Origin of the sequence: Dietzia aurantiaca, assembly GCF_021033825.1 — a bacterium.
GTDB classification, from domain to species: Bacteria; Actinomycetota; Actinomycetes; order Mycobacteriales; family Mycobacteriaceae; genus Dietzia; species Dietzia aurantiaca.
The window spans coordinates 1-225,950 of record NZ_JAIFXZ010000001.1; the positions used below are offsets into that span (position 1 = coordinate 1).

Consider the following 225,950-nt stretch of genomic DNA (forward strand, 5'->3'; position numbering starts at 1 on the left):
GGCGGAGACCCGCCCCGGGAACGCTGCGGCGACCCGGGCGGCGACCGGGTCCATCGGCGCCAGCGTCGGGCGGAGTCGCTCGGCGGCGCGCGCCAGCCCCACCGCATAGCGTCGCGGCCAGTCCGGCCCCCACGACACGAGGTCGGACGGGCGCGCCGCGACGCAATACCCGCCGTTCACGGCGCCGGACCCGCCGAGGGTGCGGCCGCGCGGGAGCTCGAGAACCGTGTCCCCGAGCCGGGCGCGATGCCGGGTGACCACGGGTGAGTCCGGCCCCACGTCGAGCAGCCCCGCGCGCGGCGAGGCGACGTGGTCGCCGGCCTCGAGCAGGACCACGTCCGCACCGGCCTCGGCCAGCCGGCGGGCCATCACGCACCCGGCCGGGCCGGCCCCCACCACCACGACGTCGGCTCTCACCGCGTGAACTCCGGACGGAGGGCACCGAGCGAGCGGGCGTCCCAGGCCGAGCGCCACACGCCGACCCCGTAGGCGATGTCGTCGAGGCGGCGCAGCACCACGTGGCCGAGGGGCTCGTCGACCGGCAGCGAACCCGGCTCGCGCGCCGACCACCAATGCCACAGTCCGTCCACCACCGCGGCCGCCAGAAGCCGGCGACGCAGGCCCTGCGCCACGCGGGAGCCGGACGGGGCTGCGACGAGGAGTACCGCGGCCGTGACCGGCCAGTACGGGCGCAGAAGAGCCTCGGGCAACTGCCGGACCGAGGCGGCTGACCCGCGCGCGATGAGCCGGGCGGCGGCGCGGCCGTCATCGGTGAGACCGCGTGTGCGCCACCAGGCCCGGCCCGCCGCGCCGGCCGCGAGCACCACTCCCGCCGGCGTCGCGCTCCACACCCCGAGAGCCAGGGTGAGCGACCACGACGAGGCCACCGCGGGTGCCACCGCCGGGCCGTGTCGGTCCTCGAGCAGCGCTGCGCCGCGGCCGTAATACGCGCGTCGGGCCAGCAGCGGGGCGAGCGTCGTGCGGTGGCGGTGGGCGACGTGGGCCGCCGGCTCGTACCGCACGCGCCCACCCGCGGCGTCGGTGCGCCAACACAGATCCACGTCCTCGGCCACGTGCAGCCGCTCGTCGAACGGCCCCTGACCGCCCCCTCCCGGCGGCGGCGGGAGCCTGTCGGGGCGCACCGCGAGCGCCGCACTGGGCACGTACGGCACCCGCGTGCGCGGCCGGACCCGCGCCGGGTCGGTGCCCATGTCCAGCGCCGATCGCGCGGTCTCGTAACCACGCATCCAGAACCGGCCGGGTTCGGCCGCGATGATGCGCGGAGCGACCGCGGCGACCAGCGGGTCGTCGAGGTGCGCGAGCAGGACGTCGAGCCAACCGGGCCGGGGCAGGACGTCGGCGTCGAGATAGACCACGACCCGCGCGCCGGCCTCCACCGCGGCGGCCGTCCCGGCGTTGCGGGCGGCGGCGGGCCCCCGCGAGCGGTCGTGGCGCAGGACCACCGCCGCGGGCCCGGGCGGGCACGCCGGTGCGGTCAGTGGGAGGGCGGAGCCGTCGTCGACGACGACGAGACGCATCCCCCGGGCCAGCTCCGGACCGAGGGCTTTCGCCAGGGCGGCGACCCCGGCGGCGTCGTCGCGGACCGGCACCACCACCGCCACGTCGTCCAGGGCGCGGGCCGTGCCGGTGCGGCCGATGTGAGCAGCGCCGCGCTGAGCAGCGTCGCGCTGTGCAGAGCCGTTCACGGCCGAGCCGTCGACCAGAGGGTGGGCCATCCCCCGATCCGTGAGGGCCCTGGCCAGCGCGGCTCCGGCCGGGGTGACGGTATCGATCACCCCGCGGCGATCCAGGAGCGCGGCGGCCGTCGGCGAGAGCGTGACCAGGGTGACCGGGTCCCCACCCAGGATCCGCACGGTCTGCCCACGGCGCAGGACGCTGGTCCGACGGTCGAGCCGGACCGGGGCGGGGCCGGCGTACGCGGGGCTCGCAGACCCGGCGGGCCGGGTCATCGGAGCATCCCGTCCGCCTGTCCGGGCTGCCAGGCGTCGAGTCTGCGGCGGGCGTCAGCCACGAGTAGGCCCCACAGGCGACGCCCCTCTACGTCCGTTGCGCCGGTGGGATCGCCAAGGACCCCGTTGCTGCTCACCGCGGCCACCCCGCCGTCGCGCATCGCCGGGAGGATCTGCGGCAGCGGATCGGTGCAGCCGGGCTCGACGAGCTCGCCACGGACCAGGCCCGGGTGAAGGTGCAGCATGAGTGAGGTCTCCGCGTGGCCGGCGTGGGTGTCCGCGGGATCCTCGGAGGTGCGGCAGGACAGCCAGGCCGCGTCGCGCCCCTCGTATCGAAGGCGGGCGACCGCCCGGCGCAGCGCCTCGACGTTTCCGCCGTGACCGTTGACCACGAGCAGCCGATCCGCCCAGGTGGACACCGACCGTCCGAGTTCCAGCACCGCCTCGGCGAGCGCGTCGGTCCCGAGTGACACGGTCGCCGGAAAGGACTGGTGCTCCCCGCTCGCCCCGTAGGCGAGGGCGGGGAGCACCATGACCTCGACGCCGGTACCGACACCGAACCCGGCACCGGCATCCGCGCCACCGCCCGCGGATTCTCCGAGCACCCGGGCGGCCGCGGTCGCCAGAAGGGTGTCGGTCTCGGGCGGCAGGTGCGGTCCGTGCTGCTCGGTGGCGCCGACAGGGAGTACGGCGAGCACCTGTCGGCCGGCCGATGTGGCGGCACCGGACGCACCCGTCATGTCGGCTCAGACCTTGATCGCGCCCATGTCGACGGTGAAGGTCGAGGCGGTGATGGTGCGCGAGGCGTCCGAGGCGAGGAACATGACCGAGTCCGAGATGTCGTCGGTCGTCGCCATCCCCATGCCGAGGATCGGCGTGAAATGCGGCAGGAACTGGGGCTGATCGTTGAACACCGCGTGCGCGTCCGGGTCGTCGGCCCCCATCGGGGTGAGCACGCCGTACGGGTGGATCGTGTTGACCCTGATGTTGTGCTCGCCGAGCTCCTTGGCGGCGGTCTGGGCCAGTCCCACCACGCCGTGCTTGGACGCCGAGTAGGGCGACTGCACCGGCATCGCCTTGAGGCCGGCGACCGAGCTGACCAGGACGATCGACCCGCCGTTACCGGCCTCGAGCATGTGCGGGATCGACGCCTTGAGGGTCTTCCAGTACCCCGTCAGGTTGATGTCGATCGTGTCGTTCCACTGCTGCTCGTCGATTTCCCAGACCTTGCCCCAGTTGCAGATTCCGGCGTTGGCGATCACGACGTCCAGGCGGCCGCCGAAGCGCTCGACGCCCCGGGTGACGAGATCCTGCTGGAACGCCAGGTCACGGACGTCGCCGATCTCCGTGAAGATCTCGCCACCCTCCGCCTCGACCCGCTCGATGGTCGTGGCGAGGTCGTCCTTGTTCGCGGTGGGGTACTTGACGTACTCCGACGGTACGTCGCACAGGTCCATGCCGATGATCTTGGCGCCCTCGCGGGCGAAGCGGATGGCGTGCTTGCGGCCCTGGCCGCGGGCGACACCGGTGATGTAGACGACCTTGCCGTCGAAGTCTCCCATTGAGGGGTTGTCCTTTTCTCTACAGTTGTTGCGAACAGGGCTGGCGGAATGCCGCCATCAGGCGCCGAGGCGCCGCACGAAGTCGTCCGGAATGTGGTAGTCGTCGCGACTGAGCTCCGAGATGGACGACTTGCTCAGCCCGATGAGGCTGGAGTCCAGGCCCGACCGCATGATGTCGAGCACGTTCTCGACACCCGCCTGACCGTTGGCGCCCAGGCCCCAGAGGTAGGCGCGGCCGATCATCACGGCACGAGCACCGAGGGCGAGGGCCTTTGCGACGTCGGATCCTCGGCGGATGCCGCCGTCGAGCAGGACCTCGACATGGTCGCCGACCTCGTCGACGATCGGCGCGAGGCAGCGGATCGACGCCGGCGTGGCGTCGAGATTGTTGCCGCCGTGGTTCGAGACCGAGATCGCCTTCACACCGGCGTCGACAGCGCGCTTGGCGTCGTCGACGCGGGTGATGCCTTTGAGCATGACCGGGCCGTCGTAGTTGTCCACGACCCAGGCGATGTCGTCCCACGTCGCGGGCGGGGTGCCCATCCACTCGCCGTAGGCGCCGAAGAAGGTCGGCCCCATCTCGCCCTGGTTGACCAGGTTCGGGGTGGTCAGGTCCGGGAACCGCTTGTTGGTGATCACGTCGCGCGCCCACTCCATGGCCCACCGCGGACTCACCGCGATCTCGGGCGCCATGGTGAGCATGGCCTTGGCGTCGAGCTTCTCGGGGATCGCCGGGCTGCCCCAGTCACGGCCCATCGAGAACGACCAGTCGGTGGTGAGGATGACGCCCGCGGCGCCTGCCGCCTTCGCACGCTCGAGGCGCTCGAGGACCCTCTCCTTGCCGCCGAGCCAGTACACCTGGAAGAAGGTCTGCGGGTTCGCCGCGATGACCTCCTCGATGGGCTTGGACGCGAACGAACTCAGGCCCATCGCGGTGCCGCGGGCGGCCGCGGCACGGGCGACGTCGACCTCCCCGTCGGGGGTCACGGCCTGGACACCGGTCGGCGAGATCATCACCGGCAGGCTGATCGGCTGCCCCATGACGGTGGTCGCCATGTCGCGGTCCTGCTTCGCGCCGATCACGTGCGGCTTGGGCTCGAGCTCGCTGAACGCGTCCATGTTGTCGCGCAGCGTCACCCCGGCCTCACTGCCGCCGACGAGCGCCATGTACACGCTCTTGGGGAGCTTCTTCTTGGCGCGCTGCTGGGCCACGGCCACGGATTCGAACCAGGGGTTCTGCCGCCAGGGGTTGGCCTCGGCGATCTTGGACAGGCGGGACACGGGCGTGCCTCCTTCTCTGGGATTGTCGGAAGTTCAGGGGGCCGGCGCGCCCCGGAACACCCCACCGCCGCCGGGTGAGGCCCGGGGCGGCGGGGCGCGTCAGTGCTGGTGCGGCCTAGATCGGGGACTCGTCACACAGGCTGGTCGGCCTGCGCGGCGGCGTGGTGACCAGGGTCAGCGGGACCGGGCCCGTGGGCTGCTTCCGGGCCGCGAGCCCCATCGGCCGGGTGTGGTCCTGGGACGGCGCGGGTATGTTGCGCTCGGCGGCGAGCAGCCCCTCGCCGTAGCCCTGGACACACTCCGGGTCGGGCCCGTCCATGGGCAGCCCGGTGAAGAACTTGGCGGCCATGCAGCCGCCACGGCAGCTGTCGTAGAAGTCGCAGGCCGAGCAGGCCCCGGCGGACTGTGGCTCGCGCAGCTCCCGGAACAGCTCGGAGGTCTGCCACACGGTCTCGAAGCCGCCGTCCGACACCACGTTGCCGGCGAGGAACTGCTCGTGGATGGCGAACGGGCACGCGTACACGTCACCGATCGGGTCGATGAGGCAGACCACGCGGCCGGCGCCACACAGGTTGAGGCCGGGCAGCGAGCCCTGGCCGTCGCCGAACGCCGACAGGTGGAAGAAGCTGTCGCCGGTGAGGACGTTCTCGCCGTGGGCGACGAGCCAGTCGTACAGCTCGCGCTGCTGTTCCGGAAGCGGATGCAGGTCATCCCACACGTCGGCGCCGCGACCGGACGGACGCAGCCGGGTGATCCGCAGGGTCGCGTCGTACTTGTCGGCCAGTGCCTTGAACTCGTCGAGCTGGGAGACGTTCTCGCGGGTCACCACGACCGAGATCTTGGAGTCGCGGAAGCCCGCGTCCTTGAGGTTCTGCAGCGCGCGGCAGGCCATGTCGAACGAGCCCGGCCCACGGACGGCGTCGTTGACCTCGGCGGTCGCACCGTCGATCGAGATCTGCACGTCGACGTAGTCGCTCGCGGCCAGGCGGCGGGCCACCTCCTCGTCGATGCGCACACCGTTGGTGGAGAACTTGACGCCCACCTGGTGGCTGGTCGCGTAGTCGACGAGTTCCCAGAAGTCGGGGCGGACGGTCGGCTCACCGCCGCCGATATTGACGTAGAAGACCTGCATCTTCTGCAGCTCGTCGATGATCGCCTTGCACTGCTCGGTGCTCAGTTCGCGCGGGTCGCGGCGACCGGACGAACTGAGGCAGTGCACGCAGGCGAGGTTGCAGGCGTAGGTGAGTTCCCAGGTGAGGCAGATGGGGGCGTCGAGTCCGCGCTCGAACTGGTCGACCAGGCGGCCGACGGGAGCTGGGCTTGCGGGACGGTCGAGCATGCTGGTCATGAGGTCTCCTCGATCATGCGCGAGGCGGCGAGCTGGCCGAGCGCGTGCAGATACAGCCGCGCGGTACCCGGATCATCGATCTGCACCCCGGCGGCAGCGCAGGCCGCGCGCGCGGAGGGGTGATCGGCAAGGGTGCGGACCACCTCGACGATGGTCGGCGACTTGAGAAAGCTGAGCTTGCGGGTGTGGAAGTGGTAGAGCAGGGCCCCGAACGGCTCGGGCCGAAGCGCCACCCCGGGGTGCAGGCGCCAGCCGGCGTCGAGATCGAACGCCGCCGGGGCGGCTCCCTGTTCGGCGCCGGCCGGCGCTGCTGCGGAGGTCATCTCAGTAGACCCCGCACATGCCGTCGATGGAGACCTCCTCGATGAGGGCCTCCTCCAGCACTACCTCGGTGTTCTGCGTGTTCTCCATTGCGTGTCCTCTCGTCTGCGCATGGGGATGTCTCACCACAACCTGGTGAGATCTGCATCATATTGGCACTTGGTGCCACTTGCAACGGTTTCTGTTTTAAACTCCTCCCATGGAGCCGCAGGAGAGGGTCGAGGGGCGCACCCCGGGCCGCCGCCCGTCGACCACGCGCGCCTCGATCGTCGAGGTCGCGCTCGAGCTCTTCGCCCGCTGCGGGTACGAGTCCACGAGCGTCGACCAGATCGCGGAGGCCGCGCACATCTCGCGCCGGACACTGTTCCGCTACTTCCCGGGCAAGGCGGCGATCGCCTGGGGCGAGTTCGGTGAGCAGATCCACCTGATGCTCGACTACCTCGACGCGGTGCCCGAGTCCACCCCCCTTCGCGACGCGCTCGCCGACGCCCTCGTCGCGTTCAACACGTTCCCCGACTCGCAGACCGAGGTGCACCGCGTCCGCATGCGTCTCCTGCTCACCGTCGACGAGCTCCGGGCGCATTCGGCGCTCGTCTACGCGGACTGGCGGCGGGCGGTCGCAGGCTTCGTGGCCGACCGCCGCGGCGAGTCGGTCGACGACCTGATCCCGGCCGCCACCGCCCACGCCGCGCTGGGGATCGCCCTGTCGGCGTATCGACTGTGGATCGACGAACCGGGCGCGGACCAGGACCACCTGCACGATCTGCTGCGCGCGGGCACCCAGATCCTGGGCTGACGCGGCCCGGTCCGGTCCGAATTCTCGCCCGCGTCGGCACCTCGCCGGAGATGTGGACCACTGGCCGGGTCGACGCGCGAGTCAGGACGGGGATTCGGCCTAGGCACAGAACTTACTGACGGGTAACCTCGTCGTCGTGACCAACAGCTCCCCCGCCTCCGCCGTCAGCGCCGCCGCGAACACCGCCACCTACAGGCTGTGGCAGCAGGCCAATCGTCTCCCCTTCGGCTCCCGCCTGTTCACGGCCGCGGTGAGCCTCAAGGCGCCCTACTTCCGCACCGCCCTGCCGCACGTCACCGAGATGCGCCCCGGGCGCTGTGTCGTACGCGGGCCGGGCTGGTGGGGCAACCGCAACCACATCGGCACATTCCACGTGATCGCGGCGTGCAACCTCGCCGAGTTCGCCATGGGCATGCTCGCCGAGGCCACCGTGCCCACCACGCACCGCTGGATCCCCGTGGGCATGAACGTGCGCTACCCCGCCAAGTCGACAGGCGGCATGACGGTGACCGCCGAGTGGGAGCAGATCCCCGACTTCGGGTCGATCACCTCCGGCGAGGACATCGAGGTGCCACTGACGTTCGTCGACGACGCCGGCGTGGAGCCGGTGGTCGGCAGCATCACGATCCGCGTATCCCCCAAGAAGAAGCGCTGATCGGCGCAGCCTCACGACCACCGGCCGGTGTCCGCATAGCGGGCGCCGGCCGTTGTCGTCGTCGGCACAGTCGTCTGCACAGTCGTCTGCGCAGCAACCGTCGCGGATACAGGCACCGCCTCGACAATCACTTTCCGTTGCGGAAACGGAAATGAAGCCCTAGTCTTTCCATTATGGAAAGCGACACCGGCCCCCGCCCCGACTACGACCCCCGCGACGCCCTGGCCGACGTGGCAGCGACCCGCAGCTCCGTCGCCGACCGGCTGATCGCCCCGTGGTGGTACCACCCGGCGCTCGGCATGATCCTCGCCGCGCTCGTACTGGTGGGGGCACTCGACCTGCACAATGCCGTCCGGATCCCCGTCGCCGTGGCGTGCGCCGCGGCGATCGGCCTGCTGGTCTCCGCCTATCAGCGTGTGACGGGGCTGTGGGTGGACATCCGGAACCTCGGCCCCGTCTCCTTGCGCTGGTGGTTCGCATACCTGGTGATGGTCGTCGTGGTGGTCGGCATCTCGCTGGTGCCGTCCTTCACCGACCGCGGCCTGCCCGGGTGGACGACCGCGCTTCTCGTCGTGGTGATCCTCGTCGGGACCATCGTGCTGGGCCGCAGGATGGACGCGGCGATGCGCGCTGAGATCCGCTCCGGCGCGGCCACCGCGCCCGAGGCGCGCCGATGAGGGACCGCCGGCCGACCCCGCGATTCGACGAGACCATTCACGCCCCGCACCGACTGCGGATCTGCGCGTTGCTCGCACCCGTGGAATCGATGGAGTTCGGGACGGTCCGTGACGAGCTCGGCGTGGCCGACTCGGTGCTGTCCAAGCAGTTCAAGGCCCTGACCGACGCCGGGTTCGCCACCACCTCGAAGGCCCGGGGCGACACCGGTCGTCAGCGGACATGGCTGTCGTTGACCCGGGACGGCCGGCGCGCGTTCGCCGATCATCTCGAGGCGCTGCGTGAACTGGCCGCGGCCGCGGAGGGCATGCCGGGCGGCGAGTAATCGCCCGCCGCAGCGGGGGCCCGCCCGGCGGAAGTCGGCCGTGGCAGAAAAAAGCCGTGGCGGCGAGATCAGTCGCGGGTGCGGGCGTCGAACGCCTTGATGGCGATCGGGGCGATGATCACCGTCAGGCCGACGATCCAGATCAGGGACGCCGCGAGCGGGTGCTGCAGCGGGAGCGCCGCGTCCGGCCCGACGGCAGGGGCGTTACCCCACAGCTGGCGCATCGCCTGCACCACCGAGGACAGCGGGTTCCACTCCGCGAACGCGCGGAGCCACGTCGGCATCGACTCCGGCGGCGCGAACGTGTTGGCCAGGAACGTGATGGGGAACGTCGTGGTGAACATGACGCCGTTGACCGCCTCGATCGTCTTGAGCCGCGAGCCCACCACGATGCCGATCCAGATCATCACGAAGCCGAAACCCACCAACACGAGGTAGCCCAGCAACGCGTCGATGATCCCCGTGTGGATCCGCCACCCCACGAGCAGGCCGGTCAACGACATGACCACAACGCCGATCGACGAGTGGATGAGACTGGAGGCACTGCGCGCAATGAGGATCGAGGAGCGCTGGATCGGCAACGTGCGGAAGCGGTCGATGATCCCCTTGTTCAGGTCGTTGCACAGGCCCGAGGCCACGATGAACGATGAGAACGCCATGGTCTGCGCCATGATCCCGGGTAGCAACCACTCGCGGTAGTCGCCGCTCGAGACCGCGATCGCGCCGCCGAAGACGAACGCGAACAGCAGCACGAACATCACCGGCTGGATGGTGACGTCCGCCAGGTTCTCCGGCTGCCGACGGATATGGAAGAGGTTGCGGCGCACCAGCGCCGATACCTGGCGCCCGAACGAGGGCCCGTCCGGGCGGGCCGGGACGCTGAACGCCCTGGGTGCGGACGCGTCCGCGGTGGGGTCTACTACGGTGCTCATGCCCGCTGCTCCTGTTCGGTGGTCTCGTCCCGGCCGTCGCCGACGTTCGACGCGTCAGCCTCGGGCTCCTCGGCCCTGCGGCCGGTCAGGGAGAGGAAGACGTCGTCGAGGCTCGGGCGTTGCAGTCCGATGTCGTCGAGTTCGATGCCGGCCTCGGAGAACGCGGAGGCGATGCCCGCCAGTGCCGACACCCCCTCTGACGGCGCGGTGATCCGGCGCGAGTCATGGTCGACGTGGTACTCCTCGATTCGTCCGGCGAGCACCCGTGCCGCGCCGTCCACGTCCTCGGGCCGGGACACGGTGATCACCAGGCTCGCGGCACCCGATCGGTCCTTGAGCTGCAGTGGCGTCCCTTCCGCGATGACCTTGCCGTGGTCGATCACGATCACGTTGTCCGCCAACTGGTCCGCCTCGTCGAGGTACTGCGTGGTGAGCAGCAGCGTCGTGCCGTCCCGCACCAGATCCCGCAGGACGTCCCACAGCTCGTTGCGCGACCGCGGGTCCAGACCGGTGGTCGGCTCGTCGAGGAACAGCACCGGCGGCGCCGCCACGAGGCTGGCGGCGAGATCGAGCCGGCGGCGCATCCCACCGGAGTAGCTCTTGGCCACCTTGGTGGCGGCGTCGGTGAGTGAGAACTTGTCGAGCAGCTCGTCCGCGCGGGCCTTGACCGACTTCTTCGGCAGTCCGTACAGGTCCCCGATGAGACGGAGATTCTCTCGCCCGGTCAGCAGCTCGTCGACGGTTGCGGACTGCGCCGTGAGCCCCATGGCCCTGCGGACCTCGGCGGGCCGGCGGAGGACGTCGTACCCGGCCACACGGGCGGTCCCCGACGTGGGCGGGCTCAGCGTGGTCATCATGCGGATGGTCGTGGTCTTACCGGACCCGTTCGGGCCGAGCAGACCCAGCACCGATCCGGTGGGGACGGAGAAGGAGATGCCGTCGACCGCGGTGAAATCGCCGAACCTCTTCACGAGGTTCTCGGCTTCGATAGCGGGCGCTGACGGGGTCGCGCGGGCGGCGGGCGCTGGGGTGGTCACCAGAAAAGAGTGGACCCCGCCCGTCGCGCAGTCAATAACTCCCCAGGTTGATGAGGACACGATCTGTCACCAGTCTGACTCCGCGCGGCACGCCGCCACCACAGGGCCGGAGCGCCTCGCGGAGAACGACCCGGGGTCTGCCAGGGCGGCTCTAGGCTCGGGTACATGCCCCGCATCACCATGACCTCCGTCCACGTCGATGACCAGGAACGCGCACTTCGCTTCTACACGGACGTGCTCGGGTTCACCGTCAAGTACGACATCCCGGCCGGCGAGTACCGCTGGCTGACCGTCGTGGACCCCGGCGCCCCGGACGGCACGCAGCTACTACTCGAGCCCGACCAGCATCCCGCGGCGAGCGCCTACACCTCCGCGCTCCACACCGACGGCATCCCCGCCGCGCAATTCGAGGTCGACGACATCGAGCGGGTGCACACCGAGCTGAAGGAGCGCGGCGCCCGGATCGTGCAGCCCCCCACCGAGATGGGGCCGGTGTGGACGATGATCGTGGACGACACCTGCGGCAATCTCATCCAGTTGGCTACCGCTCCCGACATGTAGGAACCTGTTCCCGTTTGTGGTGGTGGAGCACGCTCCGCGTATCGTGAAGTGTCCACCGAGCGACACCACTCGAGCAAAGGATGACACCGGTACCGATGAGCCCCATGTCGACCATCCCGCCGACGATCGCCCGTTCGTGGCTGCTCCTGCCGGCCGACAAGTCCGAACGCTTCGACGCCGCCGTACAGTCCGAGATGGACGTCGTGGTCCTGGACGTGGAGGACGGCTGCCGCCAGTCGGAGAAGGAGCGCGCCCGTCGCGAGGTCCGGCAGTGGCTCGAGGCCGGCAACCACGCCTGGATCCGGATCAACGACGTCCGCTCCCCCGAGTGGGAGAAGGACCTCATGGCGCTGGGCCACTGCCCCGGGCTGGACGGCGTGATGCTGGCCAAGACCGAGAACCCCGAGCACGTCGCTCTCACGGCCGCCCGGCTGGCGCCGGACACCCCGATCGTGGCCCTGGTCGAATCGGCGGACGGTCTTGCCCAGGCCGCGGAGATCGCGGCGTCCGAGCAGGTCGTCCGGCTGGCGTTCGGGGTGGGCGACTTCCGCCGCGACACCGGCATCGGCTCGTCGCAGATCGCGCTGGCCTACACCCGTTCGCAGTTCGTGGTGGCCAGCCGGATCGCGCGCGTGGCCCCGCCGATCGACGGTCCGACCATCTCCAATGACACGCGGGTTCTCATGGACGCTGCCGAGCACGCCGTCGAGATGGGCATGACCGGCAAGTTGTGCCTGCGGGTGGACCAGGCCCCCTACATCAACGAGGTGCTGGCGCCGTCGGCGGCCGACGTCTCGTGGGCCGAGTCCGTGATCGACGAGCTGGGCCCCGGCGGCGAGCGCTGCCGCGACGGCTCGGACCTGCCGCGGCTGGCCCGGGCGCAGAAGATCTCGCGCCTGGCCCAGGCGTTCGCCGGCAGCCGCTGAGCCCCAAATCCGCCGACCCGATCACCCGCCGCGCAGGGCGGTCGCGCCCCCGCATCGACGGATCGGTCGCGATTCGTGGGATCGTCGTCGTGACCGGAAGGATCCCGTCGCGATCCGGCAGGTGGCCTCTCGGCCGATGCCTGCCGGATCGCGACCGATCCCGATCCGGCCGACGCTCCGGCTTCGCCGTCAGCGCGGGCTCTCGCCGGTGACCAGCGGCAGTTCCGGGTTCCCGGCCCATGCGGTCATCGAGCCGTCGTAGATCGCGACATCATCGCGGCCCGCGAGCGCGAGCGCGTGGGCCACGCCCGTCGCCGCGATGCCGCCACCGCAGTAGGTGACGACGCGCTTGTCCGTGTCGAGCAGTCCGGCATTCTCGAACTCTGCGCGCAACTCCTCGACCGGCCGGAGGGCGCCGGTGGTCGGATCACGCAGGGTGAACACGGGAAGATTGATGCTGCCGGGGATGTGCCCCCGGCGCGCGTAGGTGTCGACCTCGCCGCGGTAGGTGGCCTCGTCGAGGACGTTGACCAGGACGGTCCCCTCGTCGTCGAGGTTCGCGGCGACCTCGTCGGTCGACCGGATCAGCCCGGGTCGCCGCGTCCCGGTGAAGGTGCGCGGCGTCGGTTCGGGGACCACGTCGGTGACCTCGAAGCCCGCGGCCTTCCACGCCGGGAGCCCGCCGTCCAGGACGGTCACCTGATCGAAGCCCTCGTAGCGCAGGTGCCACCAGAAACGGGTGGCCCAGAAGCCGTCGTGTTGGTCGTAGACGACGACCGTGGCACCGTCGCCGATCCCGAGGGCACCGGCCGCCGCGGCGAACCGCTCGTGGTCGGGTGCTGTCCAGGGCTCGGCGGCAGCGGGATCCGCGAAGTCGCCCAACAGGTCGGCGAAGAGCGCGCCGGGGATGTGCTCGGCGCGGTAGGTGTGTGCGCCGGACTCGGGTACGTAGGGGCCGTCGGTGGGGACGGGGAGATGGTTGGTGGCATCGACGACGACGAGGTTCTCGTCGTGCAGATGGTCATGCAGCCACCGGGGGCTCACGCTGAGCGGAGTCATCGGATGTCCTTTCTCGAGAGGGATGACCCCACCATAGACAGATCTGTCTGTTCTCGGCATCGGCGCAGGCCCTCTCGGGGGCGGCGGGCTCGGCGCGGGGGCCCGTGGCGTCCGCTTGATAGCGGCAACACAACGGGGGACGGGCCCCTCACGCCGACCCGCTGGGCACCGGCGTGAGGGGCCCGTGGCGGGGCGTGCGCCGGTTCAGCCCCAGCCCCGCGCGACGAGACGGTCGGCGTCGGCCATCCCCTGGTTGCCCTGATTCGCCGCCTGCGAGATCTCGGCGAGCATCGCCTGCAGCGCGGCCGCCGCCTGGTCCCAGTCCTTCTGGTGCATCTGATAGGCCACGGCGGCGTCACCTTCCCACTCGGCCACGAGCGGAGCGAGGTACTGCTTGAGGTCGTCCAGGGTGCCACGCAGCTGGACGGAGGCCTGCGATACCTGCCCCACCAGCGCGTCGATCGAGCCGTGGTTGTAGGTGATCTGTCCTGAGGTCATGTCGGTTCTCCCCGTTCGAAGGTGTGGGTGGATCAGAATTTCAGCGGGCCGTCGGCGCCGGCCCGGGAGATCAGCTGAGCGGAATCCTGGTCCGCGGCGTCGAATGACGAGCTGTTGACCCGCATCGTCTCCGAGATGCCCTCGAGGGCCCGGTTGAGCTTGGCGCTCTGCTGCTGCCACTCGGACATGATCTGGGTGAACCGGGCCTGGGCGGCGCCTCGCCAGACACCGCCGCCCAGCTGGGACACGGAATCCCGGACGTTGCCGAGCAACCGGTTGATCTCCATGCTGACCTCATCGACCCTCTTGGCCGCGGTGTCCATGGTCCCGATATGCGTATTGAAACCGGTCATGTGTGCCTCCCCTGTAGTCGTGCGGATGCCTCTTGGGCCCGTCACAGTGTTCGACGCACCCGGGTGCCCGGCCGGTTCCACCTGATCGAAGAAACCTGGCCCGGTCTGGTCAACAGGCCGCGTAGAGTCGCGAGGCCGCTTCCGCCGGGGCGATCGGGGGCACCACGAACGACAGCAACCTGGCCCGGTCACAGGCGTCGACGACCCGCTCGGCGAGCCGCCCGCGGGCCAACACCTCGGTGGATCCGGTCCCGGCCTCGCGACGCCTCCGCCGCACGTCGGCGATCGCGTCGAGGATCCGCCGCACCTCGTCGTCGACGAGTCCGTCCAGGGCCAGGTCCCGGCGATGAACCACCGCCCGGTCGACGAGGGTGAGCCCCGCGCGGGTGCGCTCGACCAGTCCCACCGTCGTGCGGGTCCGGCAGGTCTCCACACAGACGGCCCAGCGGGAGGACGACGACGACAAGGCCTCCGCCATGGCCAGCGCCGACCTGACCACGCGCGCCTCGACTCCCAGATCGCGGACAGCTGCCGTGAGCCGGCTCGTCCGGCTGATCCCCCAGTCGCTGGGTGCCAGGATCACGACGTCCTCCCCCGCGTCGCCCGACCACCGCAACGCCCGGGCGACGGGGGCGGCCAGCAGCTCCGCCACGGGGACGGACAGGCCGGCCACGTCGACCCGACTTCGGTGCACGGTCCGGGCCGGGTCGGCGAGACAGCGATCCGGGAACCGTGCGGCCGCCGCCTCCGACCTCTCCGAGCACTCGATTCGGTCGCCGCCCGGTGGCAACGAGGACCCGTCCATCGCGGCCAGGACGGATACCGGTGCGACGACCGGGTCCAACACCACTGACGCCGCAGCCGAGGCGACCGCCAGTCCGGAGCAGGACAGGTCCACCGCGAGCACCGAACCTGCGCCCCGGCCCGCTCCGGCCACCGAGCCGGTCGCGGTGGCCGCCGCGGTTCCCGGCGCCGAGCCGGTCATGCGGTCGGCCCCGGCTTCGCCAGCGCGGTCTGCACGAGGCGCGCACCGCCGTCGCGGGTGACGAACCTTCCGCGTCCGGCGGGTAGCGGGCCCGGGCGGACGCCGCCCAGCAGCGGTCCCTCCTCACGGCTACCCGACATGATGAGTCCGGCGCCGCCGAGGTCTCGGATCCGGCTGACGAACGGGTCGTACATCGTGCGCGAGGCTCCCGCGGACCGACGCGCGAGTATCACGGACAGTCCGATGTCCCGTGCGTGCGGAAGGAATCGGGCCAGCGGCTGCAACGGGTTTCCGGCACCGGTGATCACCAGATCGAGATCGTCGACGAGCAGGGTGATCCGCGGGCCGCTCCACCAGGACCTCGACCGCAGCTCCTCCGGCGTCACGTCCGGACCCGGCATGCGCTCGTCGAGGATGCGCTCGAGATGCTCGACCATCGGCACGAACGCGCTCTCGGTCGCGGCGTAGCCCGCCAGGTGTGTGTCGTCGAACTCCCCCAGCATGGAACGCCGGTAGTCCGCCACGATGAGCTTGGCGTGGGCGGGATCGTTCCCGGCGACGAGCCCCCGGGCCAGCGACCGGAGCACAGATGTCTTGCCGCATTCTGAATCACCGAACACCAGCATCAGCGGATCGGCTTCGAGGTCGGCGTAGGCCACCGTGAGGTCGGACTCGTCGAGACCGAGCGGCAGTCGGGTGCGGCCACCGTCCGGCCCGGGGCGGGCCAGGCTCGCCACCTGCTCGTAGGGCAGGACCTCGGGAAGCATACGCACCGGCGCCGCGCCAACGTCCCCGACCCGCCCGCGCCATCGCGCCGCCAGGTGCCGCGCGGCGTCAGCGGTGGCGTCGGCGATGCCGCCGGGGTCGATATGTCCGTCAAGCCTGGGCTGGTAGACCAGCATGTGCTCGCGATCGCGGGTCAGCCCGCGGCCCGGTGCCACCGGCACGCCCATCGCCGCCCGCCGGTCGATCATCGAATCGGTGGGGTCACCCAGCCGCAACTCGACCCGAGTACCGAGGGCGTCACGCAGTGCCGGCCGCAGATCGGCCCAGCGTGCGGCGGACAGGACGACGTGGATCCCGTACGACAGTCCGTCCGCGGCCAGGCCGAGCACCACCTGCTCGAGGTCCTCGTGCTCGGTGCGCAACGCCTGCCACCCGTCGACGACGAGTAGCACGTCCGGGAACTCCGCGACCGGCCTTCCGTCCCGATCGACCGTGCGACGACGAGCCTGCTCGACCGAGGTGACGCCCGACTCGCGGAACGCGGTCTCCCGGCGGCGCCGCTCGGCGTCGACCTCGGCGACCGTGCGACGGATCCGCTCCTCGTCACCTCGCTGGGCCACGCCGCCGACGTGCGGCAGCGGCGCGACCGACCGGAGTAGCCCGCCGCCCAGGTCCACGATGTAGACCGAAAGCCGGTCGGGCTCGGACGTGGCCGCGGCGGACAACACGAGGGTGCACAGGGTCGTCGACTTCCCGGCGCGCGTCCCGCCCACCACGGCCACGTTGCCGTCGGCACCCGACAGGTCCACCGACCAGGTGGCGCGACGTTGCTCGAACGGCAGATCCACCACGGCGAGCGGGAACCGCAGCGCCGTCGGCCCGCCCCCCGGGCCCGCCTGTCCGGCGCCCGTGGGCTCGGCGCCCACCGCCACGTCGAGTGGCGCCCCCTCGCCCAGCGGGGGCAACCACACCTCGTGGGCCGGCCGACCATGCCCGGTGAGCCTTCCGACCAGCACGTCGAGCAGGCTCGCCGAGTCGTCCTCTGCCGGCGTGGGCGGGGCGAGAGCGACGTCGTCGACCGGCGGCAGTACCGGCGCCGGCACGGGCATGTACCACGAGGTGAAGGGCCGCACGGTCGCCCGGGCGGCCGGTGTCGCGACGGACGAGCCGTCCAGTCGCCGGTCCTGCCGGTACGGTCCGGAGACGTAGGCCGCGTCGAACCGCACGGGGTCGCCGGCGTCCACCTTGAGGTAGCCGGCACCCGGGGTCGCGGGCAGGTGATAGGCGTCGGTCACCCCCAGCACGGTGCGTGACTCCGTGGCCGAGAACGTCTTGAGGGCGATGCGATACGAGAGGTGACTGTCGAGCCCGCGCAACCGCCCCTCCTCGAGTCGCTGCGAGGCCAGCAGCAGGTGGATGTGCAGGCTTCGACCCAGTCGGCCGATCGTCAGGAAGAGTTCGGCGAACTCCGGCTTCGAGGAGAGCAACTCGGTGAACTCGTCCACGACGATCACCAGGGCGGGCAGCGGGTCGAGCGCGGCACCCCTGGCGCGGGCGGCCTCGTACTCGCCGACGTTCGCGTAGTTCCCCGCCGCGCGCAGCATCTCCTGCCGACGGGTGAGCTCGCCCTCGAGCGCGTCACGCATCCGGTCGACCATCGTGATCTCGGCCTGCAGATTGGTGATCACCGCGGCCACGTGGGCCAGCGGCTCCAGCCCCAGGAAGGTGGCGCCGCCCTTGAAATCCACCAGGACGAGGTTGAGCGCATCCGGGTCGTGCGTGGCCACCAGCCCCAGGACGAGCGTGCGCAGGAACTCGGATTTCCCGGATCCGGTGGCACCGATACACAGCCCGTGCGGCCCCATGCCACCGTGCGCGGCCTCCTTGAGGTCGAGTTCGACCGGCGCCCCGTCGGGGCTGACCCCCACCGGGACGCGCAGGCGGTCGCGCTCACCGCGACGTCGCCAGGCGACCGCCGGGTCGACCAGTGTGGCCACCCCGATCCCGAGCAGGTCCGGCAGTCCGGGTGCGCGCCGGGTGGTGGAGCCGTCGGCATGGGTGACCGTGTCCGCGGGGCGGTACCGGGACAGCGCCATGGCGAGCCGTTCCGCTTCCGGAAGGCTCATCGCGTCGACCCGGGCGATGTCCTCGTCGCCGCTGTCGGTGCCGATGCGGGCGACGCCGTCGTCGTCGACCCGCAGACACAGGCCGCGGCGCAGGGCGAGGTCGCGCAACTGTCCCGCGCGGCTGCCCGAGACCTCGATGACGGTGACGCCGTCGAGTCCGTCCTCGGCGAGGATCCGCTCGGCGCCGGTCACCCCGACGCCGTCGACGACGAGCACGAGGTGTGCCCGCCCCGGCACCTGTACCGCACTCGGCGAGAACGTCGGACGTTCGGCGATCTCGGAGCCGAGCATGGACTCCACCCCGGCCAGCGAGAACTCGGTGAGACGGACCCGCCCGCCGCCGTCGGTGTAGACCGGATGCTCGTGGTGGGGAAGCCATTTGAGCCATTCCCACGCCCGCCGGGCCTCCCCCTCGCTCGCGGCCACCGCGACCCGCACCCTGCCCGGGCCGTGGGACAGGACGAGCCCCGCGAGCATCGCGCGGACCGCCGAACGCACGGTGGCGACCTCTCCGTCCAGCGAGAGTGCCGCGAACGCCCGCAACTCGAGCGCCACCGGCAGGTCATCGACCACTGAATGGACCCGGACGAAGCGCCGCATGCTCACTACGGAGACCGGCTCCAGGTCGTCGACCGGCCCGGTGTCGGGCACCCTGAGCGGCGTGGCGAGCGACTGCCGCCCGGGGCCGACGCGGAGCGTGAGGTCGTCGGGGTCGTCGTCGTCCCTCTCCCACATGCGGGCGGTTCCCACCATCGCCGGCAGCTCGACCGGATCCGGGTGGCGCCACAGGGCGGCCGCCCGCTGCGCCGCGGCGGTCCCGCGCACCGTGTCACGGGTCTGGCCCAGGTAGCGCAGATAGTCCTTGCGCAGCTCGTCGGTCTCGGCGGTCTTGCCGCCGCCACCGAGGGTGCCGGCGAGCATGCCCACCGCCGAGACCGCCATCATCACGGGGAACAGCAGGAACATGGGATTGCGCATCATTCCGGTGCGCATCATCACCACGACCATGCCCACCACGGCCACCACCAGGACGATGGGCAGCACTATCTGGATGAGCGGGCGCGGGGTGGGGCGCGGCAGGTCCGGCGGCGCCTGCAGGGACACCTCCCCCTGCGGCACCGGCGGCGCGGAGACTTTCCCGGCGCGCGTGAACACCACGTCCCCCATGACCCGACCCCCTCGCAAGCTGCAGACCGGCGGGCGCCACGAGTTGACGCCCCCACGAACGACCCCGGACGCCGACAATGATCCGCGTATCGAACGGCGATGTTAGGGCAGTACACGTCCTGACGGGTCACCTACCAGCGAGGTCGGGCACGGCCGACCAGGGTGGGTGCACGGAGTGGGAGGTCCGACAGTGACAGGACAGGGCGAGGTCCGTGAGGTCGCCGCGGGCGTCGAACCGCTGGATCAGCGGCGTGTGTCGATCGTGTGCCGGTCCACGCGCGTCGACGTGAGTCTGCCGGCCCACCTCGAGCTGGTCTCGGTGATCCCGGAGGTCGTGGACCTGGTGCGCGACCACGTCCGTGTCGCCGCGGGGCCCGGCTCCGGCGTGGACGCCGACGCGCGGATGGGTGGCGGCACCGGTGGGTCCTGGCAACTCTCCCGCCTGGCCGGAGGTCCACTGGCCGTATCCGAGACGCTTGCGCAACAGCGCGTGCACGACGGCGAGATCCTCGTGCTGGACCACCGCCCGGTGCCCACGCCGGCGCCGTTGTTCGACGACGTGCTGCAGGGATTGACCGAGCCCGACGTCGCCAGGTCCCCGGTCTGGGACCGCCGGGATGCGGTGTTGACCGCCACCGCCACGGCAGGGGTCGCCGCCGTGGCCGCCGCCCTTGCCCTCGGGGTCCAGTGGTCGGCGCGCGGTGGGCTGCTCACGTCACTGATCTCGCTGGTGCTGGCGTTGCTCGGCCTGGCCGCGGTGATCGCCCTGCGCCGTACCCCCGCGCCGGGCCCCGCGCACGCGGTCGCGGGGTCGGTCGTCGTGGGTTTCACGGTCCTCGCCGCCGGGACCACGGGGCCCCCGCCCGCCGGGCCCGGCACACTCCTGGGCGCGTGTACCGCCGGCGCGGTCGTGGCCACTGTTCTGCGCTGCACCGTGTTCCGCCCGACAACCGGGACCTACGGGATGGCGGCCGGTTACCTCGCCGCGGCGATCGCGCTGGACGTCGGCGCGGTCGGGGCGCTGGTCGTCGCGGTGACCGGGGTCCCGGCCGGCTTCGTCGGGGCCGGGGCGGTGCTCGTCGGACTCCTGCTGCTCACCGCCGCTCCGCGACTCGCCGTGTCCGCCGCACGCATCCCGATCCCGCCCGTGCCGGCACCCGGCGAGGAGGTCGCGGACGGCGATCTGGAGGAGATCGACCACGACCTCCACGCCCGGACAGCCGATGCCCGTCGGCCACAGGGGCAGCTCCCGACGCCCGAGGCGCTGCGGCACCGGTTCCTCACCTCCCGCTCCTGGCTGACCGGACTGCTGCTCGCGGCCGCGACCGTGTGCACGTCCGGCGCGCTGACCGCCCTGTCCGGGGCCGCGGCGAGCCGCTGGGCGGCACCGCTCGCCCTGGTGCTCATCGTGATCCTCGTCCTGCGCGGACTCGGTTATTCCGATCGCGTCCACACCACGGTGCTGCTCGCGGCGGCGTTGGTGCTCGCCACGGGGGTCCTGGTGGGCGCCTCGCTGTCCTTGGCGTCACCGGTCGGGGTGGTGGTGCCCGCCGCGGTCGCCGTGGCGGTCGCCGTCGTGGTGGCGGCCTCGGTCCTGCCCCACGTCGACCCCTCCCCTGCCACCCTGCGTGCGGTGGGGGTCGTCGAGGCGATCGCGATCTGCCTGGTGGTGCCGCTGGCGGTGGGCGCGATGGACGTCTACTCACTCGTGCGCCAGCGATGAGACCTGCCCTGGCACCCGCCGCCGGGCTCTCCGCCGGCGCCGGGGTCGCGCTGGCGATCCTCGTCGCGCAGCTCAGCACACCCGCGTTCGCGTCGGCGGTGGAGCCACCGACCGTCGACGGCCCGGTGCCCCGGGCGACCGGCCTCGCGTCAGGGCCGGTTCGCCAGGACGGGCCGTGTCGCACCACCGCGGCGGTGCTCTCTCCGTCGTCGCCGCCGGCCGCGGCCACGGCCGCCGAGCTACGCGACGCGTGGATCCACGGGCGCGGTGAGGGGCAGGTCGTCGCCGTGATCGACACCGGCGTCAACCCGGGCCCGCGCCTGCCCAGGGTGCGCGGGGCCGGGGACGTGGTGCCCGGCCGGAACGGGACCGAGGACTGCGACGCCCACGGGACCCTCGTCGCGGGCGTCCTCGCGGCCGCCGAGGACGAGACGGGGCACTCGGGAATCGCGCCGGGCGTCGAGATCGTCTCGATCCGCCAGTCCAGCAGTATCCTGCGCGCCGACTCGCGGGCGGCCGAACGGGAGGGCGACCCCGGCAGTGGCGACGGGGGCGGCGCGGACGGGGCGCCCGTCGGAACCGGCGGCGGGGTGGGGACACTGACGACGCTCGCGACGTCGATCCGGTTGGCGGTGGACGCGGGGGCCGACGTCATCAACATCTCCGAGGTCGCCTGTGTGCCCGCCGGCACGGTGCTCGCGGACGACCACCTCGGCGGCGCCATCCGCTACGCGGCGGTGGACCACGACGTGGTGGTGGTCGCGGCCGCCGGCAACGTCGGCGACACCTGTGGCGACCAGAACCCGGCCGGACCCGACGCGTCCGTCCCGGGTGACGAGGGCTGGGCCGACGTCCGGACCATCGCCTCGCCCGCCTGGTACGACGACCACGTGCTGACGGTCGGCGGCGTGGATCCGGCCGGGCGTCCCACCGACTTCTCGCTGCGCGGGCCCTGGGTCGACGTCGCCGCCCCGGCCGTGGGCCTACGGTCAGTGGGCGCCGACGGCGCCGGTGTCTCCGACCTGGTCGTGGGCGGCGACGGTGCACGGACGCCCATCAGCGGGACCAGCTTCGCCGCTCCCTTCGTCGCGGGCACCGCCGCCCTGGTCCGGCAGGCCCACCCCTGGCTGACGGCCCGGCAGGTGATCGAGCGGATCGAGAACACCACCATCGCCGCGGCCGGCGGGCACGACCACGCCATCGGCCACGGTGTGGTGGATCCGGTGGCGGCCGTGACCGGAGTCCGCAGGCCCGGAACCCGACGCCCCGCGCCGGCGAGCACCACCCTGGCGGCGCCGTCCCCCGAGCCGGGCCCACCAGGGGCCGGGAACGGGGCCCTCGTGGCCGCGGGGGCGTTGGCGCTGGGGGCGGCGGCGCTCGTCGTCGTGGTCCTGCTCCGACCCCGGGACGACTCGCGCTGACCCGCCGACCGCGGCGTCAGCGGGTCGGCTGCTCGTCTCCGGCCAGGGTCAGGTCCGAGCCGTCGCGGCTGACGAGCGCGGCGGCGCGGTCCAGCCGCGGTCCGGCCGGCAGCCGGTCGAGGATGCCGCCGTCCGTCGGCACGGCGACGCCGCCGAGTCCGAGAACCGCGGCGGTCTCGTCGTCCGGCACGTCGAACCGCACCCCCGTGTCGGCGACGATCGTCGTGACCGCGCCCCGCGTCGTGGTGCCACGCCCGGCAGCGGTCACCATCAGACCGCCGCCGGGGACGCCCACGGTGTCCACCGCGGGCCCCGCCCCGTCCGCACCCGCCACCGGACGCGCCTCGGTCGGACCCGGGGCGGGGGCGCCCGCGATGATCGCCATCCGCCGCACCGATGCGTCCCCGTCGGCGGCCTCGCGCACACACAGCACCGGAGAGTCGGCCGTCTCCAGCACCGAGGACCGGGTACGCGGGAACGCCTCGACGTCCAGCGCCACCGACCGCGGCACCCCCATCCGATCCGGGGCGACGTCCACCACCGCGCCGACCGTGGAGGTCGACCGGATCACGTCGGCGAGCACCGGCCCCACCTCCTGGACCCCGTCGGCCAGGGCGACGTGGGCCCGCGACCCGCTCGCGGTGTCCACGGTGAAGACCTGCCCGATGCGCAACCCGGCCAGCCCGTAGTCGACCGGCTCGCCGAGCATGTCGATCTGCGGCCGCGCCACCCGGTCGAGCTCCGGCAGCGGGTCGAGCAGAGCCGCGGTCACAGGGCGGGGGTCCACTCCGCCCAGCCCGAGGATCGACAGCAGGTCGGAGTCCTCGAGATCGATGCGCGCCCGCGCCCCGTCGCGCAGCAGCCATCCCTGGCTACCGGTCTCGACCAGCACGATCTCGTCGGCATCCGTCTCCCGTCCCGGACCGGTTCCCTCCCGCGCGACGACGCTCGTGCCCACCACGCGCGGGCGGCCCCGGTCGGCGTCGGCGACCTCGTCACACACCGACCACGACACGGCCGCGGCCGCGTCCGCATCACGGTGACCGGGCAGCGCCGAGGGCGCCCCCGGAATTCCCAGCAGTCCGCCGCGGGCGGTGCCCTCGATGTCCGAGTCGCGCACGGTCTCGGGTTCGGCCGGCTCGCCCACGACGAGCCGCGCCGAGGCCAGGTTGTGGACCGGGTGGACACGGTCACCGGCACGGACATACATCTGACCGGAGTCGCGCCCCACCATGATCGCGGTGCGGTCGACGTCCGGCGCCGGGTCGAGCAGCGCCAGTACAGCCGCCCCGGCCACGCCCACGACCGCCGCGACCACCCCGACCGTCAGGCCTGTCGCCTGCCGCTTGAGGGGGTCGTGCAGCATCCGGACGTCACGCGAGACCACCGCGTGGCGGGCTCGCCGGGCGAGGAAGCGATGCCCGTCCACCTGCGCCTTGGTCGTGGGTCTGAGCGGCACGCCCCGCCTTTCGTTCGCCCGATGTTGACGCCCCTTGACCGGGGTCACCGGGGGTAGGCTACGCGACGATCCGGTCCTGATGGCCGGTCATCCCGGGCCGTCCGGCGCGACGACCGGCGGATGTCGGTGCGCGAGGAGGACGTGCTCATGTCGGCGGTCCCCACACTGCTCGGACTGGCCGCGACGGTTGCGGCCACGGTCTTGCTCACGGTCCTCAGCCCGGCGTCGCTGCAGCCGTGGGTGCAACTGCTGGTCGCGTGTGCGATCGCCGCGGTCGTCGCCGCGCGACGTCGCGGACGTCCGCTGCTCGCGCGCGATCCGGCGCCGCGGAAGGTGCCGGTCGACGTGGTGGATCTGCGCGCGCCGGACCGCTCCGTCGTGGGCTGCGTCGAAGGCGACAGCGTGGTCACGACCGCCGTCGAGATCTCCGCCGGCGCCTACGTCCCGACCGTGTTGGGACGAGATGCCCCGGGCGATCACCGGGGAAGCCGCCTTCCCCTCGCCGCGATCGCGCGGCAGCTCGACCAGGGTGGGATCGTGATGGAGGGGATCGACGTCGTGGTGCGCGGCCGGCGTGCCGCACGAGGCGACGACGGCGAGGTGTACGCGCAGCTCGTCGGACCGTTGGCCCTGATCTCGCACCGGAGCGTCCACCTGCTGCTCCGCTTCGACCTGGCGCCGCTCGCGCTGCGCGGCTCCGCGGGGGCGGAGGCGCAGTTGGATCATGTCGTCTCGGTGGCGACCGAGCGGGTGCGCCGCGCCCTGGTCCACCACGGGATGCCGTGCCGGGTACTCGACGCCACCGAACTGGCCGAGCTCTACGTGGAGGCCGAGGCGAGCCCGGGCGACGGTCAGGGGCTGGTCCTGCGCCCGGCCGCGGATCCGCGGGTGGTGATCAACCGACTCGCCGCGGTCCGTGCCGCCGAGATCACCGAGGTCGTACGCCTTCGCCGGGTCCCGGGTCGCACCGATGTGGTGGACACGGTGACCACCGTCGGACTCACCGGGATCTCCGACGGCGCCGTGGACGAGGTCGCCTCCGGATGCCACCGCCTGCCGAACCCCGCCGTGCTCCCGGTGCCGGGCGAGCCGATGCCCGGGACCGTCTCGGGCTGTCTCGACCGGCGCCGCATCGACAGGCTCGACGAGGCGGCCCTGCCCGCACACGGCGCCGGACAGATCCTCGGCGCCACGCGGGACGGCGGCGCGGCCGCTGTCCAGCTGGCCGGGCCGCACCTGCGGTCGGTGCTCCTCACGGCCAGGCCCCCGGTCTGTCGCCAGGTAGCGTTTCGCGCGGTGGCGGCCGGCTACCGGATCGCGGTGGTGACCGATGTCCCCGACCGGTGGCGGCCGCTGTTGCGGATCGGCGACGAGGCCCGGTACCGGATCGTCCACCCGGACGCCTCGGACGCCGGAGCTCCCGTCGACGCGGTGATGTGGGACGTCGACGGCCCGCTCAGCGAGGCCAGGATCGACGCACTGGCCGGCCCGGGAGGGCCCGACGTCACCCCACCGACGGTCATCCGCGTGGACGCCGACTGGGAGCTTCGCGGCGGGCGCGGCCTCAGGTCCGCCGCGCCCTCGGATCTGGTGCTGGACGGTCGGATCGACGGCTGGATCTCGGTCGAACCCCGCGCGGACGAGTCCGGCATGGGCGAGTCGCTGCGCGTCTGCGTGGTCGTGGGCCCCGGCGAGGAGGCGTTCGTGGGGCCGGCCGGCCTCACACCCGCAGGTGCTGCACCTGCCGCCAGCCCGGATCATCCGTGATGGTGACGGTCACCTCGCCCTGATCCCAGCCGCACGCCGCGGCGCGTAGCTGCTCGTGTGCCGGGGTGGTGGAGTCCACATAGAAGTGCAGCAGCCGCGCGCCGTCGCAACTCTCGGCGCCCACGCACTCCCCGGTGCCCTCGAGCCGCTCCACCAGGTGATCCTCGAGATCCCGCAGGCCGGGCAGCGAGAGCGAGCCGGGCAGCCCCCCGTCCTCAACGTCCGTATAGGGCACATTCACGGCCACGTGCCGGTCGAACTGCGGGGCGGAGAGGGACACGAGCGGTACCCGCACCACCGCCACGAGCGGACCGCTGCACGTGTCGCCGTGGAGGATCTGCCAGGCCGGGTCGCCCAGCTCGTCGGTGTTGTCCACCGACAGCTCGCTGAGGATCCGGGGCAGCTCACCCAACGCCACCGCGTCGTCGCCCGGCGCGATCGCATTGGCGCGGATCACGCCCACCCAGGTCTCCACCTGCGCCTCGCCGCAGACCGCGTCCAACAGCAGGTACGCGGCGATACTCGCGTCCGCCCCCACCAGACCCGCGAAGCCCGGGTGGTGCACGGTGATATCCGCCCGCGCCAGCCCCAAGTCCACCACGACCTCCGCCTCATCGAATCCCAGGCGGCGATCGCGGAAGTACATCGCGCAGCCGCGGACCGGTTCACGGAGGTCGGCGTAGCTCCACGTCGCGTCCGCGGCCGGGGCCGAGGCGAGCCACCTGCGGGCCGCGCCCCGCAGCTCCGGGTCCCCCGCGGCGGTGACGGTCAGCCGGTGCGGCTCCCCGTCGGCGGCAGGGATGAACTCCCACGACAACCCGGGGTCGATGGCCTCGACCAGCGAGGTGATCTCGGGGACCACACGGCGCCCGTCTCCCGAGTCCAGGGCCGCGGTCGCGCGCCCGCGACCGCCCTCGGCCCACCACCGCCAGAACGCGGTGACGGCCCGGTCGGACCGCAGGCGGGCGGTCTCGATGCGTACTCCGGAGAAGTCCAGCGACCGCGAGAGCTGCCGGGGTCGCGCCGCACCGATCGCCATCTGTTCTCCTTCCGCAGGTGCCAGGGGCCCGTGGGCCCGTCCTGTCCCCAGTATCCGGATAACCGGCCACCTGTGCCCGCAACGCCACACCCGGGCGGGTCGGCGGCAGGTCGGAGGCGGTGCCGACACCGCGGGGCGTCGGCGAAGGGACGCTCACACGGACCGGGAAGTGCGGACCGGGCGGGCGCCGCGGACGGGTGAACCGCACGGACCGTGGCTCCTACCCGCAACAGGAACCGGCGGCCGGTCCCGGCGTCCCCGGAGCCTGCCGCACCTCGCGGGTGACGAGATTGCGGGCGGCGAGCTCGTCGTCGTCGGGATAGTCGACACGTACCAGCGCCAGCCCGCGCGCGGGCGCCACCGGCACCGCCGACGACCGCTCCGTCTCCGACAACAGACCGGTGATCCAGTCGAGGCTGCGCCGCCCCTCCCCCACGGCCATCACGCCGCCCACCAGACTGCGCACCATCGACCAGCAGAACGCGTCAGCACTCACGCTCGCCGTCCACACTTCGGCGGCCCCGGGGGCATCCGGTCCCCGCGGGTCCGGCTCCACGCGCCAGTCGAACCGCTGCAGCTCGCGCACCGTCGTGGCGCCCTCACGGCGCCGACAGAACGCCGCGAAATCGTGCAGGCCCAGTAGTCGCTCGGAGGCCTTTCGCACCAGGTCGAGATCCGCCTGCCGCTGCCAGGCCGCGGTGTCGCGGGCGCGGGTCGGCTCGGCGCCCCACGGCGCGGTGGTGAGCCGGTACTCGTAATGGCGGCGCAGGGCGGAGAAGCGGGCGTCGAACTCGGCGGGGGCCCAGCGGGCGCCCATCACCACGACGTCGTCCGGCAGCAGCCGCGCCAACCGCCGTACCAGCAGCTCGGGGCGTCCCTCGAGGGAGCGCTGGTCGAGCCAGGCGGGGTCCACGTCGAGGTGGCAGACCTGGGCGCGCGCGTGGACGCCGGCGTCGGTCCGGCCGGCGACGGTCACCGTCACCGGCTCCCGCAGGACCTTTGCGAGTTCGGCTTCGAGGGTCCCACACACGGTGCGCAGGCCGGGTTGGCGGGCCCACCCGGAGAAATCTGTGCCGTCGTAGGCGACGTCGAGGCGGATCCGGCGGGTGCTCACGGACTACAGACGCTAGACCACGCCCGCGCACTGACGCCACGCGCCCGGCCCGGTCGGCGCCGCCTGCGGCAGGATGGGCAGATGTCGTCGTCGTCCTCGTCCTCCCCTGATCACGCGTCGCGCCGCCCGGCGCCGCGCTCGGCCCCACGAACGACGCCCCGCGCCGCGCTTCTCGCCGCGGGAGCGGCGGCCGCCCTGGCCTTGGGGGCCTGCACCGCCGACGACGACAACGCCGCCGCCGACCCCACGACCTACGGCAGCACCACGGCTGTCGAGGACGGCACCGGCGCAGGGGCGCGGTCCGGCTCCGGATCCGCGACCGGCTCTGGTCCCGGCGCCGCGCCCGCGTACTCCCGGTACGTCGCGCTGGGCGACTCCTTCGCCGCGTTCGGCCCCGTCGACGCGCCCACCACCGGGCCGTCGCGGTGCTACCGGTCGACCCGCAACTACCCTGCGCTGGTCGCCGACCGCCTCGGCGGCGCCCCATCAGGCGATGTCGCCAGCGCACGCCCCGGCGGGCCCGCCGCCGTCGAGTTCGTCGACGCGACGTGCGGCGGAGCCCGGTCCCGCGACATGATCGGCGCGCAGCGACCGGACATTCCGGCCCAGTTCGCAGCGCTGACGGCCGACACAGACCTGGTCACACTCTCGATCGGCGGCAACGACATCGGCTTCGGTGACATCGCCGGGTGCGTGACGAACACTCGCGCCGACACAGGCGCCCCCTGCCGCGACCGGCTGGAGGCGCTCGTCGAGGACGCGCTCGGCGCCTTGCCCGACGCGCTCGACGCGGTGTACGCACGCATCGATGAGCTCACTCCCGAAGCGCGGGTCGTCACCACCGGCTACATGCCACTCGTACCGGCGCACGGCGGCTGTGGGTTCGTGTCCGCCATGGCCCCCGGCGACGTGACGTGGACCCGGCAGGTGACCGAGCGGATCAACCTCCTCGTCGCGGACGCCGCCGAGCGGGCCCGCGCGGAACCGGTCATGCCCGTCGACGCCGCGGATCATCACGCGTGCGCCCCGGCCGGCGAGCGGTACACGGACTTCACCGGCGCAGGGACGGGCTCCCACCCGATGCATCCGACCGCCGAGGGACAGGCCGCCATGGCGGACGCGGTGACCGCGGTGCTGTGACCGCCAGATCCTGAGCAGACCCGGGGACGTGACCAGCCCGGAAAGACGACGAGGGCCCCGTCTCCGCGGGATGCGGAGACGGGGCCTGCGTCTGTGATCGTGGGTCGATCAGGCCTTGTCGGCGTCGTCGGCGTGGGTCGTGTCCTCGGACACGGCCTCCGCGGTCTCGACGGCGGTCTCGACCTCGGCCTCGTCAGCGGCCTCCACCTGGTCGGCGACCGGGCTGTTGGCCTCTGCCTCGGCGGCCACGTCGTCGGTGGACTCCTCGGCCGGCTTCCCGGCTGCCTTCTTCGAGGCTTCGGCGCGGGTGGCGCGCGAGGCCTCGGAGGAGGCGAGCTCCTCGGTCACGAGCGCGATCATCGCCATGGGCGCGTTGTCGCCCTTGCGGTTCTCGAGCTTGATGATCCGGGTGTAGCCACCGTCGCGGTTCTCGACCCGGGGGCCGATCTCGGCGAACAGCTTGTGCAGCACGTCCTTGTCGCGGATGACCTTGGCCGCCTCGCGGCGGTCGGCCAGCGTGCCACGGCGAGCCTTGGTGATCAGCTTCTCCGCGTAGGGACGCAGCAGCTTCGCCTTGGTCTCGGTGGTGCGGATGGCATCATGCTCGAACAGCTGGGTGGCCAGGTTCGAGAGGATGAGCCGCTGGTGGGCGGCGGATCCGCCGAGGCGGGCGCCCTTCTTGGGCTTGGGCATCAGATTCTCCTAGGAATTTGTGTGCCGAGCGCTCGTCAGAGCTGCTCGGTCTCGGCGTAATCCTCGCCGCCCTCGTCGGTCCAGGTCCCGGTCTCGGCGTCGTAGCCGGCAACCGAGGCGGGATCGAATCCGGGAGGCGCGTCCTTGAGCGAGAGGCCGAGCTCGACGAGCTTGACCTTGACCTCGTCGATCGACTTCTGACCGAAGTTGCGGATGTCGAGCAGATCCGACTCGCTGCGCGCGACGAGCTCGCCCACGGTGTGGACGCCCTCACGCTTGAGGCAGTTGTAGGACCGAACCGACAGGTCCAGGTCATCGATGGGCATGCCGTACGCGGCGATGTGATCGGCCTCTGCCGGGCTGGGCCCGATCTCGATGCCTTCCGCCTCCTCGTTGAGCTCACGGGCCAGCCCGAACAGCTCCACGAGGGTCTTACCGGCGGACGCCAGGGCGTCACGGGCGGTCATCGAGTTCTTGGTCTCGACGTCCAGGACCAGACGGTCGAAGTCCGTGCGCTGGTGCACACGGGTGGCCTCGACCTTGTAGGTCACCTTCAGGACCGGCGAGTAGATCGAGTCGACCGGGATACGGCCGATCTCGTGACCCGCGTCCTTGTTCAGCCCGGCGGGGACGTAACCACGACCCCGCTCGACGACGAGCTCGATCTCCAGACGCCCCTTCTCGTTGAGAGTGGCGATGTGCAGGTCCGGGTTGTGCACCTCGACGCCGGCGGGGGGAACGATGTCACCAGCGGTGACGACGCCCGGGCCCTGCTTCTTGAGGTACATCGTGACCGGCTCGTCCTCGACGGACGAGACGACCAGGCCCTTGAGGTTCAGGATGATGTCGGTGACATCCTCCTTCACGCCCGGCACGGTGGTGAACTCGTGCAGGACACCCTCGATGCGGATGCTGGTGACGGCCGCGCCCGGGATGGACGACAGCAGCGTGCGACGCAGCGAGTTGCCGATGGTGTAGCCGAAGCCCGGCTCGAGAGGCTCGAGCACAAAGCGCGACCGGTTCTCGGAGATGACCTCTTCGGTCAGGGTGGGCCGCTGGGAGATGAGCATGTGCTACCTCTTTCGATTCTCGGCGCCCGCTATTTGACGCCGTGGGAACCCACCGTCGCCGGGCGGGCTGCGTTATGCGGCCCGCCCGGCGACGGTGGAGGACAGATCACTTCGAGTAGAGCTCGACGATCAACTGCTCCTGGAGCGGCACCTCGATCTGGGCGCGCTCGGGGAGCTGGTGGACGAGGATGCGGAGGTTCGTCGGAACCACCTGCAGCCACGCCGGGACGGGACGCTCGCCGAGGGTCTCCTGGGCGATCTCGAACCAGTCCATCTTGGTGGACTTGGGACGAACGTCGATGATGTCGTACTGCGAGACGCGGTAGCTCGGGATGGTCACCTTCTGGTCGTTGACCAGCAGGTGCCCGTGGCTCACGAGCTGACGTGCCTGACGACGCGTCTGCGCGAGACCCGCGCGGTACACGACGTTGTCCAGTCGCGACTCGAGAATCTGGAGGAGGTTCTCACCGGTCTTGCCGGCGCGACGGTTCGCCTCCTCGTAGTAACGACGGAACTGCTTCTCCATGACGCCGTAGGTGAAGCGGGCCTTCTGCTTCTCCTGCAGCTGGAGGCGGTACTCGGACTCCTTGATCCGCGCACGGCCGTGGTGGCCGGGCGGGAAGGGCCGACGCTCGAATGCGGTGTCCCCACCCACGAGGTCGACGCCGAGACGACGCGACTTGCGGGTGGCTGGGCCGGTGTAACGTGCCATTGTTTTCTACGTTCCTTCCGGCTCAGACTCGACGCCGCTTGGGCGGACGGCAGCCGTTGTGGGGCTGGGGGGTGACATCAGAGATCGTGCCCACCTCGAGGCCGGCGGCCTGCAGCGAGCGGATCGCGGTCTCACGGCCCGAGCCGGGGCCCTTGACGAACACGTCGACCTTCTTGACGCCGTGCTCCTGCGCCTTGCGGGCCGCGTTCTCGGCGGCGAGCTGGGCGGCGAAGGGCGTCGACTTGCGCGAGCCCTTGAAGCCGACATGACCGGAGGACGCCCATGCAAGGACGCCACCGGACGGGTCGGTGATCGAGACGATCGTGTTGTTGAACGTGCTCTTGATGTGGGCCTGGCCCAGGGGCACATTCTTCTTATCCTTGCGACGGCCCGTCTTCTTGGGGCCCACAGCGCGTGACTTGGGGGGCATTACTTCTTCTTTCCGGCGACGGTCTTCTTCGGACCCTTACGGGTACGGGCGTTGGTCTTGGTGCGCTGACCACGGACGGGCAGGCCACGACGGTGGCGCAGGCCCTGGTAGCTACCGATCTCGATCTTCCGGCGGATGTCGCCCTGGATCTCGCGGCGGAGGTCACCCTCCACCTTGTAGTTACCCTCGATGTCGTCACGAAGGACGGTCAACTGCTCATCGGTGAGATCCTTGGTGCGCTGGTTCGGGTCGATGCCCGTACGCTCCAGGATCTCGAGCGACCGGGTCCGACCGATGCCGAAAATGTAGGTGAGCGCGATCTCCATGCGCTTGTCGCGAGGGAGATCGACGCCGGCAAGGCGTGCCATGTGGCGTATCTCTTTCGTCGTGCGGTAGGTCTGCTCCCCGACCGCCCCCTGCCCGGATGGTCATCTCACGATGAGCGATCCGTTCGGGGCCCCGGCCTCCGCAACCGAGGGTGTGAACCCGCCGTACCCACCAAGGGCACGGCGGCTGGTTCAGGGAGTTGAGCGTCTTACTTGTAGCGGTAGACGATCCGGCCACGCGTCAGGTCGTAGGGCGAGAGCTCCACGACGACGCGATCCTCCGGAAGGATGCGGATGTAGTGCTGCCGCATCTTCCCGCTGATGTGGGCGAGGACCTTATGCCCGTTCTCGAGCTCGATGCGGAACATAGCGTTCGGCAACGGCTCGATGACACGGCCCTCGACCTCGATGGCTCCGTCTTTCTTTGCCATGCTGGTTACGGTCCTCCACGATTCCCCGGGTGACGTCTACCGGATTGTGGTGCACTGGTGGGCACACCGACGTATAAGCCTACGTCAGTGGACCCCGCTGCGCCAATCGCGCGGGAACCGCTCAGTGGTAGCAGGCGGATCCCGCAGGCACACCGTCGAACCGCTGCTGCAACCACCCCAGTGCCGCCGGCAGCTTCTCGACCGCCCCGAGAAGGTGCTCGGGAGCGAACCCGGGCTCCCACGTGACCGGCGCTCCCGCACGGCAGTACCGCTTCGCGGTCTCCTCCGCGTCCCAGAACGGCACCAGCGGATCGGTGCCCGAGTGCCACATGAAGACCGGCACCCGGGGGACATCAGGACTCAGGCGAATGCTGTTGTCCGCGAGCGCGCGCATCAGGCCCTCCTCCGCCATGAGGTTCCCCCCGTTCAGCACCATCGGCACAGACTTGAAGGCCCCACGGGTCAGCAGCGTGGCGGTGCACCTGTCGCGGACCTGGTTGTAGAGCCCCCAGCCCTCCGGCGTGAGCTTCTCCTCGAGGCGGATCTCCTCCGGGTACTCGCGCGCCATACCCACGGCGGCGGCGAAGGCCAGACCGAATGCGGGATGCGGGTCGTTGCCGATCATGCGGGCCATCGTGGTCATGTCCGTCGGGACGCCGCCCTGGGCCACACCAACCAGATTGACGTCGGGCGCGTACTCGTCGTGCAGGAGCGACACCCAGGCGCTCGCGACGCCCCCGCCCGAGTAACCGAGCGCTCCGAACCGACTCTCCCGGGAGTCGAATCGCGGATCATCCCGCACCGCCCTCATCCCGTCGAGGACGATCCTCGCCGACAGACGGCCACCGGGATACGCGACCTTCGGACCGAGGTGGTCGGGGATGATGACCGTCCAGCCGCGATCCAGTTGGAAACGCAGGAAGGCCATCGCGTTGTCCTGGACGGTCTCGACCGTCGGATTGACCAGCGTCTCGGTCGGCGCGCATCCCTGCCCGAGCGCGTTGAGGTAGTGCTGGTAGCTCAGCACGGGACCGTTGGGACGCGCGTGATGCGGACGCACCACCGTCGCGGTGGCCAGGATCGGGCGATCCGCGGTGTCGGTCGACCGGTAGGCGATCTCGGTGATGCCGTAGCCCGCAAAGGCCGGCATCGCGGCGCCACGTGAGTTGATGACCTGGCCTGGTCTGGCGTCAGACAGGACCTGCGGATCCGCCTCGTAGAAGGGGCCCGGCCCCGGCTGCGCCATGAGCGAACCGCCGGCGTCGTCCGCTACGGATTGCGCCGCCGCCGACGGCGCGACCGCGTGAGTGAGCTGCCCGGCGATCAGCGCCACAACGATGAGGACACCGACCCTCGCCCCCGTCAGTGAGGGGGCCCGACGACCAGCCTGAGGGCGAGAGAGCATGCCGACACCTTTCGAGGATGGCCTGATGTTCGCGTCGAACACACGATATGCGGAGCAGACTAGGTATAAGAAATCGTTCTCGGGTGTCGCACCGAGTCGCCGGTCACTCCCGGGGCCGCGGCGTGAGAATCCGGGGTCCGTCGGCGGTCACGGCGATGGTGTGCTCCCAGTGCGCGGCCGGCGCCCCGTCCACGGTCACCACGGTCCAGTCATCGGACAGGGTCCTGGTGTCCGTTTCTCCGCCGAGGACGAGCATCGGCTCGATCGCCAGGACCGAGCCCACCTGGAGCCTCGGCCCCCGACCGGGCTTGCCCTCGTTCGCGAGGAACGGCCATTCATGCATCTCGCGGCCGATTCCGTGTCCCCCGTAGCCGTCCACGATGCCGAGCGATACGCCGTGTCGCTCCTCGGCGCGGCGGGTCGCGACCTCCAGGGCATGCGAGACATCCGTGAGCCGGTTATCCGGCAGCATGGCGAGCATGCCCTCGGCAAGGACCTCGCGGGTCGCGTGATTCAGCGCCTGCACCCCGGGCTCGAGCGCTCCGACGCCGAAGGACCAGGCGGAATCGCCGTGCCAGCCGTCGAGGATCGCTCCACAGTCGATGGACACCAGGTCGCCCTCGGCCAGCACCGTGGACGGACCGGGGATGCCGTGGACCACGACCTCGTTCACCGAGGAACAGACCGATCCCGGGAACCCCTCGTATCCCTTGAAGGACGGGACCGCACCGGCATCCCGGATCAGCTGCTCGACGATCGCGTCGAGATCAGCGGTGGTCGTCCCGGGGACAGCGGCCTCCCGGGCCGCCACCAGGGCGCGGCCTACGATCCGGCCGGCCGCCTCCATGGCATCGAGTTCACCCGGGGTGCGGGCGGTGACCGCCCCCTTGCGGGATCTACCGAACACGGCGGTCGTCAGCGTCCGAGAGCGGCGAGTGCGCGGGAGTTGATCTCCTCGACCTCACCGACGGCGTCGATGGTCGACACCTGCCCCGCGTAGTACTCCAGCAGAGGTGCGGTCTCCGACTGGTAGACCGACATCCGGTTTCGGATGACGTCCTCCGTGTCGTCCTCGCGGCCGCGGGCCAGCATCCGTGCGACGACCGTGTCCTCGTCCACGCGGAACTCGAGCACACCGTCGAGCGAGTTGCCCGAGTCGGCGAGCATGACCTTGAGCGCATCCGCCTGCTCCACGCTGCGCGGGTAGCCGTCGAGGAGAAAGCCCTCGGTGGCATCGGGCTCGGCGATCCGCGCCTCGACCATGCGGTTGGTGACCTCGGCGGGGACGAGGTTGCCCGCGTCGATGTACGACTTCGCCTCCTTGCCCAGATCGGTGCCCTGCGAGATGTTCGCGCGGAACAGGTCGCCGGTCGAGATGTGGGGCACGCCGAGCTTCTCGGAGAGCAGGGCCGCCTGGGTTCCCTTGCCGGCTCCGGGAGGGCCGAGGAGGACGAGACGCATGGTGGTGACCAGCCTTTCTACGGTGTTGTGTTGCTCGTGATCCTGAGCGGCTACTTGAGGAAACCCTCGTAGTTGCGCTGCATCAGCTGCGCCTCGATCTGCTTCACGGTGTCGAGGCCCACGGAGACCATGATGAGCACCGCGGTACCGCCGAACGGCATGTTCTGGAGATCTCCACCCCCGCTGCCCATGTCCAGGAAGATGTTCGGGAGCACCGCGATGAGACCGAGGTACAGGGAGCCGAACAGAAGAATGCGGTTGAGGACGTAGCCCAGGTACTCGGCGGTCGGTCGACCGGGACGGATGCCCGGGATGAAGCCGCCGTACTTCTTCATGTTCTCGGCCTGCTCCATCGGATCGAACTGGATGGCGACGTAGAAGTACGAGAAGAAGATGATCAGGACGAAGTACAGGAGGATGTAGCCCACGCTCGAGGGGTTCTGCAGGTACTGCATGACGTAGCGCTGCCAGAACCCGTCACCCGTGCCGTCGGGACCGGAGATCAGCTGCGTGATGAGGATCGGCACGTACATCAGCGAGGACGCGAAGATGACCGGGATGACACCGGCCTGGTTGACCTTGAGCGGCAGGTAGGTGGACGTGCCGCCGTACTGGCGACGTCCGACCATACGCTTGGCGTACTGGACCGGGATCCGACGCTGACCCTGCTCGACGAAGACGACGGCGACGACGATCAGCACCACGGCGAACATCACCGCGGCGAACTTCAGCGTCGACGAGTTCTGGTAGATGTTCACACCCTCCGCCGGGATGCGGGAGGCGATTCCGGCGAAGATGAGCAGGGACATGCCGTTACCGACGCCACGGTCGGTGATGAGCTCGCCGAACCACATGACGAGGGCGGCGCCGCCGGTCATGACGAGCACGATGGTGATCAGCGTGAGGATGTCGTTGTCCATCAGGACCGACTGGCCGTTGCCGAGGAGCTGACCACGGTCGGCGAGCGCGACGATGCCGGCGGACTGGAGGACGGCCAGGGCGATGGTGAGATAACGCGTGTACTGCGTCATCTTGGCCTGGCCCGACTGGCCCTCCTTCTTCAGCTGCTCGAAGTGCGGGATGACCACGGTGAGCAGCTGCACGATGATGCTGGCCGTGATGTACGGCATGATCCCGATCGCGAAGACCGACAGCTGCAGGAGTGCGCCACCCGAGAAGAGATTGACCAGGGAGTACAACTGCGCGTTGTCTCCGGTCATCGCCGTGTCGAGCAACCCGCGGAGCTTGGGATAGTCGACGCCGGGCGACGGGATCTGTGCGCCGATCCGGTACAGGATGATGATCCCGAGCGTGAAGAAGATCTTCTTCCTCAGGTCACTGTCCTTGATCGCGGACGCGAGTGCGGAGAGCACATGTCCTCCTGGTCATTGACGGCTCGCGGCCGCCTGTCGTCGAGATCAGATGCGCCGGGAACGGACGGTGAGACCGATCGGTCGGCCCCGGAACGCACAACGGGAAAACTCTATCAAGACGAACGCAGGGGCCGGATCCGAGAGTCTCGGACACGGCCCCTGCACCCGTCGTCGGCCCCCGTGAGGGCCGGTCGGGGAATCAGGCCCCGGCCTCCGACACGCTTCCGCCGGCAGCCTCGATCTTGCTCTTGGCCGACGCGGAAACCTTGTCGACGGCCACGGTGACAGCGACGGAGATCTCCCCGTCACCGAGCACCTTGACCGGCTCGTTCTTGCGAACGGCACCCGCGGCGACGAGCTCGGCGACGCCGACCTGTCCGCCGTTCGGGAACAGCCGCTGGATGTCCGAGACATTGACGACCTGGAAGACGACCTTGTTGCGGTTCTTGAAGCCCTTGAGCTTCGGGAGACGCATCTGGATCGGCATCTGGCCGCCCTCGAACCCGGCGGGGACGTTCTTACGGGCCTTGGTGCCCTTGGTGCCGCGACCGGCGGTCTTGCCCTTCGAACCCTCACCACGACCGACGCGGGTCTTCTCGGTGTGGGCACCGGGCGCCGGGCGCAGGTGGTGCAACTTGATGCTCATGCTCACTCCGTCTCTTCGACCACGACGAGGTGGTTCACGACGTTGATGAGACCCCGGGTCTGCGCGTTGTCCTCACGCACGACCGACTTCCGGATGCCCTTGAGGCCGAGCGTACGCAGGGAGTCCCGCTGGTTCTTCTTGGACCCGATGGTCCCGCGGACCTGGGTGATCTTGAGGTTAGCCACGATCAGGCCCCCTGTCCGGCACGGGCGCGGAGCATGCCCGCGGGAGCGACGTCCTCGATCGGCAGCCCACGACGAGCCGCGACCTCCTCCGGACGATGCAGGCCCTTGAGCGCGGCCACGGTGGCGTGCACGACGTTGATCGCGTTGTCCGACCCCAGCGACTTGCACAGGATGTCGTTGACGCCGGCGCACTCCAGCACGGCGCGGGCGGCGCCGCCGGCGATGACACCGGTACCGGGCGAAGCCGGACGGAGCATGACGACACCGGCGGCCTCCTCACCCTGGATCGGGTGGGGGATGGTGGAGCCGATGAGCGGAACGCGGAAGAAGTTCTTCCGGGCCTCCTCGGCACCCTTCTGGATGGCCGCCGGCACCTCCTTGGCCTTGCCGTAGCCGACGCCGACCATGCCGTTACCGTCACCGAGGATCACGAGGGCGGTGAAGCTGAAGCGACGGCCACCCTTCACGACCTTGGAGACGCGGTTGATGGTGACGACGCGCTCGATGTACTGCGACTTCTCCTCGTCGCGACCCCGACGGTCGTCGCGGCCCCGACCACGGCCACGGTCGTTGCCGCGGCCCTGGGCGTTGTCGTTGGTGTTCTTGTTGTCTGCGGCGGGCCCGTTGCTTCCGCCGTCACGACGCTGACGTCCCGGCATCAGACGGTCCTTCCATTAGCGGTCAGTGCAGTGGTGTTGATCATCAGAACTCCAGCCCACCCTCGCGGGCGGCGTCGGCGAGCGACGCGATCCGGCCGTGGTACCGGTTGCCACCACGGTCGAACACGACTGCGTCGATGCCGGCGGCCTTCGCACGCTCGGCCAGGAGCTGGCCGACCTTCGCGCTGCGGGCCTTCTTGTCGCCCTCGAGTGCCCGCACATCGGCCTCGATGGTCGACGCGGCGGCCAGCGTACGGCCGGCCAGGTCGTCGACGATCTGGGCGTGCATGTGGCGCGAGGACCGGTTCACGACCAACCGCGGACGCTCCGGCGTACCGGAGACCTTCTTGCGGAGGCGGTAATGGCGCCGGGCGCGGCTCTCCCGACGTGCGGTCGAGGCATCGGTACCCAGCGGGGAACGCTTCTTGGTGCTGCTCATGATCACTTACCCGTCTTTCCGACCTTGCGACGGACCTGCTCGCCCGCGTAGCGGATGCCCTTACCCTTGTACGGGTCGTGCTTCCGCAGTCGCTTGATGTTGGCGGCGATCTGGCCCACCTGCTGCTTGTCGATACCGGAGATCGAGAACTTGGTCGCACCGTCCACGGCGAACGCGATGCCGTCGGGAGCGGTGACCGGCACCGGGTGCGAGTAGCCGAGCGCGAACTCGAGGTCCTTGCCCTTGGCCACGACGCGGTAACCGACGCCGAAGATCTCCATGTCCTGCTTGTAGCCCTCGGTGACGCCGACGACCATGTTGTTGATCAGCGAGCGCGAGAGACCGTGCAGAGAGCGGTTGTCGCGGTGGTCATCGGGACGGTTCACCGTGAGGGTGCCCTCCTCGATCGTCACCGAGATGGGGTCGGGCAGCACCTGGGTGAGCTCACCCTTGGGGCCCTTGACCGTGACGGTCTGGCCGTCGACCTTGATGTCGACACCGGACGGGACGTTGATCGGAGCCTTGCCGATACGTGACATTTCTCGCCCCCTTACCAGACGTAGGCGAGGACTTCCCCGCCCACCTTCTTGTTGTTCGCCTGACGGTCGGTGAGGAGCCCCTGGGAGGTCGAGATGATCGCGACACCCAGGCCACCGAGGACCTTGGGCAGCTCGGTCGACTTGGCATACACACGCAGACCCGGCTTGGAGATGCGCTTGATGCCCTGGATGCTCCGCTGGCGCGACGGGCCGTACTTGAGGTCGATGGTGAGCTTCTTGCCCACCTCGGCGTCGGCAACGGCGTAGTCGGCGATGTAGCCCTCCTGCTTGAGGATCGCCGCGATGTTGCCCTTGAGCTTGGAATGCGGCATCGACACGGTTTCGTGGAACGCCGAATTGGCGTTACGCACACGCGTCAGCATGTCCGCGATGGGATCGGTCATCGACATGGATGGACCATGTTCCTTTCTCGTAACGGTTCCCATGCAACACGTCGTGTGCGGCGGCCTGTGGGCCGGGCAGCTGACGTCGTGGGCCTATCACGAAGAGTGCGAATGTTCTCTTGTGTGGGATCCGGGGTCCCCGTGGGGCGTGCCGGGTGTCCCGCCGCCCCCGGTGCTCTTCTCACCGTGGACGACCTGACGACTGGGCCGTCTGCCCGCCGCCGGGGCCAGCGCATGGCGCGGAGCCCCGGCGGGGACGGCCGGTCCGGCCGCGAGGAGGTCAGTCCTCCTTGAAGGGGAAGCCGAGCTGCTTGAGCAGCGCCCGGCCCTCTTCGTTGTTGGTCGCCGTGGTGACGACCGTGATGTCCATGCCGCGGGGGCGGTCGATCTTGTCCACGTCGATCTCGTAGAACATGCTCTGCTCGTTGAGGCCGAACGTGTAGTTGCCGTGGCCGTCGAACTGCTTGCCCGACAGACCACGGAAGTCTCGGATGCGGGGGAGCGCAACGGTCGTCAGGCGATCCAGGAACTCCCACATGCGATCACCACGGAGGGTGACGCGGGCACCGATCGGCATGCCCTCACGCAGCTTGAACTGCGCGATCGACTTGCGGGCCCGACGGACCTCCGGCTTCTGACCGGTGATCAGGGTGAGGTCGTTGATCGCACCGTTGATGAGCTTGGCGTCGCGAGCTGCGTCACCGACACCCATGTTCACGACGACCTTGACGACGCCGGGGATCTGCATGACGTTCTCGTACTCGAACGTCTCGTTCAGCGCCGGCTTGATCTCGCTGCGGTACTTGGCCTTGAGGCGCGGGGTGTAACCAGTGGGAAGAGCGGTATCAGTCATGGTCACAGGTCCTTCCCGGTCTTGCGCGAGACACGGACACGCTTGCCGTTCTCGTCGGTGCGGATTCCGACCCGGGTCGGGGTGCCGTCAGCGTCCACGACCATCACGTTCGACACGTGGATCGGGGCCTCCTGGGTGACGATGCCACCGGAGGAGGCGCCACGCTCGGCTGCCGAGTTGGAGGTGTGCTTCTTGATGCGGTTGACGCCCTCGACGAGGACCTTCTCCTGCGCCGGGAAGGCCTGGATGACCTTGCCCTTGGCGCCCTTGTCCTTGCCCGAGATGACGAGCACCGTGTCGCCCTTGTGGACCTTCATGTCAGAGCACCTCCGGAGCCAGCGAGACGATGCGCATGAACTTCTTGTCGCGCAGCTCGCGGCCGACGGGCCCGAAGATGCGCGTTCCGCGCGGATCGTTGTCGTTCTTGATGATGACGGCGGCGTTCTCATCGAACTTGATGTACGAACCGTCCGGACGACGGCGCTCCTTGGCGGTGCGCACGATGACCGCCTTGACGATCTCGCCCTTCTTGACGTTGCCACCGGGGATGGCGTCCTTGACGCTGGCGACGATGATGTCACCGACGCCCGCGTAGCGACGCTTGGATCCACCGAGAACGCGGATGCACAGAATCTCCTTGGCACCCGTGTTGTCGGCGACCTTCAGTCGCGACTCCTGCTGGATCATGGTTCTCCTGACCAGGTCTGTTCTCTGTGTGCCGGATACCGACCCGACACACGCGGTCATGTCCCCCGGGCCGCACGCGCGGACGCACGCAGGTCGGGCAACTGCTCCAGTGTAGGGTGAGCGGGCTACTCAGCCCAAATCCGGATCATCGCCCGCTCGAACCGAGCGACCCGGAGCCACCACCGGAGCCGGCCGACCCGCTGGAGCTCGCCGACCCGAGGGAGCCCGACGCCCGCTCCCCCACCGCCCCGGTGGTCGTGCGCCCGTTGGGCGTCGCCGGCGCCAGTCCGCTCAGGATGTGATCGGTGCCCGGGCGCATCTCGGTGACGAACACCGGCCAGTTGTGGATGCCGGTCGGCATGTAGTTCATCTGCAGATGCACATCGGGGACGGAGGCGAGGGCCGACTCCAGCGCACGAGTGCTCTCGAACGATCCCTTCTCCAACACGTGCCCGTCGAGGAGGACCATCTCGTTGCTACCGAAGCGTCCGAGTTCACTCGACCCGACGCGGCCGGTCGCGGCGCTGAGGTAGACGGACTTGCCCGCCAGCCCGGCGGGGTCCGCGATCGTGTCGTGCTCACGCCACGGCTCCGCGCCCCGGGGGCCCCACATGTTGGTCGCGTCTCCGCCCCGCGCGGCCACGGTCAACCGCGCGTACTGGTACCCGAGAGCGTCCGTCGTGGAGTAGGCGCCGCTGACGCCGGCCACTCCCCCGAACATGTCGTTGGTGTTCGCGAGATGCACGGCCGATGCCGCGCCCATCGACACACCCAGGACTCCCCAGTCACGGTTGTGCGCCAAGGGCTCCGCCGTGCCCTCCAGGCCCGCGGAGAGTAGCCCGGGCAGCTCCTCCACCAGGAACGTCTCCCACTTGTTCGGGCCGAGGACCGGGTCGTCTTCCTCCCAGTCACTCCACATCGAGGACGGCGCCCCCGTCGGCGCGATCACGTTCACCGCACGCTGGCGCAGCTGGGGATCGCCCCATCCCATCCCCCCGCTCCAGCCCGAAGGCGACTCACTACCCACGCCGTCGAGGAAGTACATGTTAGGGGCGTCGACCCCGGCCGGAGCCCGGTAGACCTCGACGCGCACCTCGCGCTGCATCGATTCCGACGTGACGGTCCATACCTCTGCGCGGCTGTCCGCCTCGTCTGTCGACCCCGGGAACAGTGGCTCGATCGACCTGACCGTTGTGGCCGTGATGTCCCGGTCCCGCCTGGCTATGGGTTCCGCCGGCGCACCGTTCGAACTACCCGGCCTCGCGAAGTCCGACGACCCCACCATCCCGAGGGAGCCGAGGACAGCCGTGAGCGGGATCGGCGCTCCGAGCTGGGTAGCCGCGGCCAGGCTGAGCGACGGTACGCCGAACAGACTGCCGGGGGCGACACTGGGAGCAACCGACTCCGGATCCAGTGATCCCGTCCCGGAACCCTGGGCGCCCACCGCCGGCGCACCGGTGACGACGAGTGTGGCCACGGCCGCCGCGACAGCGACCGAACAGGCCCGGCGCCGACCACCGCGATTACGCGGAGGCCTGGGGCCCGAGAAGATCCGGGTGTTCATGTGTCGCTCCTGTCTGACACGAGGTGCCCTTCGAACGGGTGACACATTACTCATATTGTGTTTCGCCGGGGTAATCCTCGGCGGCGAGGTCTCACGGCGAGAAACACCGAGAACAGACGTCGGCCCGGCCACGAGAGTTCTCGTGGCCGGGCCGGACTATCTTAGTGGAGTGGACTACTTGGCCCGCTCCAGCACCTCGACGAGGCGGTACCGCTTGCTGGCGGAGATCGGGCGGGTCTCCATGATCCGCACGCGATCGCCGATGCCGGCGGTGTTGGTCTCGTCGTGCGCCTTCACACGCTCCGTGCGGCGCATGATCTTGCCGTACAGGGGATGCTTCACGCGGTCCTCGAGCTCGACGACGATGGTCTTCTCCATCTTGTCGGACACGACGTACCCGATGCGCACCTTGCGGCTGTTGCGCTCCGTGCTCTCGCCTGACTCAGTCACAACTGTTTCCTTGTCACTCACTTGGCATCACCCGGCGCCGCCGACAGCCCGAGCTCACGCTCACGGATGACGGTGTAGATGCGCGCGATGTCGTGTCGTACGACCCGCAGGCGACGGTTGTTGGTCAGCTGACCGGTGGCCATCTGGAAGCGCAGGTTGAACAGCTCTTCCTTGGCCTCGCGCAGGCGCGCGGTCAGCGCATCGGCGTCGAGCTCGCGCAGCTCGGGGGCGGTGATTCCACTTGCCATCAGAACTGCTCCTCCCGGGTGACGATGCGGGTCTTGCACGGGAGCTTGTGCTGCGCGCGGCGCAGAGCTTCCCGAGCGGTCTCCTCGTTCGGGTACGACATCTCGAACAGGATGCGACCCGGCTTGACGTTGGCGACCCACCACTCGACGGATCCCTTACCGGAACCCATCCGGACCTCGGCGGGCTTCTTCGTCAGCGGACGATCCGGGTAGATGTTGATCCAGACCTTGCCGCCACGCTTGATGTGGCGGTTGATCGCGATACGAGCGGACTCGATCTGCCGGTTGGTGATGTAGGCCGGCTCGAGAGCCTGGATCCCGTAGTCACCGAACGTCACCTTGGTGCCGCCCTTCGCCCCGCCCTTACGACCGGGGTGGTGCTGCTTGCGGTGCTTGACGCGCTTGGGGATCAGCACTGTCAGGCCTCCTTGTTTTCTGCGGGCGCCTCGGCCGGGGCAGCCGAGCCGGCGCGGCCGGTCTCGGTGCTCGTGGCCGTGGTGCCCTGGGCGCCGGAACGACGCGGCCGACCGGCGCCACGCTCGCGGCGCGGGCCACGGTCGCCACCGCCGCGGTTGCTGGACTGGGCGAACTGGTCGGACTCGCGACGACCGCCGACGACGTCACCCTTGTAGATCCACACCTTGACGCCGATGCGACCGAAGGTCGTCTTGGCCTCGTAGGTGCCGTAGTCGATCTCGGCACGCAGGGTGTGCAGAGGGACGCGTCCCTCGTGGTACCGCTCCGAGCGGGACATCTCGGCGCCGCCGAGACGACCCGAGCAGACCACCTTGATGCCCTTGACCTGGGGCTGACGCATGGCCGACTGGATGCCCTTACGCATCGCGCGGCGGAACGCCACGCGGTTCGTGAGCTGCTCGGCGATGCCCTGGGCCACCAGCTGGGCGTCGGCCTCGGTGTTCTTGATCTCGAGGATGTTGAGGTGGACCTGCTTGCCGGTGAGCTTCTCGAGCTCGCCACGCAGGCGGTCGGCCTCGGCGCCACGACGACCGATCACGATGCCCGGGCGGGCGGTGTGGATGTCGACGTGGACCCGGTCACGGGTACGCGAGATGTCGACGCCCGAGATGCCGGCCCGCTCCATGCCCTTGGACAGGAGCTCGCGGATCTTGATGTCCTCGGCGACGTAGTCAGCGTACTGCTTGTCGGCATACCACTTGGACGTCCAGTCCGAGGTGATGCCGAGACGGAAGCCGTGCGGCTGGATCTTCTGTCCCATTTAGCGGGCACCTCCCTGGTTGCGACGTCCCCGGCCGGCACCGGCCTTGTCGGGCACGCTGGTCACCTCGATGGTGATGTGGCTCGTGCGCTTACGCACGCGGAACGCACGACCCTGTGCACGCGGCTGAAACCGCTTGAGCGTCGGGCCCTCGTCGGCGTACGCCGTCGAGACGACCAGGGTCCGGGGATCCAGGTCGAGGTTGTTCTCTGCATTGGCGATCGCAGAGGCCAGGACCTTGGCGACGGGCTCGCTGGCGGACTGCGGGGCGAACCGCAGCGTGTTCAGCGCGTCGGCAGCGTCCTTGCCACGGATCAGGTCGATCACGCGACGCGCCTTCATGGGCGTGACGCGGACGAACTTCGCGGTCGCGCGGGCCGTCAGGTTCTGATCGGCCTGCTGCTCGTTCTGCTGGGTATCAGTGCTCATCGACGCTTACTCTTCCGATCGTCCTTGATGTGCCCCTTGAACGTGCGCGTCGGCGCGAACTCGCCGAGCTTGTGACCCACCATCGAGTCGGACACGAACACGGGCACATGCTTCCGGCCGTCATGAACGGCAAACGTGTGTCCGATGAAATCGGGCAGGATCGTCGAGCGACGCGACCAGGTCTTGATGACCTGATGAGTGCCCTTGTCGTTCTGCACGTCCACCTTCGCGAGGAGGTGTTCGTCGACGAACGGACCCTTCTTGAGACTACGAGGCATCCTAGTTTCCCTCCTTAGCGCTTCTTGCCGGTGCGACGGCGACGGACGATAAGACTGTCACTCGCCTTGTTGGGCTTGCGGGTACGTCCCTCAAGCTGTCCCCACGGGCTGACGGGGTGACGTCCACCGGACGTCTTACCCTCGCCACCGCCGTGCGGGTGGTCGACGGGGTTCATGACCACGCCACGGACGGTCGGGCGAACGCCCTTCCACCGCATGCGGCCGGCCTTACCCCAGTTGATGTTGATCTGCTCGGCGTTGCCGACCTCGCCGATCGTCGCCCGGCAACGGACGTCGACACGACGGATCTCGCCGGAGGGCATACGCAGCGTGGCGTAGGCACCTTCCTTACCGAGAAGCTGGATCCCGGCGCCGGCCGCGCGGGCCATCTTGGCGCCGCCACCCGGACGCAGCTCCACGACGTGCACGACGGTGCCGGCGGGGATGTTGCGGAGCGGCAGGTTGTTGCCGGTCTTGATGTCGGCGTTCGCGCCCGACTCGACCTTCATGCCCTGCTTCAGGTTGCGCGGGGCCAGGATGTACCGCTTCTCACCGTCTGCGTAGTGCAGCAGGGCGATGTTGGCGGTGCGGTTCGGGTCGTACTCGATGTGCGCGACGGTGGCGAGCACGCCGTCCTTGTCGTTGCGACGGAAGTCGATGACACGGTACTGGCGCTTGTGCCCACCGCCCTTGTGGCGGGTGGTGATACGGCCGTGGCCGTTACGACCGCCGGTCTTGCTCAGCGGGCGCAGCAGCGACTTCTCGGGCGTCGAGCGGGTGATCTCGGCGAAGTCCGAGACGCTCGAGCCGCGACGACCGGGGGTCGTGGGCTTGTACTTGCGGATAGCCATGAGGTTCTCTCGTCCTTAACTCTTCCCGCCGTCAGGCGGTCAGACCCGGGATCTCGATGGGCTTGCTGTCGGCCGCGAGGGTCACGATGGCGCGCTTGGTGCTCTTGCGCTGACCGAACCCGGTGCGGGTGCGCTTGCGCTTGCCCTTACGGTTTGCGGTGTTGACGGAATCAACGGTGACGCCGAAGATCTCCTGGATGGCGATCTTGATCTGCGTCTTGTTGGCGTCCGGCGCCACCAGGAACGTGTACACGCCCTGCTCGAGCAGGCCGTAGGCCTTCTCGGAGACGACCGGGGCGAGAATCACGTCCCGGGGATCGGCGACTGTGCTCACTTGTCGGCCTCCTTCGCAGCCTTGCCGGCGAGGATGCGACCCGCCTGCGTGACGAACGCGTCCAGAGTCTCGACCGTGAACACGACGTCGTCGGCGTTGAGGACGTCGTAGGTGTTGAGCTGATCCGGAGCGATCGGGTGGACGTGATCGAGGTTGGCGACCGAGCGCCACGCAGCGAGGTCCTCACGACCCACCACGATCAGGAACTTCTTGCGGTCGGACAACGACGCCAGGAACGTCCGGACGCCCGAGGTCGACGGCTTCTGCCCCTCGATGAACTCGGTCACGACGTGGAGCCGCTCGCTGGCAACCCGGTCGGACAGGGCTCCGCGCAGGGCGGCGGCCTTCATCTTCTTGGGCGTGCGCTGCGAGTAGTCCCGCGGCTTCGGACCGTGGACGGTGCCACCGCCGGTGTACGCGGGTGCGCGGGTCGAGCCCTGGCGCGCGCGGCCGGTGCCCTTCTGACGGAACGGCTTGCGGCCACCGCCGCGCACCTCGCCACGGGTCTTGGTCGAGTGGGTGCCCTGACGTGCGGCGGCCAGCTGGGCCACCACGACCTGATGCATCAGCGGCAGGTTGGGCTCGACACCGAAGATCTCGGCGGGGAGCTCGACGGCACCGTCGGTCTTCCCGGCCGGAGTACGGACGTCGAGCTTGAGGTTCACGGTCTTCTCCGTGGTGGTCATGCGCGCGCACCGCCCTTCACTGCGGAACGGACCATCACGAGGCCGCCGTTGCGACCGGGGATGGCACCCTTGATGAGGAGGACGCCGGCCTCGGCGTCGACCTTGTGGACCTTGAGGTTCATGGTGGTGACCCGCTCGTTACCCATGCGGCCAGCCATCTTCTTGCCGCGGAAGACGCGACCCGGGGTGGCTGCGCCACCGATCGAGCCCGGCTTGCGGTGGACGGCCTGGGTACCGTGCGACGCGCCCTGACCGGCGAAGCCGTGACGCTTCATGGTGCCGGCGAAGCCCTTGCCCTTGGACGTTCCGGTGACGTCGACGAAAGCGCCGTCCTCGAACACGTCCGCGCCGAGCTCCTGGCCGATCTCGAAGCCGGCGGCCTGCTCGGCGTTCTCGAGGCGGATCTCCGCGACATGGCGGCGCGGGGTGACCCCGGCCTTCTCGAACTGACCCGCGACAGGCTTGGTGACCTTGCGGGGGTCGATCGCGCCGAACGCGATCTGGACGGCGTTGTAGCCGTCGGTCTCTTCGGTACGAATCCCGGTGACGACGCACGGCCCGGCCTTGACGACGGTGACCGGAACCACCCGGTTGTTCTCGTCGAAGACCTGGGTCATGCCGAGCTTGGCGCCCAGGATGCCCTTGATCTCGGTGTTACTCATCTGTTCACTGTCTCCGCTGCACGTTGCTTGCTGACCGCTACGCGGTCGGAGGTCACTGGATGTTGACGTCGACGCTGGCAGGCAGGTCGATACGCATGAGCGCGTCCACGGTCTTGGGCGTGGGGTCGAGGATGTCGATCAGCCGCTTGTGGGTACGCATCTCGAAGTGCTCACGCGAGTCCTTGTACTTGTGCGGCGAGCGGATGACGCAGTAAACGTTCTTCTCGGTGGGCAGCGGCACCGGACCGACGACGCGAGCGCCGGTACGGGTCACCGTCTCGACGATCTTGCGCGCCGAGGCGTCGATCGCCTCGTGGTCGTAGGCCTTGAGCCGGATGCGGATCTTTTGTCCCGCCACTTCGTCCTCTTCTCCTCCCGCCCGTGAAGGCGGCTGTCGTGAGCGCCCTCGCCTGGCGGGGACACTGCTGTGTTCGCTTGTCATATGTGACACCGTCAAACCGTCTACCACCCGGTCTCGTGCATCGGTGCCCGTCGTGGAGGTCCCCGGACGCGCGGCCATAGGCGCAACACGACTCAGGTGATCCAGAGGACGGGATGCCGCTCCCCGCTGGGCGAAGAAGACGGCGGACCGATCCGCTGCCGCTGTTGACGTGTCACGACGCGTCCACGCGGTCGGGCGTGTCGCCCTCCCACTTTTCCGGCGGGTGATCGCTCACCCGCCACGGTCGTGCTCGCCCGGCCAACCCGGCCCCTGGCGCGAGTAGAATTTACCCGCGTTCGGACGCCGCCTTGTCCGGGCAACTTCACCAGTATGCCGCACGGTAGCGCGCAGAGCAAAATCGCCCGGGACAGACCCGATACAGAGGTGCCCACCGACGCTGGGGGACCCCGCCCCGGCCCCGGTATCGTCGAAACGAGAATCGACCTGTCGAGCCTGACCCGAGGAGCTCCCCCCGTGAACACCCGCCGCGAACCACGTGATCCCGCCGCCTACAAGAGGGACCGTCGTCAGGCCGTGCTGCGTCATCACCCGGACAAGGGCGGCGACCCGGACGAGTTGCTGCGGGCCCTCGAGGAGGTCGACCGGAGGCACGGGGTCATCGGCTCGGCACGCGGTGAACATTCCGCCTCGGCCGAGCAGGTCGCCGCGGTGGCGGTGACCGCGCTGGCCGGCGTGGCCGCGATCGGGCTCTCCGTGGCGATGAGCGTGCTCGGACGTCGCCGGTGACCATCTGTCCGTCCGACCCGCCGGAAGCCGACAAATAGAGTAAGGGGCGCCCCGCCTGAGCGGGGCGCCCCTTACTATCTGGTCCGGTAACTTCACCCGGTCCGCGAGGTCAGACGATCACTTGATGATCTTGGTGACCTGTCCGGCGCCGACGGTGCGGCCACCCTCACGGATCGCGAAGCGCAGGCCCTCGTCCATGGCGACCGGCTGGATGAGCTCGACGCTCATCTCGGTGTTGTCGCCCGGCATGACCATCTCGGTGCCCTCGGGGAGGGTCACGACGCCGGTGACGTCCGTGGTACGGAAGTAGAACTGCGGACGGTAGTTGTTGAAGAACGGCGTGTGGCGGCCGCCCTCGTCCTTGGACAGGATGTACGCCTGGCCCTCGAACGTGGTGTGCGGGGTGTAGGCGCCCGGCTTGATGACGACCTGGCCGCGCTCGACGTCCTCACGCTTGAGGCCACGGACCAGCAGACCGACGTTGTCGCCCGCCTCGCCGTAGTCGAGCAGCTTACGGAACATCTCGATGCCCGTGATGGTGGTCTTGGTGGCCTTCTCCTTGATGCCGATGAGCTCGACATCCTCGTTCACGTTGATCTGGCCACGCTCGATACGACCGGTGACGACGGTGCCACGACCGGTGATGGTGAAGACGTCCTCGACCGGCATGAGGAACGGCTTGTCCGTCTCGCGCTCGGGATCCGGGATGGAGTCGTCACAGGCCTGCATGAGCTCCAGGACCGAGTCGACCCACTTCTGCTCGCCCTCGAGAGCCTTCAGGGCGGAGATGTGGATGACGGGGGCGTCCTCGTCGAAGTCCTGCGAAGCCAGCAGCTCGCGGACCTCCATCTCGACGAGCTCGAGGATCTCCTCGTCGTCCACCATGTCGCACTTGTTGAGCGCGACGAGGATGTACGGAACGCCGACCTGACGGGCGAGCAGCACGTGCTCACGCGTCTGGGGCATCGGGCCGTCAGTGGCGGCCACGACCAGGATCGCGCCGTCCATCTGGGCGGCACCGGTGATCATGTTCTTGATGTAGTCGGCGTGACCGGGGGCGTCGACGTGCGCGTAGTGACGCTTCTCGGTCTGGTACTCGACGTGGGAGATGTTGATCGTGATACCACGAGCCTTCTCCTCCGGCGCCTTGTCGATCTCGTCGAACGCGAACGAGTCGTTGAGGTCCGGGAACGCGTCCGCGAGTACCTTGGTGATGGCCGCGGTGGTGGTGGTCTTGCCATGGTCGACGTGACCGATGGTGCCGATGTTAACGTGCGGCTTCGTCCGCTCGAACTTCGCCTTCGCCACTTGATGTCCTCCTGGACTGGTCTGTCCCCACTTCGGGTAGTGGGCACTGCTTTGTGTGGATTGATCTTACTCATCGTGCCGTGGGGCACGAACCGGCGGCCACCCGGAGGTTCGACCGTGCGCCGCCGGCATCGGCCCCATCCCGCCACGAGAGCGGAACGGGACCATACCGGTTACTCGCCGGTCGCCTTGGCGATGATCTCCTTCGACACACTCGCCGGAACCTCGGCGTAGTGGGAGAAGACCATCGAGTAGTTGGCCCGGCCCTGCGTCTTCGACCGGAGGTCGCCGACGTAGCCGAACATCTCGGACAGCGGCACGTTGGCCTTCACGACGCGGGCGCCGGAGCGCTCCTCCATCGCGTTGACCTGGCCGCGGCGGGAGTTGAGGTCGCCGATCACGTCGCCCATGTAGTCCTCCGGCGTGGTGACCTCGACGGCCATCAGCGGCTCGAGGATCACGGGCTGACACTTGCGTGCGGCCTCCTTGAAGGCCATCGAGCCCGCGACCTTGAACGCCATCTCCGACGAGTCGACCTCGTGGTAGGCACCGTCTACGAGGGTCGCCTTGACGTTGACCATCGGGTACCCGGCCAGGATGCCGTACTGCATGGCGTCCTTGATGCCCGCGTCCACGGAGGGGATGTACTCCTTGGGCACGCGGCCACCGGTGACCTTGTCGTCGAACACATAGGTCTCGCCCTCTTCGACGGCCTCCTGATCCAGGGGCCCGAGAGCGATCTGCACCTTGGCGAACTGACCGGAACCACCGGTCTGCTTCTTGTGGGTGTAGTCGAACTTGTCGACCGAGCCCTTGATGGTCTCGCGGTAGGCCACCTGCGGCTTACCGACGTTCGCCTCGACCTTGAACTCCCGCTTCATGCGGTCGACCAGCACGTCGAGGTGGAGCTCACCCATGCCGCCGATGACGGTCTGACCCGTCTCGTCGTCCAGACGCACGGTGAAGGTCGGATCCTCCTCGGCGAGCTTCTGGATCGCGGTGCCCAGCTTCTCCTGGTCGGCCTTGGTCTTGGGCTCGATGGAGACGTCGATGACCGGGTCCGGGAACGTCATCGACTCAAGGACGACCTGGTCGTTCAGGTCACACAGGGTGTCACCGGTGGTGGTGTCCTTGAGTCCGATGAAGGCGTAGATGTTGCCGGCCACGGCCTCCTCGACCGGGTTCTCCTTGTTGGCGTGCATCTGGAAGAGCTTGCCGACGCGCTCCTTGCGGCCCTTGGTCGAGTTGGCGACCTGGGTGCCCGGCTCGACTCGACCCGAGTAGACGCGCACGAAGGTGAGCTTGCCGAAGAACGGGTGCACGGCGATCTTGAACGCGAGCGCCGAGAACGGCTCGTCCTTGGACGGCTTGCGCAGGATCTCGGTCTCCTCGTCGCCGACCTTGTGGCCGTGGACCTCGCCGACGTCCAGCGGGGTCGGGAGGAAGTCGATGACCGCGTTGAGCATGGGCTGGATGCCCTTGTTCTTGTACGCGGAGCCACACAGGACCGGGTAGATCTCCGAGTTGACCACGAGCTTGCGGATCGCGGCCTTGATCTCGTCGATGGTCAGCTCTTCGCCGCCGAAGTACTTCTCCATGAGCTCTTCGTCGGTCTCGGCGACCGTCTCGAGGAGCTTCTCGCGGTACTCCTCGGCCTTCTCCTGCAGGTCGGCCGGGATGTCCTCGATCGAGGCGGCGCTTCCGATCTCGGTCTTGCCACGCCAGAAGTGCGCCTTCATGGTGAGCAGGTCGACGACGCCGTCGAACGCGTCCTCAGCACCGATCGGGAGCTGGAGGATCAGCGGCTTAGCACCGAGACGATCGACGATCGTCTGGACGGTGTAGTAGAAGTCCGCGCCCAGCTTGTCCATCTTGTTGACGAAGCAGATACGGGGGACGTCGTACTTCTCGGCCTGGCGCCAGACCTGCTCCGACTGGGGCTCGACGCCCTCCTTGCCGTCGAAGACCGCGACGGCGCCGTCGAGCACGCGCAGCGACCGCTCGACCTCGACCGTGAAGTCGACGTGGCCCGGGGTGTCGATGATGTTGATCTGGTTGTCTTCCCAGAAGCAGGTGACCGCGGCGGAGGTGATCGTGATGCCACGCTCCTTCTCCTGCTCCATCCAGTCGGTCGTCGACGCGCCGTCGTGCGTCTCGCCAGCCTTACGGTTGACACCCGTGTAGAACAGGATGCGCTCGGTCGTGGTGGTCTTACCGGCGTCGATGTGCGCCATGATGCCGATGTTGCGGACCTTGTTGAGGTCGGTCAGCACGTCCTGTGCCACGGATTCTCCCCGATCGTGAGTCGTCGGTGGCCCGTGCGGTCGGTGTCGACCGTCCGAACCGGGTCATTGTGTTGATTCCGGCTGCGCACTCTCAGCGAGGCGAGACGGGGCTTGGTCAATGATGCCACCAAGTGGGCGGCTGCGGGACCCTGGACGGGGGGTCTTGACGACGCCACCCCGCCAGGGGCCCACCGAGTCACCAGCGGTAGTGCGCGAACGCCCGGTTGGCCTCGGCCATCTTGTGGGTGTCCTCGCGGCGCTTGACCGCGGCACCCAGGCCGTTCGAGGCGTCCAGGATCTCGTTGGCGAGCCGCTCGATCATGGTGTTCTCACGACGCTGCCGGGAGAAGGTGACCAGCCAGCGCATCGCGAGGGTGGTGGAGCGTCCGGGGCGCACCTCGACGGGCACCTGGTAGGTGGCGCCGCCGACGCGACGGGAGCGGACCTCGAGGGCCGGCCGGACGTTGTCCAGGGCCTTCTTGAGGGTGATGACCGGGTCGGTGCCAGTCTTCTCGCGGCAGATCTCCATCGCGGAGTAGACGATGCGCTCGGCGGTCGTCTTCTTGCCGTCGAGGAGGATCTTGTTGACGAGCTGAGTGACCAGCGGCGAACCGTAGACCGGGTCGCTGATGAGCTGGCGCTTGGGGGCGGGACCCTTACGAGGCATTACTTCTCCTTCTTGGCGCCGTAGCGGGAGCGGGCCTGCTTGCGGTCCTTCACGCCCTGCGTGTCGAGCGAGCCACGGATGATCTTGTAACGGACACCCGGGAGGTCCTTCACACGACCACCGCGGACGAGCACCATCGAGTGCTCCTGGAGGTTGTGGCCCTCACCGGGGATGTAAGCGGAGACCTCGACGCCGGTGGTCAGGCGCACACGGGCGACCTTACGGAGCGCGGAGTTCGGCTTCTTGGGGGTCGTGGTGTACACACGCGTGCACACGCCGCGACGCTGGGGCGAGCCCTTGAGGGCAGCCGTCGACGTCGCCGACTTCTTGTCCTGGCGGCCCTTGCGGACCAGCTGGTTGATGGTTGGCATGAACCGACTTTCTCTAGCTGGAGGCCACCGCTTTCACTGGCGACCACCGGTCACTGGGACGTTGCTCGTATCCGGACTCTCGAACACCCGTCGCCGCGCACGGGCGACCTCGTCAGCCGCTCTCGCTGGCCTACAGGGCACGATCCTCCAGCTCGCATACTGCGAGCACGATGGTCAAGCCTAACCGGCCTGGGGATACCGGGTCAAAATGGGCCGCGGTTCCCCACGGCCGGGTGGGATTTTCCGGCTTCGTCGAGGACCTCGTCCATCGTCTGCGCCCAGAATCGGATGATCTTGTCACGACGCCCGGAATCGTCGGAGAGTACGTCGGCCAGGCCGAGGCCACGCGCGAGATCGAGGGTCGCCTGCAGCGCCCGGCGGACGCGGGCGTCCGAGGGGTCGCGCTCGAGAGCGGCCGCGGCGATGCCGAGGACCTCGCGCGACATCGCGGTCTCCAGGGGAAGCACCCGGTCCGCGAGTGCGGGATCGCTGGCGGCCGCCGTCCACACCTGCAGTGCGGCCTTGAACAGGTCGGAGGTGTAGTGCTCGACGATCAGTCGCACCACCGCGACGGTGCGGTCCGGCCCGGGCTCCGGGAGTTCCAGCCCGACGGCGCGCACGCTCTCGACACGCTGCTCGATCATGTGCTCGAGAGCGGCGGTGATCAGGTCCTCGCGGGTCGGGAAGTGGTGCTGGGCTGCGCCCCGTGAGACGCCGGCGGCGGCGGCCACCGCGCCCACGGTGGTCGCCGCCCAGCCCTGCGTCGCGAGGAGATCGATGGAAGCACCGAGCAACCGCTCCCGCGTGATGCGGCTGCGGTCCTGCTTGGGGACGCGCTGCTCGGGTCCCGTCATGTCTCCTCCTGTTACCAGTCCTGCTCGTCGTAGATGATGACGCCGCGTATGTTCTTCCCGTCCCGCATGTCCTGATAGCCCTGGTTGATGTCCTCGAGCCGGTATGTCGTGGTGATCAGTTCGTCGAGCTTGAGGTTGCCCGCACGGTACTGGTGCAGCAGATGCGGGATCTGCTTGCGCGGGCCGGTGCCGCCGAAGATGGCCCCCTGGAGGGTCTTCTGCTGCATCGCCAGATCCAGGATGGAGATCTGTGCGTCGACCGCGGTCATGTCGCCCAGCCCCACCACCACGCAGCGCCGCCCCTTGCCGGTGAGCAGGAGGCCGGGCAGCAGATCTTTGCCCTCGACGACGCCCATGGTCAGGATCACCAGATCAGCCATTCTGCCCCAGCTGATCTCCCCCACCAACGCCATGGCCTCATCCATGGAGGCACAGGTGTGGGTGGCGCCGAACTCGAGCGCCTTCTCGCGCTTGAACTCGATCGGGTCGACGGCCACGATCGCGCGGGCGCCCGCGGCCGCGGCGCCCTGTACCGAGTTGATGCCGATACCGCCGACACCGACGACGACGACGACGTCGCCCTCCTTGGCGCCGCCGATCTCGGTGGCCGATCCCCAGCCCGTGCAGACGCCGCAGCCGAGGAGCGCGGCCTTGTCGAGGGGGATGTCCTTCTCGATCTTGATCACCGAGGACTCGTGCACGGTGACGTGCGGCGCGAAGGTGCCGAGGACGCACATCGTGGCCACGTCCTCGCCGTCGGCGGTATGGACGCGGTAGCCGCCGTCACTGATCGCACGGCCGCTGAGCAGGCCGGCGCCGTTGTCGCAGAGGTTCTGCAGCCCCTCCGAGCAGGGCGGGCATGTGCCGCAGGCGGGGATGAACGCCAGGACTACGTGATCGCCCTCCTCCAGCCCCCGTACGCCCTCGCCGACCTTGGTGATCACGCCGGCGCCCTCGTGCCCGCCCATGATCGGGTACGACTCGAACTGCAGATCACCGGTGAGCAGGTGCTCATCTGAATGGCACAGGCCGGAGGCGGCCAGCTTGATCTGGACCTCCCCGGCCTTCGGGTCGTCGATGTCCACCTCGACGATCTCCCAGCCGTCCTGCTTGGGTTCGCGGATGATGGCGGCCTTGGTGCGCATGCGTGTACTCCTCGATGAGAGACGACGGTGAAGGCGGTGCTGGTCGTGTGACCAACACCACACTTCACGCTACTCCGCGTCCGCCGCCCAGGCAGGCGATCTGCGTTCGAGGAATGCGGTCATCCCCTCGGCCACCTCCGGGGTCGTGAACAACCGGGCGGTGATCCCGGCCAGCTCCTCCCCCCGGGCGTCGAGCTCGGCCAGCAGCGGCGTGGCGAGCAGCGCCTTGTTCTCCGTCAGCCCCTGCGGCGAGCACGGGCGGAACGAGGCCACCAGCCGGTCCACGGCGGCCGGGACGTCCTCCGGGGCCTCGGTGAGCAGGCCGATGGCCCGGGCGTGCGCGGAGTCGAACTTCTCCCCCGTCAGCAGTGCCCGTGCGAGATCGCGGGGGCTGACGCGCGCTGCCAGGGGCACCGAGATCATCGCGGCGGCGAGCCCCAGCCGGACCTCGGTCAGCGCGAACGTCGACGAGCGCCCGGCGATCGCGAGGTCGCACGCGGCGACCAGGCCCATGCCGCCGGCCCGCACATGGCCGTCGACGGCGGCGATCACCGGTTTGGGGTGGGCGATGATCGCCCGCAACAGTCCCAGGAAGACCCTGGTCCGTTCGGCCGCCTGCTCCTCGGGTCGGCCGGTGCCTCCCGAGGCCTCGGAGAGGTCGGCGCCGGCGCAGAAGGTCCCGCCGGTGTGCCCGAGCACCACGACGCGGGCGGCGTCGTCGCCCGCGGCACCGTCGAGCGCGGCGTGGAGTTGCTCGATGAGCGCGGTCGACAGGGCGTTGCGGTTGTGCGGTGAGTCCAGGTCGATGCGCGCGGCGCCGGCCCGGACCTCGTAGCGGACCACCGTCTGCTCGGCAGGGGCCGGCCCGCCGGCGTGCGTGTCACTCATGGCCGCCACCTTCAGTAGCTCTTCGGCAGCCCGAGCGAGTGCTGCGCGACGTAGTTGAGGATCATCTCCCGGCTGACGGGGGCGATGCGGGGCAGTCGGGACGCGGCGAGCATCCCGGCGAGCCCGTACTCCACCGAGAGTCCGTTGCCGCCGAGGGTCTGGATGGCCTGGTCGACGGTCCGGGCCGACACCTCTCCCGAGGCGTACTTGGCCATGTTCGCCGCCTCGCCGGCCGCCTCGTCCATGCCGGCGTCGACCAGGGCCGCCGCCTTGCGCATCATCAGTCGCGCGAGTTCGAGCTCGATCTTGCACTGGGCCAGTGGGTGGGCGACGCCCTGGTGCGCGCCGATCGGCGTCTTCCACACCGACCGCTCGTTCGCATACCTCGTGGCCTTGTCCATCGCGTAGCGCGCGGTCCCGCAGGCCATTCCGGAGGCCATGATGCGCTCCGGGTTGAGGCCGGCGAAGAGCATGAGCAGCGCGGTGTCGCCGTCGCCGATGAGCGCGTCGGCGGGGAGGCGGACGTCGTCGAAGAACAGCTGGAACTGCCGTTCGGGCGTGCGGACCTCGGTGGGGATGTGAGCCCTCGTCAGGCCCGGGGCGTCGGTGGGGACCATGAACAGCGCCGGTTCGAGGCGGCCGGGGGTGGACCCCTCGAGACGGGCGACGACGAGAACCGCATCCGCCTGGTCGACACCCGAGATATAGGTCTTCTGCCCGCTGAGCAGGAAGTCGGCGCCGTCCCTGCGCGCGGTGGTCGTGATGGCGTGGGAGTTGGATCCGGCGTCGGGCTCGGTGATCGCGAAGGAGGTGATGGTCTCCCCCGACGCGATCCCGGGCAGCCACCGCTGCTTCTGTTCCTCGGTGCCGAAGCGCGAGATGATCGTCCCGTTGATGGCCGGCGAGACCACCATCATGAGCAGCCCGGCGCCCGCGGCGGACAGCTCCTCCTCGACGATGGCCAGCTCGGTCATGCCCGCGCCGCCCCCGCCGTATTCTTCGGGCAGGTTGACGCCCAGCAGGCCGAGCTTGCCGGCCTCGGTCCACAGTTCGTCGGTGGTCTCGCCGGCGTCGGATTTCTCGCGCATGTACTCCAGGCCGTAGCGCGAGCCGAGGTCGAAGGCGACCTTCCGGAGCTGGGCCTGCTCGTCGGTGTCGATCACGGGGTTGGGGACGGTCGAGATGTCGGTCATCGCGGTCACTCCTGTTCGGTGTCGGTGCTGGTGTCGGTGCTGGTGTCGACGCCGGGTTCGACGACGACGGCGAGGATGGTGCCGGATTCGACCTGCGTGCCGACCTCGACGGGCAACTCGGTGACGATGCCGTCGATGGCCGCGGAGATGGTGTGTTCCATCTTCATGGCCTCCATCCAGAGCAGTGGCTGACCTGCTGTGACCGTGTCCCCGACCGAGACCGCGACGCGGATGACCGAGCCCGGCATCGGGGCGAGCAGCGATCCTGCGGCGACCTCCGCCGACGGGTCGGTGTAGCGGGGCGGTTCGACGAGCGAGACGGGCCCGAGCGGGGAGTCGACCTCCACGCGCGAGTCGGCCCCCGGGGTCTCGTACCGGGCAACGGCGAGAGTGCGGTGAACCCCACCGACCCCCACGACGAGCGAATCGGCGGTGGCGTCTCCGATCGTCACGATGCCGTCGAGGTCCTCGGCGGCGGGGCGGACACCGGCGCGGTCGCGGAGGTAGGCCACCTCGAGTTCGTCCTCACCGACCCGGTAGGTGCGGGTCTGCAGCGAGCGGCCGACGTTGCGGAATCCGGCCGGGGCGAGCGCGACCGGACCGTCGGCGTGATCCGCGGTGCCGGAGACGATCGCGGCGGCGAGTGCCGAGATGCGTACGGCCTCGTCGTCGGCGAGCGGGGCGGCGAGTTCTGCGGTGCCGTGGTCGTCGAGGAATGCCGTCGACAGATTGCCGGCGAGGAACTCGGGATGGCGGAGCACGCGCACGAGCTGGGCCCGGTTGGTGGTCGGCCCGTGGATCCTGGCACGGGCGAGTGCCCCGGCGAGCGAGGTGCAGGCCTCGGTGCGGGTCCGGCCGTAGGAGATCACCTTGGCCAGCATCGGGTCGTAGTGGACGCCGATGAGCGTGCCGTCCGGTCCCGGCTCCACGCCGCTGTCCAGCCGGATCCCCGGCCTGTGCGGGCCGGAGAACCGCGAGGTCACACCGGGCACCTGGAGCGCCCACAAGACGCCGGAGCCGGGGCGATAGTCGTCCGCCGGATCCTCGGCGTACAGACGGGCCTCCAGCGACCAGCCGTGCGTGGCCGGGGGCTCGGCGGCGGACAGCGGCAGACCCGCGGCCACGTCGAACTGCAGCGCCACCAGATCCAGACCGGTGGTGGCCTCGGTGACCGGGTGCTCCACCTGCAGGCGGGTGTTCATCTCGAGGAAGAAGAACTCACCACCGTCGGTCGCCAGGAACTCGACCGTCCCGGCGCCGGTGTAGCCGATCGCGGTCGCGGCATCCCGGGCCGCCTCGAACAGCTTCGCCCGCATCCCCGGCGTGCGCTCGACGAGCGGGCTGGGCGCCTCCTCGATGACCTTCTGATGGCGGCGCTGGATGGAACACTCGCGCTCCCCCACCGCCCAGACGGTGCCGTGGGCGTCGGCCATGATCTGGACCTCGATGTGCCGGCCGCGCTCGAGGTAGCGCTCGCAGAACACCGCGTCGTCGCCGAACGCCGACTTCGCCTCACGCCGGGCGGCCGCGATCTCGTCGCGCAGTGAGTCGAGAGTGCGCACGATGCGCATCCCTCGCCCGCCACCTCCGGCGGAGGCCTTGACCAGGACCGGCAGGAGGTCCTCGGTGACGTCGTCGGGCTCGAGGTCGGTGAGCATGGGCACGCCCGCCGCCGCCATCATCTTCTTGGCCTCGATCTTGGAGCCCATGGCCTCGATGGCCTGCGGGGGCGGTCCGACCCAGGTCAGGCCTGCCGCCATGACGTCGCGGGCGAATCCCGCGTTCTCCGACAGGAACCCGTATCCGGGGTGGACGGCATCGGCGCCCGCGGCCAGGGCCGCCTCGATCACCAGGTCACCGCGCAGGTAGGTCTCGGCTGGGGTGTTACCGGGCAGTCGCACGGAGGCGTCGGCCTCGCGGGCGTGCGGCGAGTCCGCGTCCGCGTCGGAGAACACGGCGACCGTCGCCATGCCCAGTGACCGGGCGGTGCGGTGGACGCGCCGGGCGATCTCGCCGCGATTGGCCACGAGGACGGAGGTGACCGGCGGTGTCGTCGTCGTTGTTGTCGGGTCTTTCGGAGATTTCTGGGCGGGCTGGGCGGGACTGGTGGAGCTCATGGTCTGGTTCCTCACATCCGGAAGACGCCGAAGCGGCTCGTGCCGGCGACTTCAGCGGAGTGGATCGCGGACAGGCTGAGTCCCAGCACCGTCCTGGTGTCGCGGGGGTCGATGACGCCGTCGTCGTAGAGCATCCCCGACAGGAACGCCGGCAGTGACTCGGACTCGATCTGGTCTGCGATCGCCGTCTTGAGGCCGTCGATGGTCGCGGGGTCCATCTCCTCACCCCGGGCCGCGGAGGCCGCGGCGGCGACGGAGGTGACCACGTCGGCGAGCTGTTGACCGCCCATGACGGCGGATTTCGCGCTCGGCCAGGTGTAGAGGAACCGCGGATCGAAGGCGCGGCCGCACATGCCGTAGTGACCCGCGCCGTACGAGGCCGCGGTGATCAGCGACAGGTGCGGGACCTCGGAGTTGGAGACCGCGTTGATCATCATCGCGCCGTGCTTGATGATGCCGCCGCGCTCGTACTCCGATCCGACCATGTAGCCGGTGGTGTTGTGCATGAACAGCAACGGGGTGTCGTAGCGGTTGGCCAGCTCGATGAACTGCGTGGCCTTCTGCGCCTCCTCGCTGAAGAGCACGCCGCGGGCGTTGGCGATGATGCCCACCGGGTAGCCGTGGATCTCGGCCCACCCGGTGACGAGGCTCGCGCCGTACAGCGGCTTGAACTCGTCGAAGTCCGAGCCGTCCACGATGCGGGCGATGATCTCCCGCGGGTCGAACGGGATCTTGAGATCCTCGGGCACGATTCCGAGCAGTTCGTCGGCGTGGTGGAGGGGTTCGAGGACCTCGGTGCGCGGGGCCCTCCCGGCCTTGGTCCAGTTGAGCCTTCGGACGATGCCCCGGGTGATCCGTGCGGCGTCGGCCTCGTCGGCGGCGAGGTGGTCCGCGAGCCCCGAGACCCGCGCATGCATGTCGGCGCCACCGAGCGTCTCCTCGTCGGCGATCTCACCGGTGGCCGCCTTGACCAGCGGCGGGCCGGCCAGGAAAACCTTGGAGCGTTCCTCGATCATCACGACGTGGTCGCTCATCCCCGGCACGTACGCGCCGCCGGCGGTGGAGTTGCCGTAGACCACGGCGATGGTGGGGATGCCCGCCTTGGACAGGCGGGTCAGGTCACGGAACAGGCCGCCGCCCGGGACGAACACCTCCTTCTGCGTGGGCAGGTCGGCGCCGCCGGATTCGACGAGGCTGATGACCGGGAGCCGGTTCTTCATGGCGACGTCGTTGAGCCGGAGTATCTTGCGCAGGGTCCACGGGTTGGAGGTGCCGCCCTTGACCGTGGGGTCGTTGGCGACGAGGAGGCACTCGACGCCGGAGACCACGCCGATCCCGGCCACCACGGAGGCGCCGGTCTGGAAGTCCGAGCCCCAGGCGGCGAGCGCGCACAGTTCGAGGAACGGCGACTCGCGGTCCAGGATCATGTCGATCCGTTCGCGCGCGGTGAATTTGCCGCGCTCGCGGTGGCGGGCGACCTTGCGCTCGCCGCCGCCCGCCAGTGCCGGTTCGAGATCGGCGGCGAGCTGGTCGAGCTTGGCCTCCATGGCCTGTCGCGCCGCGCCGAACTCGGCGGTGGTGGTGTCGATCGTGGAACGCAGGATTGTCATGCGGTGTACCCCAAACGTCGTCCGGCGAGGGTGGTGAGGATTTCGGTGGTGCCTCCGCCGATGCCGAGGAGTCGGACATCGCGGTACTGGCGGCTCACCTCGGACTCGGACATGAATCCGAGTCCTCCGAAGAGCTGCACCGCCTGGTTGGCGACCCATTCGGCGCACTCGACGGCGGTGTTCTTGGCGAAGCAGACCTCGGCCACGGCGTCGTGCCCCGAGACTGCGAGGTTCACGCAGTGGTGGGTGTAGGTGCGGGCGAGGTCGATGCGGCGGGCCATCTCGGTGACGGTGTTCTGCACGGCCTGCCGGGACAGCAGCGGTCGACCGAAGGTCTCCCGCTCGCGGACCCAGTCCAGGGTCAGGTCGAGGCACCGCTGCGCCTGCGAGTATCCCTGGCAGGCCAGGGCCGCGCGCTCACTGACGAAGCCGATCGCGATCTGGGCGAAGCCGTCGTTCTCCGCGCCCACGAGATTGGCCACCGGTACGCGGCAGTCGGTGAACGTGAGCTCGGCGGTGTCCGAGGCGCGCCAGCCGAGCTTGTCGAGCGGCTCCGAGACTTGGAATCCCGGGGTGTCCGTCGGGATCACCAGCAGGCTCACCCCGGCGGCGCCCGCGAGTTCCCCGCCTCCGGTGCGGACGGCGGTGACGACGAAGTCGGCGCGCGTGGCGGAGGTGATGTAGGTCTTGGCGCCGTTGACCACATAGTCGTCACCCTCCCGTCGCGCGGTGGTGGTGAGGTGACCGACGTCGGAGCCGCCGCCGGGCTCGGTGATGGCCAGGGAGCCGATCAGCTCGCCGGCCAGCGTGGGCGTCACCCACCGTGCGATCTGGTCGGGCCGCCCGGACTGGGCCAGGTGCGGCACCGCGATGCCGCAGGTGAACAGGGAGGCGAACACGCCACCGGAGACGCCCGCCTCGTGGAGCGCCTCGCACACCACGAGGGAGTCGATCGCGTCGCCGCCACCACCACCCACCTCCTCGGGGAAGGAGACCCCGAGCAGGCCCAGCTCGCCGGCCGCGCGGTGCAGCTCCCGCGGGATCGCGCCCGCCGCCTCCCACTCTGCGAGATGGGGCAGGATCTCCCGCTCCGCGAAGCGGGTCGCGGTCTCGCGGAGCGCGAGTCGCTCGTCCGAGTACCAGGGGTCCCCGGGGACATGGGGTGGGACGGCGGGAGCGGCGCGGCGTGGGACGGCGGGGGCGGTTTTGCGAGGAACGGTCACTTGTTCTCCTTCATGGCGGCCGCCGGGGAGGCGACGGGGGCGGGGGCGACGACGGAGTCGGGCACGTCCACGACGCGGGAGCGCAGCCATTCGCCCAGCCCCTTCGCCTGCGGATCCCAGCGGTAGCCGTGCGCGACGCCCTTGCCGAGCAGCCCGTCGATCACGAAGTTCACCGCATGCAGGCGCGGCAGCTCGTAGCGTTCGATCGGCAGGTCGGTCGCCTCCGGTAGCAGGCGGCGGACCTCGTCGACGGTGAGCGTGGCGAGCATCCACCGGTAGGACTGCTCGTCGCCGGCCCACAGCCCGATGTTGGCGGTGCCGCCCTTGTCTCCCGACCGCGCGCCGAGGACGTCGCCCAGGGGGCGGGCAGTCGAGGGGCCGGCCGGGTCCTGCGGGGCCAGCGGACGGCCGACGGAGTCGAGTCCGTCCGAGGCGTGGCCGTCGCCCATCTCCGCCGTCTCGGCGGGCGGGTCGATGTCGACGCTGGTGCCGTCCGGGAGCACGGCGATGTGGGGAACCGCCTTCTGGTCGAGGTAGGCGGGGATGTACACGCCGTAGGGCGCTCCGCGACCGGGCGGGCCGCTCGGGGTGGCCCCCGGGTAGCTCGCCAGCGTCATGGCGACCGCCGCGTCGGTGAATGCCCGGCCCACAACGTCCTTGTCGGGGTCCCAGCCGACGATGGTGAGCATCGCGGTGGCCGCGGCCTGTGTGTCGGCGTCCGGGTGGTCGGTCCGATGGAGGCGGAACTGCAGGTCCGCGGGCTCGCGTTCGAGTCCCGCGCGGAACTGGCGCTCCACCAGAGCGGCCTTGTCCTCGATGTCCAGGCCGGTGAGCAGGAAGGTGATCTCGTTGCGGTGGCCGCCGAGGCAGGTCACCGACACCTTGGTGTCCGGCGGCGCGGTCTCGCCGCGGACCCCGGAGATCCGGACGCGGTCCGGCCCATCCTGCTCGAGGCGGGCGGTATCGAGTCGGGTCACGACGTCGGGGCCGCCGTAGCGGGCGCCGGTGACCTCGTACAGCAACTGGGAGGTGACGGTGCCGACGGTGACGGCGCCGCCGGTCCCGGCGTGCTTGGTGATGACGGAGCTACCGTCGGCCGCGATCTCGGCGATCGGGAATCCCGGGGAGACGGGGTCGGCGATCTCACCGCGGTTGAAGAAGGCGTAGTTGCCGCCGGTGGCCTGGGTACCGCACTCGATCACGTGGCCGGCGGCGGTGGCACCGGCCAGCGCGTCGAGGTCATGCCTGGTCCACCCGAAGTGGCTGATCGCGGGGCCGACGATGACGGAGGCGTCGGTGACGCGCCCGGTGACGACGACGTCGGCGCCGGCATCCAGGCACCGGGCGATGCCGAACGCCCCCAGGTAGGCGTTGGCGGTCACCGGGAAGCCGGCGTCGGCCGGGAGGTCGAGCTCGCCGACGCGGTCGATGAGGTCGTCGCCGTGGACGTACGCGACCTCCGGCTGCAGGCCGAGACGCTCGCCGAGCTCGCGGATCGCCGCTGCCAGCCCCGCCGGGTTGAGGCCGCCGGCGTTGGCGACGATCTTGACCTTCTTCTCCAGAGCGAGCGCGAGGCAGTCCTCGAGCTGGCGGAGGAAGGTCTTGGCATAGCCCAGCTCGGCGCTCTTCATCCGGTCACGGCCGAGGATGAGCATGGTCAGCTCGGCGAGGTAGTCGCCGGTGAGGACGTCGAGCTGGCCGCCTTCGAGCATCTCGCGCATGGCCGAGATGCGGTCGCCGTAGAAGCCGGACATGTTTCCTACCCGCAGGGGGGCGGGGGTGGGGTCGACGCTCATGCCCGCGCTCCCTTCTCGCGGCCCCCGCCGGGCAGACCGGCGAAGGCCTGGGCGATCCGCAGCCAGCCCTCGGCGTCGTCCCCCACGGCTTCCAGGGCCGTGTCCTCGCGGTGGACGCGCTGGGTGACGAGGAGGCAGAAGTCGAGCAGGGGCCCGCTCACGCGCTGACCGGCATCGGCGGGGCCGAACTCGACCACCGTGCCGTCCGCCTGCGTGAGGGCGACGTGGATCTCGCTCGCGGGCGCCTCGAGGCCGTTCATCGCATAGGAGAAGCCGCGGGTCCTGAAGCCGAGCCGGGCCACGTGGGGCATCGCCGCGAGGAAAGCGGGTTCGTCGGTGACGGGGACACCGATCGCGTCGGCGACGTCGACGCCGTGCGCCCAGGTCTCCATGATCCGGGCCGTGGTCATGGATTTCGGCCGCATCGGCGGCCCGAACCAGGGGATCTTCCCGCCGGGATCGGCGGCCTTGAGCTCGTCCGCCAGTTCCCCCCGGGCCAGGCGCCACCGTGCCAGGACCTCGTCGCGACCGGTCGACGCGATCTCCTCGGCTCCGGCGTCGACGAACCCTGCCGGGTCGGCCATGGCCTTGTCCACGATCGTCTGGAATGCGTCGGCGTCACGGATAGCGGATACCGAGACCTCGTCCGTCCAGGCCAGGTGGGCGATCTGCATGGCGACGTCCCAGCCCTCGGCCGGGGTCTCGGCGTTCCAGTGGTCGGTGCCGGCGGCCTCGACGATCTCGTCCAACCTGGCGTTGAGCGCGGCGAGGGCCGCGTGTGGGTCCTCGGTCTCCGTGGTCTGGGGGGTGGTCATGGGCATCACGATCCCAAACCGCCGCAAATAAAGCAAGCATGATTGCTTGCTAATTCTCGACCGTCCTGACACTGTTTAAACAGTGACCCCGGTCACACGACTGCCGTCCGCCGTCGGCCGTGCCTTCGCCCTCGCCCCATCCCCGCTCAGAACACCGGAGACCCCCCGTGCGACTAGACCCCACCGGCATCGACCCCCATGACCACGCCCTGGCGCGCCGCTGCTCGGTCGGTGACATCCCGACCCGAGCCGCGGCCACCTTCGCCGAGCGAACCGCCGTCACGGACGAGACCGGTTCGTGGACCTTCGCCGAACTCGAATCGGTGTCCAATCGCGTGGCGCACGGGCTCGCCGGCCTGGGCCTCGAACCCGAGGAGCCGGTGGCTCTGCTGTCCACGAACTGCCGCGAGTTCGTGGCCACCTACTTCGGCAGCGCCAAGGCGGGGATGGTCGCGTTGCCCGTCAACCTGCTCTCCGGCCTCGAGAACATCGCGCACGCCCTCACCGACTCCGGCACGCGCATCCTGGTCGTCCACGGCGCGCTCGCGGAGCTGGCACTCGGTGCGGTCGGGGCGATCCCGGCGATCCGCTTCGTCGTCGTCATCGGGGGCCTGCCCGACGGCCTGGCGCCCGCACCGGAGGGACCCACGGTCCTGTCCTTCGACGACCTTCTCGCCGGCGACGACACCAATCCCGACACCGTGATCGCCGACCGCCAGATCGTCCAGTGCCTCTACTCCTCCGGGACCACCTCCCGCCCCAAGGGCGTGCTCACCTCCCACCTGGCCGTCACCGTCGCCGCGCTCGGTAACAGCGCGATCTTCGGCATGGCCTGGGGCGCCCGGGGGTCGGTCACGGTGTGTCCACTCCCCCTCTTCCACACCGCCGGCCTCAACGGGGTGCTCATCCCGTCGGTCACCATGGGCGCGACGATCCATCTCCTTCCGGGCTTCGACCCGGTCGGGTACGCCGACACCGTCGCCCGGGTCCGTGCCACCCACCTCGTCGGGCTGCCGCTCATGCTCGAGGCACTGGCCGACGGGACGGACCGCGGGCTCGACCTGAGCTCGATCCAGATGCTCCTCTACGCGATGGCACCGATGTCGGAGGCGATGCGCACGAAGCTCTCCGCGGCGCTGCCGGACGCGACGATCGTGCTCGGATCCGGCATGAGCGAGTGCACGCCCGCGACCGTGATGCAGTGGCCAGAACTCAACGACGACAAGGCCGACTCGTGGGGCTACCCCACGCCGTTCGCCGAGAACCGCATCTCCGAACCCGGCGGAGCCGAGCTCATGCCGGCCGGGCAGGACGGCGAGATCGTCTACCGCGGCCCGACCGTCATGGAGGGCTACTGGAACAACCCGGACGCCAACGCCGAGGTCTTCGCGGGCGGACGCATGCACTCCGGCGACCTCGGCCGCATCGACGCCGAGGGCGTGGTGTGGTTCTCCGACAGGGTCAAGGACATCGTCAAGTCCGGCGGCGAGAACGTGAGTTCCCTGCACGTCGAACGAGTTCTCCTCGACCACCCGCACGTCGCCGAGGTCGCCTGCATCGGCCGTCCCGACCCCACGTGGGGCGAGCAGGTCGTGGTGGTGGTGGTCCCCGCCGTCGACGCGCCGCCGGAAGCCGACCTGATCGACTCGATCCTGCGGTTCGGCGCCGAACATCTCACCAGCTCGCAGCGGCCCCGCGGCGTCGTGGTGACCGACGCGATCCCCCGCACCGCGACCGGCAAGATCCGCAAGGTCGAGCTACGGTCGATGAGCTGACCTGCCCGGGCCGTACTAGCCGGCAGCCGCCGCTGGCCCCGGCCCGGGCTACGGACCGTACTCGAGAAGCTCGCCCGGAACCTCGACCCGGGCGGCGGCGAGATCCGCACCGAGCCCCGGGGTCAGCACCTCGCTGCGCGGCGGGCGCGCGACCAGGTTGACCGCGCGAAGGTTGGGCAGCGGGTAGCGCCGCACGTCCATCCCCTCCAGGCCGGGGACCAGCTCGCGCAGCCGCTCGACCGTGAACTCGTCGGCGAGCCACGCGAACGCCGAGTCGTCCCACGTCCACACCGCGATGTTGACCCCACGCCCCACGACCCCGCGCCGCACGCTGGCGACCGACCCGAGAACCGTCGACACCCGCTCCCCGCCCGGTACCGCGCTCGGAGTCCACGGGGTCGGCAGTTCGCCGGGCCCGATCGGCGCCGTCTCCATCGGCACCGGGACGGGCACGCGACGCCCGTCCGCCAACACCACGACGTGCCCCGACTCCTCCTGCGGGAGCGGGCGGGCGACGCGCGTGGGCCGCTGCCCGCCACGGGCCATGGCCACCAGGGCGACGACCGGCGGCGCGGGCTCGCCGCGCGCGCCGCTGAGCCGCACCCGATCGGTGCCCTCCTGCGCCAGGCGCACCGAGTCGAGCCGCAGCACCACGTCCGGCGCGGCGTAGCGGGCGCCGGCGACGCCGTCGAGGAGCTGGTCGGTGACCGTGCCGACGGTGACCGAGCCGAACGCGGACGGATGTCGGGTGATGACCGCCGATCCGTCGCCTGAGATCTCGGCGATCGGGTAACCGCCGGTCACGGGGTCGGTGGTGCGGGTGACGTCCGTGGAGGAGTCCACGACGCCGGTCGCGCCCGGTCCGCCGGACAGGACGTGCCCCACCGCGACCGACCCGGCCAGCGCATCCAGGGCCGACGAGGTCCACCCGTGGTGCGCCGCGGCGGCACCGGTGACGAGCGCCTCGCGACTGACGCGGCCGGTGACGACGACGACGGCGCCCTCGGCCAGAGCCTGGGCGATCCCGAACGCACCGTGCCGCACGGTCGCCACGTCGACCACACCGAGACCGAGTTCGGGCGCCCGGTCGGTGACGTCACCGGAATCCACGGAGGCCACCGGGAGGTCCACCCCGGCCTCCCGGGCCAGCGCCCGCAGCTCGCGGGCGAGCCCCTCCGGGTCGAGAGCTCCGGCGTTGGTGACGACCCGCACGCCCGACGCCTTGTCGTCGTCACCCGCCCCGTCGCCACGTCCGCCCGCGCCGCCGACGCCGAGCAGATCCAGGCACTCGCGCAGCTGCACCACCGCGGCGCGCTCATACCCGGACCCGCCCGCGGCGCGCTGCGCGGCGAGATCCAGCATCGCCTCGTCGGACAGCATGTCCAGCGCCACGACATCCAACCTCGAGGCCGCGAGGAACTCGGCGGTCGTGGTGTCCCGGTCGGTCCGCGCGGCGGAGACGTTGCCGATCCGCAGGGGGCGCGTGCTGGTCGTCATCGATCCTCCGGGTGACTCGGGTGGTGTTCTTCGACCTACTCCAGCATGCTTCCCGTCGCGGCGAGGCGGGTGTGGAATGACAGGGCCTCTTCGAGGATATGCGGGGTGTTGCCCGCACCCGGCCGCGCGGTCGCCCGATCCAGGTAGTCGTGCAGCATCGGACGGAACGCCGGATCGGCGCAGCGGTCCACGATCAGCGGCGCGCGCTTGCGGGGGCTCAGGCCGCGCAGGTCCGCCAGGCCGTGCTCGGTGACGATGACCTGCACGTCGTGCTCGGTGTGGTCCACGTGCGGCACCATCGGCACGATCGCCGACACCGCGCCGTTCCTGGCGGTCGACGGCGACAGGAACATGGATACGTAACCGTTCCGGGTGAAGTCGCCCGAGCCGCCGATCCCGTTCATGATGCGGGTGCCACCGACATGGGTGGAGTTCACGTTGCCGTAGACGTCGGCCTCGAGCATGCCGTTCATGCCGATGACCCCGAGACGGCGCACGATCTCCGGGTGGTTACTGATCTCCTGCGGGCGCAGCGTGACGTGCTCACGGTACAGATCGATATTGTCCACCAGCTCGGCCAGACCGGCACGGGACAGTGCCAGCGACGTGGCCGAGGCGTGCGCGACCGTGCCCTGGCGGATCAGGTCCAGCATCGAGTCCTGGATGACCTCCGAGTAGCAGGTCAGGCCCGTGAAGGGGCCCTCCGCGAGGCCGCCGAGCACCGCGTTGGCCACGTTGCCGATCCCGGCCTGCAGGGGCAGCAGGCCGGCGGCGGGCAGGCGGCCGCGTTCCACCTCGTGACGGAAGAACTCCACCACGTGCCCGGCGATGGCCTGGCTGACGGCGTCGGGCGCGGCGACGGTGGTCTCCGAGTCCTGCTCATCGGTGAGCACCACGGCGACGACCTTGGCCGGGTCGACCTCGAGGTACTGCTGGCCGATGCGGTCGGCCGGCCGGGTCAGCATGATCGGCTTGCGCGCCGGAGGAAGCGCCGTGCCGTAGTAGACGTCGTGCATGCCCTCCACGTCGAGCGGGACCCACGAGTTCACCTCGAGGATCACCTTGTCCGCGACCTCGAGCCAGGTCTTGTTGTTCCCCACCGACATCGACGGGACGAGCTTGCCGTCCTCGGTGATGGCGGCGACCTCCACCACAGCGACATCCACGTCCCCGTAGTAGCCCTCCCACACCTGCTGGGCCACGTGCGACAGATGGATGTCCACGTAGTCCATCCGACCGTCGTTGATCTTGCCGCGGGCGGTGGGCTCGCTCTGGTACGGCATCCGCAGGGCCACGCCGTCCACCTCGGCGAGGGTCGACTCGGCCTCGCCGGCCACGGACGCGCCCGTGAGAAGATTGACGCTCAGCTGCCCGCCCCCGGCGCGCACCCGACGGATCCGCTCGGCCAACGCCGGCGCGAACGCCTTGGGCGTACCCGCACTGGCGAATCCACTGATCGCGACCGTGTCCCCGTCCTGGATCCGGGCCACCGCCGTGGCGGCGTCGGTCACCAGCCCCTGGAAATGCGGGTGTCGGACACGGGTGGCGATGGCGGCGGCACCCTGATGGACGGTGTTGGTCATGCGCGGAGCCTATCGCCGGGCGGTGCCCTGCTCCTCATGGTGAGAAACGCGACCTCCCCCCGAACCGGTGTGTCAGGCGCGCTCGTCATGTCTGACGTTGCCGGTGGCACGGGACCGATAGAATCGACGGAATCCGCCGACCGCCGTGGCCCCAGGAGTGAGCCTTGTCCCCCAGGACCGCACCGATCCCCGATCGCATCGACCAGGCCCGCGCCAACTGGGAACGCGAGGGCTGGCTCGACGCCGCACAGGGGATGACGGTGGTGACATCGGTGATGCGGGCGCACCAGATCCTCCTGGCCCGGGTCGAGGAGACCCTGCGGCCCTGGAACCTGTCGTTTCCCCGCTATGAGCTGCTGCGACTACTCGCGTTCTCCCGCTCGGGCGCCCTGCCCATCACCAAGGCCTCGGAACGTCTCCAGGTCCACGTCACCAGCGTCACCAGCGCGATGAAGCGGCTCCTCGACGCCGGCCTGGTCGAACGCCGACCGCATCCCACAGACGGCCGTACGACGCTCGTCGAGATCACCGATGTAGGGCGCGAGGTCGTGGCCCAGGCGACGGCGGCCCTCAACGCCGGGGTGTTCGCCGATCCCGGCATGGACGAGGCCGATCAGATCGCGCTCATCGAGGCGATCGGCTCGCTGCGCCGCACCGCCGGAGACTTCTGACGACCCACGCCGTCCCCCACCGGGCACGAACGACACCGCGCCCGGCCCCCTCTCGGGTGGGGCCGGGCGCGGCTGCTCGTGGGGTGCGGCCCGTCGGGACCGTCAGGTCACCGGGTCACGGGACCTCGGTGGCGAGCACCGCGTCGTTCTCGGCGAGCTCACCGGTCACCTTGTTCTTGCTCGACTCGGTCATGGCGAGCACGCACATCATCGACATGGCCGACAGCAGCGAGAGCATGATGCCGACTCCGAGGGTGTTGCCCGCGGCGACCATCGCGGCGGCGGCCAGCGGCGGGAGCGCGCCACCGAGGATGCCGGCGAGGTTGTAGCCGAGACCGGCACCGGTGTAGCGGTAGCGGGCCTGGAACAGCTCGGGCAGCAGCGCGCCGGCCGGGCCGTAGGCGATACCGAAGATGATCAGGGTGACGAGCAGGCCCAGGGCGAAGGCGCCGGTCGATCCGGTGTCGAGGATCGGGAACACGACGAGCGACCAGACGATGGCCAGCCCGACGGAGGTGCCGATGACCTTCTTGCGGCCGATCCGGTCGGAGTACATCGCCGACAGGGCGATGGCGAGACCGAATACCAGGGCGGCGACCATGCCCATGCCGAGGACGAACGGGCGGGAGTGGCCGAGCGTGGCGGTGGCGTAGTTCGTGAGGAACGAGGTCCCCATGTAGAACAGCGAGAACAGCGAGGTCAGCGCGCCGCCGGCGATGAGGATCTCCTTCCACTGGAAGCGGATCGCATCGGCGAAGGGCAGGGTCGCGGGTGCGGTGTCCTTGGAGGCGAGCTCGCGGTCCTGCTTGAAGACGGGGGTCTCCTCGACCGAGACACGGATCCAGAGGCCGATGAGGACCAGGACCGCGGAGAGCAGGAATGGGATGCGCCAGCCGTACTGCATGAACGCACTGTCCGGGCCCGCGTTGTTTCCGGCGACGAGCGCGAAGATGAGGAAGGTGCCCGACGACAGGAAGAACGCGAAGGCCACACCGAGCTGCGGCCACATGGCCATCAGTCCGCGCTTGCCCTCCGGTGCGTACTCGGCCGTGAGCAGGGTGGCGCCCGCCCATTCGCCACCGACGGCGAAGCCCTGGAAGAAGCGGCACAGCACGAGCAGAGTGGGCGCCACGATGCCGATGCCGTTCTCGAAGGCGCCGAACGCGCCGGTCTCGTAGCCGGGGAGCAGACCGATGAACACGGTCGCCACGCCCATGATCATGAGCGTCCACACCAGCGTGCGCTTACGACCGATGCGGTCGCCGAAGTGGCCGAAGACCGCGGCGCCGACGGGCCGCGCGAAGAAGGCCACGGCGAAGGTGGCGAATGACGACAGCGTGGCCGAGGCCGCACTCTGCTCGGGGAAGAACAGTGTGGGGAAGACCAGCGCGGCGGCCGTGCCGTAGATGAAGAAGTCGTACCACTCGATCGTCGTACCGATCGAGGAGGCCGCGGCGACGCGTGCGAGCGAGGTCTTCTTAACCGGGACGCCGGCCGCCGCCTGTGGCGTCGCGCCCCCCGTGGGCGAATTCGTGGCTGTCAAGACAACTCCAGTCTTCTCAGTGTCGCCGGGCTGTGAACCTGCGGCGCTGACAGATTTCTCCGACGCGTTCACGCCGACTGAGAAGAAACTATGTGAGGCGAGCCACACCCGGTACACCCGAAAGTGGATGCCGGGTGATCTGGGCCACATCGTCTGCAGCGAGGCGGCCGGACGTGTGCCCGCGCGGCACCGTCCTCACTCCGGGCGTCGCTCAGCAGACGCCGCGACGGTCTCCTCGGTGTCGATGCCACGGAACCACTCGACGGTCCGCCGGAGGCCGTCGGCCCAGTCGACCTCGGGTGCCCACCCGAGGACCTCGCTCGCGAGCGCGGTGTCGGGGCGCCGGACCTGCGGATCGTCCACCGGGCGGTCGATGAAGCGCAAGGTGGAGGCGGACCCCGTCTCGGCGATGATGTCGCGTGCGATCTGCACTACCTCGAGCTCCCACGGGTTGCCGATGTTCACGGGGCCGGCGTGACCGGACCCCGCGAGGGCGAGGATGCCCCGGACGAGGTCGGAGACGAAGCACACCGACCGGGTCTGCGTGCCGTCACCGGCGACGGTGAGCTGCTCGCCGCGCAGCGCCTGGCGGATGAAGGTCGGGATCGCGCGGCCATCATGCGGGCGCATCCGGGGTCCGAAGGTGTTGAAGATCCGCACGATCGCGGTGTCCACCCCGTGGGTGGTGCGGTACGCCTCGGTGAGCGCCTCGGCGTATCGCTTGGCCTCGTCGTAGACTCCCCGCGGCCCGACCGGGTTGACGTTGCCCCAGTAGGTCTCCGGTTGAGGGTGCACCAGCGGGTCCCCGTACACCTCGGACGTCGACGCGAGCACGAACCGGGCGCCCTTCGCCTTGGCCAGGCCCAGCGCGTTGTTCGTCCCGGTCGAGCCGACCTTGAGCGTGTGGATGGGCAGCTTGAGGTAGTCGATCGGGGACGCGGGCGACGCGAAGTGGAGCACGAGATCCACCGGCCCGGGCACGTGGATGTAGTCGGTGACGTCACGCTGCACCAGGTGGAATCCCGGATCGGTGGCGAGGTGCGCGACGTTGGCCGGATCGCCGGTGAGGAAGTTGTCCAGCGCGAACACCTCGACGTCGCGCCGCCGCAGCTCCGTGCACAGATGACTCCCGAGGAATCCGGCGCCTCCGGTGACGACGGCCCTGCTGAATGTCGTACTCATGATGAGATCCTTCCTGTCGTGGTCTCGAGGAGGTCGCGCGTCGCGTCGAGCATCTCGTCGACGCCGATCGCGTCCAGGCGCGGATCGACGACGTCCGCGTGGGGGTCCCCCCAGGCGTCGGCGGTCGGGTCGCCGCGCCAGAGGACGGTGTGGAGTCGAGGGTCCAGTGTCGGCCCCCACCACCGGGGCGGGACCGGGCCGAACAGTGTCACCGAGGGGGTGGCGAGGGCGGTGGCCAGGTGCGCGATGCCGGTGTCACCGCTGAGGACGAGCGCCGCGTCGGCGACCAGCGCCGCCAGGTCGTCGAGGTCGAGTCGTCCACCGGCGTCGGTGGCGGCCGGGACGGCCGCGACGATCCCGGCGGTCAGATCCCGCTCCCCGGGCGACCCGGTCACCACGACGTCGCGCCCGGACCGCACGAGTTCACCGGCGACCGCGGCCCACCGGTCGACCGGCCAGCGGCGTGACCGCGACGCGGCGCCGGGATGGACGACGACGATGCCGTCCTCACGACGCAGCGCGGCGGCCTCGTGCGGGTCGCGCAGTCGGAGGTCGTCGACGCCGCACTCTCCCCCGGCGTCCCGCACCACGCGGCACCAGCGGAGTACCTCGTGCTCGTCCCGCACCCAGCGGGGCCCGCGGTGGCCGATCTCGGGACAGTCGAACCCGATCAGTCGCCCGGGCCCGCCGGCCGCGAGCAGCCTCTGGCTCTCCGGCCCGCGCCCGTGGAGATCGACCGCGACGTGTCCGCCGGGCAACGGGCCGAGGGGAACGAGGCCGGGGGTCGCCAGGACGGCGTCGACCACGCCCATCCGGACCATCCACCCGCCGATCGTGGCGGGCGCGGCCAGCACGACCCGCCGGTCGGGGAACAGTCGGTGCAACCCTCGGATCGGGGCGATGCCGGTCAGGGCGTCGCCCAGGCCGAGCGCGCGCAGGACCAGGACGTCATCCTCCCCCACCTGTCGGGCGTCGATCGCCCCGTCCACCGCGTCCGGGCGGGCCGGGGCATCGAGCCGGCCGGCCTGCCGGAGCGCGGCCTCCGTGTACGGCTCAGCCGACATCGCGGGTCCGTCGCAGGATGGACGTGGTGGATCGCCCGGGCGTGAGTGGCAGGATCTCCACGCGTCCGCCCCAGCTGTGGACGAGCGGGGCCTCCGGGAGGGTGTCCGCCCGGTAGTCGCCGCCCTTGACCCAGACGTCGGGGCGCACTACCTCCAGGGCCGCCCGCGGATCGTCCTCGTCAAAGACCACGACGGCGTCCACGCAGGCCAGCGCCTCCAGCAGGTGCCGCCGGTCGACCTCCGGCATCACCGGGCGCGCGGGCCCCTTCAGTCGCCGGACGGAGTCGTCCGAGTTGAGCAGGACCACGAGCAGGTCACCGAGTTCGCGGGCGGCGCGGAGATAGTGCGCGTGCCCGGCGTGGAGGATGTCGAAACAGCCGCCCGTCGCCACGATCACGCCGCCGCTGCGCCTGGTCTGCTCGATCCGGTGGGCGAAACCGTCGAGCGGGCTGGGTGACGGCTGGTTACCGCGCCCACGGAACCCGGCCGCGCCACCGTCCGCCACCCAGGTCGATGCCGCGGCTCCGGCCCGGCCGGCGGCGGTCGCCGCCGACTCGCCCCGGCTCAACGCCGTTGCCGCGGCCACCGAATAGCGGTCCCCGGCCCCGCACGGGTCACCCGCCTCCTGGTGGCGGCTGGGGATCAGACGACACCCGCCCTCGTCCGCGAACCAGGCCCCCTCCGGGCCGACGGTCACGGAGACGGCGTGCGCGCGCCACGCCCGGCGCAATCCGGCGGCCAGCTCGTCGGGTCGGTCGGGGAGGACCTCGAGACCGAACTCCCGTGCGGCCGCCTGCGCCTCGGCGAGGTTCGGTGTGACGAGCGCGCAGCCCGGGACCGGTGCACCGCCGCGGGGGTGCGGGTCCCACACCACGGTGCCGTGCTCGGCCTTGTCGGCGATCGCGGTCCGGATTCCCTCGTCGTGGGTGGTCCCGGCGCCGTAGTCGCTCACCAGCACGACGCCGACGGCGAGAGCGTCCGCCACGGCCTGCCGGTCGACATCCACCGGGAGGCCGGGACCCCCGTCGTCCACGCGCAGCAGTGTCTGTCCCTCGCTGCGGATCCGGGTTTTGGTGCGGGTGCCTCCGCTGTGGCCGAGCGCGACCACGTCGATGTCCGTCAGGTCCGCCCGGATCTGCTCGCCGTGCACGTCGTCGGCCAGCGGCGCGACGAGCCGCACCTCGGGGACGCGGTCGATCCGCGCGCACATCAGCGCGGCGAGACCGGCGCCGCCGGGGCTGGTCAGCGTGGTGTCCGTGTCGACCACCGGGACCGGGGCGTCCGGGCACAACCGTACCGAGCGGCCGGTGAGGTCACGGTCGAGAATGACGTCACCGATGATGACGACCGGTTCGACGGCCATGGGTGTCCTCCTCTGGTCGGGGCAGCCGGGTGTCGACCGCGGCGGTGAGCGCGTGCAGGAGCACGAGGTGGCATTCCTGCACCACGGAGGTGTCTCCGGACTCGACGGCGATCGTCTCGTCACACAGGTCGGCGAGGGGGTTGGGGCGGGCGCCGGTCAGCGCCCAGACCCGGACGCCGAGGCACCGGGCGCGCCGCGCGGCCTCGAGCATGTTGGGGCTGGTGCCGCTCGTCGACAACAACACGAGCACGTCGCCCTCGGTGCCGTGCGCCTCGACCTGGCGGGCGATCGCCTCCTCGTAGCCGTAGTCGTTGCTGATCGCGGTGAGCGTCGAGGTCTCACTCGTGAGACAGATCGCCGACACCGGTCGTCGGTCGTCGACGAAGCGACCGACGAACTCGGCGGTGAAATGTTGGGCCTCGGCGGCGCTGCCGCCGTTTCCCGCGGCGAGGAGCCGACCTCCGGACAGGAGCCGGGCGACGAGGCGGGTCGCCCACCTGTCGACGGTCGGCGCGTCGCGGGCGAGCGAGTCCACCGCGCGGTGGAGCGCGCCGAGGTGGCCGTCCAGCCAGTCCCGCGCGGCGCCGTATCCGGTTCCGGCCGGTGACGCGTTTCCGTCCCGCGCCGCGGCGTAGGCCTCCTCGGTGAGGCCGACGACCCGGTCCCAGGAGAACATCGTCTCGGCGCGGCGGCGGGCAGCGCATCCCATCGCGTCGGACCTGGCCGGATAGTCGAGCAGCACACGCAGCGCCTCGGTGGTGGCCGCCTCGTCGCCCGGGGACACGAGCAGGCCGGTGACGCCGTCGTCGACGGAGTCGAGCAGGCCGCCCACGGCCGTACCGACCAGGGGCCTGCCGCTGGCCATCGTCTCGAGGGGGACCATCCCGAACGGTTCGTACCACGGCGTGATGCAGACGACGTCGGCGGACGCCAGCAGCGCCGCGGCCGCGCCGCGATCGAGTCGCCCCGTGAAGGTCACACGATCGGCCACACCGAGTTCCCGAGCGAGGACCTGCAGTCGCAGCCCCTCGGGGTCGCGGTCGAGCGCGTCGCGTTCCGGTCCACCGGCGATCACCAGCTCGGTGTCCGGTAGCCCGGCCAGTGCCCGGATGCTCATGTCGATGCCCTTGCGCGGGACCATCCGGCCGAGCGAGACCACCCGCCGGAGCCCCTGCCGGCGGGGCGGGAGCCCGTCCGCCTCCGCCCCGGGGTGGAACAGGTCGAGGTCGACGCCACAGGGGATCACGTGGATCCGGTCGGTGTCGGCTCCGCACTCGAGCAGTTCCCTGCGCTCGTCCCGGCAGCTGGCGGTGAGCAGGTCCGAGTCGGTGACCAGACCCGATTCGACCGCCAGTCGGCCGGGCGGGCTGGTATCGGCGCTGCCCTGGTGTCGGCGTTTGACCGTGCCGAGCGCGTGGAAGGTCTGCACCACCGGGACGTCGACCACGCGGACGGCCTCGCGGACGGCCATGCCGGACATCCAGAAGTGTGCGTGGGCGATGTCGGGCACGCCGTCGGAGAGCCAGTGCGCGACCATCTCGCGGCCGAATCCGGCCATGAACGGTGCGAGTTCGTCCTTGGGCAGCGGGGCCGCCGGCCCGGCCGTCACGTGGACGAGCCGGACGCCGGGGGCGAGGTCCACCACCTCCGCGGCGTCCGCGTCGTCTCTCCGGGTGTAGACGACCACATCGTGACCGCGGGCGCCGAGCCCGGTGGCCAGTTCGGCCACGTAGACGTTCTGTCCGCCGGCGTCCTCTCCGCCCAGCGCCGCGACCGGGCTGGCGTGTTCGGAGATCAGTGCGATTCTCATGACCCCACCTCCGTCAGGATCTCGTCCCAGTCGGCGAGGAAACGTCCGACGCCGTAGTGCGCCAGCGCGTGCTCGCGTGCCGCCGCTCCCGCCGCGGCGGCCGCGCCCGGGTCGGCGAGCCACTCCCGGGCCCGCGATTCCAGCTGCGCGGGGTCGTTGCTGAGTAGTCCGGCCTCCGGCGGTACGGCCCGGGGGGCCTCGGTCGTGCTCAGCGCGAGCACGGGCATCCCGATCGTCATGGCCTCCAACAGCGACAGCCCGAGGCTGGTCCACCGGTACGGGTGGAGATAGACGCGGTGGCGGCCGAGCGCCCGGTGCATCTCCGCCTGCGGGTAGTCCTCGTGGAGGGTCGGCGCGAGGTGCGGGGCGAGCTGCCCCAGCTCCGTCATGCCCATGCCGTAGACGTGGAGCGGGAGTTCACGCCCGAGCCGGACGACGAGGTCGGTGCCCGCGATCCGTCCACGGCGGACCGGCTCGTTGACCACCACGGCCAGGCTCGGGTCCTCGCCCGTCCACAGCGCGCCCGGGTCGATGATCCCGTGTTCCACCACGCGCGTCGGTGCGTCGCCGCAGTCCCACATGAGGTGGTTGAACCAGGTCACGTGGACGACCGGAATGGTCGACTGCGCGGCCAGCGGATGCCGCGACGTCACGGCGTGCTCGCGTGGGGTGTCGTGCTCGACGTAGACCGCCGGGACGTCGACGCCGGCCCGCAAGCCGGTCCAGTCGTGGACGAGGTCGACCTCGTGGCGGCGCTGGAGCACCACGGCGTCGATGCCCCCGTCGGCCGCCGTGGCCCGCAGATCGTCCGGGGAGAGTTCTGTCACCGAGCCGGGCCAGTCCCAGGTGCGGGCGCGTCCGCGACCGTCCGGACCACGGTCCGGCAGCACGGGGACGAGGTACTCGTGACGGCCCTGCACGAACGAGGTCGTCCACGAGCCGTGCACGTGCCAGATCAGGACGCGCACTCCGTACTCCTTCCGGTGATGAGGTCGGACACGGCCGCCACCACGGCCGGTGGCGGGACCTGTGTCAGGCAGGGGTGTCCCTCGACGGGGCAGTCGCGGGCGCGGGTCCCGCGACACGGCGCGTGCTGGTCGCCGAGCAGGCGGAGCGGGACGCCCCACGGCGCCCAGCGCTCGGCCGGGACGACCGGGGAGAACAGGGAGACGACCGGGGTGCCCACGGCCGCGGCGAGGTGGGCGGGGCCGGTGTTCCCGACGACGACGACGTCGGCGTGCTCGAGCACGGCGGCCAGCTCGTGCAGGCTCGTCCGTCCGGACAGGTCCGTGACGTCGGTCGTCCCCGCGCCGCAGCAGGCGCGCGTGTCCGCCACCAGGTCGCGCTCGCCGGGGCCACCGGTGAGGACGACCCGGTGACCGGCCCGCCGCAGCGCCGTGACGATCGCGCCGGCGTGCTCCGGCGTGAGGGCCCGGGCGGGGACGGACGCCCCGGGGTGGACCACGACGAAGCGGCCACCGACCCCCTCGAGCAGCCCGGTCACCTCCGGCAGGGGCCGGCGTACGTCCAGCGGCGGCGGCGTGTCGGGACGCGCGGCGCCGGCGGAGACCGCGATCTCGACGGCCGCCTCGACCTCGTGGCCCCCACCCGGTGGGTCGTCGCGACGCACGCGCACATCGAGCAGGGAGCCGGGGTAGTCGGTGCTCTCCCCCACCACGACGGGCACGCCTGCCATCCGCAGGAGCAGGGCCATGGGCAGCGGGCTCTGGTGGAAGGAGGTGAAGACGACCGCGCGGTCGTACCCCCTTCCGGCGATCGACGCGACGAGCTCGTCGATCCGGGCGGGGTCGACCGGTGGCGGCCGGAAACCGGACCACGGCGCGTCGAAGACGAGGAGTTCCGCGACGCCCGGGAGGAGCTCGCCGGCGGCCCGCCCCTGGCTCGACACCAGTAGATCGACCGGGCCTGCCCGCTCGGCGAGGAGTCGGATCGCCGGGCCGGTGAGCAGGACGTCGCCGTCGGAGTCGAGCCGGACGGCCAGGGTGCGCGCCATCAGCCGATCACCAACTCCATCGCCGCGGCGAGATCGGGGGCCACCCGGGGGGCGTCCAGCACCTCGTCGCGTCGGGTGACCTCGGTGGGGACGAGCACACCCGAGGCGCCGGCGGCCTGCGCGGCCTCGACGTCGGCGCCGATGTCGCCGATGACGACGCAACGGTCCACATCGACCCCCAGATCCTCCGCGGCGCGCCGGATCAGGCCCGGCATCGGCTTCCGGCACCCGCAGCCGTCGGCCGGGCCGTGCGGGCAGTACTGCCAGGTGTCCAACCCGCCCAGCAGTTCGTCGACACGACGGTTGACGGCGCGGACCTGCTGCTCGTCCAGCAACCCCCGAGCGACCCCCGACTGATTGGACACCACACCGACGGCCAGCCCGGCGTCCCGCGCACGGCGGACCGCCTCGAGCGCGCCCGGCATGAGCTCGACCGCACCGGGGTCGCCGTTGTACGGCACGTCGCGCACCAGGGTGCCGTCCCGGTCGAAGAGCACCGCCCGGGGCGCGGGCGGCCACGGGCCGGTGTGTCGGTGTGCCAGTTCCCCGCGGAAACGGTGGCGTACGGCGGCGAAGGGGATCGCGACGCTGGTCGGCAGCATCCGGCGGAGTTCGGCACGGAATTCCGGGTCGCCCGGTCGCGGGCCGGGGGCGAGGCGGATCGCCGCGAACCGCGCGGTCAGCCCGCCCCACACCGCGGCGCCCACGGCGAGGGTGGCGTCGGCGGGACCCGGGTGACGGCCGAGTGCGCGCGCGGTGAGCGAGCCGATGAGTCCGGCCGCCGCCACGCCGGCGGCAGCCACGGTGGCGGCGTGCAGCCAGAACCCGCCCCCGGGCGCATCGGCGGCGGCGCGCCAGTCGCGGCCGTGGAGACGGCGCATGAGGGCGTCGTCGGCGTTGCCCGCCTGCAGTCGCAGGCTCACGGCGTCGTCCGCGGGGCGCACGGGGTGGACGATGTGCCGCACACCGCGGGTGAGCGCCCAACCCGCGTGTCGGACCCGCAGGGCGAGGTCCGCGTCCTCGCGGAACGCCCGGGGGAAACGCTCGTCGAACCCGTCGACCTGCTCGAGCGCCCGGCGGCGGTAGGCCATGTCGGCGGTCGCCCAGTCGGCACCGGCGAGCGCGCCGACGTTGCGTTCCCAGTCGGTGGGGCGGCGGTCCCCCGGCAGCGGCACGATGATCGACCCCTGGGTGGCCCCGACCCCGGCAGGACAGGCGCGCAGGTCGTCGACGAGTCCGGCGAGCCACCCCTGCGGCAGCACCACGTCGTCGTCGAGGAAGGCGATCCACTCGGGATCGGTTCCGTGCGTGGCCCGCCACCCGCGGTTGCGCGCCGAGGCCGGACCGCGCCCGTGGTCGCGGACGATCCTCAGAGGCCAGTCCACCCCGGGCAGCGAGACCTCCAGCGGGGGGACAGCGCCGGGGCGGTCGTCGACCAGCACGACCTCGACGGGCGCCGGGTGCGCCTCGTCGGCGTGCTGGGCCGCCAGGGAGTCGAGCATCGTCTGCAGGCACGGCCGCCCGATGGTGGGGATCACGGCCGCCCAGCGCGGCGCGGCACTCAACGGTCACCTGCGAAGAAATCCGCACGCCGCACGAGGTGCGGGCCCATGACGAGCGCGGCGACGGGAGCCGACCCGAACACCTCCAGTGCGTCGCGCGGGTCGTCCACCATGGGGCGGCCGGCGGTGTTGAGGCTCGTGTTGACGAGTACCGGCACCCCGGTGCGCTCGGCGAACGCACGGATCAGGGCCGCCACGTGGGGCACGTCCTCGTCCGCGACGGTCTGGATCCGCGCCGTGCCGTCGGAGTGGACGACCGCGGGGATCCGGTCCCGCCACTCCGGCCGGACCGTGTGGACGAAGAGCATGTACGGACTCGGGAGCGGGCCGTCGGTGACGATCTCCTCCGCACGTTCCGCGAGGATCATCGGGGCCACCGGCCGGAACTGTTCGCGGCCCTTGACGTCGTTGAGCAACTCGACGTTCTCGGCGAGGGTCGGGTTGGCCAGGAGCGACCGGCGGCCGAGCGCGCGGGGTCCGAATTCGCTGCGCCCGTCGAACCACGCGATCACACCGTTGTCGGCGAGGATGTCCGCGACCTCGCCTGCCAGGTCGTCGGGCGTCGTGAACGGCACCTGCGCCTCGCGGAGGCGCCCGGCCAGCTCGTCGTCGGTCCAGGACCGGCCGAGCGCGGGACTCACCGCCTCGTCGGAGATCCGGTCGTCGCGATGGGCCAGGTGCAGTGCCGCGCCCAGCGCCGTTCCCGAGTCGCCGGACGCGGGCTGGACCCACACCTGCTCGAACGGGGACTCGCGCCACACAGCGGTGTTGGCGACACAGTTTAGTGCGGTGCCACCCGCCATGGTGAGGGTGCGCTCACCGGTCTGCTCGTGCAGCCATGTCGCGCCTGCGACGAGCACCTCCTCGACCCCGGCCTGGACGGACGCCGCGAGGTCGGCGTGCGCTCCGCCCCAGGTGCCGTCGTCGACGCGGCGCGGCGCGAACTGCTCCCACTCCGGTGCCCGCGCGATGAACCCGCCGTCGTCGGTCGCGTGGAGGCACTCCCGGAGTCCGGGCAGGAAGCGCGGCTCGCCGTACGACGCCAGCGCCATCACCTTGAACTCGTCGCTCGACCGCAGGAAACCCAGGTGATCGGTGAGCGACTCGTAGAACAACCCGAGCGAGTCGGGCAGCGATTGACGACGGACGATCTCGAGCTGCCCGTCGCGGTAGTGGCCGGCCAGCTGGGAATGCCGCTCGCCCCGGCCGTCGTTGACAAGGACGGCCGAAGTGCGGTGCGGTCCCGCCAGGCCGGCGGACGCCGCGTGGGCCACGTGGTGCTCGACGAACTCGACACGCTCGGCGGGAAGGCCGGGGAGCGCGTCGGCGAGGAACTCGGGGGCTCGACGGACGTAGTCGATTCGGATGTGGTCGAACGGATCGTCCGGCTGCAGCTCCGCCAGCGCCGGGTCGAAGGCGTAGCCCACGGCGTCCAGGTCGGCCGGTGTCAGCCCCGCCTCCTCCAGACACCAGCGCATCGCGAGCTCGGGCAGCTCCCAGGCGGAGAACGGCACCGGACGCTTGGCGTGCTTGCGCCGCGAGAACCGCTCCTCCTCCGCCGCTGCCACCACTTTTCCGTCTATGACCAGGGCTGCCGAGGAGTCGTGAAACGTCGCGTTGACACCGAGAATGATCACGCCGGTCACCCTAAGTACGACCGACCCGGCCGGCCACCGTTCAGCTGGAGTACCTCCGCGCAGTGCTCTCCCGCTGGCTGGCCTCGAGCGCCCGGAACCGCGCCTCTACCGAGGGCGACAGCGGCCGGCGCTCGCGCAGCACCCACGGCAGACCGCGTACCGCATCACACACGCCCGCCACCGTGACACGGTCACGCGGCGCCGAGGCGAGGACGTCGCGGGTACGCCGCAGGGCGGCTCGCAGTGGTCGCCGCAGCCAGGTGAACCACAGCGTGTTGCGGATACCGTGCCGCCGCCGGAGGTGAGGATCCCGCAGCACCGACGCCTGGTGGTGCACGAGCAGGTCCTCGAGATAGCACAGTTCCCAGCCGGCGCTGGCGAGGTCGGCGGCCATCAACTCCTCCTCGCCGCCCAGCCACAACCGCTCGTGGAACCCGCCCACCTCCCGGTAAGCCGCTCTGCGGATGATGCTCGCCCCCGCGAGGAAGCTCCCGAGTGCCGGGCCGGGGAGCCACTCCGGGCCGACCACGGGCGAGTTCTCGAGCTCGGCGACGATCGGGTCGACCTCGCCGCCGGGCTCAACGACGATGCGGGCGGTCACCACCCCGAGACCCGGATGGGCGTCCAGCGCGTCCGCGCCAGCGCGCAGCGACCCCGGCTCCCACCACGTGTCGTCGTCGCAGAAGGCGATGTAGGGAGTCCGCGCGGAGTCGACGCCGAGGGTGCGGCCGACGGCGCCGAGATTGGTCGGACTGGCGATGAGCCGCGCCCAGGGGTGCCGTCCGGCGACCGCCGCCGCGGTGCCGTCGGTCGACCCGTTGTCCACCACGAACACCTCGGGCCGCTCCGGCAGTGTCCGCAGCCGCTCGAGGGCGAGCAGTGCCTCCTCGCGGCGGTTCCAGGTGATCATGACGACGCTCACCCGTGAGTCGGGTCGCTCGTCGCTCATGTGATCCATCGTCTCGTCTCCCGTTCTCGAGGTGGCCGGTGTCCTCACGTCGCGCCGCATAGTCGGGCCCGCGCGCGCAGGACGTCCGGACCGACCGGCCGGCGCGCGGCCCACGCGGCGGGGATCCGCGGCAACGCCATGACCAGGCCGCGGCGCCCGGTCGTGGTGTGCAGGCAGCGCCGGGCCTCGGCAAGGACCTCCGGCAGCGGTAGCCGCAGGACGGCGGTGAGGAGCCGGCTGCGGGCGAGGCCCGCCTGTCGGACGCCGGCGACATCCCGCACCACTGACGGGTGGTGGTGGGCGATCACCTCCGGAACGTGGCACACCTGCCACCCCGCGTCGACCAGGTCGAGCGCCACGCGTTCCTCCTCCCCCGGGAACCGGATCACGTCGTCGAAACCGCCGACGTCGAGGAACGCCGATCGACGCACGATCGCGCCGCAGCCCACGAACCCCAGGAGCGCCGGCCCGGGGGCGCCCGGCTCGGTGCCGAGGGGCGACGTGGCGAGCACCGTGTTGATCGGGTCGGGTTCGCCGTCGGGGCCGACCAGGATCGTCCCCGCGATCAACCCGAGGCGTGGGTGCTGCTCGAACAGGCGGGCCGCGAGCTCCAGTGCCCCCGGCTCCCACCACGAGTCGTCGTCGGCGAAGGCGACCAGCTCGGTCGTGGCCGCGCGGGCGCCCACGGTGCGGGCCCGGGCCGCGAGGTTCTCCTCCAGCGGGATCACCCGAACGTGCGGCCCCGCGGCCCGACACACGTCGACGGAGTCATCAGCGGAGTCGTTGTCGACGACGATCACGGGCGCGGTGTGCCGCGGCAACGTCGCGTGGAGGTCGTCCCTCCGGTTCCGCGAGGCCACGACCACGGTCATGTCTGGGGTCATCGCCCGTACCGTATCGACTCCGCCCGGGTGGCGGCACCGGTCGGGCTGAGGCAGGCTGGCGAGGGTGCGCGCCCTCATCGTCGGTTGGTCCAGCCCCCTCCACGGCGAGGCGACCGCGGGTGACGTTCTCGCCATGGACGTGGTCGTCCGACGCCTGCGCCGCGAGCGCATCGCGAACGACACCGCGTGGAGCGAGGTGATGTGCCCGCCGGGCGGGCTGCGTCTCGAGTACGCCGATCCGGCGGCCTACACCCACCTGGTGTTCGTGTGTGGTCCCGCGTCGGGTGAGCCGGTCGGAGAGATCCTCCGGCGGTTCGCGCACTGTCGGCGCGTCGCCGTGGACGTCAGCGTCGTCGACCACGCCGATCCGGTCGTGGCGATGTTCGACTCGGTCGTCGCCCGGGACTCTCCCGGCTCCCTGGCCCGGCGGGACCTGTCCGCCCAGATCTCCTCCGGGTCCCGGCCCGTGGTGGGCGTATATCTCACCGCCGGGCAGCAGGAGTACGGCTCACGCCGCGGCCACGACGACGTCGTGTCGACCCTGACCGCGTGGCTGGGCGGTCTCGACGCCGCGCTCATCCCGCTCGAGACTCGGCTCGACCCGCGGGATTGGCGGCTGCCGACCGGCCCGGAGCATGTCGCCTCGGTGATCGACCGACTCGACGCCGTCGTCACCATGCGGATGCACGGGCTCGTCCTCGCGCTCCACGAGGGCGTCCCGGCACTGGCCGTGGACCCGGTCCACGGCGGCGGCAAGGTGTCGGCACAGGCCTCGGCCTGGGACTGGCCCGCGGTCCTCAGCACCGGGACGCTCCGGCCGGGCGAGCTCGACCGCTGGTGGCGGTGGTGTCTGTCCGACGCCGGAAGCGCCGCCGCGCAGGCGCGCAGCGGGGACCGACCCGACGAGGGCATGCTCGACGAGCTGGTGCATGCACTGCGGTCCTGACCGGGAATCGCGTGGTCGCCCGCGACGACCGGAAGCGCCCCGGCCCCGACGCTCCTAGGGTGACCGACGTCCCCAGTCCCGATGTGTGGAGGTCCGAATTATGTCGAACCGACCCGGTGCCCGTCTCCTCGACCAGACCGCCGAGTTCCTGAGATCCGGGTACCTCTTCGCCTCCCGGGTGCGCCGCGCCGCCGGACTCGAACCGGGCTCCGACTCGCCGGTCCCCATCCGCCTGCTCGGCCGATCGTCGCTGCTCGTGCGCGGTGAGGAGGGCGTCCGGTTCTTTTACGACACCGACCTGTTCCGGCGTGACGGCGCGATGCCCGCGTTCGTTCGCGGTCCGCTGTTCGGCGCCGGCGCGGTCCACGGTCTCGACGGCGACGCGCATCGCGCGCGGAAGAACGCGCTCGCGGACCTCGCGTACGACGACTCCCGGGTCGGGGCGTTCGCCACCTGCGTCTCGGAGGAACTGGAGGAGATGCTCGCGGCGCTCTCCCGGCAGCGGTCGGGATCGGTGTACGACGCGACCACCGTCGCCTTCGGCCGCGCCGCGTTCCGGTGGGCGGGTGTGCCGGTGTCCACCGGGGAAGCCGACCGCAGGGCGCATCAGATGAGCAGGCTCCTCGACACGTTCGGACGCCCGGCCACCAATCCCCTGGCGTGGGTCGAACGGGCGAGGCTGGACCGCTGGGCCACCGGCCTGATCCGCGGCGCCCGCGACGGTGCCCGCGACGGCCACACACGCGTCGCGGCGGACTCGGTGCTGGCGGCGATCGCCGACCTGCGGGATGAGAACGGTGCTCTCGTGTCGGACCACACCGCGGCCGTCGAACTCCAGAATCTCACCCGGCCCACCGTGGCCGTCGCACGCTTCGCGGCCTTCGCCGCCGTGGCGTTGGTCGAACACCCCGACTGGGCGCGGCGGATCCGCGAGGCGACGACCGCCACCGGGCGCCTCACCGACATCCCGGAGGCGGTCGCGTTCGCCCAGGAGGTCCGGCGGGTGTACCCGTTCGTTCCGATGCTGCCCGCCCTCGCCGCGGTCGACACCGAGATCGGCGGCTGTCCCGTCCACCGCGGCCAACGCGTGTTCCTGGATATTCTCGGCACCAACACGGACCCGAATCACTGGGACGACGCCGGGACATTCGATCCGGAGCGGTTCCTCGACGTGGCCGACGCCGAGGAACTCGCGGCGTTCATCCCCCAGGGCGGCGCCGGGGTGCGCACCGGGCACCGCTGTCCCGGCGAGAAGATCGCCGTCACCGCCCTGTCCGCGACCGTCGCCGCGCTGTGCCGCCCCGGCGTCGAGATCAGCGACGACGCCGACGACCTGACGTTCCCGTGGACCCGGATGTTGACCCGCCCCGCCACCGGCGTGCGGCTGCGCTACCGCGCAACCGTCACCACCTGACCAACGGATCCGGCCGGCGGCCGCCGGACGCGGTCGCGGGTATGTACTGGCCCACCGGGTCCTGGCGACACAGATCAGGGCAGGTCAGCGCAGGCGTGGGCAGATCAGGGCAGGACGCCGAGCAGCCGCGCGCGGGCGACGGACTCCATGCGTGACCGCGTGCCCAGCTTGGTGCCGATGTTGCGCAGGTACGCCTTGATCGTCTCGGGAGACAGCGACAATCGCGCGCCCACCTCGGCATTGGAGCATCCCAACGCGACCTGGGCGAGCACGTCGATCTCCCGCGGCGAGAGAACCGGCTTGTCCTGGACCGGAGTGTCCGCGGCGTCCGGGGCCCTGCCGACCCCCGCGAGCGCGGAGCCGGCCGCGAGCAGCCGATTCCGCAGCGCGGCGTCGCCCAGTTCCGCGGCGATCGCCCGGAGTTCGCCGTGCAGCATCCTGATCTGCTCGCGGTCGGTCGCCTCCAATCCGGCGCCCTGCTCGGCGGCGGCCAGATCGGCCATCCGGAGCCGACGGTCCACCTCGTCACGGATCTGGAACTCCGACGACAGCTCCGCGGCCACGGAGGTGAAAGTCCGCGCGACCTGATCCCCCAGCTGGGTTGCCACTCGCGCCGAGCCGTACAGGATCGTCCGCGCCACCCCGGAGACCATGACCGGCACCGAGATGATCGCCCGGAGCCCCTCGAGCTCCACCGCGGCCGCGTAGTCGCGGGTGATGCTGGAGCAGTCCTCGTAGTCCCGCACGGTCGCGGGACGACCGGAGGCCATGACGTGGCCGCCGAGCCCACGCCCCTTGGCCACGGCCAGGCCCTGCATCGAACTGGTGCGGGCGCCGATGAACCGGGTCAGCTGCGCGGTCTCGCCGTCGGCCTCGCCGGCGAACACCATCGGCAACCCGGATTCCTGCCGGACTCTCCGAAGGGCGCCGAGCACGGCGTCCGAGTCCTTGGGGCGGTGGGTGGACATGGTCTTCTCTCCCGAGGGTTACAGGTGGTCAGCTCCCCGCGGACTCGCGGATGCTGGTGATGATGGCACTGAAGTCCTTGCCGCCGTTGTCCTGCGCGAACTCGTCGTACAGGGCTGCCGCCGCCGCGCCGAGCGGAGCGACCGTTCCCGTGCTCTCCAGAGCCGCGAGAGCGAGCCCCAGATCCTTGTTCATCAGGGCCGTGGCGAAGCCGGGTGTGAAGTCGTTGTTGGCCGGAGAGGTGGGCACCGGTCCGGGAACCGGGCAGTTGGTGTGCAGCGCCCAGCTGTTGCCGGTGGCCCCGGTGACGACGTCGAACAGCGCCTGGTGCTCCAGCCCGAGCCGCTCGGCGAGGACGAACGCCTCACCGATCGCGATCTGGTGGACCGCGAGAACCATATTGTTACAGACCTTCGCCGCCTGACCGGCACCGGCGGCACCGCAGTGGATGACCTTGCCGGCCATGGGCTCGAGAATCGGCTGCGCCGCGGCGAAGGCCTCGTCCTCGCCACCGACCATGAAGGCCAGGGTCCCCGCGGTGGCGCCCTTGACACCGCCGGAGACCGGGGCGTCCACCTGCAGCATGCCGGCGGCGACGGCCGTGGAATGCACCGCACGCGCGTCGTCGACCGAGATCGTCGAGGAGTCGATGAACAACGTCCCCTTCCCGGCCTTGGGCAGTACCTCCTCGTAGGTCGAGGTGACCAACGCGCCGTTGGGCAGCATCGTGATGACCACCGACGCCCCCTCGACGGCCTCGGCCGGCGAGGCGCACACGGTCACACCCGCGTCCCGCGCGGCGTTCTGGGCGGCCTCGACCGGGTCGAAGCCGCGGACCTCGTGGCCCGCCCCGACCAGATTGGCCGCCATGGGCCCACCCATGTTGCCGAGGCCGAGGAACGCCACCGTCTGCGAACCGTTGTTCATGTCCTACGCTCCCAGTCCGCGTGCGGCGACGGCCCGGCCGACGACGACACGCATGATCTCATTCGTCCCCTCCAGGATGCGGTGCACCCGGAGATCTCGCACGATCTTCTCGATTCCGTACTCGGCCAGGTACCCGTAGCCGCCGAACAGCTGCAGCGCCCGGTCGGCGATGTCGAAGCACCGATCGGTCACGAACAGCTTGGCCATCGCGCACAGTTCGACGTGGTCCGGCTCCTTGGCGTCCAGGGCCGCGGCGGCGCGCCACAACATGAGTCGACTGGCCTCGAGCTCGGTGGCCATCTCGGCCAGGGTGAACCGGATGGTCGGCTCGTCGATGAGCGCACCACCGAACGCCTCGCGATCGCGCAGATGGGCAACCGCCTGCGCGTACGCCTGCTGGGCGCCGCCCAGCGAACACGCCGCGATGTTGATGCGGCCGCCGTTGAGTCCCCGCATGGCGATGGTGAAGCCGAGGCCCTCGCCACCGGTGTCCGCTCCGCCGATGAGGTTGGCGGCCGGCACGCGGACGCCCTCCATGATCACCTGAGCGGTGGGCTGTGCGTTCCAGCCCATCTTCTGCTCGTCCGGGCCGAAACTCAGCCCCTCGGAATCGGCCGGGACGATGAACGTCGAGATGCCCTTCGCGCCGGGATCGCCGGTGCGGGCCATCACGACGTACACGTCCGACTGTCCGCCACCGGAGATGAACTGCTTTGTGCCGGTGAGCACGTACTCGGCGTTCGGGCCGTCGCCCTCCCGGACCGCCCTGGTCCGCAGCGCCGCCGCATCCGAACCCGCGCCCGGCTCCGTGAGGCAGTAGCTCGCGAAGAGCTCCATCGAGGCCAGCTTCGGGATCCACTGCCGCCGCTGCTCGTCGGTGCCGAACTCGTCGATCATCCACACGCACATGTTGTGGATCGACAGGTACGCCGCCACCGACGGGCAGCCGCGGGCGAGCTGCTCGAAGATGCGCACGCCGTCCAGACGACGCATCCCGCTGCCCCCGACGTCCTCGGAGACATAGATCGCGCCCATGCCCATCCCGGCCGCCTCGCGGAGGACGTCCTTAGGGAAATGATGGGTCGCGTCCCACTCCTGTGCCCGGGGCGCGATCCGCTTCTCGGAGAAGTCACGGGCCGCGTCGACGATGACCTTGTCGTCGTCATCAAGGGTGAACATCACTGTTCCTCTCCTACGGTGACCGACGTCAGTCCATCGTCGGGATGACGAACTCGGCACCGTCCTTGATGCCCGAGGGCCAGCGCTGCGTGACCGTCTTGACCTTGGAGTAGAACTTGATCGACTCCGGGCCGTGCTGGTTGAGGTCGCCGAATCCGGACTTCTTCCAGCCGCCGAACGTGTGGTAGGCGATCGGGACCGGGATCGGCACGTTGACGCCGACCATGCCGACCTCGACGCGGGAGACGAACTCGCGGGCGGCATCGCCGTCGCGGGTGAAGATGGCCACGCCGTTCCCGTACTCGTGCTCGTTCGGCAGACGCAGGGCGTCCTCGAAGCTCTCGGCGTGGACGATCGTGAGGACGGGCCCGAAGATCTCGTCGGTGTAGACGCTCATGTCGGTGGTGACGTTGTCCATCAGCGTGGGGCCGACGTAGTAACCGCCCGAGATGTCCTCGCCGTTGAACTCGTCGGTGTACGCACCGACGCCGCGGCCGTCGACGAGGATCTTCGCCCCGGCCTTCTCGCCCTGGTCGATGTAGTCGAGCACCCGGGCCTTGGACTCGGGCGTGACCAGCGGGCCGTAGTCCGACTGCGGGTCGTGGCTGTGGCCGACCTTGAGCTCCTTGACCTTCGGCAGCAGCTTCTCGAGCAGCTTCTCAGCGGTGCCCTCGCCGACCGGGACGGCAACCGAGATGGCCATGCAGCGCTCACCGGCCGAGCCGAAACCGGCACCGACCAGGGCGTCCGCGACCTGGTCGAAGTCCGCGTCCGGCATGATGATCGCGTGGTTCTTGGCGCCACCGAAGCACTGCGCGCGCTTGCCGGTGCGGGCCGCGTTCTCGTAGATGTACTGCGCGATCGGGGTGGAGCCGACAAAGCCGACGGCCTTGATCGTGTCGTTGTTCAGAATGGCGTCGACGGCCTCCTTGTCACCGTGCACGACCTGGAACACGCCGTCCGGCAGACCGGCCTCGGTGAACAGCTCGGCCAGGCGCACCGGCACGGACGGGTCGCGCTCGGAGGGCTTGAGCACGAACGCGTTACCGCACGCCAGCGCCGGGCCGGCCTTCCACAGCGGGATCATGGCGGGGAAGTTGAACGGGGTGATGCCGGCGACCACGCCGAGCGGCTGGCGCATCGAGTAGACGTCGACGCCCGTGCCGGCGTTCTCGGTGTACTCGCCCTTGAGCAGGTGCGGGATGCCGATGGAGAACTCGATGACCTCGAGGCCGCGCTGGACGTCGCCCCGGGCGTCCGGGGTGGTCTTGCCGTGCTCGATCGCGAGCAGTTCGGCGAGCTCGTCCATGTTCTCGTTGACCAGCGCCACGAAACGCATGAGCACGCGGGCGCGCTTCTGCGGGTTCATGGCCGCCCACTCCTTCTGGGCGACCGCGGCCTTGGCGATCACGTCGTCGACCTCGGCGGTGGTCGCCAGCGGCACGACCGCCTGTGCCTCACCGGTGCTCGGGTTGAGCACCTCCTGGCTGCGACCGCCGGTCGCGGCGACGCGCTTTCCGTTGATGTAGTGCTCGACCTGCCTGAGATCCGACATGGACGTCCTTCCTGACGTGTGGGTGGCGACCTCTGGTGGCCGCGCCCGTTCCCGTGATGATCATCACCATATACTTGCACCTCCTAGTAATCCAGGGTCGGGGCCCGGATTGCCCGCACCCCTCCCCTTTCGGGTGTACCGCGGACACACCCCCCGCCCTACTGTGAGCTGACTCACTTTACGATTCATCGACAGGAGCATCCATGCCGCCGCTCTCCACCGAGGCCACCGAACAGTTCCGCGCCGCCCGCGATTTCCTCCAGGCGAACGCCGAGAACTACGACGCCGCCCGGGCGGGATTCGTCTGGCCGGAGCTCGACGAGTGGAACTGGGCGCTGAACTGGTTCGATGTCCAGGCCGAAGGGAACGACGACCCGGCGTTGTGGATCGTCGAGGAGCACGACGGCGGCGGCGCACCGACCGAGGCCAAGTACTCGTTCGACGAGATGCGGATCCGGTCCGACCGCACCGCCAACTGGCTCCGCGACCGCGGGGTCGAGCCGGGCGACCGGATCCTGCTCATGCTCGCCAATCAGGTGGAGCTGTGGGACGTGATGCTCGCCGTGATCAAGCTCGGCGCGGTCGTCATCCCGGCCACGACGCTCCTCGCGGAGGGCGACCTGCGGGATCGCATCGCGCGCGGCGGGATCAAGCACGTGATCGCCCGCGCCGAACTCGCCGAGCGATTCGCGTCGATCTCCGGCGACTACCAGCGCATCTCCGTCGGCGGAGCCGCGCAATCGGACTCCGTCGGCGGAGCCGCGCAATCGGACACCGTCGGCGGAGCCGCTGAAGGCTGGACCGACATCGCGGCCGCGATGGACGCCTCGCCGGACTTCCAGCCGAGCCACACCACCCGCGCGGACGACACCCTGCTGCTCTACTTCACCTCGGGCACCACCAGTAAGCCCAAGCTTGTCGAGCACACGCACGCCTCGTACCCGGCCGGCCACCTGTCGACCATGTACTGGATCGGTCTGCAGCCGGGCGATGTCCACCTCAACGTCTCCTCGCCCGGCTGGGCCAAGCACGCCTGGTCCAACGTGTTCGCGCCGTGGATCGCGGGCTCGTGCGTCTTCCTGTACAACTACTCCCGCTTCGACGCCACCGCGATGATGCGCGAGATGGACCGCTGTGGCGTGACCAGCCTGTGCTGCCCGCCCACCGTGTGGCGCATGCTCATCCAGGCCGACCTGGCGCAGCTGAAGAACCCGCCGCGCCTGGCCGTCGGAGCCGGCGAGCCCCTGAACCCGGAGGTGATCGGCCGGGTCCGCGACGCCTGGGGGGTGACGATCCGCGACGGCTTCGGTCAGACCGAGACGACCGTGCAGATCGCCAACACCCCGGGCCAGCCGATCAAGGACGGCTCGATGGGCCGCCCCTGCCCGGGCTTCGACGTGGCGCTCGTCGATCCCGCGACCGGCCGGGAGGTCACCGAGGACGGTGCCGAGGGCGAGATCTGCCTGCGTATGGATCCCCGCCCGCTGGGCTTGATGGTCGGTTACCACGGCGACCCCGAGCGCACCGAGGCCGCGTACGCCGACGGTTTCTACCACACCGGTGACGTGGGCTCGCGGGACTCGGACGGGTACATCACCTACGTCGGCCGCACCGACGACGTGTTCAAGTCGTCGGACTACCGGATCTCCCCGTTCGAGCTGGAATCTGTGCTGCTCGAGCACCCGGCGGTCGCGGAGGCGGCGGTGGTCCCCTCCCCCGATCCGGTCCGGCTGAGCGTGCCCAAGGCCTTCGTCGTCCTCGCCGGAGACTGGGCGCCGGACGAGAACACGGCCCGCGAGATCTTCGAGTACTCGCGCACCCATCTGGCGGGCTACAAGCGGATCCGCCGCCTGCAGTTCACGGATCTGCCCAAGACCATCTCGGGCAAGATCCGGCGCGTGGAGCTGCGCAGGGGCGAGGTCGACAACGGCCCGTCCGTCGACTTCCCCGGCGAGTTCCGCGAGGACGCCCTCCGCTGACACCCGCGCGCGCGGACGCCGGAACCTGCGGGCACCGGCGCGGATGCTCGTCAGCGGCGGAGGTGGACGTCGATCTCCTCGGGAGTCCAGGGTGGGCTGTCGTGGAAGTCCCGATAGGCCAGGAGCTGTGCCTCGGGGGTGGGGAACTTTCCGAGGAAGCCGCCCGAGCCGGCGAACACCCGCCCGGTGATCCCGGCGGACAATCCCGATGCCAGATAGGTGTAGAGGGGCGCCACGTACCGGGGCCCGGCGGGGTCGAGTGCACCGGCGACGCTGAGCTCGTCGAGCATCCCCCTACGCCCCAGTTCGCGGATCTTCCCCTCGTAGTCGTCGCCCTCGGACAGCCTGGTGCGCGCGCCGGGGCACACCACGTTGGCCCGTACGCCGTGCTCCGCCAGCTCCGCGGCGATCGCCATGGTCAACGACGTCACTGCGCCCTTGCCTGCCGGATACCCCGTCCCCCCGTAGTCGCCCTTCCATGCGAACGAGGACGTGGTGACGATCGTCCCCGCCCCCGCCTCGACGAAGTGAGGGGCGAACTCGCGACAGGTCGCGAAGACCGTCCCCAGGTGGGCGTCCATGAGATCGGCGAACTCGCTGTGCCCCACGGTGAGGATCGAGGACCCCGGCGGCTCGGCCACCCCGGCGCAGGCGATCAGTCCCGCCACCACCGAGTCGCCCTCGCGGGCCCGCTCGAGGAGTTCACGCGCCACCTCGGGCAGATGGGCGGATCCCGCGACACCCGTGATCCGCCCGTCCGAGCGCGCCGCCAACGCCGCGACCTGCCGCTCCAGTGCGGCGTTGTCGCGGGCGTTGAGGACGACGTCCGCACCGCGGGACGCGAGGTCCTCGGCCACTGCGGCACCGATGCCGCGGGACGAACCGGTGATCGCGAAGACCTGCCCGTCGAGGCGCAGCCGTGAACCGTCGGCGGACGGGGTCATGCGGGCGCGCCCTCGACATCGGTCCGGCGGTCCTGATCGGTTCGGTGGTCCTGATCCGTGCCGCGCGCCCGACCGGTACGTCGGTCGTGGTCGGGCGCGCGATCGGCGACGAGCGTGCGCGCCCACCCGTAGTCCGTCTTGCTACTCGGATGCCGCTCGACCTTCCCGACGACCCACAGAGCCGCCGGGACCTTGAAGCCGGCCAGGCTCCCGCGCAGTGACGCCTCGACCTCGTCGAACCGACCGTCGTGCCCGACGGCCCACTCGATCACCGCGCCGACACGATGTCCGAAGCGCTCGTCGGGAATGCCCAGCACCACAGCGTCCACGATCCCGTCCACCGCCTTCAGCGCCGCCTCGACCTCCTCGGCGAAGATCTTCTCACCGCCGGAGTTGATGACCTGGCTGCCGCGTCCGAGCATGATGATCGTGGCCGGACCGTCATAGCGGCCACGGTCCCCGGTGAACACCCGCATGGTGCCGGCGACCTCACGGAACGTCTCGGCCGACTTGGCCGGATCCTTGTAATAGCCGCTGGGCTGGTAGCCGGACTTGACGATCCAGCCGATCTCGGTCGAATCGTCGGGAAGCGGCTCGTCGAAATCGTCGACCAGTTGCAGCGTGGTGCCCCGCGGGATGCGCGGGCCGTGGTCGGTGAAGAGGGAGCCGTCGTCGAGCTCGGCCTTGGTGACGACCCCCAGGCCGCCGAAACCGCTCTCGGACGAGCCGAACGCATCCATGATCATCAGGTCCGGACGCAATCCGAGCAGGTCGGCCTTGACCGATGGGGAGAACAACGCGGCACCCGAGGAGATCATGAACATGCTCGAGGTGTCGGCCCCGCTCTCCCTGAGGCGTTCGACGATCGGGCGGACCATCGCATCCCCGGCCACGACGGCGACCTGGATCTTCTCGGACTCGATCTCCTCGAGCGCCTCGTCGGCACGGAAGTGCGGAATGTAGTGCATGGTCCCGCCGGCGAACAGCCCGGTGAAGCTCGGCATGAGGCCCGAGGTGTGGATCAGCGGCAGCAGGATGAGATAGCGCATCGGATCGCCCGCGAGTCCCGACCGCGACTGGTGGAACTCGTCCGGAACCGGTTCACCGGTGTGATAGTCAGCGCCACCGCCGAGGCTGCGCCACAGGTCCTCCTGCCGCCACATCACGCCCTTGGGCTTGCCCGTGGTGCCCCCGGTGAACACCAGGAAGAGGTCGTCGGCGCTGCGCTCGACGTCGGGCCGCTCTGGCGAGGCGGCGGCGAGGAGCGCGCGGGCGTCCAGGGCCCCGGCCGGGAGGGGCTCCACGCCGGATCCGTCGTCCACGACGATCGTGTGGCGGACGGAGTCCAGCCCCTCGGCCGCGCCGGCGACCGCGGCCCCGAACTCGCGGTGGAACACCAGCACGCAGGCATCGGAGTAGTCGTAGAGGTAGCGCAACTCGGCGCCCGAGTAGCGGTAGTTGACGCTTATCGGAACCGCACGGAGCTTGAGGATGCCGAGGATCAGTGCCAGGCAGTCCACGCCGTTGCGGAGGTGGACGGCGACGTGATCACCCGCGCCCACCCCGAGGTCGGCCAGGACGGAGCACCACCTGTTGGCCTCCTCGTCCAGCCCGGTGTACGTCAGCCGCCGGTCGTTTTCGACCACGGCCAGCCGATCGTCGCCGTACGCATCAGCGGCATGCTCGAAAAGGTCAGCCAGATTGTGTGCCATGACGGGGCCCTCCGGGATCAGGCGGTTCGGGTGGGATGCGGGGTCAGACGGGAGTGATGGGCAGGGACGTGCGTGCCGGACCGAAGTCGAAGGCCGCGCCCGTGCTGATGCGGGTCACGGCGACCTCGTCCGATTCCTTCGCGGCCACCTCTCCGAGACGCAGAACGGCCTCGAGTCGTGAGCCGTCGCCGGGCACGGCCTCGACGGTCCAGTGCGGGTCGACCGCGTGTGCGGCGGCTTCGAGCGGGCGCAGGTCGCCGGCGGCCATCAGCGGCAGCCAGGTGTCGTCGGCGAATGCGTCCGCGGAGGTGTCCCAGGAGACGGTGAGCTCGCGCCCGTCGTCGGACACCCGCGACGAGTAGCCGGTGTAGGCGGTCGGCCCGGCCAGGGGGTGGCTATCGAGGACCGCGGCGAGCCCCCGGGCGTCGGGGCCCGCGCCGAGGACGTCCCGGATGCGACCCGCGGCGACCCCCGCGATGCCCGTGGCCTGGTACGCGAGCAGCCGGTCGGCGGTCTCAAGATCCGAGCGGCGCCGGACCGACTGGTGGAACCCCACCGCGAGCAGGTGCATCTGCAGATACACCTCGCGGACGACACGGATGAGGGCCGCCGAGGTGAATTCACCGAACACAAGGTCCGTCAACAGCGGGCCCGCGTAGTCGTCGCGCTCGCCCTCGCCGGCGGTGTCCTGCGGGGCGGGCGGGTCGAACCGGAAGTCGATGAGCCGGCTGGACGCCGACTCGACCGCGGGCCCCGGCATCGGCGCCGGTGGGGCGTCCGGGTCGATCCGTACCACCCAGTGACAGTGCGGTGTCCGTCCCTCGGGGCTTCGCGGGGGTCGGTGGATCGGCTCGACGACCGCGCGGGGGTTGGTGGCCAGCGCGGTGGCCGGGAAGGTGGGGTCCTCGATGTCGTGACACATCGTCGTCACGAGCCGGTCGCCCATGGGCTCGACGTCCATCAGCGCCCCACAGTGGTCGAGCCAGAACTCGCCGTTGTCGTGGTCGGTGATCCCGTACCGGAAGTCCATGAACTCGGGCGGCGCGCCCACGTCGAGTTGGAAGCCCTTGAAGATCTCGGCGACGCCGTCACCGGTGATCGACAGCGCCTCCTTCATCCGGCGCGTGTAGTGCGGGCTGGCGGCCTGCCACTCCTCGATGGCCACGTCCCGCATGCCGTCCACGCCGAACTCGCCGAGCAGCGCGGGCATCCCCGCCCTGTCGATGAGCTGCCCGATCAGCAGGAGGTCGGGCAGCAACCGGGCGAGTGAGGCGTGGTCCAGGGTCTCGAGCGGATCCGGGCGCGACAGCCGGGCCATGGGGCTCAGACCTCGTCCGGGCTCGACACCGGCCAGAGCGGGGCCGGGCTGTCCTCGATGCGGTACCAACCGGCGGGCTTCCCGCCGGCGCCCTCGAAGCGGGCCTTCATGGAATCGGTGAGCGCATCGGCCTCGTACATGCGCATGAACAGGTCCACGACGTTGCCGAAGTCGAAGAAGTCGCGGTGCCAGGCCCACTGCTGGTTGCCGTTGTAGAGGAACCACGATCCGCCCAGCCCGTGCACCTCGTACGGCCGGCCGGTCTTCGGGTCGACGGTGCCGCGCGCGATCTGCTTCCACAGACAGAGCACGTCACCGGTCTCGGGGTCGATGATCGTCCGGATGTACGGGTACTCCCAGCCGTCGAGTCCCGCCATCTCCTGGCCGAGCGCGATGTCCCGGATCTCGTCACGGCCGACGGCCATGAAGTCGTCCTTGGTGCCGTAGTTCCAGCCGTAGGTGGCGTCCTCGGCGTAGAACGACTCCAGCGGTCGCCAGTCCTTGTTCCGCTCGCACTCGGCGTTCGCGTCCACCCATTTCTGGACGAAAGCGGCGATCTCTGCACGGTCGTATCGGGTCACGTCACTCGTCTCCTGGTTTCTCAGTTCTCGACCAGGCGGAGTGCCTGTGTCGGGCAGTACCTGACGGCGTCCTTGACGGCCGCCAGCTGGTCGTCGGGGATCTCGCCACGCTTGGCGCGGACCTTGGCCTCGGAGCCCTTGCCGACCGTGAACCAGTCGGGGGCCTCCGCCTGGCACTCGGCGTGCCCCTGGCACAGGTCGAAATCGACCTCGACTCTCATCGCGTCCTCCTGTTCCCTCAGCGCTGTCGCCGGCGGTAGCGGACCACGCACGGCCTGGCCAGCTGGACGACCATCTTGGAGTGGTCGTTGTGGTAGCTCTCGGCGGGCTGGGCGAGTTCGAATTCGTACTCGCGCAGTAGTACGGAGAAGATCGCTTTGATCTGCAGTTGGGCGAATGCCGCGCCGACGCACCGGTGCCGCCCGGCGCCGAACGGGATCCAGGTCCACCTGTTGACGATGTCCTCCTGCCGCGGCTCGGCATAGCGGTCCGGGTCGAAGGCGTCGGCGTCCGGGAAGTCCTCGGGCAGTCGATTGGACACCGCCGGCGAGGCGGCCACCGTCTGTCCGGCACGCACCACGTAGTCGCCGATCCGCACGTCCTCCTGGGCGACCCGCATGAGGATGATGAGCGGCGGATGCAGGCGGAGCGTTTCCTTGAGCGCGTTCTCCACCTTGGGCATCTGGCGGAGCGCACCGAACGAGTACTCGGCGCCATCGGAGTAGATCTCGTCGAGCTCGGCCACGACCTCGGCCAGGTAGTCCGGGTTCCGGAGAAGCTCGATGAGCATCCACGCACTGGTGCCGGAGGTGGTGTGGTGACCGGCGAACATCATCGAGATGAAGATGCCGGTGACCTCGTCCGGGGTGAACCGGAACGTCCCGTCCTCGTTCTTGACCGAGACCAACACGTCCAGCAGATCCCGGTCGTCCTTGTCCGCCGGCGGGTTGGCGATCCGCTCGTCCATGATCGCCGAGACCAGCTCCACCAGGCCTTCGCGGGCGGCGTCGCGCCTGCGGAACGAGGGGATGTCGGCGTACGGGTCGATGTACGCGTGGGGGTCCGTGCCCTGCTCGAGGTCGTGGTAGAGGTGGGCGAACCGGGCGTCGAGCTGCTCGCGGAACTTCGGTCCGATCAGGCACGCGGACGAGGTGTATATGGTCAGCTCGGAGAACCACTCGAGCAGGTCGATCTCGCCCTCGTCGCCCCACTCGGCCACCATCCGCTCGACCTCGCGCGGGATGGTCTGCGCGTGCTGACGCATGTGCTCGCCGCGCAGCGCGGTGTTGTGGAGCATCTCCGAGCGCCGCTCGGGGCTGGCGTCGAAGACGACGCCCTCGCCGAACACCGGCGTCATGAACGGGTAGGCGGCCGCCTGGTCCAGGGATTCGTCCGGGGCTCGGAAGAACGCCTCGTTGGCGGCGGCGCCCGAGGCCAGGCAGATGTCGCGGTCGGCGATCCTGAAGATCCCGAGATCCCCGCATTCCTCGCGCACCCGCCAGAACAGACTGATCGGGTCGGCGCGCAGCTCGTCCATGTGCCCGAGCTCGCCTTCACCGCCGGAGACTCGTCCCGGCTCGGCGAGCGTGGAGAAGTCCGGGAACTCTACGGGGTTGCCGGTGCTGGTCACGAGTAGTCCTCCTCGATGGGGGCCTCCGGCTGGATCTCCAGCTCGGTGATCTGTGCGCCTCGGGGCATCGACACCATCGCGGCGACGCCCCGGGCGAGGTCGGCGGGTTTGCACATGCGTGGATGACGCCCGAAGCCGTGGCGTACCCAGTCGTTGATGACGGATTCGGCGGTCTCCGGGTCGAACTCGGTGCCCATCTCGGTCATCACCGGCCCTGGGCGGACCACGCCGAGCCGGACCCCGGTGCCCTCGAGCTCCTTGCGGGCCTGGTTGGCCATGTTCTCCAGCCCGGCCTTGGCGGCGACGTAGGCGCCGGAGCGGGGGCGGGCGGTGTAGGCCACGTCGGATCCGATGACGACGACGTCGCCGCGGCGGCGGTCGACCATTCCGGGCACGATCGCGTGGAGCAGCCGGTGCACGGACAACAGATGGATGTCGAGCTGGGCTGCGAACTCCCCGGGGTCCATCTCCCAGACCCTCGCCATCGTGAGCGTTCCCGCGCTGGAGACCAGCACCTCGGGATCGCCGTAGGCCTCGGTCGCGGCGGCGACGAAGTCCGCCACCGAGCCGGCGTCGGTGACGTCGACCGCGCATGCCGTGGCCTCGCCGCCTGCCTCACGGATCGTGGCGACGAGCTCGTCGAGGCGGGCGGCACGGCGGGCGCCCACGACGACGGGGTGGCCCAGAGCGGCGAGCGCTTCGGCGCTGGCGCGGCCGATGCCCGACGAGGCCCCGGTGACCAGGGCCGGCCGGACCGCGTTGTCCAGTTGGGGCGGGAAACGCAGACTCATCGGTGCCGCACCTCGACCCGCATCGGCAGGTGTGCGAACCCGCGCACGTTGGAGGAGTGCACGCGCTCCGCGCCGGACAGCAGTTCGTACCCGGTGATGGAGGTGGCGATCATGTCCAGGGCGACGCGGCCCTCCAGCCGGGCGAGATGGGCGCCCAGGCAGAAGTGGGGGCCCTGGCCGAAGCTCAAGCTGGCGGAGGTGTCCCGGGTCAGGTCGAAGACGTCCCCGTCGGGGAACACGTCCTCGTCCCGGTTCGCCGATCCGATGAGCATCAGGACCTTCTGGTCCGCGGGAATCGTCACCCCGCGGATCGTGGTCTCGGTCGTGGTGGTGCGCAGGATCATCTGGCTCGAGGTGTCGAAGCGCAGCGTCTCCTCCACCCACTGCGTGACCATCGCCGGGTCATCCAGGACGAGGCGGGACTGCGCGGGGTACTCGTGGCCCCAGAACAGGGCGTTCGCCAGGAGCTTGGTGGTGGTCTCGTTGCCGGCCACGACCATGAGGAACAGGAAGGACAGGATCTCGTCCTCGTCCAACTTCTCGCCGTCGATCTCCGCGTCGATCAGCGCCGACGTGAGGTCCTCGGTGCGTGACCTACGCCGTTCGGCGACCATGCCCTGGTAGTAGGTGATGAGATCCAGCGCCGCGACCATCGACTCCTGGGGGACGTCCTGGACGCCCTCCTCTCGGTGCATCACCAGGTCCGCCAGCCGTCGCAGTTCCGCGCGGTCCGCCTCGGGCACGCCCATGAGGTCGGAGATGACGTCCATCGGGAGCTTGCCCGCGTAGTCGTCGACGAAATCGAACGATTCGCCGTCGCGGGAGCGCTCGAGGCACTCGTCCCAGTACTCCCGGGAGATCTTCTCGATACCCTCGCGCAGCGCGTCCACCCGCCGGGAGGTGAAGCCCTTGCTGACCAGCCGGCGCAGGCGGGCGTGGCGGGGATCGTCCATGGCGAGGAACGACATGGTCTTGTAGGCGTGCGGTCCGTACGCGGCGGGGTCGAGCGAGACCCCCCTACCGCTGGAGAAGACCTCGGGATCGCGGAACGCCTCGCGCACATCGGAGTACTTGCTCAGCGCCCAGAAATCGAGCTCCGCGTTGCGGTAGACGGGCGCCTCGTTCCGGAGACGGGCGTAGAAGGGATACGGATCCTCGTGTACCGCGTAATCATACGGACTGAACACGAGCGGAGCGGGGGTTGCGGTGGTCATATCCGATGTCACCTCAGGATCAGTCGTGCGGCGGATTCGATCGCGTCCGCCATGTCCGCGTAGGAGCCGTAGCCCATGCCTGCTCTGACGAGCGCCCCGGCGTAGACCATCTCCAGCGCGGACACCACGTCGTCGTCGTTCTGATCGCCCAGGGCCGCCACCAGGCGGCGACGGATGTCGGCACCGATCCGCACGCGCAGGTGGGACACCTCCGGATCGTCGCCCAGGAGCGCGCCGGTGACCGCCGAGGACAACTCGGGCTCGTCGGCGATCAACAGCGCGACATCGCGCAGCACCGCGACCACCCGGTCGACCGTGGAGCCACCGTCGACGGGTGCGGTCGCATGGTCATCGAGACGACGCCAGAACACCTCGGCGATGAGGTGTCCCTTGGAGGAGAAGTAGGTGTAGGCGGTCGCGGGGGCGACGCCCGCCCTGGCCGCCACGGCCCGGACCGCGAGGCCTCCGGCACCCTTCTCCCGAAGTACCTCGACAGCAGCGCTGGTCAGGCGGTCGACGGTCTCGGCCTGCTGGCCGTTGAGCCGCCGCCGTGTGGATTCGAAACGGGCTGCAGTGGACATGTGTCTGGACAGTACACCAATGCCGGACTATCGTCTAGACAGCTGTCCACCCAACCGATGTCCACCCAGACCGACGGAAGGTCCCCCGTGACGACGAGCATCACCGACACCGCACCGCTGCTCATCGGCGGCGAACTCCGGCAGTCCACTTCGGGCGCCACGTTCGACGTGCTCAACCCGGCCACAGAGGAGGTCCTCGGCTCCGCCGCCGACGCCACCTCCGAGGACATGGCCGCCGCGATCGCGGCGGCCCGCGCCGCCTTCGACACCACCGACTGGTCCACCGACCACACATTCCGCGCGACGTGCCTGCGCCAGCTCCGCGACGCGCTGCAGTCGCACACGGAGGAGCTGCGCGCCCTGACCATCGCCGAGGTCGGGGCGCCCCACATGTTCACGACCGGCCCACAGCTCGAGGGGCCCGTCGCGGACCTGGGCTGGCTCGCCGATCTCGTCGAGGCCTACCAGTGGACCGAGGACCTGGGCGAGTCCGAGATCATGGGCGTGCGCTCGCACCGCACCACCCGGCGCGAGGCGATCGGCGTCGTCGGCGCCATCACGCCGTGGAACTTCCCCAACCAGATCAACCTGGCCAAGATCGGCCCCGCACTGGCCGCCGGCTGCACGGTGGTGCTCAAGCCCGCGCCCGACACCCCGCTCATCGCCGCGGCCGTGGCCCGGATCGCCGCCGAGGAGACGGACCTGCCCGCGGGAGTGCTCAACGTGATCTCCTCCTCCGACCACGGGATCGGCGCGCAGCTGACCACCGACCCCCGGGTCGACCTGGTCTCCTTCACCGGCTCCACATCGACCGGCAAAAAGATCATGGTGGCGGCAGCCGAATCGCTGAAGAAGGTGTTCCTGGAACTGGGCGGCAAGTCCGCGTCGGTCGTGCTCGACGACGCCGACCTCGGCACCGCCTGCTTCATGACCGCCCTCAACACCTGCACCCACGCCGGACAGGGCTGCGCGCTGACCACCCGGCTCGTGGTGCCCCGCGAGAAGTACGCCGAGGCGATCGAGGCCGCCAAGGGCGCCATGGCCTCGTTCACCCCCACCGACCCCACCGACCCCGGCGCGTTCTGCGGCCCGGTGATCTCCGCCGTCCAGCGCGAGCGCATCGAGGGCTACATCGAGCTCGCCCGCGCCGAGGGCGGCACGATCGAGATCGGCGGCGGCCGCCCGACCGGCGAGGGCTTCGGCCGCGGTTTCTGGGTCGAGCCCACTCTCATCTCCGGGCTCGACAACTCCGCGCGCGTCGCCAGGGAGGAGATCTTCGGCCCCGTGCTGGTGATCATCCCGCACGACGGCGACGAGGACGCCATCCGGATCGCCAACGATTCGCCCTACGGCCTGTCCGGGGCGGTGTGGGGTACCGATCCGGAGCGGGTCGAGAAGGTCGTGGCCGGGATCCGCACCGGCACGCTCGGCGTCAACGGCGGCCAGTGGTACGGCGCCGACGTGCCGTTCGGCGGCTACAAGCAGTCCGGCATCGGCCGGGAGATGGGCCGCGAGGGCTTCGAGGAATACCTCGAGATCAAGTCCGTCGCGACGCCGGCATGACCCGCGCCGGCCGCACGCCGATGACCGGCACCACTCCACAGCATCCATCAACAGAAGGTAGTCAGACCATGGGACGTTTCGACGGTAAGACAGTGATCGTGACCGGCGCGGCCGGCGGCATCGGCGAGGAGTACGCCAAGGCGCTCGCCGCCGAGGGCGCCAAGGTGGTCGTGGCCGACGTCTCCACCGAGCAGGGTGAGCGCGTGGCCACCGAGATCATCGAGGCCGGCGGCCACGCCTTCTTCCAGCACACCGACGTCTCCGACGAGTCCTCGGCGAACGCGTGCGCCGAGGCCGCGGTGGAGCGATTCGGCGGGCTCGACATGCTGGTCAACAACGCCGCGATCTTCGGCGGCATGAAGCTGGACTTCCTCATCACCGTGCCGTGGGACTACTACGAGAAGTTCATGTCGGTGAATCTCAATGGCCAGCTGCTCATGGTGCGGGCCTGCTGGGAGAGGATGGCGGCCGCCGGCGGCGGCGCGATCGTCAACCAGTCCTCCACCGCGGCGTGGCTGTACTCGGGCTTCTACGGCCTGGCCAAGGTGGGCGTCAACGGCCTCACCCAGCAGCTGGCCACCGAGCTGGGCGGCTCGAACATCCGCATCAACGCGATCGCGCCCGGTCCGATCGCCACCGAGGCCAACCTCACCACCACCCCACAATCGATCGTCAGCGAGATGGTGGACAAGCTGCCGATCAAGCGGATGGGCCAGCCGGAGGACCTCGTGGGGATGCTGTTGTTCCTGCTGTCGGACGAGGCCAGCTGGATCACCGGCCAGATCTTCAACGTCGACGGCGGACAGGTCATCAGATCGTGAGCGAGCATCCGGCCATGAGTGGCGCAGACGACGTGGACCCCACCGATCCGGCCGCCGCGCCGATCGGCCCCGGCTCCCCGGACGACGCGCCGGCCCCGGTCGGCTTCATCGGACTGGGCAACATGGGCGCGCCCATCGCCAGGCGACTGCTCGCCTGGCCCGGCGGGCTCGTGGTGTGTGATGTGCGCGCCGAGGCCACCGAGCCGTTCGTCGCCGAGGGCGCGACCGTCGCTGAGCGCGCGGAGGACGTGGCCCGGGCGGCGAAACTGATCTCGGTGACGGTGCTCGACGACGCCCAGGTCCGCGACGTGGTCGACGGCCCGCACGGCATCCTGCGCACCGCCTCCCCCGGAACGGTGATCGCCGTCCACTCGACCATCTCCGACTCGACGGCCGTAGAGCTGGCCGAAATGTGTTCTGCGGCCGGCGTACATCTGATCGACGCCCCCGTCTCGGGCGGCGCGCAGGGCGCGGAGGCCGGCGAACTCGCGGTGATGGTCGGCGGCCCGCGCGAGGTCTACGACGCCTGCAGGCCGGCGTTCAGGCTCTGGGCGGGCATGCCTGTCCACGCCGGCGCGGTGGGCGCGGGCACGCGGATGAAGCTGGCGCGGAACCTGCTGCACTTCATCTCCTTCACGGCGACGGCCGAGGCCTCGCGTCTGGCCGAGGCCGCCGGCATCGACATCGCGGGGCTAGGCCGCGTGGTGCGGCACACCGACGCGATCACGGGCGGTGCCGGCGCGGTGATGCTCCGCGACACCACCGCGCCGATCGATCCCGACGACTTCTGGCACGGCGTGTTCACCCATGTCCGCGGCCTGGGCGAGAAGGACCTGTCGCTCGCCCTGGGCCTGGCCGATCGCCTCGGCGTGGACCTGCCGCTCGGTGCGATCGCCCTGCGCGATCTGGGCGCCGGTTTCGGTGTGGGGCCGGGCGAGATCGCCCTGGCCGCCGACGCGGGTGCCGCCGAGACCTACGACAACGACGACGACAACAACGACGAGGTACACGGATGAGCAACGAGTCGGACGCCGGGTTGAGCCCGGAACGCGCACACGGACTGGCGATGATGACCGAGGCGTACGGATTCGAGATGTCGGACGGGCCGGGTGACTACTTCGCCGAGACCGCCGACCATCTCTTCGGTCGGATCTGGTCCCGTCCCGGACTGACCCACCGCGACCGCCGGCTGCTGCTGCTCGGCGCCCTCACCGCCCAGGGGAACTCGGACATCGCCGATATCCAGGTGGGCGCGGCGCTGGGCAACGGCGAACTGACGGCGGACGAGCTCGAGGAGATCGTACTGTTCCTCTGCTACTACGCGGGCTGGCCCAACGGGACCAAGCTCGGCAACGTCGTGGGGCCGCATGTGGCCCGGGCCCGCAAGGCCGCCCGCCGCGCCGAGAGCTGAGGGGTGCCTACTAGGTTGGTGCCCATGACCGCACCCGAGATCGAACCGTCGCTGCTGGCCGTCGCGCTCGCCGCCCCCGGCTTCATGCCCCTCGAAGAGGGCACCACCCTGTACGAGATCGCCTGCGAGTACCTGGGCGACGGTGTGGGCGTGGAGATCGGCACCTACTGCGGCCGTTCGACGGTGTTCCTCGGCGCAGCGGCCCGGGTGACCGGCGGCAGCATCGTCACCGTCGACCACCACCGGGGTTCCGAGGAGCACCAGCCGGGCTGGGAGTACCACGACGCCGACCTCGTCGACCCGCACACCGGTCGGCTCGAGACGCTCGGCCGGTTCCGGCACACCGTGTGGGATGCCGGCCTCGACGACGTGGTGACCGCGGCCGTCGGCAGCTCCCGTCAGGTCGCCCGCGTGTGGGGCAGGCCCGCCTCGTTCGTGTTCATCGACGGTGGGCACTCCTCCGAGGCCGCGCAGGCCGACTACGAGGGGTGGGCCCCGTGGGTCGGGATCGGCGGAGCACTGCTCATACACGACGTCTTCCCGAACCCCGAGGACGGCGGGCGCCCTCCGTACGAGATCTACTGCCGTGCGATCGAGTCCGGCCAGTTCACCGAGGTCCGCGCCGTGGACTCGCTGCGCGTGCTGCGCCGCGACTCCGGCGAGGTCGGCGCCCCGATGCCCTGAGCCGGGCCGCCGGCCACACCCTCCGGGACGCCGGATCAGACGGCCCAGCGGCCGCCGGCGCTCCACGGGTCGCCGGCACCGGGCCCACCGCGCCGGGCGTGCAGGAATCGGCCGACCACCGCGGCGCCGAGGTCGTCGACCTCCGGCGCGACCACCGTGCCGTCCACCCGCCGGGCCAGCGCGTCGAGGAATCGCGACAGGCCGGGGTCGTCCCCCAGCCGGAAGAACGTCGTCCGGGCCCCGAACCGCGCCACCCGGTCCAACTCGTCGACGGTCGTGCGGATCGTCTCGGGATTCGGCGGATAGGCGAACCACGGCTCCCCACCGGCGAGCAGGTGCGAGGTGGGTTCGCCGTCGGTGACGATGAGCAACACCGGCTGCATCGTGGGGTGCTCGCGGAAGAAGCGTCCCGCCAACAGCAGCGCATGGTGCAGGTTCGTCCCCGGCTCGTATCGGGCGTCCAGGGAGAGAAGGCTCTCGATGGTCCTCGTCTGCGCGAGACTGCCGAACGAGATGAGTTGCATGCGATCCTGCCGAAACCGCGTGCTGATCAGGTGGTGCAGGGCCAGCGCCGTGCGCTTCATCGGGACCCAGCGGCCCTCCATCGCCATGGAGAACGAGGTGTCCACCAGCAGCACGACCGCCGCCTGGGTACGGGCCTCGCTCTCACGGACCTCGATGTCCTCGGGCAGCAGCCGGATCCGCTGCCCGGTCGGGCGGCCCTCCGCCGCCGACCGGGTGACCGCGTTGGTCACCGTCCTCGGCACATCCCAGGACGCCACATCACCGAACTGCCACTGGCGACTCGCCCCGGTCTGCTCCCCGGCGGCTCCCGAGGCCCGGGTCTCCCGCGCGCCCGATCTCCCGGACAACCGGCGGGCGGCGTCCCGCAGGAGCGAACGGCCCAGCTTCCGCAGGGCGGCCGGGGACAGCCTGAGGTCACCGTTCGGACGGCGACTGAGGTAGCCGGACTCCCGCATCTCCCGCTCGATCCGGGCGAGGGTCTGTACGGAGACCGCCGCGCTGTGACCGAGGTGCCGGGCCACGGCCTCGAGGTCCAGCTCGGACAGTGGCGATCCGTCGGAGTGCGCGAGCTGTTCGGCCAGCCGATCCAGGTCACCGAGCTCGGCCATCACCGCCGCCCCCTCGGACATGCCGAGTCCGTCGGAGCCCTCGAAATCGCTGGAACCATCCCAGTCCTCGCCGGGTCGCAGGGTCTGGAGCAGACCGTCGAGCCGACCGAGCTGATCGGAGAGCTCGGGCGAACCGAACGCCTGCTGCGACAGGGCCATCAGCTCCTCCCGTTGCTCGGGGGTCATCGAATTCATCATCCGCTGGGCCGCGGCCGATCGGGCCGCCAGCGTGTCGATGAGTTCCTCGACATCGCGCGGCTGCTCCGGGAACGAGTCCCCGTGCTTGTCCATGAAGCGCTCGAAATCCTCGCGCGTATCCTCCCCGCGCGAGTGCTTGTCCAGCAGGTCGGTCAGGTCGGACAACATCTCCGAGACGGCGGCCCGGTCGGCGTCGGTGGCGTTCTCGAGCGCCTGCTTCATCCCGGAGAACCGGGCGTCCAGCGCCTCCCTGCCGAGAAGATCCTGGATCTGCCGGAACGACTCGCGGGCGTCGGTGGATGCCCAGTCATATTCCGCCAGCTCCCCCACCGCCGCGGCCGGGGAGCCCGGGAGGTTCTCGAGGGTCATCTCCCGCATGGTGCGGTCCATCGCGTCCATCCGGGTGTCCCGGGCGAGCTGCCCCCGCTCGGCCAGCACGGCCTGCTCGAGCAATCGAGCGACCTCGTCCAGCGTGCCCCCGAGGTGGTGCTTATCCAACAGTTCGCGCCGCCGACGGTTCAGGTCGCCGGCGAGTTCGTCCAGCCCGGTCAGGTCCCGGCCACCGCTGCGCAGGAACTCCCGCATCGACTGCTGCGGCGAGTAGCCGGCCATCACGCCCTCCGACACGGACTCGAGCGCCTCCGACAGGTCCAGCGGTGGGGCGAGCGGGTCCGGGCCGCCGACATACCGTCCATAGCGGGCATTGCGTTCGGCTCGCGCCATCGTGCACCTCTCTCGTCCGCGCCGGCGTTCAGCGCTGGTCCGGCGTTCGCTGCCGTGCCGGGTCAGCCGTATACCGCGGCGCCGTCCCCGGTCTCCTTGGACAACCGGCGCGACAGATACAGCCCCTCCAGCGCCAACTCGATCGCGCCGGCCCGCTGACCCGCGGTCTGCGCGCCGGCCCGCTCGGCGATCTCGTCGTACAACCCGGGCTCGGACAGCTCGGGCAGTGCCTCCAGGAACTCCGCCGCCGTCACGTCGGCGCCGGTGGTCAGCGTCAGGTCGCCGTCGAAGGCGTCGACGAGGGGCGCCATGTCGACCCCTCGGAACAGGTCCCGGACGACATCGATCGTGGCGCTCCGCAGCAGGTATCGGAGGATCTCCGACTCCCGCCCCTCCTCACCGGGCTCGAACTCGATCTTGCCGCGCAGAACGTCCACCGCGGCGTCGACATCGACCAGTCGGGCCACGGCTTCGCCGCCGTCGTCGTCATCCAGACCTCGCACCGCCACCCGACGCCGCGCGGCCGCGGCGACGGTCTCGGCGCCGGCGATCGCGACACGCGCCGACACCCCGGACGCCTGGTTGACCGCGTCGGAGGCGCGCAGTTCGCGGGTGAACCGCGCCAACAGCTCCATGAGCGGCTGCGGAACGTCTGCGGTCAGGTCGGACTCCTGCCGCACGACCTCGATCTCGTCGGCGAGCTCGAGCGGGTAGTGGGTGCGGATCTCGGCGCCGAACCGGTCCTTGAGCGGGGTGATGATCCGGCCGCGGTTGGTGTAGTCCTCCGGGTTGGCCGAGGCCAACACCAGCACATCCAACGGCAGGCGCAGCACGTACCCGCGGATCTGGATGTCCCGCTCCTCCATGACGTTGAGCAGCGCCACCTGAATCCGCTCGGCCAGGTCCGGGAGCTCGTTGAGCGCCACGATCCCGCGGTTGGCGCGGGGCACCAGGCCGTAGTGGATCGTCTCGGGGTCCCCCATCCGGCGGCCCTCCGCGACCCGCATCGGGTCCACGTCGCCGATCATGTCCGCCACCGAGGTGTCCGGCGTGGACAGCTTCTCGACGTATCGCTCGCTGCGGTGGCGCCACTCGATCGGCAGGGCGTCACCCTCGCGGGCGATCCGCTCCCGGGTGGGATCGGTGATCGGGGCGAGCGGGTCCTCCCACAGCTCGGTGTCGGCCACCACCGGAGACCACTCGTCCAGCAGGCCGACCAGGGTGCGCAGCAGGCGCGTCTTGCCCTGCCCGCGCTCGCCGAGCAGCACGATGTCGTGGCCGGCGATGATCGCCCGTTCGAGTTGCGGGATGACGGTCGTGCCGAAGCCGTGCATGCCCGGCCAGGGGTCCCGGCCGGCGGCGAGCGCCCCGAGCAGGTTGTGCCGCAACTCCTCTCGCAGAGTGCGGCTGGTGTACCCGGCGGCACGCAACTCGCCGAGATTCCTGACGTCCGGTTTGTTGCTCACGCTGACCACCGTAGCCCCGCCGGCGCACCGCCGCCTCCGGCCTAGACTCGGGTGCCATGCGCGCAGTGCTGACTCTGGTCCTCAACATCATCTGGCTCGTGACCGCCGGGTTCTGGCTGTTCCTCGGTTACCTCGCGGCCGGGATCCTGGCCGTCATCTTCATCGTCACCATCCCGTTCGCCGTGGCGAGCTTCCGGATCGGGCTCTACGTCCTGTGGCCGTTCGGCCGGGAGGTCGTCGACACCGGCCGGTCGGGGGGTGCGAGCACCGTCGTCAACGTCGTCTGGTTCCTCATCGCCGGTCTGTGGCTCGCGATCGGCCACATCGGCACCGCCATCGCCCAGGCCATCACCATCATCGGGCTGCCGCTGGCGTGGGCGAACCTCAAGCTCATCCCCGTGACATGCTTCCCGTTCGGCAAGGAGATCGTCCCGTCGGACCGGGCGCGGATGGTCCCGGTGACCGGCCGCTGACGCGAAACCCCGGTGGCTGGCTGAGCGAACCCGCGACCGACCCGCGTACGAGCCTTTCGGCGCCATCAGCGAGAAAACGCCCGGCGTGTCGCACGCTGATGGCGCCCGTCTTCAGTCCTCGAGACGGGGCTGGTGGTGGCTCGCGATCGACACCCGGTTGAACGAGTTGATCAGCACGATCGCCCACTCCAGTGCGGCGAGCTGCTCGTCGTCGAAATGTTCCGACGCGGCCGTGACGGCGGCGGCCCGCTCATCCACATCGTCCAGCCGGGTGAGGGTCTCGGCCAGCCGCAACGCGGCCCGCTCCCGCTCCCCGAACGCGTCGAGCTCACGCCACGCGGGCAACAGGTCGAGTCGCCGTTGGGATACTCCGGCATCGCGTGCGGCCGTCACGTGGGTGGCCAGACAGGCCGCGCACCCGTTGATCTGTGAGACCCGCACGTTGACCAGCTCGAGCAGCCCCTCGTCGAGTCCGGCCTCGGTCGATGCCTCTCGCGAGGCGACCGCCGAGCGGACGAGCTGCTTGTAGACCTCCCGGTGGACCCGGTCGAGCTGTGGGACCGCCACGTCAGCCCTCCTGTTCGCGCAGCCATGCCATGTCGTCGGGTGTCGGGAGTCGATACGAGCCCGCGAACTCCTCGCCGTTCTTCTCCAGGAATCCCTTGACCATCGGGCACACGGCCACGATCGGCACGTTCTCGGCGATCGTGGCCTCGACGGCGCCGCGGACGAGCGCGGTCCCGATCCCGCGGCCGCCGAATCGCTCGTCGACGACCGTGTGGTGGAAGATCCGGTCGTCGCCACGCGTGCGGAAGTGGGCGTGACCGGCCACCTCGTCGTCGGCCGTTCTGATCTCGAAGGCCTCCTGCTGCGGGTCGCGCCGCACGGTGACGGTCTCTCCGGTCTTGTCGGTGTACTGGCGATCTGCCATCGTCGTCCTTTCCTTCGGGTTCGGCGGCGCCACGGTGCGGGGCCGCAGCGGGTCAGTCGGTCCGGGATCGGTCGATCCGGGCTCGCCCCGCCGGGTTGACGCGCGGTTTGAGGGTCGTGGTGGGCAGGGTGGGCGCGGGCAGCCGGGTCAGCCCCTCCGGGTCGTGGCCGATGTACCCGTGGACGCGACCGAAGCGCTCCGAGTGCTCCTCCCATTCCTGCCGGTAGCGGGCGACCTCATCATGGGTGCGGCCGATGAAGTTCCACCACATGATGATCTCCTCCTCGAACGGCGTGCCACCGATCAGGACGGCGCGGCCCGGGGAGGCGCCGACGTTACGGACGGTCAGCGTGGTCTCGCCGACGCCCGTGTAGGCGAGTTGGGTCGGCTCGACGCTCACGCCCTCGAGCGTGAGCTCCCCGGCGTCCACGAGGAGCCCGTGTTCGAAGTCCCTGTCGACGTCGATGGTCAGCTCCGCACCGGGGTCCAGGCGGATCTCCGCCCCGAGCAGCGGGGAGAAAGTGGAGACCGGCGACGACGATCCCAGCAGCGAGCCCATGAACACCAGGGCCGAACCGCCGTCGAACTCGACCGGCTCGGGCACGTGGTGATCGAAGCGGCGGCCACTGGTCTCGCGGTGCTCGTCGGGCAGCACGGTCCACAGCTGCACCCCGTGCAACACCGTCGTGTCCTGGGTCGACGCCTCGGTATGGCAGATTCCGGCGCCGGAGGTCATGAGATTGACCTCTCCGGGCCGGACCACCGCGTGGTTGTCCCCGGAGTCGTGGTGCGTGACGTTGCCCTCGAACAGCCAGCTCACGGTCTGCAGCCCGGTGTGCGGGTGGGAGGGCACGTCCATCCCGCCGCTCGCCGAGACATCGTCGGGCCCGTAGTGGTCGACGAAGCACCACGCCCCGATGAGGGAGCGCTGCCGCTGCGGGAGGGTCCGCTTGACGGTCATCGCGCGTGGGCCGCCGAGCGGGACGTCACGGGAGGTGATGATCTCCACGCGGGCGCCGCCGGGCTCGCGGCCGTTGGCCGCCCCGCCGGCCTCGCACTCGATCTCGTCCGGTCGCGGGTCGAGGTTGGTCATGGGTCGCGCTCCTGATCGTCACGTCGGTACAACTGGTCGGGTCGGTCGTCGCAGGGTGCGTCAGTCGGCCACCTCGCTCATCGCCCGCCGGGCGTCGGCGGCCTCGCGCCGCAGCTCGAGTTTGCGGGCGTTGATCTTTCCGGCGAGCGCGAGAGTGAGCGCTTTGTCGACGACCGGCACGGGCAGGAGGTCGAGCAGGCGACGTCCGAGGTCCCACTTCACCGCGTAGCGGTGCCGAGGACGGCTTGCGGTCCCGGCGGCCCATACCGCCTCCGCGAGCACCGACGGGTCCCCGGCGACCCCGTCCTGCCCGGCGGCCATCTCCCCCATCACCGATGCCATGGCGGCGAACGGCGAGCCCGGCCGGGTCGACTCCTGGAAGTTTCGCAGGATGGCGGCGGTCATCCCGGTCCGGAACGGGCCGGGTTGCACCAGAACGACGTCCATCCCGAGGAACATCAGCTCGCGGCGGAGCGCATCGCCGTAGGCCTCCACGGCGTGCTTGCTCATGGCGTAGGGGCCGTTCATCGGCATGGCGTGCTGCGGGCCGGTCTCGGAGCTGATGAGCACCACGCGCCCGCCGCTCTCGCGCAGCAGTTCCCACAGCGCGTGAACGGTGCTGACGGTGCCCATGACGTTGACGTCCAGCACGCGCTGGATCTTCTCGGGGCCGGACTCGGCGAGCGGCCCGATCCCGAGGACTCCCGCGAAAGTGATCAGCACGTCGATGCGGCCGAGCTCGGCGCGCACGCGGTCGGCGACCGTCTCCAACGAGGCCGAATCGGTGACGTCGGCGGCCAGACCGGTGATGCCTGCCCCACCGGCGGGCGCCCTGAGATCGACGGCCACGACCTGCCAGCCGCGTTCGGCGTAGAGCGCGGCCGTGGCGGCCCCGAGGCCGCCCCCGGCACCTGTGACGACGACGACGGGTTTACCGGATTCCGCGGTGTCCATGACCCGACGTTACCGTCGGGCGCCCGTCCCCGGGTGACGCCTCACGCGGCCCGGGTGCGGGCGCAGGGCGTCACCGTCACGGAGTGGGCGCCGGGCGGGACGCCTGTCTCGGGAGTCGGGCTCAGGCGTCGGGCTCAGGCGTCGGCGCCGATTCCCAGCTTCCCGGCGAGGCGGTCGATGTAGCCGAGCACCTCGTCCTCGGAGCGGTCCGGCGTGCCGTAGACGAGTTCGTGGACGCCGAGCTCGCGATACATCTCGATCTTCTCGGGCTCTGGTTTCCCGTCCAGGACGACGATGTACGGCTCACCCTCACGACCCGCCTCGGCCCACACTTCGCGGAGCTTTCGGACGCTTCCGGAGATGTCCTGCGAGATCGGCGTGGTCATCCACCCGTCGGCGCTGCGGCAGATCCACTTGAAGTTCTTCTCGTTGCCCGCCGCCCCCACCAGGGTGAGCGGGCCCGGCTTGCGCGCGGTCTTGGGCCAGGCCCAGCTGGGACCGAAGTCCACGAACTCGCCGTGGTACTCGGCCTCGTCGTGGGTCCACAGCTCGCGCATCGCCTCGAGGTACTCGCGGAGCATGGTGCGGCGGCGCCCGGGTGGCACGCTGTGGTCGGCCATCTCGTCCAGGTTCCAGCCGTAGCCCACGCCGAGGACGGTGCGGCCGTCGGAGAGGTTGTCGACGGTGGCGATGGACTTGGCCAGCGTGATGGGATCGCTCTCGACCGGGATCGACACGGCGGTGCCCAGCCGGATCGTCCGGGTGACGGCCGCGACCGCCCCCAGTGCGACCCACGGGTCCAGGGTCCGGCAGTAGCGCTCATCGGGCAGCTCGGCACCGCCGGTGCCGGGGTGGGCCGCGTCGCGGCGGACCGGGATATGTGTGTGTTCGGGCACGTAGAACGCGGAGAAACCGGCCCGCTCGGCCGCGACGGCCGCGGTGGTCGGCCGAATCCCCCGGTCACTGGTGAACAGGGTCAGTCCGAACTCCATGCGTGCTCCCTCGTGCGCGGCCCCCGCCTTGCAAGACACCCGACCAGACAGGTGTCCATCGACGGCTGCCGAAAGACTATCGCACGGAGTACTCGGATGGGCGGGCTTCGCCGACCGCACCCTCGGCCGCCTCGCGCGATGCCCCGTTGCGCGATGCCCCGTCGACGGGCCCGACGTTCGGCGAAGCGCCCGACGCGCAGTCGGCCGCGGTGTCACCCTCGCAGGTGGCCGGGTCGCCCGGCCGCGACCGCAGCCGCTGCATCGTGTGATCGGCAACGTAGCGGAAGATCTCGTTACCCGGCGTGGTGCGCGAGAGCGCATCCGCGGCCAGCAGCACCACCGCGCCGGTCCACGTGCTCAGCTCGACCGGCCAGCGCTTGCCGTCCGCGAAGACCAGGCCGGTCCAGTAGGAACCGTCCGCCTCTCGCAGGTGCTGCATGTTCGTGAACTGCTCCAGCGCCTGCTCGTGACGGCCGGCGGCCTCGAGCGCGAGCACGAACTCACACGTCTCGGCGCCGGTCACCCACGGGCGGTGGTCGACGCACCGGATCCCCAGGCCGTCCACCACGAAATCGCCCCACCGGGCGTCGATCCGTTGCTGTGCCTGCTCGCCCACCATCACGCCGGTCAGCACCGGGTAGAACCAGTCCATCGAGAACTCGGTTTTGGGCGTGAACAGCTCCGGGTGCGCGCGCAGCGCGTGCCCCAGCCGGTCGGCGGCCAGGTCCCATTCCGGGGCGCTCTCACCGAGCTCCTCCGCGATCGCTACTCCGCACCGCAGGGCGTGGTGGATACTCGAGGACCCGGTGATCAGCGCCTCGTCGCAGAAGCCACGCGGGCTGGAGCCCCACCACATCTGTCCCTGGGGGCCCTGATGGGTCAGCACGAGATCGAGGGCGCGACGCACGGTCGGCCACATCGACTCCAGGAAGTCACGTGCTCCGGTGACCAGGTGGTGATGCCACAGTCCCACCGCGATGTAGGCGCAGAAGTTGGTGTCCGTGTCGGCATCGGCGACCTCGCCGTCCTGCCACTTGATCGGCCAGGAGCCGTCGGCACGCTGGGTGTCCCGGAGGAATCCGAACGCGCGCCGGGCGGCCTCCCACTGTCCGGCGACCGTCAGCCCCATCGCGGACTCGACGTGGTCCCAGGGGTCGGTGTGCCCACCGGTGAACCACGGGATCTCCCCGCTGGGCTTCTGGACGGAGGCGATCCACTCCCCGGTGGCGCGGACCGCGTCCTCGTCCAGAACGCCCGGGACGCCGGGCACGAGCCGCGAACCCGCGGGGGCGTCACCGCCTACCGGGGCGCCCTGCGCCACGCCGTTACGGGAACCGATGTTCTGGGGCTGCACGGACGATCAGGCCTCCACGGGCTTACGAAGATAGAACACGATGGACTTGCCCATCACCGGGTTGAGCAGCTTCTCGGCGGTCCGCGTGACCCACGGCCCCTTCATCAGGTCCCACACGAGCAGCTTGTGGTACGCCTTCGGCAGCGGATGGTCATCCTTCTCCGTACCCACCGCGCACTTGAGCCACCAGTACGGGGCGTGCAGCGCGTGGGCGAATCCGGTCCCGGTGACCTCGAGGCCCGCGGCACGGAGCTTGTAGCCGAGTTCCTCAGCCGTGTAGATGCGGCAGTGGCCACCCGGGTTGGAGTGGTAGTCGTCCGAGAGCTTCCAGCACAGCTTCTCCGGCCACTCCCGCGGGACGGTCACCGCGGCGACTCCGCCCGGCTTGAGGATGCGGACCAGCTCGGCGATCGCCTTGGTGTCCTCCGGCACGTGCTCAAGCACCTCGGAGATGAGGACCAGATCGAAGGTCGCGTCGTCGTACGGCATCGCGAGCGCGTCGCCGGTGATGGCCTCACCCTTGGATTCCGGGAGCCCGTGCCCCTCCGCCTCCATGGCCGCGAGCATGTCGGCGACCTGCTGCATCTCGTCCGCGTTCTGATCGAACGCGGTCACGTCGGCTCCACGCCGGTAGAGCTCGAAGGTGTGTCGGCCCAGGCCGGCCCCCACGTCGATGGCTCGCATGCCCGGGGTGACCCCCAGACGGTCGAAGTCAGCGGTCAGCATGCGGCGTCCTCCTGCTCACGGATGTCGTACGTGCCGGCGTCCGGCAGTACCTCGGGCACGTCAGCGGTGACGTGCTCGTCGATCTCGGCCTGATCCGGTCCGATGACCGGCCCGGCGGTGAAGTCCGGCGGCTCCTCGCCGCGGACCCGCGCGATGGCCGCCTGGTAGACCTCGACGGTCCGGCGCGCCACAGCCGCCCAACTGTAACGCTCCATGACCCGTTCGCGGCCACCCTCCGAGAGGCGCGTGCGCTCGGCGGGGTCCGCCAGCAGCGCGCTGATCTGCCGCGCCAACTCGTCCACGTTGCCAGGCTCGACCAGCCGGGCCGCACGATCGTCGGTGCCCACGACTTCCGGTAGCGCCCCGGCCCGGGTCGCGACGAGTGCGCAACCGCTGGACATGGCCTCCACCGCCGGCAACGAGAAGCCCTCGTACATGCTCGGGACGACAGCGATCTCGGCCGTACCCACGAGTTCGGCGAGCTCGTCGTCGTCGACCCCGGAGACCAGGTCCACCGCGTCCCGTAACCCGAGTGAATCGAGGAGCTTGGCGGCCTCGCCCTTGCGCTTGAGCTTGGAGATCAGCGTCAGGCGCACTCCCGGGTGCTCCTCGCGGACCCTCGCCAGGGCGCGCAGGAGGATCGGCACGCCCTTGAGCGGCTGATCGGCGCTGGCCACACAGACCAGGCGACCCGGCTCGCGGTCGCGGCGGTCGTGGAAACGGTCCGTGTCCACGCCGAGCGGAATGGTGACGATCCGCTGCGGGTCCACTCCGAAGTCCGAGGCGATGTCGTCTGCCGAGTTGGACGACACCGTGATGATCTCGTGCAGCCGGCGGGAGACCTTGATCTGCATGCCCAGGAACCCGAACCACCGCCACGTGGTGAGTTTCTTACGCAGCGGCGCCTCTTTCATAGCCAACGCACGGTCCCGCGTGATCGGGTGATGCACCGTCGCCACCACCGGGAATCCGGCCTCCTCCATCTCGAGGAGGCCGGTACCGAGGCACTGGTTGTCGTGCACCACGTCGAAATCCGCGAGCCTGTCTTTGAGTGTCCGGGCGGCGCGGAGGCTGAAGGTCCGCGGCTCCGGGAATCCGGCGGTCCACATGGTGACGACCTCGAGCACGTCGATCCAGTCGCGGATCTCCCGCGGGTGCGGGGTGCGGAACGGGTTGGCGTCGTTGTAGAGATCCAGGCTCGGGATCTTCGACAGAGACGGCCCCGGGTCCAGCTCGGGGTACGGCTGACCGGAGAACACCTCGACGGTGTGCCCGAGTGCTGCCAGCTCACGACTGAGGTGACGGACGTAGACGCCCTGCCCTCCGCCGTGTGGCTTACTCCTGTACGAAAGCAGTGCGATCCGCACGGTCGATCGTCTCCCTCCGGTCATCGGACGCCGCGGGCCGCTCGCCACAGGCGAGGCGGCCCAGGGCACGTCGGTCAAGTCTAGAACACGTTCGCCCCTGGCCAGAACGCGGCCGGGCTGACGCACCGGACCCCCGGGCACAGTGTGTGCTCGGGGGTCCGGTGATGGCGATATCGCTGGTGAACGGCTTACGCGCGCCCACCGACGTTGTCAGTAGCCCAGGTCGTCCAGGCGGACCGACGCGCCGGTGGCGTCGCCGAAACCGTCCTCGGGACCGTAGAAGCCGTCGCCGTAATCCGGGATGGAGTACGCCGCTGCGCGGGCTTCCTCGGTGGGCTCGACCGTCGAGTTCCGGTAGCGGTTGATACCGGTACCCGCCGGGATGAGCTTACCGATGATGACGTTCTCCTTGAGGCCCACGAGCTTGTCCGACCGCTTGTTGATGGCGGCGTCGGTGAGCACGCGGGTGGTCTCCTGGAAGGAGGCCGCCGAGAGCCACGAGTCGGTGGCGAGCGAGGCCTTGGTGATGCCCATGAGCACCGGGCGCGCCGAGGCGGGCGAGCCGCCCTCGGTGAGCACGCGACGGTTCTCCGCCGTGAGCTCCGCACGCTCGACCAGGGCACCGGGCAGGAACTCGGTGCTGTTCGACTCGCTGATGGCCACGCGGCGCATCATCTGGCGGACGATGACCTCGATGTGCTTGTCGTGGATCGACACACCCTGCGAGCGGTAGACCTTCTGCACCTCGTCGACGAGGTGCTTCTGGACGCCGTTCGTACCGAGGATCGCCAGCACCTCGTGCGGGTCGGCGGGGCCCTCCAGGAGCGGCTGACCGCGGTCGAGGTGGTCGCCGTCGGCGATCGGCCGCGACGAGCCGTCGTCGAGGTCGATGTGCGCGAGGCCCTGACGCTTGGAGAGCTTCTCGTAGACGATCTCGTCCGCCCCGTTGTCCGGGACGATCGTGATCGTGTAGAAACGCTCCTCCTCGTCGAGGCGGATCCGGCCGGCTTCCTCGGCGATCGGGGCCTTGCCCTTGGGGACACGGGCCTCGAAGAGCTCCTGGACTCGCGGCAGACCACCGGTGATGTCGTCACCGACGCCACCCTGGTGGAACGTACGCATGGTCAGCTGCGTACCGGGCTCACCGATCGACTGCGCGGCGACGATGCCGACGGCCTCGCCGATGTCCACCAGCTGGCCGGTGGCCATCGAGCGGCCGTAGCAGGTCGCACACACTCCGGTTCCGGTGGTGCAGGTCAGGACCGAACGGACCTTGACGTTCTGCACGCCGGCGGCGATGAGCGCCTCGATGGTGGGGTCACCCAGGTCGGTGCCCGCCGCGACGATCACGTTGCCCGAGGCGTCCGTGGCGTCCTCTGCGAGCGTCCGGGCGAACGTCGAGGTCTCGACGTGCTCGTCCCGCTCGAGGTCACCGGTCGGGTTGCCCTGGACGTCCATGACCGGACGGGCGATGACCGTCTCGACACCCTTGTTGGTGCCACAGTCGGTCTCGCGGACGATGACGTCCTGCGACACGTCGACCAGACGCCGGGTGAGGTAGCCCGAGTCGGCGGTACGCAGGGCGGTATCGGCCAGACCCTTACGGGCACCGTGCGTGTTCATGAAGTACTCGAGCACCGTCAGGCCCTCGCGGAACGAGGACTTGATGGGCTGCGGGATGAACTCGCCGTTCGGACGCGTCACCAGACCCTTCATTCCCGCGAGCGCGCGGATCTGGGTCATGTTGCCGGCCGCGCCCGACTTGACGATCGTCGGGATCGGGTTGGTGTCCGGGTAGTTCGCCTCCATGGCCTGGCCGATCTCGTCGGTGGCCTCCTGCCAGAGCTTGACGAGGTCGCTCTTGCGCTCCTCGTCGGTGATCTTGCCCAGGTCGAACTGCGACTCGAGGCGCGCGGCCTTGGCGTCGTAGGAGGCGAGGATCTCCTTCTTGGCCGGCGGCACGAGCACATCGGACATGGCGATGGTGACACCCGAGCGGGTGGCCCAGTAGAAGCCTGTGTCCTTGAGCTTGTCCACCGTCTGCGCCACGACGATCATCGGGTAGCGCTCGGCCAGATCGTTGATGATGACGGCCTGACGCTTCTTCGGCATCTGCTCGTTGACGAACGGGTAGTCCGTCGGGAGCAGCTCGTTGAACAAGACGCGACCCAGTGTGGTCTCGGTGATCCACTCCTGGCCGGGGGTCCAGCCCTCGGGGAACTTCTCGGCCTCGATCTCGGCGGACGGACGCTGATGCGTCAGACGCATCTGGACCGGCGCGTGGATGTCGAGCACACCGAGGTCAACGGCCATGATGGCCTCGGCCGAGGTCGAGTACACACCCTGGGCCGGCTCGTTCTCGGTGGCCGGCACGTGGGAGCCGGTCGCCCCCTCGTCGAGACGGGTCAGGTAGTACAGGCCCGTGACCATGTCCAGTCGCGGCATGGCGAGCGGACGACCGGACGCCGGCGACAGGATGTTGTTCGAGGCGAGCATGAGGATGCGGGCCTCGGCCTGGGCCTCCGCGGACAGCGGGAGGTGGACGGCCATCTGGTCACCGTCGAAGTCGGCGTTGAAGGCCTCACACACCAGCGGGTGCAGCTGGATCGCCTTACCCTCGACGAGCTGCGGCTCGAACGCCTGGATGCCGAGACGGTGCAGCGTGGGCGCACGGTTGAGCATCACCGGGTGCTCGGCGATGACCTCTTCGAGCACGTCCCACACCTGGTCGCGCTGACGCTCGACCATGCGCTTGGCGGACTTGATGTTCTGCGCGTGGTTGAGGTCCACCAGACGCTTCATGACGAACGGCTTGAACAGCTCGAGTGCCATGAGCTTGGGTAGACCACACTGGTGCAGCTGCAACTGCGGGCCCACGACGATCACGGAACGACCCGAGTAGTCGACGCGCTTTCCGAGCAGGTTCTGACGGAAGCGGCCCTGCTTGCCCTTGAGCAGGTCGGACAGCGACTTGAGCGGGCGATTGCCCGGGCCCGTGACGGGGCGGCCGCGACGACCGTTGTCGAACAGTGCGTCGACGGACTCCTGCAGCATCCGCTTCTCGTTGTTGACGATGATCTCGGGCGCGCCGAGGTCCATCAGTCGCTTGAGGCGGTTGTTGCGGTTGATCACACGGCGGTACAAGTCGTTGAGGTCCGACGTGGCAAAGCGGCCACCGTCGAGCTGGACCATCGGGCGCAGCTCCGGCGGGATCACCGGGACGGCACCGAGCACCATCGCGGCCGGGTGGTTGCCCGACTGCAGGAACGCCGAGACGACCTTGAGGCGCTTGAGCGCCCGGATCTTCTTCTGCCCCTTGCCGTTGCGGATGACGTCGCGGAGCGACTCGGCCTCGGCCTCGAGGTCGAAGTTCTCCAGCAGCGACTGGATCGCCTCGGCGCCCATGCCGCCCTCGAAGTACTCGCCGAAGCGGTCATCGAGTTCGCGGTAGATGCCCTCGTCGACGATGATCTGGTTGACGTCGAGCTTGGTGAAGGTGGTCCAGATCTCCTCGAGACGGTCCAGCTCACGCTGGGCCGCTTCGCGGATCTTCTTCATCTCCTTCTCGCCGCCGTCCTTCACCTTGCGACGCTGGTCGGCCTTGGCACCCTCGGCCTCGAGCTCGGCCAGGTCGGCCTCGAGCTTCTTGGCGCGCGCCTCGATGTCGGAGTCGCGCTCGTCCTCGATGATCTTGCGCTCCTCGACGACCTGGGCCTCGAGGGTGCTGAGCTCGTTGTGGCGGAGCTCGGTGTCGACATCGGTGATGACGTACGCGGCGAAGTAGATGATCTTGTCGAGATCCTTGGGCGCCAGGTCGAGCAGGTAGCCCAGGCGCGACGGAACGCCCTTGAAGTACCAGATGTGCGTGACCGGCGCGGCCAGCTCGATGTGGCCCATCCGCTCACGACGCACCTTGGCGCGGGTCACCTCGACGCCACAGCGCTCACAGATGATGCCCTTGAAGCGGACGCGCTTGTACTTACCGCAGTAGCACTCCCAGTCCCGGGTGGGGCCGAAGATCTTCTCGCAGAACAGGCCCTCCTTCTCCGGCTTGAGGGTGCGGTAGTTGATGGTCTCCGGCTTCTTGACCTCGCCGTAGGACCAGTTACGGATGTCCTCGGCGGTGGCGAGGCTGATGACCAGCTCGTCGAAGTAGTTGACGTCCTGCACGTAGGCGTCCTTTCCCGGGTGGGATGATGGCGGGCCCCGCTCGGGGTGGGGCCGCTTGCGGGGCCCGCCGTGGTGGAACTGAATTCTTCGGGTGCGGTGCGGTGCGACCTCTCGGCCGCACCGCCCGCCTACTTACTGCGCCAGCTCGTCGGCCGCGGAGGACTCGTCGCGCGAGAGGTTGATCCCCAGGTTCGCGGCGGTGCGGTCGAGGTCGTCGTCGTCACCCTCGCCGAGGGAGACGGCCTGCCCGTCACTGGAGAGCACCTCGACGTTGAGGCACAGCGACTGCAGCTCCTTCAGAAGAACCTTGAAGGACTCCGGGATGCCGGGCTCCGGGATGTTCTCGCCCTTGACGATCGCCTCGTAGACCTTCACGCGGCCCACGACGTCATCGGACTTGATGGTCAGCAGTTCCTGCAGCGTGTACGCCGCGCCGTAGGCCTGCATGGCCCAGCACTCCATCTCACCGAAGCGCTGGCCACCGAACTGGGCCTTACCGCCGAGCGGCTGCTGGGTGATCATCGAGTACGGACCGGTCGACCGGGCGTGGATCTTGTCGTCCACCAGGTGGTGCAGCTTCAGGATGTACATGTAGCCGACGGACACCGGGTACGGGAACGGCTCACCCGAACGACCATCGATGAGGGTCGCCTTGCCGTCGCCCTGGACCATCCGCTCGCCGTCACGGTTCGGGAGGGTGTGACCGAGCAGGCCGGTGATCTCCGTGTCCGCGGCACCGTCGAACACCGGGGTGGCGGTGTTCGTGTCGGGCTCGACGCGGTGGATCTGCTCCGGCAGCTTGGCCGCCCACTCCGGCAGGGAGCCGTCCGCCTCACGCGGCACCTCCCAGCCGGCCTTGGCCAGCCAGCCCAGATGGGTCTCCATGATCTGGCCGATGTTCATACGACGCGGGACACCGTGGGTGTTGAGGATGATGTCCACCGGCGTGCCGTCGGGCATGAACGGCATGTCCTCCGCGGGGAGGATCTTGCCGATGACGCCCTTGTTGCCGTGGCGGCCGGCGAGCTTGTCGCCGTCCTGGATCTTGCGCTTCTGCGCCACGTACACGCGGACGAGCTCGTTGACACCGGGGGGCAGATCGTCCTCGTCGTCACGCGAGAAGACGCGGACGCCGATGACCTTGCCGGACTCGCCGTGGGGCACCTTGAGTGACGTGTCGCGGACCTCGCGGGCCTTCTCGCCGAAGATGGCGCGCAGCAGGCGCTCCTCGGGGGTGAGCTCGGTCTCGCCCTTCGGCGTGACCTTGCCGACCAGGATGTCGCCGTCGCGGACCTCGGCGCCGATGCGCACGATGCCACGGTCGTCCAGGTCCGCGAGGACCTCGTCGGAGACGTTCGGGATGTCGCGGGTGATCTCCTCGGCGCCCAGCTTCGTGTCGCGGGCGTCGATCTCGTGCTCCTCGATGTGGATGGACGTCAGGACGTCCTCCTCCACCAGTCGCTGCGAGAGGATGATCGCGTCCTCGTAGTTGTGGCCCTCCCACGGCATGATCGCCACGAGCAGGTTCTTGCCCAGGGCCATCTCACCGTCCTCGGTGCAGGGGCCGTCGGCGAGAACCTGGCCGGCTTCGACGCGGTCACCCTCGTCGACGATCGGCTTCTGGTTGGAGCACGTGCCCTGGTTGGAGCGCGCGAACTTCGACAGGCGGTAGGTCTGGCGACCTCCGTCGTCGTCCATCACGGTGATGAAGTCGGCGGAGACCTCCTCGACCATGCCCGGCGTGGTGTTGACGATCACGTCACCGGCGTCGACGGCGGCACGCAGCTCCATGCCGGTGCCGACGAGCGGCGCCTCGGAACGCACCAGCGGCACGGCCTGACGCTGCATGTTCGCGCCCATGAGGGCACGGTTGGCGTCGTCGTGCTCGAGGAACGGGATCATCGCGGTGGCCACGGAGACCATCTGACGCGGCGAGACGTCCATGTAGTCGACATCCGCGGCCTCGACGACCTCGACGTCGCCGTGCTTCTTGCGCACGAGCACCCGGTCGCTCACGAAGGTCATCTCCGGCGAGAGCTCGGAGTTGGCCTGCGCCACGACGTAGCGGTCCTCCTCGTCGGCCGTCAGGTAGTCCACCTGGTCGGTGACGACGCCGTCGACGACACGACGGTACGGGGTCTCGATGAAGCCGAACGGGTTGACCCGCGCGTACACCGAGAGAGAACCGATGAGGCCGATGTTCGGACCCTCGGGGGTCTCGATCGGACACATGCGCCCGTAGTGCGAGGCGTGGACGTCTCGCACCTCGAGGCCGGCACGCTCACGCGACAGACCGCCCGGGCCGAGCGCGGAGAGACGACGCTTGTGGGTCAGGCCCGACAGCGGGTTGTTCTGGTCCATGAACTGCGACATCTGGGAGGTTCCGAAGAACTCCTTGAGTGCAGCGGTGATGGGCCGGATGTTGATCAGCGACTGCGGGGTGATCGCCTCGGAGTCCTGCGTGGTCATGCGCTCGCGGACGACGCGCTCCATGCGCGACAGGCCGACGCGGACCTGGTTCTGGATCAGCTCACCGACCGTGCGGAGACGACGGTTACCGAAGTGGTCGATGTCGTCCACCTCGACCGGCACCTCGCGGCCGCCCTCGACCTGCATCGACGCGTCGCCGGCGTGCAGGCGCACCAGGTACTCGATGGTGGCCGCGATGTCCTCGCGGGTGAGCGTCGTGGTGGCGTCGCCCTCCGGGTCCGGCAGACCGAGCTTGCGGTTGACCTTGTAGCGGCCGACGCGGGCCAGGTCGTAGCGCTTCTCCTTGAAGAACAGGTTCTCCAGCAGCGCCTCGGCCGACTCGCGGGTCGGGGGCTCGCCCGGACGCAGCTTGCGGTAGATCTCGAGCAACGCCTGGTCGGTGTCCTCGACGGTGTCCTTCTCGAGGGTCGACATCATGATCTCGGAGAAGCCGTAGCGCTCCTTGATCTCGGTGGTGGTCCAGCCGAGCGCCTTGAGCAGCACGGTGACGGACTGGCGACGCTTGCGGTCGATGCGGACACCGACCGTGTCGCGCTTGTCCACGTCGAACTCGAGCCACGCACCGCGCGACGGGATGACCTTGACCGCGTGGACGTCACGCTCGGTCGACTTGTCGCGCGACCGGTCGAAGTAGACGCCCGGCGAACGGACGAGCTGCGAGACGACGACCCGCTCGGTGCCGTTGATGATGAAGGTGCCCTTGTCGGTCATCATGGGGAAATCACCCATGAAGACGGTCTGGGACTTGATCTCGCCGGTTTCGGTGTTCTCGAACTCGGCGGTGACGAAGAGCGGAGCCTCGTAGGTGCGGTCCTTCTCACGGCAGTCCTCGAGGGACGCCTTGACCTCTTCGAAGTACGGCTCCGAGAACGAGAGCGACATGGAGCCGGAGAAGTCCTCGATCGGGGAGATCTCCTTGAGGATGGACTCCAGGCCTCCCTCGAGGTTCGTGGTGCCGCGCGAGGCGGCCCTCTCTTGCCACTCCTCCGAACCGATGAACCACTCGAACGACTCCGTCTGGAGGTCGAGCAGCCCCGGGACCGGCAACGGCTCGGTGAGCTTCGCGAACGAGACTCTCCGGGGCGCACCGGGAACGGTGGAGACTGACGTGGTCTGGCGGGAGACTGCCAAGATGGGTCCTTCCAGCACCTCACGTGATCACCACGGGCGGTGACCACAGATGTATCTGCGAGCGGTCCGCCGACGGGTATCCACCCGTGTGCCGTCACTGATCTTCAAGGCCCGGAAATACCCGGTCAGACCGGGAACGGGCCGTCGATGACGGAACATGAGGCAAATAGCAGCCAGCGCAACGACCTAATCTAGCCTATAGCGGCACTGAAGTCCAGCCCTCGACGGGGAGAGCCCCGGAGGCTGTGGCATGCGTGGCGCGACGACCGTCCCTGCGCTGGTTGCCCTCGTGGCTCTCGCCTCATCGGCCCCCGGTCGGGACGTCGCACCCGGGCGGAGTCCTCTACGCCCGATGCCCCTAAAGAGTGACGGGTCGAAGCCCGTTCGTCAAGGATCTGACGCCGCTTGTCCCGGATCCCCGGCCGGAGAATGTCCGATCCGCGGCCGACCGAGGCGTGTCAGGACGGCAGATCCGGGATCTTCGACAGCTTCCAGACGCCGTCGACCCTGTCCAGACCGACGAGGTAGGTGCCGCTGGTGCTGCCCGCGGCGGCGCCGTCGCGCTCCATCGAGACGTCCTGGACCAGCAGGACCTCCGCGCGGTCACCCTCGAGATAGGACAGGCCGGCCTCTCGGACCTGCGCGTCGACGGTGGTCGCGGACTGCTCGTAGCTGTCACGGAGCGCCGGCCAGTTCGCGTCGAGTTCCTCGACGAGGTTCGGCGTGAGGAACTCGCCCAGCGAGTCGTGGTACTCGTCGAGGCTCTCGTGATCGATCGACACGAGCCGCTGCACGTTGGTCGACGCCGCGGTGAGGACCTCGTCGGTCTCCGCCCTGTCCACGAACGCCTGATTGGGCACCGAGATGCCCGGCTCGGTGGCGAGATAGGCGCCCGCCGCCCCGGCCACCACGCCCACGGCGAGCGCGGCGTAGGCGAGGGTCCGCCCGGAGGGACGACGACGAGACGCCGCCTCCCCCGCATCCGTCCGCGGGTCGGTGGCTGCGGAACGGGTGGCGGCCTTGTCGTCGTCGACCTCGTTCACACCCCGGGGCGTGGTCACCGGCCCGGTACCTGCTTCGGGCGACCCGGTCGATCCCTGGCGGGCCGGGCCGGAGTGACCGGCGAGTCGACGCGTGGCGGGGGCCTGGGCCGGCTTCTGGTTCCTCTTGATGGGTGGCATCTAGCTCTCCTCGCCCTTCCTCATCGTCCGGCGGTGGTGGTGGGAGCCGGCGCGGAGGTCGACCCCTCCCCCGCGGTGCCGGCGGAGCTGTCCTCGTCCTCGACGTCCTCGGGGTCCGGGAGTTCGAGATCCTGCACGGACTGGCTGGACTGGCCGACCGGCACCGTCACACCCACCTGGTTGACCGCGTCAGCCTTCCACTGGCCGTCGACCCGGGTCAGGTCCACCCGCATCGCCTGGCGGCCCGTGATGTCCTCCTGGCCCTCGCGCTCGGAGTGGGCGGTGAACACGACCAGCACGGCGGCGTCACCCTCGTCGACGTTCAACTCCTCGACCGCCGCGTTCGAGACGGTGGCCGTGGTGACGGCCTTCTGCTCGATGACCCGGTTGCGGACGTCCTCCGACCACTGCTCCTGCTCGGTGAGGAAGTCCCCTGTCGACATCGAGGAGAGCTGCTGGAGCGACTCGTCCACCTTCTGATGATCGAAGCTGAACGCGTTGATGATCACCTGCGAGGCGACGTCCGTGACCTCGTCCCGCTGCGTGGCCGCGGTCTGCGCCGAACGCGCCTCGGCGTAGCGCCAGCCGAACACGCCCAGAACCGACAGCCCCACCACCAGCACCACCAGGGACACGGCCGTCAGCCACCGCGGCACCCCGGCGGCAGCGGCAGTGGTGTCCGTGCTCTCGCTCGTCTCCTGCGAACTCATGGCGGCGACGGTACCGGACGGGCGGCGCGCCGGATCACCGGGCGGTCGCCGCGTCACCGCGGGATCAGTCCCTGCAGGACCGCGAGCTGCTCGGCGGCCACCGACAGGTTGAGCTTGTCCGGATCGATCTTGGGCTTGTTGTCCCACGGCTGCACGACACCCGGATACGCGTACTCGACCCGCTCCGCGCCACGCACGTTGGTCGGGCTGCCGAACGGTACCGAGCAGTGCGCGTCGTAGTTGGGCGGGAAGTTCTGCTCCTGCGGATCGAACGAGGGATCCTGTGCCTTCATCTCGTCGATGATCTGCTGCGTCCCCTCGTATCCCATGGTGCAGGGGGTCGGGTTGTCCATCTCGAGAACGAGACCGAAGTGGATCGTCCCGTCGCCCGGGGCCACGGACAGACCGCCGGCGGCCAGTGCGGGCAACAGCTGCAGCAGCACCTTGAACGACGGCGCCAGCGGGTCGACCGTCTTCATGGTATTCGACAGATTGGTCACCGAACGCGTCAGGGGTTCGCCCGAGATCTCCACCAGGCGGCGGGTCTCGTCCGCGAACTCCGGCGCGGTGGAGATCAGCCGCTCCAGATCCGAGTCCGAATCACGCAGTGCTTCGGTGACCGTCCGCAGGTCGCGGGAGAAGCTGATGATCTCGCCGGACTGGTCCGCCTGCGTGTCCAGGACCGTGGCACCGTCGCGGATGAGCGCCTGGAGCTGGGGCATGGTCCGAATTCCGGAGTCCGAGATCGTGATCAACGAATCGGACAGCCGCTGGAGCTGGGGACCCCGCCCCTCGAAGGCCTTTCCGAGTTCGTCGACCGTCACCTCGAGCTCGTCGAGCGGAACCGACCGCGACAACTCGTCGACCGACAGCAGCAGGTCCTCCACGCGGACGGGCAGCGCCTCGTCGCCCGCAGAGATCACGTCTCCGTCCTCCAGATAGGGCTCGGAGAGACTGCGTGGTCGAAGGTCGACGTACTGCTCACCGATCGCCGACCGGTTGGCCACGACGGCGACCGTGTCGGCCGGGATGTCGGGCGCGCTGGAGTCCAGATCCAGTGCGACCCGGACGCCGTCCTCGGTGAGCGAGAGGTCCCCGATGCGGCCGACCGGGGTCCCTCGATAGCTGACGGCCGCGTTGGTGAACACGCCGCCGGTGTCGGGCAGGTCGAGATAGACCTTGTACTGGCCGATACCGAACAGCGACGGCAGGCGCACGTAGTTGGCGCCGACATAGGTGATCCCCACTGCGGCGATCACGCAGAAGGCGATGAGCTGCGTTCTCAGGGTCTTGTTCACTGGTATCCGGGCTCCCCTGGTTCGGGCAGGTAGTTCTCGGAGAACTCCGAGGTACCGGGCGCGGGCGGGGGGTTCACTGCCCGGTCCATGATCGGCGGGACGGGAAGCAACGGCAGCACGATGGTCGTGCGCCTGTCGGGTCCGTTGTCCCCGATCCAGGGGTTGCCCGGATCGACGTTGTACGGACCGCTGGTCGTGGTGGGCCAGAGCGGCACCGGGTTGCCCTGGTTGGCGCCGAGGTTGCGGAGGGTCTCGGAGATCGTGGCGTCGATCGACAGGAACACGTTGGCCGAACCACCGATCGTCGACTGGATCGAGGCGTCCGGGAACGGGAACGTCGGGACGAACCCGGTCAGCTCGATGAGTTCCGGCGTGGATTCACCAAGGTACTGCAATACCGGCCGCAGTGCCCGCAGATCCGCGATGAGGTCCTCACGGCTGGTCAGAAGGATGTCGGAACCGACCTGCCCCAGGGCGTCCACCCGACGCAGCATCTCCACGAACTGCGGCCGCTGCTCCTCGAGCACGGCCACACCCGCGGGCAACTCGTCCAGGGCCGCCTGGATCTGCGCGCGCTGGTCGTTCGCCCGGGCGGACATCAGGTTGACCCCCTCGAGTGCCGCGGTGATGCTGTCGCGCTGCCGGTTGAGACCCGAGATGAGTTCGTCGGCCGACCGCAGCGTTTCGGTGAGCCCCTCCTCCCGACCGTCGGTGACCTTGCGCATCTCCGCCACGATCGGCTGCAGCTGGTCCACGCCGCCGCCGTTCAGCAACAGCGACAGGGCGCCGAGCACCTGCTCGATATCGGTGGCCGTGCGCGTGTTGGAGGTGCGGATGACGTCACCGGATTCGAGTTGCCCGACGGGCTCGGCATCCTCCGGCGGGGTGAGCTGGACGAACTTCTCACCGAGGAGGTTGGTCTGCTGGATCGACGCCTCGACATTCTCCGGAAGGTCCACGTCGTCGTTGATCAGCACCTCGACCTGGGCGGTCCACCCGTCCTCGGCGAGCGAGATGCCGGTGACCCGGCCGGCGTCGAGGCCGTTGACCTTGACCGAGGACTGCAGGACCAGGTCCAGGACGTCGTCGAACTGGATGGCCACGTTCAGGGGGTCCTCCCCCACGTCGGCACCACCGGGCAGGGTGTAGTCCTCGAGGTTCATCGAACACCCGGCCGCGAGCACCGAGACGAGCGCCGTGGCGCCCAGCACCCGTCCGGCCCGGCCGATCCCGGGCAATCCGAGACCTGATCGGGCGAGACCGGCTGCAGTCGGCCCGGCCGCGGCGTCGTGACTGTCGTGTCTCATCACTGCCCCCCTTCGGACGCGGGGGTCATCGGCCAGCCGCGGATCCCCGGAACGGTGCCGGGCACCGGAATGGACTGCTTCATCTCACCCTCGAGGATGCCCAGCGGCAGGTTCGGGTTGGACGCACGAAGTTCTTGGTTGCGCTCCGGAGCGAGCGCCTCACACGCCTGGATGTCGGCGCGCCGCAGGTTGTCGAGCTCCTGGAACATCTCATTGCCCGGATTGAGCCGGCCCAGCTTCATGAGCGTGCACAGAACACCGGCGGGGTTCTGCTTCTCCGGGATGTTCGCGCGCATCGACAGGGAGCCGGACTCCGCGTCGTAGGCGTTGATGAGGTTGGCCAGCGCCAGCGGGGCGGTCTTGAGGATCTCCTCGATGTCGCCGCGCTGGTCCGCCGTGATCTGGCTGAGGGAGGCCAGCCGGTCGGCGTTGCTGCGGATCACGTCCTGGTTGTCCCGGACGAGACGGGCCACGTCGGCCAGGGCGTAGCTCAGCTCGGCCAGCGCGCCCTGCAGGTCCTCCCGCTGCCCGGCGACCGTCGAGTTGAAGGTCGCCATCTGCGTGTTGAAATTGCGGACCTGCGCGTCGTTCTCCGCCAGCATGGTGACGAAGGACTGCAGGTTGACCACCGTGTCGCTGATGTCCTGGCTGGAGTCGGCGAGCGTCGTGGCCGCCGTGGACAGCTCGTCTATCGACCGTCCTAGGGCGGCGCCGTTGCCGCCGAGCGTATCCGCGGACGTCGCCAGGAAGCGATCGAGCGAGCCGTCCTTGTTGGCCCCGTCGGGACCGAGCGCCTCGGTGAGCTCCTGGACCGAGGCGTACAGCTTGTCCACCTCGACCGGTGTCGCGGTCCGGTCGAGCGGGATGTGCGCGCCTGACTCCATGGTCGGGCCACCCGCGTAGGCCGGGACCAACTGGATGTTGCGGTCTGGGATGACCGACGGGGTCACCTGGACGGCCTTGGCGTCGGCCGGGACCTCGACACCCCGCCGGACGTGGAGCTCCACCTCGACCGTCTCGCCCATCGGCACCACCTTGTCCACCGAGCCCACGGTGACGCCGAGGATTCTCACGTCGGTGCCCTGGGAGATACCGACCGCCGACGGGAACGTCGCGGTGATGGTGGTCCGCCCCATGCGGGACACGGATAGGTAGGTCACGGCGACGATCGCGACGACGACGACGAGGATCAGCGCGAGCAGCCAGTACGGCAGTTTCTTGGTCATCAGTTGATCCCACTCAGTCGTGCGGGGCCACGGGCGCCCGGGTAGAACGGCGGCTCAGGCGCGCCCGGCGGTATCAGGTTGGTGACCACCGAATCGAACCATCGTCCGGTACCCAGCATGTTGGCGTACAACCGGTAGAACGGGGCGAGGTTGTGGATCGACTTCTTCAGCTCCTCCTCGTGGTCGGTCAGGACCCCGAGCGCGGAATCCAGACTCTCCAGGGTGGGAGCGAACTCCGCCTCGTTCTCGGCCACGAAGAGCCGGAGCTCGGCGGACAGTCCGCGGGTCGACGCCAGGACCAGCTTGAGGCTCTCCGACCGTGCGTTGAGCTCACCGAGGAGCTGCCCGGTGCCGATGATGAGCCGCCGGAAGTCGTCATTACGCTCGGCCAGGATCTCCGAGCTCGTCTTGGTGGCCTCGAGGAGCGCACGGAGTTCGTCGTCGCGGCTGGAGATGGTCTGGGACAGGCGGGCCACGCCGTCGACGGCGCCGCGGAACTCCTCGGGAGAGGCCTGCATCGCATCGGTGAGGGTGTCGAGGCTTGTCGCCAGCTTGGTGTCGTCGATCTTGTCGAGGGTCTCGGCGGCCGACGAGAACGCGGTCACGACGTCGTACGGCGCCACCGTCCGCTCGAGCGGGATGGGCTCCGACCGGTCCAGCTCACCGTTGCCCGCGGGAGTGAGGGCGAGGTACTTCTGCCCCAGCACCGTCTTGATCTGGATGCTCGCGCGGGTGTCGTCGCCGAGCCAGGCGTCCTTCGCCCGGAAACCCACGGCGACCTTGTCGCCCTCGAGCGCGACGTCGGTGACGACTCCGACCTTGACCCCGGCGACCCGCACCTCGTTGCCGTCGGTGAGGCCGGCGGCCTCCGAGAAATAGGCCTTGTACTTCGGCCCGGCACCCACAAACGGCAGAGCGTCCAGCATGAACGATCCCGCCGTGAGCACGAGGATCACCAGCACGCCCACGGCGCCGACCATCGCGTTGGAGAACCGGGGCTCCCCTGGCTTGCGCTTGCTCACGGGATCCCCCCTTCGTGGCACCGAGGTGCGGAGTTGGTGTACAGCACGTGGTTGAGTGTCGGACCACCGGAGGGCAGGAGGTTGGGCACGTTGTTGCCCGGCCCCGACACGATGTCCGCGCCACACAGATAGAACTGGAACCAGGACCCGAACGATCCCATCCGGATGAGGTTGTCGGTCTTGAGCGGCATGTTGTGCAGCACCTCGCTGACCTTGTCCTCATTCGCGACCACGTCATCCGTGACCTTCTTGAGATGGTCGAGCGACTCGGTGACGCTGGGCCTGGTCGCGGTGACGATGTTCTCCGCGGACGAGGTCAGGTCAGCCATCGAATCGAGAGAGCTACCGATCGCGTCACGCTCCTGGGCCAGCCCCTCGACGAGCTGGCGGGTGGTCACCACGAGCTGCTGGAACTGCACATCACGATCGTTGATGGTCTGCAGCACCTGGGTGAGGTTGTCGATGACCTCGCCGATCACCTGGTCGCGATCGGCCAGATGGTTGGTGAGCTGACCTGTCTGCTGGACCAGGTTGGCGACGGTCCCGCCCTCACCCTGGAGGACCTTGACCAGCGAGTCCGCCAGCGCGTTGACGTCGTCGGGCTGCAGCGTGGTGAACAAGGGTTGGAACCCGTTGAACAGCGCGGTGAGGTCGACGGCCGGCGAGGTCTTGTCGAGCGGGATCGTCGTTCCCGCCGGCATCGCCGGCTGGGCGGGGCCCGGCACTCGGGCGATGTTCATGTACCGCTGACCGATCATGTTGCGGAATCGCAGCGTCAGGTGGACGTTCTCCGGCAGGGTGCGGTCGCCGACCATGGTGAAGTAGACCTTCGCCTTGTCTCGGTCGTACACCTCGAAGTCGGTAACGTGCCCCACCACGACACCGGCGATACGGACGTCATCCCCCTCCTCGACCATGGTCGCGTCGGAGAAGATCGCCGAGTACTTGGTCCCGTCTTCACGGGTACCACCACGGATGGTGGTGGCGAGAACCGCACTGAGCAGGACAGTCACCACCACGAAGACGGTGAGCTTGACGAACGATCCCAGCAGTCCACCGCGGAACACTGCCTTGAGTTTCGCGTTCACTTGAAGGCCACCTCCGTTCCGCGCAGCGCCGGAGCACCGACGGCGCCTATCCACCCCGGGACCTCGTCGACGTCACGTGAGGTGGCGACTCCGTACACGGTTCGGACGGTGTCGGTCTCCAGTGGAGATCCGGCGTAGGCCATGGCCATCACGTCTGCTCCCTGTCCCGCGGTGACGGTCGACGGGAACGGCATGTTCGGCTGCTCCGGCACGGCGCGGCCGGGGGCTGCGGGAACTGATCCCCGAGTGCGCATGGTGGGCACGGGACCGTCTTCCAACAGGGGATTCGGCAGGGTGGGCATGAATTCCGGCCCGGGGTTACGTGAGGGCGGCTGATAGGAGCCGTCCGCGATCGCACCGCCGGGTGCCATAGGGAAGTTCTGCGGTGCCTGGGCGGGCTCGTAGCAGCGCGGTCCACGCGTGTCGAAGAACCGGGGCTCGTCCTGGTTGGGGACGTACCGACCCTTGGGGTTGACGACCTCGATGGTCACCCGGATACCGGGGGTCGAGGTCCCCACGCCGAGAATGTCGTCAGAACGCTCGAGAGCGGTCATGAACAGTTCGGCCGTGCAGGGAAGCGCCGGCGTGTACTCGGCGAGCGCCTCCAGCGAGCGGCGCGAGTTGATGGTCAGCGCGATGAGGTCGTCGCGGTTGTCGACGAGGAAGCCGGTGGCCGCCTCGGAGCCCGAGCTGATCCGCTCCAACCCGTCCGCTATGTCGGTGCGCCGCTGGATCACCGTGTCGCCGGTGGTCCGGAGTGCGTCGAGAGCGTGGATGAGGTCGGGCAGCGCCTCGGAATAGGTCTGGGAGAAGGTCGCCAGATCCTCGAGCCCGGCCTCCAGTGCGGGCATCTCCTGGGTGATTCCGTCGAAGACCTGTCCGATGTCGACCAGGCCCGCGCCGATCTCGTCTCCCCTGCCGGCCAGCGCCTGGTTGATGGCGCCGAGCGTGCCGGCGAGCTTCTCCGGCGGGACTGCCTCCAGTACCGGGAGCAATCCGTCGAGGACGCGACCGAGCTCGGTCGCGTTACCGCGGGAATCCTGCTCGATGGTCGCACCAGCCTCGATCGTGCCGACCGGCTGGTCGGGGAACGCCAGTGAGACGTAGCGCTCGCCGAACAGCGTCTTGGGCAGTAACCGCCCGCTGATGTTCGCGGGCAGCTGATCCATATAGGCCGGGTCGAACTCCATGTCGACGCGCACCCGGTCGCCCTCCAGCTCAACGCCTGCGACGCGACCGACCAGTACACCCCGGGCCTTGACGTCCGCGTCGTTCGGCAGGGCGAAGGCCATGTCGTCGGTGTACATGGTGACGCTGTCCGACGACGTGAACGCCCGGTTGTAGATGGCGACGGTGACAGCGACGAAGGCCATCACAATGACGATGAACAGGGCTGCGAGCAGTCGCTTCCTCGTCGAGGACATCTCGTTCATCCGGCCACCCGCACAGTCGTGGTCGTGCCCCACAGGGCGAGTCCGACGAAGAAGTTGAGGATGGCCACCACGACGATCGTCGTCCGGACGGCACGCCCCACGGCCACGCCGACACCGGCCGGGCCGCCGGTGGCGGTGAACCCGTAGAAGCAGTGGATCATCACGAGGACGAACGCGAAGATGATGACCTTGATGAAGGAATATATGACGTCTTCTGGTGGCAAGAATAGGTGGAAATAGTGGTCGAATGAGCCTGTGGACTGGCCTTGGATCAGGGTGTTGACCCCCCGCGTGGCCAGGTACGACGCCAGCAGACCGACCACGTAGAGCGGGATCACCGCGATGAAGCCGGCGATGATCCGGGTGGTGACCAGGTACGGGACACTCGGGATAGCCATGACCTCGAGGGCATCGATCTCCTCGGAGATCCGCATGGCACCGAGCTGGGCGGTAAAGCCGCAGCCGACCGTGGCCGAGAGCGCGAGGGACGCCACGACCGGCGCCACCTCACGGGTGTTGACGTAGGCCGACAGGAAGCCGGTGAGGACCGAGCTGCCGATCTGGTCGAGCGCCGCGTAGCCCTGCAGGCCGACCACCACGCCGGTGAAGCCGCTCATCATGACGATGACGCCGATGGTGCCGCCGAGGACCGCCAGCACGCCCACCCCGAACGTGACCTCGGCGATGAGCCGCAGCACCTCGTGCCGGTAGTGCACGATCGTCTGCGGGATCCAGCGGATGGCCCGGAGGTGGAACGCCAGCTGGTCGCCCAGCGAGTCGAATGACGCAATAGGGCCACGGATCATGGCCCGCAGTCGCGCCCGCGTGGGCCCGACGTCGGTATGTATCGCCATCTACGACCCCTTCGGGGGAACGATCTGCAGGTACATCGCCGTGAGGATGAGATTGGCGAAGAACAGCAGGAGGAATGTCAGGACCACGCCCAGGTTCACGGCATCGCCGACGCCCTTGGGCCCACCCTTGGGGTTCATGCCGCAGTACGAGGCCACGACTCCGGCGATGAGCCCGAACACCAGGGCCTTGAACGAGGACATGATGAAGTCCGGCAGCTGGGCGAGCGCACCGAACGACATGAGGTAGGCACCGGGGGTACCGCCCTGCAGCAGGATGTTGAACACGTAGCCGCCGGAGATCCCGACGATCGAGACCAGGCCGTTGAGCAGAACCGCCACCAGCATCATCCCCAGGACGCGGGGGACGACGAGGCGCTGGACAGGGTCGATTCCCAGGACCCGCATCGCGTCGAGTTCCTCGCGGATACTGCGGGCCCCCAGGTCTGCAGCAACCGCGGATCCCGCGGCGCCGGCGATGAGAAGGGAGGTCACCAGGGGCGCGCCCTGCTGGACGACGGCGAGGACACCGGTCGCACCGGTGTACGCCTCCGCACCCAACTGCTGGACCAACGATCCGGTCTGCATCGCCACGACCGCACCGAACGGAATCGCGACCAATGCCGACGGAAGGATTGTCACCGAGGCGATGAACCAGGACTGCTCGATGAACTCACGGAACTGGAACGGCCTCCTGAAGATCCCCCGGAGCACCTCGAGGAAGAGCCTGAACACCGAACCAGCCGCGCCGATCGCATCCCGGATACCGCCGCCGACCTCGGCAGCCGAGACCCCGGCCTTCTCTTCTGGCTGCTGGGTTGCGCCCTCCGCCATCTACCCTCCCCCCCCGGACTCGTCGCCGATTCAGTTCTCAGCAGAACCATAGTGGTCGTCCAGGCCGCTTCCGGAGGCGGAGTCGCCTCCGGAAGCCGGCGCGACGGCACCCGCCGGGACGGCCGTGGCGGTGTTTCCGTTGCCGTGGCCTCGCGCGGCCCACTCCTCACGGATGGCGTTCTGGGCCCCCTCGGGCAGGGTGTCGAGCATCTCCGACACGCGCTTCTCACGACGCAGCTCGCCCTGACGCACCGGGCTACCCGGCGTCGGCTGCATCTGCGACGGCACGCCTCGGAGTTCGTCCTCGCCCGGGGAACCGTCGTTGTGCCCGGCCTCGGCCTGCTCCATCTCCGCACGCATCTGCGCGTCGTCCTTCTCCTCGGACATACCGATGGGGCCGAGCTTGGATCCGCGCAGGAACTGACGCACGGACGGTTCCTCACTGGTGAGGAGCACCTCGCGGGGGCCGAACATGACGAGGTTCTTGCGGTACAGCATCCCGAGGTTGTCGGGAACCGTACGGGCCAGGTTGATGTTGTGCGTCACGATGAGGATCGTGGCGTCGATCTGGGCGTTGATGTCGATGAGCAGCTGTGCGAGGTAGGTCGTACGCACCGGATCGAGTCCCGAGTCGGGCTCGTCGACGAGGATGATCTCCGGGTCCAGTACGAGGGCGCGGGCCAGGCCGGCGCGCTTGCGCATACCGCCTGAGATCTCTCCGGGAAGCTTGCCCTCGGCGCCGGTGAGACCGGTGAGCTCCAGCTTCTCCATGACGATGTTCCGGATCTCTGATTCCGACTTGCGCGTGTGCTCCCGCAACGGGAACGCCACATTGTCGTAGAGGTCCATCGAGCCGAACAGCGCACCGTCCTGGAAGAGGACGCCGAACAGCTTGCGGACCTCGTAGAGCTCCTTGGCGGTGCACTGGAGGATGTCCGTGCCGTCGATGATGATCTTGCCGCGCTCAGGCCGCAGGAGACCGATCAGCGACTTGAGGAACACGGACTTACCGGTGCCCGACGGGCCCAGCAGCGCGCTGACCTCTCCCTCGGGGAGGGTGAACGTCACGTCCTCCCAGATCTTCTGCGAACCGAACGACTTGGTCAGCCCTTCGACGGAAACCTCGACACCCACGTCAGCACTCCTCACTTCAGCCCACGTTTGTGGCCACGGTCACTGTAAACTACCGCTCGGAGGAACTGCTTTGTTACATGCCCACCGATTCCGTTACGTGATCAGATCGAACCGGTAGTGCGAGACCGGTGGACGGCGGCCAAGGCACGCCGCCCGGGTGGCTCGCCGGACGCTGTGGCATGCCTGATCGGGCCCGGTCGATCCCCTCCACCCGTCGCCCGGAAATGCCGCAGGGGCGGCCCGGCACGAATGCCGGACCGCCCCTGACGAGCGGTGCTGCGTCAGCTCACTTGAGCGAGACGGAGGCACCGGCCTCCTCGAGCTTGGTCTTGGCGGCCTCGGCGGCCTCCTTGTCGACCTTCTCCAGCAGCGCCTTGGGAGCGGACTCGACGAGGTCCTTGGCCTCCTTGAGGCCCAGGCCCGAGACGATCTCGCGGACGACCTTGATCACGCCGATCTTCTTATCGCCGGCCGACTCGAGGACGACATCGAACTCGTCCTGCTCGGCGGCGGCCTCGCCACCGGCAGCCGGGGCGCCGGCGGCCGCGACGGCGACCGGAGCGGCGGCGGTGACCTCGAAGGTGTCCTCGAACAGCTTCACGAACTCGGAGAGCTCGAGAAGGGTCATCTCCTTGAAGGCATCAAGGAGCTCGTCGTTGCTGAGCTTCGCCATGGTGGCGTCCTTTCGTTGTGTCCCGGCGCCGTCATGCGGCCCGGAAGCATGTGGGGTAGGTCAGTTCTTCTTGTCCTGGAGGGCGCCGAACAGACGCGCCAGCTGCGAGGCGGGCGCGTTGAACAGGCCGGCGGCCTTGGTCTGGTTGCCCTTGAGCGCACCAGCGAGCTTCGCGAGCAGGACCTCGCGGGACTCGAGCTCGGCGATCTTCTCGAAGTCGGTGGCGGACAGCGGCTGGCCGTCCATGACACCGCCCTTGATGACGAGCGCCTTGTTGTCCTTGGCGAAGTTCTTGAGCGCCTTGGCGGCGTCCACGACCTCACCGGTGACGAACGCGATGGCGGTGGGGCCGGACAGGAGGTCGTCGAGACCCTCGACGCCGGCTTCCTGCGCCGCGCGCTTCACCAGGGTGTTCTTGGCCACGGTGTACGTGGAACCTTCACCCAGCGCCTTGCGCAGCTCGGTGACCTGCGGAACGGAGAGTCCGCGGTACTCGGTGACCACAGCGGTCGTGGAGTTCTGGAAATGCTCCGTGATCTCCGCGACGGCCTGGACCTTGGCGGGCTTTGCCATGTTTCGCCTCCTTTCTGCTTCGTCTCGCCCGAGAGAAACACGAACGCCCCGTGCGCAGGGGGCACGGGGCGTGGAGGAATGGCCGCGAACCCTGGGGTTCACTGACACGTCCGACGCTGACCGGTGTTCTCCTGCGCGGGCCGTCCGGGCGCTCCCGGACCCTTCGACCACCCCCGGCGGGAGTGGCGACCTGCGGTCTTCGGTGAAACTTGATCAGTTGCCCGGCTGCACGGGGCGACCAGGCGTTCAAACTTCCGCTCAAGAGTATAGGTACTCGGAGGAACAGACCAAATCTCCTGGCCGCCGGAATGGCGGGCCGGTCAGGATTCTGACAGATTGGTGCCGTGGCCCCATCCCCGTCCCGTGTCGCCGTCGTCTATAACCCGATCAAAGTCAGTGGCGACGAGATCCGTCGACGCACCGAGATCCGGGCAGCGCGCCACGGGTGGACCGATCCCCTGTTCCACGAGACCACGGAAGCCGATCCGGGAACCGGGCAGGCCGCCGCGGCCGCGGCGGAGGGAGTCGGCTTGGTGATCGCCTGCGGTGGTGACGGAACGGTGCGTTCCGTCGCCCGGGGGCTCATCGGCAGTTCCGTACCGATGGGCGTGGTCCCCCTCGGTACCGGCAACCTGTTGGCCCGCAATCTCGACGTCCCCCGCGACGCCGTCGACCGCGCGCTGCATGTGGCCATGGGCGGGCGGACGCGCCCGATCGATCTGGGCGAGGTCCGGTACACCGACGGCGACGGCACCTCGCACGACGATGTCTTTCTCGTCATGCTCGGCGCCGGCATGGACGCCGACATGATCGCCGGCACCGACGACGATCTCAAGGCCCGCGTGGGGTGGCTCGCCTACGTCGGGGCGTTTGCCAACACCCTGGTACGCGGTCACCGGATCAAGGTCGAGTATTCACTGGACGACGGTCCACTCGTACAGACGAGGGCGCGGACCCTCCTCGTGGCGAACTGCGGGATGCTGCAGGGCGGGATGGTGCTCCTGCCCGCCGCAGTGATCGACGACGGCCAACTGGACGTGATGGCGCTTCGCGCCAAGGGCGTGCTCGAGTGGGCCGAGGCCGGTGCCGTGCTCGCCCAGCACACCGTCCGACACCGGGTCCGGTCGCTCCCGGGAACGAGGGCGCCGGCGGACGAACGAGAACAACGCCGGACGCCCCCGGTGGATTTCCGGCAGGGCGTGCGGGTGCACACCCGGATCCTCGAGAAGCCGGCGTCGTTCCAGATCGACGGGGAGGACTGCGGCACGGTTTCGGGCTTCTCGGCACGGATCAAGCACCGGGGGTTGATGGTCCGGGTCCCGAACTGACCCCTCAGGTCAGTCGTCGCGCACGAAAAGCGCCACCACATCGTGGATCTCCTCCCCGCCGTGTGCGAGACCGTCCACCTAGGGTTATGAGGAGAGATGCAAGAGCCACGCACCGGGCGGCGCGCGGCGGGGAGGGAGCGGAACGTGGAGTCGACAACGCAGGACCGGAGCGGCCCACTGGCGGGGATGCTCGTGTTGGAGCTCGGCACCCTCATCGCCGGTCCCTTCGCCGGGCGCCTGCTCGGCGACATGGGCGCCCGGGTGATCAAGATCGAGGATCCGGGGCGCCCCGACCCCCTGCGCACCTGGGGACAGGGCGAGCGCGACGGGCGCCGACACTTCTGGACGGTCCACGCCCGGAACAAGGAGTCCGTCACGCTCGATCTGCGTTCGGAGGAAGGCGCGACGATCTTCCGCGACCTGGTGTCCCGCGCGGACGTGGTGGTCGAGAACTTCCGCCCCGGCACCCTGGAGAAGTGGGGGCTGGGACCCGATGAGTTGCACGAGATCAACGCGGGCCTGGTGATCGGCCGCGTCTCGGGGTATGGCCAGACCGGTCCGCAGGCCACGCGCGCCGGATACGCCTCCGTCGCCGAGGGCGTCTCCGGTCTGCGCCACCTCAACGGCTTCCCCGGCCAACCACCGCCGCGCATGGCGTTGTCGATCGGCGACACCCTGGGCGGGATGTTCGCCGTGCAGGGCGTCCTCGCGGCGCTACTCGCCCGCGCCACCAGCGGCCGCGGCCAGGTGGTGGACGTCGCGCTCACCGAATCCTGCCTGGCGGTCCAGGAGTCGGTGATCCCCGACTACGACGCGGCCGGGGTGGTCCGCGGACCGTCCGGCACCCGGCTCGAGGGGATCGCGCCGTCCAACCTGTACCGGGCCTCCGACGGCCTGTGGGTGATCATCGCAGCCAACCAGGACACCGTGTTCCGCCGCCTGTGCTCGGCGATGGAACGCCCTGCGCTCGCCGACGACCCCCGGTTCGTGGACCATTCGGCGCGCGGCATCCACCAGGACGAGATCGACGCGATCATCGCCGACTGGGCCGCCGAGCGCACGGCCGAGCAGATCCGCGAAACCCTCGACCGTGCAGGAGTGGTGGTGGGGCCGGTCAACACGGTGGCCGACGTGGTGCGCGACGAGCAGTTCCGGGCCCGCGGGATGCTGGTTCCGCACACGGTGCCCGGCGTGGACGACACCGTCCTCGGCCCCGGCGTCGTGCCGGTCCTGACCGACACCCCGGGACAGGTCGGCCGCGGCGGCGCGCCGGAGCCCGGGTTCGACAACGATGCCGTCTACCGCGACCTCCTCGGGATGGACGACGCGCGCATGTCCGACCTGGCCGCGCGTGGCGTCATCTGACGGCCGGGGCCCGCGGACCCTGCGGCAGGGTCCAGTCGAACTCGCGGCCGTTGCCGTGCGATCCCGCCGAGGCCCGCGACCGCGAGGCCTCCCCCAACTCGGCGAGCATGCGGTCACCGGCGGCGATCAACTCGTGGAAGCGCTGCGGATCCAACCAGTCTGGTCGCAGCGCGAACAGCACGTCCTCGGTGGCCGAGTTCCCCGAGGCACCCGGGGCGAAGGGACAGCCGCCGAGTCCGCCGAGGGCCGCATCCACCATGGTCGCGCCCGCGCCGACGGCGGCCAGCGTGTTGGCCACGCCCATCCCCCAGGTGTCATGTCCGTGGAAGACGATCCGGCGGTCGCCTGCGGCCTCCTGTGCGGCCGAGACCAGCTCGGACACCTGACGCGGGTGCGCCTGGCCGAGGGTGTCGGCCAGAACCACGTCGACCGTCCCCGCCCCGCGCGGGTCGCCGACGAGCTCCAGGACCCGGTCCGGATCGACCTGCCCGGTGATCGGGCAGGTGAAGGTGGTGGCCAGGCACAGCTGGACCGTGCCCTCCACCTCCGCGGCGACCTCGAGCGCCCCGGGCAGTGCCGCCATGGAGGTCTCGGTGTCGCGGCCGATGTTCGCGGTGTTGTGCTCGTCGGTCACGGACAGGCAGTACTGGAAGCGGCGCACGCCGGCGTCCGCGGCCCGACGGACGTGCCCCGGGGTGGCCACCCAGACCCAGCAGCGGTCGCGTTCGGCCTCGTCCAGCGCGCCGATCACCTCGAGGGTGTCGGCCAGCGCCGGCACGAGATCGGGGCGGGCCATCGACCCCACCTCCAGCTCCGGCACCCCGAGCCGGAGGAGGGTGCGGACGAGCGCGACCTTCGAGTCGGTGCTCAGACGTCCCTCGGTGAGCTGCAGCCCGTCCCGCAGGGCCACATCCCGCACCGCGACAGGGTGCGCGGGCGGGGGCGACCCGGCGGGCGAGCTGTTCGGCGAAGTGGTCATGAGGACATCCTCCCGTAGACGTCGGCGATGAAGCGGAAATGCGAGTGGGCCCCGCGGCCAGATTCTGGTCGCGGGGCCCTCACCCCTGCCGGGGCTCACCTCAGTCGAGGATCAACTCACTCGTCTCCGGAGCCGGCCTCGAGCAGCTTGGACACGGCGGAGGTGTCGACCGGGATGCCGGGGCCGGTCGTGGTGGAGATGGTGATCTTCTGCAGGTAGCGGCCCTTCGAGGAGGACGGCTTGAGACGCATGACCTCGTCGATCGCGGCCTGGTAGTTCTCCGTGAGCTGCTCGGTGGAGAACGACGCCTTACCCACGATGAAGTGCAGGTTGTTGGCCTTGTCGGTACGGAACGTGACCTTGCCGCCCTTGATGTCCGACACGGCCTTGGTCACGTCCATGGTGACGGTGCCGGTCTTGGGGTTCGGCATGAGACCACGCGGACCGAGCACGCGGGCCACACGGCCCACCTTGGCCATCTGGTCCGGGGTGGCGATCGCGGCGTCGAAGTCGAGCCAGCCGCCCTGGATCTTCTCGATGAGCTCCTCGGAGCCCACGGCGTCGGCGCCGGCGGCCTCGGCCTCGGTGGCCTTCTCGCCCGCGGCGAAGACGATGACGCGGGCGGTCTTACCGGTACCGTTCGGAAGGTTCACGGTGCCGCGGACCATCTGGTCCGCCTTGCGGGAGTCGACGCCAAGTCGCATGGCGACCTCGACGGTGGCATCCATCTTCGTCGAGGAGGTGTCCTTGGCCAGGGCCAGGGCATCCAGAGGCGAGTACAGCTTGGTGCGGTCGACCTTCTCAGCGGCGGCCTTGAAGGCCTTGCTGTTCTTGCTCATGTCAGTTCCATTCCTGCCGCGCCCACTGCGCAGCGGTTGGGTGTGGTGCGGGCCTGAGCTGCCCTTCCACAGGTGCTATCGGGGTGGAGGTCAGCCGTCGACCGTGATGCCCATGGAACGGGCGGTGCCGGCGACGATCTTGGCCGCCTGGTCGATGTCGTTGGCGTTGAGGTCCTCCATCTTGGTCTGCGCGATCTCGCGGACCTGGTCCATGGAGACCTTGCCGACCTTGTCGGAGTGCGGGGTGCCGGAGCCCTTCTGCAGGCCGGCGGCCTTGAGCAGGAGCTTGGCGGCCGGGGGCGTCTTCAGCTTGAAGTCGAACGACCGGTCCTCGTAGACCGTGATCTCGACCGGCACGACGTTCCCGCGCTGGTTCTCGGTTGCTGCGTTGTAGGCCTTGCAGAACTCCATGATGTTGACACCATGGGCACCCAGAGCCGGGCCGACCGGCGGGGCCGGGTTCGCAGCGCCGGCCTGGATCTGGAGCTTGATGAGCCCTGAGACCTTCTTCTTCTTCGGAGGCATCGTCTTCCTGATTCTTCGACTGGATCTCGGTGCCGCGCTGTACACGCGGGGGACCGACTGTCGTGTGCGCCTCCCCGCGACGCCCAGCCACCTGGCGGGCATGCGGGAATACAGGCGCAACCTGAGAGAGTCTACGTCCAATCAGGCCCCAACACCCAATCGGCGCCCGGCGCCGAAAACAGCGAACCCGCCCGGCGCGTGCTGCGCGGGGCGGGTTCGCCGACAAGTCCGTGGGCGTCAGTCGATCTTCTCGACCTGGTTGAAACCGAGCTCGACCGGGGTCTCGCGTCCGAAGATCGACACCAGCACCTTGAGCTTCTGCGCGGCCGGGTCGACCTCGGAGATGCTCGCGGGGAGGGTGGCGAACGGACCGTCCATGACGGTGACGGACTCGCCGACCTCGAACTCGACCTCGATGGCCGGTGCGACCAGACCGCCCTCGCCCTCGGCGGAGCCGGCCGCGGCCTTCTTCTCCGGCTTGGGGGCCAGGAACTTGGCGACGTCGCTCAGCGACAGCGGGGTCGGGGCGCCCGTGGCACCACCGGTCGCGCTGACGAAGCCGGTCACGCCGGGGGTGTTGCGCACGACGCCCCACGACTCGTCGTCGAGCTCCATTCGCACCAGCACGTAGCCGGGCAGGACCTTGCGGTTGGCGGTCTTCTTCTGACCGTTCTTGACCTCGGTGTACTCCTCGATCGGGACCTCGACCTGGAAGATCTTGTCCTCGGCGCCGAGGGTGACGGCGCGGGTCTCGAGGTTGGCCTTCACCTTGTTCTCGTACCCGGCGTAGGAGTGGATGACGAACCAGTCACCGGGCAGCTTCCGCAGCTGGCGCTTGAACGCGATGATCGGGTCGATGGTCGGTGCGGCCGGCTCGGCGGGAGTCTCCGCCTCGGCCTCGTCGCCTCCCTCGAGGTCAGCCTCGTCGCCGTCGACGATCTCCTCGACGATCTCCTCGTCGCCGTCGGTCCCCTCGACGACGTCCTCGTCACCGGCGGTCTCGTCCTCGGCAGTTGGGGGGACCTCGGCGTCCGACGGATCCGCACCCGTGTCACCGAGCACCGCGTCGGCCTCGATCTCGGCCTGCTCGGCGGCAGCGGGGGTCTCCTCGACGCCGTCGGCCTCAGGGCTCTGGTCGATGTCGCTCACGGAAATGCGGTCCTCTCGAGTTTCGTCGGTCCGGTTCTCGCCCCGGACCTGGTGCGGCGGGTCGTCAGCGGTCGAAGACGAGCTCGACGAGCTTGCCCGCACCGAAGTCGACGCCGGAGACCAGCGCCGTCATGAAGATGAGGAACAGGAACACCACGATGGTGTAGGTGACCATCTGATTGCGCGTGGGCCAGATGACCTTACGCAGTTCCTCGGCCACCTGCGCGATGTACTGGAACGGATTGGCGCGGGACGCCCGCGTGTCCTCCGGCTTGTCCGCATCGGTCCGGACGCGGCTCGCGACGGTCGTGTCGCCACGACCGGCCTTCCCGGTGGGGACGGCGGCATCGGAGTCGCGGGCGCCGCTGGTATCGACGTCGTCGTCGCGATCCTTGCTCACGCGCCTACCTCCGGGTCGTCTGGCTTGCGGGGAAGTGCAGGGGCGACAGGACTTGAACCTGCAACCTGCGGTTTTGGAGACCGCTGCTCTGCCAATTGAGCTACGCCCCTTCGGCCGGTCTCCCGGCCACCCGTGCCTTCCGCGTCTGCGGTCCGCACGAACGCCTCGACTCTACAGTGTCGGCTACTGCCTTGGGCAGCGTGGTCCGCGACCGCGTTCGGTCGGGCGTCCCACTGTACGACAGCGGCCGCCGTCCGCCGAAATCACACCCCCGTCGCGACCGTGACGATCGCCTTGCCGAACACCTTCGCGCCGCCACACATCACGGTCAGCGCGACGTCGGTGCTCGCCCCGTCCTCGGCCACTCTGCGCACCGTGCCGGACACCTGCAGCACCGCGGGCTCATCGGCCGGCACCACCACGGGCCCGGCGAACCGGATCGATGTGGCCAGGACGCGGTCCGCTCCCCCTGCCCACCCGGCCACGACCCCGATCGCCAGCGCGGACGTGAGCATCCCGTGCGCCACCACGCCGGGCAGACCGAGCGCCTGCGCCGCCCCGTCCTCGAGGTGGATGGGATTGTGATCGCCCGAGGCCTCGGCGTAGCGGCGGAGGTCGGCACGGGTGATCTCCACGACGCGGGAAGGCAACGCGTCGCCGACGGACGGGGCGACGGCCGGTGTCGTCGTCGGGTCGTGCGGCGTCGTCATCCCTCCACCTCCGCGGTGAGCAGTGCACTGGTCAGGGTCTGGACGGCCGCGCCGCGGGCGTCGCGCAGGACGGTGTCGAAGCCGATCATCCGCCCGCCGCGCGCCGACCGCACGCCGGTGACCGTCGCGGTGGCGGTGAGGACGTCGCCGATCCGGATCGGTCGGTGGTGCTCGCTGGATTGCGCGGTGTGGAGGGTGCGCGAGAGGTCGATTCGCAGCGCGGGGTGGTCCATCACGGCGCGCTGGACCGGGGCGGTCAGCGCGGCGGCGAGGGTCGCCGGAAGCTGCCCTGGCGGTGCGGAGACCGCCTCGGCGAAGCGCGTAACCACCGCGTCGGTGACCGTGACGGGATCCCCGACGACGACGACGGGGTCATCAGCGTTGTCTGTGCTCACACCCGGTGACGCTACCCGAGCACCGGTACCCGTCCCGCCGGTCTCGCCCGGGTGGCCGCCGCCGCCCCGGCCCGCCGCCGGCCCGAGGCCGGGTCAGACGTATCGGAAGTCCTCGCCCTGCGCCCACGCGAGGAGCTTGTCGGCGGTCTCGCGCCGCGACGGCGGGTGGTAGCCGAACACCTGGACGGCCTCGAAGGCGTATGCCAGCTCGGGGTCCTGCATATAGGCGAACCCGCCCGCGGCCTCGCGGGCCCCGGACTGGACGCGGACCAGGGCCTCCCGCATCGACCATCGGACCAGCGCGAGGCGGGCGGACAGGTCACCCCCGCGCTCGCCGGAGTCGAACGCGGCCGCCACGGCCCGCAGCGCGGTGCGCATCGTCTCCACCTCGGCCAGCACGGTCGCGAACAGCTTCGAGTCCACCGCGTCCTTGGCCGCGAGTGCTTCCACCAGGCGCGCGGCCACGCCGAGGTAGCCGGCGCTGATGAGCAGTCCGAACCACAGGTAGCCGGTCATCTCATGGACGTCGTCGGGGTCGTTCTCCGAGGTGAGGAACACCATGTCGGACTCGACCCGCACCTCGTCCAGCACCAGCGCGTCGCTCTCGGCCGCGGCCAGGACGGGTGCCTTCCAGAAGTCCTCGCGGGTCAGGCCGTCGGAGCCGTTGAACACCAGGACGACAGCCCGCTCGGAGTCGTCGACCAGAGCGCTGGCCACTAGCAGCGACATGGACCGGGACAGACTGCAGGGCATCTTGCGGCCGGAGAGCAGGTAGTCGTCACCCTCCCTGCGCGCGGTCATCGTGGGACGGAACACGGACCCGCCGGGCTTGCCCTCGGAGAACCCGGACGCCATCACGGTGCGCTGCTCGACCAGGGAGCGGATGAGCTCGCGCTCGTCCGGCGTCGCGTCCTCGGCGGCCTCGAAGAGGGTGGCGCAGGACAGGTGGTGCATGGTCGTCGCCGCCGCCAGCGACGGGGCCAGTGCGCCGACCGCGGTCTGGAACCGGACCGCCTCTACTGCTGTTGCGCCACGGCCTCCCAGTTCGGCTGGAACGATCAGCCCGGTGGCGTCGGTGGCGGCCCACTCGGCGATCGCGGTGGAATCGGGGCTTTCATTGGCCGTCAGGCCCGCGGTGGACAGTCGTTCCCGCAGGCCCGGCGCGTAGTGGTCCAGCACGGCGTACTCGGTGGTCAGGGTCATGGGGGTTCCTCTCGTTGGTGGTGATCAAAGCTGATCGGCGTCGCCGACCGACAGAGACCGCCTGCGGCCGGGGCTCGGTGGCGGTCAGCCGCCGGCGAGCATGAGTCGGGCGGCCTCGGCGCTCGTCCGTGCCGGTCGCCAGCCGGTGGCGTGGCGCAGCCGCCGGGACGTCGTGACGGGTTCACCGGGCGTCACCCAGTGGGACGAGTAGGGCAGCAGTCGGAGTCGGTAGCCCAGGTCCGCCAGGCGGCCGGCGAGACCGAGCGGCAGGGGCACACACAGCGAGCGGCTCCAGCGGCACATCTGCGCGACGGTGACCGCGTCCTCGGCTCCCACGTTGAACTCGCCGTCCACCCGGTCGCGGATCACCCGGACGTACGCGTCGGCCAGATCGTCCTGGTGGAGGAACTGGTAGTAGGAGCGCCACGGTGTCGGGTACACGACGACCCGGGCCCGCATCGACGCCAGTCCGGAGTTGTCCATGTCCGGGCCCACGATGTAGGTGGGGCGCAGGACGGTCACGGCCATCCGCCCACCACTCGTGTGGCGCCACTGGCGGATGTCCTCCTCGACCAGGGCCTTGTGGTGCAGGTAGTAGTGCTCGGGCCCCGCACCGATCGGGGCCGATTCGTCCAGGACCTCCGGCCCGCCGCGGGGTCCGTAGGCGTTGACGCTGGAGGTCATCACGCAGATCGCGGCCCCGGCCGCGTCGGCAGCGCGGAGGATACGGGCGGAGCCGTCCACGTTGACCCGACGGGCCGCGGCCTTGTCCCTGGGCTCCTCCACGACGAACGCGCAGTGGATCACCGCGTCGGCGCCGGCCATGACCCGGTCGACGGGGTCGGTGGCCAGATCCAGCGTCACGGTTTCGATGCGCGGGTCGGCAACCCGCAGCGGCGAGCGCGAGATCGCGACTATCGAATCGACCCGGCTCTCGGTGATCAGCCGTCGCAGGATCGCCGTGCCGAAGTCGCCGGAGGCGCCGGTCAGCACGACCCGCATCAGACCGTCGCCCCGACGAGTTCCGCGAGCACGCCGTCGATCGCCTCGGCGGCGTGCGCCAGCTGCTCCTCGGTGTGCTCAGAGGTCACGCACACCCTCAGGATCGCGCCCGATGCGGGGACGGCCGGGCTGACCGCGGTGCCGGTGTACACGCCGCGGGCCATCAGTCGATTCCATGCCTCGAACGCCAGCATGTCGTCGCCCACGTGTACGGGCACGATCGGCGACCAGTCGTCACCGGCGTGCCCCGAGCCGCACTCGTGGCCGCGGCGCTCGAGATCCGCACGCAGTGCCGTGGCCTTGTGCCGCAGAGCCTCCACGCGACGTGCGCCCTCGTCACTGCGGATGATCCGCACTGCCGCCAGCACGCCGGCCACCGTCGCGGGCACGGCCGCGGTGGAGAACAGCATCGGTCGCGCACTGACCCGTAGCCCGGCGATCAGCTCGCGGCTGCCCGTGATGAAGCCGCCGATGGAGGCGGTGGCCTTGGACAGCGACGACATGGTCACGTCCACGTCGGCCGAGCACCCACATTCCTCGGACCAGCCCCGACGGTTCTCGCCGTAGAGACCGAGGGCGTGGGCCTCGTCGACCATCAGTGCCGCGCCGTGCTCGCGGGCCAGCGCAGCGATCTGCGGGACCGGGGCCAGGCTGCCCTCCATCGAGTACAGCGAATCCACGACCACCAGGATCTGGTCGGCCCCCGACCTGCGCGCCGTGACCAGAGCCTTGTCGAGTGATCCGAGGTCGTTGTGGGCGAACACGTGGGGCGTCGCGCGGGACATCCGGATGCCGTCGCGGATCGAGGCGTGGGCGAACTGGTCCACCACCACCGCGTCGTCGGGACCCAACAGGGCGGCCAGCGTCCCGAGGTTGGTCTGGTATCCGGTCGAGAAGCTCAGGCTCTGCTCGGTGCCGAACCAGCGGGTGATCTCGTCCTCGAACTCCTCGTGTAACTCCATGGTGCCGTTGAGCAGGCGGCTTCCGGTACTGGCCGCGCCGAATTCCCGGACCGCGCGGACCGCCGCCTCGACGACCTCGGGATGCTGGGCCAGACCCAGGTAGTTGTTCGACCCGAGCATGATCCGCTCGGTGCCGTCGTAGGTGGTCACGGTGCCGCAGCCGGACTGCGACGCGGCGAAGTACGGGCTCTGGCCGGCCGCGGTGATGGCCTCGAAGAGTTGCACACGGTCGTCGCCGTGCAGACGGTCGATGATGGGGTGGTTCACGGAGGATCCTTTCCGTCGGGTTCTCGGGCTTCGCGACGGATGGACTGCCGGATGGGTGGGACCGGCACAACTTTTTCCTTATGACCGCCCGACCACGCCCGATTCGCCAAACCTGCAATACCCATTGACTTTCGATAGGCAACTAGCGAAACTCGTTGTATGAACATCGTCATTCGTGCGGTCCTGCCGCTTCGGGCGCTCCTGGTCCTGCTGTTCGCCATCCTGTTGGTGTTCCAGACCATGTCGCTGCCCGGCCAGTTCGCCCACATGGCCGCGGAGCACCCCGAGAGCGCGCATCTGCGCTGGCCGCTGACGGCCGTGACGGTCTTCTGGGTGCTGTGCATCCAGGTGGTGATCGTCGCGACGTGGAGGCTGCTCGGGATGGTGGTGGCCGACCGGATCTTCACGGTGGCCTCGTTGAAATGGGTGGACGTGATCCTCGGTGCGATCGTCGCCGCCTGGCTGGTGCTGGCCGGGGTGTTCCTGGTGGTGGGGTTCACCGCCGACGACCCCGGGCTGCCGCTTCTGCTCCTGTTGATGGTGACGATCATCGCGGTGGCCGCGTTGCTGATGGTCGTGATGCGTGCGCTACTGCGACAGGCGACCGGGCTGCGTACGGATATGGACGCGGTGATCTGATGCCCATCGTGGTGCGAATAGACGTGGAGCTGGCCCGGCGCAAGATGAGCGTCGGCGAGTTCGCGGAGCGGGTGGGCCTGACGCCGGCCAACGTCTCCGTCCTCAAGAACGGGCGGGCCAAGGCGGTGCGCTTCAGCACGCTCGACGCCATGTGTCGCGTGCTCGACTGCCAACCCGGGGACCTGCTCGAGTGGGTGGAGCAAGACCAGAATGACGACAACGACGACGACAACGAGGTCGGTCGATGAAGGCGGCGGTGCGTTTCGTGGTGATCCTCGTCGGCCTTCTCACGGTGATCGGTCTCGGGATCGCCGGGCTGATCCTCGGTGAGGCCGATGACTCCCCGGGGCTGCAGGCGATCGGGGTGGTGCTCGTCGTGATCGCGGTGGTCGTCGCCCTGCGGACACCGCATACGCCGAAGCCCTGAATGTCGCACCCCTCAACTCCTACGGTGGAGGGGAGTCGACCAGGGAGAGAGCCGTGCGCCAGAACAGTCCGACCGGCCAGAGCCGCCGGGACGCCGGAGCGGGGCCGTCCCCCGTCGAGGGGCACGGTGGCTCGCACGCCACGGCCGTGGCCGCCGCGCACGGGGTGCGGACCATGTTCACCCTGTCCGGCTCGCACGTCTTCCCGATGTACGACGCGGCCGAGAAGGAGGACCACGGCGTCTCGCTCCTGGACGTGCGGCACGAGCAGACGGCGGCGTTCGCGGCCGAGGCGACCGGCAAACTCACCCGCTCCCCCGGCCTGGCGGTGTTGACCGCCGGCCCGGGCGTCACCAACGGGGTCAGCGCGCTGGCGCAGGCGACGTTCTCGGGAGCTCCGATGGTCATGATCGGCGGGCGTGCCCCGGCGGCGCGGTGGGGCACCGGCAGTCTGCAGGAGTTCGACCACGTGCCGGTCGTGCAGTCCGTGACCGTGTCTGCGGAGACAGCCCGAGACACCGCCGACATCGCCCCCGCCACCCATCGCGCGTTCACCGCCTCGGGCACGGCTCACCGCGGTCCGGCGTTCCTCGACGTGCACATGGACCACTTCTTCGATCGCAGCGAGTCGGTGCGGCCCGGCCCGGGCCCGGCCGACGACGGCTCCTCCGCCGCCGCGCCCGACCGCTCCCCCGACACCGACGCCGTCGACCGGATCGCCGACCTGATCGTGGGCGCCGAGCGGCCCGTGGTGGTGATCGGCTCGGACGTGTGGGCCGACGGCGCCGAGGAGGCGGCGCTGCGCTGCGTGGAGACGCTCGGGTTGCCGACGATCCCCAACGGCATGGGCCGCGGGATCCTGCCCGCGGGGCATCCGCTGCTCGTTACCAAGGCCCGCAGCTTGGCGTTCGGCACCGCGGATCTGGTGATCGTGGTGGGGACACCGCTCGATTTCCGGCTCGGGTACGGGGTGTTCGGCGGCAAGGACGACGCGACGCCCGCGACCGTGGTCCATATCGCGGACTCCGAGGGCCAGCTCAGCCACCACGCCTCTCCGGCCGTGGCGACCGCCGGAGACCTGGGCCGGATCTTCGACGCGCTGCTCGCGGCGATCGAGAAGCGCCCCACGCGACCCGACCGGAGCGGCTGGACGGCCTCACTGCGGGAGAAGGCGGACGCCACCCACGCCGCCGATCTGGAGCTGTTCTCCGCGAGCGCGGATCCGATCCACCCGGGGCGGATCTACGGCGAGCTGGTCCCTCGACTGGCCGAGGACGCGGTGGTGATCGGCGACGGCGGGGACTTCGTGTCCTACGCCGGCAAGTTCATCGAGCCCGCCCGGCCCGGCAACTGGCTCGACCCCGGGCCGTTCGGCTGCCTCGGCGCGGGGCTGGGTGCGGCGATCGCGGCCCGCATCGCCCGCCCGTCGAGCCAGGTGGTGCTCCTGCTCGGCGACGGCGCCGCCGGCTTCTCCCTCATCGACGTGGACACGCTGGTGCGGCACAATCTGCCCGTGGTGATGGTGATGGGCAACAACGGTGCGTGGGGCCTGGAGAAGGGTCCGATGCAGATACTGTACGGCTACGACGTGATCGCCGACCTCGCCCCGGGCACCCGCTACGACCAGGTGGTCCGCGCCCTCGGCGGGGCCGGCGAGATGGTGACCGACCCGGCGCAGATCGGCCCGGCCCTGGACCGCGCGTTCGCCAGCGGGGTTCCCTACCTGGTGAACGTGATCACCGATGTCGAGGCCATGTACCCGCGTTCGACGTTCGGGGTGTGATCCGGCCACCCGATTCCCGCAACGCCTGAGGGCCGGGGCTTAAAGGGGGGGGGTAAAGGTCCGCGCCTGAAAAGAGGAAAGCCGTCCACGGATCCGTGGACGGCTTTCTTCAGGAGTACCGGTGGGGGGACTCGATCCCCCGACCTCACGATTATGAGTCGTGCGCTCTAACCAGCTGAGCTACACCGGCATGCTCTGCTAGTCGGACGATCGCGCCGCCCGCACAGTGCGAGCCCCCTGTCGGAATCGAACCGACGACCTTTTCCTTACCATGGAAACGCTCTGCCGACTGAGCTAAGGGGGCGGGCCACATCGAGTCTCGGACTGTCCGTCCTCGGCTCGGTGCGTAAGCCTTTAGCAGATTACACACAGGCTTCGAGCGCACACAAATCGGCTGGTCAACCGTGGCCTACCCCGATCTGAGCGGCGGCTGCTCGCCGTCGGGGGTGGCAGAATGCTCCCATGCGCATCTCCGTGGTCGTCCCGGTCCTGAACGACGCCGATGAACTCCGCGGATGCCTCGCCGCACTGCTAGGACAGTCGCGACCGGCCGACGAGATCGTCGTGGTCGACAACGGCTGCTCTGACGACAGCGCGGCCGTCGCCCTCGCCGCGGGCGCGCGGGTGATCGAGGAGCCCGTCAGGGGCATCCCGGCTGCGGCGGCGGCCGGCTACGACTCGGCAACCGGCGATGTGATCGCCCGGCTGGACGCGGACTCTCGCCCCGGCCCCGACTGGCTCGCCCGAATCGAGACGGCCTTTGAGACGGACGCGGAGCTTTCGGCGCTCTCCGGGCCCGGCGAGTTCATCGGGCTCGAGGGATGGCGCGCCGCGGCGGCCCGGGTGCTCTACATGGACGCCTTCTTCCTGTCGGTCGGCGCGGCGATGGCGCACCCGGTACTGTTCGGCTCCAACCTGGCGATGCGCGGCAGTGCGTGGGATCGGGCGCGCGACGGTGTCGACCGGACTGACCCCGAACTCCACGACGACATCGACCTGTCGTTCCAGTTCGGCGCCGCCGACCGCGTGGTCGTGGACCGCTCGCTGAGCGTCGGGATCTCCGCGCGCCCCTTCGACGACCCGGCCGCCATGCGGAGACGGTTCTCCCGGGCGTTCCGGACGATCTTCCGCAACTGGCGCACGAGTCCACCCTCGCAGCGGTGGCTGGAGCGCGCCCGCCGCTGACGGTCGTGACGGGCACGGCCGCGGAAGGCTCGGACGGCGAGGCGGCGGTCAGACCCAGACGAGAACCGACCAGAGGACGAGCTGGGTCACGCAGAAGCCGGCCAGCATGTTGAGCACGAGGAAGCGCTTCCAGCCCTCATGGGTCACCTCGGCGGTCGCATCGTCGACCCGGAGGTAGGCGGCGACCGTCGCCAGGTACGGCAGGATCGCGAACGCCGCGCCCGACGCGGGCCACGGCGCGCAGATCAGCAACACCAGTACGGCGGCGACGTAACAGGCCAGCGCGATCCAGACGGTGCTCCGCGCCCCGAGCACGGTCGCGACCGACCTGAGGTCGGCCTCGCGGTCGAAACGCACATCCTGCACGGCCCCGAACGCCTGGGACGCCGCGCCCCAGAGCATGAACGCGACCAGGCACGCCCACACCCCTGCGGTGAGTTCGGCTCCGGCGATCGTCCACCCGATGATCGCCGGGGAGACGAAATGGAATGCGGATGTGACCGAGTCCAGGAACGGGACTTCCTTGAACCGCAGCCCTTTGACGCTGTAGGCGATCACGGCGAACATGCTGGCGGCCAGCCACACCGATGATTCCGCCGAACCCACCAGGACCAGGTAAGCCAGAAACGGCACCGTCGTCACGGCCGAGGCCACGAGCGTCGCCGTGTGGCGCGACCGGTCGAGCACGGCGCCCTCGACCCCGCCCTTACGCGGATTGCGCAGGTCGGACTCGTAGTCGAAGACGTCGTTGATCCCGTACATCGCGAGGTTGTACGGCACCAGGAAAAAGACCGTGCCGATCACCCCCACGAGGTCGAATCCGCCGGTGGCCAGGAAGTAGGCCAGAGCGAACGGGGCGGCGGTGTTGACCCACGACACCGGACGCGATGACCAGAACAGCGTGGTCAGCAGTGCGGGCGGCGCCGGCCTATCCGGAACGCTGTCCCGAACGCCTGCCCCGGGCTCCTGCGGAGAAGTATGTCCGTCGGCCACGGCCGCCGGCGTCCGCGCCGTGAGTACGGACCACACCGAGGGCACGAAAACGGCGGCGGCGATCGCGTACGAGAAGTCCTCGATCGGCGCCAGCCCGACGCGTAGGCCGCTGGTGAGGGCGTCGTCGTAGGCCACGAGACCGGCGGCGATCATGAGGTTGTCGAATATCGCGGTGAGGACGAGCAACACCACCAGCGAGCCGCCGACACCGAGCAACAACCGCCGTCGCTCGGCCCCGCGCAGTCGCCACAGGGCGATCGCCGCGGCGCCGAGCACCGGGATCGACATGGTGAGGTTGATGGTCGTGTAGATACCGGTCACGGGTGCTCCCCCGTTTCGTCGGTACGGGCCGGGTCGTTCCCTGTCCGCCGTGCGCGGAGGTGCTCGGCCGCGGCCGTCACCCCGGTCGCACAGACCAGCGCCAGGTACGACAGGAACGCCAGGAACACCACCTCTTCCACAGGGATCTCCGGCGCGATGAGCAGTCCGGTCATGAAGTCGGTCCGGCCGCGGAAGAACACACCGCTGCGCACGCCGAGTACATCCCAGGTCAGGAACAACGCCACTGCGGCGGTGACGGCCAGCGCGGTGGCGGCCGGGACGCGGAATGCGGCGAGACGCCAACGGTGGTCGATCACGAGGATCCCCGCGAACGAGAGGGCCTGGACCGCAAGGTACGTCAGCCCGATCACCCGCTGAACACCGTGCCTCCGCCCGGCTCGGCCACCGGGGCGGTGCCGGTGTCGCCGCGCACGTGCTTGAGCACCAGCTCCGCACTGATGAGGCACATCGGCAGCCCGATCCCCGGAATGGTCGAGGCGCCCGCGTAGAACAGCCCGTCGACGTGCCTGCTGACGTTGCGGGTGCGGAAGAACGCGCTCTGCGCCAGGGTGTGCGCCGGGCCGAGTGCGGTACCGCGCCAGGCGCCCAGATCCGCCTCGAGATCGGCCGGCGCGATGGTGCGGCGTACGACGATCCGCTCGGCCAGGTCCGGGATGCCGGTCCAGTCGGCGATCTGCGCGATCGCCTGATCGGCGGCCGCCTCGATCGTCGCGTCACCGGCCCCGTTCACGCCGCCGCGCCCCGATCCGGGGTCAGCGGGGATCGGCACCAGGACGAAGAGGTTCTCGTGTCCCTCCGGCGCGATCCCGGCATCCGGGTCGGTGTCGGTCGCGCTCGGTCTACAGACGTAGAGGGAGGCGGGATCGGGGATGTGCGGCTCGTCGCCGAAGATGGCGTCGAACCCCTCCTCCCAGCGCTCGGTGAACAGCAGCGTGTGGTGCGCCAGCTGCGGCAGCTCGCCGCGCACGCCGAGCAACACCAGCAATGCACCGGGCCCCGGCGTGCGCCGGTCCCAGTAGGACTGCGGGTAGGTGCGGAGGTGGTCCGGCAGCCACCGGGTCTCGAGGTGGTGCAGGTCCGCGGCGCCGACGACGAGGCCGGCCGGCAGCGTCCGCTCGGCTCGTGCCCGATCACGTACCCGGACCCCCGTCACGGAGGGCCTGTCCCAGCCGGGGTCGGAGACAGTGAGTGCCATCGCCTCGGTGCCGGTGTGGATGCGCACGCCCTGCTGCTCGGCCACCCTCCGGACGGCCGCGATGAGCTCGGTGAAACCACCGCGCGGGTAGAGCACCCCGTCGGCCAGGTCGAGGTGACTCATGAGGTGATAGATCGACGGCGCGAGGTACGGCGAGGAGCCCAGGAACACCGCCGGGTAGCCGAGGATCTGCTGGATGCGGCGGTCCCGGAAGCGGCGGGCCACGTACGACTGCAGCGGCTGGGCGAGCCGCGCGAGCAGCGTCCCCGCGCGGGCCACGACCTCCCGCCGCACCAGGGCCGGGTACGAGGTGAAGTTCGTGTAGAGGAACCGCCGCAGTGCGAGGTCGTAGGTCATGCGGGCCGAGTCGAGGTACCTCTCCAGGACCGCGCCGGCCCCCGGCTCGAGCGACTCGAACAGCGCCGTGGAGGCGGCCCGGTCCGAGCGGACGTCGACCGGCTCGGACTGGTTCTCGAAGTAGACGCGGTAGCCGGGGTCGAGTCGGACCAGGTCGAGCTGCTCGGCGGACGAGGTGCCGCAGAGTCGGAAGAAGTGGTCGAACACCTCCGGCATGAGGAACCACGACGGACCGGTGTCGAAGCGGAACCCGCCGGACGACCAGCTACCCGCCCGGCCGCCGACCTCCTCGGTGGCCTCGACGAGCGTGACGTCACGGCCCTCCCGGGCGAGTAGCGCGGCAGTGGCCAGCCCGGCGATACCGCCGCCCACCACCACGACGGGACCGTCGGGGGCGACGGGTCGCCCCCGACGCGGCCGCAGTCGCAGTCGCAGCCGCTCGAACTCACCACTCATCGGGACACCCCCGGCCGTCGGGAGACCCGGCGACCGGTGGCCGCGGCGCGGGCGATGATCTTCAGTTTCACCGCGTCGGGCACTCGGACCCGTCCGGCGCTCACTCCGTCGGCGCCCGCGGCGCGCAGCCGCGCGTTGAGTTCCGCGAACAGATCGTGCGCGGCCAGCACCGCGAGGCGGTCCCGACCAGGGATCCGGTCGATCGCCATGCGGGCCAGCCGCAGGTCCACGTCCACGTCGTCCGCCAACTCCCGGACATCGCGGTCGGTCAGCGCGAGTGGATCCCGACCGGGTAGGTAGTTGCGGCCGAGCTCTCCGGAGTCCTCGCGGACGTCCCGGAGGAAATTGACCTTCTGGAACGCCGATCCGAGTGCGCGCGCACCGGCTGCGAGCTCGTCGTCGTCGCCCGATCCGCCACCCGCGAACGTCCGCAGGCACATCTCCCCGATCACCTCCGCCGACCCGTGGATGTACCGGCGCAGCGACTCGTCGCTGTGCGCGGTGACGTCCAGGTCCGCCTCCATCGAGTCGTAGAACGGGTCCACCAGGCGGGCACCGATCCCGAACCGGCGTGCGGTGTCGGCAAAGGCGTGGGTGACGGGGTCCGGGTCCAGCCCCTGCTCGATCGCGCGGTGGGTGCGGCGGCGTGCCTCGGCGATGAGCTCGCGCGCGGCGGCCGGGTCGTCCATCGCGCCGTCGACCACCTCGTCGGCAACCCTCGCCCACGCGTAGATCGCGGCGACATGGGGCCGGGTGGCCGGCGACAACAGTCGGCAGGCCAGGGCGAAGGACGTGGAGTAACGGCGCAACAGCACCTGCGCGCACGCCCGCGCGGCCTCGGTGAACTCCGCGTGCGGGTTCGTCGGGGTCATCGGGTCCTCTCCAGAGCGGCGGCCAGGTGGGGTGCGAGGGCGGCCCGGATCGCGGCCGGGATGGTCGGACGGTCCAGCGCGGTGCGGGCCGCGGCGACCAGATCCTCGGCGACCCGCTGCGCGTGGTCCCGGGCCCCGCACTCGTACAGGAGATCACGCGCGGTATCCGGGTCGGGGTCTCCGTGGCCGTGGCCCCCGAGTGCGGCGTCGATGCGGGGCCACGCGTCGGTGGTGGCGGCGAACGCCAGCAGGACGGTGGGCGCAGCGCGCAGGAGATCGCCCTCGTTGGACTTGCCCGTCTCGCCCGGGTCGCCGAACACTCCCAGCAGGTCGTCGACCACCTGATAGGCCGTCCCCAGGTGAGCGCCCACCTCACGCAACGACTCGACGGTCTGGTCCCCGGCACCTGCGAGAATGGCGCCCAGCACGAGCGGCAGGGAGACCGAGTAGGCGGCGGTCTTGGCCTGGCCGATCGCCAGGGCACGCTCCCGGCTCGGCGGACGGGCGTCAGCGGAATAGTGGATGTCGGCGTACTCACCGACCACGGAGGCCGTGACCGCCCGCTCGACCTCGTCGAGGACCCGGTGCACCGTCGGTGCGGGCACCGGCAGGCGTGCGAAGCCGCTCATCGCCGCGACCAGCAGCATGTCGCCTCCCAGCAACCCGCCGGCCCTGCCGACGCCCTCCGCGACCGCCGGGGCGGCGCCCCGAGCCGCCACCCGATCCCGCGTCCGACCCTGGAGGTTCGCCTGACCACGGCGGTGGTCGTCGCCGTCAACGACGTCGTCGTGGATGAGAAATGCCTCGTGGAGCAGTTCGAGCGCCTCGCCCACCGCGACCCGCACTGCAGGGTCATCGCCACCGGCGGCGACGTACACGGCCTCGAACAACGCGGACCGTATCCCCTTGCCGGCGCGCGTTGTGGCGTCGAGATCCGCAACCCAGTCGTCGACAGCGGAGCCGAGCCCCGCGGGCACGTCACGCACGGCCATCCGAGGGACTACGGTCACAGAACACAGGGTCATGCCCTGTTGTTCGGAGCGGAGGCGAACGCGGATGGGTCCCGACCGCGGCCAGTCGAGTCCGAGCCTGTCGTCGCCACCCACGTATGCACGCCGCCAGCCTATCGCGGCGCGCCGCGGCGACCGCCAGCACTGAGGGGCAGTCCCTGAAATGCACGAAGACCCCCGCTTGTGGCAGGGGTCTCCGAGTGCCAGATGATGGATTCGAACCAACGTAGGCTAAGCCGACGGATTTACAATCCGCTCCCTTTGGCCGCTCGGGCAATCTGGCGTGCACCCCGCAGGGCGCAGAGACACAGTACAACGCCCTGCCCCCCGGGTACCAAATCGGGGGTCTCCGGGGGCGGGTAACCTGGCCTGGATCGACCGCAGCAAGCCCCGCCACCAGTGAAGGAGAGAGCGTCCATGGCCTCGGAGTCCTCGTTCGACATCGTCTCGGAGTTCGACCGCCAGGAGGTGGACAACGCACTGAACCAGGCCGCCAAGGAGCTGGGCACGCGCTACGACTTCCGCGGCACCGACGCCGGCATCGAGTGGAAGGGCGAGGACGCGGTGGAGATCACCGCCAACACCGAGGACCGCGTCATGGCCGCCAAGGACGTGTTCATCGAGAAACTGGTCCGCCGCGGACTCAGCATGAAGGCGCTCGAGGTGGGCGAGCCGATGCCGTCGGGCAAGAGCTTCCGCCTGGTCGGCTCGCTCAAGCAGGGCATCGACAAGGAGAACGCCAAGAAGATCACCAAGCTCCTGCGCGACGAGGGTCCCAAGGGCGTCAAGGCGCAGATCCAGGGCGAGGAGATCCGCGTGTCGTCCAAGAAGCGCGACGACCTGCAGACCTGCATCTCGCTACTCAAGGGAGCGGATTTCGAGGTGGCGCTGCAGTTCACCAACTACCGCTGACCCGCCAACCTGGCGTGCGGTCCCGCGGAAGCGGGCCCAACTCCCCCACCATTGCGCACCTGCGGGTCTAGAGTACCTTCCATGACGCAGTTGCGAATCAGCGAGGCGGCCTCCCTTATGGGCGTCAGCGACGACACCGTGCGCCGGTGGATCGACCGCGGCGAACTCACCGCGTCCCCGGACGATTCCGGTCGCAAGACCGTCGCCGGCACCGATCTCGCCCGGCTGGCCCAGGAACGGGCTGCCGGGCGGAGCGCAGGAGTGGACGGTTCCGGCGACACCGCGGTCAGCGCGCGCAACAGCTTCCGCGGCCTGGTCACGTCGGTGAGGTCGGACGAGGTCATGTCCCAGGTCGACATCCAGTGCGGGCCCTACCGCGTGGTCTCACTGATCTCCACGGAGGCCGTACGCGAGATGGGCCTGGAGCCCGGCTCGCTGGCCACGGCGCGGGTCAAGGCGACGAGCGTCGTGATCGAAGGCGCCCCGCAATGACGCGCCGATTCGCCGCCGCCGCGCTCGGCGCCGTCGTGGGGCTGTCCGTGTTGGCGGGCTGCGCCTCCGGGGGCGACGACGACACCGCGGCGTCGCAGACGCTGACGGTGTTCGCCGCCGCCTCGCTCACCGACGCGTTCTCGGAGTTGGCCGAGGACTTCGAGGCGGCCAATCCCGGCGTGGAGGTCCGGCTCTCCTTCGACGGCTCCTCCGGTCTGGTCGACCAGATCGCGAGTGGCGCCCCGGCCGACGTGTTCGTCTCGGCGGACGAGAAGAACATGGACCGCGCGGTCTCCGAGGGGCTGGTGGCCGGCACGCCGGCGGTGATCGCGACCAACGACCTCACTCTCATCACCCCGCCCGGCAATCCGGCCGGGATCACCGGGCTCGACGGCTCCCTGGACGGCACCCGGCTCGTCGTGTGCGCCGAGGGCGTGCCGTGTGGCAACGCCACCGTGGCGCTCGCGGAATCCGCCGGGGTCGAGTTGAAGCCGGAGAGCGAGGAGACCAAGGTCACCGACGTGCGTGGCAAGGTCGAGTCCGGTGAGGCCGACGCGGGGATCGTCTACGTCACTGACGCCACGGCCGCGGGGGACGCGGTCGAGAAGGTCGGGATCAGCGGCGCGAGCGCCCATCCCAATCGCTACCCGATCGCGCTGCTGGAGAACTCCCCTTCCCCCGACCTCGGCCGACGCTTCATCGATTCCGTCACCGGCCCCGCCGGTCTGGCCGTGCTGGCCGGGTACGGGTTCGGACCGCCGTGACCGGTCGGCGTGCTCGGGGTCCCGGTGTTGTGAGGATGCCGCTCCCGCGGTGGCTGCTCGTCGGGGCGACGGGCACCGTCCTGCTGATGGCGCTGCCGCTGCTCGGCCTGGCGGTGCGGATCCCGTGGGCGGATGTCCCCACGCTCGTCGGGTCCGAGGCCGCGCGGGACGCGGCGCTGCTCAGCCTGCGCACGTGCGCGATCTCGACCCTGTTGTGCGTGCTCCTGGGCACCCCATTGGCGGTGCTGCTCTCGCGCAGCCACGGCCCGTTCGCGGCGCTCGCCCGGACGGTCACCGCGCTGCCCATGGTCCTGCCCCCGGTCGTGGCGGGCCTGGCGCTGCTCATCACGTTCGGACGCACCGGCGTGGTGGGCCGGCACCTGTCGGTGCTGGGCATCGAGATCGGCTTCACGACCGCCGCGGTGGTGATCGCACAGACCTTCGTGGCCATGCCGTTCCTCGTCGTGGCGCTCGAGGGCGCGCTCCGCTCGGTCGACGCTCGCCTCGAACAGACCGCGTCCTCCCTCGGCGCCTCCCCCGCCCGCGTACTCACCACGGTGACGCTGCCGCTGGTGCTGCCCGCGCTCGCGGCCGGAGCCACGATGTCCTTCGCCCGCGCCCTCGGCGAGTTCGGCGCGACGCTCACCTTCGCCGGCTCGCTGCAGGGAACCACGCGCACGTTGCCGCTGGAGATCTACCTCAGTCGCGAGTCGGACACCGGGACCGCGCTCACTATGGCCCTGCTGCTCATCGTCGTGGCGGCGGTCCTCATGGCCGGCTCGGCCGTCGTCGCGCGCAGGGCGGTGACGGGCCGTGGCTGACGCCCCCGCCCGGGCCGCCGTGCCCGCCGCCGAGCTCGACTGCACCGTCACGAACCGCGACGTCGACCTGCGGCTCGCCGTCCCGGCCGGTCGCCGCGTCGCGATCGTCGGCCCCAACGGCGCCGGCAAGTCCACGGCTCTGGCGCTGCTCGCCGGGCACCTGCGACCCGACTCCGGTGAGGTCCGGATCGACGGCCACGTTGTCAGCTCTCCCCGCGCCCACCTGCCGGCCCATCGCCGTCGCGTGGTGACGCTCGAGCAGCGCCCCGGCCTGTTCCCCCACCTGTCCTCCCTCGACAACGTCGCGTACGGCCCCCGCGCCCGCGGTGTCCGTCGCCGGGACGCGCTCGCCCGCGCCCGCACCGAACTCGATGCCGTCGGCTGCGCAGACCTCGCCGACCGCCGCCCCCACCAGCTGTCCGGCGGGCAGGCGCAACGCGTCGCGCTGGCCCGCGCGCTGGCGGTGGATCCGGAGCTCGTCCTGCTCGACGAGCCCCTGGCCGCCCTGGACGTGGAGGTCGCACCCGCGATCCGGCGCCTCCTCGCCGACCGCCTCACCGGCCGGGCCGTCGCGCTGGTGACCCACGATCCGCTGGACCTGTGGGCGTTGGCGGACGATGTCGTCGTCGTCCTGTCCGGTCGCGCCGCGCAGACCGGCACGGTCGAGCAGGTTCTCGCCCGCCCCGCGTCCGACTTCGGCGCGCGACTGGCGGGGGTGTCGCTGGTGGAGGGCACGATCGTCGACGACGACGAGGTCCACACCCCCGCCGGCGACGCGGTCACCGGGGTCCGTGCCGAGCCCGCGGACGGGTGGCGCAGCGGTGGGCGGGCGATCGCGACGGTGGATCCGCGATCGGTGGCGATCCATGCGGTCGGTGCGCCGGCGGGCCCGGGCGCGCTCGCGGGGAACCCGGGCGGCCCATCCGGGAGCCCGACCGGCCCTGCCTCGAGCCCGCGGAATTCGTGGTCCGCACGCGTGGTGGCGGTGGCCCCGGCGGGCGCGCTGACCCGGGTGACGGCAGAGCTACGGGACGGGCAGCGGGTGGATGCCGAGGTGACCAGCCGTTCGGCCGCCGAGCTGTCGCTCGCGCCGGGGTCGGACGTGATGCTGGTGGTCAAAGCCGCCCAGGTCGCGCTCTATCCGCGTCCCTGACGACCGCCCCGCCCCGTCGATCGCCTCTGCGGCGTGCGCTTGACCTGTCGAACTGCGATTGACTTGTCCGATCAGCGCGGCAGCTACTCGGTGGCTCGCGGACGGAGGTGTCAGCCGACGCGGTCGACGGTGAAGCGCACGAGCCGTCGCAGCGCTTCGTTGGCGGGACCGGCCGGCAGCGCGTCGAGTTCGGCCATCGCGTCGTCGACGTACTGCTCCAACGCGACCCGCGCGCGGCGCATGCCCTCCGAGGCACGGAGCAGGTCGAGGGCCTCGGCGACCTCGGCGTCGTCGGTCAACGGCTGCGCGAGCAGCTCCCGCAGCCGGGCGCTGTCCGCTGAACCGTCCTCCATGGCGTAGATCATGGGCAGCGTGTGGACGCCCTCGCGCAGATCCGTACCGGGCGTCTTGCCCGAGTCGTCGGCCGGCGAGGCGATGTCGATGATGTCGTCGGCGATCTGGAACGCGATACCCACCGCGTCACCGAGGCGGCGCAGGCGCTCGATCTGCTCGGCATCCGCCGCGGAGTACTCGCCACCGAACTGGGCGGCGGCGGCGATCAGCGAGCCGGTCTTCTCCCAGATCACGCGCAGGTAGTGCTCGGCGGCGTCGGTGGCCTGCTCGCCGGTCCCGGGTCCGACGGTCTCACGCATCTGGCCGGTGACCAGCTCAGCGAAGGTCTGGGCGATGAGTTGCACCGCCGCCGGGCCGAGGTCGGCCAGCAACATGGACGCGTGGGCGAACAGGAAGTCGCCGGCGAGGATGGCGGTCGAGTTGTCCCAGCGACTGTTCGCGGACTCGACACCGCGACGCATGGCCGCCTCGTCCATTACATCGTCGTGGTAGAGGGTGGCGAGGTGGATCATCTCGCACACGACGGCGGCCTTGACCAGCCGCTCGCGGTCGGGCTCCGGGCCGAGCTGCCCGGTCAGCAGCGTCATGAGCGGGCGGAATCGCTTGCCGCCGGCGGTGACGAGGTGCAGAGCGACTTCGGAGAGGAAGTCCTCCCCGCTGGCCAGTCGACTGACGAGCAACTTCTCGACCTCGTCGAGCGTGCTCCGCAAGTCGGCCGCGAGGGCTGCGTCACCGAGGTCCACACCCGCCACCGTGTGGTCGGGCGTCGTTGCCGCGGTGCCGGTCGTCACTGAATCGCTCGACATCCCCACTCGTCCTCGTCGCCTGTAGCGGAACCGGCGTCGACCGGCCCTCAGGACAGACTACGGTCCCGTCCTCCGGGCTGCGGCACCCCACCCCGTCCGAGGTCCCGGCGACCGTCCGGCCGTGCGACCTGCCACCATGGAGCGCATGGAGTCACGGCCGCCACTTCCCGCATCGACCGATGTCCTCGTGGTGGGCTGCGGGCCCGCCGGGTCGGCCACGGCGACGTGGCTGGCGCGGGCCGGGCGCGAGGTGACGGTGCTGGACGCAGCGATTTTCCCCAGGGACAAGACCTGCGGTGACGGGCTCACGCCACGGGCGATGGCCGAGGTCGATCGGCTGGGTCTGGGCACGTGGGCGCGGGATCGCATCACCATCAGGGGACTGGATCTGCGCGGCTTCGGCCATCAGCGCCGGGTGCCGTGGCCGGCGGGCGATCACGGCGGGACCGGTTCGGCCGTGCGCCGCACGGTGTTCGACGACCGCCTGCGTCAGACCGCCGTCGAGGCCGGCGCCGTGGTCCATGAGGGCGTGCGGGTGACGGGCGTGGAGAGGGGCGACGACGACGAGGTCGTCGCCGTCCGGGCCGGAAAGCAGCGAATCGCGTGCCGGACCCTCGTGGTCGCGGACGGCGTCCGCTCGCCGGTGGGCAGGATGCTCGGTCGGACCTGGCATCGCAACACCGTGTACGCCGTGGCGGCGCGCTCCTATGTCCGGTCGGGCAGGCACGACCATCCGTGGATCGGGTCCGATCTCGAACTGCGCGACGAAGCGGGCGCCATCCAACCCGGCTACGGCTGGGTGTTCCCGCTCGGCGACGGCGAGATCAACCTGGGTGTGGGTGCACTCGCGACGGCGGCCCGTCCGGCGAACGTCGCGGTCAAGGAACTGCTGCAGCACTACGCGCGTCTCGTGCGCTACGACTGGGAGTTGACCGGCGAGCCGCGGGCGGTGACATCGGCGCTGCTGCCGATGGGGGGCGCGGTGTCCGGGGTGGCCGGTCGCAACTGGGCTGCCGTGGGCGACGCCGCGGCGTGCGTGAATCCGCTCAACGGCGAGGGCATCGACTACGCACTCGAGGGAGGTCGTCTGCTGGCCGAGCTCATCTGCTCGGGCCCCGGACCCGCCGGCGCCGGCTCGAGCGCTTCGGGGTCCGGCACGCGCCCCGTCACCGTCGACCTCTCCCGCGCCTGGCCGGAGCTGCTGCGCGCGACCTACGGTGAGTCGTTCGCGATCGCCCGCGATGCGGCCCATCTGCTGACGTTCCCGAAGTTCCTGCCACTGGCCGGGCCGATCGGGATGCGCTCGCAGGCGCTGATGACGGCCGCGGTGCGCTGCATGTCCAATACGGTGGCCGATTCCGACCGCGACATCGTCGCCCGGAGCTGGCGGGCCGCCGGCTCGATCGCCCGCCGCCTGGACCGCCGCCCGCTCTTCACCGACTGACCCTGCGCGCCGCTCTGCGCCCCGGCATCCGTTGCCGGATGGGACGGGCCGGGTGAGGTCAGGCGGGCTTGCGGGCCATGTGGATCGCCGCGATCCCGCCGGTGAGGTTGGTGACGCTGCAGCGCTCCCAGCCGCTCGACTCGATGATCCGCATCAGTGCCGCCTGGTCGGGCCAGTCGCGGATCGACTCGGCCAGGTAGACGTAGGCGTCCGGGTTCGAGGACACGCTGGTGGCGATCTTCGGCAGCGCCCTCATCAGGTAGTTCATGTAGATCGTACGGAACGGCGGGAACACCGGGGTGGAGAACTCCACCACGGCCAGCCGGCCGCCGGGCCGCACCACGCGTGCCATCTCCCGCAGCCCGGCGGCGGTGTCCTGCACATTGCGCAACCCGAAGCTGATGGTCGCGGCGTCGAAGGAGTCGTCGGCGAACGGCAGCCTCATGGCGTCACCGGCGACCTTGGGCACGTCGCGGCGGGCACCGGCGCGGAGCATGCCGAGCGAGAAGTCGGCCGCCACGCACCATGCGCCGGACTTCGCCAGCTCGACCGTCGACACCGCGGTGCCGGCCGCCAGGTCGAGGACACTCTCGCCGGGCCGCGGCGCGAGCAGCGAGCGCGCACGACGACGCCACAGGTGGTCCATGCCCCCGGAGAGGACGGTGTTGGTCACGTCGTAGCGGTCGGCGACTCCGTCGAACATCGACGCTACGTCGCGGGGCTGCTTGTCGAGATCGGCGCGGGACACGCCCACGACGCTACCCGCTGGTGGTCAGGCCACCACACGCGACGGCCGGGCCACGCCGTGACGTCGGGCGGTGGTCCGGGCCCCCGCGGCCGCGTAGTGGTCGAAGAGTTGACCGCAGATCGCGTCCCAGGTGCGGCCCGAGACCGTCGACAGGGCGCCGGCGGCGAGCGCGTCGTGGTCGGCGAGCACGCGGTCCACGGTGTCGGAGACCTCGGCGGCGTAGGTACGGGGGTCGAGCAGATAGCCGTTGACGCCGGCCCGGACCAGGTCGCGCGGGCCGCCCCGGTCGGGGCCCACGACGGGCACGCCCGAGGCCTGCGCCTCCTGGATGGACTGGCAGAACGTCTCGAACTCGCCGGCGTGGCAGAACACGTCGAAGGTGGCGTAGGCCTGCCCGAGCTGCTCGCCGTGGAGTTCACCGGTGAAGATCGCGTGCGGCATCGCGTCCTGGAGTGCGGGACGGTCCGGGCCGTCGCCGACGACGACGAGCTGCAGATCGCCGTCCGGGCCCGACCGGTCGGCGATCGCCCGCAACCTCTCGACGTGTTTCTCCGGGGCGAGCCGGCCGACGAACCCCACGACGGGCCGCCCCTCTGGCGACCACAGCCTGTGCAGGGCCTCGCTGCGCCGGGCGGGGTTGAACCGGACGGAGTCCACACCGCGGCCCCACCGGTAGAGGCGCGGGATGCCGTGGCCGGACAGGTCGGCCATAGCCGCGGTGGACGGTGCGAGGGTGCGGTCGCAGCTGAGGTGGATGGCCCGGGTCCAGGCCCAGGCCGCGTCGGCCATGACGCCGACGCCGTAGGAGTCCGCGAACCCGGCGACGTCGGTCTGGTAGACGGCGACGGTGGGCACGTCGAGGGCGCGCGCGGCGGCGGCGCCCGCGGCGCCGAGCACGAACGGCGAGGCCAGGTGCACCACGTCGGGCGCGAAGTCGCGGAGCGCGTTGTAGACGCTCGGGCTGGGGGCGCCCACGGGCAGCGAGGAGACGACCGGCACGCGCACGGAGGTGACCCGGTGGACAGGGAAGCCGAGGTGGTGGTCGCGCTCGGACACCATCGACTCGGACCCGCCGAAGAGGGGGACGAACCCGCTGACCAGCGGATGCGCGCGCACCGCGTCGGCCGCACCCTGCCACAGGCCGACATTGCCCGACGGCGCCACGACCAGGCAGTCGTGCCCGTGCCTGCGCGCGTATTCCAGCACGCGAAGGACGGAGTTGGTGACGCCGTTGACGTTCGGCAGGAACGATTCGGTGACGATTGCTACGCGCACCTCATCACTGTCGCCCGCGCCGGCCACACGCCGGTGATCTCCCGGGGACGACCCGGGGAATTCACGATGACGGCCGGTGAACCCTCGGCGACGTGGCGGCATACACGAGCGCCGCGAGCGGGACCACGACCGCCGGGACGCTCAACGCGGGCACCACCGCGACGGTCCAGCTGCGGCCCGACACGCGGACGAGGTCGGGGTTCGCGCGCCGGAACTCGACCTGCACGCGTTGGCCCTCGACGAGGCCGGTCGGATAGAAGACGCCGGTCACGGGCCGCACGTTCTGCCCGCCGCCGGCATCGAACTCGACCGCGGCGCGCCGGTCGGTGACCTCGGTGACGGTGGCGGTGGCGCTGCCCATGTCCTGATCGATGCGCTGGTCGTTGATGAAGCACGCCAGGAGGATGAGCAGCGCGACGACGAGAGAGAACAGGGCGACGACGACGGCGACGATCCGCACCACGCGTCTGGTGAGCGCCGCCCGCCGCACCTGACGGGCCGAGCGCCGGCGGGCCGACCGGATCGGGCGTGCGGATCCCGCGGTGGTCACCGTGGCGCCCCGCTCATCCGAGGGCCTCGGCACGCAGGGCAGCGTGGAGGTCGCGCAGCCCCTGGCGGCTGGTGGAGACCCGCACGACGCGCAGGCCCTCGGGGACGATGTCGCGGTGCCGGGCGGAGATCGACGGCCCGGTGAGTATCTCCTCGAGGCCGGCCGGGTCGGTGTCGGTGAACGGGATGCCCGCGCCGACACACAGCGCGCGCAGGTCGGCGCCGTGCGGGGTGCCGAAGACCCGCTCGAAATCGGTGGCCAGCCGGGGATCGCCCTGCTCGAGGAGGGAGAAAATGCCGCCCCCGTCGTCGTCCGCGACGACGATCGTCAGATCCTCGGGGTGCAGTTCGCGGGGGCCCAGGACCAGCCCCGACAGGTCGTGGAGGAAGGTCAGGTCACCCATCAGCGCCACCGTGCGGCCCGGCGCAGTGAGGGCCACCCCGATGGCCGTGGACACGGTGCCGTCGATGCCTGCCGCCCCGCGGTTGGCGTACACCGACACGTCGGGGTCCAGCGGGCCCACCAGGGACAGGTCGCGGATGGCGTTGGAGGCGCCCACGACGAGGTTCCCGCCGGCCCGCATCCCGCGGGCCACCGCCCGGGCCACGTGCAACCCGGTGGGCCCGGCCGACGTGAGGTGCCGGTCCAGGAGGCGGTCGACCGCCTCGCGGGCGTGCGTGTTCACCTTGGCCGCCTCGGCGACCCACGCCGGGTCCACGTCCCACCCGGTGAGGACCGAGTCCGCGAGTTCGGCGGCGCTGCCGGTCGGGTTGGGCGAGTGCGGGCCCGCGTCGAGGATCACCAGGTCGACCCCGGGATCGGCCAGCAATCCGGTGACCGACCGGTGCAGGGTCGGCCGCCCGGTCACCACGACCTGCTCGGGGGCCAGACGGGGGATCGCGAGTGGGTGCACCGGGTGCAGCGGGACCGGCGCCCCGGGCTCGGCGACCGTCGGCACGCCCACCAGGCCGGACACCGGCTGCGCGCCCGCGCCGGAGACGACCAGTGTCCGCCGGGTCAGGTCCACCGCCACGGCCGAGGCGCCCGGAGCGGAGTCCAGCCCCGCCAGGGCCCGCTGCACCCACGGGCGACCGCCCGGGCGGCCCTCCGGGAGATCGACCGGCGCAGCGGTGACAGCGCGCGCGGTCGCTGCGTCGTCGTCGTCATCATCCCCGCCCAGGGCGGTGCCGTCGGCAGCGGTGAGGCGGTACTCCTCGTCCCCCTCCGCCGGGACGAGCGGCTCGCGGAAGGCGATGTCGACCTGCACCGGACCCGGATCCGGCAGGGCCGTGGCGGTGAGGATCGCGCGGCCGATCGCGGCGCGCCAATGGCGGTGCTCGAGCTCGGGGTCTCCGGCCGCTCCCAGTTCGACCACCGTTCGCGCGTGCGGCCCGAACAGCCCCACCTGGTCGATGGTCTGGTTGGCGCCGGTCCCCCGCAGCTCGGGCGGGCGGTTGGCGGTCAGGGCGAGGATCGGCACCCCGGAGTGCGCGGCCTCGACCATCGCCGGGTGGAGGTTGGCCACCGCGGTGCCGGAGGTGACCACGACGGGGACCGGCCGCTTCGACCCGAGCGCCAGTCCCAGTGCGGTGAACCCGGCCCCGCGCTCGTCGATCCGGACATGCAGCCGGAGCCGGCCGGCCCGCTCAGCCGCGGCCAGCGCCAGGGCCAGCGGCGCGCTGCGCGAACCCGGGCACAGGACCGCGTCGGTGATGCCGTGGCGGAGCATCTCGTCAACCAGCACGCGGGCCTGCGCTGTGCTGGGATTGCTCTGGGTGGGCTGGCTGGGAGTCATCGCCACCAGCCTAGTCGGGGGCGGTCGCGGCGTCGGGCCCCCGCGACGAGCGGGCGGCGTGGGCCACCCGCTCGGCCAGCGCGGCGAACCGCTCCCGCAACCCGTCCGGCGACTCGACAGTGAACGGCGCGGGCAGTCGGGCCAGGTACCAGGCCAGATCGTCCAGGTCGGTGGCGCCGGCCTCCAGGCGGCAGGCCGGGCCGTCGGGGTGGTCGTGGCCGCGCAGTGCCGTCACCGCGCCGAACGGCGGCGGGAAACACGCCAGCACCTTCTCCGCCGGCGCCTGCACCACCACGCTGGCCCGGTACTCGTACGGTGCCGTGGCGACGGACTGCTGCACATGCGTGGCCGGGTCGGGCACGTCCGCGCGGGGCGTGAACCGCCAGCGCGTGCGGTGCACCGACCGGATGCGGTCCAGGCGGAAAGTGCGCCAGTCGGCCCGGTCGAGGTCGAACGACAGGAGGTACCACCGCCGGCCCAACACCACGATCCTGTACGGCTCGACCCGGCGCTCGGTGTCCCGGCCCGCGCGGTCCCGGTAGTCCATCCGCACCTGCTCCGAGGCGCGGACCGCGTGCCCGAGCTCGATGAGCAGCGCCGGCTCGACCGGGGCGTCCGTGCCCGGGACCGCCACCATCGACTCGGTCACGGCCGCGACCCGTTCCCGCAGTCGGCCCGGCATCACCTGGTCGAGCTTGGTCAGCGCTCCCAACGCGTGCTCGCCGACGCCCGCCACCGCACCGCCGGCGGCAAGGCGCAGGGCGATGGCGACGGCGACCGCCTCACGGTCATCGAGGAGCAGGGGCGGCAGCCTCCGGCCCGAGCCCAGCCGGTAGCCACCGCCCGCGCCGCGCTCCGACTCGACCGGGTACCCCAGGTCGCGCAGCCGGTCGACGTCCCGGCGCACGGACCGGACCGTCACCCCGAGCTCGCCGGCCAATTCGGCACCCGTCCACACGGACCGGCGCTGGAGGAGGTCCAGCAGGCTGAGCACGCGCTGGGTGGTGGGCGTCCTGTCCGCGGTCATGCGAGAAGTCTCCCACCCGCAGAGGACAGATCCTGTCCTGATGGGCTGCGATGCTGCTTTCACCGCGACCGCAGGCCGTGGAACCGATCACCCCAGGAGCCCGACATGACCGCCGACAGTCCCTCGCCCGTAGACCGTCCACAGGCCACCGACAGCCCCCTCGACTGGACCGGTCAGCTGGTCGACCAACTGGATTTCCACTGGCACGGCCACCTGCGCCCACGGCTGGAGGGCCTGACCGACGAGGAGTACCACTTCTCGCCCGCTCCCGACGAGCTGACCTGGGGCGTGCGCCCGCGGGGCACCGGCGCGGCGGAGATGCAGGGCGGGACCGGGGAGTTCACGATCGACTTCGCCTACCCCGAGCCCCAGCCGGCGCCGCTGACGACCATCGCGTGGCGGATCGGCCACGTCGTCGTCGGCGTGTTGGGCGCACGGTGGCATTCCCACTTCGGCGGGCCACCGCACGACTACATGACCCACGAGTTCGCCGGGGACGCCGCCGGCGGCCTCGCCCAGTTGGACCGCACCTATGCCGGGTGGATCGACGGCGTCCGCGGGCTCGACGCCCGGGACCTCGCGACCCCCGTCGGCCCCGCCGAGGGGCACTGGGCCGACGCGCCCATGGCCACGCTCGTCCTGCACATCAGCCGCGAGGTCATCCACCACGGGGCCGAGATGTGCCTGCTCCGCGACCTGTACGCCACCACCCACTGACCGAACCACCAGACCACGAGGAGTCGTCATGCCCTTCTTCCCCGCCACCTCCGGCACCGAGCGCGAGAACCTACTCGAGTGGATCGACGTCGCGCTCACCAACGCGCGATCGATCGTCGCCGGACTGACCGCAGATCAACTCCGTGCCCGCCCGATCCCGTCCAGCGAGCTCACACTCGGCTGGCTCATCCTGCACATCGGTGAGGTCGCCGAAGGCTGGCTCGGTCGCGCCGCCGCCGCGCCCCGGGCCCTCGACACCGGCCGCACCCTGCTCGAGTCCTTCGAACACGCGGAGACCGTCAACCAGGTGGCGCCCGACGCGACCGCCGAGGAGGTCCTGGTCGAGTTCGACCGCCGGCACTCTGCCGCACTCGACCACCTCCGCACCGCCGACCTCGACGCGCCCGTGCCCGTGCCCACCGAGATGCCCTGGTTCCCCGCGGACCTGCCCGCGTTCAACGGGCGCTGGGCGGCACTGCACGCGCTCGCCGAGATCGAACGGCACAGCGGACACGCCGACATCCTGCGCGAGGCCATCGACGGCGGCACGATGTACGACCTCATCGCGCGCGACCAGGGCATCGACATGTCCTACATCGGCCGGTGGTTCGCAGAGCACCCGGAGGTGCCCGCGCCGGCCTGGTGAGAGTGAGTCCGCGCCGGCGTGGTGCGCACGAGGCGCCGGCGCGGGGCGCTGGCGTGGCGAGCGCGGGGCGCCGACCCGCAAAGGGCAGAGCGCCCCCCCCCCGGCCGCCCGGCAGGACGATGCGCGGCCACGGCGGCAGAATGGGCTCATGCGCACCGTCTACACGCCCGATGATCCCCCCGCCAGGGGCCTGTACCCGCTGCTCACCGCTTCGATCGCGCCCCGCCCGATCGCCTGGGTGTCGACGGTGTCCGCCGACGGGGTGCCGAACCTCGCGCCGTACTCGTTCTTCACCGTCGCCTGCACGGACCCGGCGATCCTGTCCGTCACGTCGATCGGCCACAAGGACACCCACCGGAACGTGGTGGACACCGGCGAGTTCGTGGTGAACATCGGCACCGAGTCGCTGATGGAGGTCATGAACGCCACGTCCGCCCCGTTCGGCCCGGATGTCGACGAGTTCGAGGCGACAGGCCTGACCGCGGTGGCGTCCGACAATGTCGCTGCTCCGCGGGTGGCCGAGGCACCGATCGCGTTCGAGTGCGTCCGCCACGACGTGATCGACCTCGGTACCAGTGCGATGCTGCTCGGCCGAGTCGTGAGCGCGACCATCGCGGACGACGTGCTGGCCGCGGACGGGTTGCCCGACTTCAACTCGCTGCTGCCGCCCTCCCGCCTGGGCCGGCACCAGTGGGGCTACGCCCCGCGGACGCGGGAGCTCCCCCGGCCGATGAAGTAGCGGCTGACCGGGCGGGCGGCGATAGGGTTCCGGCATGACCACCGGTCCTCGTAAGTACGACAGTTCCCGCCGACAGCAGCAGGGGCGCGAGCGCATCCTGGAGGCGGCCCTCGACCTGGCCCGCGCCAGCGGCGGGTGGAACTGGGTGGACATCACGTTCAAGACGGTGGCCGACGCCGCCGGGGTGAGCGAGCGGACCGTCTACCGCCACTTCCCCACCCAGTCGGACCTCCACGAAGCACTGTTGCTCCGGATCAATCAGGATGCCGGCATCTCCTACGACGACCTGTCCGTCGACGACGTGTCGGAGCTGGTCGGGCGCCTGTTCACCTCGCTCAGCACCTTTGACCGGGCTCTGCACACGCAGCCCTCGCCCTCGGAAGCGGCCATCGCCATGAACCGCGATCGGATGCAGGCGTTGCTCGACGCCTGTGGAGGCGACCGTCGTCTCGCGGCACTCCTGGATGTGCTGTGGAGCAACGACACCTATGAGCGGCTGTCGTCGATCTGGCGGATGCCGACCGATGAGGCCGTCGATGCGGTCACCTGGGCGATCGATCGCCTGCTGCCGCCGGAAGGGCACGCCTGAGCCCGGCCGCGCTACGGCCCCGGTGCGGGCCCGACCTGTCGCACACCTGACCTCGCATGACCCGCAGGCCCGAAGGGGTTGTGCCCGGTTCAACTTTAGTGTCATAGTTCTGACACGAAATACGAACCGAGGAGCGTGGGCATCGTGACGGCTGTGCAGAAGCAGATGCGACGAGGGGTCCCGTCTCCTCCACCCGAGGCGCTGCGGGACGACCACCGATTCGCGGCCTGGGCGGCGGAGGCCGCGGGCAGGGTGTTGCTCGACCTGCGCGACTCGGGGCTCGCGGGCAAGGAACTGAAGGACGCCGGTGACCTCAGCTCGCACGAGGTGCTGATGGAGCTCTTCGCGAGATACGCGCCCGCGGACGCGGTGCTCTCCGAGGAGCAGCACCGCGGCACCGCCGGCCGCCACGACCGGCACACCGCACGGCGGGTCTGGATTATCGACCCGGTCGACGGAACACGCGAGTACTCCGAGCCACCACGCGACGACTGGGCCGTCCACGTGGCGTTGTGGCAGGACGGCGAGCTCGCCGCCGGCGCCGTGTCCCAGCCCGCGCTCGGCCGGACTTTCCACACGGGGTCCGCCCCGGCGGCGCGGAAGCCGGCGACCGCGCGACCGCGCATAGCGGTCTCCCGGACCCGACCACCCGCGTTCGTGGAGAAACTCGCGGCCGAGCTCGGCGCCGACCTGGCGCCGATGGGTTCGGCCGGCGTCAAGGTCATCTCGGTTGTCCGGGGCATCACCGACGCCTACGTGCACGCCGGCGGCCAGTACGAATGGGACTCCGCTGCCCCGGTCGCGGTGGCCCGCAGTGCCGGCCTGTTCACCAGCCGGATCGACGGCACACCGCTGGTCTACAACCAGCCCGAGGTGCTGCTTCCGGATCTGCTGGTGTGCCGCCCCGAGCTCGCCGCGCCGATCCTCGACCATCTCGCGACCCACCCGATCAACCACTAGTAGGAGGACTCATGACCGAGGACTGGACCCGGAGCCTACGGGAAGCGGTCGCCGAGGCCGAGGCACTCATCGCCGACCCGCCGTTCACCATCACCGAACAGGAGCGCGCCGAGGGCTACGACTACCTCGCGGGCAGTATCCGCTCGTCGATGCAGGCGGCCTTCGACTACGACCTCGTCCACCCCGTGCTGATGAACGGTACTCATCAGTACGCACGTCAGGGGCTCGACAACCCGGACGCCATCTACTTCAACGCCTACCTCACCGAGGGCGGGACCTACGAGATCTCGGGCGTGCGGGGCACCACAGCGGACCTGTCCTTTCAGATCATGGACGGCGGTTACACGGCCGCGGGCGCGCCATCGACTCTGGCGGCCTTCGACGATCGCGAGCTGGACATCGCCGACGACGGCAGCTTCACGTGGAGTTTCGGCCCCGAACTCGGGCTGGCCAAGGGCTCCACCCTGATCATCCGCGAGGTCTACAACGACTGGATGGCCGAGCGCCGTGGCTCGATCCGCATCCAGAGACTCGATACGGCCGGCGTGCCGCGGCCGCCGCTGACCCGCGAGGGTGTCCAGAAGCGCTACGACGTCGCCGCCAAGGCCTTGACCACCCGGATCCGCACGTGGTTCGAGTTCCCGAAGTGGTTCACCTACGCAGAACCGGTCAATACCCTGACCTCGCCCGAGCGGACACCGGGCGGGCTGGCCAGCCAGTACTCGGCGCTGGGCCACTACGACCTGCGGGACGATCAGGCCCTGGTCGTCACCGTCCCCGTGTGCGAGGACGCCGCGTACCAGGCCATCCAGCTGGGCTCCAAGTGGTACGTGTCGACCGATTACGAGCATTACCAGTCGTCGTTGACCGCTGCGCAGTCGCAGGCCGACCCGGACGGGATGTTCCGTTACGTGATCTCGACCCGCAACCCCGGCATCGCGAACTGGCTCGACACCACGAACCACGCATCCGGGGTGATCATGCTGCGTTGGCAGCACACCGAACGTCAGCTCGGGCCGGCCGACGGGCCGGCCGTGGAGCTCGTCGCCCTCGACGACCTCGCCCGGAGCCTGCCCTGTTACGACGACAACCTCGTCACCGCCGAGCAGTACGCCGCGAGGATCGCCGACCGCCAGGTCGGCATCGCGCAGCGGATGATCTCGTGACCCCGGATAAGGACCACCACATGAGTGACAACGTCATGACCAGGGAGCGGGCCGAGGTCGGCTCGTACGAGGAGATCGTGGCCGCCGCCATGCGCTCCACAGGACTGTCGGACCTCGGCACCGGCGCCCACGAAGCAGGTCTGCGGGTGATCATCGAGGACCTCAATTCCTCCGAGGCCGGGCTGACCCCCCGGGGCCGCGCGTTCCAGCGCTCGGAGGTCAAGAGCGCCCTCACCGGGGTGCTGCTCACCGAGGCGGCGTTCGCGGCCCACCCCGGCCACCGCGATGTGCGGGTCGAACGTCCGATCTTCCTGATGGGGCTGCCTCGAACCGGAACCACGATCCTGCACCGGCTTCTGCACGCCGACCCGGGAGCCCAGGGACTCGAGATGTGGCTGACCCAGTTCCCGCAGCCCCGGCCGCCGTACGACACCTGGGAGTCGAACCCGCAGTATGCCGCGCTGCAGCGGGCGTTTGCCGCCCATCACGCCGCGGACCCGGAGTTCATGGGCATCCATTACATGGACGCCGCGGTGGTCGAGGAGTGTTGGCGGCTGCTGCGCCAGACCGGCAAGTCGAACTCCTATCAGACCACCGCGTACCTGCCGCGCTACACCGAGTGGCTGGCCGGTCAGGACTGGACGGACGCCTACGCTCGGCACCGGCGCAACCTGCAGCTCGTCGGTCTCCACGACCCCGACAAACGCTGGGTGTTGAAGAACCCCTCGCATATGACCGCACTGGACGCCCTCATGGCGGTCTACCCCGATGCGCTGATCGTCTACACCCACCGTGAACCGGTCACCTGCATTGCCTCCGCCTGCTCACTCGCCGCCAGCGCCACTGCGGGCCACTCGGAGACCTTCGTGGGCGAGACCATCGGCCGCACCCAACTCGACCTCTGGTCGAACTCGTATCACGCGTTCCACGACGCGCGCGCCAGGTACGACCGGGCACAGTTCGTCGACATCGCGTTCGGCGACCTCGTGGCGGACCAGGTCGCCACCGTGCGCCAGGTGTACGAGGCCTTCGACCTCGACTGGACGCCGGAGGTCGAGGCGGCGGTCGTCGAGAGTGACCGCGAGGCCAGGAGTGGCGCCGCCGCGCCCCGACACAGCTACACGCTCGCCGACTACGGGCTGACCGACAAGCAGGTCCTGGACGCCTTCGACCGCTGACGCCGGCGACGTGGATCCCGGTCGCCGACAACCCCATATCTCAAGGAGTGACAATGAACGACATCGTTGAAACCGCCCCCGCGCCACGGGCCCCCGCGCCGTCCATTCTGGCGGGCAAGGTGGTGCTGGTGAGCGGGGTCGGCCCGGACCTGGGGCGCTCTCTCGCCGTGCGGTCCGCGCAGGCCGGCGCCGACGTGGTGCTCGCCGCACGAGATGGGAAGCGCCTCGACGGGATCGGGCAGGAGGTGCGGGCGCTGGGCCGACAAGCCCTCGCCGTGCCGACGGACGTCACCGACGCAGCCGCGCGCCGCGCCCTCGTCCGAGCCGCCTCGGACGCGTTCGGGCACGTGGACGTCCTGATGAACGCGGCGTTCGTCCACCCACCGTTCATTAAGCTCCTCGACGCCGACCTCGACGAGATGCGGCAGCAGGCGGACCTGAACGTCCTGGCCTCGGTCGGGCTCGTCCAGGACCTCGCCTCCACGCTCTGCGCTCGGCGCGGATCCGTCGTGCTCATCAACTCCCTCGTCCTCCGCAACCGCCTACCGGGGTTCGGCAGCTACCGCATGGACAAGGCGGCTCTCCTGGCCGCGGCTCGTAGCCTGTCCGTCGAGTTGGCGCCCGAGGGGGTCCGCGTCAACTCGGTCGCCCCGGGTTACATCTGGGGTGAGAAGCTCCGCGGCTTCTACGAGCGGAGAGAGGCGCAGGGCAGGGCTACGGTCGCCGAGAAGTACGCCGAGAAGGCGCAGCAGACGGATTCGCGACGCCTGCCGACCCCCGACGAGATCGCCGATGCCGCGATCTTCCTCGCGTCCGACTTCGCCAGCGGCATCACCGGTCAATGCCTGGACGTCAACTGCGGGCAGAGCCACCACTAGCGATCACGACAGCCGGTTCTCCTCCTCCGGGGAAGGGGAACCGGCCTTCAGTCGTCTCCGGTCACCGGGCCCGCTGACACGCGCACGCGGCCCGAACCTCACCGGCGTGGACGACCCCCGGCTCACCGCGGCGATCACCGAGCTCAAGGCGGCCTCCGACCTCGAATCCCAGAAGGCCGCGTTCACCGCACTGCAGGAGGTCCACAACGAGGTCCTGCCGTTCACGGTGATCGCCAACGGAGACGAGTACGCGATCGTCGACGACTCCGTCCACGGCCTCAAGGCCACCATGCTGAACGTCGTCATGTTCGACGACGCCTATGTCGAGGACTGATATTTAGGTGGTGTTCTCACCTGGCACGGTGAAGCGGCCTTCCCCACGACAGATGGGGGAGGCCGCTTCATCGCTCGTGCTCGCCGCCGGGTTGTCAGATGCCCGGTCGTCGAACTTCCATCTCGTATCGACCGGTGGGGACGGCGTCGACCGTCCCCTCGTCGAGGAACCGAGAGGTCGAGGCGGTCATGGTCCGCATGTTCTCGGCCATCCGCTCCTCGTCACCGGGCGCGTCGAAGAACACACCGAGATCGGAGACCGCCGCGATGGGGAAGATCTCCTCCACGATGCCGTCGATCTCCGGCGCATCGTCCGTCAACGCACGAACCACCACGTGCTGTGTGTAGCCGGTGGTGGACTGGGTGTCGACCGCCACCGTGGTGTGGTGGTCCAACCAGGTGCGCAGCCACTCCTGCCTGGGGATGCGCTCGGGACGGCGCAGGAACGCGATATTCGCCATGCCTTCGCACCTGACGCCCTCCGGCGGAAGTGGCTCGGCGACGGTCGTCGTCTCGATCACCGGAAGGACTTCCGAGGCGGTGACAGACCACGCCGAGACCGGGCCCAGCCGGCGCAGCGCGTGCAGTAGGTCCGCGCACCCGGCCGCGGACGCCACCGGCACGCGCGCGCGAACGGCTGCCACCAGCCGGCGTGGGGTCACGCGGACGTCGATCAGTGCGCCTTCGACCTCGGCGTCACGGACGTTGACGACGTAGCGCGACACGCCCAGGTCCGCCAACGGCTCCGCGACGGCCGCGGCGATCTCCGCGCGGACCCGCGCCGCATCCGACGTGGGGGTGGCAGCACCAGGGGCAGCAGCGATCTCGGTGGCAGGGTCGGCGCCGGGGCTTTCGTCCTCGGCGTCGGACCAGACCACCGCAATGAGAGTGTCCATGGCGAGAACTGTATCGGGGGCCACCCCGGCTCACGGGCGGATCCGCGGCCGCTGCCGGTCACAGGAGGCCGCAGCAGCGGCGGACCCGGTCCATCCACCAGTCCCGGCGTTCGCCGCCCGCCCGCAGCCCCTCCAGGCGTGCCGGATCCGGGGCCACCTGGCGCGCCGGGAGGCTGCCGTTCTCCAGGGCGAACGCGCCCGGTTCGACGACATCGTCGACGAAGAACCCTCCGGTGCCCAGGCCTGCCGCGGGGACGGCGTCGTCTTCACCACATCCGGGTAGCGCAGCGGCCGCCGCGACACCGGCGGACACTCCCACCGCCGAGTCCAACGCCGAGGACACGGTGACGGGGACGCCCAGCTCCGCGGCCACCGCGAGCAGCCGCCGGGGGCCGCCCAGAGGCGCGACCTTGACCACCGCCCGGTCGGCGCCGCCGGCGCGCACCACACGAAGCGGGTCCTCGGCGCGGCGGATGGACTCGTCCGCCGCGACATCGACCCGCACCCCGTCCGCGGCCAGACGCCCGCGGAGTTCGACCAACTCGTCGACCGTCGCGCAGGGCTGCTCCACGTACTCGAGCCCCGGCCCGTCGAGCGACACCGGTCCGGTTCCCGGCGCGCGCGAGGGGTCGGCGGCGCGGACGGCCTGGTCGAGGACCCGCACGGCAGCCGCGGCCTCGTCGACGCTCCACGCCCCGTTGGCGTCCACCCGGACCCGCACGCCGGGACGCGCCTGCAGAACGGCGGCGACGCGGGCCACGTCGTCCACGAGTCCCTGCCCGGACTCGGCGACCTTGACCTTGACCGTCGTGCAGCCGGGGAACCGGTCCAGGATCGCGGGCACCTCGCCCGCCGCGATCGCCGGGATCGTGGCGTTGACCGCGACCCGCGTCCTCAGCGCCGGCGGCGGGCCCTGCCACGCCATCTCGATCGCGGATGCCAACCAGTTGGCCGCCTCGTCGTCGTCGTACTCCGGGAAGGCCCCGAACTCACCCCAGCCGGACGGCCCCTCGACCAACACCACCTCGCGCACGGTGATGCCGCGGAACCGCACCCGCATGGGCAGGGCCACCACGTGCACGCGGTCGAGCAGATCGTCGATCGACTCGGGGCCCGGTACGGATGTCATAGCTCCACGCTAACGTCGAGGCCATGACTGAGCAGAGCAGCACCGGGCAGGACACGTCGCAGGGCACGCCCCGGGACAGCGCCGACAACCCCTTCGACCCGTCGCAGTGGCGGGAGATCGAGGGCTTCGCGGCCGGCGTGGACCTGACGGACCTCACCTACCACCGGCACGTGGGCGAGGGCCGGGCCAACGGCATCGTGCGCATCGCCTTCGACCGGCCCGAGGTCCGCAACGCGTTCCGGCCGCACACGGTCGACGAGCTGTACCGGGTGTTCGACCACGCGCGGCGCTCCCCCGACGTGGGCACCATCCTGTTCACCGGCAACGGGCCCAGCTCGCGCGATGGCGGCTGGGCGTTCTGCTCCGGCGGCGACCAGCGGATCCGTGGTCGTTCCGGCTACCAGTACTCGACCGAGCACGACTCGGACGTGGCCGGGGCGACCGCCGACAAGGTCGACCGGGCGCGGGTGAAGGCCGAGGGCGGGCGTCTGCACATCCTCGAGGTGCAGCGGCTCATCCGCACCATGCCCAAGGTCGTGATCTGCCTGGTCAACGGCTGGGCGGCCGGCGGCGGGCATTCCCTGCACTCGGTCTGCGACCTCACGCTGGCCTCGCGCGAGCACGCCCGGTTCAAGCAGACCGACGCGGACGTGGGCTCGTTCGATGCCGGCTACGGCAGTGCCTACCTGGCCAAGCAGGTGGGCCAGAAATTCGCACGCGAGATCTTCTTCCTGGGTGAGGCCTACACCGCCGAGGAGATGTTCCACATGGGCGCGGTCAACCGGGTGATCGACCACGCGGAACTGGAGAACACCGCAATCGAGTGGGGCCGCAAGATCAACGGCAAGTCCCCTACCGCGCAGCGCATGCTCAAGTTCGCGTTCAACCTCACCGACGACGGCCTGATGGGCCAGCAGGTGTTCGCCGGTGAGGCCACGCGGCTGGCCTACATGACGGACGAGGCCGTCGAGGGGCGCGACGCGTTCCTGGAGAAGCGCGAGCCCAACTGGGACGACTTCCCGTACTACTACTGACCCCACCACCAGGCCCGAGGCACCAGAGAAGCCGTGACTGACACCCGCGAACTGCGCATCCTTCCCGTGCCGGCGGGGCCGGCGGTGGCCGAGGTGTTCCCCCGGCTGGTGGACATGCTCTCGGGCCACGGGCCCACCCTGCTGCCGGTGCCCGCAGAGGACCCTGCGCGCACACGTCTGCTCGTCGACAGCCAGCGGCCGGGCGAGCCTATCGACGCTCGTGCCGCCATGGTGGTGAGCACCTCCGGCTCGACGGGGACGCCCAAGGGCGCGATGCTGTCCGCAGCCGCGCTGGGGTTCTCCGCTGCGGCGACCGATGTGTTCCTCGGCGGGCCGGGCCGGTGGCTCCTCGCGCTGCCGGCCCACCACATCGCCGGACTGCAGGTGATCCTGCGGTCGCTGCGTGCCGGGTTCGACCCGGTGGTGATGGACCTGTCCGGCGGGTTCGACCCGGCGGGCCTGCCCTCGGCCGTGCAGGCGTGCGTGGCCGGCGGGGCACGTGGCTACACCTCGCTCATCCCGGGCCAGCTCGCGAAGGTGCTCGACGAAGGATCTCCCGGGGCCGTCGCGGCACTCGCCCGACTCGATGCCATCCTGCTCGGTGGCGCCGCGGCGCCTCCCGAGCTGCTCGCCCGCGCAGCTGACGCCGGGATCCGCGTGGTGCGCACGTACGGCATGAGCGAGACCGCGGGCGGGTGTGTGTACGACGGTGTCCCGCTGGAGGGGGTGGAGGTCCACATCGAGGACGACGACACCGCCTCGGGCCGCGTCTGGCTGGCGGGGCCGCAGGTCGCGCTGGGATACCGCAATGCACCAGGCCATCCTGCGTTCGCCCGCACCGGTTGGTTCCGGACCGACGATGCCGGCCGGCTCGAACCGGATGGCCGGCTCCGCATCCTCGGCAGACTCGACGACGCGATCAGTGTCGGCGGCCTGACGCTCTTGCCTCAGACCGTGGAGGATGCGCTCCGGCAGCACGCGGCTGTGGTCGACGTCGTCGTCGTGGGGATCCCCGACACCAGACTCGGCGCACGGCCCGTCGCGGCGGTGACCCTCCGCGCCCCCGCCGCGCCGGACGAGTTGCGCGCTCACGTGACCTCGATCCTCGGCGCGCACTCGGCCCCCACCACGGTGGCGGTCCTGCCCGAGCTCCCCACGCTGCCGGGCGGCAAAGTGGACCGACGCGCCGTCGCCCGGGGCGTCATCGATGGGACAATCACAGAATGACCCGCGAGACCTTCCAGTCCCCCGACATCCCCGCCGAGTCCGGCGGCGCCACCCTGACCCACTGGGTGGAGGGCGCCCGTCCGCGGACGTGGCCCAACGCGTTCGCCCCGGTGCTGGTCGGCTCGGCGGCGGCCGGGCTGGCCGGCGGGTTCGTCTGGTGGCAGGCGCTACTGGCGCTGGTCGTGGCCTGGTCGTTCATCGTGGGCGTCAACTACGCCAACGACTACTCCGACGGGATCCGTGGCACCGACGACGAGCGCGTGGGGCCGCTGCGTTTGGTCGGCTCCGGGCTCGCCAAGCCGGCGAGGGTGAAGCGGGCGGCGTTCGCGTTCCTCGGCCTCGGCGGCGCGGCCGGTCTCGTACTCAGCGCGACGTCGGCACCGTGGCTCATCCTCGTGGGACTGGCCTGCATCTTTGCCGCCTGGTTCTACACCGGAGGCAAGACCCCCTACGGCTACCGCGGGCTCGGCGAGGTCGCGGTGTTCGTGTTCTTCGGACTGGTGGCCGTGCTCGGCACGCAGTTCACCCAGCTCGGGTCGATCACCTGGTACGCGGTGGTCGCGGCCGTGGCGGTGGGTAGCTTCTCGTGCGCGGTCAACCTCACCAACAACCTGCGTGATATCCCCTCGGACACGGAGGCCGGCAAGGTCACCCTCGCCGTGCGCCTCGGCGACTCCAACACGCGCGGCCTGCACGCTGTGCTCGAACTGCTCGTGCCGTTTCTGGCCACACTCGCGCTGATTCCGGCCACCCCGTGGGCGCTGCTCGGACTGATCGCGATGCCGATTGCGTGGAAGGCCAACGGCCCGGTCCGGGCGCGGGCCTCCGGCGCCGACCTGATTCCGGCGCTCGGTATGGCCGGGGTCGCGATGCTCGCCTGGAGCGTGCTCGTCAGCAGCGGCTTCCTGATCGCCACGCTGTAGCCGCCGGCGGCGGCATGTCGGCGCCGCGCGCGTGCTCGGCGCTGCCCTCGGCTTCGGCGTTCGCGCTTCACAGCGATTCGCCCTCCGGATTCACCCGACAGATTGCGGTTCGCCCACGCCTGGAGCCGATTCGCACGCCGAATGTCGATCCCCTCACGGTGCCCGCGAAGTAGATCGAAATCCACAGGGCGGGTCGTTCGTGACTCCGGTCCTCCGCCCGCGATCAGGCCCAACCCCTCATCCGTGGGGGCCGCGATTTTTGATGGCACCACGGCGAGATTCTCGCCCGCATCGAACCATGGTGCTACCAAGAATCGCAGTGATGTCGACGAAGTGGCCGGGCTGCCGACCTGCGGCGCGGCGCGGCGCGGCAGCGGTGGCGTGGCTGGTGCTGCCGCACGCAGTCAGCGCACCTTCCGTAGGGCGCGCTCATTCTGCCTGGCGACGTGACGGTGGAAAGTCCGGCTAGGGCCGCGGGACGCCCGACTGTTCGGCGTCCGGCTGCTCATTGTCCGACCGCTCGGCGTCCGGATTGATGGTCGAATGTGGGAGCTCAGCAGTCTCCACAACCGGTGGTGCGACCTCGGGATCCTCGACCGCGCCGGCCGCGAACCCGGCCGCGGACATGGCACCGAGGGCGACGACGGAGGCGATGACAGGTCGGGAGATGCGCACTACAGCCTTTCGCACGTTGTTGCCGCGACACCGCGACCCGACCACCGTAGCCCGAAATACACGCCACCCCGGTAGTCATCTCGCGTGAGGAGACGACTACCGGGGTTGACGGGGTCACCGACGACCTGCCCGGCCGCCGGGAGTCTCTAGCGGTCAGCCGCGGCCATTGGCGACCGTGGGGCCGGGGGCCTGGGGCTTCTTCGGGGAGCCGGCTGCGACGGTCGGGGCGACCGAGCCCGCCGAGCCACCCGGGCTGTTGGTCGACGAGCCGTTCGGGCCCGATCCGGTCGAACCGCCGGTGGTCGTCCCCCCGGTGCTGGAGCCGAGCAGCGCCGGCACGCTCGAGGAGGCACCCGGAGTCGAGGACCCGCCGTTCAGCACGATGCTCAGGCCGGCCAGGCCCAGCAGGGCGGCACCGGTCAGGGCGAGACCCGGTGCGACGTTGCCGAGCGAGCCGGTGGTACCCGTGGTGGTGGAACCGGGGACCGACGAGCCCGGAACGGTGATCTCGCCCTCGGTGGTCAGCTCGGCACCGCCGGTGGCCTCGCCCTCGGTGGTCGAGCCGGCCGGGCCGCCCTCGGTGTCGGTCAGCGAGCCGAGCGGGCCGCCCGGAGTGTCGGTGCCGCCCGTCGACCCGGTCGCGAGCTCACCGACGGAGTCCGAGTTACCGCCGAGGGCGACGACGATGCTGGCGACTGCGTCGAGCAGCGAGTCCGCACCCTCGGAGCCGGTGACGATCTGGCCGCCGGCCTCCGCCTCGCCGCCGAGGCTGCCCTGCACGGCGCCCGACGAGCCGGCGTCGAAGCCGGCCGGCGCCGTTCCGTCGACATTGTTGATGATCAGCTGCACGGGCAGGGTGACGGCCTCGCCGTTCATCGTGCCGTGAACGATCACGTCGAAGACACCACCGACTGCGGGAGTACCGACGATGACGCCGTTCTCAAAGCTCAGGCCATCAGGTAGGCCCGTCACATCGGTGACCTCGAGGCCTGCCATGCTGCCGGTCCACATGATCTGGCCGACGTCGTACGAGACCTGCGCTCCGGCAGTGAACCCGGGGATGGTCACCGCGACGGTCTGGACGTCTTGACGGACGGTCGGCGCATCGGGAGTGGCGACGACGACGCCACCTACCAATGCGACAGCTGCGGCGGCTGCGATGGGGGCGACGAGGCGGCCCCGGACGATACGACGAGGACGGGCGAGGCGATCACGCATCGGCTGATTCCTTCCGGAGGGGTTCGATCGCTCACTCCCAAATGAGAGCGCAGACCATTACGAGAGTCACTCTAACCACTCGCACACCAACTGTCTACTTTTAACTCATTGATCACTTATGTCTCATCAATCACACTAGTAACACACCCCCTGGGGTATGAAGCTTGATGTGGGCAGGGACTTATCTCCTGACTACCGCCCGCCCCGGGGCCGCGACGCACACCGCGCGGGATGCGCCGCCGAGGGCGACAAATGGCAACTGCCCGGCCCCACGGGGGGCCGGGCAGTTCGCGCCGTGACGCCGGCTTTGTCCGCCGGCTTCCTCAGCTGGCCTGCGCCAGCTGCGCGGTGTCAGGACACCGGAACGGTGGTCGGAAGCGCGGGACGGGCGCCCGCTTCATCGACGTCAGCGGGCGCGGACACGCGAGCGGGATCGCCGGTGCCGGAGTGCGCAGCCCCTGCAACCGGAACAGAGGTGACGGAGGCGGGTGACGAGGCGGCACCGATCTCCTGAGGAGCGCGAGCGACGGTGCCCGTGACCGTGGTCACGGGCTGACCGTCACCGTCGACGATCACGGTGACAGGCGGCATCACCATCTGGCCGCCGAAGATCGTCTTACACAGACCCTCGTCCAGCGAGCCAGTCCGACCAAGGAGTTCAGTGCCCCTCCCCTCGCCCGCCACGATATCGAGCAGGTTCGGGAACGTGTCCAGGGCGGAGGTGACGATGTCGAACACCCCGGCAGGGATCCCGTCGATTCCGAACAGCGGATAGAACTTGGCGACCGAGCCACCCAGGTCCGGCAGATTGCACACCGCGCCGTCCTCAGGTGCCAGGTCGGGAAGACTGCTGTCGCCGCCGCCCGATCCCGCGGAGCCGCTACCGCCACCGGGGGCCGGATCACCGTCCGGCTGGCCGGGCCCGTCCTCCGTATCGGGATCCGGTTCGCCGGCCGAATCCACGGCGAGCGATCCGCCCGCGAGACTCCCACCGAGCAACCCCTCAACCGGAAGCGAACCGGAATCGGAGCCGCCATCCTGCGCGCTCACGACGGGGGCAGAGAGTGCCGCCAGGGCGAGCGCGGCAGCGGAGGCGGTGACGACCTTGCGGGCGAACATGGCTGGCGGACTCCTTTATGGCAGTGCAGCGATGGGCGACGACTCATGTCGAGCCCGGGAAGCCCGAGGGCCGGTGACGACAGGAGAAGCCTATCGCGCCGGTCCGACAACCGGTCTCAAGCGCACTACGGTCCCGCGAAGTCGGCCGCTCCGCCGGCCGACGTCACTCGCCCAGGCTTCCGGCGCCCGTGGTGAGCAGACCCAGGAGCGCGGTCGGCGCGATGGGCAGCGCGGCGGCCGCCCCCTGGAGCTGAGCGTCCGCCGGCGCCCCGGTCGTCGCGGCCGCTCCCCCGTCCGCGGCGGTCGCCCCGCCCTGCCCACCGAGCAGCCCCGGCGCCAGAGTGCACAGCATCTCCCCCGCCGAGCCGAGGTCGCCGAACGGGCCGTCCTCACCGAGCACCGATGGCAGCAGGCCCACGACCGCATTGACCAGCACCATCACCAGGCCGGTGGAGGCGGAGTCCTCGTCGCCCATAGTCGGCAGCAACTGTGCCAGGGACGACCCATCGGCCTGACCGCCACCGAGAACCGAACACAGGTCGGGAGTGGTCTCGGCCCCGTCGCCTCCGGTGCCGCCCTCGCCGTCGCCTCCGGTCCCGGTGTTGCCACCGGTGCCGTCGTTGTTGCCGTCATCGTCGTTGTCGTTGTCGTTGTCGTTGTCGACTCCCGTTCCGTCGCCACCGCCTTCTCCACCGATACCTTCGCCGGAGCCGGGCTCCTCGGCGGCGCCACGCGCCCGCTCACCGGGGACGGCCGAAAGCGTCGGCTCGACCTGCGTGGCCGGCCCGGTGCCGGCGGACGGGTCCGTCGTCTCAGACGGAGCGGAGGTGACGGTCGGGTCCGTGGCCCCCTCTGCGCCCTCGGTCACGGTGATCGTGACCCGCTGCGAGCGCGAGACGTCCGCGTTGGAGACCGTGACCAGCACGTCGTACTCGCCGGCCCGCGTCGGGGTGCCGGAGATGACCCACCCGTCCTGGGTGAGACCGTCAGGCAGGCCCGTGACCGTGACGGTGGTCCCGTCAGGGATCGTCCCGCCCGCGGCCTGCGCCACCACGGGCTCCAGATCCAGGTTCACCTCGGTCCCGAGGGGCATCTCCTGGGCCGCGCCCTGTGCGGCAGCGTTCTGCGTGAGCTGGATCCCCTCGGCCCCGACCTCCGCCGGCGAGTTGACGGCGGCCACCGTGCCGCCGCCGACCACGGCGAGCGCGGCGAGCGCACCCCCGAGCACGAGGGAACGAGAGCGGGGGACGGTGCGGTCAGGGCGTCGCTGGAACATGAGGCCACCTTGTCGTCGAGGAGTGGACGTGACGCGACCGGGAACACCCAATCACACAGGCACCATACGTCACATATGTCACACTAGCCACAGGGTTCGCGGTGGGCCGACCGCTTACATCTCTTTCCGATGACCTCCGAACGCCCAGCCGTCGGCCCTGACCAAGAGACCGCCGGTAACATTCCACGATCCGCCGCCGATCAGGACAGAAGAGGCGTTGACGGGCGCGAGCGGCGTCGCCGTGCCCGGAGAAGAGAACGTGATCTTCCGGACTATCCGAAGTCTTTAACGCTTCAGTGGTAGCCATCCTTTGACAGAACTGAGACACTATCGTTATGCGAAATCGGGTGCTCCTGTCCGCCGGCGCAATTGCGCTGCTGGCGGCGTCGTGCGCGCAGCCGGAACCGCAGGTCCTCTCCGAGGCGCCCCGGTCCGCCTCCGCGGCCGAACTGACCTCTCCCAGTCAGACCACTGAGGAGGAGGCTCAGCCGGGCCGTTTCATCGCGCGGTGCGCCACCGAGGCCGACGGCGGCACTCCCGGTATGACGTTCTTCACCGACGGATCGCAGAACGTCACCGACCACTGCCTCAGCCGCTACTACATCGGCGTACAGCCCGCGCCAGGCGCGCTGTACGTGCCGGACGCCGACGCGGGCAGCCTCGCGCCGACGCGCGAGAACCCCGTGTCGGAGACGACCGACTCCTACCAGTGGACGCCCGCTCAGCCGCGCACCGACGCCGGCCCCGAGGGAGTCACCGACGAGGACCGCGACCAGCTCGAGGGCGAGGAAACGACCTCCGAGACGGACGACCCGGATTCCGAGTCCACGACGCCCACCCCCGGCGAGACGTCGCCCACCACGCCGCCCTCGACTTCGCCCGGCCCGACAGACCCCACGGAGCCCACCCAGCCCGGCGAGACCACGCCTGGCACCGGCAACCCTGGTGAGACCGAGACCTCGCCCACCGCGCCGGGATCGTCTGAGCCGGGCCGGCCGACCGAGGTCCCCACCACCACCGGGGCCCAGCAGAGTCGACCCGCGGCTCCCCCGACCTCGGTCGAATCGGCCGGCCCGACCGGGCCGTTCGGTTCGCTCGGGTCTCACGGCTCCTACGCTCCGGTCCCGCGTTAGTCCGCGGCCGGCCCAGAGAACCCGCTGTCGCGGCTCGCCCATCGTGAGTAAGGGTGTGCGGATTGTTTGGTGCGGATCTGACGGTGCTGAGATGACAGGACCGGGCCGTCCCCCTGCGGGGGCCGGCCCGGTCGCCTGACAACTGCGGGCTACCGCCCGACCGCTACGACGCGCGGGCTCATGCCTCGTTCATGCGCCGGCGCAGGTCCTCGCGCTTGACCCGGCGCCCCTCGTCGACAGCCGCGATGTCCGAGTTGATCTGGGAGCGCAGCTTGCTGAAGATCACCATCGACAGCGGCAGTGCGATCACGACCGCGATGATCGCGGCGACCAGGACCGGCACCTGGGCACCCGCCAGGTAGCCGATGCCGATGACCAGCAGCGCCAGGGCGAGCACCAGCAGCAGCCGGACTATCGTGTAGAAGATCATGTTCCGCGCCAGACGAGCACCGGGAGAGTCCAGCTTGGGCGTCTCCCATTCGGCAGCCGACTCACCCTCGGAGGTCTCCGCCGGGTTTACTGACTCATCTCGCTCGCTCATGTCTCCCAGGATACGTATCGTGGTGTGAAGGAGGTTCGAGTGATCTGGCTGTTCGCACTCATCGGAGTGATCACCGTGGCGATTCTGCTGTGGCGGGCCTTCGGCCCGGGCTCACGGCCCGCTCCCCCGCGCGTGATCGCGCCTGACGACGACCCTGACTTCCTCCGGGACCTTGATCGTCGTAAGCCGCTCGATCCCTGACCCACGTCGGGATATCGGGCAGAACTCACAACGACGTCGGGCGTGCACTCCGCAACCGCGGACTGCACGCCCGTCCCCTCACTCGCCGCGCCACTCGGGCGTGCGCTTCTCCAGGAACGCGGACATGCCCTCCTGCGCGTCACAGGTGACGGCGTTGGTGGCCATGGTCTCCGCCATCGCACGGTAGGCATCGTCCTGGGGCAGGTCGATCTGCCGGTAGAAAGCCTGCTTGCCGATCTCCAGGGTGAGTGGGCTCGCGTCAGCGATACGGGCGGCGAGTTCATCGACACGGGCGCGGAGCCGGTCCGCCGGGACGGCCTCGTTGATCAGGCCCCAGTCGACGGCGGTCGCCGCGTCGATCGTCTCGCCGGTGAGCAGCATCTGCATGGCGCGCTTCCGCCCGATGTTCCGGGAGACCGCCACCATCGGGGTCGAGCAGAACAGCCCGATCTTCACCCCCGGGGTGCCGAACCGGGCCGAATCCACGGCAACCGCGAGATCACAGGTCGCCACGAGCTGGCAACCGGCGGCCACCGCGTGGCCCTGGACCTCCGCGATCACCGGCTGGCGGATCGCCTGAACGCTCTCCATCAGTTCGACACAGGTGGTGAAGACCTCCCGCTCCTGCTCCAGGGTGCGGTCGACCATCTCACTGATCTCATGCCCCGCCGACAGTGCCGGGCCCGACCCGGTCACCACGACGACGCCGCACGAGGGGTCCCCGCCGAGATCACGGATCGCGGCGGTCGCGTCCCGCATCATCTGCAGGGAGAGCGGATTGCGCCGCTCGGGGCGGTCGAGGATGACGCGCGCGATCGGACCGCTGCGCTCGACACGGACGTAGGGGGTGTTCACCGTGGGCCTCCGGTAAGGGGACGAGGAGTCGTTTCCTCGGTTCTACCCTCGGCCACCACCTGACGCGGCGAAAGGCGCGGACTACGCCCCCGTCGCGGTGGCGTGCTGCCCGTCGCACCACTGCTCCGCGGGGACTCCGACCTTGACGTCGTCGATGTGCTGGCCGCAGCCGTCCCAGGTGGTCTTGCCGCAGACGGTGCAGGTGACGGGGTAACACATGGTGATCTCCTTGTGATCGTGTCGACTTCTCCCATGGCCTGCCCGACACGGTATCGCGCCGACCGAACCATCGGACCATATACCCCTTAGGGTATGTGCAGGCGGGCGCCCACGCTACCTGCCGCCCCTGGGATACGCCTCACACCGGGTGGCCGATCGCGCTCAGTGGGCCGGGCGCCACTCCTCGTCCACGCGCGGCGTGGCCTCACGCAGACGGTCGGTGTACGCCACGCAGTCGTCCCACTTCGGCAACCGACCCGCCGCCGCGACGTCCAGCAGGCCCGGGGCGCCGCGATCGCGCTCGCTCATGACGTGGTCGATGGGCGTGCCGTCCAAGGCCATCGAGGGCCAGTCGATCGCGATCTTGGGGTCGAAGGGGTCGATCACGTGCTCGGCACCGGGCCGCCACCCCTCCGAACACAGGTACATCACCGTGGACTGCGGCTCGAGCGAGAGGAAGCCGTGCGCTACGCCCTCGGGGACGTAGACCGCCCGCTGCTCGGTCGAATCGAGGATGACGCCCGCCCACTCACCGAACGTGGGTGAGCCGACCCGGACATCCACCATGACGTCGAAGACCGTCCCCGATGGGCACAGCACGTACTTGGCCTGACCCGGGGGGACCTCCGCGAAGTGCAGACCCCGCAGCACCCCCTCGCCGGACACGGACACGTTGACCTGGGCGAGGTCGAAGCGATGGCCGGTCATGCGCCGGAACGCAGGATCGGTGAACGCCTCGTGGAACGCGCCACGGTCGTCCGCGATCTGGCGAGGGGTGATTTCCCACGCCCCCGTCACACTGAGTTCGCGAAGCTGCACTGACGGTCCCGCCTTCCCGAGATCGAGGACGTCCCCGTGCGGGGACGCCGACCACCCTAACCCCGCATCGCGTCGACGATCTGCGCAGCCGTCCACTCGCCCAGCAGGAGGCAACTCATGGCGTCGTCGTGCAGCGCGGTGTCCTCGCGCCACCCGGTGACGACGAACTGGAAGACGTAGGTGGCCTCGGAATCGCTCCACCCCACGATCAGGCTCGAGGTGGCCATCTCCCCCGGCTCGGCGGTGTAGGTGCCGCGCAGGTAGCGGTAGACACTGCGGACGGCGCCGGCGGTCTCGTCACCCTCGCCGGCGACCTGCTCGAGAAGGGCCCAGCCGGTCAGCGCGTCGGCGGTCGAGACGATCATCTCGACGGCCTGCTCGGTCGGCATCGGCGGGGACACCCGCGCGCAGGTCGCCACCGCGTTCGGCGAGAACCCGTCGCGGTGCGCGCCCGGGTCCACGTAGATCACCGCGGACGGCTCCGGGGACTCGATGCGCTGCCACGGCGGGTTGTCCACCCAGGTCAGCGGCTGTGCGGCCACCGCCATCGGCGGGCTCGCCTCGAGGCTGCGCCCGGTGGAGGCGCAGAACTCCTGAATAGACGTCATCTCAGCCCTGCAGTCCCGCGCCGACCATGTGGGCGCCTCCGTCCACGACCAGCGTCTGGCCGGTGATCCAGTGCGCATCGTCCGAGAGGAGGAACGCCGTGGGGCCGGCGATGTCGTCCGGCACCCCCAGCCGCCCGGCCGGCAGCGCCGCGGACATGGCCTCCTCGCGGCCGTCGTACAGCGCCTCGGCGAAGCGGGTCTTGACCACACCCGGCGCGATCGCGTTGACACGCACCGCCGGGCCGACCTCCACGGCCAGTTCCTGCGTCAGCCGCATCACCAGGGCCTTGGTCGAGCCGTACCAGCCGATCCCCGGCGACGGCGCCATCCCGGCGATCGAGGCGATGTTGACCACCGCGCCACCGCGCTCGCCCAGCCCCGAGTGGTACACCTTCTGGGTCCACGCCAGGGTGCCCAGCGTGTTGACTTCGGCGATCTTGCGGGCCGCCGACAGGTCGAGGTCCACGGTCCGCCCGAACACCGGGTTGATACCGGTGTTGTTGACCAGGAAGTCGACCGGCCCGAACTCGGACTCCGCCCGGTCGACGGTCTCGCGCTGATGGTCCTCGTCGTCGCTCTTCCCGGCCACGGCGACCACCCGCCCCGGCGCGTCGAGCTCGGCGAGGGCCGCGTCCAGCCCCTCCTGACCGCGTGCGGTGATGACCACCGAGGCGCCCTCCGCCAGGAGCCTGCGGGCGATCCCCAGGCCGATGCCGCGGCTTGCGCCGGTGACGATCGCGGTCCGACCGGCGAACCGATCAGGAACTACCGGACCCGTACGGGGGGAGGGAAGAGGGGGGTGTGTCACGGCCGACTCCTTGCGACGTCAGTGTCTGGTGGCTGTTCACGCCCAGCCTAGAGGGCAGCGCGCGGTCGTGATCGCTCGGTTCGCGACGGAACACGCCGCACGGAATGTGCCCGTGCGTCCCGCCGTCCGGGCCCTGCCGCGCTAAAGTCGCCACCAGGTCCCAGCCGGCCGCCCCTCGGGCGGCTCACGAAACCCAGGGGGTGCCTGTGTCTCCACTCGCTCCACGCGACGCGTCGGACTCACCGGTGTGCTCTGTGCTGGACGTCCCGGGCCCGCGGTGGTTCCGCCCGGGCGATCCGATCTGGCGCGTGCATGGCGACGCGGCCACCCCGCTCGGCGTCACCACGGCCCTGCTCATGTTGCTCGCGAACCCGGCGTTCGCCGCGATCATCGGGTCCGGCAGCGCGGCCCGGAACCCGTGGATCGTGGACGACTACCTGCACGACCTGGTGGAGATCACCACGTTCGGGACGGTCGACGACGCGATGGTGACCATCGATCACGCCCACCGGGACCGCAGTTCGCTCAGCGGCACCACCGAGCACGGCGACTACTACTACGGCGCCGACCCGGAGCTGGCGTGCTGGGCGCAGGCCGCCACCGCCTGGTCGCTGCTCGCGGCGTTCCAGCGTTTCGCCGCCAAGCCCCTCACCCCGGCGGAGTCGGACGAGTACGTCCGCCAGTGGGCCGGCATCGCGCACCTGCAGGGCGCCAGCGCGTTCCCCACCTCGGCCCGCGAGCTCGAGCAGCTCCTACGCAGTTCCCGCGACCGGGCCCGCGCCACCACCGCGGGTCGGCGCGCGGCCCGCCAGCTGCGGGAGAACGCCAAGGCCTGCCCCGGCGTCGCCGAGAACTCGGTCACCGCGCACCGCTCCTGCACCACCGTGGTGGATGCCGCCGCCAGCCTGGTCCCGTCCGACGTCCGCCGCGCGCTGGACCTGCCGCATCGACCCATGGACCGCAGCGCGGTGTTCGGCCGGATCTCCAAGGCGCACCAGGGACTGAGTCTGCCGCGGCTCACCACGCGCGCACCGATCGCGGCGCCGTCGGCAATGCGGGTCCGCCCCGCCTGACGGCCGGCCGCGGCGGTAGCTGCTCACCGTGATCCGTCGCCGTCCGCCGGGAGAGAGTGTTGTGAGAACGACGACGAGGTGCCGCGTTGGCCGAGAGCGACCTATTCGCGCTGCGACGCCAGAAAGGACACCCCCGGGAAGAGGTCCCGTCGCCAGTCCCGCATCGGCGCCAATCCGAGCTCGCCCCACGAGGTGTCCGCCAGCACGGAGAACCTCGGGCGGGGCGCGGGCCGGGGGAACTCGTCACTCGAGCACGGACGCACGCGCTCGGGGTCGGCGCCGAGGTACTGAAATACGGTCCGGGCGAGATCGAACCAGGTTGCGCGGCCGCCGCCCGTGACATGGTGCGTGCGGCCGCGGGCGTCGACCCGTCCGGCCTTCTCCGCGGCGAGCAACATCAGCACCTGATCGGCGAAGGTCGAGACGTACGTGGGCGAGCCCCACTGGTCGTTCACCACGTTCAGCGTCTCGCGCTCGGACTCCAGGCGGATCATCGTGGCCACGAAGTCGCTTCCCGGCTGGTTCTCGATCACCCGCCACACCCCGGTGTAGAGCCAGGCAGTGCGGATCACCGTCGCCTCCGGCAGCTCCTCGTACACGGCCCGCTCGCCGGCGAGCTTGGTACGGCCGTAGACCGTGACGGGAGCCGTCGGGTCGTGGGGCTGGAGCCCGGGCGCGGTCGCCGGGTCGCCCCCGCCGGGCACCTCGCCGGAGAAGACGTAGTCGGTGCTGATGTGGATCAGGCGGATACCCCGCTCGCGGCACGCCGCCGCCAGTGCCCGCGGGCCGTCGACGTTGAGCGCGGTCGCGTCCTCCTCATCGGACTCCGCGCCGTCCACGTACGTGTACGCGGCCGCGTTGACCACCACCTCCGGCGCGAGACGATCGAGTGCAGTCGCGATGGAGCGGGGGTCGGCGATGTCGAGCTCGCCCCTCCCCGGGGTCACGGCCTTGCCCCGGGCGAGCCCCGCCAGCGCCCGCCCGAGCTGGCCGCGGCCACCCGGAACGAGGATGCGCGGCAGACCTCCCGGGCTGGAGTCCCAGGGCCCGCTCGAGCCTGCGACGGCCGGTTCGGAGCCGTCCCCGCCCGCGGCCGACGTCACGACCGCCTGCCCTTCTCGCGACGGAGGATCTGGAGGAGGTAGGAGCCGTAACCGGATTTGACGAGCTCCCGGGCGCGTTCGGTGAGCTCGTCGTCGTCGATATATCCCATCCGCCACGCCACCTCCTCCGGGCAGCCGATCTTGAGACCCTGACGGTCCTCGATCGTCCGCACGTAATTTCCCGCGTCGAGGAGGGAGTCGTGCGTACCGGTGTCGAGCCACGCGGTGCCGCGGGGCAGCACCTCCACCTGCAGGCGACCCTGCCGCAGGTAGTGGCGGTTGATGTCGGTGATCTCGTACTCGCCGCGCGCCGACGGCTTCAGTGCGCGCGCCACCTCCACCACGTCGGCGCTATAGAAGTAGAGGCCCGGGACCGCGAAGTCCGAGGCGGGGTTCTCCGGCTTCTCCTCGAGGCTGACGGCGCGCCCCTCGGCGTCGAAGTCGATCACGCCGTACTCCTGCGGGTTCGAGACCTGGTAGGCGAACACCGCGCCGCCGTCGACCTGCGAGAAGCGGCGTAGCCGGGTGCCCATGCCGGGGCCGTAGAAGATGTTGTCGCCCAGGACGAGCGCCACCGGCTCGTCGCCGATGTGGTCCGCGCCCAGGACGAACGCCTGCGCCAGGCCGTCGGGCTCGGCCTGCTCGACATAGCTCAGGGAGATGCCGAACTGTTCGCCGTCGCCGAGCAGTCGGCGGAACCGGGGCGCGTCCTCGGGCGTGGTGATGATCAGGATGTCGCGGATCCCCGCCAGCATCAGCGTGGACAGCGGGTAATAGATCATCGGCTTGTCGTACACCGGCATGAGCTGCTTGCTGGTGGCCGACGTGAGCGGCCGCAGCCGGGTACCGCTGCCGCCGGCCAGGATGATCCCCTTCACAGCACTTTCTCCGTGCTCGCGTACCTGGCCTCGACGCGTGCCTTGACCGGCTCCCACCAGTCCCGGTTGGCCGTGTACCAGTCGACGGTCTGCTGCAGACCCGCGCGCAGATCGGTGTGCCGGGGCGCCCAGCCCAGCTCCTCCCGGGTGGCACTCGCGTCGATCGCATATCGCAGGTCGTGGCCGGGCCGGTCCGTGACGTGGTCGAACCCGGGATCGCCGTCCGTTCCGGTGACGTCCATCAGTTCACAGATCGTCTGCATGACCTGCAGGTTCGACTGCTCGCCGTCGGCGCCGATGAGGTAGGTACGGCCGAGTTCGCCATCCGCGAGGATCCGCAGTACGGCCGAGTTGTGGTCGTCGACGTGGATCCAGTCCCGCACGTTGGCCCCGCTCCCGTAGAGGCGGGGGCGACGACCGTCGAGGATGTTGGTGATCTGCCGCGGGATGAACTTCTCCACGTGCTGGTACGGCCCGTAGTTATTGGAGCAGTTGCTGATGGTGGCCCGCAGCCCGAAACTGCGCACCCAGGCGCGGACGAGCATGTCGGCGCCGGCCTTGGTGGCCGAGTACGGGCTCGACGGGTTGTAGGCCGTGGCCGGGGTGAACTTAGCCTCCTCGTCCAGCTCCAGATCCCCGTACACCTCGTCGGTCGAGACGTGGTGCAGGCGGACGTCGTGACGGCGGCACGCCTCGAGAACCGTGTAGGTTCCGACGATGTTGGAGTGCACGAACGGCCACGGCGTGGCCAGCGAATTGTCGTTGTGGCTCTCGGCCGCGAAGTGCACCACGGCGTCGCCCGGGCCGGAGAGCTCGGCGACCAGCTGGTCGGTCACGGCCGCGTCCGCGCAGTCCGCCTCCACCAGATCGACGCGAGCCGTTCCGCCGGGCCCCTCCCCGAGCAGGTCGGCAAGGCTCGCGCGGTTGGCGGCGTAGGTCAGGGAATCGAGCACCGTGACGTGGGCCGACGGGTACTCGCGGACGACGGTGCGGACGAAGTTGGCGCCGATGAACCCGGCTCCCCCGGTGACGACGAGGCGCATGTGTGCAACCCTACCGCTGCGCGGCCTCCGCTCCGGCCATACCCGCGTCGCGGCCCGCTCCTTCTGGTTCGCTCAACATCGCCTGGTACTCGGCGATCATCGCGGCACGTCTGCGTTCGCGCGCGACGAGCGCGCGGGTGTCGCGCGGGGTCACCCGGATCGACTCCGCCGCCGGGATGCCAGCCCGCAGCTGGCGGACCCGGAGCACCTCGGCGTCGAGGCGCGCCCCGTAGACCACGGCGATGTTGACCAGCCACAGCCACAGCAGGAACACGATCACCCCCGCCAGCGAGCCGTAGACCTCGTTGAAGTTACCGAAGTTGACGACGAAGAAGCTGAATCCGGCGGTCGCCGCAGCGATGATGACCAGCGCCGCGGCCGCGCCGAGCGAGATCCAGTGGAACCGGCGGCCGGAGACGTTGGGCGCGAACCGGTAGAGCACGGCCAGCGCGACGATCGCGGTGATCAGGGTGGCCGGCCACTTGGCCAGCTCCCACACGGCCACGGCCTCGCTCCCCATCCCGATCCACCCGCCGACGGTCGCGGCGACCGGCCCGGTGAATGCCAACGCCAGTCCGCCGAAGGCGACCAGCACGATGAGCAGCGCCGTCAACCCCAGCCCGGCCGGCAGCACACGCCACAGTGGCCGCCCCTCCTCGACGCCGAACACCCTGTTCATGGCACGGCCGAGCGCCCAGACGTACCGCGAGGACGACCACAGGGCGACCGTCGTACCGACGATCAGCGCGAGCCCCGCGGTGGGGGCAGTGACCAGCGATTCGACCGGGGCGCGGATCGGGTCCAGGATCGCCCCCGGCGCCACGTCGGAGAGCATGTCCATCACGGCGTCGACGGTCCGCGAGCCCTGGCCGAACACGCCGAGCAGCGAGATCACCACGAGGATCGCGGGGAACAGCGAGAGCACGCCGTAGTACGTGAGGGAGCCGGCGAGATCGGGGCCGCGGTCGCGCAGGAACTCGGAGATCGAGCGCGTGAGCACCAGCCATACGACGCGCAGTCGTCTGCGGATCGCCGTGCCGGTGTCACCTGGGGTCATGCCCCCGATTGTCGCCGCTGCGGGGCCCTTCGCCGGTCAGCCGCGCCACGCCGACAGCCAACACCACCGGCCGCACCGGGCAGCGCAGCAGCGGTGTGCGACCCCGCCCTCGCCGGCAGGCGCTGGAGCGGATGCCGGGGGGCCGGGTCGGGTTCAGCCGTGTGCGTGTGAGGCCGGCCGGTCAGGTGCGGTTGCGGGCCTGTTCGGCCTGGGCCTCGCGGCGCACGTCAGCCGCGTCGTCGATGGTTTGCTGCCGCTTGTCCTCGGCCTTGTCGCTGGCCGTGGTGTCCCGCGGCGGCAGCTGGATGGCCTCCTCGGCGTGCATGCCGGCCTGCAGTTCGCGGGCGCGCTCGACCTCGGCGTCGACCTCGGCCCCGAAGAGGAACGCGTTGTTGGTGATCCAGAGCCAGAGCAGGAACATGATGACGCCGGCGAGCGAGCCGTAGGTGGCGTTATAGGAGCCGAAGTTGGTCACGTACACCACGAAGGCGCCGGTGGCCACGGCCCACACGAGCAGCGCGACGATCGCGCCGATGGAGATCCAGCGGAATTTGGGCTGCCGGACGTTGGGCGCGAATCCGTAGAGGACGGCCAGGATGACGACGACGACGAGCAGGAGCACCGGCCACTTGGCGATGTTCCACACCGTGACCGCGGTATCACCCAGTCCGATCAGGTCGCCCACCCAGGCCGCGATCGGCCCGCTGATCACCAGGAGGAGCCCGGCGATGCAGATCAGGACCAGGATGACGGCGGTCAGCAGGAGCATGGACGGCTTGAGCTTCCAGAAGGGGCGGCCCTCCTCGACCTCGTAGACCCGGTTCATGGCCCGGGCGAACGCGCCGACGTATCCGGAGGCCGACCACAGGGCACCCGCGATACCGGCGACCAGCGCGAACCCGGCCGCCGGGGTGGTGACCAGCGAGTCGATGGGCCCACGGAGGGCGGCGAGCGTCTCCTCGGGCGCGGCGCCCTCGAGCAGCTCCATCACCGCGTCGACGGTGGCCTGGCCCTGGCCGAACACACCGAGGAGGGAGACCACGGCCAGCAGGGCCGGGAACAGGGACAGCACCGCGAAGTAGGTCAGGCCGGCCGCCTGGTCGGTGCACTGGTCGCGGGAGAACTCACCGACAGCCCTCTTGATGCCGATCTTCCAGGCCGAGCCGGTGAGCGACGTCGGCGAGTCGGGCTTGCCCTCGTCGGGGTCGGTGTCCGGGTCGGGCCGGTCGGTGTTGTCGTCATCTCTGATCGTGCTCATACCGGCGACCTTTCCACCGACGAGTCCCGAGCGCATCCGCCACGCTGGATTTCCGAGCCGATCAGCTACGGATGCTGCGGGGATTACATCCGGCGCCGTCTGCGTTAGGCTATTTGATGTCACGTCACCTAAGTGTCACGTCAATCACACCTACAGACCCCGATCGAAGGAGCACCCCATGAGCCTGTCCAATGCCATCCTCCGCGGAATCACCGGCGCGTTCGTCCTCAACTCCGGCTGGAGCAAGCGCGGCATGCCCACCGAGGCCGCTGCGGGACTGCAGGGCTTCGCCGCCACCGGCGTCCCCGCGGTAGCCGAGATGGACCCCGACACCTTCGGCAAGTTCGTCGCCTACTCCGAGATCGGCATCGGCGCGGCGCTGTTGACGCCGATCGTGCCCAAGAGGGTCGCCGGCGCGGCGCTCGGCGTCTTCTCCGCCGGCCTGCTCTCGATGTACTTCCGCAACCCCGCCATGACCGAGTCCGACGGGATCCGCCCGAGCCAGGAGGGCATGTCCCTGTCGAAGGACGCCTTCATGCTGGCGATCGCCGGCGCGCTGGTCACCGACAAGTGACCCCCTGACGCCACCCGGCGTCGTCCACCTGGCAGCAGCGCCCGGTCCGGCCCCGCACCCGCGCGGCCGGGCCGGTTCTGTTCCCGGCTCACTCCTGAACTTCTCCCGCTGACTCCCATTCGCGTTTGATGCGGCGGGACTTCCGCGAATGCCGGACCGCCACCACCGCGATCGCCACGCCGACCAACAGCGGCACCCACACCTTCGAGTATTCGAGCAGGAACTCGACCCAGCCCGGGACGTTCACCTCGGGGAGGTTGATCGTCGGGAGAGAGATGTCCGGCCACGGAATGCTTGGTAGTGAGATGTCGGGCCACGGGATATCGATGTCGGGTATCCGCTCAGCGATCCAGTCCAGGATCGGGCTCAGCAATCGGCCGATCAACGGGAGCAACACGATCATCGCGATCGCCCACCCGGATTTACCCACCCCCGCAGCAACCGGATAGACCACCCGCTTCCACGGGGAGGCGGCGATCGCTTCGAGGCGGGTTTCGGCCGCGGACCCCGGCGGCGGATCAAAGTGAACGACCTCGCTGCCCTCGCGGAAGGTCACCTGGCGGACCGCCGTCGCGAACGCGCTGCTGCGCATCTGTACCCGCGGGCCCGAGAGCACCGAGAGGTTGCCGGTGAACTTCCCGCGGTCGGGCGGATCACCGGAGATCGAGACCTTGTGATTGCCGACCTGGTGGGCACGGGCCACCACGTCCCCGTCACGAAGGAGGACGTACCCGGGAGTGATGGGCGCGCTGTCGTCTACGTCAGTGTCGTCGTCTTCCTTCGTCTTGCGAGGAAAACCCGGGTCGACCGTGCGCAGCTGCGCCGGGCCGCCCACCGCGACCTCGAGCGTGCCGTGACGCGGATGCACCAGGCGCCAGACCTCGGGCCCCGGACCCGTGCCGGCGGTATCGCCCCGGTTCGTCGGTTCCTCGTCTCCGTGCGCGGCCACAGCCGAACCGTACCCAACGGGTCCCAATCGCGGCACAGCAAGGCGGACGTCCGCTCGCAGCCATGAGGCTGAACAAGGAACTGAAAGCCAAGTTCACGCCCGCCCGACCCCAGAGCCCTCTCCTGCTGCGAGTCGTCGAGCCAGAACGCCGGGCCGGCGGGCGCTGGTCGTGGGCGGCCTCCCGGCAGGGCCCCGCAGGGCCTTGACCTGGGCTGCCCTGAAAGGGGCGTTCAGGGCACCGCAGGTCAGCGGGTCCGACCGGTGCCACCCCCCCTCACCGCCGAATCTGTCGCGAGCCGAGCCGAGTGTGGCCGTAGGCTCAGCCGGCCACGGAGGCGATCGCCTTGAGGATCGCATCCGCGAGGTCGGCGCGACACACCACGAGGTCCGGCAGGTAGGTCTCGGCCACGTTGTACTCGAGCGGGTCACCGTTCACCCGCAGCGCGACGAAACCGCGGGCCAGCGCGACCCCTGCCGGAGCGGCCGAGTCCCACTGGTACTGACCACCGGCGTGGATGTAGGCGTCGGCCTCCCCGCGCACCACGGCCGCGGTCTTGGCGCCGGCTGAACCCAGCGGGACGAGCTCGCCCCCCACCGCGCGGGCGACCGCGTCCGCGAAGGCCGGAGGTCGCGATGCCGAGAGGACGATGCGCGGCCGGGAATCCGTGCGAGGGGCCAGCAGGCCACCGCCGTCCACCCCGTGATTGCCGGCCGGGTCGGCGTAGTTCTCGTCGTCGTCGACCCCCAACACCACCCCGAGCGCTGGCAGCGACACCGCTGCGGCGGTGAGACGCGACCGCGCCGGGTCTCCCGCGCGCTCCCACAGCGCGACGTGCACGGCCCAGTCCGGCCGGTCGCCGAGCCCGTACTCGCGGGTGCCGTCGACCGGGTCGATGATCCAGACGCGATCGGCGTCGACGCGCGCGAGGTCGTCCTTCGATTCCTCCGACAGCACCGCATCGCCGGGGCGCTCCGCGGCGAGCCGGTCGAGCAGCAGCGTGTTGGCGCGGCGGTCACCGAGATCGCCCAGTTCCCGGCCAGTCGGGCCCGACGTTCGCAACTCGACGAGCAGGCGCCCGGCCTCCGCTGCGAGATCGACGGCGAGCTGCTGGTCCGGGGTACGCGTGGCGGTCATGCCCCCAGCCTAAGAGGCGGGCCGAAACGGCGGACGCCAAAGGCGTAGACAGATCGGTCTAGACAGAGCCTGTCTCTTATGTCTACTGTTCTAGTCAACTTGATGAAGTCACTACCTTGAAGGACCACCCGTGAAGACACTCATCGTGCTCGGCGTCGTCGGCGCCATCGCGCAACTCATCGACGGGTCGCTGGGCATGGCCTACGGCGTCACGTCCACGACGCTGCTGGTCGCCGCCGGAATCGCGCCGGCGGCAGCCTCGGCCTCCGTGCACTTCGCGGAGATCGGCACCACGCTCGCCTCCGGAATCTCCCACCACAAACTCGGCAACGTGGACTGGCGGATCGTGCGCATCCTCGCAGTCCCCGGCGCGATCGGCGCCTTCGCCGGGGCGACCGTCCTGTCGAGCCTCCCCGCCGATGCGGCCACCCCGGTCGTCGGCGCGATCCTGCTCGCGCTGGGCCTGTACGTGCTCTACCGCTTCCTCGCCCTGGGCGGACGACGTCCAGAATTCCGCGGCCGCGTCCGCACCGGTTTCCTCGTGCCCCTCGGGCTGGTCGGCGGCACGCTCGACTCGCTCGGCGGCGGCGGGTGGGGGCCGGTCGGCACCACGTCTCTGCTGTCCTCGGGCCGGGTCGAGCCGCGCAAGGTCGTCGGATCCATCGACACCTCCGAGTTCGTGGTGGCCGTGGGTGGCTCGCTCGGCTTCCTCGTGGGGCTGGGCGCGGCGGGTATCAACTGGGGCTACGCCGCCGCGCTGCTCATCGGCGGCGTGCTCGTGGCGCCACTCGCGGCCTGGCTCGTCAAGCATCTGCCCGCGCGCGTGCTCGGCACCGCGGCCGGCGGCCTGATCGTGGTGACCAACTCCCGCACCCTGCTGCTCTGGGCCGACACGCCCTCGTCCGCCGTGACGCCGATCCTGGTCGCCCTGGCCGCCGCGTGGATCGCCGGGATCGTGTGGGCGGTGCGCGCCGAGCGGCGCGTCCGGGACCGCGGCGCCGTGGAGAGCGGGGCCGGAGAGCGGGACGACGACGACGCCGTCGACGGGACCACAACCACCGCGGCCGGACCCGCCCTGGACGAGGAAACCGACCCCGCCCGCGCATGACCCTGCCCGACGCGGGCCGGGGCGCCCCACTCCCCTGCCCGGCGCCGGCCCGGCTCTGGGACACTGTTCCGCATGAGGGTCACCGCGAAATCGGACTATGCGCTGCGCGCGCTCGTCGAACTCGCGGCGGCCCAGCTGGCCAGCCCCGACGACGATCCCCGCGAGAACCCGCTGAGCGCGGAGGAGTTGGGCCGGCGACAGGAGATACCGCACGGGTTCCTGCAGGCGATCCTGTCCGACCTGCGCAGGGCCGGCATCGTAGCCAGCCGCCGCGGCAAGACCGGCGGATGGTTCCTGGGCCGCGAGGCCTCGGGGATCACCGTCGCCGATGTCCTGCGGGCCGTCGACGGCCCCCTCGTCAGCGTCTACGACGTCCGCCCGGAGTCGGTGGTCTACAACGAGCGGGCCGCGGTCCTGCAGCACGTGTGGATCGCCTCGCGGGCGGCCTTGCGCCGGGTGATGGACGCAGTCACGATCGCCGATCTGGCGAACGGGCAGCTGCCGGGTGAGGTCCACGAGCTGACGCTCGACACCGACGCGTGGGAGCCGCGCTGAGAGAATCCGCATCGGCCGATCTGGCGCTCGCTCGCCGAACCGGCACACGGGTGAACGGGTGAACGACGCCGCCCATCCGATTGCGGCTTGCCTATGGGATCACATAGGCGAGTCGCAATCGGATGGGCGAGGTGACTTCGGGAGAGGCGGGCCGAGGCGAGATCGGGGCGGCGCTCGGGTGACCGTCGGTCAGGCGTGAGCCCGGGCCGGCGTCAGACGCGCGCCGGCTCGGCGGGCTCTCCCAGATGCACCGAGTAGCGACGCACCAGCAGCTTCCACACCAGCGGGCCGACGGTCACCAGCACCAGAGCGATCACGCCGATCAGCAGCGGCGAGGCACCGAGCATCGCCGAGGCGGTCACGGCCAGCACGATCGTGATCCCGCGGCGGATGAGCCCGCCCGGCACGCGGCCGGCGAACCTCGAGCCGAAGAACGTCCCCACGGCGCCGCCCACGAGCAGCGGCAGCAGCAGGGTCCAGTCGACGCCGGTCACCATGACATGCCCGATCGCGGCCGCGATCACCAGCGGGACGGCCTGCACGAGGTCGGTCCCCACCAGCCGCAGCGCCGCCAGCGTGGGGTACAGCAGCATGATGCACATCATGATGACGGTCCCCGATCCGACCGAGGTGATGCCGACCATCAGGCCACCGACCACGCCGACCAGCAGGGTGAGTACGGGCTTGACCGGCGGGTCCGGGTCGTCACCGGTGCGGATCTTCCCGGACATCTCGAAGAACGCGCGCAGGAAGTAGGCGGTGGAGGCCACGATGAGCGTCGCCCCGATCGCCTTCTTGAGCATCCCCTGCACGTCCTCGGCGCCGACCGCGTGCACCAGCCAGGCGCCGAGGTACGCGGTGGGGACCGAGCCGATGATCAGCCAGAAGGCGATCTTGAGGTTCGGTTTGCCGTGCCGCCAGTGCACGCCCGCGCCGACGACCTTGTTGACCGCGTTGACCACCAGGTCGTTGGCCACCGCGGCGGTGGGCGGGATCCCGAAGAGGATGAGCGCCGGCGTCATCAGGGCGCCGCCGCCCATCCCCGTCAGACCGATCACCACGCCGATCACGGCGCTGACGACCAGGAGGCCCAGCGAGTCGTAGGTCCAGAGGGCCTCGGGCACCGACTCAGATTCCCAGGAGCGTGCTGACGATCCGCTGCGCGACCTCTTCTGCGGTGCCGTCCTCGGGACGGACGTGCAGGTCCGGGGTCAGCGGCGGCTCGTACGGCGCGGAAACACCGGTGAACTCGGCGATCTCGCCCGCGCGCGCCTTGGCGTAGAGGCCCTTGGGATCGCGGGCCTCGCACTCGGCCAGGGGCGTGTCCACGAACACCTCGGTGAACGGCAGATCGGCCTTGGCGTGGACGGCGCGCGCCGCGTCGCGGTCGGCGCGCATGGGCGAGATGAGAGAACAGACGACGACGACGCCGGCATCGGCGAAGAGTGCGGCCACCTCCGCGGTGCGGCGGATGTTCTCGGTCCGGTCCTCGGCGGAGAAGCCCAGGTCGGCGTTGAGGCCGTGGCGCAGGTTGTCGCCGTCGAGGATGTAGGCGGGATGTCCGGACTCGATGAGCAGCCGCTCGACCTCGGAGGCGATCGTGGATTTGCCCGAGCCCGACAGTCCGGTCAGCCACAGGGTGCGGCCCTGGCCGCGGTCGCCTCGCTGCACGGTCCCTGCGTGCCAGACCACGTTCGACCCGCTGGTGGCGGGCCCGATGATCATGCCCGCGCCGACCGTGTCGCCGGAGAGCTCGTCCACGACGATGAACGCGCCGGTGTCGCGGTTGCGGCGGTACGGGTCGTACATCAGCGGGTTCTGCGTGCGCAGGCCGATGCGGCCGATCTCGTTGAGCTCGAGCTCGGTGGCGTCCGGGTCGCGGTGCAGGGTGTTGATGTCGAGCCGGTACTCCAGGCCCGTCACCATCGCTTTGGTGTCGCGGGTGGTGTGCTTGATGATGTACCGCCTGCCGGTGGTCAGCGTCGCGTCGTCGGCGAACCAGCAGACCATGGCCTCGAGCTCGGTGCCCTGGTGCGGGCGGTTGCCCGGCCGCGCGATCATCTCGCCGCGGACGATGTCGATCTCGTCGTTGAGCGCGATGGTCACGGCGGCGGGTGCGGCGGCCTCGTCCAGCTCGGACCCGCCCGGGCCCCAGATCGCCTTGACCGTCGACTGCCGACCGGACGGCATGACCACGACGTCGTCGTCGACCTTGATGATCCCGCCGGCGATGGTGCCCGCGAACGAGCGGTGATCCAGTCCGTCGGCACGCTGGGGCCGGATCACGTACTGGACCGGGAACCGGACGTCGGTGAGGTTGCGGTCCGAGGCGATGTGCACGTTCTCGAGGTGGTCGAGCAGTGCCGGGCCCGTGTACCACGGCATCGGGTCAGAGGACTCGACCGCTCTGTTGACCACGTTGTCGCCCTTGAGCGCCGACAGCGGCACGAAGGTCACGTCGTGGACCTCGAGCTTGGCGGCGAAGTCGGTGAACTCGGTGCGGATGGCCTCGTAGGTGGCCTCGTCGTAGTCGACCAGGTCCATCTTGTTGACGGCCACGACCAGGCGCGGGATGCCCAGCAGCGCCGACAGGAAGGCGTGCCGCCGGGTCTGCTCGAGCACGCCCTTGCGCGCGTCGACGAGGATGATCGCCACGTCCGCCGTGGAGGCGCCGGTGACCATGTTGCGCGTGTACTGCACATGGCCCGGCGTATCGGCGATGATGAACTTGCGCCGCGGGGTCGAGAAGTAGCGGTAGGCCACGTCGATGGTGATGCCCTGCTCGCGCTCGGACCGCAGCCCGTCGGTGAGCAGCGCGAGGTCGGTGTACTCGTCGCCGCGCTTGGCGGAGGTGGCCTCGATGGAGGCGAGCTGGTCCTCGAAGATGCCCTTGGAGTCGAACAGCAGGCGACCGATGAGGGTGGACTTGCCGTCGTCCACGGACCCCGCGGTGGCGATGCGCAGCAGCTGCGCCTGGTCGGACATGGTGTGCCCCTCGGGCAGTACGGCGTCCCCGGTCGTGTAGTCGGTGGTGGGTTCGGTGGTCGCGGTGCTCATCAGAAGTACCCCTCCTTCTTGCGGTCTTCCATGCCGGCCTCGGAGATGCGGTCGTCGGCGCGGGTGGCGCCACGCTCGGTGACGCGGGTTCCCGCGACCTCGGCCACCACGGCGGCGTTGTCGGCGGCGTCGGACTCCACACAGCCGGTACAGGTGGCGTCACCGACGGTGCGGAAGCGGACCAGCTCGGTGCGGGCCTCCTCACCGGGGAGGGTCTCGAGGAAGCGGGTGTTGGCCAGGAGCATGCCGTCGCGCTCGATCACCTCGCGCTCGTGCGCGTAGTAGATCGGCGGCAGGTCGATGTCCTCCCGCTCGATGTACTGCCAGATGTCCAGCTCGGTCCAGTTGGAGAGCGGGAAGACGCGGATGTGCTCGCCCTTGCGGTGCTTGCCGTTGTAGAGCTTCCACAGCTCCGGGCGCTGTGCGCGCGGGTCCCAGGCGCCGAAGGAGTCGCGGAAAGAGAAGACGCGCTCCTTGGCGCGGGCCTTCTCCTCGTCGCGGCGGGCCCCGCCGAACACCGCGTCGAAGCGGTTCTCCTGGATGCCGCGCAGCAGGGCGGTGGTCTGGAGGCGGTTGCGGCTGGTGCCGGGCCCTGTCTCCTCGACCACGCGGCCGGCGTCGATGTCGTCCTGCACGTAGGACACGAGCAGCTGGACCCCGGTCTCGTCGACGACGCGGTCGCGGTAGTCGATGACCTCGTCGAAGTTGTGGCCCGTGTCGACGTGCATGAGCGGGAACGGCATCGGCGCGGGCCAGAAGGCCTTTCGCGCCAGGTGGAACATCACCACGGAGTCCTTGCCCCCGGAGAACAGCATCCCCGGGTGTTCGAACTGCGCGGCTACCTCGCGGAAGATGTGGACGGACTCCGCCTCGAGCGCGTCGAGATGCGAGAGCGTCACCGCCGACCTCGTCGTCATACGACCTCCAATGTCGTGGGCCCGGACGGGAGGGCCGCCCGGACAGCGGGCAGACAGATCTGTCTACCCGCTGGTATCCGCTCCATCGTGCGTCGCACGGGCCGGATTTCCACCTCCGTGAACACAATTGGTGTCCGTTCTTCCGGTAATCGACGTAGGGTGTCGACTATGCGACATGAACCCACCCATCGCGTTCTCGCAGTGCTCGAGGCCCTCGCCACGAACGGCCCTCCCCTCTCCCTGACCGACCTGGCCCGAACCACCGCCGCCAGCCGGTCGACCCTGCACGCAGTCCTAGAGCACATGCAGTCGGAGGGCTGGGCCGAGAAGACCACCGGCGGCTGGCGGGCCGGCCCGCGACTGCGCGAAGTGGGTGCGGGGGCGGCCCTCGAGGTGGATATGGTCCGCGCTGCCCGCGGCCCGCTCGAGCACCTGGCCGAGGAGACGGGAATCGCGGCGGTGGTTCTCGAGATTCGCGACGACATGGTCGAGGTGGTCGACGCCGTGCGCGCCGGCATGCGCACGGCATCGACAGAGGCCGCCCGGGTGGGGCACACGACCCCGTTCCGCGCGCCGTTCGCTCGAGACCTCGCCTCCCAGCTCTCGCTGGCCGACCAGCGTCGGTGGCTGGCGGACGGCACCGGCCTGACCTCGGCCGCCCGGGAGCGGCTCGAGGTGGTACTGCCCCAGGTCGCGCGACGCGGCTGGTCGATCGACCGTCTCACCCCGGGGCGACGCGAGATGCTGCGCATGGCCGACTCGCTGGAGAGGTCCGGGGTGGGCGCTCTGGTCCGCGAGCGCGTCTCGGAACTGTTCCTGGAACTGTCCGAGATCGACGTGACCGACTCCGAGCTCACGCCCGCCACCGACCTGGCCGTGGCCTCTGTGGCCGCGCCCGTGCTGCGGCCGGACGGCCGCGCGGTGGGGTCCGTGGCAGTGGCGCCCGGCCGTCGGATGACCGGCCGCGCCGTGTTCCGTGCCGTGCAGGCCGTCACCGAGTGCGCGGACGCGGTCTCGGCCCACATCGCGGCCCGGCCCGGGCCGGCACGGGCGGCCGGCTGGCCGGGTCATCTGGTCCACCCGGCGCACGCCGCACGCCACTCGTCCCCGACCTGAGAGATCGCCGGCGCCGTCGCCCTGGGCACGATTTCAACGGTATGGTGCGGATCACACCCGCGCGCTCACCGGAGGTGACCTTTGACCCCCCTCGCCGATCCGCTCTCACCCGCCCCCGGCCCTGACCAGCACACCCTGGCCTGGCGTCGGTCCGAGCTGTGCGGCCTCACCCCGCAGAGTGCGCGCCCGGGCAGCCCCGACCCGCACGCCACGCGCGCCAACCGCCTCGCCGAGGCCGCCGGCCCGATCCTGGACGACCTGGACTCCGCCCTCCGGGACACCGGTGCCACTCTCCTGTTGGCCGACCGTGGGGGTCAGGTCATCCGCACGGTCCGGGACGCCGCGCGGATCTCCAGGATGCTGCTCCAGCGCGGGGTCGACGACGGTGCGATCCTCACCGAGGACGCGGTGGGCAACAACGGGATCGGTACCGCCCTGGAGACGCGCCGCGGCGTGTTCATCCACGGCGAGCAGCACTTCGCGGAGGTCCTGCGCGACTTCAGTTGCTACGGCCATCCCATCATCGACCCGCTCACCAGCCGGATGGTCGGCGCGGTGAACCTGTCCGGCATGAACGCCGACGCCTCGCGCCTGTTCGCGCCGTTCGTGCGCAAGATCGTCGCCGATATCGAGGCCCGCTACGTGGATACCGCGCGGGGCGACGACCGCGAGCTGTGGCGACGCTTCGTCGAACGCACGCGCTCCTCCGACTCTCCGACGTGCGCTTTCGGCGACGAGGTGGTCCTGGCCTCCAACTCCAGCCTCGAGCGGTTGGCCGCCCAGGACATCGCGACGCTGCGGCGGATGGTGGAGCGGGGCGAGACGGCGGACGTCGTGGAACTGTCGGTGGGGCGGGTGGGGGTCAGCGCGAGCCGGGTCGGTCGCCGTGGCCACCTCGTCGACCTGGCTTTTCCCGACGACGACAAGCCGGCTGCCCGGCGGCCCGTCCACCGAAAAGCGAACCGCGGCGCACACGCCGTGGTGGGCCCGTCGGGTTCCGGCATAACGACCGCCGCGCTGGCGACCGCCGGCCCGGAGGCTGTCCACATCCGACTGGCCGGGGCGGACGATGCCCGGCAGGCCTGGCAGGAACTGGCCGTGCCCGCCCTGCGAGAACACCGCGACAGGGGCATCCCTCTGGTTCTCGACGACATCGACCTCCTCGAGGACACGGATCTACGCCGCCTGGCCTCGCGACTGAACGCTATGGAGAACGGTCTCGTCGTCGTCACCTGTCGCGACAACCCGCGCCCCGCGGTGACCGAGGTGCTCGACGCGTGCGGCGCACGCACCACGGTGCGCCCCCTGCACGAACGCGGCGCGGAGCTCGAGGGCATCGTGCACGCCATGGTCGACGCGCTCGCCACCGCGCGCGGCGCCGACACACCCACGGTGACCTCGCGGTTCATCGACGCCGTGGGCGGTCTCGATCTGCCCAACGGACTAGTCTCGCTCCGCGCGGTCCTCACCGAGTGCCTGGACGGGATCGAGGGCCGGATCCCCCCGCGGCTCGACGTGGGAGACCTGCCCTCGCGCGCCCGGGCGGGACGACCACCGACGTCCGGGGAGCTCGCGCGTGGCGAATACGACGCGATCGTCGCGGCGCTGGCCGAGTGCGACGGTGTGCGGTCGCGGGCGGCGCGCAGGCTCGGCATCAGCCGCACGACCCTCTACGCCCGTATGCGCGAATTCGACCTGTCATAGATTGTCCAGAATCTGAACACTCCGGGCCCTTGACCCGCCTCCATAGTGGTCTGTGACCGGCCTCACACCGAGGCCGCCACCGACTTCGGAGGTAGACATGACCGGCACACTCTCCCGCGACACCGGCTCCGCCGCGCCCGTCGACGAGCGCCTGGGCGCCGAGGCCCGCGACTTCCTGGCCCGCCCGCATCGCCTGCTCATCGGTGGCCAGTGGGTCGACGCCGCCGACGGCCGCACCTTCGGCACCTACGACCCCGCCACCGGCAACGAGATCACCCAGGTCGCCCACGGCGGGCCCGAGGATGTGGACCGCGCGGTGGCCGCCGCGCGCCGCACCTTCGACGACGGCGCCTGGGCCACCATGAAGCCGCGTGAGCGCGAGCAGATCCTGTGGCGCATCGGCGACCTGCTCGACGCCAAGGCCGAACTGTTCGGACAGATCGAGGCGCTGGACAACGGCAAGTCCGTGGGCATCGCCACCGCCGTCGACGTGGCCTGGGCCGCGGACGTGTTCCGCTACTACGCTGGCTGGGCGACCAAGATCGAGGGCTCCACCGTCCCCGTGTCCATGCCGTTCGCCGGCGACAAGCAGTTCCACGCCTATACCCAGCGCGTCCCCGTGGGCGTGTGCGGGCAGATCATCCCCTGGAACTTCCCGCTGCTCATGGCCGCCTGGAAGCTCGGCCCGGCCCTGGCCACCGGCAACACCCTCGTCCTCAAGCCGGCCGAGCAGACCCCGCTCACCGCGCTCCTGCTCGGCGAGGTCTGCCAGGAGGCCGGTGTGCCCGACGGCGTGGTCAACATCATCACCGGATTCGGCGACGCCGGCGCCGCCATCTCCGGACACGACGACGTGGACAAGGTGGCCTTCACCGGCTCCACCGAGGTCGGCAAGCTCATCGTGGACGCCGCCAAGGGCAACCTCAAGAAGGTCTCGCTCGAGCTGGGCGGCAAGAGCGCCAACATCGTCTTCGCCGACTGCGACTGGGACGCCGCCGTGGCCGGGTCGGTGGCCGCGTGGATGTTCAACCACGGCCAGGCCTGCACCGCCGGCACCCGCCTCTACGTCGAGGACTCCATCTACGAGGAGTTCACCCAGGCCGTGGCCGACGCCGCGTCCCAGGCCACCATCGGCCACGGACTCGACCCCGACACCGTGCTCGGCCCCGTCGTGGACCAGGACCAGTTCGACAAGGTGTCCTACTACCTGCGCGCCGGGATCGAGGACGGCGGCCGCGCCCTGACCGGCGGGGCCCGCCACGGCGACACCGGCTTCTTCATCCAGCCGACGGTGTTCGTGGACGTCAAGCCCGAGGACCGGGTCGTGAAGGAGGAGATCTTCGGCCCTGTCGTCTCCGCCCTGCGGTTCACCGACGTCGAGGACGCCGTCCGCCAGGCCAACGACTCCATGTACGGGCTGGCCGCCGGCGTCTGGACCAAGGACCTCTCCAAGGCCCACCAGGTGGCCAGCCGCCTGCAGGCCGGTTCCGTGTGGGTGAACCAGTACAACGGCTTCGACACCGCCATGCCGTTCGGCGGATTCAAGCAGTCCGGCTGGGGCCGCGAGCTCGGCGCCGGTGCGCTCGACCTCTACACCCAGACCCGCTCGGTCAACATCCAGCTGTAGACCCGCGTCGCGGCCGCGCAGACCGCGTCCGGCCCGCTCCCTCGGCCCCGTTCCCGCGGGCCGCCCTCCTTCGAAAGGACCCCTGTCATGAAGACCAGAGCAGCAGTATTGTTCGACCTCCACCAGCCCTTCGAGATCATCGAACTGGACCTGGACGATCCGGGCCCCGGTGAAGTCCTGATCAAGTACACGGCCGCCGGCCTGTGCCACTCCGACCTCCACCTGTCCGACGGCTCGCTGCCGCCCCGCTTCCCGATCGTCGGCGGGCACGAGGGCTCCGGGGTGATCGAGGCAGTGGGTCCCGGCGTCACCAAGGTCAAGCCCGGAGACCACGTGGTCTGCTCGTTCATCCCCAACTGCGGCACCTGCCGCTACTGCTCCACCGGTCGGCAGAACCTGTGCGACATGGGCGCCACGATTCTCGACGGCCACATGCCGGACGGCACCTTCCGGTTCCACGCCGACGGCAAGGACTTCGGCGCCATGTGCATGCTCGGCACCTTCTCCGAGCGATCGGTGATTTCACAGCACTCGGTCGTCAAGGTGGACGACTGGCTTCCCTTGGACAAGGCCGTGCTCGTCGGCTGCGGCGTGCCCTCGGGCTGGGGCACAGCGGTATACACGGGCGGCGTCCGGCAGGGCGACACCGTGGTGATCTACGGTATCGGCGGCCTGGGCATCAACACCGTCCAGGGAGCCGTTCACTCGGGCGCCCGCCACGTCGTGGTGGTGGACCCCGTCCAGTTCAAGCGTGACGAGGCCATGAAGTTCGGCGCCACGCACGCCTTCGCCACGGCCGAGGAGGCCCACGCCGCCGTGGAGAAGCTGACCTGGGGACAGATGGCCGATCAGGCGCTCATCCTGGTAGGCACTGTCGACGAGCCGGTCGTGTCCGCCGCTTTTGATGTGATCGGCAAGGGCGGAACTGTGGTGATCACCGGACTGGGCAACATGACCGACAAGACCGTGCAGGTCAGCGGCACGCAGCTGGCCTTGTTCGGCAAGACCATCAAGGGCTCGCTCTTCGGATCCGCCAACCCGCAGTACGACATCGTCAAGCTGCTGCGCCTGTACGACGAGGGCAAGCTCAAGCTCGACGAGCTGATCACCACCACCTACACGCTGGAGACCCTCAACCAGGGCTACCAGGACCTGCAGGACGGAAAGATCATGCGAGGGGTGCTGGTCCACGACACCTGATCCGCCCCGCCCCACGAACTCGCCCTCCCGGCCGTTGCCCATCGCGGCCGGGAGGGCGAACCCATCTCCGGCGCCGGCCCCATGTCGTCGAAGGCCGCGGTCAGGGGGTCGGCGAGCCGCCGGTCACGGAGAGAGTGTTACCCGTGGTGTACGACGACTCCTCCGAGGCCAGGTAGACGTACGCGCCCGCCATCTCGACGGGCTGCCCGGGCCGCTTCAGCGGGCTCTTCTGCCCGTGGTAGGGCAACTGCTCGGGGTCCTTACCGCCGCTCACCTGCAGCGCGGTCCAGAACGGGCCCGGCGCCACCGCGTTCACCCTGATCCCGCGCGGGGCGAGCTGCTGGGCGAGAGACTTGGACATGGTGTTGACCGCCGCCCGCGACGTCGCATAGTCCACGAGGCCGGCCGACGGGGTGTAGGCCTGCACCGACGATGTGAAGATCACGCTCGAGCCGGGCATCAGGTGCGCGAGCGCTTCCTGGATTTGCCAGAACGGCGCGTTCACGTTGACGTTCATCGTCTCGGACCACTGCTCGGAGCTCAGATCCTCCAGGTTCCCCACGTAGGTCTGACGTGCGGCGTTGAGCACCAGCACGTCCAGACCGCCGAGCCCGGCCACCGCGTCGCGAACGATCCCCCGTGCCGTCTCCTCGTGGCCGACATCCCCCGGCAGGAGCACACAGTTGCGTCCGGCTTCACGGACGAGTTCGGCTACCTCGTCGGCATCGGACTGCTCGGACGGCAGATAGCCGATCGCCACGTCGGCACCTTCCCGCGCGTAGGCGATCGCCACCGCCCGTCCGATCCCCGAGTCACCACCGGTGATGAGCGCCCGGCGACCCTCGAGCCGCCCGTGCCCCACCCAGGACTTCTCACCGTGGTCGGCCAGGGGCACCAACTCGGAAGCCAGCCCGGGGGCGGGCTGCGACTGGAATGGGATCTCGATCGGATGCTTGGTCACCGGGTCCACGGGCGGGGCCGGCTCCGGTATCTCAGTGGTCGAGTGCGGGCGATTGCCGCGGCGATCGGCGGTCACGGTGGCCTCCTGGGGTCGAGAGTTCGACCGTACGCGCCGTAGGAAACTGCGCGGGATCACTCGGAAAGGCAGCGCGTTGACCAGTAACTTCGCGGAAACGCTTTACAAACCCGGCGCCCGTGTCCAATACTCTCCGGCAACTGTTGTGAGCTTCTTCACGCAGGCTACTTCCGAGGGGGAAAACGTGGCAACACCCACCAAGAACCGAAGTGACGAAGGGCTTTTCGGCCCCGGCTCCGTGGCGTGGAAGGTCTGGACCTTTCCCGCCTCCGCCCTCCAGGGCTTCGCCCGGGCGGTGACCATCGAGCATCTGGACCCCGATCTCACCGCCGCGGTGGACGAGACCGGTCAGGTGATCCAGCGGACCCCGCTGCGCTACGACCGCACCATGGAGTACTTCTCGGCGGTGCTCTTCGCCGATACGCCGACGGTCATCAAGATGTCCGACATCCTCATGAAGGTCCACTCCCGGGCCTACGGGACCAACAAGGTGACGGGCAACGAGTACGACTCGAACGACCCGGATTCGCAGCTGTGGATCCACATCACCGCGTGGCACTCGATCCTCTACGTCTATGAGACCTTCGGCCCCGGCCGACTCAGCCGCGACGAGGAGAACGAGTTCTGGCGACAGTGTGCGATCGCCGCCGAGGTGCAGCCCATCCGGCAGGAGCAGGTGCCGCGTACCCGCGGCGAGGTGCAGAAGTACTTCGACGACTGGCGTGACCGCCTTTCCGCGTCGGAGGCCGCGATCGCGAACGTCGACCACATCCTCAACGGCTTCGAGACCATCGAGCCGCGCGTGCCCACGGTGCTGCGGAAGCTCGGTCGGCCGGTCCTGCGGGCGAGCATCATCGCGACCTACCCGCGATGGATGCGTCCGATGCTCGGTGTCCGCCAGTCCCGCGCCGTGGACACCGCCGCGATCGTCTTCTGGAAGGCGTTCTACCGGGTGGCCGCCCATCCTGACGCGATGATGTGGATCGTCGAGCGGATCTGCCCACGCGCGGTCCGCTACATCGAGCCGGCGGTCCGCGGCATCCCCGCCGACAGCCCGCGCACCCACTCCCCGCAGTGGGCGCGCGAGCGGTTCGGCGATCCGCGCACGCCCCTGGAGCAGTGGGAAGACCTCAAGGCCGCGCGGACCGAGGGCGAGGCGGCCGCCCCCTACGAGCACAACCACAGTGACCCCGTGCTCGAGTTCAAGGAGGCCGACCGCCTGGCCACCACCGGTTGAGGCGGACGGGCCCCTGCAGGCCGGCGGCGGAGCGCCGGACCGGATGCGGGCGCCTGTTCGATCCCCCAGACTGCGAGCGGAAGCGACAACACCCGAACGAAGGAGCAGACATGCCCCGTTACCGCGTGATCGATCCCGACCAGAACGTGATCGACGAGAAGGAGTTCGCCGACGACACCAAGGCCTACGACTGGTTCAAGACCATCGAGGTCCCGGACGATTCCCTCGGCTACGCCATGCAGGTCGACATGGACGGTGAGTGGACGCGTTTCGAGATCAACGACGGCGGCACCAACACCTCGCCGTCCGCCTGACCTGCCGGTCTGGCGGGGCGGGGCGGGCACTCCGCCCCGACTGCCCGCCGGTGAGCGAGCTGGGTCGACAGACCTCACAGCCAGCCACGCGCCTGCGCCTCCCTTGCCGCCTCACCGCGGGTGGAGGTGTGGGTCTTGGCGATGGCCGAGGACAGGTGATTGCGCACCGTCCCCTGCGTCAGATGTAGCTCGGCCGCGATGTCGGCGATCCGGGCCCCTGTCAGCGCCTCGCGCAGGACGTCCTTCTCGCGCGGGGTCAGGGGGTCCGGGCCGGCGGCCATCGACTCCCGTGCCAGCTGGGCATCGACCACCGTCTCCCCCGCGTTGACCTTCCGCACGGCCTCGGCCAGTTCGCGCGCCGGGGTGTCCTTGACTACAAACCCACCGGCCCCGTATTCCAGAGCCCGGTTGACGTATCCGGGCCGCCCGAAGGTCGTCACGATCAGCACCCGCACGTCCGGATGGTCCTGCCGGATGCGCCGGGTCGCGGTGATGCCGTCACCACCGGGCATCTCGATGTCCACCACGCACACGTCGGGTGAATGCCGAGCGACCGCGGCCTCGAGCTCGTCGCCTCGGCCCACCTCGGCCACCACCTCGATATCCGGCTCCATCGCCAGCAGTGCCGCGAGCCCGCCCCGCACGAGCGCCTGGTCGTCGGCGAGGATGATCCGGATCGGACTGGTCATCGCGGCCACTCCACTTCGACGACGGTGCCGGTGACCGACGCCGCTCCCGCCGCGCCCCGGTCGCGGACCACGAACCGGGCACCGGCGTCCTCGGCGCGGCTCGCGAGCCCCGGCAGTCCTTGCCCCGCCGGAGCCGAGGTGGTCCGGCCGACGTCAGGGCGGGCGGCGCGGCGAGCGTCGATCCCCACGCCGTCGTCGGTGATCCGTAGCCGGTCGCGGGCGAGTTCGACGGTCACGTTCCCCGCGCCAGAGTGGCGGGCGATGTTGGTGCCGGCCTCGCGGAGAGCCCAGGCCACCAGGCCCGACCGCGCGTCCGGGAGGAGAGAAGGGGACCCGACGACGACGACATCGATACCCGCCGTATGCAGGGACTCGGTCATGCCGGCGAGCTCCTGCGCCGGATCCGCCACCCGCATCCCTGACACGGTCTGCCGCATCTCTGACAGGGCTGTCCTCGTGAGGTTCTCGATGTTCTCCAGTTCGGCACGGGCGGCGTCCGGGTCGGAGTCGAGCTGCGCCCGGGCCAACTGGGCGCGGATCGTCAGCGCGGTCAGGGTGTGTCCCAGGACGTCGTGTAGGTCACGGGCGACCCGTTCGCGTTCCTCGGCGACACCCAGCGCCCGCCGGTAGTGGCCCTCTCGGTCGCTGATGCCGACCGAGATCCGTGTGCCCAGCATCGACAGCACCACGGGGATCACCAGGAACCCCGGGACCAGCATCCCCCACGTCTTCTCGACCAGGGCCGCGACGGTGCCGATGACGATCAGCGAGATCGCGGTCGGCACGCTCCGGCGGCTCGGCCACGCGGCAGCGATGAAGCAGGCGAGGAACGGGATGAAGTTGACCGGCCCGTTCAGTCCGGCCGCCGGGAGGGTCCCGAAGGTGCAGATCACGAGCCCGCCCAGATAACCCAGCCCGAGCGGCGCGGGCTCCTCCCGGGCCGAGTCGGGGAGATCGCCGCCGGCCGCACCGGACCTGCGCAGGTGTAGAGGGTATCCCTCGGACACTGCCGGCGAGGCGAAGGCCGCGAGATAGACCGCCGAGAACGCCGCGATCGAGACCAGCCCCAGCACCGTGGGCGCGGTGGGGGCCCCGGAGAAGACCACAAGCGAGGATCGGGTAGATCAGGAAGACCTGCCAGATCAGAGAGAACAGGACACTCGGACCGGTGATCGCGGAGCGGAATCGCCGCCACCGCGACGGCCCCGCAGCTGATTCATCGTTCACCGACTTCGCGCTGACCTCCTCGTCCGCCACTGGTGACGGGGACGCGCGCGTTGCCGTTGTCGTCGTCGTACTCTCACCGCTCGTCATACCCGGTCGCTCCTCACACCCGACCGCGGCGGCGACGTACCAGCACCGCGGCTGTCGTACCCAGTATGAGGGCCCAGGCAACCACGTTGAGCACAGGCAGCCACACCGGATCGACCACGCCGTCGGCTACCACGCCACCGGTGATCGGATAGCGGGCCAGCGCGTTGACCCCGTAGAGCGGTGTGAAGCGCGCCAGATCCAGCATCACGCCCGACAGCGGGATGAACAGGTTCCCCGCGAACGCGAGCAGGACCAGGCTGCCGCCCGCGACCCCCAACGCGGACTCGGAGCGGAACGCCATTCCCGCGCTCAGGCCGTAGCCCGCGAAGACCGCGGAGCCGAGCCACGCCGCGCCGAGCGAGAGCACCCAGGCCAGCGGCGTGGCCTGCGCGCCGGTGGCCGCGCCGGCGATGCCCACGGTGAGGACGGGAACGGCCGCGATAGTCATGGCCACGGCGGATTTGGTCACCACGAAGCCGGCACCGCTCCACGGGGTGAGTCCGAGCTGGCGGCCCCACCCCTGGAAACGCTCGAGGGCGGCCCCGCCGCTGATGGCGGTGGTGGCGGTGACCGCGCCGTAGACGGCCATCGAGATCATGACGACGGCGCCTACGTTGCCATGCGCGACGGGTGCATCGCGGTAGCTCTGCGCGCTGCCGAACACGAAGTACATGACCAACGGCAGGCCGACGATGAAGAAGATGTTCGTGATGTCGCGCAGGGTCCGGCGCAGGTCGATGGCCCAGTAGGTGACGTTCATCGGGTGGCCTCCGGATCAGTGTCGGTAGGGGCTGGGTCGACGGGTGCCGTCTCGGTCGGTGCAGCGTCGGCAGGGTCGTCGGCGGTGAGGGTGACAAAGGCGTCGTCCAGCGACCTGGCCGAGATGGTGACCTCGCGCGCGGACGTCTCGGTGAGCAGGACACGCGCAGTGGCGTCACTGTCCGAGCTGGTGAGGATCACCCGGGCAGCCGTGCGGTCGACGGCGGTGACACCTGGCAACTCCTCCGGCGACGGCTCACCCGCCGCCGGGTCCCAGACGGCGGTCACGCGACTGCCGGCGGACATGGCGCGGACGCGGTCGACGGGGCCGTCGGCGACGATCCGCCCCCGCGCCATCAACACGATGCGGTCGGCGAACGCCTCCGCCTCCTCCAGGTGGTGCGTGGCGAAGATAACCGTCGACCCGGATGCGGCCTCCGAGTGCATGGTCGCCCAGAACTCACGGCGGGTCCCCACATCCATCGCGGCGGTGGGTTCGTCGAGGATGAGCAGGTCCGGATCGGGTAGCAGCGCGAGCGCGAACCTCAGGCGCTGCTGCTCACCACCCGAGCACCGGGCGACCCTGCGGCCACCGAGTTCGGCGATCCCCGCCCGCTCGAGCACCTCCCCGACCGACAGCGTCCGGCGGTAGAGCGCCGCGATCGCGCGGACCGTCTCCTCCACCGTCAGGTCGGCGAGCAGACCTCCGGTCTGGAGCACCGCGGCGATCCGGCCGGCCGCGATCGCCTCTCGCGGGGCCTCGCCGAAGACCCGGGCCTGGCCCTCCGTTGGTTCGGTCAGCCCCAGGGCGATGTCGAGCGCGGTGGTCTTACCGGCACCGTTCGGGCCGAGGAGTGCGACCACCTCGCCGGGGTCGATGCGCAGGTCGAGTCCGCGGATCGCGTGGACGGGTCCGGATCCGCGGACCGTGAACGTCTGGCTCAGGCCGCGGAACTCCAGAGCCGGCGGCCGCGGGCCGACACCGGGAGAACGACCCGTGGCCGTGGCTTCGGCGGGTGGGGTAGGGGCATTGACCATGCCTCCACGATCGTCGGCTGGCGCCCGCCTGAACAGGGCCGGCTGTCACGACTTACCCGGTGACAACTGTCATGGGTCGTACGTCAGAGACCCTCACGAGGTCGCCCAGCCGCGATGGATCGCTGAACCAGCCGTCTCCTCTCAGCCCTTGACCAGGCCACCGTCCACAATGAGGTTCTGCCCCGTCACCGCCCGCGCCCACGGCGACGCGAAGAACAGCACAGCGTCCGCCAACTCGGCGGGCTCGATCGCACGACGCAGCGGGGTGCCCGAGGCGATGAGGTCAAAGACCTCCGCAGGTGTAGCCGCACTGGCGTCGGTGGTCCGCAGCAGTCCACCGGACACCATGTTGACCGTGATGCCGTCCGGCCCGAGGTCTGTGGCCAGGGTCCTGGTCAGCGAGAGCGCGGCAGCCTTCGCGGCCGTGTAGTCGTGGTACGGCACGACCGGGTGCTGGAACAGGTTGGTCCCGATGTTCACGATCCGCCCGAACCCGCCCTCGCGCATCCCCGGCAGTGCCGCCTGGGTGGTGGCGAGCGTCGCCTTGACCGCCCCGCGCAGCTGTCCTTCCATGTCCGCCCAGGTCAGCGTCTCGGGAGAGGGGCGGGCGTCGCCGTTGAACTCGAAGTCGGCAAGGGCGTTGTTGATGACCGTCGTGATCGGTCGTCCGAAGTGGGTGCGTGCCGCCTCGACGAGGCTGCGCACCTCGTCGTCGTCGGTCACATCCGCCCGGACCGCCACGGCGCGGTCCCCGCCGAGCTCACGGACCAGGTCGGCGGCGGCCTCGGCGCTGCGACGGTAGTTGACGACGACGAGCGCGCCCTCGCGCCCGAACGCCCGCACGATTTCCTTACCGAGGCCCCGGGCTCCGCCGGTGACCAGGACTACCTGCTCGTCGATTCGCAGGCTGTTTCCGGCATTCACTGCCACTCGCTTTCCGGCGGTTCCCGCGAAGGGTGGCGATGCATCCCCGCCGACCTACGCAGAGACGCGGCGGCGGTATCGACATTCCTTCGCTGGAACTACCCAGATCAGGTTCGACGGGTGTGATCTCAGCTGCCCGGTTGGGCGGCACCCCGTGTCGCGGCCCAGCCTAGGTCATGCCCGGGGTCGCGGCGGCCCTGCCGCCTCGCGATCACGAGCCACAGCACTCGGCGGACGTCAGTTGACGGCCTTCAGACCCACCACGCCGCCGACGATCATCAGCAGAAAGATCACCTTGAGCACGGACACTGGTTCGGCGCCGGTGATCATCGCGTAGATCACGGTCAGCGAGGCGCCGATGCCCACCCAGACCGCGTAGGCGGTGCCGACGGGCAGGTCCCGCATCGCGTAGGCGAGACCGCCCATACTCACGACCAGCGCCACTCCGAATACCACGGAGGGCCCGAGCCGGGTGAAGCCCTCGGACCGGCCCAGGGCGGTGGCCCACACGGCCTCGAGAACACCGGAAAAGACAAGAACTATCCACGCCATGACGGCCTCCTGCGGGCCGTCTTGTCGCGCACCGGGTACGGCACCCCTCGTCCGGAGGCCCCGTGTCGGGGTCCTGTGACCGAGGTTGTCACACGGGCCCGGCCCGGGCAACGTCAGATGCGTCACCACCTCGTAGCATGAGCCCATGCAGGTAGGCGAGGTCTCTGAGCTGTGGCGATACCCGGTCAAGTCGATGCGCGGAGACCGCGTCGTCTCCTCGGAGGTGACCGAGAGGTGGGGCTTCCCCGGTGACCGGGGCTGGGCCGTGCGCGACGAGCAGGCCTCGGAGATCCGCGGGGCCAAGCGGATCAATTCACTGCTGCGGTTCCACGCCCGCTATCTCGAGGAGCCCGCCGCCGATTCCACGCCGCCGATCGAGGTCACGTGTCCTGATGGCACCGTGGTCCGGAGCGACGACGACGAGATCCACGACGCCCTGTCCGCTGCGACGGGCCGGACCGTCACACTGTGGCCGCGCCGCTCACCCGACGACCACGAACATTACCGCCGCGGCCGGATCACCGAAGCCGACATACGGGCTCAACTGGACCTGGGTCCGGATGACCCGTTCCCCGATTTCTCCACGCTTCCCGAGGACGTGCTGGCCGAGCTGTTCGACTACGTCACCCCGCGGGGCACCTACTTCGATGCCATGCCGCTCTCGCTGGCCACCACCACGGCGTTGGGGTCGCTGCAGGCCACCGTCCCGGATTCGGTGATCGACGCGCGACGGTTCCGTAAGAACATCATCGTGGCCGGGGCGCCCGGCGCCGAGGGCTTCCCCGAGTTCGACTGGGTGGGCCGACGGCTGCGCATCGGCGACGTGGTCTGCGAGGTCACGACGCCCATCGCGCGGTGCGTGATGGTGGGCCTCCCCCAGGCCGAGCTGCCCCACGACCGGGACATCCTGAAGTCACTGGTCCGCAACACGGGTATGGATCTGGGTGTCTACCTCCGGGTGGTCGAGCCCGGCAGGATGACCGAGGGCGACCCGGTTCATCTGGATTGATCAAGCTAAGAGTAGCTACCCCCCGCTCCGCGGGGCGGGGGCAGATGACGACGTAGTCAGTCGTCGGAGGGCCCACCGCCGCAGCGACAGGCCCTCCGACACGGTGCCCACTGGCGTCCTTACTCGCAGGCCACGCCGTCGTTGTCCCGGTCGAGTGCCGGGCGGTAGGCGTCCTGGCCGCGGTAGATCGGAGCGATGCCGAGCCTGCGGGCCTCTGTGCAATTGGCGACGTACGTGGCCGCTGGGGCCTGCCGAGGGGCAGGAGCCGCGACAGGCGCCGGCGCGGGCGCGAGGGCCGGAGCCGGAGCCGGAGCAGGCGCCGGGATGAACGGGAGATCCCACACGAGCGGGAACGGCAGTGGAGGGAGAGCACCGGCCTCGGACCCCATCGGGATCGGCACCAGGACCGGGGCGACGTCCGGAACCTGCACCGCCCAGGGGCCGACGTACACCTCGGCGGCGGAGGCTGCCGGAGCCACGGACATCAGTGCTGCGGCAGCCAGACCGGCCACCACGAATGAGCGTTTGATCATCGATTAAATCCCTAGTAGAGGACCACTTACGGATGCGCGGTCAGATAATTCTCATCTTATGGCACAGTGCGAGCATCCTTCAGCAGCGCCCCCGGTGCTGCCGCCCCCCTTCTGGAGGCCGGCAACGGGATGGATCACCCATGTGGCTATCCGATCTCGGAGTGAAACGAGCCGGACCATCTGAGCGGAGGCCGGCACCCACCACGTCGGCGACTCCTGTCAGCCCCGGTGCGGGTTGCCCTTCTGCAGGCGATCGATGTGCTCGGACGCCTCGGCTTTGGTGAGGGTCGCGGGTAGCTCCTCCCCCGCCTCACGAGCGAGGGTGTCGAGGTAGCTCTTCTGGGCCTCCGTCATGGGCTCGTCGCCGGTGACCCAGTCGTCCGGGTCGCGCTGTAGAGACGTGTCCCCGGGGTCCCGGCCCTCCGGCACGGGGGCGCCCAGTGTTTCGGAGTCGTGGTTCCGTTCGACGTCGGGATCAGTCATGGCTTCACGCTACGCAGCATCCGGGCGGCTTCAACCGCATCGGTTCAGGCGCCGTCGACCGGACCCCAGGCCGCCACCCAGATCACCCGCAGGCTGTCGAGGGTCCGCTCGGATTCCCCCGGCGAGGGTGCGCGCTGACGGTCCTTGTAGAACACCGCGGTGATCATGTCGGTCACCGAGGTGATCAGACGGAGGTGGTCCGAGGACAACGGCGTGATCAGCCCGGCGGCAGCGTCGCGGTCCATCTGCTCCGCGAGCTGCTGGTTGAGCTCGGCATCCAGCGCGTCCCACCGGGCCCGGAGAGTGAGGTCGTATCCGGTGGCCTGTAGCCCGGAGAGGATCACCCGCGCCCGGCGCACCCACACGGAGTGGGACACCACGAAGAGCCTGTCGAAATAGTCCGCGTATGACTCGCCGGCCCTCCGGTGATAGCTGCCGATCGCCGCGTCCCACTCGTTCCACACCGAGGACACGAGCTCCGACAGGACCTCGTCCTTGGACTCGAAGTAGAAGTAGAAGTTGGGTCTCTTGATCCCCGCGGCGTCGGTGATGTCCTTGACGGAGATCTCCATGACCGGCATCTGGCCGAGAAGGCCCTCGAGGGCATCGAGTATGGCCTGCCGCTGGACCTCACCGCGGGACAGCCGTCGCCGCCGGGTGCCACCGTCGTCGCGCACCGGGGGCTCGACGGCTGCGGCCGCAGCTGCCGGGGAGGTACGGGGTTCCATGGTGCACATCCTCTTGTCGCTGGTGCCCGCGCGGGCCGCGCGTGGCCACTGCCCGACCATCAGATCAGATAGTGGCCACCCGCGTGCCCCGCGCCTCCCGGGCTCGTCGGCGCGGGGCACGGGGCACCACGCCGTGCGCCCGCTCGGACCTCAGCCGACCGGCAGCGCGGTCCGCGACGGCTCCAGTGTCAGTTCGTCGAACTGCCCGGCTTTCCACCAGTCCTCGATCATGTTCCAGAAGTCGATCTCCGAGGAGTTGTAGACATCCATGAACACCGCCTTGGACACGTCTCCCTGACCGTTGTAGTAGCCGGGTGTGCACGCGCCCCAGTAGGCCATACGGGGCTCGTTGGACTCCCGGACCTTGCGCACCCACTCGGTCTCGGCCTCGAGCGTCGGCTCGAAGGTGCCGAGACCGTTGTCCAACATGTGCTTGATGAGCCGGGCGGAGTGGCGCGCCTTGCGGTCGAGCATGTAGACGAAGTTGACGTAATAGGCCGTCTGGGTCATTCCGAGCTCGACGAAATTCGGGAAACCGTGGGTGAAGAACCCGTGGAAGGTCTTGGCGCCGTCGGAGAAGTACTCCTGCAGGGAGTTCCCGTCGCGGCCGATCACGTCGTATCCGTAGATCCCCGCCGGGCCGGACCCGGTCTCGAACCCGGTGGCAAAGACGATGCAGTCCACCTCGTGATGCTCTCCCGCCACGACGATCCCGGTGGCGGTGATCCCGTCGATGCCACTCGGTGACGCCGCGAGGGTCACGTTGGGACGGTTGAACGTGTCCAGGTACTCGTCGTTGAAGCACGGCCGC

227 protein-coding genes, 4 tRNA genes and 2 riboswitches (1 of these 233 running past the window's edge) are annotated in these 225,950 nt (G+C 70.2%); of the genes, 60 read left to right on the top strand and 171 right to left on the bottom strand.

Annotated features, from left to right (window positions below):
* From K3888_RS00005 to mftA, 8 genes are all read right to left on the bottom strand, one after another.
* On the bottom strand, positions 1-417 hold a 417-nt coding region (locus K3888_RS00005), incomplete at its 3' end, for an NAD(P)-binding protein (RefSeq protein WP_230928184.1).
* Positions 414-1,970: a mycofactocin biosynthesis glycosyltransferase MftF gene (mftF, locus tag K3888_RS00010; protein ID WP_230928185.1), complete on the bottom strand. Its 1,557-nt coding sequence runs from the start codon at positions 1,968-1,970 to the stop codon at positions 414-416. The genes mftF and K3888_RS00005, both read right to left, overlap by 4 nt.
* Positions 1,967-2,710 carry a mycofactocin biosynthesis peptidyl-dipeptidase MftE gene (gene mftE / locus K3888_RS00015; protein WP_230928186.1) on the bottom strand — a complete coding sequence of 248 codons (744 nt, stop codon included), beginning with the start codon at positions 2,708-2,710 and terminating at the stop codon, positions 1,967-1,969. The genes mftF and mftE overlap by 4 nt, the downstream gene beginning before the upstream one ends.
* Before the next feature lie 6 nt (positions 2,711-2,716).
* Positions 2,717-3,532 carry a mycofactocin-coupled SDR family oxidoreductase gene (locus K3888_RS00020; RefSeq protein WP_230928187.1) on the bottom strand — a complete coding sequence of 272 codons (816 nt, stop codon included), beginning with the start codon at positions 3,530-3,532 and terminating at the stop codon, positions 2,717-2,719.
* A 57-nt stretch (positions 3,533-3,589) separates the two neighbouring features.
* Positions 3,590-4,813: a pre-mycofactocin synthase MftD gene (gene mftD, locus K3888_RS00025; RefSeq protein ID WP_230928188.1), complete on the bottom strand. Its 1,224-nt coding sequence runs from the start codon at positions 4,811-4,813 to the stop codon at positions 3,590-3,592.
* A gap of 115 nt (positions 4,814-4,928) precedes the next feature.
* A complete protein-coding gene (mftC, locus tag K3888_RS00030) occupies positions 4,929-6,161 on the bottom strand; it encodes a mycofactocin radical SAM maturase (RefSeq protein ID WP_230928189.1) in 1,233 nt (410 codons plus the stop codon).
* Positions 6,158-6,484, bottom strand: coding sequence for a mycofactocin biosynthesis chaperone MftB (mftB, locus tag K3888_RS00035; RefSeq protein WP_230928190.1), 327 nt, complete (start codon positions 6,482-6,484; stop codon positions 6,158-6,160). Before mftB ends, mftC begins: the two co-directional genes overlap by 4 nt.
* 1 nt (position 6,485) lies before the next feature.
* On the bottom strand, positions 6,486-6,572 hold the full coding sequence (gene mftA / locus K3888_RS00040) for a mycofactocin precursor MftA (protein ID WP_067716580.1): 87 nt from the start codon (positions 6,570-6,572) through the stop codon (positions 6,486-6,488).
* Between the two features lie 109 nt (positions 6,573-6,681).
* On the opposite strand from mftA, the gene K3888_RS00045 reads away from it, so the two are divergent.
* The 4 genes from K3888_RS00045 (at position 6,682) to K3888_RS00060 (ending at position 8,933) form a co-directional block, all read left to right on the top strand.
* Positions 6,682-7,278 (top strand): acyl-CoA-like ligand-binding transcription factor, encoded by a 597-nt coding sequence (locus K3888_RS00045; RefSeq protein WP_230928191.1) that lies wholly within the window; start codon positions 6,682-6,684, stop codon positions 7,276-7,278.
* A 136-nt stretch (positions 7,279-7,414) separates the two neighbouring features.
* A complete protein-coding gene (locus K3888_RS00050; RefSeq protein WP_230928192.1) occupies positions 7,415-7,933 on the top strand; it encodes a hotdog fold domain-containing protein in 519 nt (172 codons plus the stop codon).
* 173 nt (positions 7,934-8,106) lie between these two features.
* Complete coding sequence (locus tag K3888_RS00055; protein WP_230928193.1) at positions 8,107-8,610, top strand: hypothetical protein; 504 nt, start codon at positions 8,107-8,109, stop codon at positions 8,608-8,610.
* Positions 8,607-8,933: a transcriptional regulator gene (locus tag K3888_RS00060; RefSeq protein WP_230928194.1), complete on the top strand. Its 327-nt coding sequence runs from the start codon at positions 8,607-8,609 to the stop codon at positions 8,931-8,933. The genes K3888_RS00055 and K3888_RS00060 overlap by 4 nt, the downstream gene beginning before the upstream one ends.
* Positions 8,934-9,001: 68 nt before the next feature.
* Here K3888_RS00060 and K3888_RS00065 read toward each other — a convergent pair whose 3' ends face one another.
* Positions 9,002-9,865, bottom strand: coding sequence for an ABC transporter permease (locus K3888_RS00065; protein ID WP_230928195.1), 864 nt, complete (start codon positions 9,863-9,865; stop codon positions 9,002-9,004).
* Entirely contained in the window at positions 9,862-10,902 is a 1,041-nt protein-coding gene (locus K3888_RS00070; protein ID WP_230928196.1) for an ATP-binding cassette domain-containing protein, read from the bottom strand. Before K3888_RS00070 ends, K3888_RS00065 begins: the two co-directional genes overlap by 4 nt.
* Positions 10,903-11,067: 165 nt before the next feature.
* Here K3888_RS00070 and K3888_RS00075 point away from each other — a divergent pair, with 165 nt between their 5' ends.
* Both K3888_RS00075 and K3888_RS00080 read left to right on the top strand, forming a co-directional pair.
* Positions 11,068-11,463, top strand: coding sequence for a VOC family protein (locus tag K3888_RS00075; RefSeq protein ID WP_230928197.1), 396 nt, complete (start codon positions 11,068-11,070; stop codon positions 11,461-11,463).
* 104 nt (positions 11,464-11,567) lie between these two features.
* The gene (locus tag K3888_RS00080; protein WP_230928648.1) at positions 11,568-12,389 is read left to right on the top strand and encodes an HpcH/HpaI aldolase/citrate lyase family protein; all 822 of its coding nucleotides are present in this window, start codon (positions 11,568-11,570) and stop codon (positions 12,387-12,389) included.
* 189 nt (positions 12,390-12,578) lie between these two features.
* On the opposite strand, the gene K3888_RS00085 is transcribed toward K3888_RS00080, so the two are convergent.
* The 5 genes from K3888_RS00085 to eccCa all read right to left on the bottom strand — a co-directional run bounded on the left by K3888_RS00085 (position 12,579) and on the right by eccCa (position 19,303).
* Positions 12,579-13,448 carry a sulfurtransferase gene (locus K3888_RS00085; RefSeq protein WP_230928198.1) on the bottom strand — a complete coding sequence of 290 codons (870 nt, stop codon included), beginning with the start codon at positions 13,446-13,448 and terminating at the stop codon, positions 12,579-12,581.
* 204 nt (positions 13,449-13,652) lie between these two features.
* Positions 13,653-13,946: a WXG100 family type VII secretion target gene (locus tag K3888_RS00090; RefSeq protein ID WP_230928199.1), complete on the bottom strand. Its 294-nt coding sequence runs from the start codon at positions 13,944-13,946 to the stop codon at positions 13,653-13,655.
* A 32-nt stretch (positions 13,947-13,978) separates the two neighbouring features.
* Positions 13,979-14,299 (bottom strand): WXG100 family type VII secretion target, encoded by a 321-nt coding sequence (locus K3888_RS00095; protein WP_230928200.1) that lies wholly within the window; start codon positions 14,297-14,299, stop codon positions 13,979-13,981.
* Positions 14,300-14,408: 109 nt separating this feature from the next.
* A complete protein-coding gene (locus K3888_RS00100) occupies positions 14,409-15,284 on the bottom strand; it encodes a hypothetical protein (protein ID WP_230928201.1) in 876 nt (291 codons plus the stop codon).
* A complete protein-coding gene (gene eccCa, locus K3888_RS00105) occupies positions 15,281-19,303 on the bottom strand; it encodes a type VII secretion protein EccCa (protein ID WP_230928202.1) in 4,023 nt (1,340 codons plus the stop codon). Before eccCa ends, K3888_RS00100 begins: the two co-directional genes overlap by 4 nt.
* Positions 19,304-19,493: 190 nt before the next feature.
* Here eccCa and eccD point away from each other — a divergent pair, with 190 nt between their 5' ends.
* Together eccD and mycP are read left to right on the top strand one after the other, a co-directional pair.
* Positions 19,494-21,026 (top strand): type VII secretion integral membrane protein EccD, encoded by a 1,533-nt coding sequence (gene eccD / locus K3888_RS00110; protein WP_230928203.1) that lies wholly within the window; start codon positions 19,494-19,496, stop codon positions 21,024-21,026.
* Entirely contained in the window at positions 21,023-22,447 is a 1,425-nt protein-coding gene (gene mycP, locus K3888_RS00115; protein ID WP_230928204.1) for a type VII secretion-associated serine protease mycosin, read from the top strand. The genes eccD and mycP overlap by 4 nt, the downstream gene beginning before the upstream one ends.
* Positions 22,448-22,463: 16 nt before the next feature.
* On the opposite strand, the gene eccB is transcribed toward mycP, so the two are convergent.
* A complete protein-coding gene (gene eccB / locus K3888_RS00120) occupies positions 22,464-23,906 on the bottom strand; it encodes a type VII secretion protein EccB (protein ID WP_230928205.1) in 1,443 nt (480 codons plus the stop codon).
* A 120-nt stretch (positions 23,907-24,026) separates the two neighbouring features.
* On the opposite strand from eccB, the gene K3888_RS00125 reads away from it, so the two are divergent.
* Entirely contained in the window at positions 24,027-25,673 is a 1,647-nt protein-coding gene (locus K3888_RS00125) for a type VII secretion protein EccE (protein WP_230928206.1), read from the top strand.
* On the opposite strand, the gene K3888_RS00130 is transcribed toward K3888_RS00125, so the two are convergent.
* Positions 25,627-26,712, bottom strand: coding sequence for a DUF695 domain-containing protein (locus K3888_RS00130; protein WP_230928207.1), 1,086 nt, complete (start codon positions 26,710-26,712; stop codon positions 25,627-25,629). The two genes, K3888_RS00125 and K3888_RS00130, sit on opposite strands and share 47 nt — an antisense overlap.
* A 220-nt stretch (positions 26,713-26,932) precedes the next feature.
* Positions 26,933-27,826 carry a tRNA pseudouridine(38-40) synthase TruA gene (gene truA, locus K3888_RS00135; protein ID WP_230928208.1) on the bottom strand — a complete coding sequence of 298 codons (894 nt, stop codon included), beginning with the start codon at positions 27,824-27,826 and terminating at the stop codon, positions 26,933-26,935.
* 81 nt (positions 27,827-27,907) lie between these two features.
* On the opposite strand from truA, the gene K3888_RS00140 reads away from it, so the two are divergent.
* Positions 27,908-28,966 (top strand): SGNH/GDSL hydrolase family protein, encoded by a 1,059-nt coding sequence (locus K3888_RS00140; protein ID WP_230928209.1) that lies wholly within the window; start codon positions 27,908-27,910, stop codon positions 28,964-28,966.
* Between the two features lie 108 nt (positions 28,967-29,074).
* Here the strand turns inward: K3888_RS00140 and rplQ are convergent, their stop codons facing one another.
* The 31 genes from rplQ to rpsJ form a co-directional block, all read right to left on the bottom strand.
* Positions 29,075-29,659, bottom strand: coding sequence for a 50S ribosomal protein L17 (rplQ, locus tag K3888_RS00145; RefSeq protein ID WP_230928210.1), 585 nt, complete (start codon positions 29,657-29,659; stop codon positions 29,075-29,077).
* Between the two features lie 35 nt (positions 29,660-29,694).
* Entirely contained in the window at positions 29,695-30,729 is a 1,035-nt protein-coding gene (locus tag K3888_RS00150; protein ID WP_230928211.1) for a DNA-directed RNA polymerase subunit alpha, read from the bottom strand.
* 106 nt (positions 30,730-30,835) lie between these two features.
* Complete coding sequence (rpsD, locus tag K3888_RS00155) at positions 30,836-31,441, bottom strand: 30S ribosomal protein S4 (RefSeq protein ID WP_230928212.1); 606 nt, start codon at positions 31,439-31,441, stop codon at positions 30,836-30,838.
* 22 nt (positions 31,442-31,463) lie between these two features.
* The gene (gene rpsK / locus K3888_RS00160) at positions 31,464-31,871 is read right to left on the bottom strand and encodes a 30S ribosomal protein S11 (protein WP_230928213.1); all 408 of its coding nucleotides are present in this window, start codon (positions 31,869-31,871) and stop codon (positions 31,464-31,466) included.
* Complete coding sequence (gene rpsM, locus K3888_RS00165) at positions 31,871-32,239, bottom strand: 30S ribosomal protein S13 (protein WP_230928214.1); 369 nt, start codon at positions 32,237-32,239, stop codon at positions 31,871-31,873. The genes rpsK and rpsM overlap by 1 nt, the downstream gene beginning before the upstream one ends.
* 167 nt (positions 32,240-32,406) lie before the next feature.
* The gene (infA, locus tag K3888_RS00170; RefSeq protein WP_006554587.1) at positions 32,407-32,628 is read right to left on the bottom strand and encodes a translation initiation factor IF-1; all 222 of its coding nucleotides are present in this window, start codon (positions 32,626-32,628) and stop codon (positions 32,407-32,409) included.
* A 121-nt stretch (positions 32,629-32,749) separates the two neighbouring features.
* On the bottom strand, positions 32,750-34,033 hold the full coding sequence (locus tag K3888_RS00175; protein WP_230928215.1) for a lipase family protein: 1,284 nt from the start codon (positions 34,031-34,033) through the stop codon (positions 32,750-32,752).
* Between the two features lie 103 nt (positions 34,034-34,136).
* Positions 34,137-34,940: a type I methionyl aminopeptidase gene (gene map, locus K3888_RS00180; RefSeq protein WP_230928216.1), complete on the bottom strand. Its 804-nt coding sequence runs from the start codon at positions 34,938-34,940 to the stop codon at positions 34,137-34,139.
* A gap of 8 nt (positions 34,941-34,948) precedes the next feature.
* Complete coding sequence (locus tag K3888_RS00185; protein WP_230928217.1) at positions 34,949-35,494, bottom strand: adenylate kinase; 546 nt, start codon at positions 35,492-35,494, stop codon at positions 34,949-34,951.
* A 50-nt stretch (positions 35,495-35,544) separates the two neighbouring features.
* Positions 35,545-36,867: a preprotein translocase subunit SecY gene (gene secY, locus K3888_RS00190; protein ID WP_230928218.1), complete on the bottom strand. Its 1,323-nt coding sequence runs from the start codon at positions 36,865-36,867 to the stop codon at positions 35,545-35,547.
* Positions 36,868-37,066: 199 nt separating this feature from the next.
* Positions 37,067-37,513, bottom strand: coding sequence for a 50S ribosomal protein L15 (rplO, locus tag K3888_RS00195; protein ID WP_230928219.1), 447 nt, complete (start codon positions 37,511-37,513; stop codon positions 37,067-37,069).
* 2 nt (positions 37,514-37,515) lie between these two features.
* Positions 37,516-37,704 carry a 50S ribosomal protein L30 gene (rpmD, locus tag K3888_RS00200; protein ID WP_230928649.1) on the bottom strand — a complete coding sequence of 63 codons (189 nt, stop codon included), beginning with the start codon at positions 37,702-37,704 and terminating at the stop codon, positions 37,516-37,518.
* Entirely contained in the window at positions 37,701-38,357 is a 657-nt protein-coding gene (rpsE, locus tag K3888_RS00205) for a 30S ribosomal protein S5 (RefSeq protein WP_230928220.1), read from the bottom strand. Before rpsE ends, rpmD begins: the two co-directional genes overlap by 4 nt.
* Positions 38,358-38,400: 43 nt before the next feature.
* Positions 38,401-38,796 (bottom strand): 50S ribosomal protein L18, encoded by a 396-nt coding sequence (gene rplR / locus K3888_RS00210; RefSeq protein WP_230928221.1) that lies wholly within the window; start codon positions 38,794-38,796, stop codon positions 38,401-38,403.
* A gap of 2 nt (positions 38,797-38,798) precedes the next feature.
* On the bottom strand, positions 38,799-39,335 hold the full coding sequence (rplF, locus tag K3888_RS00215) for a 50S ribosomal protein L6 (RefSeq protein WP_230928222.1): 537 nt from the start codon (positions 39,333-39,335) through the stop codon (positions 38,799-38,801).
* 11 nt (positions 39,336-39,346) lie between these two features.
* Positions 39,347-39,745, bottom strand: a complete 399-nt coding sequence (rpsH, locus tag K3888_RS00220; protein ID WP_230928223.1) for a 30S ribosomal protein S8 — start codon at positions 39,743-39,745, stop codon at positions 39,347-39,349.
* A gap of 274 nt (positions 39,746-40,019) precedes the next feature.
* Positions 40,020-40,592, bottom strand: coding sequence for a 50S ribosomal protein L5 (gene rplE / locus K3888_RS00225; protein ID WP_230928224.1), 573 nt, complete (start codon positions 40,590-40,592; stop codon positions 40,020-40,022).
* Positions 40,593-40,594: 2 nt separating this feature from the next.
* Positions 40,595-40,909, bottom strand: a complete 315-nt coding sequence (rplX, locus tag K3888_RS00230; protein WP_007628110.1) for a 50S ribosomal protein L24 — start codon at positions 40,907-40,909, stop codon at positions 40,595-40,597.
* Position 40,910: 1 nt separating this feature from the next.
* Positions 40,911-41,279 (bottom strand): 50S ribosomal protein L14, encoded by a 369-nt coding sequence (gene rplN / locus K3888_RS00235; RefSeq protein ID WP_182631360.1) that lies wholly within the window; start codon positions 41,277-41,279, stop codon positions 40,911-40,913.
* Between the two features lie 145 nt (positions 41,280-41,424).
* On the bottom strand, positions 41,425-42,843 hold the full coding sequence (locus K3888_RS00240) for an alpha/beta hydrolase (RefSeq protein ID WP_230928225.1): 1,419 nt from the start codon (positions 42,841-42,843) through the stop codon (positions 41,425-41,427).
* A 174-nt stretch (positions 42,844-43,017) separates the two neighbouring features.
* The gene (rpsQ, locus tag K3888_RS00245; protein ID WP_372459507.1) at positions 43,018-43,293 is read right to left on the bottom strand and encodes a 30S ribosomal protein S17; all 276 of its coding nucleotides are present in this window, start codon (positions 43,291-43,293) and stop codon (positions 43,018-43,020) included.
* Between the two features lie 17 nt (positions 43,294-43,310).
* Positions 43,311-43,541, bottom strand: coding sequence for a 50S ribosomal protein L29 (gene rpmC, locus K3888_RS00250; RefSeq protein WP_010541176.1), 231 nt, complete (start codon positions 43,539-43,541; stop codon positions 43,311-43,313).
* On the bottom strand, positions 43,541-43,957 hold the full coding sequence (rplP, locus tag K3888_RS00255; protein WP_182631363.1) for a 50S ribosomal protein L16: 417 nt from the start codon (positions 43,955-43,957) through the stop codon (positions 43,541-43,543). The genes rpmC and rplP overlap by 1 nt, the downstream gene beginning before the upstream one ends.
* A 2-nt stretch (positions 43,958-43,959) precedes the next feature.
* A complete protein-coding gene (gene rpsC, locus K3888_RS00260; protein ID WP_230928227.1) occupies positions 43,960-44,778 on the bottom strand; it encodes a 30S ribosomal protein S3 in 819 nt (272 codons plus the stop codon).
* A complete protein-coding gene (rplV, locus tag K3888_RS00265) occupies positions 44,779-45,207 on the bottom strand; it encodes a 50S ribosomal protein L22 (RefSeq protein ID WP_230928228.1) in 429 nt (142 codons plus the stop codon).
* Positions 45,204-45,485, bottom strand: coding sequence for a 30S ribosomal protein S19 (gene rpsS, locus K3888_RS00270; RefSeq protein ID WP_007628126.1), 282 nt, complete (start codon positions 45,483-45,485; stop codon positions 45,204-45,206). Before rpsS ends, rplV begins: the two co-directional genes overlap by 4 nt.
* 14 nt (positions 45,486-45,499) lie before the next feature.
* Positions 45,500-46,336, bottom strand: a complete 837-nt coding sequence (gene rplB, locus K3888_RS00275) for a 50S ribosomal protein L2 (protein WP_230928229.1) — start codon at positions 46,334-46,336, stop codon at positions 45,500-45,502.
* A gap of 31 nt (positions 46,337-46,367) precedes the next feature.
* Positions 46,368-46,670 (bottom strand): 50S ribosomal protein L23, encoded by a 303-nt coding sequence (gene rplW / locus K3888_RS00280; protein WP_230928230.1) that lies wholly within the window; start codon positions 46,668-46,670, stop codon positions 46,368-46,370.
* Positions 46,667-47,356: a 50S ribosomal protein L4 gene (gene rplD / locus K3888_RS00285; RefSeq protein WP_230928231.1), complete on the bottom strand. Its 690-nt coding sequence runs from the start codon at positions 47,354-47,356 to the stop codon at positions 46,667-46,669. Before rplD ends, rplW begins: the two co-directional genes overlap by 4 nt.
* Positions 47,353-48,018: a 50S ribosomal protein L3 gene (rplC, locus tag K3888_RS00290; RefSeq protein WP_230928232.1), complete on the bottom strand. Its 666-nt coding sequence runs from the start codon at positions 48,016-48,018 to the stop codon at positions 47,353-47,355. The genes rplD and rplC overlap by 4 nt, the downstream gene beginning before the upstream one ends.
* 52 nt (positions 48,019-48,070) lie before the next feature.
* Positions 48,071-48,376, bottom strand: coding sequence for a 30S ribosomal protein S10 (gene rpsJ / locus K3888_RS00295; RefSeq protein ID WP_003938093.1), 306 nt, complete (start codon positions 48,374-48,376; stop codon positions 48,071-48,073).
* Positions 48,377-48,934: 558 nt separating this feature from the next.
* On the opposite strand from rpsJ, the gene K3888_RS00300 reads away from it, so the two are divergent.
* Positions 48,935-49,207, top strand: a complete 273-nt coding sequence (locus K3888_RS00300; protein ID WP_230928233.1) for a hypothetical protein — start codon at positions 48,935-48,937, stop codon at positions 49,205-49,207.
* Between the two features lie 117 nt (positions 49,208-49,324).
* Here K3888_RS00300 and tuf read toward each other — a convergent pair whose 3' ends face one another.
* From tuf to K3888_RS00365, 13 genes are all read right to left on the bottom strand, one after another.
* On the bottom strand, positions 49,325-50,515 hold the full coding sequence (gene tuf, locus K3888_RS00305) for an elongation factor Tu (RefSeq protein WP_230928234.1): 1,191 nt from the start codon (positions 50,513-50,515) through the stop codon (positions 49,325-49,327).
* Between the two features lie 173 nt (positions 50,516-50,688).
* Positions 50,689-52,800 (bottom strand): elongation factor G, encoded by a 2,112-nt coding sequence (gene fusA / locus K3888_RS00310; RefSeq protein WP_230928235.1) that lies wholly within the window; start codon positions 52,798-52,800, stop codon positions 50,689-50,691.
* A gap of 196 nt (positions 52,801-52,996) precedes the next feature.
* Positions 52,997-53,467 (bottom strand): 30S ribosomal protein S7, encoded by a 471-nt coding sequence (gene rpsG / locus K3888_RS00315; protein WP_230928236.1) that lies wholly within the window; start codon positions 53,465-53,467, stop codon positions 52,997-52,999.
* Positions 53,467-53,838, bottom strand: coding sequence for a 30S ribosomal protein S12 (gene rpsL / locus K3888_RS00320; protein ID WP_182631374.1), 372 nt, complete (start codon positions 53,836-53,838; stop codon positions 53,467-53,469). The genes rpsG and rpsL overlap by 1 nt, the downstream gene beginning before the upstream one ends.
* Positions 53,839-54,041: 203 nt before the next feature.
* Complete coding sequence (locus tag K3888_RS00325; protein WP_230928237.1) at positions 54,042-54,692, bottom strand: TetR family transcriptional regulator; 651 nt, start codon at positions 54,690-54,692, stop codon at positions 54,042-54,044.
* An 11-nt stretch (positions 54,693-54,703) separates the two neighbouring features.
* On the bottom strand, positions 54,704-55,837 hold the full coding sequence (locus K3888_RS00330) for an NDMA-dependent alcohol dehydrogenase (protein ID WP_230928238.1): 1,134 nt from the start codon (positions 55,835-55,837) through the stop codon (positions 54,704-54,706).
* Between the two features lie 69 nt (positions 55,838-55,906).
* Complete coding sequence (locus tag K3888_RS00335) at positions 55,907-56,725, bottom strand: enoyl-CoA hydratase family protein (RefSeq protein ID WP_230928239.1); 819 nt, start codon at positions 56,723-56,725, stop codon at positions 55,907-55,909.
* A gap of 11 nt (positions 56,726-56,736) precedes the next feature.
* Positions 56,737-57,918, bottom strand: coding sequence for an acyl-CoA dehydrogenase family protein (locus K3888_RS00340; RefSeq protein WP_230928240.1), 1,182 nt, complete (start codon positions 57,916-57,918; stop codon positions 56,737-56,739).
* A gap of 5 nt (positions 57,919-57,923) precedes the next feature.
* The gene (locus K3888_RS00345) at positions 57,924-60,035 is read right to left on the bottom strand and encodes an acetyl/propionyl/methylcrotonyl-CoA carboxylase subunit alpha (protein WP_230928241.1); all 2,112 of its coding nucleotides are present in this window, start codon (positions 60,033-60,035) and stop codon (positions 57,924-57,926) included.
* Positions 60,036-60,046: 11 nt separating this feature from the next.
* Complete coding sequence (locus K3888_RS00350) at positions 60,047-61,645, bottom strand: acyl-CoA carboxylase subunit beta (RefSeq protein ID WP_230928242.1); 1,599 nt, start codon at positions 61,643-61,645, stop codon at positions 60,047-60,049.
* Positions 61,642-62,868 carry an acyl-CoA dehydrogenase family protein gene (locus tag K3888_RS00355; RefSeq protein WP_230928243.1) on the bottom strand — a complete coding sequence of 409 codons (1,227 nt, stop codon included), beginning with the start codon at positions 62,866-62,868 and terminating at the stop codon, positions 61,642-61,644. Before K3888_RS00355 ends, K3888_RS00350 begins: the two co-directional genes overlap by 4 nt.
* Positions 62,865-64,664, bottom strand: coding sequence for an acyclic terpene utilization AtuA family protein (locus K3888_RS00360; protein WP_230928244.1), 1,800 nt, complete (start codon positions 64,662-64,664; stop codon positions 62,865-62,867). The genes K3888_RS00355 and K3888_RS00360 overlap by 4 nt, the downstream gene beginning before the upstream one ends.
* A complete protein-coding gene (locus K3888_RS00365; protein ID WP_230928245.1) occupies positions 64,661-65,479 on the bottom strand; it encodes a TIGR03084 family metal-binding protein in 819 nt (272 codons plus the stop codon). The genes K3888_RS00360 and K3888_RS00365 overlap by 4 nt, the downstream gene beginning before the upstream one ends.
* Positions 65,480-65,646: 167 nt before the next feature.
* Here K3888_RS00365 and K3888_RS00370 point away from each other — a divergent pair, with 167 nt between their 5' ends.
* Positions 65,647-67,254, top strand: coding sequence for a class I adenylate-forming enzyme family protein (locus K3888_RS00370; protein ID WP_230928246.1), 1,608 nt, complete (start codon positions 65,647-65,649; stop codon positions 67,252-67,254).
* Positions 67,255-67,302: 48 nt separating this feature from the next.
* On the opposite strand, the gene K3888_RS00375 is transcribed toward K3888_RS00370, so the two are convergent.
* Entirely contained in the window at positions 67,303-68,751 is a 1,449-nt protein-coding gene (locus tag K3888_RS00375) for an acyclic terpene utilization AtuA family protein (protein WP_230928247.1), read from the bottom strand.
* Between the two features lie 35 nt (positions 68,752-68,786).
* Positions 68,787-70,334, bottom strand: a complete 1,548-nt coding sequence (gene scpC, locus K3888_RS00380; protein WP_230928248.1) for a succinyl-CoA:acetate CoA-transferase ScpC — start codon at positions 70,332-70,334, stop codon at positions 68,787-68,789.
* A gap of 164 nt (positions 70,335-70,498) precedes the next feature.
* On the opposite strand from scpC, the gene K3888_RS00385 reads away from it, so the two are divergent.
* A complete protein-coding gene (locus tag K3888_RS00385) occupies positions 70,499-71,005 on the top strand; it encodes a MarR family winged helix-turn-helix transcriptional regulator (RefSeq protein WP_230928249.1) in 507 nt (168 codons plus the stop codon).
* 115 nt (positions 71,006-71,120) lie between these two features.
* Here K3888_RS00385 and K3888_RS00390 read toward each other — a convergent pair whose 3' ends face one another.
* From K3888_RS00390 to K3888_RS00440, 11 genes are all read right to left on the bottom strand, one after another.
* The gene (locus K3888_RS00390; RefSeq protein ID WP_230928250.1) at positions 71,121-72,548 is read right to left on the bottom strand and encodes an MFS transporter; all 1,428 of its coding nucleotides are present in this window, start codon (positions 72,546-72,548) and stop codon (positions 71,121-71,123) included.
* A gap of 195 nt (positions 72,549-72,743) precedes the next feature.
* On the bottom strand, positions 72,744-73,730 hold the full coding sequence (locus tag K3888_RS00395; protein ID WP_230928251.1) for an NAD-dependent epimerase/dehydratase family protein: 987 nt from the start codon (positions 73,728-73,730) through the stop codon (positions 72,744-72,746).
* A complete protein-coding gene (locus tag K3888_RS00400) occupies positions 73,727-74,794 on the bottom strand; it encodes a glycosyltransferase family 9 protein (protein WP_230928252.1) in 1,068 nt (355 codons plus the stop codon). The genes K3888_RS00395 and K3888_RS00400 overlap by 4 nt, the downstream gene beginning before the upstream one ends.
* Complete coding sequence (gene rfaE2 / locus K3888_RS00405) at positions 74,784-76,157, bottom strand: D-glycero-beta-D-manno-heptose 1-phosphate adenylyltransferase (RefSeq protein ID WP_230928253.1); 1,374 nt, start codon at positions 76,155-76,157, stop codon at positions 74,784-74,786. Before rfaE2 ends, K3888_RS00400 begins: the two co-directional genes overlap by 11 nt.
* Positions 76,126-77,967, bottom strand: a complete 1,842-nt coding sequence (locus K3888_RS00410) for a glycosyltransferase (protein ID WP_230928254.1) — start codon at positions 77,965-77,967, stop codon at positions 76,126-76,128. The genes rfaE2 and K3888_RS00410 overlap by 32 nt, the downstream gene beginning before the upstream one ends.
* The gene (locus K3888_RS00415; RefSeq protein ID WP_230928255.1) at positions 77,964-78,935 is read right to left on the bottom strand and encodes a glycosyltransferase; all 972 of its coding nucleotides are present in this window, start codon (positions 78,933-78,935) and stop codon (positions 77,964-77,966) included. The genes K3888_RS00410 and K3888_RS00415 overlap by 4 nt, the downstream gene beginning before the upstream one ends.
* Positions 78,923-79,981, bottom strand: coding sequence for a glycosyltransferase family 9 protein (locus K3888_RS00420; RefSeq protein ID WP_230928256.1), 1,059 nt, complete (start codon positions 79,979-79,981; stop codon positions 78,923-78,925). The genes K3888_RS00415 and K3888_RS00420 overlap by 13 nt, the downstream gene beginning before the upstream one ends.
* Positions 79,981-81,546, bottom strand: a complete 1,566-nt coding sequence (locus tag K3888_RS00425; protein WP_230928257.1) for an HAD-IIIA family hydrolase — start codon at positions 81,544-81,546, stop codon at positions 79,981-79,983. The genes K3888_RS00420 and K3888_RS00425 overlap by 1 nt, the downstream gene beginning before the upstream one ends.
* Positions 81,543-83,180, bottom strand: coding sequence for a carbamoyltransferase family protein (locus K3888_RS00430; protein ID WP_230928258.1), 1,638 nt, complete (start codon positions 83,178-83,180; stop codon positions 81,543-81,545). The genes K3888_RS00425 and K3888_RS00430 overlap by 4 nt, the downstream gene beginning before the upstream one ends.
* A gap of 40 nt (positions 83,181-83,220) precedes the next feature.
* Positions 83,221-84,129 (bottom strand): glycosyltransferase family 2 protein, encoded by a 909-nt coding sequence (locus K3888_RS00435; protein ID WP_230928259.1) that lies wholly within the window; start codon positions 84,127-84,129, stop codon positions 83,221-83,223.
* A 44-nt stretch (positions 84,130-84,173) separates the two neighbouring features.
* Positions 84,174-85,013: a glycosyltransferase family 2 protein gene (locus tag K3888_RS00440; RefSeq protein WP_230928260.1), complete on the bottom strand. Its 840-nt coding sequence runs from the start codon at positions 85,011-85,013 to the stop codon at positions 84,174-84,176.
* 64 nt (positions 85,014-85,077) lie between these two features.
* Here K3888_RS00440 and K3888_RS17780 point away from each other — a divergent pair, with 64 nt between their 5' ends.
* Together K3888_RS17780 and K3888_RS00450 are read left to right on the top strand one after the other, a co-directional pair.
* Positions 85,078-85,959: a polysaccharide pyruvyl transferase family protein gene (locus K3888_RS17780; protein ID WP_230928261.1), complete on the top strand. Its 882-nt coding sequence runs from the start codon at positions 85,078-85,080 to the stop codon at positions 85,957-85,959.
* 100 nt (positions 85,960-86,059) lie between these two features.
* Positions 86,060-87,373 (top strand): cytochrome P450, encoded by a 1,314-nt coding sequence (locus K3888_RS00450; protein ID WP_230928262.1) that lies wholly within the window; start codon positions 86,060-86,062, stop codon positions 87,371-87,373.
* A 104-nt stretch (positions 87,374-87,477) separates the two neighbouring features.
* Here the strand turns inward: K3888_RS00450 and K3888_RS00455 are convergent, their stop codons facing one another.
* From K3888_RS00455 to K3888_RS00470, 4 genes are read right to left on the bottom strand one after another with little or no spacing between them, the layout of a single operon-like run.
* Positions 87,478-88,341, bottom strand: a complete 864-nt coding sequence (locus K3888_RS00455; protein WP_230928263.1) for a LuxR C-terminal-related transcriptional regulator — start codon at positions 88,339-88,341, stop codon at positions 87,478-87,480.
* Between the two features lie 28 nt (positions 88,342-88,369).
* The gene (gene mmsB, locus K3888_RS00460) at positions 88,370-89,266 is read right to left on the bottom strand and encodes a 3-hydroxyisobutyrate dehydrogenase (RefSeq protein ID WP_230928264.1); all 897 of its coding nucleotides are present in this window, start codon (positions 89,264-89,266) and stop codon (positions 88,370-88,372) included.
* A gap of 3 nt (positions 89,267-89,269) precedes the next feature.
* Positions 89,270-90,445, bottom strand: a complete 1,176-nt coding sequence (locus tag K3888_RS00465) for an acyl-CoA dehydrogenase family protein (RefSeq protein WP_230928265.1) — start codon at positions 90,443-90,445, stop codon at positions 89,270-89,272.
* Between the two features lie 28 nt (positions 90,446-90,473).
* Positions 90,474-92,000 (bottom strand): CoA-acylating methylmalonate-semialdehyde dehydrogenase, encoded by a 1,527-nt coding sequence (locus K3888_RS00470; protein WP_230928266.1) that lies wholly within the window; start codon positions 91,998-92,000, stop codon positions 90,474-90,476.
* Positions 92,001-92,203: 203 nt separating this feature from the next.
* Here K3888_RS00470 and K3888_RS00475 point away from each other — a divergent pair, with 203 nt between their 5' ends.
* A complete protein-coding gene (locus tag K3888_RS00475; protein WP_230928267.1) occupies positions 92,204-93,979 on the top strand; it encodes an AMP-binding protein in 1,776 nt (591 codons plus the stop codon).
* 50 nt (positions 93,980-94,029) lie between these two features.
* Here the strand turns inward: K3888_RS00475 and K3888_RS00480 are convergent, their stop codons facing one another.
* From K3888_RS00480 to K3888_RS00520, 9 genes are all read right to left on the bottom strand, one after another.
* Positions 94,030-94,923: an SDR family NAD(P)-dependent oxidoreductase gene (locus K3888_RS00480; RefSeq protein ID WP_230928268.1), complete on the bottom strand. Its 894-nt coding sequence runs from the start codon at positions 94,921-94,923 to the stop codon at positions 94,030-94,032.
* On the bottom strand, positions 94,920-96,635 hold the full coding sequence (locus K3888_RS00485; protein ID WP_230928269.1) for an AMP-binding protein: 1,716 nt from the start codon (positions 96,633-96,635) through the stop codon (positions 94,920-94,922). The genes K3888_RS00480 and K3888_RS00485 overlap by 4 nt, the downstream gene beginning before the upstream one ends.
* A 43-nt stretch (positions 96,636-96,678) precedes the next feature.
* Complete coding sequence (locus K3888_RS00490) at positions 96,679-97,953, bottom strand: hypothetical protein (RefSeq protein WP_230928270.1); 1,275 nt, start codon at positions 97,951-97,953, stop codon at positions 96,679-96,681.
* 5 nt (positions 97,954-97,958) lie between these two features.
* Positions 97,959-98,534, bottom strand: coding sequence for a nuclear transport factor 2-like protein (locus K3888_RS00495; protein ID WP_230928271.1), 576 nt, complete (start codon positions 98,532-98,534; stop codon positions 97,959-97,961).
* A gap of 20 nt (positions 98,535-98,554) precedes the next feature.
* Complete coding sequence (locus K3888_RS00500) at positions 98,555-98,755, bottom strand: ferredoxin (protein WP_230928272.1); 201 nt, start codon at positions 98,753-98,755, stop codon at positions 98,555-98,557.
* Positions 98,756-98,772: 17 nt separating this feature from the next.
* Positions 98,773-100,071, bottom strand: coding sequence for a lanosterol 14-alpha demethylase (gene cyp51 / locus K3888_RS00505; protein ID WP_230928650.1), 1,299 nt, complete (start codon positions 100,069-100,071; stop codon positions 98,773-98,775).
* Positions 100,072-100,160: 89 nt separating this feature from the next.
* Positions 100,161-100,955, bottom strand: a complete 795-nt coding sequence (locus K3888_RS00510; RefSeq protein WP_230928273.1) for an SDR family oxidoreductase — start codon at positions 100,953-100,955, stop codon at positions 100,161-100,163.
* Positions 100,952-102,169 carry a cytochrome P450 gene (locus K3888_RS00515; RefSeq protein ID WP_230928274.1) on the bottom strand — a complete coding sequence of 406 codons (1,218 nt, stop codon included), beginning with the start codon at positions 102,167-102,169 and terminating at the stop codon, positions 100,952-100,954. The genes K3888_RS00510 and K3888_RS00515 overlap by 4 nt, the downstream gene beginning before the upstream one ends.
* 8 nt (positions 102,170-102,177) lie before the next feature.
* Complete coding sequence (locus K3888_RS00520) at positions 102,178-102,750, bottom strand: TetR family transcriptional regulator (RefSeq protein WP_230928275.1); 573 nt, start codon at positions 102,748-102,750, stop codon at positions 102,178-102,180.
* Between the two features lie 87 nt (positions 102,751-102,837).
* On the opposite strand from K3888_RS00520, the gene K3888_RS00525 reads away from it, so the two are divergent.
* The 5 genes from K3888_RS00525 (at position 102,838) to K3888_RS00545 (ending at position 107,229) form a co-directional block, all read left to right on the top strand.
* Positions 102,838-104,313, top strand: a complete 1,476-nt coding sequence (locus K3888_RS00525; RefSeq protein ID WP_372459508.1) for an aldehyde dehydrogenase — start codon at positions 102,838-102,840, stop codon at positions 104,311-104,313.
* Between the two features lie 68 nt (positions 104,314-104,381).
* The gene (locus K3888_RS00530; protein WP_230928277.1) at positions 104,382-105,134 is read left to right on the top strand and encodes an SDR family oxidoreductase; all 753 of its coding nucleotides are present in this window, start codon (positions 104,382-104,384) and stop codon (positions 105,132-105,134) included.
* A gap of 14 nt (positions 105,135-105,148) precedes the next feature.
* On the top strand, positions 105,149-106,150 hold the full coding sequence (locus K3888_RS00535) for an NAD(P)-dependent oxidoreductase (protein WP_269074648.1): 1,002 nt from the start codon (positions 105,149-105,151) through the stop codon (positions 106,148-106,150).
* Complete coding sequence (locus tag K3888_RS00540) at positions 106,147-106,545, top strand: carboxymuconolactone decarboxylase family protein (RefSeq protein WP_230928278.1); 399 nt, start codon at positions 106,147-106,149, stop codon at positions 106,543-106,545. Before K3888_RS00535 ends, K3888_RS00540 begins: the two co-directional genes overlap by 4 nt.
* Before the next feature lie 24 nt (positions 106,546-106,569).
* Positions 106,570-107,229, top strand: a complete 660-nt coding sequence (locus tag K3888_RS00545) for a class I SAM-dependent methyltransferase (protein ID WP_230928279.1) — start codon at positions 106,570-106,572, stop codon at positions 107,227-107,229.
* Between the two features lie 35 nt (positions 107,230-107,264).
* Here K3888_RS00545 and K3888_RS00550 read toward each other — a convergent pair whose 3' ends face one another.
* Entirely contained in the window at positions 107,265-109,283 is a 2,019-nt protein-coding gene (locus tag K3888_RS00550; RefSeq protein ID WP_230928280.1) for a vWA domain-containing protein, read from the bottom strand.
* 62 nt (positions 109,284-109,345) lie between these two features.
* Entirely contained in the window at positions 109,346-110,758 is a 1,413-nt protein-coding gene (locus tag K3888_RS00555) for a sigma 54-interacting transcriptional regulator (RefSeq protein WP_372459509.1), read from the bottom strand.
* 47 nt (positions 110,759-110,805) lie between these two features.
* Here K3888_RS00555 and K3888_RS00560 point away from each other — a divergent pair, with 47 nt between their 5' ends.
* The gene (locus K3888_RS00560) at positions 110,806-111,222 is read left to right on the top strand and encodes a YccF domain-containing protein (protein WP_230928282.1); all 417 of its coding nucleotides are present in this window, start codon (positions 110,806-110,808) and stop codon (positions 111,220-111,222) included.
* Between the two features lie 111 nt (positions 111,223-111,333).
* Here the strand turns inward: K3888_RS00560 and K3888_RS00565 are convergent, their stop codons facing one another.
* The 23 genes from K3888_RS00565 to rplJ all read right to left on the bottom strand — a co-directional run bounded on the left by K3888_RS00565 (position 111,334) and on the right by rplJ (position 139,760).
* Complete coding sequence (locus K3888_RS00565; RefSeq protein WP_230928283.1) at positions 111,334-111,789, bottom strand: carboxymuconolactone decarboxylase family protein; 456 nt, start codon at positions 111,787-111,789, stop codon at positions 111,334-111,336.
* Position 111,790: 1 nt separating this feature from the next.
* On the bottom strand, positions 111,791-112,153 hold the full coding sequence (locus K3888_RS00570; protein ID WP_230928284.1) for a GNAT family N-acetyltransferase: 363 nt from the start codon (positions 112,151-112,153) through the stop codon (positions 111,791-111,793).
* Positions 112,154-112,205: 52 nt separating this feature from the next.
* Positions 112,206-113,246 carry a pirin family protein gene (locus tag K3888_RS00575; RefSeq protein WP_230928285.1) on the bottom strand — a complete coding sequence of 347 codons (1,041 nt, stop codon included), beginning with the start codon at positions 113,244-113,246 and terminating at the stop codon, positions 112,206-112,208.
* Between the two features lie 60 nt (positions 113,247-113,306).
* Positions 113,307-114,200: an SDR family NAD(P)-dependent oxidoreductase gene (locus K3888_RS00580; protein ID WP_230928286.1), complete on the bottom strand. Its 894-nt coding sequence runs from the start codon at positions 114,198-114,200 to the stop codon at positions 113,307-113,309.
* Between the two features lie 134 nt (positions 114,201-114,334).
* Positions 114,335-115,192, bottom strand: a complete 858-nt coding sequence (locus K3888_RS00585; RefSeq protein ID WP_230928287.1) for an LLM class F420-dependent oxidoreductase — start codon at positions 115,190-115,192, stop codon at positions 114,335-114,337.
* Positions 115,193-115,268: 76 nt separating this feature from the next.
* Positions 115,269-116,462, bottom strand: a complete 1,194-nt coding sequence (locus tag K3888_RS00590; RefSeq protein WP_230928652.1) for a glucosidase family protein — start codon at positions 116,460-116,462, stop codon at positions 115,269-115,271.
* Between the two features lie 90 nt (positions 116,463-116,552).
* Positions 116,553-117,272 (bottom strand): class I SAM-dependent methyltransferase, encoded by a 720-nt coding sequence (locus K3888_RS00595; protein ID WP_230928288.1) that lies wholly within the window; start codon positions 117,270-117,272, stop codon positions 116,553-116,555.
* Positions 117,266-118,639: a glycosyltransferase family 4 protein gene (locus tag K3888_RS00600; RefSeq protein WP_230928289.1), complete on the bottom strand. Its 1,374-nt coding sequence runs from the start codon at positions 118,637-118,639 to the stop codon at positions 117,266-117,268. The genes K3888_RS00595 and K3888_RS00600 overlap by 7 nt, the downstream gene beginning before the upstream one ends.
* 210 nt (positions 118,640-118,849) lie before the next feature.
* Positions 118,850-122,809, bottom strand: a complete 3,960-nt coding sequence (locus tag K3888_RS00605) for a DNA-directed RNA polymerase subunit beta' (RefSeq protein ID WP_230928290.1) — start codon at positions 122,807-122,809, stop codon at positions 118,850-118,852.
* A 132-nt stretch (positions 122,810-122,941) separates the two neighbouring features.
* A complete protein-coding gene (gene rpoB / locus K3888_RS00610; RefSeq protein ID WP_230928291.1) occupies positions 122,942-126,448 on the bottom strand; it encodes a DNA-directed RNA polymerase subunit beta in 3,507 nt (1,168 codons plus the stop codon).
* A 440-nt stretch (positions 126,449-126,888) separates the two neighbouring features.
* Positions 126,889-127,611 (bottom strand): hypothetical protein, encoded by a 723-nt coding sequence (locus K3888_RS00615; protein WP_230928292.1) that lies wholly within the window; start codon positions 127,609-127,611, stop codon positions 126,889-126,891.
* 20 nt (positions 127,612-127,631) lie between these two features.
* Positions 127,632-128,321 (bottom strand): Rv1363c family protein, encoded by a 690-nt coding sequence (locus K3888_RS00620; RefSeq protein ID WP_230928293.1) that lies wholly within the window; start codon positions 128,319-128,321, stop codon positions 127,632-127,634.
* Between the two features lie 53 nt (positions 128,322-128,374).
* On the bottom strand, positions 128,375-129,619 hold the full coding sequence (locus K3888_RS00625) for an MCE family protein (protein WP_230928294.1): 1,245 nt from the start codon (positions 129,617-129,619) through the stop codon (positions 128,375-128,377).
* Positions 129,616-130,926, bottom strand: a complete 1,311-nt coding sequence (locus K3888_RS00630) for an MCE family protein (protein ID WP_230928295.1) — start codon at positions 130,924-130,926, stop codon at positions 129,616-129,618. Before K3888_RS00630 ends, K3888_RS00625 begins: the two co-directional genes overlap by 4 nt.
* The gene (locus tag K3888_RS00635; protein ID WP_230928296.1) at positions 130,926-132,152 is read right to left on the bottom strand and encodes an MCE family protein; all 1,227 of its coding nucleotides are present in this window, start codon (positions 132,150-132,152) and stop codon (positions 130,926-130,928) included. Before K3888_RS00635 ends, K3888_RS00630 begins: the two co-directional genes overlap by 1 nt.
* Positions 132,152-133,174 carry an MCE family protein gene (locus tag K3888_RS00640; protein ID WP_230928297.1) on the bottom strand — a complete coding sequence of 341 codons (1,023 nt, stop codon included), beginning with the start codon at positions 133,172-133,174 and terminating at the stop codon, positions 132,152-132,154. Before K3888_RS00640 ends, K3888_RS00635 begins: the two co-directional genes overlap by 1 nt.
* Positions 133,171-134,262 (bottom strand): MCE family protein, encoded by a 1,092-nt coding sequence (locus tag K3888_RS00645; RefSeq protein ID WP_230928298.1) that lies wholly within the window; start codon positions 134,260-134,262, stop codon positions 133,171-133,173. Before K3888_RS00645 ends, K3888_RS00640 begins: the two co-directional genes overlap by 4 nt.
* Positions 134,259-135,686, bottom strand: coding sequence for an MCE family protein (locus K3888_RS00650; RefSeq protein ID WP_230928299.1), 1,428 nt, complete (start codon positions 135,684-135,686; stop codon positions 134,259-134,261). The genes K3888_RS00645 and K3888_RS00650 overlap by 4 nt, the downstream gene beginning before the upstream one ends.
* A gap of 5 nt (positions 135,687-135,691) precedes the next feature.
* Entirely contained in the window at positions 135,692-136,501 is an 810-nt protein-coding gene (locus tag K3888_RS00655; protein ID WP_230928653.1) for an MlaE family ABC transporter permease, read from the bottom strand.
* 48 nt (positions 136,502-136,549) lie between these two features.
* Positions 136,550-137,380 carry an MlaE family ABC transporter permease gene (locus K3888_RS00660; RefSeq protein ID WP_230928300.1) on the bottom strand — a complete coding sequence of 277 codons (831 nt, stop codon included), beginning with the start codon at positions 137,378-137,380 and terminating at the stop codon, positions 136,550-136,552.
* Positions 137,381-137,410: 30 nt separating this feature from the next.
* Complete coding sequence (locus K3888_RS00665) at positions 137,411-138,514, bottom strand: ABC transporter ATP-binding protein (RefSeq protein WP_230928301.1); 1,104 nt, start codon at positions 138,512-138,514, stop codon at positions 137,411-137,413.
* A gap of 286 nt (positions 138,515-138,800) precedes the next feature.
* Positions 138,801-139,187, bottom strand: coding sequence for a 50S ribosomal protein L7/L12 (gene rplL, locus K3888_RS00670; RefSeq protein ID WP_230928302.1), 387 nt, complete (start codon positions 139,185-139,187; stop codon positions 138,801-138,803).
* Positions 139,188-139,247: 60 nt separating this feature from the next.
* Entirely contained in the window at positions 139,248-139,760 is a 513-nt protein-coding gene (gene rplJ / locus K3888_RS00675; protein WP_230928303.1) for a 50S ribosomal protein L10, read from the bottom strand.
* A gap of 344 nt (positions 139,761-140,104) precedes the next feature.
* Between rplJ and K3888_RS00680 the strand changes: the two genes are divergently transcribed.
* On the top strand, positions 140,105-141,088 hold the full coding sequence (locus K3888_RS00680; RefSeq protein WP_230928304.1) for a diacylglycerol/lipid kinase family protein: 984 nt from the start codon (positions 140,105-140,107) through the stop codon (positions 141,086-141,088).
* A gap of 186 nt (positions 141,089-141,274) precedes the next feature.
* Positions 141,275-142,453, top strand: a complete 1,179-nt coding sequence (locus K3888_RS00685; protein WP_230928654.1) for a CaiB/BaiF CoA transferase family protein — start codon at positions 141,275-141,277, stop codon at positions 142,451-142,453.
* Here K3888_RS00685 and K3888_RS00690 read toward each other — a convergent pair.
* From K3888_RS00690 to K3888_RS00740, 11 genes are all read right to left on the bottom strand, one after another.
* Positions 142,446-143,432 carry a hydroxymethylglutaryl-CoA lyase-like TIM-barrel protein gene (locus K3888_RS00690; protein WP_230928305.1) on the bottom strand — a complete coding sequence of 329 codons (987 nt, stop codon included), beginning with the start codon at positions 143,430-143,432 and terminating at the stop codon, positions 142,446-142,448. The genes K3888_RS00685 and K3888_RS00690 overlap by 8 nt on opposite strands.
* Before the next feature lie 116 nt (positions 143,433-143,548).
* A complete protein-coding gene (gene rplA, locus K3888_RS00695) occupies positions 143,549-144,271 on the bottom strand; it encodes a 50S ribosomal protein L1 (protein ID WP_230928306.1) in 723 nt (240 codons plus the stop codon).
* A gap of 90 nt (positions 144,272-144,361) precedes the next feature.
* Positions 144,362-144,796 carry a 50S ribosomal protein L11 gene (rplK, locus tag K3888_RS00700; protein ID WP_230928307.1) on the bottom strand — a complete coding sequence of 145 codons (435 nt, stop codon included), beginning with the start codon at positions 144,794-144,796 and terminating at the stop codon, positions 144,362-144,364.
* Positions 144,797-145,033: 237 nt separating this feature from the next.
* On the bottom strand, positions 145,034-145,945 hold the full coding sequence (gene nusG, locus K3888_RS00705; protein ID WP_230928308.1) for a transcription termination/antitermination protein NusG: 912 nt from the start codon (positions 145,943-145,945) through the stop codon (positions 145,034-145,036).
* Positions 145,946-146,009: 64 nt separating this feature from the next.
* Entirely contained in the window at positions 146,010-146,345 is a 336-nt protein-coding gene (gene secE, locus K3888_RS17965; RefSeq protein WP_230928309.1) for a preprotein translocase subunit SecE, read from the bottom strand.
* A gap of 37 nt (positions 146,346-146,382) precedes the next feature.
* Positions 146,383-146,455: transfer RNA gene (locus K3888_RS00715), tRNA-Trp, on the bottom strand.
* Between the two features lie 153 nt (positions 146,456-146,608).
* On the bottom strand, positions 146,609-147,055 hold the full coding sequence (locus K3888_RS00720; protein ID WP_230928310.1) for a MaoC/PaaZ C-terminal domain-containing protein: 447 nt from the start codon (positions 147,053-147,055) through the stop codon (positions 146,609-146,611).
* Entirely contained in the window at positions 147,052-147,450 is a 399-nt protein-coding gene (hadA, locus tag K3888_RS00725; protein WP_230928311.1) for a (3R)-hydroxyacyl-ACP dehydratase subunit HadA, read from the bottom strand. Before hadA ends, K3888_RS00720 begins: the two co-directional genes overlap by 4 nt.
* 93 nt (positions 147,451-147,543) lie before the next feature.
* Entirely contained in the window at positions 147,544-148,653 is a 1,110-nt protein-coding gene (locus K3888_RS00730) for an acyl-CoA dehydrogenase family protein (RefSeq protein ID WP_230928312.1), read from the bottom strand.
* 84 nt (positions 148,654-148,737) lie between these two features.
* Entirely contained in the window at positions 148,738-149,655 is a 918-nt protein-coding gene (locus K3888_RS00735; RefSeq protein WP_230928313.1) for an NAD-dependent epimerase/dehydratase family protein, read from the bottom strand.
* The gene (locus K3888_RS00740) at positions 149,655-150,884 is read right to left on the bottom strand and encodes an aminotransferase class I/II-fold pyridoxal phosphate-dependent enzyme (protein ID WP_230928314.1); all 1,230 of its coding nucleotides are present in this window, start codon (positions 150,882-150,884) and stop codon (positions 149,655-149,657) included. The genes K3888_RS00735 and K3888_RS00740 overlap by 1 nt, the downstream gene beginning before the upstream one ends.
* A 159-nt stretch (positions 150,885-151,043) precedes the next feature.
* On the opposite strand from K3888_RS00740, the gene K3888_RS00745 reads away from it, so the two are divergent.
* From K3888_RS00745 to K3888_RS00760, 4 genes are read left to right on the top strand one after another with little or no spacing between them, the layout of a single operon-like run.
* A complete protein-coding gene (locus K3888_RS00745; RefSeq protein WP_230928315.1) occupies positions 151,044-151,523 on the top strand; it encodes a DUF2975 domain-containing protein in 480 nt (159 codons plus the stop codon).
* Positions 151,523-151,771, top strand: coding sequence for a helix-turn-helix domain-containing protein (locus K3888_RS00750; protein WP_230928316.1), 249 nt, complete (start codon positions 151,523-151,525; stop codon positions 151,769-151,771). The genes K3888_RS00745 and K3888_RS00750 overlap by 1 nt, the downstream gene beginning before the upstream one ends.
* Positions 151,768-151,950, top strand: coding sequence for a hypothetical protein (locus K3888_RS00755; protein WP_230928317.1), 183 nt, complete (start codon positions 151,768-151,770; stop codon positions 151,948-151,950). Before K3888_RS00750 ends, K3888_RS00755 begins: the two co-directional genes overlap by 4 nt.
* Positions 151,951-152,003: 53 nt before the next feature.
* Complete coding sequence (locus K3888_RS00760; protein WP_230928318.1) at positions 152,004-153,731, top strand: acetolactate synthase; 1,728 nt, start codon at positions 152,004-152,006, stop codon at positions 153,729-153,731.
* Positions 153,732-153,847: 116 nt separating this feature from the next.
* Here the strand turns inward: K3888_RS00760 and K3888_RS00765 are convergent.
* Together K3888_RS00765 and K3888_RS00770 are read right to left on the bottom strand one after the other, a co-directional pair.
* Positions 153,848-153,921 (bottom strand) — tRNA-Met (locus tag K3888_RS00765).
* A gap of 41 nt (positions 153,922-153,962) precedes the next feature.
* Positions 153,963-154,035: transfer RNA gene (locus K3888_RS00770), tRNA-Thr, on the bottom strand.
* Between the two features lie 158 nt (positions 154,036-154,193).
* Between K3888_RS00770 and K3888_RS00775 the strand changes: the two genes are divergently transcribed.
* Entirely contained in the window at positions 154,194-154,916 is a 723-nt protein-coding gene (locus tag K3888_RS00775) for a glycosyltransferase family 2 protein (protein ID WP_230928319.1), read from the top strand.
* A gap of 48 nt (positions 154,917-154,964) precedes the next feature.
* Here K3888_RS00775 and K3888_RS00780 read toward each other — a convergent pair whose 3' ends face one another.
* The 6 genes from K3888_RS00780 to K3888_RS00810 form a co-directional block, all read right to left on the bottom strand.
* Positions 154,965-156,230, bottom strand: a complete 1,266-nt coding sequence (locus tag K3888_RS00780; RefSeq protein ID WP_308281865.1) for a prenyltransferase — start codon at positions 156,228-156,230, stop codon at positions 154,965-154,967.
* Positions 156,227-156,601, bottom strand: coding sequence for a lycopene cyclase domain-containing protein (locus tag K3888_RS00790; RefSeq protein WP_230928320.1), 375 nt, complete (start codon positions 156,599-156,601; stop codon positions 156,227-156,229). Before K3888_RS00790 ends, K3888_RS00780 begins: the two co-directional genes overlap by 4 nt.
* On the bottom strand, positions 156,598-158,259 hold the full coding sequence (gene crtI / locus K3888_RS00795) for a phytoene desaturase family protein (protein ID WP_230928321.1): 1,662 nt from the start codon (positions 158,257-158,259) through the stop codon (positions 156,598-156,600). Before crtI ends, K3888_RS00790 begins: the two co-directional genes overlap by 4 nt.
* Positions 158,256-159,131 carry a phytoene/squalene synthase family protein gene (locus K3888_RS00800; protein WP_230928322.1) on the bottom strand — a complete coding sequence of 292 codons (876 nt, stop codon included), beginning with the start codon at positions 159,129-159,131 and terminating at the stop codon, positions 158,256-158,258. Before K3888_RS00800 ends, crtI begins: the two co-directional genes overlap by 4 nt.
* The gene (locus K3888_RS00805; RefSeq protein ID WP_230928323.1) at positions 159,128-160,141 is read right to left on the bottom strand and encodes a polyprenyl synthetase family protein; all 1,014 of its coding nucleotides are present in this window, start codon (positions 160,139-160,141) and stop codon (positions 159,128-159,130) included. Before K3888_RS00805 ends, K3888_RS00800 begins: the two co-directional genes overlap by 4 nt.
* A 201-nt stretch (positions 160,142-160,342) precedes the next feature.
* Positions 160,343-160,424 (bottom strand) — tRNA-Tyr (locus tag K3888_RS00810).
* A 134-nt stretch (positions 160,425-160,558) separates the two neighbouring features.
* On the opposite strand from K3888_RS00810, the gene K3888_RS00815 reads away from it, so the two are divergent.
* From K3888_RS00815 to K3888_RS00835, 5 genes are all read left to right on the top strand, one after another.
* The gene (locus K3888_RS00815) at positions 160,559-161,053 is read left to right on the top strand and encodes a YajQ family cyclic di-GMP-binding protein (RefSeq protein WP_230928324.1); all 495 of its coding nucleotides are present in this window, start codon (positions 160,559-160,561) and stop codon (positions 161,051-161,053) included.
* A gap of 81 nt (positions 161,054-161,134) precedes the next feature.
* Entirely contained in the window at positions 161,135-161,545 is a 411-nt protein-coding gene (locus tag K3888_RS00820) for a TOBE domain-containing protein (RefSeq protein ID WP_230928325.1), read from the top strand.
* A complete protein-coding gene (gene modA / locus K3888_RS00825; protein WP_230928326.1) occupies positions 161,542-162,309 on the top strand; it encodes a molybdate ABC transporter substrate-binding protein in 768 nt (255 codons plus the stop codon). Before K3888_RS00820 ends, modA begins: the two co-directional genes overlap by 4 nt.
* Before the next feature lie 35 nt (positions 162,310-162,344).
* A complete protein-coding gene (locus K3888_RS00830; protein WP_230928327.1) occupies positions 162,345-163,130 on the top strand; it encodes an ABC transporter permease in 786 nt (261 codons plus the stop codon).
* A complete protein-coding gene (locus K3888_RS00835; RefSeq protein ID WP_230928328.1) occupies positions 163,123-164,283 on the top strand; it encodes a sulfate/molybdate ABC transporter ATP-binding protein in 1,161 nt (386 codons plus the stop codon). The genes K3888_RS00830 and K3888_RS00835 overlap by 8 nt, the downstream gene beginning before the upstream one ends.
* Positions 164,284-164,393: 110 nt before the next feature.
* Here K3888_RS00835 and K3888_RS00840 read toward each other — a convergent pair whose 3' ends face one another.
* Entirely contained in the window at positions 164,394-165,443 is a 1,050-nt protein-coding gene (locus K3888_RS00840; protein ID WP_230928329.1) for a polyprenyl synthetase family protein, read from the bottom strand.
* Between the two features lie 136 nt (positions 165,444-165,579).
* Here K3888_RS00840 and K3888_RS00845 point away from each other — a divergent pair, with 136 nt between their 5' ends.
* Positions 165,580-166,887, top strand: a complete 1,308-nt coding sequence (locus K3888_RS00845; RefSeq protein ID WP_372459516.1) for a geranylgeranyl reductase family protein — start codon at positions 165,580-165,582, stop codon at positions 166,885-166,887.
* Between the two features lie 58 nt (positions 166,888-166,945).
* Here the strand turns inward: K3888_RS00845 and K3888_RS00850 are convergent, their stop codons facing one another.
* The 5 genes from K3888_RS00850 to K3888_RS00870 form a co-directional block, all read right to left on the bottom strand.
* Positions 166,946-167,635, bottom strand: a complete 690-nt coding sequence (locus K3888_RS00850; protein WP_230928331.1) for a demethylmenaquinone methyltransferase — start codon at positions 167,633-167,635, stop codon at positions 166,946-166,948.
* Positions 167,636-167,659: 24 nt separating this feature from the next.
* Positions 167,660-168,910: a glycosyltransferase family 4 protein gene (locus K3888_RS00855; RefSeq protein ID WP_230928332.1), complete on the bottom strand. Its 1,251-nt coding sequence runs from the start codon at positions 168,908-168,910 to the stop codon at positions 167,660-167,662.
* A gap of 61 nt (positions 168,911-168,971) precedes the next feature.
* A complete protein-coding gene (locus K3888_RS00860) occupies positions 168,972-169,493 on the bottom strand; it encodes a DUF3592 domain-containing protein (protein WP_230928333.1) in 522 nt (173 codons plus the stop codon).
* Complete coding sequence (menD, locus tag K3888_RS00865; protein WP_230928334.1) at positions 169,474-171,255, bottom strand: 2-succinyl-5-enolpyruvyl-6-hydroxy-3-cyclohexene-1-carboxylic-acid synthase; 1,782 nt, start codon at positions 171,253-171,255, stop codon at positions 169,474-169,476. Before menD ends, K3888_RS00860 begins: the two co-directional genes overlap by 20 nt.
* 10 nt (positions 171,256-171,265) lie before the next feature.
* Entirely contained in the window at positions 171,266-172,282 is a 1,017-nt protein-coding gene (locus K3888_RS00870; RefSeq protein ID WP_230928335.1) for a helix-turn-helix transcriptional regulator, read from the bottom strand.
* Between the two features lie 105 nt (positions 172,283-172,387).
* Between K3888_RS00870 and K3888_RS00875 the strand changes: the two genes are divergently transcribed.
* The 9 genes from K3888_RS00875 to K3888_RS00915 all read left to right on the top strand — a co-directional run bounded on the left by K3888_RS00875 (position 172,388) and on the right by K3888_RS00915 (position 179,489).
* Complete coding sequence (locus K3888_RS00875; RefSeq protein WP_230928336.1) at positions 172,388-172,999, top strand: DinB family protein; 612 nt, start codon at positions 172,388-172,390, stop codon at positions 172,997-172,999.
* Between the two features lie 28 nt (positions 173,000-173,027).
* Entirely contained in the window at positions 173,028-173,645 is a 618-nt protein-coding gene (locus K3888_RS00880; RefSeq protein WP_230928337.1) for a mycothiol transferase, read from the top strand.
* A 148-nt stretch (positions 173,646-173,793) separates the two neighbouring features.
* Complete coding sequence (locus K3888_RS00885; protein WP_230928338.1) at positions 173,794-174,384, top strand: flavin reductase family protein; 591 nt, start codon at positions 173,794-173,796, stop codon at positions 174,382-174,384.
* 34 nt (positions 174,385-174,418) lie between these two features.
* On the top strand, positions 174,419-174,973 hold the full coding sequence (locus K3888_RS00890) for a TetR/AcrR family transcriptional regulator (protein ID WP_230928339.1): 555 nt from the start codon (positions 174,419-174,421) through the stop codon (positions 174,971-174,973).
* A gap of 165 nt (positions 174,974-175,138) precedes the next feature.
* A complete protein-coding gene (locus K3888_RS00895; protein WP_269074678.1) occupies positions 175,139-175,933 on the top strand; it encodes a 3'(2'),5'-bisphosphate nucleotidase CysQ in 795 nt (264 codons plus the stop codon).
* 11 nt (positions 175,934-175,944) lie between these two features.
* The gene (locus K3888_RS00900; protein ID WP_230928341.1) at positions 175,945-177,099 is read left to right on the top strand and encodes a hypothetical protein; all 1,155 of its coding nucleotides are present in this window, start codon (positions 175,945-175,947) and stop codon (positions 177,097-177,099) included.
* A gap of 20 nt (positions 177,100-177,119) precedes the next feature.
* Complete coding sequence (locus tag K3888_RS00905; protein WP_308281866.1) at positions 177,120-178,277, top strand: sulfotransferase family protein; 1,158 nt, start codon at positions 177,120-177,122, stop codon at positions 178,275-178,277.
* A 53-nt stretch (positions 178,278-178,330) separates the two neighbouring features.
* Entirely contained in the window at positions 178,331-179,155 is an 825-nt protein-coding gene (locus K3888_RS00910; protein WP_230928342.1) for an SDR family oxidoreductase, read from the top strand.
* Positions 179,156-179,261: 106 nt separating this feature from the next.
* The gene (locus K3888_RS00915) at positions 179,262-179,489 is read left to right on the top strand and encodes a hypothetical protein (protein ID WP_230928343.1); all 228 of its coding nucleotides are present in this window, start codon (positions 179,262-179,264) and stop codon (positions 179,487-179,489) included.
* A gap of 94 nt (positions 179,490-179,583) precedes the next feature.
* Here the strand turns inward: K3888_RS00915 and K3888_RS00920 are convergent, their stop codons facing one another.
* Both K3888_RS00920 and K3888_RS00925 read right to left on the bottom strand, forming a co-directional pair.
* On the bottom strand, positions 179,584-180,384 hold the full coding sequence (locus K3888_RS00920) for an EthD domain-containing protein (RefSeq protein WP_230928344.1): 801 nt from the start codon (positions 180,382-180,384) through the stop codon (positions 179,584-179,586).
* A gap of 58 nt (positions 180,385-180,442) precedes the next feature.
* Positions 180,443-181,513: an o-succinylbenzoate synthase gene (locus K3888_RS00925; protein ID WP_230928345.1), complete on the bottom strand. Its 1,071-nt coding sequence runs from the start codon at positions 181,511-181,513 to the stop codon at positions 180,443-180,445.
* 23 nt (positions 181,514-181,536) lie between these two features.
* Between K3888_RS00925 and K3888_RS00930 the strand changes: the two genes are divergently transcribed.
* Genes K3888_RS00930 through K3888_RS00940 form a run of 3 tightly spaced genes read left to right on the top strand, consistent with a single transcriptional unit; the run spans position 181,537 to position 184,697 of the window.
* Positions 181,537-182,547 (top strand): 1,4-dihydroxy-2-naphthoyl-CoA synthase, encoded by a 1,011-nt coding sequence (locus K3888_RS00930; protein WP_230928346.1) that lies wholly within the window; start codon positions 181,537-181,539, stop codon positions 182,545-182,547.
* A gap of 33 nt (positions 182,548-182,580) precedes the next feature.
* Entirely contained in the window at positions 182,581-183,774 is a 1,194-nt protein-coding gene (gene menE, locus K3888_RS00935) for an o-succinylbenzoate--CoA ligase (RefSeq protein WP_230928347.1), read from the top strand.
* The gene (locus K3888_RS00940) at positions 183,771-184,697 is read left to right on the top strand and encodes a 1,4-dihydroxy-2-naphthoate polyprenyltransferase (protein ID WP_230928348.1); all 927 of its coding nucleotides are present in this window, start codon (positions 183,771-183,773) and stop codon (positions 184,695-184,697) included. Before menE ends, K3888_RS00940 begins: the two co-directional genes overlap by 4 nt.
* 465 nt (positions 184,698-185,162) lie before the next feature.
* On the opposite strand, the gene K3888_RS00945 is transcribed toward K3888_RS00940, so the two are convergent.
* From K3888_RS00945 to K3888_RS00960, 4 genes are all read right to left on the bottom strand, one after another.
* Positions 185,163-185,372, bottom strand: a complete 210-nt coding sequence (locus K3888_RS00945; RefSeq protein WP_230928349.1) for a hypothetical protein — start codon at positions 185,370-185,372, stop codon at positions 185,163-185,165.
* 153 nt (positions 185,373-185,525) lie between these two features.
* Positions 185,526-186,590 (bottom strand): hypothetical protein, encoded by a 1,065-nt coding sequence (locus K3888_RS00950; protein WP_230928350.1) that lies wholly within the window; start codon positions 186,588-186,590, stop codon positions 185,526-185,528.
* A gap of 351 nt (positions 186,591-186,941) precedes the next feature.
* A complete protein-coding gene (locus tag K3888_RS00955; protein WP_230928351.1) occupies positions 186,942-187,709 on the bottom strand; it encodes a hypothetical protein in 768 nt (255 codons plus the stop codon).
* A gap of 163 nt (positions 187,710-187,872) precedes the next feature.
* Positions 187,873-188,985: a putative Ig domain-containing protein gene (locus tag K3888_RS00960; RefSeq protein WP_230928352.1), complete on the bottom strand. Its 1,113-nt coding sequence runs from the start codon at positions 188,983-188,985 to the stop codon at positions 187,873-187,875.
* 335 nt (positions 188,986-189,320) lie between these two features.
* Here K3888_RS00960 and K3888_RS00965 point away from each other — a divergent pair, with 335 nt between their 5' ends.
* Complete coding sequence (locus K3888_RS00965; RefSeq protein WP_230928353.1) at positions 189,321-190,118, top strand: hypothetical protein; 798 nt, start codon at positions 189,321-189,323, stop codon at positions 190,116-190,118.
* A 178-nt stretch (positions 190,119-190,296) separates the two neighbouring features.
* Here K3888_RS00965 and K3888_RS00970 read toward each other — a convergent pair whose 3' ends face one another.
* Positions 190,297-190,659 (bottom strand): DUF4229 domain-containing protein, encoded by a 363-nt coding sequence (locus tag K3888_RS00970; protein ID WP_230928354.1) that lies wholly within the window; start codon positions 190,657-190,659, stop codon positions 190,297-190,299.
* A gap of 39 nt (positions 190,660-190,698) precedes the next feature.
* On the opposite strand from K3888_RS00970, the gene K3888_RS00975 reads away from it, so the two are divergent.
* Entirely contained in the window at positions 190,699-190,860 is a 162-nt protein-coding gene (locus K3888_RS00975; RefSeq protein ID WP_230928355.1) for a hypothetical protein, read from the top strand.
* A gap of 78 nt (positions 190,861-190,938) precedes the next feature.
* Here the strand turns inward: K3888_RS00975 and K3888_RS00980 are convergent, their stop codons facing one another.
* From K3888_RS00980 to K3888_RS01000, 5 genes are all read right to left on the bottom strand, one after another.
* Entirely contained in the window at positions 190,939-191,715 is a 777-nt protein-coding gene (locus K3888_RS00980) for an enoyl-CoA hydratase (protein ID WP_230928356.1), read from the bottom strand.
* Between the two features lie 81 nt (positions 191,716-191,796).
* On the bottom strand, positions 191,797-191,934 hold the full coding sequence (locus K3888_RS00985; RefSeq protein WP_230928357.1) for a DUF8730 family Cys-rich protein: 138 nt from the start codon (positions 191,932-191,934) through the stop codon (positions 191,797-191,799).
* Positions 191,935-192,096: 162 nt separating this feature from the next.
* Positions 192,097-192,753 carry a dTDP-4-dehydrorhamnose 3,5-epimerase family protein gene (locus K3888_RS00990; protein WP_230928358.1) on the bottom strand — a complete coding sequence of 219 codons (657 nt, stop codon included), beginning with the start codon at positions 192,751-192,753 and terminating at the stop codon, positions 192,097-192,099.
* Positions 192,754-192,809: 56 nt separating this feature from the next.
* The gene (locus K3888_RS00995; RefSeq protein WP_230928359.1) at positions 192,810-193,361 is read right to left on the bottom strand and encodes an LpqN/LpqT family lipoprotein; all 552 of its coding nucleotides are present in this window, start codon (positions 193,359-193,361) and stop codon (positions 192,810-192,812) included.
* Between the two features lies 1 nt (position 193,362).
* Positions 193,363-194,169: an SDR family oxidoreductase gene (locus tag K3888_RS01000; protein WP_230928360.1), complete on the bottom strand. Its 807-nt coding sequence runs from the start codon at positions 194,167-194,169 to the stop codon at positions 193,363-193,365.
* A 254-nt stretch (positions 194,170-194,423) separates the two neighbouring features.
* Here K3888_RS01000 and K3888_RS01005 point away from each other — a divergent pair, with 254 nt between their 5' ends.
* Positions 194,424-195,242 carry an oxygenase MpaB family protein gene (locus K3888_RS01005; protein WP_230928361.1) on the top strand — a complete coding sequence of 273 codons (819 nt, stop codon included), beginning with the start codon at positions 194,424-194,426 and terminating at the stop codon, positions 195,240-195,242.
* Positions 195,243-195,343: 101 nt separating this feature from the next.
* Here the strand turns inward: K3888_RS01005 and rfbD are convergent, their stop codons facing one another.
* The 5 genes from rfbD to K3888_RS01030 all read right to left on the bottom strand — a co-directional run bounded on the left by rfbD (position 195,344) and on the right by K3888_RS01030 (position 200,581).
* Complete coding sequence (rfbD, locus tag K3888_RS01010) at positions 195,344-196,264, bottom strand: dTDP-4-dehydrorhamnose reductase (protein WP_230928657.1); 921 nt, start codon at positions 196,262-196,264, stop codon at positions 195,344-195,346.
* Between the two features lie 77 nt (positions 196,265-196,341).
* On the bottom strand, positions 196,342-197,223 hold the full coding sequence (gene rfbA / locus K3888_RS01015) for a glucose-1-phosphate thymidylyltransferase RfbA (RefSeq protein WP_230928362.1): 882 nt from the start codon (positions 197,221-197,223) through the stop codon (positions 196,342-196,344).
* A complete protein-coding gene (gene rfbB, locus K3888_RS01020) occupies positions 197,220-198,266 on the bottom strand; it encodes a dTDP-glucose 4,6-dehydratase (RefSeq protein ID WP_230928363.1) in 1,047 nt (348 codons plus the stop codon). Before rfbB ends, rfbA begins: the two co-directional genes overlap by 4 nt.
* A gap of 10 nt (positions 198,267-198,276) precedes the next feature.
* Positions 198,277-199,323, bottom strand: coding sequence for a YihY/virulence factor BrkB family protein (locus K3888_RS01025; protein WP_230928364.1), 1,047 nt, complete (start codon positions 199,321-199,323; stop codon positions 198,277-198,279).
* Between the two features lie 181 nt (positions 199,324-199,504).
* Positions 199,505-200,581: a YihY/virulence factor BrkB family protein gene (locus tag K3888_RS01030; RefSeq protein ID WP_230928365.1), complete on the bottom strand. Its 1,077-nt coding sequence runs from the start codon at positions 200,579-200,581 to the stop codon at positions 199,505-199,507.
* 178 nt (positions 200,582-200,759) lie between these two features.
* Between K3888_RS01030 and K3888_RS01035 the strand changes: the two genes are divergently transcribed.
* On the top strand, positions 200,760-201,155 hold the full coding sequence (locus K3888_RS01035) for a hypothetical protein (RefSeq protein ID WP_230928366.1): 396 nt from the start codon (positions 200,760-200,762) through the stop codon (positions 201,153-201,155).
* 88 nt (positions 201,156-201,243) lie between these two features.
* On the opposite strand, the gene K3888_RS01040 is transcribed toward K3888_RS01035, so the two are convergent.
* Together K3888_RS01040 and K3888_RS01045 are read right to left on the bottom strand one after the other, a co-directional pair.
* Positions 201,244-202,104 (bottom strand): hypothetical protein, encoded by an 861-nt coding sequence (locus K3888_RS01040; protein ID WP_230928367.1) that lies wholly within the window; start codon positions 202,102-202,104, stop codon positions 201,244-201,246.
* A 319-nt stretch (positions 202,105-202,423) separates the two neighbouring features.
* Complete coding sequence (locus tag K3888_RS01045; RefSeq protein ID WP_230928368.1) at positions 202,424-203,239, bottom strand: 3'(2'),5'-bisphosphate nucleotidase CysQ; 816 nt, start codon at positions 203,237-203,239, stop codon at positions 202,424-202,426.
* Positions 203,240-203,369: 130 nt separating this feature from the next.
* Between K3888_RS01045 and K3888_RS01050 the strand changes: the two genes are divergently transcribed.
* Together K3888_RS01050 and K3888_RS01055 are read left to right on the top strand one after the other, a co-directional pair.
* Positions 203,370-204,347 (top strand): sulfite exporter TauE/SafE family protein, encoded by a 978-nt coding sequence (locus K3888_RS01050; protein WP_230928369.1) that lies wholly within the window; start codon positions 203,370-203,372, stop codon positions 204,345-204,347.
* Positions 204,348-204,419: 72 nt separating this feature from the next.
* The gene (locus K3888_RS01055) at positions 204,420-204,902 is read left to right on the top strand and encodes an RrF2 family transcriptional regulator (protein ID WP_230928370.1); all 483 of its coding nucleotides are present in this window, start codon (positions 204,420-204,422) and stop codon (positions 204,900-204,902) included.
* 212 nt (positions 204,903-205,114) lie between these two features.
* On the opposite strand, the gene K3888_RS01060 is transcribed toward K3888_RS01055, so the two are convergent.
* From K3888_RS01060 to cysD, 3 genes are read right to left on the bottom strand one after another with little or no spacing between them, the layout of a single operon-like run.
* Positions 205,115-206,026, bottom strand: a complete 912-nt coding sequence (locus K3888_RS01060; protein ID WP_230928371.1) for a sulfite exporter TauE/SafE family protein — start codon at positions 206,024-206,026, stop codon at positions 205,115-205,117.
* 4 nt (positions 206,027-206,030) lie between these two features.
* Complete coding sequence (gene cysC, locus K3888_RS01065) at positions 206,031-207,959, bottom strand: adenylyl-sulfate kinase (protein ID WP_230928372.1); 1,929 nt, start codon at positions 207,957-207,959, stop codon at positions 206,031-206,033.
* Positions 207,959-208,876, bottom strand: coding sequence for a sulfate adenylyltransferase subunit CysD (gene cysD / locus K3888_RS01070; protein WP_230928373.1), 918 nt, complete (start codon positions 208,874-208,876; stop codon positions 207,959-207,961). The genes cysC and cysD overlap by 1 nt, the downstream gene beginning before the upstream one ends.
* A gap of 168 nt (positions 208,877-209,044) precedes the next feature.
* On the opposite strand from cysD, the gene K3888_RS01075 reads away from it, so the two are divergent.
* The 4 genes from K3888_RS01075 (at position 209,045) to K3888_RS01090 (ending at position 214,523) form a co-directional block, all read left to right on the top strand.
* Positions 209,045-209,992, top strand: coding sequence for an IclR family transcriptional regulator (locus K3888_RS01075; protein ID WP_230928374.1), 948 nt, complete (start codon positions 209,045-209,047; stop codon positions 209,990-209,992).
* An 81-nt stretch (positions 209,993-210,073) separates the two neighbouring features.
* Positions 210,074-211,696, top strand: a complete 1,623-nt coding sequence (locus tag K3888_RS01080) for a helix-turn-helix domain-containing protein (RefSeq protein WP_230928375.1) — start codon at positions 210,074-210,076, stop codon at positions 211,694-211,696.
* Positions 211,697-211,793: 97 nt separating this feature from the next.
* Positions 211,794-213,323, top strand: a complete 1,530-nt coding sequence (locus K3888_RS01085; RefSeq protein WP_230928376.1) for an aldehyde dehydrogenase family protein — start codon at positions 211,794-211,796, stop codon at positions 213,321-213,323.
* A gap of 87 nt (positions 213,324-213,410) precedes the next feature.
* The gene (locus K3888_RS01090; protein ID WP_230928377.1) at positions 213,411-214,523 is read left to right on the top strand and encodes an NDMA-dependent alcohol dehydrogenase; all 1,113 of its coding nucleotides are present in this window, start codon (positions 213,411-213,413) and stop codon (positions 214,521-214,523) included.
* A gap of 100 nt (positions 214,524-214,623) precedes the next feature.
* On the opposite strand, the gene K3888_RS01095 is transcribed toward K3888_RS01090, so the two are convergent.
* Positions 214,624-215,493 (bottom strand): SDR family oxidoreductase, encoded by an 870-nt coding sequence (locus K3888_RS01095; RefSeq protein WP_230928658.1) that lies wholly within the window; start codon positions 215,491-215,493, stop codon positions 214,624-214,626.
* A gap of 250 nt (positions 215,494-215,743) precedes the next feature.
* Between K3888_RS01095 and K3888_RS01100 the strand changes: the two genes are divergently transcribed.
* Entirely contained in the window at positions 215,744-216,796 is a 1,053-nt protein-coding gene (locus K3888_RS01100) for an oxygenase MpaB family protein (RefSeq protein ID WP_230928378.1), read from the top strand.
* Positions 216,797-216,906: 110 nt separating this feature from the next.
* Positions 216,907-217,110, top strand: coding sequence for a hypothetical protein (locus K3888_RS01105; RefSeq protein ID WP_230928379.1), 204 nt, complete (start codon positions 216,907-216,909; stop codon positions 217,108-217,110).
* Positions 217,111-217,184: 74 nt separating this feature from the next.
* Here the strand turns inward: K3888_RS01105 and K3888_RS01110 are convergent, their stop codons facing one another.
* The 6 genes from K3888_RS01110 to K3888_RS01135 form a co-directional block, all read right to left on the bottom strand.
* Positions 217,185-217,799, bottom strand: a complete 615-nt coding sequence (locus tag K3888_RS01110) for a response regulator transcription factor (RefSeq protein WP_230928380.1) — start codon at positions 217,797-217,799, stop codon at positions 217,185-217,187.
* Entirely contained in the window at positions 217,796-218,905 is a 1,110-nt protein-coding gene (locus tag K3888_RS17785; RefSeq protein WP_230928381.1) for a sensor histidine kinase, read from the bottom strand. Before K3888_RS17785 ends, K3888_RS01110 begins: the two co-directional genes overlap by 4 nt.
* Before the next feature lie 221 nt (positions 218,906-219,126).
* Positions 219,127-219,873: an ABC transporter permease gene (locus K3888_RS01120; protein ID WP_230928382.1), complete on the bottom strand. Its 747-nt coding sequence runs from the start codon at positions 219,871-219,873 to the stop codon at positions 219,127-219,129.
* Positions 219,870-220,910, bottom strand: a complete 1,041-nt coding sequence (locus tag K3888_RS01125; RefSeq protein ID WP_230928383.1) for an ABC transporter ATP-binding protein — start codon at positions 220,908-220,910, stop codon at positions 219,870-219,872. The genes K3888_RS01120 and K3888_RS01125 overlap by 4 nt, the downstream gene beginning before the upstream one ends.
* A 141-nt stretch (positions 220,911-221,051) precedes the next feature.
* Positions 221,052-221,834, bottom strand: coding sequence for a 3-oxoacyl-ACP reductase (locus K3888_RS01130; protein WP_372459517.1), 783 nt, complete (start codon positions 221,832-221,834; stop codon positions 221,052-221,054).
* 67 nt (positions 221,835-221,901) lie between these two features.
* Positions 221,902-221,999, bottom strand: a riboswitch (TPP riboswitch).
* A gap of 72 nt (positions 222,000-222,071) precedes the next feature.
* The gene (locus K3888_RS01135; protein WP_230928384.1) at positions 222,072-222,386 is read right to left on the bottom strand and encodes a DMT family transporter; all 315 of its coding nucleotides are present in this window, start codon (positions 222,384-222,386) and stop codon (positions 222,072-222,074) included.
* Between the two features lie 10 nt (positions 222,387-222,396).
* Positions 222,397-222,463, bottom strand: a riboswitch (guanidine-III (ykkC-III) riboswitch).
* 68 nt (positions 222,464-222,531) lie between these two features.
* On the opposite strand from K3888_RS01135, the gene K3888_RS01140 reads away from it, so the two are divergent.
* Positions 222,532-223,395 carry an MOSC domain-containing protein gene (locus K3888_RS01140; RefSeq protein WP_230928385.1) on the top strand — a complete coding sequence of 288 codons (864 nt, stop codon included), beginning with the start codon at positions 222,532-222,534 and terminating at the stop codon, positions 223,393-223,395.
* Between the two features lie 119 nt (positions 223,396-223,514).
* Here the strand turns inward: K3888_RS01140 and K3888_RS01145 are convergent, their stop codons facing one another.
* The 4 genes from K3888_RS01145 to K3888_RS01160 all read right to left on the bottom strand — a co-directional run.
* Positions 223,515-223,928, bottom strand: a complete 414-nt coding sequence (locus K3888_RS01145) for an excalibur calcium-binding domain-containing protein (protein WP_230928386.1) — start codon at positions 223,926-223,928, stop codon at positions 223,515-223,517.
* A gap of 219 nt (positions 223,929-224,147) precedes the next feature.
* Positions 224,148-224,411, bottom strand: a complete 264-nt coding sequence (locus tag K3888_RS01150) for a DUF3072 domain-containing protein (RefSeq protein WP_230928387.1) — start codon at positions 224,409-224,411, stop codon at positions 224,148-224,150.
* 44 nt (positions 224,412-224,455) lie between these two features.
* The gene (locus tag K3888_RS01155) at positions 224,456-225,139 is read right to left on the bottom strand and encodes a TetR/AcrR family transcriptional regulator (RefSeq protein WP_230928388.1); all 684 of its coding nucleotides are present in this window, start codon (positions 225,137-225,139) and stop codon (positions 224,456-224,458) included.
* Between the two features lie 150 nt (positions 225,140-225,289).
* Positions 225,290-225,950, bottom strand: the 3' portion of a protein-coding gene (locus K3888_RS01160) for a flavin-containing monooxygenase (RefSeq protein ID WP_230928389.1). It continues 1,178 nt past the right edge of the window; the window shows 661 of its 1,839 coding nt (coding positions 1,179-1,839); its start codon lies beyond the right edge, outside the window; its stop codon occupies positions 225,290-225,292.

Bases quoted from the DNA above. Each gene is read 5' to 3' on its own strand.
- mftF (WP_230928185.1), bottom strand. From the start codon at position 1,970: ATGACCCGGCCCGCCGGGTCTGCGAGCCCCGCGTACGCCGGCCCCGCC.
- mftE (WP_230928186.1), bottom strand. From the start codon at position 2,710: ATGACGGGTGCGTCCGGTGCCGCCACATCGGCCGGCCGACAGGTGCTC.
- K3888_RS00020 (WP_230928187.1), bottom strand. From the start codon at position 3,532: ATGGGAGACTTCGACGGCAAGGTCGTCTACATCACCGGTGTCGCCCGC.
- mftC (WP_230928189.1), bottom strand. From the start codon at position 6,161: ATGACCAGCATGCTCGACCGTCCCGCAAGCCCAGCTCCCGTCGGCCGC.
- mftB (WP_230928190.1), bottom strand. From the start codon at position 6,484: ATGACCTCCGCAGCAGCGCCGGCCGGCGCCGAACAGGGAGCCGCCCCG.
- mftA (WP_067716580.1), bottom strand. From the start codon at position 6,572: ATGGAGAACACGCAGAACACCGAGGTAGTGCTGGAGGAGGCCCTCATC.
- K3888_RS00045 (WP_230928191.1), top strand. From the start codon at position 6,682: ATGGAGCCGCAGGAGAGGGTCGAGGGGCGCACCCCGGGCCGCCGCCCG.
- K3888_RS00055 (WP_230928193.1), top strand. From the start codon at position 8,107: ATGGAAAGCGACACCGGCCCCCGCCCCGACTACGACCCCCGCGACGCC.
- K3888_RS00060 (WP_230928194.1), top strand. From the start codon at position 8,607: ATGAGGGACCGCCGGCCGACCCCGCGATTCGACGAGACCATTCACGCC.
- K3888_RS00065 (WP_230928195.1), bottom strand. From the start codon at position 9,865: ATGAGCACCGTAGTAGACCCCACCGCGGACGCGTCCGCACCCAGGGCG.
- K3888_RS00075 (WP_230928197.1), top strand. From the start codon at position 11,068: ATGCCCCGCATCACCATGACCTCCGTCCACGTCGATGACCAGGAACGC.
- K3888_RS00080 (WP_230928648.1), top strand. From the start codon at position 11,568: ATGTCGACCATCCCGCCGACGATCGCCCGTTCGTGGCTGCTCCTGCCG.
- K3888_RS00085 (WP_230928198.1), bottom strand. From the start codon at position 13,448: ATGACTCCGCTCAGCGTGAGCCCCCGGTGGCTGCATGACCATCTGCAC.
- K3888_RS00090 (WP_230928199.1), bottom strand. From the start codon at position 13,946: ATGACCTCAGGACAGATCACCTACAACCACGGCTCGATCGACGCGCTG.
- K3888_RS00095 (WP_230928200.1), bottom strand. From the start codon at position 14,299: ATGACCGGTTTCAATACGCATATCGGGACCATGGACACCGCGGCCAAG.
- K3888_RS00100 (WP_230928201.1), bottom strand. From the start codon at position 15,284: ATGACCGGCTCGGCGCCGGGAACCGCGGCGGCCACCGCGACCGGCTCG.
- eccCa (WP_230928202.1), bottom strand. From the start codon at position 19,303: ATGGGGGACGTGGTGTTCACGCGCGCCGGGAAAGTCTCCGCGCCGCCG.
- mycP (WP_230928204.1), top strand. From the start codon at position 21,023: ATGAGACCTGCCCTGGCACCCGCCGCCGGGCTCTCCGCCGGCGCCGGG.
- K3888_RS00125 (WP_230928206.1), top strand. From the start codon at position 24,027: ATGTCGGTGCGCGAGGAGGACGTGCTCATGTCGGCGGTCCCCACACTG.
- K3888_RS00130 (WP_230928207.1), bottom strand. From the start codon at position 26,712: ATGGCGATCGGTGCGGCGCGACCCCGGCAGCTCTCGCGGTCGCTGGAC.
- K3888_RS00140 (WP_230928209.1), top strand. From the start codon at position 27,908: ATGTCGTCGTCGTCCTCGTCCTCCCCTGATCACGCGTCGCGCCGCCCG.
- rplQ (WP_230928210.1), bottom strand. From the start codon at position 29,659: ATGCCCAAGCCCAAGAAGGGCGCCCGCCTCGGCGGATCCGCCGCCCAC.
- K3888_RS00150 (WP_230928211.1), bottom strand. From the start codon at position 30,729: ATGCTCATCTCCCAGCGGCCCACCCTGACCGAAGAGGTCATCTCCGAG.
- rpsD (WP_230928212.1), bottom strand. From the start codon at position 31,441: ATGGCACGTTACACCGGCCCAGCCACCCGCAAGTCGCGTCGTCTCGGC.
- rpsK (WP_230928213.1), bottom strand. From the start codon at position 31,871: ATGCCCCCCAAGTCACGCGCTGTGGGCCCCAAGAAGACGGGCCGTCGC.
- rpsM (WP_230928214.1), bottom strand. From the start codon at position 32,239: ATGGCACGCCTTGCCGGCGTCGATCTCCCTCGCGACAAGCGCATGGAG.
- infA (WP_006554587.1), bottom strand. From the start codon at position 32,628: ATGGCAAAGAAAGACGGAGCCATCGAGGTCGAGGGCCGTGTCATCGAG.
- K3888_RS00175 (WP_230928215.1), bottom strand. From the start codon at position 34,033: ATGCTCTCTCGCCCTCAGGCTGGTCGTCGGGCCCCCTCACTGACGGGG.
- K3888_RS00185 (WP_230928217.1), bottom strand. From the start codon at position 35,494: ATGCGTCTCGTCCTCCTCGGCCCTCCCGGAGCCGGCAAGGGAACCCAG.
- rplO (WP_230928219.1), bottom strand. From the start codon at position 37,513: ATGAGCATCAAGTTGCACCACCTGCGCCCGGCGCCCGGTGCCCACACC.
- rpsE (WP_230928220.1), bottom strand. From the start codon at position 38,357: ATGCCGGGACGTCAGCGTCGTGACGGCGGAAGCAACGGGCCCGCCGCA.
- rplR (WP_230928221.1), bottom strand. From the start codon at position 38,796: ATGAGCAGCACCAAGAAGCGTTCCCCGCTGGGTACCGATGCCTCGACC.
- rplF (WP_230928222.1), bottom strand. From the start codon at position 39,335: ATGTCACGTATCGGCAAGGCTCCGATCAACGTCCCGTCCGGTGTCGAC.
- rpsH (WP_230928223.1), bottom strand. From the start codon at position 39,745: ATGTCGATGACCGATCCCATCGCGGACATGCTGACGCGTGTGCGTAAC.
- rplE (WP_230928224.1), bottom strand. From the start codon at position 40,592: ATGACTGATACCGCTCTTCCCACTGGTTACACCCCGCGCCTCAAGGCC.
- rplX (WP_007628110.1), bottom strand. From the start codon at position 40,909: ATGAAGGTCCACAAGGGCGACACGGTGCTCGTCATCTCGGGCAAGGAC.
- rplN (WP_182631360.1), bottom strand. From the start codon at position 41,279: ATGATCCAGCAGGAGTCGCGACTGAAGGTCGCCGACAACACGGGTGCC.
- K3888_RS00240 (WP_230928225.1), bottom strand. From the start codon at position 42,843: ATGAACACCCGGATCTTCTCGGGCCCCAGGCCTCCGCGTAATCGCGGT.
- rpmC (WP_010541176.1), bottom strand. From the start codon at position 43,541: ATGGCAAGTGGAATCACCGCCCCCGAGCTGCGCGAGCTCGACGCCGAT.
- rpsC (WP_230928227.1), bottom strand. From the start codon at position 44,778: ATGGGACAGAAGATCCAGCCGCACGGCTTCCGTCTCGGCATCACCTCG.
- rplV (WP_230928228.1), bottom strand. From the start codon at position 45,207: ATGAGCACTGATACCCAGCAGAACGAGCAGCAGGCCGATCAGAACCTG.
- rpsS (WP_007628126.1), bottom strand. From the start codon at position 45,485: ATGCCTCGTAGTCTCAAGAAGGGTCCGTTCGTCGACGAACACCTCCTC.
- rplB (WP_230928229.1), bottom strand. From the start codon at position 46,336: ATGGCTATCCGCAAGTACAAGCCCACGACCCCCGGTCGTCGCGGCTCG.
- rplD (WP_230928231.1), bottom strand. From the start codon at position 47,356: ATGACCACCACGGAGAAGACCGTGAACCTCAAGCTCGACGTCCGTACT.
- rplC (WP_230928232.1), bottom strand. From the start codon at position 48,018: ATGAGTAACACCGAGATCAAGGGCATCCTGGGCGCCAAGCTCGGCATG.
- rpsG (WP_230928236.1), bottom strand. From the start codon at position 53,467: ATGCCTCGTAAGGGTCCCGCCCCCAAGCGCCAGCTCATCAGCGACCCG.
- rpsL (WP_182631374.1), bottom strand. From the start codon at position 53,838: ATGCCAACCATCAACCAGCTGGTCCGCAAGGGCCGCCAGGACAAGAAG.
- K3888_RS00325 (WP_230928237.1), bottom strand. From the start codon at position 54,692: ATGACGGGACCCGAGCAGCGCGTCCCCAAGCAGGACCGCAGCCGCATC.
- K3888_RS00330 (WP_230928238.1), bottom strand. From the start codon at position 55,837: ATGCGCACCAAGGCCGCCATCATCCGCGAACCCAAGCAGGACGGCTGG.
- K3888_RS00335 (WP_230928239.1), bottom strand. From the start codon at position 56,725: ATGAGTGACACGCACGCCGGCGGGCCGGCCCCTGCCGAGCAGACGGTG.
- K3888_RS00340 (WP_230928240.1), bottom strand. From the start codon at position 57,918: ATGACCGACATCTCGACCGTCCCCAACCCCGTGATCGACACCGACGAG.
- K3888_RS00345 (WP_230928241.1), bottom strand. From the start codon at position 60,035: ATGAGCTCCACCAGTCCCGCCCAGCCCGCCCAGAAATCTCCGAAAGAC.
- K3888_RS00350 (WP_230928242.1), bottom strand. From the start codon at position 61,645: ATGACAATCCTGCGTTCCACGATCGACACCACCACCGCCGAGTTCGGC.
- K3888_RS00360 (WP_230928244.1), bottom strand. From the start codon at position 64,664: ATGAGCGTCGACCCCACCCCCGCCCCCCTGCGGGTAGGAAACATGTCC.
- K3888_RS00365 (WP_230928245.1), bottom strand. From the start codon at position 65,479: ATGACCACCCCCCAGACCACGGAGACCGAGGACCCACACGCGGCCCTC.
- K3888_RS00375 (WP_230928247.1), bottom strand. From the start codon at position 68,751: ATGACGACCAGCACGCGCCCCCTGCGGATCGGCAACGTCTCCGCCGCG.
- scpC (WP_230928248.1), bottom strand. From the start codon at position 70,334: ATGACCAACACCGTCCATCAGGGTGCCGCCGCCATCGCCACCCGTGTC.
- K3888_RS00395 (WP_230928251.1), bottom strand. From the start codon at position 73,730: ATGAGTACGACATTCAGCAGGGCCGTCGTCACCGGAGGCGCCGGATTC.
- K3888_RS00400 (WP_230928252.1), bottom strand. From the start codon at position 74,794: ATGTCGGCTGAGCCGTACACGGAGGCCGCGCTCCGGCAGGCCGGCCGG.
- rfaE2 (WP_230928253.1), bottom strand. From the start codon at position 76,157: ATGGCCGTCGAACCGGTCGTCATCATCGGTGACGTCATTCTCGACCGT.
- K3888_RS00410 (WP_230928254.1), bottom strand. From the start codon at position 77,967: ATGAGAATCGCACTGATCTCCGAACACGCCAGCCCGGTCGCGGCGCTG.
- K3888_RS00420 (WP_230928256.1), bottom strand. From the start codon at position 79,981: ATGGCGCGCACCCTGGCCGTCCGGCTCGACTCCGACGGCGACGTCCTG.
- K3888_RS00435 (WP_230928259.1), bottom strand. From the start codon at position 84,129: ATGAGCGACGAGCGACCCGACTCACGGGTGAGCGTCGTCATGATCACC.
- K3888_RS00440 (WP_230928260.1), bottom strand. From the start codon at position 85,013: ATGACCCCAGACATGACCGTGGTCGTGGCCTCGCGGAACCGGAGGGAC.
- K3888_RS00450 (WP_230928262.1), top strand. From the start codon at position 86,060: ATGTCGAACCGACCCGGTGCCCGTCTCCTCGACCAGACCGCCGAGTTC.
- K3888_RS00455 (WP_230928263.1), bottom strand. From the start codon at position 88,341: ATGTCCACCCACCGCCCCAAGGACTCGGACGCCGTGCTCGGCGCCCTT.
- mmsB (WP_230928264.1), bottom strand. From the start codon at position 89,266: ATGAACAACGGTTCGCAGACGGTGGCGTTCCTCGGCCTCGGCAACATG.
- K3888_RS00465 (WP_230928265.1), bottom strand. From the start codon at position 90,445: ATGTTCACCCTTGATGACGACGACAAGGTCATCGTCGACGCGGCCCGT.
- K3888_RS00470 (WP_230928266.1), bottom strand. From the start codon at position 92,000: ATGTCGGATCTCAGGCAGGTCGAGCACTACATCAACGGAAAGCGCGTC.
- K3888_RS00475 (WP_230928267.1), top strand. From the start codon at position 92,204: ATGCCGCCGCTCTCCACCGAGGCCACCGAACAGTTCCGCGCCGCCCGC.
- K3888_RS00480 (WP_230928268.1), bottom strand. From the start codon at position 94,923: ATGACCCCGTCCGCCGACGGTTCACGGCTGCGCCTCGACGGGCAGGTC.
- K3888_RS00485 (WP_230928269.1), bottom strand. From the start codon at position 96,635: ATGGCACACAATCTGGCTGACCTTTTCGAGCATGCCGCTGATGCGTAC.
- K3888_RS00490 (WP_230928270.1), bottom strand. From the start codon at position 97,953: ATGGCCCGGCTGTCGCGCCCGGATCCGCTCGAGACCCTGGACCACGCC.
- K3888_RS00500 (WP_230928272.1), bottom strand. From the start codon at position 98,755: ATGAGAGTCGAGGTCGATTTCGACCTGTGCCAGGGGCACGCCGAGTGC.
- cyp51 (WP_230928650.1), bottom strand. From the start codon at position 100,071: ATGGACGAGCTGCGCGCCGACCCGATCAGTCTGTTCTGGCGGGTGCGC.
- K3888_RS00510 (WP_230928273.1), bottom strand. From the start codon at position 100,955: ATGAGTCTGCGTTTCCCGCCCCAACTGGACAACGCGGTCCGGCCGGCC.
- K3888_RS00515 (WP_230928274.1), bottom strand. From the start codon at position 102,169: ATGACCACCGCAACCCCCGCTCCGCTCGTGTTCAGTCCGTATGATTAC.
- K3888_RS00520 (WP_230928275.1), bottom strand. From the start codon at position 102,750: ATGTCCACTGCAGCCCGTTTCGAATCCACACGGCGGCGGCTCAACGGC.
- K3888_RS00530 (WP_230928277.1), top strand. From the start codon at position 104,382: ATGGGACGTTTCGACGGTAAGACAGTGATCGTGACCGGCGCGGCCGGC.
- K3888_RS00535 (WP_269074648.1), top strand. From the start codon at position 105,149: ATGAGTGGCGCAGACGACGTGGACCCCACCGATCCGGCCGCCGCGCCG.
- K3888_RS00540 (WP_230928278.1), top strand. From the start codon at position 106,147: ATGAGCAACGAGTCGGACGCCGGGTTGAGCCCGGAACGCGCACACGGA.
- K3888_RS00545 (WP_230928279.1), top strand. From the start codon at position 106,570: ATGACCGCACCCGAGATCGAACCGTCGCTGCTGGCCGTCGCGCTCGCC.
- K3888_RS00550 (WP_230928280.1), bottom strand. From the start codon at position 109,283: ATGGCGCGAGCCGAACGCAATGCCCGCTATGGACGGTATGTCGGCGGC.
- K3888_RS00560 (WP_230928282.1), top strand. From the start codon at position 110,806: ATGCGCGCAGTGCTGACTCTGGTCCTCAACATCATCTGGCTCGTGACC.
- K3888_RS00570 (WP_230928284.1), bottom strand. From the start codon at position 112,153: ATGGCAGATCGCCAGTACACCGACAAGACCGGAGAGACCGTCACCGTG.
- K3888_RS00575 (WP_230928285.1), bottom strand. From the start codon at position 113,246: ATGACCAACCTCGACCCGCGACCGGACGAGATCGAGTGCGAGGCCGGC.
- K3888_RS00580 (WP_230928286.1), bottom strand. From the start codon at position 114,200: ATGGACACCGCGGAATCCGGTAAACCCGTCGTCGTCGTCACAGGTGCC.
- K3888_RS00585 (WP_230928287.1), bottom strand. From the start codon at position 115,192: ATGGAGTTCGGACTGACCCTGTTCACCAGTGACCGGGGGATTCGGCCG.
- K3888_RS00595 (WP_230928288.1), bottom strand. From the start codon at position 117,272: ATGCTGACCGCTGACTTCGACCGTCTGGGGGTCACCCCGGGCATGCGA.
- K3888_RS00615 (WP_230928292.1), bottom strand. From the start codon at position 127,611: ATGCCACCCATCAAGAGGAACCAGAAGCCGGCCCAGGCCCCCGCCACG.
- K3888_RS00620 (WP_230928293.1), bottom strand. From the start codon at position 128,321: ATGAGTTCGCAGGAGACGAGCGAGAGCACGGACACCACTGCCGCTGCC.
- K3888_RS00630 (WP_230928295.1), bottom strand. From the start codon at position 130,926: ATGAGACACGACAGTCACGACGCCGCGGCCGGGCCGACTGCAGCCGGT.
- K3888_RS00635 (WP_230928296.1), bottom strand. From the start codon at position 132,152: ATGACCAAGAAACTGCCGTACTGGCTGCTCGCGCTGATCCTCGTCGTC.
- K3888_RS00650 (WP_230928299.1), bottom strand. From the start codon at position 135,686: ATGTCCTCGACGAGGAAGCGACTGCTCGCAGCCCTGTTCATCGTCATT.
- K3888_RS00655 (WP_230928653.1), bottom strand. From the start codon at position 136,501: ATGATCCGTGGCCCTATTGCGTCATTCGACTCGCTGGGCGACCAGCTG.
- K3888_RS00660 (WP_230928300.1), bottom strand. From the start codon at position 137,380: ATGGCGGAGGGCGCAACCCAGCAGCCAGAAGAGAAGGCCGGGGTCTCG.
- rplL (WP_230928302.1), bottom strand. From the start codon at position 139,187: ATGGCGAAGCTCAGCAACGACGAGCTCCTTGATGCCTTCAAGGAGATG.
- rplJ (WP_230928303.1), bottom strand. From the start codon at position 139,760: ATGGCAAAGCCCGCCAAGGTCCAGGCCGTCGCGGAGATCACGGAGCAT.
- K3888_RS00685 (WP_230928654.1), top strand. From the start codon at position 141,275: ATGCTCGTGTTGGAGCTCGGCACCCTCATCGCCGGTCCCTTCGCCGGG.
- K3888_RS00690 (WP_230928305.1), bottom strand. From the start codon at position 143,432: ATGACCACTTCGCCGAACAGCTCGCCCGCCGGGTCGCCCCCGCCCGCG.
- rplA (WP_230928306.1), bottom strand. From the start codon at position 144,271: ATGAGCAAGAACAGCAAGGCCTTCAAGGCCGCCGCTGAGAAGGTCGAC.
- rplK (WP_230928307.1), bottom strand. From the start codon at position 144,796: ATGCCTCCGAAGAAGAAGAAGGTCTCAGGGCTCATCAAGCTCCAGATC.
- K3888_RS00720 (WP_230928310.1), bottom strand. From the start codon at position 147,055: ATGACGACGCCGCACGACCCGACGACGACACCGGCCGTCGCCCCGTCC.
- K3888_RS00730 (WP_230928312.1), bottom strand. From the start codon at position 148,653: ATGACCCTGACCACCGAGTACGCCGTGCTGGACCACTACGCGCCGGGC.
- K3888_RS00735 (WP_230928313.1), bottom strand. From the start codon at position 149,655: ATGCGGGTCGTGCTGACCGGCGCCTCCGGCGACTTCGGCACGGCGATC.
- K3888_RS00745 (WP_230928315.1), top strand. From the start codon at position 151,044: ATGAACATCGTCATTCGTGCGGTCCTGCCGCTTCGGGCGCTCCTGGTC.
- K3888_RS00750 (WP_230928316.1), top strand. From the start codon at position 151,523: ATGCCCATCGTGGTGCGAATAGACGTGGAGCTGGCCCGGCGCAAGATG.
- K3888_RS00755 (WP_230928317.1), top strand. From the start codon at position 151,768: ATGAAGGCGGCGGTGCGTTTCGTGGTGATCCTCGTCGGCCTTCTCACG.
- K3888_RS00775 (WP_230928319.1), top strand. From the start codon at position 154,194: ATGCGCATCTCCGTGGTCGTCCCGGTCCTGAACGACGCCGATGAACTC.
- crtI (WP_230928321.1), bottom strand. From the start codon at position 158,259: ATGAGTGGTGAGTTCGAGCGGCTGCGACTGCGACTGCGGCCGCGTCGG.
- K3888_RS00800 (WP_230928322.1), bottom strand. From the start codon at position 159,131: ATGACCCCGACGAACCCGCACGCGGAGTTCACCGAGGCCGCGCGGGCG.
- K3888_RS00815 (WP_230928324.1), top strand. From the start codon at position 160,559: ATGGCCTCGGAGTCCTCGTTCGACATCGTCTCGGAGTTCGACCGCCAG.
- K3888_RS00820 (WP_230928325.1), top strand. From the start codon at position 161,135: ATGACGCAGTTGCGAATCAGCGAGGCGGCCTCCCTTATGGGCGTCAGC.
- modA (WP_230928326.1), top strand. From the start codon at position 161,542: ATGACGCGCCGATTCGCCGCCGCCGCGCTCGGCGCCGTCGTGGGGCTG.
- K3888_RS00830 (WP_230928327.1), top strand. From the start codon at position 162,345: ATGCCGCTCCCGCGGTGGCTGCTCGTCGGGGCGACGGGCACCGTCCTG.
- K3888_RS00840 (WP_230928329.1), bottom strand. From the start codon at position 165,443: ATGTCGAGCGATTCAGTGACGACCGGCACCGCGGCAACGACGCCCGAC.
- K3888_RS00845 (WP_372459516.1), top strand. From the start codon at position 165,580: ATGGAGCGCATGGAGTCACGGCCGCCACTTCCCGCATCGACCGATGTC.
- menD (WP_230928334.1), bottom strand. From the start codon at position 171,255: ATGACTCCCAGCCAGCCCACCCAGAGCAATCCCAGCACAGCGCAGGCC.
- K3888_RS00870 (WP_230928335.1), bottom strand. From the start codon at position 172,282: ATGACCGCGGACAGGACGCCCACCACCCAGCGCGTGCTCAGCCTGCTG.
- K3888_RS00875 (WP_230928336.1), top strand. From the start codon at position 172,388: ATGACCGCCGACAGTCCCTCGCCCGTAGACCGTCCACAGGCCACCGAC.
- K3888_RS00880 (WP_230928337.1), top strand. From the start codon at position 173,028: ATGCCCTTCTTCCCCGCCACCTCCGGCACCGAGCGCGAGAACCTACTC.
- K3888_RS00885 (WP_230928338.1), top strand. From the start codon at position 173,794: ATGCGCACCGTCTACACGCCCGATGATCCCCCCGCCAGGGGCCTGTAC.
- K3888_RS00890 (WP_230928339.1), top strand. From the start codon at position 174,419: ATGACCACCGGTCCTCGTAAGTACGACAGTTCCCGCCGACAGCAGCAG.
- K3888_RS00895 (WP_269074678.1), top strand. From the start codon at position 175,139: ATGCGACGAGGGGTCCCGTCTCCTCCACCCGAGGCGCTGCGGGACGAC.
- K3888_RS00900 (WP_230928341.1), top strand. From the start codon at position 175,945: ATGACCGAGGACTGGACCCGGAGCCTACGGGAAGCGGTCGCCGAGGCC.
- K3888_RS00905 (WP_308281866.1), top strand. From the start codon at position 177,120: ATGAGTGACAACGTCATGACCAGGGAGCGGGCCGAGGTCGGCTCGTAC.
- K3888_RS00910 (WP_230928342.1), top strand. From the start codon at position 178,331: ATGAACGACATCGTTGAAACCGCCCCCGCGCCACGGGCCCCCGCGCCG.
- K3888_RS00920 (WP_230928344.1), bottom strand. From the start codon at position 180,384: ATGGACACTCTCATTGCGGTGGTCTGGTCCGACGCCGAGGACGAAAGC.
- K3888_RS00925 (WP_230928345.1), bottom strand. From the start codon at position 181,513: ATGACATCCGTACCGGGCCCCGAGTCGATCGACGATCTGCTCGACCGC.
- K3888_RS00930 (WP_230928346.1), top strand. From the start codon at position 181,537: ATGACTGAGCAGAGCAGCACCGGGCAGGACACGTCGCAGGGCACGCCC.
- K3888_RS00940 (WP_230928348.1), top strand. From the start codon at position 183,771: ATGACCCGCGAGACCTTCCAGTCCCCCGACATCCCCGCCGAGTCCGGC.
- K3888_RS00950 (WP_230928350.1), bottom strand. From the start codon at position 186,590: ATGCGTGATCGCCTCGCCCGTCCTCGTCGTATCGTCCGGGGCCGCCTC.
- K3888_RS00955 (WP_230928351.1), bottom strand. From the start codon at position 187,709: ATGTTCGCCCGCAAGGTCGTCACCGCCTCCGCTGCCGCGCTCGCCCTG.
- K3888_RS00960 (WP_230928352.1), bottom strand. From the start codon at position 188,985: ATGTTCCAGCGACGCCCTGACCGCACCGTCCCCCGCTCTCGTTCCCTC.
- K3888_RS00965 (WP_230928353.1), top strand. From the start codon at position 189,321: ATGCGAAATCGGGTGCTCCTGTCCGCCGGCGCAATTGCGCTGCTGGCG.
- K3888_RS00970 (WP_230928354.1), bottom strand. From the start codon at position 190,659: ATGAGCGAGCGAGATGAGTCAGTAAACCCGGCGGAGACCTCCGAGGGT.
- K3888_RS00985 (WP_230928357.1), bottom strand. From the start codon at position 191,934: ATGTGTTACCCCGTCACCTGCACCGTCTGCGGCAAGACCACCTGGGAC.
- K3888_RS00995 (WP_230928359.1), bottom strand. From the start codon at position 193,361: ATGACGTCTATTCAGGAGTTCTGCGCCTCCACCGGGCGCAGCCTCGAG.
- rfbB (WP_230928363.1), bottom strand. From the start codon at position 198,266: ATGCGCCTCGTCGTCACCGGGGGAGCCGGGTTCATCGGCGCCAACTTC.
- K3888_RS01025 (WP_230928364.1), bottom strand. From the start codon at position 199,323: ATGACCCCAGGTGACACCGGCACGGCGATCCGCAGACGACTGCGCGTC.
- K3888_RS01030 (WP_230928365.1), bottom strand. From the start codon at position 200,581: ATGAGCACGATCAGAGATGACGACAACACCGACCGGCCCGACCCGGAC.
- K3888_RS01035 (WP_230928366.1), top strand. From the start codon at position 200,760: ATGAGCCTGTCCAATGCCATCCTCCGCGGAATCACCGGCGCGTTCGTC.
- K3888_RS01045 (WP_230928368.1), bottom strand. From the start codon at position 203,239: ATGACCGCCACGCGTACCCCGGACCAGCAGCTCGCCGTCGATCTCGCA.
- K3888_RS01055 (WP_230928370.1), top strand. From the start codon at position 204,420: ATGAGGGTCACCGCGAAATCGGACTATGCGCTGCGCGCGCTCGTCGAA.
- cysC (WP_230928372.1), bottom strand. From the start codon at position 207,959: ATGAGCACCGCGACCACCGAACCCACCACCGACTACACGACCGGGGAC.
- cysD (WP_230928373.1), bottom strand. From the start codon at position 208,876: ATGACGACGAGGTCGGCGGTGACGCTCTCGCATCTCGACGCGCTCGAG.
- K3888_RS01075 (WP_230928374.1), top strand. From the start codon at position 209,045: ATGCGACATGAACCCACCCATCGCGTTCTCGCAGTGCTCGAGGCCCTC.
- K3888_RS01085 (WP_230928376.1), top strand. From the start codon at position 211,794: ATGACCGGCACACTCTCCCGCGACACCGGCTCCGCCGCGCCCGTCGAC.
- K3888_RS01090 (WP_230928377.1), top strand. From the start codon at position 213,411: ATGAAGACCAGAGCAGCAGTATTGTTCGACCTCCACCAGCCCTTCGAG.
- K3888_RS01105 (WP_230928379.1), top strand. From the start codon at position 216,907: ATGCCCCGTTACCGCGTGATCGATCCCGACCAGAACGTGATCGACGAG.
- K3888_RS01110 (WP_230928380.1), bottom strand. From the start codon at position 217,799: ATGACCAGTCCGATCCGGATCATCCTCGCCGACGACCAGGCGCTCGTG.
- K3888_RS01120 (WP_230928382.1), bottom strand. From the start codon at position 219,873: ATGAACGTCACCTACTGGGCCATCGACCTGCGCCGGACCCTGCGCGAC.
- K3888_RS01125 (WP_230928383.1), bottom strand. From the start codon at position 220,910: ATGGTCAATGCCCCTACCCCACCCGCCGAAGCCACGGCCACGGGTCGT.
- K3888_RS01135 (WP_230928384.1), bottom strand. From the start codon at position 222,386: ATGGCGTGGATAGTTCTTGTCTTTTCCGGTGTTCTCGAGGCCGTGTGG.
- K3888_RS01140 (WP_230928385.1), top strand. From the start codon at position 222,532: ATGCAGGTAGGCGAGGTCTCTGAGCTGTGGCGATACCCGGTCAAGTCG.
- K3888_RS01145 (WP_230928386.1), bottom strand. From the start codon at position 223,928: ATGATCAAACGCTCATTCGTGGTGGCCGGTCTGGCTGCCGCAGCACTG.
- K3888_RS01150 (WP_230928387.1), bottom strand. From the start codon at position 224,411: ATGACTGATCCCGACGTCGAACGGAACCACGACTCCGAAACACTGGGC.
- K3888_RS01155 (WP_230928388.1), bottom strand. From the start codon at position 225,139: ATGGAACCCCGTACCTCCCCGGCAGCTGCGGCCGCAGCCGTCGAGCCC.